Origin of the sequence: Legionella busanensis, assembly GCF_900461525.1 — a bacterium.
Classification (GTDB): domain Bacteria; phylum Pseudomonadota; class Gammaproteobacteria; order Legionellales; family Legionellaceae; genus Legionella_C; species Legionella_C busanensis.
Window position 1 is genome coordinate 2,771,857 of record NZ_UGOD01000001.1, and the last position, 230,686, is coordinate 3,002,542.

Here is a 230,686-nt window from a genome sequence, read left to right on the forward strand (position 1 = left end):
ATGACTCATTGAACACCTCAATGGGACTACTTTATACAAATTTATAAAGCATCCTTTTAATTTTAATATAAAGCGCCTTCAACTCTACTTTATTTCAAAAGTTTGAGGTGAATGATATAAAAAGTGTCATAAACCATAGATATAAATTAATTATTACTTTTTTAAAACTGCTGCAAAAAATTCTCTTGGGTAAGAAATTCTATCTCTGCATCCCCTTTTTTAACATTATTGTCACGACTAAACATAGTGTGTGGATATGTAGAATAGCTGCTAGCTTTAGTGGTACTTTGATTTACAGTAGGTTGCCTTTTACTTCTGTTAAAGACATTAATTGGTTCTTTAGCCGAAGTAGCTTGGGTATCTATTTTATGCTTGCTTTCATTAATTATAGTTGTATTAGGATTTAAATCTTTAGAAGCTTGACTCTCACTCTCTATAATCTGACTAGGTTTATTTAGCTTTTGCAACTCGCAATTCAATCTATATGTTACATTACTTAAGTTTTTTATCTGTTTACACCAATCTGCTTTAGAAATATTTAACTTTGTATTTCTTGCGGTCATATCAGCCATATAAATAGCAGCTACTGTTGCTATAATCAAAACAGTAATTCCAACCCAAGGCATAACACTAAGGCCCGCCATTAATCCTAAACCTACTAACATCCCTACTAGACCTGCAGACCCGCCAGCGATGGTACCGAATGTACCCATAAAACTTTGAAATGTAGCTTCATTTATTTTTTTATTTTCTTCAGAAGAATAAGATTTTATATTGCTCTCATTAATTAAAAATTGATTAATATGTTTTCGTAATAACTGAGCAAATAGCTGAGGCTCTAATTGATTATATGCACTAAAAATTGTTGAAAAACTTAGATATTGTAAGAAGCGCGAAAATAATTTATTTTTATCCTTATCTAATTGTTCTAAGTCAATTACCTTTTCTTCTAGTAAACTGGTAAAAGCATTATCTGTATTTAATATTTTAAATTGCTGCATTGTAATTAGAAGCGCATTTAGATTAGCTAATAAAAGGTTTTCATACCTTTCTTTTTTTTCTTCTAACTCTTGCTGTTGTTTTTTCATGTTCTGATAGCTTTTATATGCTATTGGAATACTAATAAGTAAAAATGCACTACTACAAATACTACCTAATATGAATGCAGTTGTTCCACCAATTGCTAAATTAAAGACCGCACTTAAAATACCGAATATAGGCCATGCCCCGTTACCAGAGCCAATTCCTTCTAAAGCAGATTTAATTGTTGTCGTCATTTGATTTTTTGCCCCTCTTTACTATCTAAATAAACAATTCCCCTTCTTTTTTATTCTTTACAAAGCTGATTTTGATGTTACTAATGATACTTAATGAAAAAATTAACAATATTATTAAAAATTATTTTTCATCAAGATTTATGCCAAAAGTAAAAACATTAATCGACGATAACAAAGAAAGTCTGTGATTAAAAATCGAATGATTTAATAGCATCAATAGGAATGCTCTATTACACTGTGCTTATAATAAATATAATGAATAAATTAATTTAATTTTTAACAATAAAGATTCATATACATACTATCTAAAACTTTAAATCAAGCTGTATATTTCTTAGTTTTAAAAATTGTAAGTAATAACCTATGTCCTTTGATGATAAATTTTATCTTAACCAAGCTATTGAATTTGCAAAAAACAAAAATCAAATATGGACTTTTTCTAGTCTAATGGTTGATGAAAATGGCATGATTCTCTGTCGAGCGGCAGATTGCGCACATATTCACCCTTGTTTCATGCTGAAGCCTTAGCTATTCATGTATTAATTATGGAAAAGGGACAAAGTCAACTTGGAAAATTAAGGCTTTACACAACAGCAGAACGTGATATTTTATCACAAAGTGTTATTTATTGGGCTAATATCGTTCATGATTTAAAAATTGAATATGTTTATTTAGGAAGTAAACTTAGTACCATTCAAACTATCTGGCCTTTTGGTATCGATATTTCTGCCCAGGAAATCATTAACCGCTCGACTCGTTCCACCCAACTTATTGGCCCAGTTTATGAAAATAAAACAGATCAATTATTTTCACAAGCAAAAGAATATCAAGATAAGCTTAAAAAAATCATCCTGCTCAAGGTATTTTGTCTAAAGAAATGAGTGATTTTTATGAGTTAAATTTATAAAAATTTAGGAATATTTTCTGTTAAATTTAATCAAAAATGACTATTTATTTAGCCATATTAAGAGCAGATAAAATAGAGATATTATACTAGCAAATGAAACCTTGATTACGCTATGCTACATCAAGGCTACCTGGGTTTATTATTTTGGTTTATAAACTGATTACTTAAGTTACACCATAAAAGAGTTATCTCGATCGTAATTCATAGCATATCCATTATCAACTGCGTAATTAATAACTTCCTTTCTCAAAGCCGGTAATTGATACATAAAATCGATATCGCTATTAACATAACTACCAAAAAACATGACTGTTTTGATTACTGCTTGCATAGCCATAGATTCTTTTTCAATACTTGGATGAAAGTTATCAATAAGTAGAAGCATGTCAGAAAACGTATTGGCTTCTCTAATTGCCTTAATAAACTCTTGGCTACGGCTAGAAGCTCCTGATAATGCATCTTTTTGCATAGTTTTAAAAGTTTCTGACTTATTACAAAACATTTTAATTGCAATTTTTTCAGAAACTGCGGCAAACCCTTCTGTAACAGCGTCAAAAAAACCGCCTTTTCGCTTAGATCGCATTCTTAACTCCTTGAATTGTCATTTATAAAACCTTGGTGAATTTATAATAGGCTTATGTGCATTACAATATTCACTTTGTCTTCTTTATAAAATTGTTAATAATTCATCATATTGATGAATGGCCTATTATCTAAGTATGATTAACGCTATCAAATCGTGTGTATGTTGAAATGACAAATCATTTAGCTATTATCCAGTGGGCAGAAGATTATTTAATTTCTAACGGTTATTTTTTGATAGCAAAACCTGAAATAATCCAAGAAACACCTTGGTCTAATGTTATTTGCCTGCTTACATCGCATGGTAAGGTATATTTAAAACAACCAGCGCCATTACTAGCTAATGAGGCTAACATTATTGAACTTTTAGCCTATGAATGTAGGGCAAGTGTACCTCACATTATTGCTAAGAATTCTAATTTACATTGCTTCCTCATGAACGATACTGGGCTAACCTTGCGTAACCATATAAACAAAGAAAATAAAACGGAATTATTATGTAAAGCCATTAAGCACTTCACTGCTTTTCAGCGCTCTACTGAAAACAAGATTGAACTACTTTTCAATCTTAAGCTTCCCGATTGGCGCTTAAAGCAACTACCTAACTTATATGAAAAAATAATCAATGATAAAGAATTTTTAAAAGCTGATAGTATGGAAGAGAAGGAGTTAGATAAATTAAATTATTTAGGTCCGCTTATAACAGAACAGGTACATGAATTATCACAATATGGTATCTATGAAACGTTAGTTCAGCCTGATTTCAATACAAATAATATTTTAATTAATCCTAACACCCAGCAATTTACAATAATTGATTTAGGCGAGTTGGCTATCTCACATCCATTTTTTTCGCTACATAATTTTTTACATCAAGCCACCTTGCATCATCATGTAAAGGAACACGATCATGTATGGAATAAAATGTTAGAAGCTTGTATTGCAAATTGGCTAGATTTGTGGCCAAAAGCCAAATTATTGCAGGGATATAAACTATCGAGAATATTATGGCCAATATACTTTGCTTGTGCTAATTACCATTTTATGCATTGTGTCGATATGTTGGCTTTAAATACTTGGTATGCGAAGAAACCTAATCGATTAGCTTGTGCTTTTAGAGAATATCTTGCTGCCATGCATAGCGCTAAATTCTTATAATCAATATCTTTCTCAATCTTTTATTCTTCATTATAAATAAAAGCTTTACCAGCTAGATAAATTGAGCTCAAATAATGCCTTATACTTTATACTCTAGAATACTCTTGTTTGGTACTTCTATAAATTTTATTAAATGGAGAAGACTCTTTAATGCTTAATGTCCCTGCTATCAATATTAAATCGCTTAGCAAAATCTATAGTAATGGCTTTAAAGCGCTAAATGATATCAATTTAGAAATCAATCGTGGTGAAATTTTTGCCCTCTTAGGCCCGAATGGCGCTGGTAAAACTACGTTGATTAATACGATATGTGGTATTGCGAGACCTAGCAGCGGCACAATTACCGTAGCAGGGTATGATCATATTAAGGAATATCGTAAAGCACGCGCGGCTATTGGCCTTGTGCCGCAGGAACTAGCAACTGATGCATTTGAGTCGGTATGGAGAACAGTGACATTTAGCCGAGGCTTATTTAACAAACCACGCAATCCCGCCTATATCGAAGATGTATTAAAGCGGCTTGCTCTTTGGAATAAGAAAAATGAGCAAATTCGGCATTTATCAGGCGGTATGAAGCGAAGAGTAATGATTGCTAAAGCATTATCACATGAGCCAGACATTCTATTTCTTGATGAACCTACAGCCGGAGTCGATGTGGAATTACGCAAATCGATGTGGAAACAGGTGCGAAAATTGCGTGAAACAGGCGTCACGATTATCCTTACAACGCATTATATAGAAGAAGCGCAGGAAATGTCTGATCGCATTGGCATTATTAATAAGGGCAATTTAATTCTTACCGAAGATAAAAAAACGCTTATGAAAAAAATGGGTAAGCGCCAGATGATTTTTGTACTACATCAACCCTTGTTACTTATTCCTGAAGAATTGAAAAAATATCCTCTTACACTGATTGAAAATGGTAGCAAACTTATTTTGACTTATAATGATGACATTGGAAATGATATTGCAGATTTTCTAGATGATATCCAAGCACAGGGTATTCGTCCTAAAGATATTTACAGTCGTCAAAGCAATTTGGAAGAAATTTTCATTAAACTAGTCGAGGCAAAATGAATATTCGTGGCATTCAAGCAATTTATAATTTCGAAATGCAAAGAACTTTGCGCACATTAGGGCAAAGTATTGCTGCGCCTGTTATTTCGACTGTACTTTATTTTATTGTTTTTGGCGCAGCGCTTGGTCCACATATGCGTGCTATCGACAATATACCCTATGGCGCGTTTATTGTGCCTGGCCTTATTATGCTAACTGTACTTGGAGAAAGCGTATCGAATGCCTCCTTTGGTATTTATTTTCCGCGCTTTACTGGCACAATTTATGAAATTCTAACTGCGCCCTTATCTTTTTTTGAAGTTGTGTTGGGCTATGTAGGAGCAGCGGCTACTAAATCGATAATCATTGGGGTGATTGTACTTGTAACTTCCTCATTTTTTGTACCATTGCGCATTTCCCATCCATTGTTGATGGTCTTTTTTTTAATAATGACGAGTGTAACTTTTAGTTTACTGGGTTTTATTATTGGAATTTGGGCGGATGGTTTTGAGAAATTACAAATTATTCCTCTTTTAATTCTAACACCTTTGTCTTTCCTAGGCGGCAGCTTTTATTCAATAAACATGCTCCCTCCTTTTTGGTATAAATTTTCATTGCTAAATCCTGTGGTTTATTTAGTAAGCGGATTTCGCTGGAGTTTTCATGAACGTGGTGATGTTAGCCTTGCTACAAGTGTAATAATGATTTCTGCATTCACAGTAATCTGCCTCTTTACCATTGGCTGGATTTTTAAAACAGGCTATGGTTTAAAAAAATAAATTTGAAATAGATAGAATACCTAATTTCTTAAATAAATTAATGCTATATTTAATAGCTAATTTTTTTATTGAATGTGAATTCAATCTAAAATATATTCGCTATATTTTATGTGGAATTTATTTACGTTTAATCTTGATCCCGTATAAATACTTTGCATTTTACGGGATAACGTTCGTTTAGCGACCTAAAAGAGACTTCATCTCTTTTAGGTCGAACTCACGTTATTTAAGGGTAAATTTTGCTTAAAAAAGATTTTTGGAAAATTGGACTATGGATTCTTATTTACGAAGGCATTGGCTTTTTGCTAGGACAGTTAACCAAAGTTAATATACAACCTTGGTATAATAAACTAATTAAATCAAATTTAACGCCACCCGCTATTACCTTCAGTATAGTTTGGTCTTTACTCTATGCAATTTTAGCTATCGTCGGCTGGACTATTTGGCAAAATAAAAAAACTAACCCTGGTTCTGAGCAAAGAATTATGTGGTACTTATATGTAGTACAAATGATAATGAATTGGTTATGGACGCCTATTTTTTTTCACTATCATTTATTGGGTTTTAGTTTAGTATGGATTACTGCATTAACTATTTTAAATTTAGTTCTCGGTTATAAACTAATAAATAAAAATAGCTTTATAGGCGTACTATTTACTCCCTACATTTTATGGTTATTTTTTGCCACATATTTAAATGCAGTAATCTATTGGTGGAATTAATTAACTTCTATGGATAAGTAAGCCATTCATAAATGTCAATCCACCTTTTGGCCAGTCGGTTTCCAGCTAATTTTTGTTGGCGTTAGATTATTAGTGATACGAGAAACTGTACTATCTACTCGTCGCTGCAGCATAATTTCAACCATGACTGTTTCATTGGAATGTAGAATTTTGTTAATGTCAGCCAGTGAAGAATGAAAATCAAGTATTTTATAATAGGCAAGGGCTTGGTCACTTAATTCAGGATGTGCCTTAATACGAAAGCCAAGATTACCTTGCATTTTCGGCGTATTAATTCCAGTTTCCATAATATCGTAGTCAAGATAATAAGTTAGTTTGCCTCGATTGTATTGGTTTCGCTGGCGGTCTACGAAGAAACCGCTAGGAAGTGCATACTCACTATATTTAGGTCCAGCCGTTAGATAAAGCTCATAATCATCAAGATGATTGCCTCTGTCATCAATAAGGCGAAATATAATCATTGAGTACCGATTGGTAATGTATTTGCGCTGATAGATAAGGGTATTTACAATTTCAGTATGCTCAATTTCTTGTGTTGCTTGCGTAAGTTTATCTAACTCTTTTGCTACTAAATGATAGGATGCTTGATTCCTTACTTGAAGGCAGCGCAAGAGCCATATTACAGTCGGATGAGTGGCGGCATTAGCCATAGTAATACTACGAATAATGCCCATTTTCTTCCCGGAATGTGAGCACCCAGGCAGAACGCCAAAAGCCATTGGCTTTGTCCGGGTCAAATTAGTAACAACAAGATTCTCACCATTACTGCCCTCTTGATGTAGCTTTAATAGACTGTAATTCATATTTGCAGCAGTTACACGTACAATACCATCAGAGCCAACTTCTCCAGTGTAAGAGTTAACAGCATCATAAAGTTGACGATCAATTTTTTGACCTGTAAGCACAAAGGCATAAATACCATTAGCCGTACAATCATAGTCAAGCCAACTTTCATTAAGTTGCCAACTCATATCGCTGCCAAGCTCAAGCCAATCAAGTACATGCTGGCCCGGTTCAATACCTTCAAAAAAACTTTTTATGCGGCCTAGTCGGGATTTACCAAGTTGAGCAAGTGCTGATCCGTGGTTAGCAGGCGCTAACATAATAAGATGACTTAAGGGACATTCGGCAAGATTATTTTTAAAATATAAATCCATCCACTTACGAATAACGGGGCCACCTGTAGAGTGAGTAATACAAGCAAAACACTCCCCTTCATGCAGCTTATCAATAATTTCATTACGCACTGCATGATCAAAGGCACGTGCTATATCATCAACGGTTACTGTATCATTAAAGCTAATATAATGACCAAGATAGATATTGCCCACTTGAATATCAAGATTTTTGCTCTGACTTTCAAGCCATTGCGGAAGCTCTCCGTAAGTATTGGTATGCGTCACACTCCAACCATGAACGAAGATAACAATCATAACTTTCCTTAACTGATTAACGTTCCAAAGGTAATCGAAATAAATCGATGATTTTGGATTATTTTACAAGAATATAGCTAAGTCAAATTAAAAAATTGAGGCTGCTAACCTTGATGCCTAATTAAATCTAGCTAATATTACCAACATCTATACATCCCTTTCCCAATAGAATTAGTTTCATAAATAATTATTAAATGTAATTAAAAATGAATTTAAAGTCGATTTGCAAATTATTAAATAATTTGTAACTATTTATGAACAAACAAGCGAATATTTAACCTTTAGGTGATCATGATGCAAGGTCGGTCTAGTAAGATAAAAAGATTCATTACAAGTGCATGTTTATTGTTGCCCTTTACAAGTTTTGCTAATAGCGCATGCGACCGTTTAAATAACGATACCAAAATATCAAGCTGGGCCTATCAAGTAATGCTACAAACTTATAACCTTAACTTTGTAAACCCTAATCAAGAAAAAGCGCAAGCTTATTTTACAAAATCAGCTTGGCTTAATTATAAAAAAGAGTTTAATTTAGATGCTATTATTAAGGAAATAGTGAATAAAAAGTTAGTTTCGAGTGTGGGTTTAAGCGACACACCTGTATTTTTACAAAAAGACTCCTATAGCTGGACCGTGAGCTTACCCTTAATTATTAACTATCGAAACGCAGCAGTTCATCAAATAAAAAATATCAATATAGAACTAACTATTGTTAAAGATATAAAATCAGATGATTGTTTAAAAGTTACCGCTATCCATAACGTACCTATATCTAAAAAGTAACTTAGCTAGCTTATGCTTAAGGATTAGCCATTCTAATTGGCAATACCTTCCTTGTTTAAACAGGCTAATGATAGCTGCTTTTATTTCTATAAAAAGATTATCACCAATTTTACGATCAATTGAATTTAAGTATTAGCGCTATACTTTCATTTGAAAGAACCGAAATATTTTTTCTAAATGATCCTATAATTTAAAGGTTATGGTCTAACCATAATTTATTAATTTTATTGGGGAAATTGAATTAATGAAAAAAAGGCCATCTTATAAGTATTTTTTAAGTAATTTTAATAGTCACCTTTTATACGAAAAAATTCGTGATGAACAAGTTCAATTTCTTTATAAACAACTATCCTACTTTATATTAATTGCTGAATGTCTAGCAGTTAGCGGCTTAGGTGTAACTTTATGGAATATAAGTAATCGTTCTTTAATTACAATTTGGCTTTTATACATGTATTTAACGTCAGAAATAGGTCGAGGTATTTTGCTTATATTTTATTATAAAAATAAAAAAAATTTTTCCTATCAGTTTTGGTTAAATTGGTTTTGTTTTGGCGTTTTTTGTTCTGGACTTGGTTGGGGCTTTGTTAGCCTCTTTCTTTTACCGAATAAAGAAGGTATTCACCAAATTATTACCATTATGATCCTTTTTGGGATATTTACAGAATCCAATAATTTATATTCACCTGTTTTTGGCGTTTATGCATTTTTTCTCTCTTTGGCTTTTTTACCATTAACTACTTGGCTTTTCTTACAAGGTAATCTTTATAATTTATTAGGCCTGTTAAGTCTACTCTATCTGTGGGTAGTACTTAGTGCTGCCTATAACCATCGAAATCTTCTTTTAACTTCATTAGACCAAAATGATAAAATTAAAGCAAAATCGAAAGAGCTTAAAAATTCACTTGCTATAACAAAAGCCATTTTAGAATCTACTGATGATGGAATCCTTGTTGTTAATTCTGATAATAGGATTGAATATTACAATCAAAGATTCCTAGAAATTTGGCAATTTACCCCAGAGTTTATTCAAACTCATACTCATGATGATACAGTAGCTAAAGCTGTAAAGCAGCTTGAAGATCCTGATTATTTCCGTAACAGACTTGAATATATTACTCAACATCCACACCTAGATAGTTTTGATGAGTTAAATTTTGTAAACGGCAAACGATTTGAACGTTATGGTAAACCTCATAAATTAGAAAATAAAATTATTGGACGCGTATGGACTTTTCATGAAATTACAGAACGTAAAGAAATGGAAGAAAAACTAATATTTCAAGCAACTCATGATGATTTAACAGGGTTACCCAATAGAGCTCAATTAACTAAAAGTCTTTACCAAGAGATAAAATATGCTAAACGATTTAATTTCTATTTAGCGGTTTTATTTATAGATCTCGATAATTTTAAAAGTATTAACGATAATTTAGGTCATGAAGCGGGCGATGTTTTATTACGTCAGGTAGCCAAAAAATTAGTACTTAGTTTGCGTGAAACCGATACTGTCTTTCGCTTTGGTGGCGATGAATTTGTTATTTTTTGTTTAGTCCAACGATCGGATGAAATACCTGGCCTTGTTCAATATATCCATCATTGCTTACTAAATCCAGTTAAAATTGGTTTAAATAATGTTTTTATTACTGTAAGTATGGGAATAAGTATTTACCCTAAACACGGTAAATTACCATCAAGTCTTTTAAAAAAAGCAGATCTTGCGATGTACTGGGCAAAAAAACAAGGGCGAAATTCTTACGCTATTTATAGAAAAGAATTTAGTAAAGATTCCAAAAGACGATTAGCCCTTCTAAGTCAATTACATTTAGCCATTGAAAAAAAACAATTTTATTTGGTTTATCAGCCTATTATTAATCTAAATACTAGGAAAATTTGTTCTCTTGAAGTGCTTCTTCGCTGGGATCATCCTAAGATGGGCCATATTTCGCCTTCAGAATTTATTCCTTTAGCAGAAGAAAACGGTTTAATAACCCAGATAGGTGAATGGGTATTAACAGAGGCATGTAAGCAAGCAAAAATTTGGCAAAAAAAAGGGCTTAAATTCATGCCGATTGCTGTAAATGTATCGGGTATTCAGATAAGTAATCCAACATTTCCTTACACATTAGAGTATATTTTAAAAGAAAATAACTTAGATCCGAAATATTTAATTATTGAATTAACAGAAAGTACACTCATGGCCAATCAGGAAAATATACTCACGACACTAGATCAATTAAGAAAAATGAATATACAGATATCCATAGATGACTTCGGTACTGGGTATTCGAGTTTTGCGTATCTTAAAGATTTTTCAATTGATAAGATAAAGATTGATAAAATATTTATTCGTGATTGTCCTAATAAAGCTAACTGCAATCCAATTATTAAAGCAATCGTTGCAATGGGAAAAAATTTAAATTTAATAATTGTTGCTGAAGGTGTTGAAACAATAGAGCAATTAAATTTTTTAACAACATTACATTGTAATGAAATACAAGGCTTTCTTTATAGTCAGCCACTAACTGCAGAAAAGATTCCTCAAATTATCAATATAGACTTAGATACCATACTAAAGAAAAAGGGATTAATAAATAAACAATAATGACTTAATCGCCTTGTTTAGTAAATTTCTGCTTAACCCAATGTTTTTATAAAGTCCTTAAATCTTAATTATTTACTTTTTTTATCATCATACATTTTTGTATCAGCAAGCGAGAGCATCGTTTCTAACGTTTGATGTTCCTTTGGATTATACTGAATACTACCAACACTAAATTCAATTGAGTAACCTTGTGTGCTTATACATTTCAATGAGTCTTTTAAGCGTTGATTAATATTAGCTACATCTGCTGAATTTAAGCTAGAACAAAATACACAAAACTCATCGCCGCCTAAACGTGCAATCACATCATAACAGCGAAAGTTCTTAAGAAGGCAATTAGAGAAAGTTTTTAATACCTTATCACCTTCTGCATGCCCAAATTGATCATTAATGTGCTTAAATTTATCTAAATCAAAAAATAATAAATTAAAAACTTGGTTTTCTCGTTGACATTTTTGAAATAAATAATTAGCTATTTTTAAAAAGCCACGCCGATTAGATAAGCCTGTTAATTCATCAGTAATAGCTAACTGTAATGATTCTAACTCCATTTCAACCATTTTAGCGAGGTCATAAACAACATGTTGATCAACGTCTTTTATAAGCCTTGGCTTGTCATCAATTAAACAGATAACGCCCACATTACATTTGTTTATTTTCAAAGGGCAGCCTACATAAAATCTGAAATTGGGTTTGCCAACGACAAACGGATTATCATAAAAACGTTTATCTTTCATGGTGTCTTCAACAACCATAATTTCATCTGAAAGAATAACATGCCCACAGAATGATGTCTTTCGTACCGCCTCCTGGATTTCAAACCCTTGCGTTGATTTCATCCATTGGCGTTCAGCTTCTAAAAAGGAAATGACAGCAATAGGAACATCAAAAAGCTTACAGGCAATACGAGTTACCCGATCAAAGCGCTCTTCTCGCTCTGTATCTAATATTTTTAATTTATAAAGTGTTGCTAAACGCTCAGCTTCATTTTCTGGGATTTCTGGCGGAATCATTGTCATTATCCTTTTGAAAAATACATTTTAAAAGGCCATAAAGTACTCCTGTATTATTAGTATAAATCAATTAATTTTCATGTGCTTTCAAACTAGGGGAATTAGAAATAAAACAAGAAAATTGGATAACCAAATCTATAAAGGCGGATTAGGGCTTAATAAGGTTGCTTAATTGTCTAATCAAGTTTTCTGCTATAACCCTAACAGCATACTAAGATTATTAAACGCTTGGTATGCTAATCAGGTTTACTAATGACCATTTATTAATGAACTTTAATTATAAGCTGCACCATGAAATATCTTAAGCTAGCTAAACTTTAAAGAGAATCTAAAAGGAACACTTTTATATAAGGCCAACTCCTTAAGGAAAACAATTAGTATCATAGTTAGTAATTAAACAGCTAAATATTCAAAATATTCTTCAAAATTTGATGTAAATTCAAATAAATAATATTAAATTTTGATAATTACTTTTATAAATATACACCAATAATTAACAGCTATAATTAACAAATATGTATTATTTACAGTACCGAACCTTATTAATTTTAATAAAATTTAAAGATTTAAAAGAGTTAATGAACCTTATTGTTATTTATATGGAGTAATCATGGATAAATTCAATAGAAAAACATCTAGGAAGCTTGGATTTAATGAAGCGATAACTAAATGTATAGGTGAGCTAGGTGAAGGCCATTTAAATATTATGGGTTTTGCATGCTTGCATGGGTTTTTTGATAAATCAATTTTTAGCGAAGCATTACAATTCGTTGTTAAAAAGCAGCCCCTACTACGCGCAAGGTTAGTTGAACGTGAGGGTGAAAACGATGAGTTTGAAATATTAGAAGAACTACCCGTTTTACCTGTAGAATATATTCCTTTAAACGAACCAATTAATATTAAGGATTTTATTGAAAAACAGCAACAAAGATTTATTCGATCAGAGCAGACGCCACTTTGGCGATGTGTGGTGCTTTATTCAGAAGAAAAAACTTTTATTTTTTCTATTATTCATTATCTTATAACTGATGGCAAATCTTCTTTCTTTGTACTTTATGATACCTTAGCATTTTACGAAAAATTATATAGAAAGGAAAATATTGATATTAAAGCGTATGATTTATTACCTAATTTTGAACAAATTATTAATGTTAGCCAATTAGCTGAAATGCCTGATTTTTTTGCTAGCAATTTAATTGTGCCCAACCATACTTTTGCTGCAAAAACTGAAAATCGCCTATCAAAACATATATTTGAAGAAATTTCAGAAGATATAGTAACAAAAATACAAGTACAATGTAACAAGAATAATATAACCATTAATGCACTAATGTATGCTGCTTTATTCTTATCTTTAGATTATTCAAATTATGAACAAGAAGAAATAATTTTTGGAACTCCCATAGATATAAGAAATGAATGTATCCCTAAAGTTCCCTATGATTATTTAGGATGTTATAGAGCATTTGTACAAACCAAAATCAATATAAAGCAAAATGATATCTGGAAAATTGCAAAACAGTATAATAGTGATTTATGGGAATCAATCGAACAATTAAAAATTAACTTTGAAAAAGAATATAATAAAAAAAGTATCTATGAAGAATGGAATATGTACAAAGAATTAATTGAAAAGCAGGCAAAATCGGCTTTATATCTTCAATTAACTTTTTCAGGAAACTTATCCATAAATAATCCAAACCAACCTCTTAAATTAGTTTCTATGCATGGTGCAACTATACAAAAATTAGGCGTTACTTTAATTAATGTGCATATGTCTATTTTAAACGGAAAAATTTATTTTACTATTTCTTTTAGCGAGCCTCTTATAATGGAAGAACAAATACTGCAAATCATTACTCGTTTTAAAGCATTACTCGTAAGGATTGCAGACGATAGTTCTAATTTATAATTGTAGTTAGTGTCCTTATTATTGTTTAATCAAAAAGGATTTTTAAAATAGAAAATACTTTTTTCTGGTATATTTTCTTATAAAATTTTTTGGAAATATACATTTATATTCGATAGTAAAAATTTAGTGCTCAAGGAAAATTATTTATATGATAACGCGCAGCAAGCCACATTCATTTAAAACGATTTTAAGTATTTCTATTCCAATAATTTTAGCGCAGATCATGATGGCCATGATCCCATTTTCAAGTATTTTATTAGTATCTTATTTGAGCCCAGAAATCTTTGCTGCCAGCATGTTAATTTTTTCAACTCAATTAACAGCAATTACAATTTTTAACTCAATTTTTTTTTGTATCAGCGCTCTTGTTGGTCGTGTTGCAGGAGAGGAAATTAATTCTTATAAAATTAGCATTATTTTTCAAGCAAGTATAATTTTAAATTTATTTTTTAGCCTTCTTGTCATCCTATTTTTTTTAAAGTTAAAATTTATACTGCTTTTTTTAGGACAGCCAAAACCATTGGTAACAATATGTGCAAACTATTTTTATATTTTTATATGGGTGGTTCCTATAAACGGTATTATAAATATTTTATTTCAGATTACTATTGGAGTTTTTAAGCAAAAATTTGTATTTTTATTAAGTATTATTAATTTAATATTAACTATTATTTTAGGTTATATATTTATCTTTGGAAAACTTGGCTTTCAGCCTATGGGTATAAATGGCCTTGCCTGGGCTTTTTTAATTCAAGGCATAATAACCTTAGTTATATTTTTAGTATATATATCACTAAATACAGATTTTAAAAATTATTATTTGTTCAAGGTTAATTCACTAAAAAACCTTATTTTAGCAGGCTATAATATTTTAAAATTAGGGCTCCCTGTAAGCTTACAAATAAGTAATGAATTACTGTCTTTTTTTATACTCACAACGATGGTCAGCTGGCTAGGGCAACAATCTTTAATCGCAAACCAGGTGGTTATGCAGTATTTATTTTTGATCATTATTCCTTTATTTGGTTTAAGTCAATCCAGTAGTATATTAGTTGGATATTTTTGGGGTAAAAAATGTTTAAATGAAATAAAAATATATGGTAATAAAACTATTATATTAGGTATTATTTATACGTTAGTTATCTTGACAATATTTGTGACAATACCTAAACCTTTTATTAATATTTTTATTCATAATTCTCATGAAAATACACCATTATATAAAATGATATCAACGGTATTAATAATAGTTATTGTGGGGCAATTATTCGATGGAGTTAGAAACATTGCAGCAGGTGGGCTAAGAGGATTAGAAGATACGGCCTACTCTATGTTTATCAGTGTCATTTGTATTTGGCCCATTGGGATAACGCTTGCTTACTTATTTGGTTTTATTTTTAATTGGGGACTCATAGGTATTAGTATCGCTAGTGGTATATCACTTTTAGTTGCTGCAATTTTAATATTTATTCGCTGGCAAAAGCTCTCTACAAAACTAAAAACTCATTAAAAAATTATTTAAATAAGAAATAGATTCCATCGCGATTTAATCATTTAAGATGATACAAATGTGTCAAAAGTTAATTCTATATTGTATTTATGTAAGCTAACCAAAGTAAGGCTTATTCAACAATCATTTTAACTCGTTTTAAAGTAAACTACTTCTAAAATTAGCTTTTTGATCGTTTGCTAGTTTAGCGTTGCAGCCAATTCATTTATATAAGCTGCTAGCTCTTTTATAGTGCGATCTTCAAACATGAGTGCTTTTATTGATAGTGTGTTTAAAGGCATGGCATTATTAATAGCATTCAATAGCTCTACCCCTGTAATTGAATCCATACCTAACTCTAATAGCCTGCTCTCAGCTAAATCATAATCTTTTTTAGTAAGATTTAATATTTTACTAACTTCTTTAATTAAAAATTCTACTATAATTTTATTTTTTTCTTCTACATGCATTTCTTTTTGTATTTTTGCTAAGAGATTCTCTTCTATCAATGGGTCTAGCGCAGGTTCGAGAACTAAGTCTTTTAAATTTAATTCCAATTCAAAAAGCTTATTCATCAATGCTAATTGCATAGTTGATAAAAATTTAACTGCTTTCTGCTCAAGTGCATATGGTAGTAAAATAAGTTGAGGGCTATTTGTAGTTAACATTTTTCCAATTATTTGTAAGCCATTACGTATCGGTATATTTTTAACCCCGACCTTTAACCAGGGTTGCTCGTGATTATGAGTCATACCTATATTTTCCCATGGTCCAAAGTTTATGCTTAACGCTGGTAAATTTAGGCTATGACGGTAATGCGATAGTCCATCTAAAAATGCATTTGCAGCCGCATAATTAGCTTGACCTCTACTACCTAATAAAGCGCTAATAGAAGAAAAAAGCACAAAATAATCTAATGCAAAATTTAATTTTTGGCTTAATCGATGTAAATTCCAACTTCCTGCAATTTTAGGATCAGTGACTTCTTTGAATCTTTGCCAGGTATGATTCGTGATTAAGCAATCTTGTAATACACCGGCGGTATGAAAAATACCCTTTATTGATGGCATCTCTTGTATTAATTCAGACATTTTCTGTGTTAAGTTCTCTAAATTAGCAACATCAGTCTGATAATAATTAACTACAGCATTGTCTTTTAATTCTTGTAGTTGGCGTCCTAGGTGGGCATTTAATGTTCTTCTCCCCATTATTGCAATGTATTTTCCGCCATTACTTATTATCCACTTACATAATTCAAAGCCTAAACCGCCTAAGCCGCCTGTGATTAAATAGGTATAATCAGGCTTAAAAAGAGCAGAAGAGATTTGAGTGGGAAGAGAATAAGGAGATATAAAGGGCACATAACGCTTATTATGATTGTAAGCTATCAATTGGCCATATGTATTAGCTTTAACTTCTTTATAAAGTATTTCTACAACTTCATCTATTTTAATTTCAGGACTTACTACATCAATATAATTATATTTTAGTTGAGGAAATTCTATATTAATAACCTTACTAAGGCCTATTAAAGGACTTGCAATAGGCAGGTTTGACTTGTGTGGGGGAAATAATGCAGCGTGTGTTACTACCCACAGAGATAATGCAGGAGCTGATTTTTTAGATATCGTATTTACTAAATTAAGTAAACCATCACACGTTATTTTAATAGAGTTATTTATATCTTCTGAAGAAGTAGATTCTGAATCATCATTTTTTAAGTCTAAACCCCATAAATAAAAAATACCTGATATAACAGAGTTATCAGCTACTAGCTTATCAAAATCCTCAAGTTTATTAGGATTAATAGTAAATAGTTTTCCGTTAGTATTTTGAAAAGAATTACCAGGTTTTATATATATAATTTTTTCAAATCTTTGTTGAAAAGCGATAGAAAATTGCTCGATTTTATAATCGGCAGGAATAAATACTAACCATACTCCTAACTGTTTATCAGTTAAATTGTTACTAGCTATTTCTTGCTCGTGCCATTGTAAGGAGTAAACAGCATTATACAATTTATTTTGGGATGAATTGAGCACTTTTGTAAGCGTTTCAGGCCAATATAATTTTCTTTGAAAAGGATAGGTGGGCAAATGTATTTTTTTTAGCGTATTCATAAGGTGCTTATTAAGCTTTTTCCAATCTAAAGCCACACCGGATAAATAGAGTTTTTGTAAACTATTTAAAATAGGCGACCAATCATCCCCATTTTTTTTCAATGAACCAAGCCAATTTCTGTTACCTGCCTCAGCATGACAAGCAATACCGAAACTGGTTAAAATAGGATGTGGCCCTGTTTCTATAAAAAAGTTAAAGTTATTATCTATTAAAGTCTTTATACCTTCAGAAAATTTTACAGGCTTAAGAATGTGTTCGCGCCAATAGTTAGCACTAGGTTTTACTTCTAAATTTAGCCCTGTTAAATTTGAGATAAACGCCATTTTAGGTGAATGATATATGATATTTTCAGCGCACTTCTGAAATTCATCTAAGATAGGTATCATGAGCCTTGAATGAAAAGCATGAGAAACATTTAATAAGGTTGTTTGAATGGCTTTTTCATGACAAAGTTCTTCAACTTTTTTTATGGCTTTTTGTTCTCCGGAAACAACTATTTGCTCTAAACTATTAAAGGCTGCAATATCTAATATGAGATCAGGGTTAGCTTGTCTTATTGCATGAATAATCTCTAGAGAATCCTCATATTGGCCATTTAAAGCAAGCATAAAGCCTTTAGGTAAGGACTGCATTAATTTACCACGTAATGCAACGAGTTTAAGTGCATCTTTCAAGCTCATCACTTCAGCAATTACTGCTGCAGCATATTCGCCAACACTATGACCAATTACAGCTGAGGGTGTAATACCTAAACTCTGCCAAAATTTTGCTAGAGCATAATCAATAGTAAATATAGCTGGCTGCGTATATTGCGTTTGATTTAATAATTCTTTATTTTTTTCTTCAAATAAAATTTCTAATAAGGATACGGGTAAATCCTTTTTAAGAATTTCATGACATTCATCAATGGCATGTTTAAAGGTAGGCTGAGAAAAATAAAGTTCCTTGCCCATATGAGTATATTGTGCACCCTGCCCGGTAAATAGAAAGGCAATTTTATTTTTATTATTTACAGGGATAAGATTGGTTAAGTAATCTCCGGATATTAATTTATTTTCTAAGTCTATTATGTCAGTAGCAGTGAGTGCCAAACGATATTGAAAGTGAGTACGATAATTAAAGAGATTTTGGCATAACTCAACTAAATTAATATCAGGATTATCTTTTAAATAATTTATGTAATTGACTATTTGCGCTTGTAAAGCTTCTTTAGTTTGTCCAGATAAGGTAAACAAATAAGGGGAGAAAGCTGATGTAGCTATTTGATCATCATTATCATTTTTTATACTTTTTGTGTTTTCTTCTATATATTCTTCCAAAATAGCATGGGCATTAGTTCCAGTAAATCCGAAGGAACAAACACCTGCATAACGTTTGTTATAATTTTCTATCTCCCAATCTGTTAAATGCTGAGGTATTTCTGCTGGTATTGCTTGTAAGTTTATTAATGGATTAACGGAATTTAAATGTAAATTCTTAGGTATTTTTTTATTTTTTAGCATCAGAGCAACTTTTATAAAGCTTGCCATACTAGCAGCAGACTCTAAATGACCTATATTACTTTTTACAGACCCAATATATAGAGGTTTTTTACGTTCAGTAGAGCCAAATATTTCAGTGAGTGCATTAAACTCTATAGGGTCACCTAATTTTGTTCCTGTACCGTGTGCTTCAATATAAGTAATATCATTTGGTGCTAACCTGGCTGAAGCTAATGTCTTTTCAATTACCTCTTTTTGTGCTTTAGGATTAGGCGCTGTCATACCATTGCTAAAACCATCATGATTAGTTTCAATTGACTTAACAACAGCAATAATATTATCGCCCGATTTTTTTGCATCACCAAGGCGCTTTAAGATGACAATACCACACCCCTCACTACGGACATACCCATCTGCTTTCTCATCAAATACCTTACATTTACCATCAGGCGCTAACATATTAGCGTTTGAAAGACCAATACTGATAAAAGGGTCTAGGATGCAATTAACACCGCCAGCAATAGCTAAATCACACTTTTTATTTTGTAAGTTTTGAAAGGCATTATAGATAGCCACTAAAGATGAAGAACATGCTGTATCAATTGACATTACAGGGCCATGTAAGTTATAAAAATAGGCAAGTCGACCTGAAGCGGCACTATGAGAGTTTCCGATATTAAAATAGGTATTCGTGTGAAAGGCGACAGAGCTATCATGAATTAAATAACCAAAATCATTAGTACCAAGCCCAACTAAGACCGCACAATTACTATTTGATATACTTAAAGGTTCAATATTTGCTCTTTCTAAGGCTTCCCAAGTGACTTCAAGTAAAATCCGATGTTGTGGATCCATTACTTCCGCTTCGCGTGGGCTGATATTAAATAGCATGGCATCAAATTCTTTTATATGTTTAATAAATCCACCACGGCTACTGGCTATTTTACTCGTTGTATTCGGACTACCCGAATAATCATCTACAGACCATCGCTCAGCAGGAACCTCAGTGATACCATCAGAGCCATTGCACAGTAAATTCCAATACTCTTCTGGTGAATTAACATCGCCAGGAAAGCGGCAGCCTATACCTACTATAGCTATTGGTTCTAAAGATAAATCCTCAATTGGCAAAGGCTTAAGAATTGAAGATTGTTTTTGTGGGTCTATTAAATAATTAGCAAGTAAATTTACTGTGGAGTATTGCCATAATAAGGCTGGGTTAAAGTCATAATTTAGGCTTGTTTGTAATGCGGTACAAAACTCCATAGCTATAACTGAATTCAATCCATAATAAGCAAAGTTTTTATTTGGATCAATTTGCTCAATACTAAGATTTAAGTAATTGGCTAACCAGGTTTTAATCCAATTTGATACGCTTTGATTTGAATCTTTTTGTGAAAAAACAGCAGGTGAGGAGGTATTATTGTTCGATATTTCATTATATGAAACTGATTTCCATTCACTAATAATGGGTAATAAACCTGCAGCCAACTGCTGACGGCAAGCATTACGTTGAACCTTACCACTCGAAGTTTTTGGTAAGCTACCTTTTTTAATTAAAACAATTCTATCAGGAAGAATGTCATGTTCAACTATACAAATATTTATAATTTCATCAAAAAGCCCTGAAAATTCTTTTGTATGTCTTGGCACTTCTTGAACAATAATCAATCTATCCTGTCCTGCCTCATTTTGGGCAAAAGCAATATTACTATTAATACTCAATGCAGAGTGACTATTAACTATACTTAATTCAATATCTTGAGGATAGTAATTACGACCGTAAATAATAATGATGTCTTTAATTCTTCCTGTTACATATAGATTGCTTTTATCATCTATAAAACCTAAATCGCCTGTCCTAAGGTAGGATTTATTTTCTAAATTAGGCTTGGGCGAACAAAAAAGCTGTTCATTTAGTTTTGAGGCCTGCCAATACCCTTGCGTAACACTTAGACCAGCACAGATAATTTCCCCAATCTGATAAGGCTTAAGGCTCACAAGTGTTTTGGGATTAATAATTTTAATATCAAAGCCTTGATTAAACTGACCAGAAGAAATTAAGCAAGTAGAATCAGACTCATTTTTAGTAAATTCAATTTTATTATTTCTTAATGCCTTTTTATCTACCAGGCATGAGACAAGGGGCTCATTCTCAATTTTTCCGGTGACCATTAATGTAGCCTCGGCTAAACCATAAGCTGGAAATAAGGCCTTTCTATTAAACCCACATACTGCAAACGCTTGTGCAAATCGCTCCAGGGTAGTGGCATTAATTGGCTCAGCACCGTTTAAAGCAATACGCCAATGTTGTAAATCAAGAGCTTTTTTTTGTTCTTCTTTAACTGTTCTAGTCCATAATTCATAAGCAAAATTAGGTGAAGGCGAGATAGTAATTTTTAAATCAGAAATAACTTTTAGCCATTGATAGGGTTTTTTTATAAAAAAAGTTGGCACCATTAATATGCTTGTCATATTGACTATAAAAGGATAAATAATACAGCCTATAAGTCCCATATCATGGTATGGAGGGAGCCATGATCCAAATAAATCTTTGTAAGTGCTTTTCAAGCTTTTCTGTATGGAATTAGAGTTTGCAATTAAATTTTGATGCGTAACAATGACGCCTTTAGGGTCGCCGGTAGAGGCTGAAGTATATTGTAAAAAAGCAATATCTTCAGGTGTAACTTTTTTAGGTATAAAACCAATAGAATCAACTGCTAACATATCCTCGATACTGTTAACATTGGGAGCTATTGATGAAACATCGTCAGCTAATCGCTTAAGTGTAATAACGTTGTTAGAGCCTGCATTATTAAGTATATATTTTAGTCTATCTATTTTTTTATTGTTTGTAGGCGGATAGGCAGGAACAGCGATTACTCCTGCCAACAAGCAACCAAAAATTGCATAAATATATTCTTCCCCGGGTGGAATTAATAACAAACTACTATGGCTACCATTTTTTTGACGACTTAAGAAGGCTGCAATTTTTAGGGAATTTTCATATAATTTTGAATAGGTTATATTAATAAATTCATGTTCATTTTTAATAATGGTAAAAATAGTTTTTAGGCTATCTGTTCTCTTTCTTTCTTGAAAAATTTCTAAGATACTTCTCATAGAATAAACACCTATATTCACTTTACTAATTACAGTTCTTAATCAGTATAGTCTATAGATGCTCAAAATTAGGGCAATTTTTTAACCTTTAATTAATATAGAGTAACGATCTTACTTGCTCAGATTCTAGCTCTGTAATATAAAATTTTTAAAATCGATAAAAAATATAAAACTTGATTTTAAAAAAAAATTTTTTAATAAGAGCTATTTAAATAAAAATTATAAATGAAATTAAGCACTTAGTTTAAAGATGTTTAAGTAGGCAAGTTTATATAAATCAATATAGCCTCTTTGTTCTTTAATGCTCAGCTATGATAGTGCTAGTTCTACTATAATTAAAAAATCTTAGGAATATTGTAAAAAACTATAATTTTAATTTTTGGTGACAAGCTCAACTTATTTTTTAAAATTAGCTTTAACTAAACTATCTGAAGATAAGTAGTCTAATAAACAAGTATATATTCTGTAATTTAAAAGGAATATCAAGAATGATCACAGTAGAAATTGTTTATTTACTTTTAATTGCTCTTATTTTTTTGATTTTTTCTTATATAAAAATTGCTCTGTTTTTAATTTTTATCTCCCTAACCTATCTACTACTTGCTGGCTGCGGAATCATTCCTTCTATTTTTTTAAAACATTTACAGGCCGCTTATACCACCCCTATTACTTCTATAAATAAAAAACGGGTTGCAGTTATTTTATTTGGTTGTAGTACAATTAGGTGGCCCAATTTACTTGTGAGGGCAACTTTTTTCAGTTACTCAAGAATATTTGAAGCAGCCAGACTATATTATTTATGTCAAGATAATCAGTGTGAATGTACTATTATTATTTCTGGAGCAGATGTTCATACGCCAGGGAAATCGGAGGCAGAGACATATTACCAAGAGCTTTTAAGCGTAGGTATTAATCCAAAAGATATTAAGCTTGAAACAATAAGTAGAAACACCTATCAAAATGCGCAATTCGTTTGTGAAATCATGACTAAATTAGAACCTTATGAGCAAATATTTTTGGTAACTTCTGCGATATTTTTAAAGCGTGTAATGTTGTATTTTTTAAATTTTGATTTGCGCCCTATTCCCATACCTTCTCCAGCTGACTATATGGAGGCGTGGATTTCATTAAAGCCATCAGGTTATAATTTATTCATTTCAGAGCATGTTATTCATGAATACATTGCCCTATTAAGGTTTTATTTTTATCAAAAATTAAAGCTAAATTAGAAGCAAAAGATAACTATATATCATCTTCGGCTGAATAAGGAGTGCAAAAAGCTTTTTTTGTAGGTCGTTCAATAAACTCAACTATTTCTTGTACATAAGGATTGTCAGGAAACTCATTTTTTATTTTTTTAACGCTTTCTTTCCATAAATCTTCCTTAGATTTATCAAAAAGAATTTTATAGGCCTGTCGAACAATATGGATATCCCTGTTAGAAATGTGTAAGCGCTTCATTCCAGTAAGATTTAGTCCACGCAACCTAGCTCTAAAACCTGATACTATTCCATAAGGAATAACATGTTTAGAAACTAACGTGTGCGCCGTAACAAAAGCACCTGAGCCAATTCTTGTATTTTGCACAACACTACTAGCGCCACCAAAAACAACATTGTTACCCACTTTAACATGCCCAGCTAGTAACACATGATTAGGTATAACTACATAATCACCTATTTCACAATTATGAGCTACATGAGAACCATCCATAAAGATGCCATAATTGCCAATCCGGGTTATTAATCCTCCGTTTTCTGTACCCCCATTCATGGTTACATAGTGCCCAATTTTATTGTGTGAACCAATAATTAATTGCGACGGCTCTCCATGATAGGATAAATCTTGAGGTGGATCACCTAAACAAGCAAAAGGATATACTATAGTATAATCGCCAATTGTGGTATACCCATTGATTGTCACATGATCATGTAAAGAAACATGATCACTAATATGAACATGAGGGCCTATTATACAATAAGGCCCAATATAAACATTTATTCCTAGTTTTGCTTTTGATGATACGATAGCTGTTGGGTGAATTTGTGTCTTATAATTTTTATTGTGCTCCATATCATAAATCTCAACTTTTTAATTTAGTTAAATTTAGTATAGCGTATTACCTTAGCTTGATATTTGAACCTGTCTAATTTGTAATTAGAGCATTAAATTTAATATTTTTTAGAAATTTCTTTGTTGAAATATAAACCAATCTTTCCATTATTAATTATCTCTTAAGCTACCTCTAAGCGCTTAAATATATTAATAACTAGTCAATTTTTATAATTTAGGCCTGCAATCTCAGGGATTTGTATAAACTCATTTTTTGGCTAACGTTATATTTTAATACCTCAATATGAAGAAAGTTGATTAAATTTTTATCAAATTTTAGAGGTGTACTATATTTAAAGATAGTATGAGGAAGGGACGGCTCATTTTTTATAATCTTTTTCTTAAGAGATGTCTATTATGTATATGATAAGAATAGGTATTATTGGTTATGGTTATTGGGGTAGAAAACTGGCAACCGAATTTTCAAATTTGCATAACGTAAATCTTACATGTATTTGTGACATAAATAGTAAAAACTTAAAGGAGGCTCATGAGCATTATAATAACGCTAAATTAACCATTAATTATCAAGATTTAATTGACGACACTCAAATAGATGCAGTGATTATCGCTACCCCTATCCATACTCATTATAAGCTAGCTTTAGCAGCTCTTAAGGCTGAAAAACATATATTAGTGGAAAAGCCTCTAGTAACAAACTTTAACGAGGCACTTGAAATTCAAGAAATAGCAGAAAAGAAAAATAAGATTGTAATGGTCGACTACACACCTATTTATTCAAGTGCTACTAAGATGTTACTTGGTCTTGTTGAGCAAGGTGAGTTAGGGAATATAGTATATTTAAATTCTAATCGCACTAATTTTGGAAGCAATGACTTAAAAAGTAGTGTAGTTTGGGATCTAGCAGTGCATGATTTAGCCTTAATTAGTTATCTATTGCCAGTTAGGCTGATTGCAGTTAGCGCAGTTAGTAGTGGTTATTTTGATAACAACATACCTACTATCGCTCATATAAATTTATTTTTTGAAGGAAATATTACTGCACATATTTATGTAAATAATATAACAACCGAAAAATTACGACATGTCACTATAGCAGGTAATAGAAAAGTTGCTGTATTCGATGATTGCTTAATGCATGATAAAGTTAAATTATATGAGGTTGGAATTGACGATATTAATGATAAAGCTAAATATATGACGATTAAAACTAATGTATCAAATACTGCACACTCATTATCAGTCGGACATAATGACGGCTTAACGATTATGGCTGCTCATTTTATTGAATGTATTGAACACAATAGGCTACCTCGAACAAATGCACAAAATTCTCTTAAACTCATTTATATACTAGAATTAGTTGAAAAATCGATAAGGTTACGTGGACAAGAGACTCTAGTTAATAAATACATTTAAACAGGGATACAAAATGATCACCATGTTTAATTCAGTTACTAATGAAAGCTTGCAAAATGAATTAGTAGAAGTAATTCAGGGGGTTTTAACAAGTGGACAATATGTATTAGGGAGCGCTACAAAAGATTTTGAAAAAGCATTTGCTGATTACTGTAATGTTAATTATTGTATTGGGGTTAATTCGGGTACTAGCGCCTTGCATTTAGCTTTAATTGCTGCAGGCATACAAAAAGATGATGAAGTCATTACAACACCATTTACCTTTATAGCTACTAGTAATGCAATTGATTATGTTGGTGCTAAACCTGTATTTGTTGACATTGATCCAATTTCATTCACTCTTAATCCATCCTTAATTAAACAAGCTATCACTGCAAAAACGAAAGCAATTATTCCTGTACATTTATTTGGGCAAATGGCAGACATGGATCCTATTATGGACATTGCTAAAGAATATAAACTTATTGTTATAGAAGATGCTGCTCAAGCTAATGGTGCTATGTATAAGGGTAAGCGTGCAGGTAGCATAGGCGATTTAGGTTGTTTTAGTTGTTATCCAACTAAAAACTTACCTACCGCTGGCGATGCAGGCATGATTACTACCAATAATAATCAGTATAATGAAAAAATTCGTCTATTAAGGAGTTGGGGAAAAAATTTATCTGGTGATTATGATTTTATGACTTTTAACTATCGAATTTCTGAAATTCAAGCTGCTATTCTCTTATGTAAATTAAAGTATTTAGAACAGTGGAATATGCAGAGAGCTATATATGCAGGACATTATATTGATACTTTGAGTAATAAAGGCTATAAACTACCACGTAAATTACCCTATACAAATAAACATACTTATTCTCTATTTACATTAGCCTCTAATAAACGTACGCAAATAATGGAATTTTTGGCAGAAAAAGGTATTCAAACATCTATTTATTATCCTAAACCCCTACATTTACAACCCATGTACAATAGACTAAAGTACAGTTTAGGTGATTTTCCTCAAGCAGAGCTTGCTGCTAGAAACGTCTTTTCCATTCCAATTTATCCAGAATTATCTAAACAAGAACACCAATTTATAATCAACTGCTTATTAGAATTTTATACAATGAATTGCAATAAAAATCTTTAATTTTAATGAGGAATAAATTTACTGACTTAAGAAGAAAGAACTACCAAAAATCTAACTTACTTAATAATAGTTTATTGCTTTAAAAATTCTTCATGTCAATTTAACCTATACTTCCTAGCATTATAACAACCTCATTAAGTAAGGCTATAATAATTATACTAAGTAGTAACATAAACAGATATGCTTTAACTAAAGCAAAACATTCTTGAATCAAAAAATGAATCTGCCTTAATAAGTTTCTAAAATTTATATTTAATTGTAGTGCTATAAATCTAGGATGGTATAGTGCCACTTTGAAAGTATTAATCCTAATATTTCAATCACTTTATAGGAAATTCAATTATTTCCTAAGCTAAATCGTTTAATTAAATTATACTGTCGCTGCCCCTCGACTAACCTACTTTCAAACAAATTAACAGATTGCACTAATTGCCTAGGAAAATAATCATTTCTAATAGGCAACAAATTAATGGTCGATTGGTAATTTTGCAAGCGGCCTAAAGTAATATGGCCACGAAAGGCACGTTTTTCAGTAGGATAATTAAGCGTATCAATGATTTTTGCAAGTCCATATGATATAGGGGCTAATTGCTCGTTTGGTCCAGCTTGTAAAGCGATTAGGCGGGGATGCTTAGGCTTGGGAAATAATTCTAGTTCACCGAATTTTAATCTAAATGAAGAAACATTTAATAAGTTTAATTCCACTTGCTCAATGAGCTTAGGTAAATCTCCTATTTGAATTGATTGCAAAAAACGTAAAGTAATATGCAAATTTTCAAGTTTCGTCCAGCGAATTTTTTGTTGAGGCAGCGTTTGCTTAAGCTTGTCGACCACGACAGCAATCGCATCTAAAATTTCAGTTGATAAGCTAATCGCAAAAAATACGCGTATTGTTGTTTGCGTCATTAATTCGTAGGCTACTGATAATTAATTATTTTATTGTAAACTTATATTAGACTTCTTTGGAAGCTCGCTACAGGGAGTTTTCTAAGAAGTCTATTTAAAACTTATCTTGCTTTATAAGCTACTAATATAGGCATTGTTAAATTATTATCTTGCAGTACGTTTATTTCTTCAGCAATTAGATTAAATAATTTTTCTACGTATTGATAGCGGCCTTTTTTCTGCATGTCGATTTTATTGCCGTATTTGGTCAGATAAATTTGACATTTTTCTTTTAACTCTATGAGGGTATCAACGCGTCTGGCATCCGCTGGTAGGGATTTATAATCATTAAACACTTTTAAGATTGCTTTTGCTTCTCTAGATCTGCGCCATCCTCTAAAACCTTCGTCCCAAAATAAAATATCAGCATGACGACTAATTAAAAGCGGTAGAACCTTTTCTTTACCATCTTCATTATTTTTTTCTAAGTTATCTAAATTAGTATATACAAAACCACGTTCATAACGCACAAAAGATGTTGGCATTAAGTTAGCTTCAAATTCAGTTAAATCTTGGTGATTTAAATTAATTAACTCTTGAGCCTTTTGTTGGATAAAGGTGACTTGCTCAATTTGAGCCTGGGTAAAATCAGTTAATTGATGAAATTGTCGATTGTCAAAATATTTAATGAGGTATTGATTACATAGCTGCGAAAGTTGATATAAATAGTAATTAGCCTTTGCTATTTCATCTCTATATTCATTAACTGCCACAAGGCATTGGCCTTTTGTTTTCTCATTTAACTTAGTCTCAAATTGCGAGAAATCATCTAGTACTCTTTTAATTTCAATTAAGTCAGCAGATTTTCTTAAAGGATGGGTCTGTTTAAATTGCTGTAATAATGTTTCATTTAACGCCTTGCGCGTTAAATTTGTAGTGGTAGGTCGATAACCCATATGACGAGCCAGATATTTCTTTGCCTTATCAATTCTTTCAAAGATTTCTACACTATTAGATTGGTCATCAGTATTAGAGCTTAGCATACTACGAATTAAGCTCCATGTTGTTGCGGTAGTATTTTTTAATTGGCCTGATTTAGTAAATTGAGAGCCAATTTCAGTTGCCTCTTTATAAGTATCTTTTACGAAAAAGATATCGGGCAATATATTACTAAGTACGTTATCCCAAACTTCAGTTAATAATTTAATTGTTGAAGCTGCCCAATGAAAGCTTCTGCCTATTAAAGACAAAATTTCACCTGCATAAAAATAAAGTGGGATTAACGCAATCTCAATGGCAAGCGCTACAACTTCTGATAATTTAGGAGGACGTTGATATTTAAAACCTTCTTCCACCATTTTTATAACTGCCAAGGCTGAAGCTAAATACGATATAAGACCAATAAAACCTAAAATTAAAGCGGGAAAAAAGAGGGGAGGAAAAAAGAAAGAGCCAACACCTAAAACAAATACTATCAAGCCAATAAATAAACCTAATGCTGAGGTTAATGCAGCAGCATCTTTTTGTATAGCGTCGGTGAAAGTCATCTTTTTAGCATTTTGATAGTAACTATCAACGACACGCTTTGCTAATACTTCAATTAAATCAATCTCTCTTCCTAGGTTCTTTTCAGAGAATAATTCGTGCGCTCGTTTGCAGGCAAGCGTAATATGTAAATGTGCCTGCAAACAGTCATGACGAGTTTGCATATTTATAAGTGAACTTTGGCTTAAGATTTGATTAATAGCATGTTTAAATTGAAAAAAGAAAGGTTCACTTTCTAATCCATCAAGATTATTTGTGTCTAGCGCTTCTATACGCTGCTTTACGCTTAAAATAAGCGCTTTACGTTTTAAAATAAGAAAATATTTATCATAATTTTGAGCAAATTTTTCAATTTCTTTAACTCGAGTTGGATCATTTACCGCCGCTTTTTTTTGCTTTCCTAGCCAGTTTTTAATTTCTTGATAAGCTGCTGGTTGATTAATGTTTTGGTGGGGTTTAATTTTTGTTTCTAATAAGCGCTCCCCAGACCAATATTTGGGATAATTTAGAATACTAAATTGTTCAATATTTAATTCTTGTAAAAATTGTGCCAAGTCATTTTTAAAATAATTTAATGACTTAGGCATTTGGCCGGCATAATAGGTAAGCCAATTTATATGCTCATTCTCAATAGAAGTTTCATCGAATTTAGGAAGGATAATAGGCATATAGCCTCTCCTTTAACAACAGCTAGTTTACACTCGATTTAAGCCAGCACGGATAAAATTTAAGTTTTGAGCAAGTTAAACTACGAAAACCTAAAAAGTGAATTAAAAATAATAAACTCGCCTTAAAGATGGCTATATACAATTTAATGAGGCTTAATTATATAACATTTTGAATAAAATAAAACCCAATTACATGTTTATTGACAATTTTTTAGTTTTTGTACTACAATATCCTCTTCATATTTAAGTCTGAGGTATTCCTCCAATGCGTAAATAATTTCCCAACTTGTTTCTTTCCTACAAGCACTTGGAGATTATTTATGTATCGTATTCCTTCTATTATTGCGCAATATTTATCATATGACTTTACAACGGCAGGTTCCCCTTTTAAGGATATTTCGCTGTCATTGTCTCAAAAACGCTATGGTATTGTAGGTGATAATGGCGTCGGTAAAACAACGTTATTAAAAATTCTCGCTAAAGTTCTAAAACCTGAGCGAGGCTCTCTTGAAATACAGGGCACAGTTGCCTATTGCCCGCAAATTAATACTTACGATAATAAAAGTAACGTTGCAAAGTTACTTGGTATTCATAACAAGCTTGAGGCTTTAGACCGTATTGACCAAGGTTATTACCTCGAAGAGGATTATGAATTAATTGGCAATGATTGGGATATAAAAACCCGAGCACAGCAAATTTTAATTGATTTAGATTTAGAAACAATTGGCTTTGAACGCACCCTTACATCCTTAAGCGGTGGCCAGAAAACAAAGTGCTGGCTAGCACGGGCTATGCTTAGTTATGCAGATTTTATTCTACTCGACGAACCAACCAACAATCTAGATTCTGAAACAAAAGACTACTTTTTTAATTGGTTACAAAAAACGAAACAAGGCATTATCATTGCAAGTCATGACAGACAATTACTTAACTATGTGGATGAAATTATTGAATTAACTTCAATCGGTATTCAACACTATGGCGGTAACCACACCTTTTATCAAGCACAAAAAAACACTGAGCAACAAGCGATTAAACAGCAATTTATGGCGGCAAAAAAACAACTTATAAGCACCGAACATACTATCCAGGTAACACAAGAAAAACATGAGAGACGACGAAAGAAAGGCCGAGCACTTAGAAAGACTGGCAAAATTGATAAAATGGCTGCCAATTCCAAACAAGGCCGCTGTGAAAAAACGCAGTCTAAAAATAAAATTCAAGCTGCACATAGCCTGCAAAAGGCACAGGATAAAGTACAGTTAATAAAGTCACACATTGAAATAAAAGAGAGAATTACTGCCAACTTAGATGCAAGCATATTACCAGCCAATAAAATAATTATAAATATAGAAGAACTAACATTTGGCTTTAACAAGCAAAAGCCCTTATTTATTAACTTTAACCTAACTTTATTAGGCAAAGATCGCCTATCAATTGCAGGAAAAAATGGTACTGGTAAATCAACATTAATTAAAATTATTCTAGGTCATTTAAAGCCGCAGATGGGTAAAATATATCGAGGCTTCTCTGTAGCGTGTTATTTAGATCAAAACCTTAACTATCTTACTGAAAATTTAACTTTAGTTGAGAATTTATGTCTAAAAAATCCTTCTTTTTCCCTACAAGAGGCCTATGCGCGATTAGCAGCATTTAACTTCCGTAATAAATTGGCAATGAAAAGGGCAATTGAGTTAAGTGGTGGTGAATACATGCGGGCTGGTCTTGCTATCTCACTCGCTGCAGAGAAACAACCGCAGCTTCTTATTCTAGACGAACCAACCAATCATCTTGATATTCGTAGTATAGAAGCGATAGAAGAAATGCTTTGTGCTTATAAAGGAACATTAATAGTTGTATCACATGATAAAAACTTTTTAAGCAATATTGGTATCACCAATTCCATTTATTTAAGTTAAACCTATGAAGCTTTGACTTTTCTTTACAAAATTGAAATTTAATTTTACCATGTAGAAATAAATTTACTCGATTAAAATACTTTCTAGCAAATTAGAACGCTACCTTACATATAAATGGCCGCAATGGAGAGAAAATGATACTAAAACTCATGTATGGCATTCAGCAATATCAAGGAAAAACCTTAAAAAAATTAGCAGAATTATTTGCTCAACTTAGTCAAGGTCAAAACCCAGATACACTTTTTATTACTTGTTCTGATTCGCGTATTGATCCTAATGCTATTACTCGGTCTAAACCAGGTGATCTATTCATTCAGCGTAATGTAGGAAATATTGTTCCACCTTATGGTGTTGCTGGTAGTGAAGGAGCTGCTATTGAGTATGCGGTCGAAGTACTTAAGGTTAAAGAAATTATTATTTGTGGCCATTCCCAATGTGGTGCCATGCAGGGTCTCCTCACACCAAACTTAGAAACTACCCTTCCAGCAGTTGCCACTTGGCTAACCCATGCTCGCCCTGTCCTTGATAAGATTGAAAAGCGATTTGATATTGGCAATACAAAGAGTGATCCTAATTTAAAATTAAAAGCTACTATCGAATATAATATTTTAACGCAAATTGAGCACTTAATGTCTTATCCTGCTATTATGAAAAGACTTAATCAACAAGAAATAACCATTCATGGCTGGTATTATGAAATTAAAAAAGGTGAAGTTTATATTTATGAACCTAACCAAAAACAATTTTTGCCATTAGAAGACGCTTTTAATGCAGCCTTCGAGGAAAAAATCGCCACACTCACAGAAAATATTGCTATGCAATATTTACAGTCACAAGCACAACCCCAAACAGCAACGGATTACTTAAAATTAATGCATCTTTTTAATCAACTTAAATTCAGTATTAAACCTATTTGGGCAGCAATTAAAGATAAGCTTGTTGAGGGGATTTGGCCAGAATTAAAATTTATGTTTTCTGATAAAAATGATACAGTATTTATAGAGCTTATTAATAATACTATTAATCATAAACTTAAAAATTTAGATTCTTTACGCAAAGAGATCATGACGTCAGCAGGTTATCACGACTATTGTCATCAACAATTACTCAGCTCCAATTTCTTTATAACAAATTCAGTAAAAAGTCCTATGCTAGCCTCCAATAATCCAGTACTTTCTGATAATGACTTAACTAGCCCTAACTCACTGCCCTAAATTTAAAGGTAACCATTTTGCCTTATTTAACGCACAGTTATATGGGCGAATAGGCGAAATGGTTACCTAAGCATCGGATAAATTATTATGAGTATTCTGAAGACATATTAAAATTTGGTGAATAAAGGTAACCGGTTAAAGTTTATTTTCTTTCCAACGCTTAACCAATCCAACATCAATATCAAATAAATCAAGTACCCGTCCTATACTGTGATTGATAATATCATCAATTGTTTGGGGCTGATTGTAGAAAGCCGGTGTGGGTGGTGCAATAATAGCGCCCATTTGGGTTACTTTTTGCATATTTTCTATATGCCCAAGATGAAAAGGCGACTCACGCACCATTAATACTAATTTGCGCCGCTCTTTCAAGATTACATCAGCTGCTCGCGTTAATAAGTTAGAAGTCACCCCACAGGCAATACTTGCCAAAGTATGCATAGAGCAAGGCGCAATAATCATTCCATTTGTTTTAAATGAACCACTGGCAATCGCTGCAGCAATATCATCATTGGAATAATATTTATCTGCTAGACCAATAAGCTCTTGTGCAGAAATAGTTACCTCATATCCGCGAGTTTGCTGCGCAGCTTTAGAAACGATTAAATGAGTTTCATAATCAGTTTTAGCTAAAATTTCTAAAAGACGGATACCGTAAATTATTCCGGAAGCACCTGAAATACCAACAATCATTCTCTTAGTCATAAAATACTCTTCACTTTACTTTGAAGTGGTTAACCCTTTAGAAATTTACTGCTATACATGTGTAAGCTATTGTATTGCATACTCTCAAACATTATAGATATTAACCTTTAAAATAATGGGCATTTGTTTCCATAATCTCAACTGAAAATTCTAAATTTAAATTTTTATTTCTTTGCTGGAAACATTCTTTCATTAATTCTATAAGCTCTTGCCCTACTTGTTCCTTTAAAGAATCAGAGCGGCCTGGTAAAATTTTTAACGTTAAATGTAGCATTGCATTATTTATCTGCCCTGAGCCTATATGAAAGCTATCATAACTAATACACCGGCTCTTACAGCTACTTAGCTTTGTTGGTAATGCTTTTTCTAATAAAGCATGAGCTTGTGCAAAAAAAGTTACCGCTTCTGGCCTAATATCAATATTGTTACTATATTCTAATACTAAGTGAGGCATTATTATTCCTCTAGTTGAAATAATATATAAATTTAAGCTAACTGTTGTCTCTTATATCATATTTCTTATCTATATATCTTTACTAGTGATACAAGCAATAGAAAGATTAGATAGTTTATTTTGACATAGAATTAAGTAAACAAGAAAAATTTAGATTAAAAAGATTATAATTTGGATTTATTTTTAGCTAACCATGTTTTAATTTCAACAAGAGTGCGTTTAACAATTAAAGTAAACTGCTCAAGTACGTCTGTTAATTCATTCATTGTTAAACCATTTAATTTTTGTTCAAAAACATGACAAGCGTATTGCATTTGAGCAGCACCGCAACATAAAGCGCCTCCTTTCATTTTATGAATAACTCTACCCATTAAGACAATATTCTCTTCATGCCAAGCCTGTTCTAATTCTTTTAAGTGGGTAGGTGTTTCATTAAACAGCATTTGCAATAACTCAGTTAGTGAACTAACTGAGCCAATAGTATTAATACCTTGTTCTACATCTATTAAAGGATATTTAGTTACTTCAAAAAATAAATTAGCTAGACTAGTCGGCTTAGCTATATTATCTGTAGTCGAAACCTTATCTTTTACAAAGATAGTTAATAATTCATTGAGTGCAGCTAATCTAAATGGCTTAGTAATGACTTTATTCATGCCTGCTTTTAATAGCATTGCCTCAGTATTTGCTGGTGAGTAAGCTGTTAATCCTATAATAGGTGTTGCTATTATATTTTCTTCTTGCTCAATACGCCTAAAAATTTTTGTTAATTCATTACCATAAATATCAGGTAAACCAATATCTAGCAAAATTAAATCAAATTTATATTCTCTAAAAAGTTCAATTGCCCTTGCACCATTTTGCGCAGATTGAAATTGGCAATTGGCTTGCTTCAAAATTGTTTCTGCTGTCTTTAACGCAATAGCATTATCTTCAACAATTAAAATACAAGGCTTGTCTCCATTCTTAAGCCATACAGAAGTATTGACTACAGTTGTAGTGTATTGAGCTTCATCATTTGTTGTTAAGTCATGTTTATTTGCTACAACATACACAGGAATAGTCACAGAAAAAGTAGTGCCTTGGCCAACATGACTTTCTACAGCAATGTGTCCTTTAAGAAGTTTGGTATATTTTTTTACAATATGTAAGCCTACGCCGTATCCAGAGTAAATACCTTGGGCAGATGGATTGGCTCTATAAAAGCGGGTAAAAATTTTCTGTTTATCTTCTGGCTTAATACCTATACCTGTATCCTTAATTAAAAATTCCAAGTTAGTTTTGTTACCACATTTTTTTTCCAAACGCACAATAATTTCAATGCATCCTTTATTGGTAAACTTCACGGCATTACCAAGTAGATTTAATAAAATTCGGTGTAACTTCACTTGATCAGTTTGAATAAACTTAGGAACTTCTTTATCAATATTTACTTTTAAATCTAAGTTTTTGATTTTTATAGCTGGCAGCTCTAAATCACATATATATTGAATCAATTCATAAATATTAAATTTTGAAAGCTTGGAGTCCGCTTCAATTGCACTGCCTGTAGCTACAATTTCAAGGACACTATTGAGTAATATTAACAATTGCTCAGAGCTAATATTAAGCATATGAGCATGCTCTCTTTCCTCGTGAGTATGTGCTTCTTGTTCAAGTAGAGAAGACATACCAATAATACCACTTAACGGTGTACGAATATCGTGGCTCATATTGCGGATAAACTCATCTTTAGCGCGATTAGCAGCTTCTGAATTTTTCTTCGCTTTCTTTAATTGTTCTTCTTGTTTTTTACGCTGAGTAATATCTGTATAAATACCTAAAATACCTACAATTACCTTTTTATCGTCATAAAAAGGTACTTTACTTACTAATACAGTCCTTTTTGCGCCATTCGGTTGGATAAATGTTTCTTCATAATCTAACTTAGCCTGACCCGACTCAATAACCATTTTATCATCACGACGATATTTGACAGCAGCTTCAGCAGGTAAAAGATCAAAATCTGTCTTACCTATTATATCTTGCGGTTCAGAAAAACCTAATTTTTTAGCAAAAATTCTATTACAACCTTGAAAGACTAAATTGCAATCTTTCCAAAAAATTGCATGGGGTAAATGATTAATAAGATTTAATAATATGTATTTATCCATTTATTTAATCAATTTTCCTTAAAAGAACAGATTTAACCCATCTGGATTAGGTTTTGAAGTCTCAGCTGGTTTTTTAGTTACCATATTAGGCTCTACTAAAACTGAATTAGTTCTACCTGTTCCTGCAGTCGCCTCAGCGTCAGTATTTGCTGGAGAAAAAAATCCATCTCTTCGAGGACTTGTAAGGATCGCCTGTTTGTTATCTTTAAATTTTAGAATTTCTTTAGTTAATTTTTCTGCTTTAGATTCTAACAAAGTCCCATATATATCTTTACCTACAGCATAATCTATAGATTCTATTACTTCACGAATTCGCTGCTTAAAATCGATATATAGTAAGTGATTTATTTCTGCCATATCATTTTCATCCCAAGCCCTTGGTAATAATAGTAACTTATCTTTAATTAATTTTGCTAACTGGTTATATTTTTCCTGTAAATACATATGTTCAACTATTATTTCAATTGCTTTTCTAGCGCCTGCTACTGCATTAGTCATTTTTGAAGCTAAAAATGTAACGACTCCTAGATCAGTCTCTGTTACACCAATTGACCTGCGCTGATGCATAATACCATTTAGGGAGTGGATATCTTTTTTAGTATATTCTTTTTGTAAACCTGTAATATTTACAATACCTACATGGATCTTAATTTTTTTTTCACTATCAATTTCTACTTCTGCAGCCTGATCTTCTAATTCTTTGCGGACAAGTTCTAAGAGAGGTAATTTAAATTCATCTGTAAAACACTCAGCGCAATCTTTGATAATTGCTATAGCTAACTGTTTAGCGTCCTCGTTTAATGAGGTTTTTCTTAGATTTTCAATTCTTTTTTCTAAATCAACTGGCATTTCTATTCCAGTCGGATAAGAGTCAATATTTGTATAGTACTCACTAGTAAGGATCGCTCGGCCATTTCCCCCTAAATTAGTGAAAGAAAAAAAAGGACCTGTAGAAAAGAGACTAGTATTTATATGACTTAATTTTTCGGGTAATTTAACTTCAATACTCACTTTTACCCGATTGACACCTTGACTATCTTTGTGAGGTGGCTTAGAAGCAGAAGATTCTAGACCTTTATTAAGGAAAGCTGCATTTTCCCAAGCACAATTTATAATTTGACTAGCTTCAAGCCTGATAGGCTCTCCACCCTTACCTCCATCCTGTTTTCTACTTTCTGCGCATATATAATAACCTAGGTGATCAGAAGTTGAACCCATGCTAGTTACGTAGGTATTAGGTATAAAAGTAATGTTTTTATTATTATTAATCTCACTTTGCAGGTGCTTTTGTAATTTTGGAATATCAACTTGAGGTTCAGTTGTTTGAAAAGCCTTTAATACCGAGGTAGTGCCTACAATTTTACCTTCTTCATCACGATAGGGAATAGAGGTAGAAATAAAACTGTATTTTTCTCGGTCAAGTTCTCTAATAAAGTCTTCCGGTTCACCAAATACTTTATTCGCTGGATCTTCTTTTATCTTTTCTTTATAAAATTCGATTAAAGCCTCAATAACATCTTCTGCGGCTTTTAGAGGAACTTGTGATTTATCAAGAAGATAATGGCGCCCTAAACATGGATTATCTTTAAAACCCGGGCGCGACGCCATAAAATCTGGAAATTCCTTAGCAAACTCAATAGCATTTTCTAGACATTTTAGTGCTGTTTCTTTATCAGCAAGATAATGCATTCCTGTATGTAACTTATTACATTCATTCTGGCTTGAGCATGTTGACGGTAAAACCTCTGAACCTGCTTCTACTAAAGCAATTCTAGGCTTTCTACCATTAATGGTAAGGTTATTAAGTTTCAATGCTGCATTAATTCCGGCCATCCCTGCGCCAATAACAACGAAATCATATTTGCCTTCATTATTACTGACTTCCAATTCGTCATTCTTATTAATGACGGTATCTATGTCACCTTTGTCCTTCATAATAAGCCTAAATATTGTTGTCAATGTATAAAATTATAGCATTTTAATAAATTTTAAAACAGAGATTTTTGGCTTTTTAGAGGTAAAAAAATTAATGGCTAGCATTTTAGGCTTCATAAAGCACTAAAATTTCTTTAGTATTAGTCAATTTTAATGAAAAAAAATGTTTGATATACAACAATTACAACAAAGACTAACATTGTTGAAGGATGTGTCTTAAACTTAGCAATTTTCTAATTTTATTAATATATAAATAAGTTTTTTAAAGCCTATTTCTAGGCTCTAAAAATTAAACTATACGACCATACTGTACTCAACCAATTCAGACTCTGTTTTCTGCATATCAGTCGTTGATTTAAATAGAAAAAAATTATCCTTATCAATTTCCACTTCCTCTGCCTTGCTAACTAAATATGACTGAGCCTTTATAATTAAACTATCTAAATTAGATATTTTAATTTTGATTTTTTCTTGTTTTTCTTTTTCCATTTCAAGATTATTTGGAAAGAAACTTAAAATATTCTTTTGCTTTTTTGGCCGATTTTCCGATAATTTAGTAGATAACTTATCTTTGACTTCCCTTAAATTCTGCTGAATTTTCTCAAGCAATACTGATTTATCTAATAAGAAATAAGAATAATCAAATAAAGGTAAACTATCTAAGAATTCATTATTCCTTATCTCAGCACACTGATGACACGCAAGTTTAAATTTTTCAATTATAAGGGTATTTTCTCCACGTGATTCTTCTTTTAATGCTTCTAAATTGACAAGTAAGGCTTGATGCATGCGTTTAGCATCCAATAAAAAATGATTTAAAAACTTTTTATTTACTTCATATGCTGTTTCTTTCTTTACTGAGCCTGTGGTTTCGTACTTAAAACAAGTTTGTCGGATAGAAGCTAATACACGATGATCATCTAGAGGTTTATTTTTATTTAATGCGCCAATTGACCAAAGTAATAAAAATGAATAAGCATCAACTCCTGATAAATACTCATATTTAATTTTAGCTTGATGTTCACGGGGATTTTCTAAGAAAAGTAATAGTTTATTTAAAATATCTTGTCGCCCTTCCAATTGGGATTGGTCGAAAACATAAATGTGACGCATACATGTTGAAAGTGCTATAGGGTTTACCTCACGTATAAAATCATATAAAGGCCTTTTCTCTCCTTTTTCTTTTTGAAAGTTATATATATGTAATACTAATTTATTAAGATACATAGAGACATACCCCCGAATCAATTAACTTGATTCAAACTACCAAAAAATAAATCACCGATAATGCTCTTCTATAGATACTATTTAATAGGAATAGAAAATTATTTACCTCTTAAAATTTAAGCTGAAAGATAAAAATAAAACAAAAGTGATTAAATTATCAAGGAAAATTTTTTATAAATAGCAATTAATTAATTTTTTAGTTTGCAGCCCATAAAACTGGGACAGATTGATAAGTTTTGTCTTTAAAAATATGGCATTTATAGCCTATTAAATTTTCAATTTTTAAATCAATAGCGCCTTTTTTTATCTGAAAACAAGTAGCTGGTGCACATTCAATAGTAATATTCTGATACTCAAAACTATAATGACCATGTACATGACCACATATAATTAGTTGCACTGGCGAGTTAATAAGCTTTTGCCAAAACTGACTTTGATTTTTCAAGCCATACTGATCCATTAAAGGGGTATTTATATATGCTGGATGGTGATGCATAATAAGTGCAATCTTTTTTGGTTCCTCTAATTTTTTTATTTCCTCTGTAATAATGAAAAGCTCTTCTTCATTTAAATAGCCAACGCCTTGACTAGGAATAGCAGTGTTTAAAAAAATAAAATGCCAGTATTTGCAATTAAGTACCCGTTTATACTGAAGAATGGAGGAGCTAGCAAAAACACTTTGCATTAAAAGTAAATTGTCATGATTGCCCGGAATCCAATAGACAGGGATTTTAAACTCTTTAAATGCCATTAAGATATGCTGATAAGATTCTCGTGTCTCATCTTGAGATAAGTCGCCTGTTAAAATGATAGCATCGGTATCATGAAGTTCATGCTGCTTAATATGAGTTATTACCTGCTTAAATCGATTATTACTGTCAATACCAAATATTCTCTTATCGTTTGAGGCAAATAAATGCAAGTCAGTAATTTGTAATAGCTTTAAGTTAGTTTTAGTTAGAAAACGGTTATTCATAAGGTAATTAAGATAAAAACTTTAAACAATCTTATTATAGAATTTTTTATTCTGTTTAACCCGTAGTTATAGTTATATTCATTTATTTATCACAACTAAACAATAAGAATTATTTTTTTATAAAGTGTTCTAAATAAAAAAATTATAAAAGTACCCAAAATGCACTAAGTACGTTAAAATTTTTACCCTTTTAATCAAAAAATAGATTTTATGCACTATTATTTTAACACTCCCGATCAAATTGCTGGTGATGAAGCTTACAATGAACTTAACTTTACCAAAGCGTTAACTCACTATAATCGAGCTCTGCAAACATTAAATCATTTGGCATCTCAACGAAAATTTAAAAGAAATAATGATTATCGTTATGCCCTTACTTATGTTATCTGTGAAATCGTTCAGACAAAATGTGATGCTATTAAGGAGATTATAGAAAATCAGGAAATTTTTAATTTTGACTCTTTAAGAAAATTATGGACAGAAATTCCGGGATTAATTAATGAATTAGAAAGCGTTTTTAATGAGATGGGTGATAAAGGTAAAGACGCTATTAAAGAAAGAATAGAAGTTAATTATAAATTATTAGCTGAAGTTTGTGACTTAATTAGTGAAGAGTTAAGTGATGGACTAGAGGATGAGTCATTACAGGAAAGTGACATATTGTCCGCGCTAAGCTGGCTTACTAGATCAATTGATTATTTCAAGCGAGCCAATTTACCTATTCAAATGGAGCTGCATCTTGGTTATTTAAATTTATTAGAAAAAGCATACAAATGCAACTCTGATAAAAATCATCTTCTCCAGATAACGCAATATATCATCAATAATAAATTACTTGACTTACCACTTACATCAACACAAGCACTAGAAATGTTAAGTTATCAACTTCTGGTGGCTATTAAAAGTAATGACTCTAGTAGTGCCAAATACTTGATTAAAAAATTTGGAGAATTAAGTTCAGCTCCTGATATAGATAGAGATAATTATATTCTTGACGACATTCAAAGCTTGATTGATAAATTCACGGATAAGCAAGAAGATGACTCTGTTAAGAAGCGTAAATTTAGTAAAGCTGATAAAATTTCTGCTACAGATAAAGATCATTATATTCTTGAAGACACTGAAAGCTTAAGCGAGAAATTAAATGCTCAAGAAAAAAATGACTCTGTTAAGAAACGTAGACTTAGGAAAGCTGATAAGACTTCATTAATTGCTGAAGATGGCGGAGAGGCTGAGGTAATAAAAAATTCTTCCAAACAAGCAAAAAATGTTATTTTGGAAGATACAGGTATCGAAGAAATGAATGTTGTTAATCAAACGACTGAAAATATACCTACGCCCATGAATGCGCAGCCTTCATATCCAAAAGACTTACCGAGTGTTTCTCAAACAATTGATAGAACTTTTTTTGGCAAAAATACTAAAACTGCGAAAAAAGTTTCATTTAAAGAAAATGATTATTCCTACGTCAGTCCATTTATAAAAACTTTTGAGAAATTAAGTGAACAATTTGCTAATCCTGAGTTTTTAGCTAATATTCTTTGTCTTAATGCAGATTTTTATAATAAAACAGCGCTGCCAATTAAAAATACCCGTCTATTGTCACGTGAACTTTATGAAAGCGCTTTACTTATAGTTCCTAATCATCCCGTAGCAAGCGTTAGGAAAAATATAAATCATGCAACAATACGGGATAATAACCACTATGGAAGTCAATCATCTTTTACTACGGATAAAAATCCAAAAGCTATTTTTATAGAGGCAATCGAAGCTTTGACTATGCAATTAGAAGCCTTCACAGCTGACAATATCGAAAAAATCAATGGTATTTTAAATAGCAATGTATCATTTGTTACCAATAATATTGTTAGTAAAAATATAGCAGGACGTCAATCTGCTGAAATTGCTAAACAGATTCAAGGTCGCTACCATTACCTCTCAACTCATGAGCGTAATAATGAACAGCAAGTTCCGAGCGAGCAGCAAGAGTCGCTTACTTTTAGATAATTTTTACAATGATGATTAGTGCTGCCAGTCATTAAAGGCAGCCTAATCTGTTTTGAAAATTATAATCATATAAGTATTATTCAACCCTGCTCTTTCTAGATTATGCAAAAAGTATATATGCATGATTTTCAGAAACTAATTAATAGTTACATCTAAAAGCACTAGGCGCTCTTGTAACGCTTTTCTCTATCTGATATTTATCTGACTATTTATTGATGATTAATTAACTGAGTGACCAGGTGACTTTCAAACAAAATTGGGAAAAAACAGATCCTACATTGTATCCATCAGTAGAATTGATAAATAAAATGATCAATAAAGCTTTCTCTACCAAAAAAATATATTCATGCAAATTAATTTCTGGAGGATGCGCTAATTTAAACTATAAAGTTTACTTTGTTTTAGAGAGCACACCTTATATTTTACGCTTGTATCTACGCGATTCAGAGGCGGTTTATCGAGAACAGCAGCTAAGTTTGCTACTTAAACCAAAACTACCTATTCCCGAGGTTTATTTTATTGGCCATTATCAAGGTTTTCAGTTCGCTCTTATAGAATGTCTTTCAGGTATTACTCTGCGCGATTTGCTATTAAGTAAGCAAAACTTTGATATGGCGTATCTCATGTATAAGCTTGGTACTTTAGCAGCTCAAATTCATGCATACTTATTTCCAAGCGCAGGCTTTTTTAACCGGCGATTGCAAATAATACAATCTCCTAAATCGAGCTATAGTGAATATGGCAAAGAATGTCTAGAAAACGAGTGGGTAATTGCAACTTTAGACTTAAAGATTAGAAGTAAAATAGCTTTTTACTTAAATTATCTAGACAAATTTTTCCCTTCCACTGATGAAAAATGTTTAGTTCATGGTGATTTTGATCCCGCTAATATTTTAGTAACTGAGGAAAATAAGCAATGGAAAATTTCCGCAATATTGGATTGGGAGTTTGCTTTTTCAGGATCACCGCTCTTTGATGTAGCTAATATGCTTCGTTATGCGCATTATATGCCCGCCTCTTTTAAAAACTCCTTTTTAAAAGGTTTATCATTAAGCTATACTTTACCAGCGCATTGGCAAACAACTGTTAATCTATTAAATTTACTATCATTGTTAGACTGTCTAACTAGAAGCTCTGCTAATCACCCTAATCAACAAGCCGATATTTATCAGCTAATAACTTATATTATTAATCAATTTGATAAAGAGTATGCTTTATGAATTTAGTTAAGGGAAATTTATACCCGTTACTTAAATTGGCTCTTCCTTTAGCTGCCACCGGTTTAGTTCAAGCTGGCGTCTTTTTTTTTGAAACCATATTTTTAGCGCATTTAGGCCCAACAATTTTAGCAGCAGGTGCATTAGTTAGTTGGTTAACTGGGACATTTGCCGTTATTATCTTTGGTGTCTTAAGCTCCATTAATGTGCTTATATCACATAAGTTCGGTGCAAAAGATTATCAAGGAATTGCCGAAGTTATTCGCGATGGAATTTGGCTAACATTTATTTTAGTTATCCCCAGTATGTTTTTGTTTTGGCATATGGCTACTATTTTTTTATGGCTTGGTCAAAAGAAAGATATAGCGTTACTAGCGAGTTCATATTTGCATGCATTAACCTTCGGTATTTTACCTAATTTTATTGTCACGGCTTTGCTTGAAATCATTACTGGATTAGGGCAAACCAAACTTGTTTTTAAATTAAGTTTAGTTTCCGTGTGTTTAACTTTATTCTTTAGCTTTGCACTTATTTTTGGCAAATTTGGTTTTCCTGCATTGGGTATTGCAGGTGCTGGTTGGGGTTTAACCACAAGTAGTTGGCTGACCATGTTAATCTTAGTCAGTTATTTAATAATTAATCAAAAAAATAAGCTTTATTTTAAAAATTTATTAACGTTTTCTAAACCAGTTTATTTGTTTGAACTTATTCGTGTCGGCGCACCCATGGGCTTTATGTATTGTATTGAAGTGGGCTTTTTCTTTGCGTTAACCCTAATTATGGGATTATTTAGTAGTCAAATGCTTGCTGCTAATCAAGTCTCTTTGCAATACTTAGGCGCTTTAATCAATATTATCTTTTCGTTAGCACAAGCCATTACTGTACGAATGGGCCATCTATTAGGTGCAGGCAAAAAGCAAGCGGCTGAACATGCTGCTTATACAGGGGTTGTCATTTCATTTATTTTCATGTTTTTTGTTGCCCTAATTTATTGGTTATTTCCTACTTTCCTCATTAGCATTGATTTTAATTTACAAGAAACACAAAATTTAACTATTATTCATTACGCTATAGAGTTTTTTAGTTTATGCGCTTTATTTCAAATCATAGAAGCTGTAAGAATTGCTTTATTTGGTGCTTTGCGTAGTTTAAAGGATACTCATTTTACCTTATTAATATCTATCATCAGTTTTTGGTTCATTGCACTACCTTTAGGTTATTCTTTAGCCACTTATTTTAGGATGGAAGGTATAGGATTATGGTGGGGAATGATTATTGGCTCGGTAGTCAGTGTAATCCTTCTATTTAAGCGATTTAAAGCTAAAATGGCTAATTATTATACTTACTCTGTTTAATTAACGTGAGTTCGACATAAAGAGACAAAGGCTCTTTTATGTTGCTAAACGAACGTTATCCCTTAAAATGCAAAGCATTTATATGGCATCTAGATTAAACATAAATAAATTCGACAAAAAATATAGCAAATCTATTTTATGTCGAATTCACGTTAATTAGTTATTAAGGTGGTGAGATGGTTAGTTGCTGCTCAGAATTCAAAGGTTTAGCTGGTGCACTGCTACAGCTTTTTATTTCGATGGTTGCATATCCTGTTAATAAACAGGTTATTTTAAAACCTTTAGGATTGTATAAATACAAGTTCAATTGATGCGGCACTTTTCCTTCAAGATTTACTATATAATTGTCAGGATTTGGTGTTTTTTCTATTTGCTTAGATACACAGTTTGCTAATGCTACACCATCTGTTTTATTGCCTGCATCATAACATTTCTTAATAATCATAACCGTTGTAGCCACGAAATCATCAGCCGCTGCAGTTGCAAAAGATAAACTAACCAAGATTAAGAATAATATTATTTTAGTAAGATTCATTATGATTAATTTATTTTGTTGTTTTACACATTATAGATGACATTAGAGTTCTTGCATAACTTGTGAATTTTACTTTAGTGCAAGGCGTAAACGTTTCGAGAGCAGAGTTTACAAAGAGTAGGAGCACCGCAGAAACATTTACAACGCGGCAATAAAGTAAAAGGCGCAGGTTATGCAAAACTCTATTATTAAAAGCTGCCGTAAGCGATAAACCATCAGCAACGCACGACTGTACTTAGACTTTACACCTTCTTATCTATCTAAAAAATTTACTTTATTGAAAGGCAAAATTTAAGTTGCCCCTATTGGCTTTGCTCGCCTAAACCGACTAATTAACACATAGAAAACTGGTGTAAATAAGAGACCGAAAAAAGTAACACCAATCATCCCACTAAATACAGCAACACCAATTGCCCGACGCATTTCAGCACCAGCACCTGTTGCAATAACAAGAGGAAAAACTCCTAAAATAAAAGCAAGAGAAGTCATTAGAATAGGTCTTAACCGCAGTTTTGCGGCTTTAATCGCCGCCTTCCAACGATTCTCACCTCTATCTTCTAATTGTCTTGCAAATTCAACAATTAAAATTGCATTTTTTGAGGCAAGGCCAACAAGTACTAAGAAACTAATCTGGGTCATAATATTATTTTCCATACCTAATAATTTAATACCCAACAAAGCTGAAAAAAGGCACATAGGTACAATTAGGATAACAGCCAAAGGTAAAGTCCAACTTTCAAACTGAGCCGCTAGAACTAAAAATACAAAAATAACACCCAAACTAAATGCAATAGTCGCTGTATTACCAACCATCTTTTGTTGATAGGCAATTTCTGTCCACTCGTAACTAATTCCTGGCGGTAAAATTTGTTTGGCAAGATCTTCCATGGTCGTTAAGGCCTCATCTGAACTATAGCCCGGTGCTACATCGCCTTGTACCTCAATAGCGGGATAAAGATTAAAGTGGGGTACCCTTGTAGGTCCAACCGTATTGCTTATTTTTGCAATAGAGCCCATAGGTACCATATCACCTGCACCGTTTCTTACCTTGATACGTAAAACATCATCTTCTGTACGACGATAGTCCGCTGCAGCTTGTGCTATTACACGAAAGGTTCGACCTAAATAATTAAACTCATTGACGAAAAAAGAACCGAGATAGACTTGCAAAGCCTCAATAATATTTATGTAAGGAATATTTAGTTGCAAAGCCTTTTCTCTATCGATATCAAGAAAAAGCTTAGGCGTTGCATTATCAAAAAGAGTAAAAACAGAAACGACCGGCTTTGCTGCATTTGCTGCTTTAATTAGATTAGTCGTTGCCTTAGATAGCGCTGTTAGACCTTTGCCTTCTCTATCTTGAACCATCATTTTAAATCCACCTGCATTGCCAATACCACGTACTGGTGGGGGCGGAATAACAACGATAAACGCTTCTTTAATGGTACTTAATTCTTTACGTAAATTATCAAGGATTGATTGATAACTTATACCGCGTTGTTTGCGCTCTTCAAATGATAAAAGGGGCGTAAAAATCGCGCCTGCATTTGAGGCACTAGTAAATGTGGCACCTGAAAACCCAGTAAAACTTACCGTATTAGCGATACCGGGTATAGTTAAGATTTTATTTACCGCTTTTTTTATGACTGCATCAGTACGTGGTAAAGACGCAGCAGGCGGCAGTTGCACTGCAACGATAAAGTAACCTTGATCTTGACGAGGAATAAAACCGCGCGGCACATAGCTAGATAAAAAGATAGTTAAAATAATCAAGAGCAGATAGATAATTAGCATAATAAATGTGCGCCTTGTTAAACGGGCAACTAAATAACCGTAAAGTTTTGAAGTGCGTTCAACTAAATGATTAAAGCCTACTAAGAAGCGGTGAATAGGTCGGCGCCACCATACGACTTGTTCAATGTTGTGATTTTTATGTTTAGAAAATAACAAAGTGGCTAAGGTAGGGCTTAAAGTTAAAGAAACAAACACAGAAATAGCCGTTGCAATAGCAATCGTTGTACCGAACTGCTGATAGAAACGTCCAGAGATACCTTGCAAAAAAATAGTAGGCATAAAAACGGCAATTAACACAAGTCCAATTGCAACAAGAGCCCCACCTACTTCACTCATCGTTTTTCGTGCAGCATCGCGCGCCTTTAATCCCCCACTCATGTTACGTTCCATATTTTCTATAACCACAATGGCATCATCAACAACAATCCCAATTGCGAGAACTAAGCCAAATAAGGTTAAATAATTTAGGGAAAATCCTAAAAGATTCATAACAGCAAAAGTACCGATTAAAGAAATTGGAATCGCTACAATAGGAATAATGGCTGCTCGCCAACTTTGCAAGAATAATAAAATAACTAAAACAACTAAAATTACGGCTTCATAAATTGTATGAAAAACAGCATTTATAGATTGTTGGACAAAGAGCGTAGGATTATAAGCAATTTTATAAGCAAGACCTGGCGGAAAATCTTTAGCAACATCTTGCATGGTTGCCATAATCTCTCGAGCAGTTGATAAAGCATTGGTTCCTGGCCTTTGAAAAACAGGTAAAGCCACTGCTGCATCTTTTCCTAGATAGCCTCTTGTTCGATAATCTTGTGCACCTAATTCAACGCGACTAATATCTTTTAAACGAATGATGCGTCCTTCACTTGATTTTACAATAATATTTTCAAAATCTTCCTTTTTAACCAATCGTCCTCGCGTTTGAATGTTGTATTCAAAACTGTATTGGGTGTCTTGTGGTTGAGAATTTAGGGTCCCACTTGCTATTTGAATATTTTGTGCACGGATTGCTGCCAAGATATCATTAGCTGATAAATTAAAAGAATTCATTAAATCAGGATTTAACCAAATACGCATAGCATATTCTGTGGCACCAACTATACGAACCTCTCCAACCCCAGCAATACGCCTTAATCTATCGCGAATATTAAGTACGGCATAATTACCTATATATGTTTGATCATAATGATCATTATGAGAATATAGATTAACCACTAGCATTAAGTCGGGTGAGTTTTTACTGGTTACGATACCAATACGACGAACTTCCTCTGGCAGTCTTGCTTCAGCAATTGCTACTCTATTTTGCACAAGAACTTGCGCATCATCTAAGTTAGTACCTAATTGAAAGGTAACCGTAATTCTTAATTGGCCATCATCAGTTGACTGTGAGTCCATATATAACATGCCCTCAACCCCATTAATTTCTTGCTCTAATGGGGTTGCTACGGTTTCAGCGACAGTTGTAGCATTAGCGCCAGGATAAGAAGCTTGCACTTGAATTGTAGGCGGAACAACTTGCGGATATTGTTCAATAGGTAAATCAAAATAAGCCAATAGCCCTATCAAAACAATAATAATTGAAATGACAGTTGAAAAGATTGGCCTATCAATAAAAAAATGAGCAATACGCATTTAAATCCTTTTAATTATTAGAGCACTAATTTTATTTAAGCGGTACTGCGTTTTTAGATCCCTTATTTATGAATCTTAAATCTTATCTAATCTTAAAGGTCATTTAAGTACACTATTTAATGATTATTTTTCTCTATTAATTTAATCACGACAGGCTTAACTTTTTGATTTGGCGTTTGAATTCTTTGGATACCATTGATAACGACTAATTCATTTCCTTTTAAACCGCGGCGGATAACATAAAAGTCATTCTCACGCAAAGGCCCAAGCTCCACATCAACTCGTTGTATTTCATTTTTTTGATTAACAGTATAAACAAAATGACGTGATTGATCAGTATTTACTGCCCTTTCAGGCAGAAGCAATGCTTCGTATTCATTACTTGCTGCTAATTTAGCACGACCAAATAATCCAGGATAAATAAGCTTGTCAGGATTAGGAACAATCGCTCTAGCTTGCATTGTCCCCGTGCTTTCATTGATGACGTTATCTTTAAAGTTCATCTTTCCTTGATGCAGGTAAGTTTTTTCGTCCGGAAGCCTGATTAAGATTTCTTGAGCATCTTTATTAATCTGTTTTAAGCGATTATATTTTAATAAATCGCCCTGACTGATATCGAAATAAAAATAGATTGGATCCATGGAAACTATTTTTGTTAAAACAGTTTCATTGGCGCGAACTAAATTACCTACACTTACCAAATAACGACTTATTTTACCGTTAATAGGTGATCTTATTTCCGTATATTCTAAATTTACTCGTGCATTTTTTAACTGCGCTTCAGAGATTTGTAAATCTTGTAGACGCTGATCAACGACTGATGCGGCAATAAATTTTTTTTTATATAACTCAACCACGCGCCCATATTGACTCTTTGCTAAAGTATATTGCGCTTGTGCCCGAGCTAGCGCATATTGAAATGGCCGTGGATCAATTATAAAAAGCAAATCATCTTTTTTAACAAATTGCCCATCTTTAAATTTTATAGCCGTTAAATAACCATTTACTCTAGAGCGGATATCTACTTCTTCAATCGCTTGAAAGCGGCCTGTATATTCATCCCAGTCCACCACTTTTGACTTTATAGGTAAAGCAACTTCGACTTCTACTATGGCTGATTCTTTCTTAGCAGACGCAGCTGGGTCTGAACCACATGAGATTAACAATGAAGTTATTAAAATAATAAAAAGAATCCTGATAGCTGTTAAACTGCTATTCATTTTTTTAATCTCTATTTAGGACCTGTTGACATTTTGTGTTGCGAGCTCAAAATCTGGATACTTTAGTGTAAATTTTAGTTTGAATGAGGCAAATAGTGAGCCATATTTAACGCATTCAAACTGAAATTTACACAAATTAGCCGGGTTTTGAATCGTAACGCTAATTATCCACAGGCTCTATATTAACGAACCTTTCTAGCTTATTATTACCTAATTAAATTTAGTCTATATCACTTCTCCTAAATTTGCTTAATTTTCTTTCCATCTTAATTAGAACACTTCCTGGCTGGCAAGAAGAATAAGTTTGGTAGGCATGCTTTTTTATAAGGCAAAAATTATATTGGTTCATTTTTTATTTCAAATGATTTTATTAATATAAAAATGGTTAAATATTTAACAAAAAATATTATAATACTGGCATACTATGTGAATGTTTTTTTACCATTAACTATGAAAATGAAGTAGTATTAAAACCTTGCCGGCGCTCTAATTTAAGAAGGGATAAAATCATGCTCAAACGCGATATTTCTACAACAAATGTTTTAATTGCAGCTGCAGGCGGTATGATTGGTTCAGGCTGGTTGTTTAGCCCTTATATTAGTGCTCAAATGGCTGGTAGTAATTCTTTAATTAGTTGGATTATTGCTACGCTCTGTATGTTTTTTATTGCTCTTCCCCTCTGTGAATTGGGCGCAATGTTTCCTGTTTCCGGCGGTATGTCTAATTACCCTACTTACACGCATGGCCAAGAAGTAGGTTTTCTTTTTGCTTGGACATCTTGGCTTTCCTATGTCGTTATGACCCCTATTGAAATACAGGCTATTTTACAATATGGCAGTCATTTTTTTCCAATTTTAACTGTGAATGATGCTGCAACACTTAAACTTTCAAATTATGGTTATGTTGCCGCCATGTTTATTATGTTATTTGTTGTCTTATTAAATTCCTATGGTATAAGAATGCTTGCAGAGTGTAATAAATATGCCAGTATTATTAAATTTATTTTACCAAGCATTGCTATTTTTTCATTCTTACATTATGCGCCAAACTTTAATAACATCTCTATTCATTTATCCAGCAAAGAAGATTGGGTTTCTATTTTTACGGCACTTTCGGCAGGTGGTGTCGCTTTTGCCTTCACAGGATTTCAAAATGGTTTAGTTTTAGCCGGCGAGGTAAAAAATCCTCAACGTAATATTCCTATCGCTATCCTAGGCGCGGTACTCATTGGTTTTTTATTATATTTTATGTTACAGCTTAGCTTTCTTGCAGCAATGCCGGCAAAATATTTAACGCATGGTTGGCAAAATTTAAATTATCCCGGCGATAGTGGACCTTTGGTAGGCTTAACTTTAATTTTAGGTCTTACTATCGTTGCAAGCTTATTGCTTTTTGATGCAGCATTTTCACCTTTTGGTACTACACTTGTTTATACCGCCGCAACCTCTCGTATCCTCTATGGCATGGCTCTTAATGATCATCTACCCAAAATTTTCTTAAAAGTAAATCGCCATAAAATTCCCTATGTAACATTGTATGCTAATTTTCTGGTAGGTATTTTGTCTTTTCTGCCTTTTCCAGGTTGGCAAAAGCTAGTCGCCTTTCTTTCTTCAGCGAGTATTCTATCTTATAGTATTGGTCCTATTTCTCTTTTAGCCATGCGTAAACTACAACCAGCAACTGAGCGCCCTTTTCGTTTAAGAGCTGCTCTAGTTTGTTCACATATTGCTTTTTATTTTTGTAACTTAATGCTTTATTGGTGTGGCTTTACTATATTATGGAAGCTTGATTTAGCTCTAATTATTGGGTTAGTGATTTGTCTTGCTTATCATCGTAAGAGTATTTTACATTGCGATCGACGACTTTATTGGTTCTTATTTTACATGAGTTCCATGCTGCTTATTTCCTACTTAGGCTCATTTGGCGGTATTGGCGTGTTAAGTTTTCCGCTTGATTTAATTTGCATTCTGCCGCTTAGTATAAGTGTACTTACTTTGTCGCAACTGTTATTAAATAAGGTTGAACATGAGCCTGTTGAACTAAATTTAGAAGAGGTTGCTTTATAAATCTTAGTCCTGATACTTATAAAATTTGCTCTAGTCCTGTTACATGATAGAGCAAATTTTTTCCTAATTTTACTAAATATGTACTTTAAAATCATTTTAAGTTTCTAATAATTGACCTAATCTAATATTGATGCCACAATATGCGCTTTTTTACAGCAGTAAGTGTGCAATTATGAGTTTAGTAGAACAAAAAGTTAATAAGACTCTTGAGGATTTAGAAAATTATTTAAGTAAAAATGCCCGTTTACGTCTCGGACGTGATAACGCAGACACAGTTAGAAAAAAAATCGAGCAAATTATATCTGATAGTTTCAAAGAATTAAACGAAGAAGATCAAAAAAGTGTTTATAAGAAATTATCTCTACGTTTGTATCCAGATAAAATTGCTGTAAATAAGAAGCTCTCGTCCCTTCTTACTGATAATGGTATTTCTATTAACGAGCCCTTTCAAATTTTAGATAAAGCTTATAAAAAGCCTAACATTATTGATATTGATGATCTTGCTAATGATCCTTTTTATGCCACTATAAAATTGGCTATTAATATGGTAGAGGAAGCTTATTATCATTTAAGACTTTACAAACGCTATTATGAACCTTTAAGAACCTTAGTTAATATAGCTTCTTGGATTATTAATATTAGCTTAGTCATTGCTGAATTTATAGCCCTAGATGTAATTTCAGCAATTTCTATTACTATTTCTTTTATAAATAAAATTCAAAATACAATAATAGATTTTATTACTGGTGGCGCGCTTCAGCAGGCTATACAAAATTTAGCCAAAGAGCCAAAATTTTATCAAGAAGCTGAAAATAAATTTTTCCAAGATAAGCAGAACTTACTCATTTATTTTTTAAAAGGAAAAATTATATTCACTAATGACCAAACAGAAAAAGAGTCATTATATTCTCAATTAGTAAAGATTAAAAATATGTCTTTAGAAGAGTTTAAACAAACTTATCGGGCAGCTCACATTAATGAATCAGCTAAGATAGAAAAAGAAATTAAAGCAAAAATTTCTCAAGAGCAATTAACAGGTTTCAACAGAATTAAATTTACTGCCCAATTCTTCCAACATACTATTTTTGGCCCGCTACCAGCAGGTTTAGGTAATAAATTACTTTCAGTAATCATTCAACGTCCCATTGCAGCTTTGCTAGCACCCGTTTTTCTTATTACTACAGCCGCTATTGAAACAGCTAAACAATTAAATGCTCTACTTATAGTAGCCAGCTTGTTTGCTATTGCTGGAATTAAGCTTGTTACTCTCATGGCAGTAAATTTACCTCTTTATTTACTTGATGCCGCACGCTATGTAGGTCATAAACTTGCTAATTTAAGATCACATAAATCTAAAGCTACTCCTGATGTTCCAACTGCTTCTAACGAAGAGAATTTTGATAGCAGCTATAACGTTATGTTTGATAGCAGTAAGCCAACTCAAACTAGTAGAGAGGACACACTAGATAGAGATCCATTTACTCGTTCTAAAAGAGGTTTTAGTATTTTCGCTAAGGATACAGAAACATCACAAGACAATCCAAATGTACGTCTTCCAGCGCCTGGTCAAAATTAATTATTAAATTTTAATTTAGTAGGAACTAGGATAGAAAATTTAGCGCTACTAAAATTTAGTAGCGCCTTCAAAAAATACTTAAAAGGTTAAATGTAATTTAAATGCGTTTCGCCCTTTTCTTTATCTAATATTGCTTTACCTCAACTTGTTGTTTAAATTTAGATCTTTTATCTCTGTCTGCATAAATAAGGGAGATACCGATATTATGCCTAAAGTAATACCTATATTATTTACGAATGCTAATCCTTTAACCTCGGCTCAGATAAAAATTTTATCAGAAGCCAGAGCAATTTTATCGCAGGAATTTGGCTTTGACGTCCAACGATCAATTATTTCACCTGTTAATGATGCTTACCTTAAACAGCGCGTTTATCCTAAAATAAAATTAGATGGCAAGAACTATCAGCGTTTACTTTTTACAGCAAAAGAACGTTTAAATATAGCACGCGGAACTATCCAAGATGCCTATCCTTTACATGAAGGAATAGATATTGCTGCCTTTGGTCTTTATTATAATACTACGCCAAATAGTTTACCTAAGAGAGGCTATATTGAATCATGGGAAATGTTACAGTATTTACAAAAACTAGAAATTGAACGATGCCAACGAGCCAATATAGAGCCCACTTTATATGTTTTAGTTGCAGGCACTGATGTAGCAAATCAGCGAGGAAACTGGAATGATCTAGCGCCAGGGATGCCTTTTTTATTAGTTAATCGCCAAACGCGTGACAATGAAACAGGGGCGCTAAAACAACAGATTAACCTTGAGTCACCTGGTAACTATTTAAAAAAATTAGGCTATCAAGGCAATATTTTTAATCACTTTACATCTAAAGTTTTTACATGCCCAGAAAGCTTGGATGCTAATTTATCTTCTACTAAACTTGCTGAGTGCAAGCCAGAAGCTCTAAATTTAATGGGTGATAAAGCATTCACCGAATTAGTAAAAATACTAGCTATACGCGTTAAAGCAAAACCATATGAACACACAGAACAAGAGCAGACGGAAACGGCTAAAGCATCTTTAGCTACTATTAAAAAATATGCTTTAGAAGGAAGTCTGGGAGAAAATAAGAAGGCCATTATTAAACAAAAGTTTCCTAGTGATTTAAAAGCAGCAGCGCTTTTAGAGGCAGTTAAATCATTTTGTGCATTGAAAACTCGAGAGCATATAGCTGGACTAAAAGAAATAAAAGCTATATTTAATAAAACTGCAACTAGTAAAAATTTAACCACTGATGAGCTGGTTGATCAATTACTATTTTTTATTAGATGGAAAAAATCTGACTCTAATTTAGCCCGTTTTTTCCATAATAAAGTTCGTCAGAGATCCCCTGAAACCGAGCAGTTTTATCAGTTGCTTGCATCGCTTGATGAGACCGATTCTAATTCTTGGGATAGAGTTACTAACTCTATTAATATGCTAAATGAGATGGATGTAAAAGACACACAGCTTAATTTATCAACTAAAGGTTAGATTTATACCTAAGGCGAGATGAGTAAGATTAGGTTGGGCCAAACGCAGTGCGGCCCAACAATGTTGATGATACTACACGTCTTATGACCAAAGCTGTTGGGCTGCGCTACGTTTGACCTAACCTACATTTGCCCTATTTTTTCCTACCTACGCAGGCATCTCACTTTCTTACAATTTAGCGATATTAGAGAAATATTTTATTGTTTCATTTAATCCGGCTTTAGAACCTATTTCATAAAAGGGTTCAAATACTTCATGGGCCGCTAATTCATCGCGAAGTGACAAATCATGAAATAGATCTGCTAAATCGAATGCTTGTCCTTTAGGTAGAGATTTTAAAAGCGACGCTGACAGGATACTTAATCCATAATCAATATAATTCATTGCCGGCGAAGGTCTACGTTTATTATACTCAATGATCTTATCCTTATTGAATAAAACATTACTTTTATCACCTTGATTCATATTTTTAAAAACCGTCATTAATGCTGGTTTACCGCTTTTAAAAAAATCTCGTTCTACCACTTTAAAATTAATAGGAAGATAAGAATCACCATAAAGGACAAAGAATTCCTCCCCTAAAAGAGGTAAGGCTTGCCTCAATGCACCTCCGGTGCCAAGCGGATAATGGCCGTCCCAAGAGTAGTGTACATTTAAATCATAAGCTGAGCCATTGCCTACTACCGTTTTAATTTGATCTCCTAAATGCCCCAAACAGAGTACTACTTGTGATATTCCTTGTTGACGTAAATAACGAAGTTGATAATTAATAAAATATTCACCTGCTACTCGTAATAGCGATTTAGGAATTTTTTCAGTCATTGGAAGCAAACGCGTTGCAAGTCCGCCGGCTAAAATGACAACTGGCAAGCTCATGTAAAGCTCCTTTTTTATTTAAAAACTTCTAAGATTAGTTTTTAATAATGTTTGCAGAAAAATAGATATGATGATATCAATTAAAATTCCTCACTTCATGAGAATTTTTGGATAGCTCAACTATATGATCGATGAAGGTAAGCCTATAACCAATACATCTCGTCTTTCTGTCATCGGCGCCGGGCCGTCAGGCTTAGCTGTTAGCCTTTTTTTAAAAAATACCCCTGACATTTTGGAGAGTAAAAATCATGTTGGTGGCCATGCTTCCTCATTTACTATTGATGAATTTACTTTTGATTATGGTCCTCATATTTTATTTTCCCGTGATAAGGATATTCTAGATTTTATTATTGCCTCTTTAGGAGATAATGTAGCTCAATGCCGACGTAACAATAAAATTTCATATAAAGATCGATTACTCAAATATCCTTTTGAAAATGACTTAAGCTCTCTTTCTCTAGAAGATAATTATGACTGTATCCGTCATTTTATTTTTAATCCTTATAAAGAAAAATATGCTAACCCTAGCAATATGAGAGAGTGGTTTTTAAAAACTTTTGGCGAAGGTATTTGCGCGCGCTATTTATTTCCTTATAACGAAAAAGTATGGAATATACCTGTAGAAAAACTTTCTATGTTTATGGCGGAGCGCATTCCAACACCTCCGCCTGAAGATATACTGAAATCTTCTTTAGGGTATATTACGGAAGGTTATTTACATCAGCTCTATTATTCTTATCCCAAAGTAGGTGGTTACCAAGCAATTTGTGAAACTTGGAAAAAAAATCTACCCATTACTTATCAATTTAATGTCAATAAAATTCAATTTATAAATGACAAAATTAGATTATATGATTGTCAGGGCAATATGAAAGAATATGAGCAAGTCATTAGTACAATGCCTATTCACGAATTGATTACAAAAATAAATATTGCGGTACCAAAAGCTATTCAATCTGCAGTAGAAAAATTAATTATTAACCCCATGTTTGTTATTTCTTTTGGTATTAAAGGTCTTGATCCTAATCAATACACAGCTGTTTATTTTCCAGAAGCTGAGTTTTGGGTGAATCGAGTCAGTTATCCTTGTACTTTTTCTTCTGCTAATGGACCACAAGGATATTGGAGTTTACAAGCAGAAATTACTTGTACTAAAGATTCAGAGCTTTGGAAAAAGTCAGATGAAGAAATTTTAATGCATACCAAGCTTGGTTTACAAAAGCGAAACTTATTACCCGAAGATGACGCTATCACTTTTGCAAAACTTACACGCATACCACATGCTTACGTAGTTTATGATGTAGGTTATGAAGAGCAGGCTAGCAAAGTTAGAACCTGGTTTGCATCTTACGGGATACATTTATTAGGTCGTTTTAGTTACTTTGAATATGTCAATGTTGATATGGCTGTCGATAGGGCTATTAAGCTTGCTGCCATGTTAAATGGTGATAAGAGAGATTATCTAGAAATAAAACCTTGTTATCTAAAAAGTGCTTTAAATAAACTAATTGGCTAAGACTTACTTTACTCGTCTTTCATATTATTCTATTTGCAAGCGAAATTGCTGGAGAAAATTGCAATGAATGTTACCCCTAATCCTATAGGGAAATATATTACTGTTGCCATGATTACTAAAAATGAAGAACAGGCTGTAGCTGGGGTTATTGAAGACATTAAAAGTATTGTCTCTGAAGCTGAAATTCTTATTGTTGATTCAAGTCAAGATGAAACACCGGTAATTGCTAAAGCACATGGCGCAAAAGTAATTCGCCAATTTCCTCCACGTGGTTATGGCCCTGCTATGGAACATGCGTTACGTGCAGCAAGTCGTCCCGTTATTATTACTTTAGATTGTGATAATACTTATCCTGCTCATAAAATCCCAGAACTTGCTTCACTTATTCTTAAAGAAAATTATGATTTAGTAGATGCATCGCGATTAGAAAAAAAACCACAAGCTATGCCTTGGCTTAATTATTTAGGTAATTTGATGTTTGCTTGGCTCGCAAGTTTATTATTTTTTAGGCGATTAAATGATTTGCATAGTGGTATGCGGGCTTACCGTAAAACTATGCTAGATAATTTAGAATTTGATGCCAAAGGTGCAGCTCTCCCTGTTGAACTTCTTTTAAAACCAATTATATCTGGCTATAAAGTTCATACTATATTTATCGACTATCATGAAAGGGTAGGACAAAGCAAAATGAATGCTTTAGATACTAGCTGGTGGACACTAAAGCGAATCCTCAAAGTCAGAATGCAATCAATAAAAAAGCATCGTTTAACTTTATAAATGGATAATCTGGTTTAGAGTGTGTTTAAGCTGTGAAAAAATAAATTTTTTGCAATTACATAGAAAAAAATTTACATTTAAATTAGTAATTTCAAATTGATGGAAAAAGTACTTTAGAAATTATATTAGACCTTCATTAGACTTCTTTGGAAATTCGCTACCGAGAGTGCAGTGCGAGAAGACACGAAGCGCAGAACCGGAATGTACACATGAGTACATGATGATTCGAATACCGTATCAACGAATCAATGCACCTTTGTAATGAGTTTCTGAAGAAGGCTATCGCATGAAGCCGAAAAATATCTTTAGTGAAGAAGAAGATGGTCTATACTGAACAATACTTAAATGAAGCAATAAAAATTATTAATCAAATAGAAATTAATACCATCGAGCAAATAGTTGATTTGCTTGCTACTCTTAAAAAATCCCAAGGGCGATTATTTTTTCTTGGCGTAGGAGGAAGTGCTGCCAATTGTTCGCACGCAGTTAATGATTTTCGCAAAATTGTTGGGATTGAAGCGTATACTCCTACAGATAATATTGCAGAGCTTACTGCAAGAATTAACGATAATGGCTGGGCAACGACCTTTGTTGACTGGTTAAAAGTTAGCAAACTTACTACTAAAGATATGGTGTTTGTATTCTCAGTAGGCGGCGGTGATTTAGCTAATAATATCAGCCCAAATATTGTAATCGCTTTACAATATGCTAAATCGATAGGAACTAAAATAGTTGGAATTGTTGGAAGAAATGGAGGTTATACAGCTCAAGTAGCTCATGCATGCATTATTATTCCCACTATAAATCAAGAAACAATAACACCCCAGGCTGAAGCATTTCAGGCGGTCTTGTGGCATTTAATAGTATCGCATCCAAAATTAACAGGTAAAACTAAAATGTAACCTGTTTACTTAAAAAAGGACTTTTTGCGAGAACGAACAATGAATGAAAAAATTGAGAAGTTAAAAGTAAAAATATTTTCTGACGGGACTGATAAAACTCATCTCTTAGAGTTATGTAAACAGCCTTATATAAAAGGTTGGACAACCAATCCATCACTTATGCATCAGGAAGGTGTGTTAGATTATCAAGCCTTTGCACAAGAACTTCTTACCCTTATACCTCCTCATCGGCCAATTTCCTTTGAAGTCATTGCCGATGATTTTAAAGAAATGGAACAACAAGCATTAAAGATTTCTTCCTGGGGAGATAATATTTATGTCAAAATACCCATTACAAATACGCGTCGTGAAACTTGTCACTCCTTGGTTAAAAAATTAACGGCGCAACAAATTAAAGTCAATGTCACCGCAGTGATGACTTTAGAGCAAGTACGCCATATTATTTCTGCACTTTCGCCTAATGTTCCTAGTTATATTTCTATTTTTGCCGGACGTATTGCAGATACAGGATTAGATCCACTTCCTATCATGGTAGAAGCACTAAAAATTATGAAAACTAATCCTTTAACAGAATTAGTTTGGGCAAGTACGCGTGAAGTATTTAATATCTTTCAAGCAGATAAAATTGGCTGTCATATTATTACCGTTTCTATAGATATATTAAAAAAATTGTCATTAGTTGGTTATAACTTAGATGATTATTCACTCGCTACAGTAAAGAAATTTTATGATGATGCCATAGCAGCTGGATTTAAGTTATAACATCAGCCACTAAATTTTAGCCCATGCGCAAGTGTTTAAGGTGAAAAATTAGATAAGTAATATATGATTGAAACCACGTGAACTTGTGTAAAGTTTATTTAATAGACTTCTTCGGAGTGAGTTTATGATTATTGCACGTAGCCCGTTGCGAATTACGCTTGGTGGTGGGGGCACAGATTTACCTTCCTATTATCGGGAACATGAGGGTTTTTTAATTGCAGCGTCAATCAATAAATATGTTTATGTCACCGTCATGAAGCCTTTCAGCAAAGGGATTTATCTTAAATATTCTGAATTAGAACATGTGCATTCTGTAGAGAAGATAAAACATAGAATTTTTCGAGAAGTTTTACGTTTACCTAATTTACATTCTAACCGAATTGAACTTACCTCACTCGCTGATATCCCTGCTGGTACTGGTTTAGGTTCCTCTGGTAGCTTTACAACAGCGTTACTTGCAGCTTTATATGCATATAACCACAAATTAGTATATCCACAAGAATTAGCTGAATTAGCCTGTCATATTGAAATAGAAAAATTAGGAGAACCAATAGGAAAGCAAGATCAGTATATTGCAGCTTTTGGTGGTTTAACTTACTTTACTTTCCATAAGGATGACAAGGTAACAGCAGCCTCATTAAATATCTCACAAGATATGTTTTTTGACTTAGAAGATAATCTTTTATTATTTTTTACCGGCTATTCAAGAAACGCAAGTACTATCTTAAGGCACCAATATGAAAAGACCCAGCAAGGTGATGATAAAATGTTGCTGAATCTACATTTTATTAAACAATTAGGCTACCGTATTAAAGAAGCCTTAGAGCAAGGAAATGGCATTCGTTTTGGCGAGCTTATGAATGAACATTGGGAGTACAAAAAACAACGCTCAAATGGCATGAGTGATAATCAGATTGATCAATGGTATGAACTTGGTATAAAAAACGGTGCTATTGGCGGAAAACTTGTTGGGGCAGGTGGCGGCGGTTTTTTAATGTTTTATGCTTCTGATCGCAATAAATTACGCCATGTTATGCAACGAGCTGGCTTAGAGGAAATAAGATTTAGCTTTGATTTTGAAGGAACGAAAGTAGTACTTTCATAAATTAAGATAGTTTTTGCATAACCTGTGGATTTTGCTTTAGTGTAAGGCGTAAACGTTTCGAGCAATGGCAGCAACTTAAGAATTTTGTCATTTCCGCGCAGGCGGAAATCCATCTTAAAACTCGCACTGTGCCTGCATAGAAATGGATTCCCGCCTATACGGGAATGACAGAGCTGTTCTTAAGTTAACGCCATTAAACGTTTCAAGGAGCAGAGTTTACATGGTGTAAGAGCAACGCGAAACGATTATAACGCGGTAAATACCAGATTATGCAAGGACTCTAAGGAACACGGATTAAATGATATACAATTTATATTGTCGTTTGGCCTTAACCATTTATATTCTTGTAGCGTATGCTTTTTATCCAGACTTTCATCTTGCAGTCGATGCTGTGCCCCATAGTTTATACCAGTATTTAACTCAAAGTTTTCTTGCGGGCCATCTAGATCTATTGGTACAACCTTCCCAAGAATTACTTAATTTACCTGATCCTTATGATCCCGTGCAAAATTATAAACTTAGGTTGCACGATGCATCTTTATATAACGATAAATATTACCTTTATTTTGGGCCACTTCCAATTATAGTATTTCACATACCATTTAAATTATTAACAGGTTTTTACCCCTCCGATGGGCTCGCTGCGTTTTTCTTTTTATCTTTAGGATTTATGGTTAACTTTTTTCTCATCATAAAAATAAAAGAACAATATTTTCCCCGTATTTCGGAATTACAACTAGGATTAATGGGAGCGTTGCTCGGATTTGCCAATGGGGCCCCTTTTTTAATGTCCAGACCCGTTGTTTATGAAATAGCAATCGCATCTACATTCTGTTTTATGAGTTTTGCTTTATTTTTTCTTTATAAAATAACCCAAAAATATAAAACAAAAGATATTATTTTATTTAGCTTATGTTTATCACTTTGTGTAGCAGGAAGACCTCATTTTGTTTTAATTTGTTTTTGCCTTCTTCCTGCCCTTTTTATTTATTTAATAAAACATACTTCTAAAAATCGCTTTACTCTTATCACTGCTTTATTTGCGCCAGCAGCTGGCGTTGGTTTTATGTTAGCATTATATAATTATGTGCGATTTGGTTCCATTTGGAACTTCGGTCATATTTGGCAACTTTCTTGTAATAATATAAAGGCTTTGCATAAGGAGTTAAGCAATTTAGGTAAAATTCCTCGCAACTTGCTTTATAGTTCCTATTTTTATTTTTTACAGCCCTTTTTAATAGTAAAAATATTTCCCTATATCAGATTGATTTGGCATAACTGTCGTTATCATATTGACAATGATTATTATTTAGAAGCCATCGTGGGAGTATTCATTACAACGCCATTCATTCTTTTAGTTTTAGCCTTACCTAAGTTGATTTTAATTTACTTTAGAAACCGAAAAAAGACGGCGCCCTTATTATGGTTTCTGCTTTTTACCTCTTTTGTCCCTTTTATTACTACCTTATTTTTACTAATACTTCCTTTTGCTATTCAACGTTATCAAGTAGATTTTATCCCTTATTGGGTTTTACTAGCTATCATCACTTTTTGGTTATATGAAGATTATGCTCGTCATTCAATACACTTTAAAATAATAAAAATTATTTTTATTGTTACAGCAGTTATGAGTATCTACATGGGATTCAGTTTAGGTCTAGGGTATTGGACCACGTTATAATATAGGTCTCATAAATATTTAAGCATTGCCAACGCCGAGTCTCGAATAGCTTCGGCGGAATTTAGTTGACAACGCCAGCCTAATGAATGAATTTTATTAATATCTAAACGCACTACTGGCACATCACCTTTCCAACCTCTATCACCACCGGTAAACTTAAAATGCACTGGTTTTTTTATACCCATACATTCTACGATGATACTCGCAATATCACGCACACTAATATAATCACCAGTAGCCACATTATATACTTCATATTTCTGCGTCATCTTATGATGAGCTAGCAAAACTGCTGAAACTATGTCTTGAATATGAATATAAGATTTACTTTGCGAACCATCTCCTAAAATTTCAAGCTGAGTTGGATCAGCTCGTAGTTTTCTTATAAAATCATATCCTACGCCATGCGTTTGGCGCGACCCTACAACATTAGCAAAGCGAAAAACACAGGCGCTTAAATCAAACATATGACAATAACTACAAATGTAAGCCTCACTTGCAAGTTTACTAGCACCATAGGTTGAAATAGGATACATACCGCCTTGATCTTCTGGGCTTATTATATCAACTTCTCCATAAACACCGCTACCAGAGGTATAAATAATGCGCTTAACTTTATTTAGGCGAGCTGCTTCTAAAACTTGATAAGTAAGGTAAAAGCCTTCTGTAAAATCAATACTTGGCTCAGAAATAGCTCGAGCAATATCGGGATTAGCAGCAAAATGCATCACAACATCATGTCCGGCTATTGCCCTATGAAGTTTATCTATCTCTTTAACATCACCTTTAATGACTCTCAGGCGTGCATCTTTATTGTGCTGCTGAAAGTGCCACTCTTTGCCAGAAGAAAAATTATCATAAATCGTTACTTTCTTAGTGGTATCTATACGCAATAAAGAATCAACAAAATGTGAGCCAATAAAGCCTGCACCACCCACTAGAAAATAAGTTTTAAATACCATTTAATTGATCCTAATTTAAGCTTAACTTTGATTATAAGTGACTTCCTTCCCTTTAAATAGAGTGAAGTTTAAATAGCATCAAACATCTAATTTATTTAACTGGCTTTTATTAACTGACTTTGCTCTTTGAATAAATTAAGCCAGAACCTTAATATAAATTGTCTGGCTTAAATCAAAGCTATTAACTTATATTTAGAAGGCAACGTTATTGAGTTAAAATCTTTCTATCCTCTTTTTTGTCCTCTAATAACCCCATCTCTTCTAATTGACTTGTAATATGACTTATAACATCATTAGGTTTACTAATTTCATTAAGTATATGAGCCTTACTTTGAGTCTCAGAAGAAATAGGCGTATTATGTTGTGGCTCACCTTCAGGAACATCACTGCCTTCAATTTTTTCACCTTCTGACTTACTGTCTAGATTATCACCCGGATCTGGATCAGGCCCTAGTTCTGGTTCCAACATCAAAATTACTGAGCCAACTCCTTTAGTCTCAGAAGTAATAGGCGCATTATGTTGTGGCTCACCTTCAGAAATATCGCTTCCCTCAATTTTTTTACCTTCTGACTTACTGTCTAGATTACCACCCGGATCTGGATCAGGCCCTAGTTCTGGTTCCAACATCAAAATTACTGAGCCAACTCCTTTAGTCTCAGAAGTAATAGGCGCATTATGTTGTGGCTCACCTTCAGAAATATCGCTTCCCTCAATTTTTTCACCTTCTTCTGCCTTACTGTCTAGATTATCACCCGGATCTGGATCAGGCTCTAGCGCTGCTTCCAACCATAAAATTACTGAGCCAACTCCTTTTTCTTTAATTGTGCGTTCCACTTCTTCTCTTTTTGCTAAAATTTCTTGCTCTAAGCTTTCAGCAATTTTAATAGACTCTATTGGTTGTTTTCCCTTTTCTCGAAAGTCTAAAGCAGATTTAAATTCAATTTTCGATTGTTTAACAAGATGGTTATAAACTGTAACACCCTCTTTAACAATCCCAAGTGTACCGGACTCTAATGTTCTCTCTAATAAAATGCCACCTTGAGCAAACAACTTTGGTAACGTATCATCAAGTAAACATTCTGCGATGTTATAATCATTTACACATAAATTTACATCAGCAAAAAAAACAACCTTGGAAATATTGTGAACGCCAAGTTTATTCACTATCGCCGCTAATTTTTTAGTAATTTCTTTCTTTAAATTACTAGCGGAATCAATGGGAATTGTTTCAGGGTCTTTCATCTCAGGAAATTTATAAAGCTCATCATTTTTACAGCGATTACCAATCGATCTATAAATAAAATACGCTGCATTTTTATCATGATAACAACTAATTAATAATACTTTTGCATTATTTAATCCATAATGAGTGTATATTGGACTTCTCATTTTTTTCTCATTTTAACAACTATAATATTTTTAATTTTAATATTTATATATTAACAAATTATTAAATATAAAAATTTTTTATATTTAAATTAAATTTATTATGAAAAAATGGGATTTAATTAATGAAAAAAGTTGTCTTAGATAAGCTATATAATGAAAATTTATGCTATATTTTTTCTTCTTTTAGCGCATCAAATTGCGCCTTTAAATTTTTATATTTAAGTCTCATTTCCTTAAGCCTTTCCTCGGGCTTTTCCTCTAACAATTTATTATTTAAATAATTAATATCATTGTTTATATATTCTAATTCTTTATCGATTTGCTTATCATTTTTTTTCTTTCTTTCTTGCAATAGGTATTTCTGCTTTTCTTTTAATGTATCTAAATAACTATAAACTGCAGCTAATTTTTCATAACGATTATCAATATCCTTTTTAAATAGATTTAATGAGCGCTCAACTTTATGGGTAGGTTTACTGATTTTATTAAAGAATATCATTCTCTTCATCTTATCAATCATTCCTAAAATAATTGCTTGCACTAACATTCCCACCTAGAGCATCATCACCTTTTTGTAATCCTTCTTCTAAACACCGACGTTTTTTAATTTCCTTTAAGGCATTTTCAGCATCCGCTTCTAACTTACGTGTAAGTTTACTAATTTTTATAATTTCCTGACCTACGTCCAATGTTTTAGAACTAATTTCATCGATTGGCCTAGTCTCTTTTTGGCTCCCAGCCTCATAATTTACTTCATCTTGTTTTTCAAAATACATCTCCCTAGGGCACTTTGGTATTTCATCGTCCTCCATATTAGCGCTTAGAGATTTTTTTTCTAATGGGAAAGGTATGTCTAAATTTGAAGTGTTAATGAGTTCACATAAACTAAATTTATTTATAGGCAAGCTCAGTTTGCTTACTGTAGTAAAAATCTCGATAGATATAGGTGTATCATCTATAACTACTTGATATTGATCGCCATCATATGAATAACTAAATTTACCATCTGAACCTGCTTGCTTAGTCTTAATAGTTACTTTAGATTGATATTTCTTTTCATGATGTTTTGTTGCCGCCTGTATTGCTACGTCAATTAACGTTGTTTCTAAAACGCACGTTACCGGTACTGCAAATATAGTAGCAAGCGTATTATCCATAAGGAACTCAGCTAGCTTAGACTTATCCGAAAAGCATAAATTTACATCAGCATAAAAATAAACTTCGTTAAAGGTTTGGTTGGAATTTTTTAGCGCTGCTTTTATCTCATCAAGTTTTTCTGAAATAGCATTCTTAATTACCTCATATTTGTTACTATCTGCAATAGGAGCTTGAGTGAATTTTTTTTCTGAATTTTTCATAGCCCCTTTGCCAAATCGCTGTGCGTACTCAGCGTAAAACAGTAAAGAGTCCATTCGGCCACTATGATAACAGCTTATTAATAAAATATTTGATCCCACTATGCCATAGTGAATATAGGCTTTCATTAGTGTCGGCTTATCTGTAGACATGATAATTACTTTTGATTTAAATTTCTTTAATAGTTTATATTAATATAATAAGCTTAAAAAAGTATTAAATTTGAACAAAATTTTCATTTTTATGACAAATTATGGGAAATTCAAGTAAATTAGAGCGAAAAATGCATTGTTTGAGAAATAAATAGCGGTATTGGTAAGATTAGGTCTAATTGACCTAATCTTAATTTTTATTAATTTTCTTCAATTACAGCCTCTAGCCATTGTTTATGACGCCTTTCATCATTTAACCCTTGAATAATGACTGCAGTCGCCTCAGGCCATTTGTTAGCATGCTCACTAACTCGCTCATAAGCTGTATTTGTGTCTACTTCATTAGTAACCATAGCTTTAAGAATAGCCTTATCGCCCAATATATTAGCTAAGACTACCTTACCTTTAGTTAGATACTGCTTCATATCGGGGCCTGTTGGAATCTCTTTTTTATGTACTTTTAGAATATCAGTTATATTTTTTATATGCCGTTTATGATCATCCATAAATTCACTTAGACGCTCTTTATAAATTTCACTTTCAAGGCGATCGATAGCTACTTTATAAGCTGCAACTGCGTCGAAATCGAGCTCACAAAGTGCATAAAGAGCATTATGGAACTTAGCCTGCATACCAACACTAGTTGTCATTTTTGTACTCCTTTTTTTAATTTATAAGCATCCTTTAATAGATCTTCAAGCCTTGAGGTAGCAGAGCATTGCATAATCACCCTGCTTACTCATCTCATTTGATTAGTTGCGACTTAATCTTTAATAGCGCCCTTCACAGCAAAATAGCCGATTAATCCAAAGAGCATGGTTTGCAAAGGATGTTTTTGTACATAATCTAACCAATCACAACCTGACTTTTCTAATTCATTTAAACCTCTTTGCATCGTATCTTTAGCTTGTTTCTCAAAATTAGACATAGAAAACCCCTTATTTACAGATTAAAACTATTTAAATTATAAATATTAAGCAAATATTTGACTTAATATTTATGACAAAATTGTCATTTTATTTGTGATTAATTTTTAAGATAACATATTAAAATTATATGTCAACATATTAGTGACAACGGAAGGCAATTGTTTTGTATCGCTATTGACTATTATCTATAATAATTTAACTAAGCCTGCGATCTAGGCAACATCCCTGAAGTTTTGTTAGACAAGACTTAATAAAATTGAAATTAAATTGTTCTAGCATGTTGGATAAACAAGCAATATAAAGAGATTAAATAGTCTTGACATACAGAAACCTTTCTTAATAATTGCTCATTCTAAATAAATAAAAAGGGAAGTTAATAATGAAATGCTCAATCCTAAGCGCTACTATACTAATCACTAGTTTATTTACTGCAGATTTACTAGCAGCACCTAAAGCTATGATAACCCATAATCTTACTGATACGACGACTAATGCCTATGTAGATGGTAGAGCAGCGCCCCAGCCTGCGTGGCCTAATGAAACAACTAAAGTGTCATGGACTATTGTTAAAGCAGGTTGTAGAGACCATCGAGAAGAAGGCATCTGCCCTGCTATGATTAAGATGGATATTGATAGTAGTTCACCTATTGTTGTTGGTACTTTATATATAGATTTGGAAACTGGGGTTATTACGCCTGCTAAAATTTCTGCTAATGGGTTTACGGTAGAAGTGAATGCACCTGGAGAAATTACAGTTTTAAAAGATTAACCTTAATAAAGCTTATTTATTTAAGTTTGGGTAATTAGTAATTTGTTTTGCACTTTTCAACCTCTTTAATGGGCAGAGCCTTCTAAAAGGTAAGGCCCATAAACTTATCTACAAGCTAGTCTAACTTAGATTAAGTATGCTGATTTGGCCCTTTAAACAAGCTATCATCATTTGACTTTCAGAAGGATAGGTGTGCTCAGCTGCTAAAAATGGATTTGATTATTTATTTTTTACATGATATGGAAAAGATGAACCTGGCTCTTTTGGTAAATCAAATATAATACCTCTTAACACGCTTAAAACTTCACTATCGCTTATAAGGCCTATTTTTATTATTTCGCCTGTTCCTCTTGCAAGATTAAATGTACTTTATTAGGCATGGCTACTCTCTTATCTAAACTATTATTTAACTATAGTATAAAGAGCCAATCTGAAAAAATAATAGTCACCATTATTTACATTAGTTATTAATTATTAAGGGATTTTAATATTATACAAATCTTTATAAAAATTAAATTTGATAGGATTTAATGAGCTTATTTTACTTTTACCCAAGCTAAATCTGACCAACGCGTTGTATAACACGGGCTCTTCATATCTTGTTTCATAGTCCAATTCTTTTTAAAACCCTCCGCTGCTAAACGAATCATTCTATCACCGTATTTTTGATTTATTGATTCCATGACTGACATCAATTTTTCTGTATTCGCCAGCGTCTCTTCCTGTTCAGGATGAAAAAGATTTAATTGGATTTGTTGCTTTGGCGTAAGTTCAGCTAATAAAAGACCTACTTTTTTATATGGAACATTGGGCTTATAAAGTTGCTTTAAACCATGTTTAGCAGTTGCTGTTAATTCTCTTAAATCATCTGTAGGTTTAATTAACCGAAAGCCTAATGTTTTAGAATAAGATTGGAAATTGTCGTTAAAACGACTAGTTAATAAAAAAATAGATACATACTGAGCGGTTAATTCTTGTTTGCGAAGCTTTGACCAAGCCGATGCACAATGATGGCTAATTGCCTTTTCTATTTCAATCAAATCAGTTTGTAGATTACCAAAGGAGCGCGAAGCAAGAATACTTTTATTCGGTGCTATAGCTTCCAAAGGCAAGCAACTAATACCATTCAGTTCCATCACTGTGCGCTGCAAAACGACATTAAATAAAGATTTCATTCTCTGCGGGCTTTGGCAGGCTAAATCACTCGCTGTTAAAATACCTAAACACTTTAATTTCTTTTGCCACTGTTTGCCAATACCCCAAATATTTTCTATAGATATTTGCCTTAACCAATAAGCGGTATCATCTGTAATATTAAAAACAGGAATTGTTAATTTTTTCGCAACCACATTAGCTAACTTAGCTAATGTTTTAGTTTTTCCAATACCGATTGAGGTAGGAATACCTACATATTTTAAAACTTTTTTCTGCAGCATATTACAGAAATAATCAATCTTATTTGGAGATAAGGTGGTTAAATCAAGGAACGCTTCATCAATTGAATAAATTTCAACTGCGTCCCATGCTTCTCTAATCACCTGCATAACACGAGCAGACAAATCACCGTATAACGTATAGTTGGAGGAAAAAAGAGTAACTTGGTTAGTTTTACATAAATCCCTTACTTTAAAGTAAGGCTCCCCCATTTTAATTCCTAATGCCTTAGCTTCATTTGAGCGAGCTATAATACAACCATCATTGTTAGATAAAATGACAATAGGTTTATTACGTAAATCAGGACGAAAAAGACGCTCGCAAGATGCATAGAAATTATTGCAATCAATTAAAGCAAACATAATTATAATGTTTGATGAATAACATGCGTGACCACGCCCCAAATCACCAGTACTGTTTCTTCAGTAATATCAATAGGAGAATAGCTTGGATTGGCGGGAATTAAACATACACGTCCATTACGACATGATAAACGTTTGACTGTTAATTCGCCATTTAAAGCGGCTATGACTACTTTGCCATGTGTTGCTTCAATACTTCTATCGACAATGAGTAAATCACCATTTTGTATGCCTGCATCCTTCATAGAATCACCTTGTGCTCGCACCATAAATGTTGCAGCTGGATGTTTAATCAAGTACTCATTTAAATCTAAAGAAGACTCTAGATAATCATCGGCCGGCGAAGGAAAACCTGCGGCAACTTTACTGCCGTATAAGGCAAATTTTTGAGGTGAAATTTTACTTTGCAAAGTATCTAACTTTGCTAGAATTGCAATTCCAACAGAAGGCTCAATATTATTTTTTATTCTTGTTAAGGCGGTCATAGCCAATCTTTTTAGTCAATATCTTTAAATCAGTTTAGAGTTTAGAATATTGTTTGTAAATAATTAAAAAAATAAACCCTTTTTATATTAATTCCTCTATCGACTAATCAATAAAAATTTTTCTTTGCTTTACCTATTCTTTGATGCTTTAATCAATTATTTAAAATCTGGCTGTGATTTAAATAGTTGACAAGGAAGCCAATATTTATGCGTAAACTAGTTATACTTTTTATTCTTACCTTAACTTCTACGTTATATGCTCAAAGTATATTAGTTAATGATACCAAGCAGCGACATCAAATTATTCAGACTTATTTAAGTAAACTCAATCAATTAGATGCAGATGGCGCTATTGCGCTCTTTATACAAGAAGGTACAGTGATATCAAGGCATCAAGGCGAAATTAAAGCAATCGATTTTTTTCCTGGTTTTGTAGAGAAATTTATAAAATTAGAGATGAAAGAACTTATGTTCTTTAAAACAAGCAACAAAGATTTCTATGCATTAGAAATTGGCTCAGCAGGTATTAAAAAGACTGGCGAACCAGTTTCAGCAACGTTTATGGTTATCTTTCAATTTGCTAAGAATGATAACCAGTTTGAAAAAATAACTATTTTTGCTAATGATACTTTAAGTTACCCACCCAGATAATAACTATTAACTGGCCTAAGCATAGATTTCTTTGGAAACTTTACTGACACGGCCAATTTACAAGCTAAGCGCTGCTCAAACTCATATACTTAGTGCACACTCCGATTCTATGCGCTGGTTCAGACTGCAACTTAACTTTTTACAGCAAGTTTTGAAAAAAATTTAATAAACTTAATAGAATTCAGCTTATTTTTTAAGTCTTTGCTAAACTAACACTATTTCCTTTATAAAAAAATTTATGATTACTATTCATAAAAGCCATGAACGTGGGCACAGCCAGCTTGGTTGGCTCAATAGTTACCATACTTTTTCATTCGGTAACTATTATGATCCAAAATTTATGGGATTTGGTCATTTACGCGTTATCAATGAAGATACGGTCAAACCTGGTTATGGATTTGGAAAACATCCCCATCATAATATGGAAATTATTTCTTATGTTATTTCAGGGACGCTAGAACATAAAGACAGTATGGGAAATGGCTCACTTATAAAAGCAGGTGAGATTCAGAAAATGTCAGCAGGAACTGGCGTAGAACATAGTGAATATAATCCATCAGCAACAGAAAACTTACATTTCCTTCAAATTTGGATCATTCCTGAACAACAACAGTTAACACCAAGCTATGAACAAAAAATGATTACGCAAGAAAGAAATAAATTAATTCTAATTGGTTCTCAAACAGGGACAGCCACTGCTATTAAAATTCAGCAAGACATTAATCTTTTTGCCGGTTATCTTACGACTAATTATTCGCTTAAACATACTTTTATTAATCATAGAGTAGGTTGGCTTCAGTTAATTAAAGGAAAAATTACTTTAAATAATCAGTTATTATCTTCAGGTGATGGTGCAGCAATAACCAACGAAGATACAATTACTATTGCTTGCTCAGAAGACGCAGAATTTCTATTATTTGATTTAACTTCATCATCATGAGGTAGAAGCTTAGTATTAGCATGGATTCCCGCCTACGCGGGAATGAGAGATTAAGATAAAAATGACAGTTTTTAAAGTGATAGGTTTTGTAAGCATAAGCAAATTGAAGAAGATAAGTCTGCAATACTGAAACTTTTTGTCATTTCCGCGTAGGCGAAAATCTATTTTGCAAGTTAGCACCAAAGGTAATACAAAGATAGAATTCTAATAGCCAATAAAATAACAGCACTTTTATAAAACCTAAATTAACAATTACAGACTTCTCATTGATTTTTCTTCTAATTGACTAATAGCATTTATTTCTCGATTTAAGGTATAACTTAAAACAGTTCGAATCAAAACAATAATAGCGACGATCCCAACAGTGTAATAATCAGGCGCAGTTGTTGTACTAATTAAATCTGCAGCGACAATAAATTCTAAACCTAAAGTAAGAACTCGACCTAAACTTAAGCGAATTTGATTAATATCAAAGGTTGGCTCTTTCTTCATCAGTGAAGAAAACGCATAATAAATATAACGGCCAAGCGCTATTAATACTCCAATTAAGATCACAAGTACACCACAAATAGAAATACTATGTTGGATAAACAGAAGCCCTATATGAAAGTCGTCCATATTGCTCTAATCCTCTAATTAAAACTTAGCTAGCTCGCCTATAAGCGCCACATGCTCAATAGGTTGATATTGAGGATAACGTCCTGTATTTTTCCAAGGTGATTCAGGTAATTTAATTAGCTCATCAAGAAGAAAGCAGGCCAATGAATTGGTATAAAATCGTGTATTTGGCTGGTCTAAAAAATCATTAATAATGGTAATTGCCTCATTAGGTGTTAAGCAATTTTCTAACTTTGCACGTAAGTTCTTTGCTGCATCACAACCTACCTGCCCATGGCCTAAGCGTACGAAAAAGCTTTCAGAACCACGAGATTTAGCAATATTGGTTTTATCTGCAGCCCAAGCAAGATAATTTTTGATCCCATATTTAGCCGTATTAATAATTATCATTTTTTCTAAATCTAACTTATGCCTTTGCACGAATTGCTGAATAGTTTGATTAGGAAAAATTCTACCTACTTGTTCATGAACTCTCTCTTTATGTGAAATATTATCTTTTTCTGGTAGTAAGTTTGCTAAGATATTGCAAGCAATCTCTAACGGCAATTTACCCTGAATAAGCATGGAACATACAGGCAATAAAGCTCTTAAAAAAGCTGCCTCACCATTATGAGCTAAATTCAAACGACCATTTTGTTCGTAAGGCGTGAGAGCATGTAATAATTCATCTCGCTGTTGTAACGATTTACTTCTAAAGAGATCATTAGCGGTTAAATCAATTGATTTTATGGTACTAGGAATAGCTTGAATTATGGCAGATAACTCAGCTGTAGTTTTTGCCTGTAAATTATTTGCACTTAAATTCAGTGAGACTAAGTGGACCGGTAGTACTTTAACTACTTGCAATATATCTGCAACAGGCTCATTACCAAGATTATTATGGCTTAAATTAAGATAACAAATAGTAGAAGGTAATGTTATCAATGCTTGCGATAAATCCTTACCTAGCCCTTCGCAATATCCTTTAAAAAATAAGCCTAATGTATTTATAGTACATGGAATAGTTGTAAATGCTTGTGCTAACTCATCACCGGAGTGTTTAATGGTTTGATTTAAATTTAAATCTAGTGTTTTAACCGTACTTGGAATGGCTGCAAAAATTTCAGCTAAATCAGCAGCTGAAGTAGCACCAAAATCATCTAAATCTAAATCAACTACCGTTTTATCAGGTGCTATATCCATAATTGCTCGAACTTTCTGTGGCCAAGACAGTAATCTAAAATTGGCACGCTTAGACATCTACTCTCTCCTTTTAATAAATGCTTAAAATTGTTAACTACATTTGCCGCGGGACCATTAGGTAATTGCTCCAATTTTTTACATCAGAACTATTTATTATGCAAAAAGTATTGTGCTTACGCCTATTAATCTTTAATATCTAGACGGAAAGTCCAGTAAATTTTGTGAAGATTAATCAAAATAATTATAAGAGTTTATTATGTTAAGATTTAATAATTTAAAAAACTATTTTCTAGGAATTACATTATTCACTATTTTTTTTAGCAAAGCTTTTGCTTACCCACATTCGGAAAAAATAGTTAATGCTTCTTCGTTAGCTATTAAGTATTCAGCAAATTCGATTATAAATCTACCTGATAAGCAAGGAACGCTATTAAAAGGCAATGTTAAAATTACTATTAATCCTTTAACTTATCTTTCAGCAGACAAAGTATTAATTAAATTTGCAGATAAAAAACAAAAAACTATTCGTGAATTTATTATATTTGGTGAGGGCTCTTTAAAAAAGAAACAACAGGTAAGCCATTTTAAGGATGGTATTTATAATCTTGCTAAAACTAAACTTACTGCCGAAAAAATTTGGCAGTAAGTTTCTTAACGTTAAGCAGTCTCATCATCTAATGAATCTAATTAAATTGTAAATTGGATTCATTAGTTGAAATTTCTTAAACAATAGCACTTTGTTTATAGTTGCTTATTATTTGTTTGATAATTTTTTAATTCGCTTGCATCATGACTACAAAAAATATTTAATTGGCTTTTATTGTTTAAATAGAGATTGCGTAGTTTATCCTGATTCTCTAACCTTAGCCCCCTATCTACTTCCATCATCCATTGGTAGAAGCGAACCCCTAATGGACAATGACGTGTAGGGTTCTTTATTTCCTGATGATAAAAATAAGCATCACCAGCGTGAAGTAGCCAACCTTTTTCTGTATTTATAGCAATACCAGCATGACCTAAGGTATGACCTGCTAAAGGTATATATAATAAATCCGATAAACCTAACAACGAACTAACACCACCAAATCCATACCATTGCTCACCACCTTCTGAATAAAATTGCCAATTTTTAACTTCATCCCATTGTTGATTTTGATAACGTTTCTTATCAATAAAGCGTTTTTTATTCTGGGTTGCTTCTTTTTCAGCTTGCATAACATGTATAGTTGCTTGGGGAAAATCTTCTATACCACCCGCATGATCAAAATCAAGATGGGTTAAAATGATATGTTGTACATCAGCCGGTGAGAAACCTAATTTTTTAATTTGATTAATAGCTGTATTCTCTTTATTAAATTGAATACGATTTAAATGAATAAAAAAAGGACTTATGCGTAAGCGAGGATGAGCAATATCTTTTTCGCCAAAACCCGTATCAATTAAAACAAGCCCTTGATCTGTTTCAATTAATAAGCAATGGCAAGTTAAATGTGCATATAAACCGGAACTATTACCGTCAAATAACTTGCCCCCTAGTGGGCACATGCAACCACAGTTAATGTGATGTATACGAGCACTGTCCATGTCCTCTTTCCTTATATTGACTTTAATATTAATAAAACAATTATAATGGATAAAATTATAAAAACTTTTTCTTCAATACATTTTCCTTTAAAGTGTTTGTTTTTATTTAATTTTTTTATAATAAATTTTTCTTCTCTATTGATTGAAGGGCTAATAGGCGGGGAGCGTATTGAAAGTTTATTTTTTATTCTTTTTGCTATATAAAGCGTTATGGCTACAAAGTGAAAGTACTTTGCTAACAGATTGCCCGCTTACTAACGTTAAAACCAGTTTTTTACAACTCTATCAAGACCATCAAAATTTCACTAGCCAGGATTGGCTTACACTATTGAAACAAGCACATGATTTAGGTATTAATCATATTATTATTCAATGGAGCTCTGACTCTAACTCAGTCTTTTATCCTGTAAATCCCTTAACTAATCAGCCTTCTGATACGATTTTATTTAAGATAATAAGCGCTGCTAAACAAGAACAATTAACGATCAGCATGGGTTTAAATTATAATCAACAATTTTGGCAAGTACTCAACGGTAAAGATGAAGAGCTTAAGCGCTTTTTAGATACAAATTACCAGAAACAGCAAGCCTTATTGCCTTTTTTAATTAATCTTATAAAAACAGCTGATCCGAACAATAATACTGTCATAGGTTGGTATATAACTGAGGAAATTGATGACTTAAGTTGGCAAAGCGAAAATCGACGCGAACTCTTAAAAAACTACCTAAATAGCTTAACTCAATTACTTAAACAACAAAAACCTAACTGGCCTATTAGTATTTCTACCTATGCCTCAGGTCAAGCAAATCAAGAGCAAATAGTCACGTTGTATCAATTTCTCTTTAATAAAACGAGTGTCAATCGCTTTTTAATGCAAAGCAGTATTGGAACAAAAAAATTAACTTTAGCAAAGCTTAAGGATTACTTGCAAATTATTACTAACGTTTTACAGGGAAGTAAGCGACAATTCGCCGTAATTATTGAATTATTTATTGAAGACAGTAAACAAAAAGTATTTTTAAGTGCGCCTCTTGATTTAGTTTTAGGGCAATTAGTACTAGCTAATCAATATAGCACCATTAATCCTGTGGTATTTTCACTATTTTCTTATGTGTTACCTAATAAAACCATAGATAACTCTACTCTTTATACTTTCTGGCAAACTGAACACGAACGCTGTAAATCATTGTTTAGCCTTATTATACCTCATTCCAAAGGTTACTAATTAATCATTAAGAAATAATTTTTGTCTAAGAGTTTAGCTAGGTTTATCTGATCTTAAATTAATAGAGCGCTACTGATTCAAATTAAATACCGTTAAAATATGCTTACCCATGTTTTTAGCAAGCTCTTCCTCACTTAAAAAAAATGTACCTTGTATTTCTCCTTTTAATAAATTTTTTTCTTCTTCGCTCTCCACACGAGCCACTAGGATAATACTAGGATTAATCTCTTTAGCAACATGTAATATCTGTCGCATGTTAAAGGTATCAGAGGAGGCACCAACTATCATCTCCGCATGTGCCACATGAGCTCGTATAAGCGTTGTTGGGTCCGTTGCATCACCAGGCACAGCTGTTATTTTCTTTTTCTGTAAGGACTCAACCAATTCTCGATTTTGATCAATGACAACATAAGGGATATTTTTTTCATGTAATGATGCAGCTATTTTCCTACCAACTTTACCATAACCAACTAGAATAATATGTTTGGATAAATGCTTATCAGGTTCTAAAGTAGGTAACATTAAGGGCGTTTTAGTGGACTCAAAGGCCTGCAGATAGGGAAATTTTGTTTTTACCCATACTGTAAGAGGCATGATTGCTTTAAATAAAAATGGATTTAACGTAATTGAAATTAAAGCGCCAGCAAGTATCAGACTTTGGCCTTCCGGTGGCAATAATTTTAACAAAACACCTTGACTTGCTAAGATAAATGAGAACTCACCAATTTGCGCTAAACTTGCGGCTATCGTTAATGCGGTATTTAAAGGATAGTGAAAACTTAAAACCAATAAAGCGGCAGCAATCGATTTACCGATAATAATAATCATCACCACAATTAAGATTTGTACAGGTTGATCAAGAAATACATGCGGGTTAACCAACATACCTACAGATACAAAAAACAAAACAGCAAATGCATCTCTAAAAGGAAGAGAGTCTTCCGCCGCCCGCTGACTAAATCTAGATTCTCTAATAATCATACCAGCAAAAAAAGCGCCTAAAGCAAACGATATATCAAATAGTTTAGCTGCGACAAACGCTATACTGACAGCTGCTGCAATAACACATAAAGTAAAAAGCTCTCTTGAACCAGTACGAGTAACTTGCCAAAGTAATTTAGGTAGTGCCCAACGACCTATGAAGAACATCCCAATAACAAATCCAGAAATTTTTAATAGCGCTAAACTTAAAACAAGGACTAAAGAGCTATTGGTATTGTTTTGAGGCCCAACACCTGCCACCTGCGCTATAAAGGGTAAAAAAACTAAGGCTAAGATCATGGCTAGATCTTCTACAATTAACCAACCTACAGCAATCTGCCCCTTTGTTGTTTCTAACATGTTTTGCGACTCAAGCGCCCTAATTAGAACGACAGTACTGGCAACAGAAAGCGCTAAACCAAATACTAATGCGCTACTTAATGTCCATCCCCACATACTAGCTAAGCTTGCACCAAGTATTGTGGCAACAGCAATTTGAATAATGGCACCTGGAAGAGCAATTTTTCTTGTTTCTAATAAATTATCTACAGAAAAATGCAAACCAACACCAAACATCAATAACATTACGCCAATTTCTGCAAATTCAGCAGCAATAGCTGAATTGGCAACAAAGCCAGGTGTAAATGGACCAATTATCATACCAGCTACTAAATAACCTACTAACGAAGGTAATTTTAATTTAACTGCTACAAATCCCATAATAACGGCAAAACCGAGTGCGGTCGCTAACGTTGTTACGAGAGGTAAACTTGGATGCATATATTATTTCCATATCTAAATGCAGCTATAATTTTTTGAAATTTTATTTTATAGACTTCTTCGGAAACTGCTAGTGAGGAGAAAAGGTCAATCGAAAAAAGGACTGAAAAAGCGCAGTGTACATGAAGTACATGAGCATTTTGAAGACCTTTTTTCGGATGAGATTGGCCCTCAATAGCAGTTTCCGAAGAAGTCTTATGGAAAAGTATAGTGGTAGAATGAGGGTTTCTATTAAAAATAAGTTAAAATTTAATCCTTTCTTGGAATTTGATACACTCTGTCAATTACTTTTTTTAACAAACTGGCTTACTTAAACTTAAAAATTAACCTATTTTACTACCAATACCAATTATGATTAAACGCTGCCCATGGTCGCCTGAAAATAAACCTGATTATCAACTCTATCATGATACAGAATGGGGAGTGCCAGTACATAATGATCACAAGCACTTTGAGATGTTAGTGCTTGAAGGAGCGCAAGCTGGCTTAAGTTGGTACACCATCCTTAAGCGACGCGAAGGTTACCGTCGGGCATTTAAAAATTTTGATCCCGTAGAAGTTGCTTGCATGCGTGATGATGCATTGGAAGAAATATTGGCGACTGGCGATATTATTCGCAATCGTTTAAAAGTCTTTTCTGTTCGCAAAAATGCAACTGTATTTATTACTATTCAAAAAGAATTTAAATCGTTTGATACCTATGTCTGGTCATACATGGGAAACAAACCTAAAATCAACCGCCCTCAAACACTTAACGATATTCCTGCACATACAATAGAATCCGATGCATTATCTAAAGATTTAAAAAAACGTGGTATGAGCTTTGTGGGCTCTACTATTATGTATGCTTACATGCAAGCTGTCGGTATAGTTAATGATCACGTGCAAGATTGCTTTTTATGTCCTAAGCGCTAACTATTAGTCTTATAAACTAGGTTTGTGATAAGTTACCTGTGGGCTAAGTCGTAACGGCGGATAAAAAGTAATCAGTAAAATTACAATTAGAATGACACTTAGCCAAGCCATTAGGTAAAAACAGTCATCTAGCGCTAAAGCAGTAGCTCGCCTTAATAAGGCACTGTTTAACTCCGCTAAAGCAGCTTTACCCTTTAAATTAAATTGGCTAGCTTTTGTTAGGTAATAAGAAACCTGTTGTGAGAAAAACGTTAATTTGCTCCCTAAACGTTCATAATAAAATACTTGTCGACGTTGCCATAAAGTAACAAATAAGGCAGTACCAAGACCGCTACTATATAGACGTATAATATGAAAACAGTTCACTGCCTCTTTGGTTTTTTCTGCTGAGAAAGTTTGCGCTGGAAGCTTAAATAAAGGTGGTAAGAAAAGCGCTAACCCAAGACCGGCAAGAATACGAGAAAAAGCGATACGATTAAAATTTACTTCACTATTAAATGTAGCGGTATAAAAAAAAGAAATAGCAAAGAAGAGTAAGGCAATTGCTAGGGGCAGTCGTGGATCGGCTCGTTTATAATCAAGAAAAAGAGGTATCCAAGCGCCAAAAGCCATAGTGAAAATAATTAAAGCAATCCAATTAGGTGTGTAATTGACATACAGCTTTAACCATAACCCTAGCAAAATCACCATACCATAGTACACGCCAAAAAGAACCCCAATGTTTAGCATGGCAAACGTAAAAAAGAAGTTTTTAAAAAGGCGTAAATTAATCACGCTATAAGCAGAATTAAGGCTATTAAAAATAAAAAGTAGTGTGCTTACGCCTCCAATAATAAATAAAACATTGATTAAATTAGAACGAAACCAATCTAGCTCTTGGCCAACCATTAAAGCTGTGCCGATACAAATAATACTGATACTATAAAGAAAAAAATTAAGTTTATTAAAATGAACTTCTTGTGGTTCTTTATCTAAATGTCGCAAACTTACAGCGACTAATATCATCAATATTAAACAAATAGGTATATTAGTAAAAAATAGAAATCGCCAATGATGAGTATAAGCAACCCAGGCTCCCCAACTTGCACCAAGGACCGGCGTAAATGAAAAACAAATAAAGAGATAAGGCAATAATTTTGCCTGTCTTTCAGAAGAAAAGACTTTTGGCATTAAAACAAGTGTAATCAATAAATATAATGGCCCCGACGCTACACCTTCTAAAAATCGGAATAAGATAAAATTAAAATAACTTGTTGCTGTAGCGCAGAGCCAAGAAAAAAGAAGCATCAAAACAAGACAGAGAAGATAAAATTTTACAGGACTTAATTTCATTGCATCTGGTTTACCTAAAGGTGTGCTTAAGGTATTACCAAGACAAAAAAAACTAACACTATAAAAGCTAATAAACGTACTGCCGCCTAAATCACCAACGATATAAATACCGGCCATGATAGGTAATGTTAAATTAAAAATAACTAAACTAAGCGTAAAGATAAATATAAATAAAGGCATCTAAGCTTCTCGTCGCAAAGGCTTTAAAGTAGGCGCTTGATAAGCGTACTGCTTTAAAGTAGGGTCTAAGTTAGCAATAATAATTTCATGAATTAATTTCTTATTACCGACTTCTTCCTTTGTAAAAATATCGGTTCCATAGCTTGGACCAATATAGGATGTAGGAATAAATGGCCCTGGTTTTGATAGGTCCACTCTTACTTCTAAAGATAGCCCTATACGTAAGGGATATTTCCTTAATTCTGAAGCCTCCAGAGCAATACGCACTGGTAATCTTTGCACTATTTTAATCCAATTTCCTGATAAATTTTCGGGCGGAAGTAGTGAAAATGCATTACCTGCACCACCTGATAAACCAACAATGCGCCCATGAAAAACAATCTCACGCCCATACAAATCAGAAGTAATTCTAACTGGTTGTCCTATACGCATGTGTTTTAATTGCGTTTCTTTAAAATTAGCATTCACCCAAATTTGATTAAGAGGGATGATCGCCATTAAAGCCTCAGTTGGATTAACAGCCATACCCACTTGAATTGTTCGCTGAGCAATAAGGCCGTCTACAGGCGCGTAAATATTAGAGCGATAGAGTTGTACCCAAGCATCTCGAACTTCTTGTTCAGCTTTTCGTACTACAGGATGAGCAACTATAGAACTATTCTGGATGAAAGCTAATGCTCTTTGGTAATTATTTTCCGTGCTCTTTAATGCCGCTAAACTCGCCTTTAAATCATCAGCTGCATTTTGGTAATCTTCTAACGATACGCCCTTATCTTGTATCACGCCCGCTCGGTGTTTAAAATTTTGCTGTGCTTTTAGTAATTGCGCTTTGCGAATATTAATTTCTGCTTGCGTTTGAAATACTTCATGAAAAGCTTGACAAACTTCCCGTACTGCATAAGCAAGATTTGCTTTGGCTTTCTCAAGTGCAATCAAGGCGTCAGTTTGATTAAGTTCTATAAGAAGCTGGCCCTTTTTAACTAAATAAGTCTCATCGCTATAAATACCTGTTACAAACCCACTTCTAAGCGGCTTAATATAGACTTGATTACCTTGCACATAAGCATCATTCGTATATTCTTCGCCATGCCAAAAAAGTAGCCACGCAACTAAGAGAACGATCATTAAAATTAGGATTATCAGTACAATAATCTTGTATTTCTTTGCCTTAATATTCTGTTCATTGCTCATGATTGTTTTACCAATGGCACAACTGCTTGACAATAACCTCCACCAAGTGCTTTGGTTAGCTTAATTGAGACTAAATATTGATTATAAAGAATCGTAAGATTCATTAGTTTTTTTTCAATCACATCTTCCTGCTGCCTATAAACTTCCATACCATTATCTAAACCATTTCTTTCGCGTTTTACTACTAATCTATAACGTTCTTCTGCCAAATTAAGGATACGCATTTGTTCAAGCTGTTGTTGATAAACTGATTTCGCAAAAGCTAAAATATCAAGTATTTCCTGAGTGCTACGTAATAGCAAATTATTATAAGCAAAAATAGCTGCATCAAATTGTGCTTTGTTCGCTCTAATGTTTGCTCTTATTGAACCGGCGGTAAAAATAGGTAAGTGGATTGCTGGTCTAAGCGCTGCTGTAAAGCTGGAGGCACGCAATAATTTTTCCCAACCTGCACTTTCTAAACCAATTAAACCAGCAAGATTTACATCAGGGTAATAATCAGCCATTGCTGCACCTGTTTGATAAGCTAGTGCTTTGGCCCGCCAAATCTGTGCCATTAAATCAGGACGCCTAGCAATTAAGTCGATAGAAATTGTTTGAGGTATGATTAGTTTTTTTGGCAAGTGAGCTAAATTTTTAGTAGTAGGCAAAGCTGCCTCGGGATTTCTACCTGCTAATATATTAATTAGATGGCGATTTACAGCAACTTCATTCTCAATATCAGCTAGTAATTGTTTTGCCTCAGATAAGTTTTCAACGATTGTATACGTTGGCAAATCACTCGCTAATGCATTACGAAGTAGCTTATTTTGCAACGTGACAATATTTTGTCTTACTGACACTAATTGACGGTAAAGTTGCCGTTTAATTAAATTAACCTTATAAGCAAAATAAGCCTGGGCCAGTGCAGTTGTAGTTAGCAATTGTACTTGCGCAACTTCAGCACGTTCAGCTTTTGCTCTACCAATAGCAGCCGCTAATAAATTATGATTTTTTCCCCAAAAATCAAATTCATAGCGAAAGGAAAGAGATAAATCAATCAAATCAGCATGGCGTGGAAAGTGACGATTAAGAGCTCGAAATAAGCCGTTTTTACTAACATATTGCAAATTTTCTTTAAAATCAAAAAAAACGAGCGGAAATAATTTAGACCGTGTTACCAACGCCTCTTGCCGAGCGGCCTGCATTTTGCTTTTCACTTCATGAATAGAAGGATTGTTACAAAGTGCTTCTAACATTAAGGTATTAAGTTCTGGTGAATTATAAATCAGCCACCAATATTTACTTGGCCAATCACCTGATTTTATTACCGGGCTCTTTTCTTGTGCCCTAATCTCGCCTTCTATATTTGGTATTGATTTTAACGATCGAGTTTGTTGATAGGGTGGTAAAGAGACCTGACAGGATAGCAGCATCCAAAATATAAAATAAACACTCATCCTTAAGGTACCACGCATGCATCTATCCTTGGTTGCCTAATACATTAATAAAAGTTAAATAAGTTAATTATGTTAGCTCTGAAAATAAGTTGAGTAAAATGATATTTAGAAGTTTCAGCCATTAAAGATTTCTTCAAAGTTTATGTAGGTGCTAGATGCTAATTCCAAGAATAAAGCTATAGATTCAGCAAGGAAAAATTAAATACGTAGAGTTAAGTAGATGAATAAACGTAAAAAAGAAGATATAAGTGCCAGGAAGTAAGAACTTAGAAAAGATATGGTAATAAGTATATGGTGTTTAATTAAAACGCTTATTTAATATTTATAGGCACACTAGAGGCCTATAAATATTAAAAGTTATTTTAATATTATTAATTTCTTCTAATAGAAGGTGGTACTGCAATAACTTCTAATTCAAAATAGACGGTGTTTGTGTTATCACCAACAACAGGAATCAGGGTAGTAGGATGAGCAGCAAATGCTGGACCAAATTCCAAGCGGCATGTCTCACGGGGAGCAACAGCAGGACAGACGCTTTCATTAATTATATCGATACTAGGAGGAAAAACTGCTCTAACATTTAGAGCTGTAATACGCGATAGATTAATAATCTCGACAAAACCGCTATTTTCCAGAAAAGTATTTAAAATAATATGACAAGCTGCTATAGAATTATGGCAAGTCATTGGGCTTAAACCGGATACTCGGCTAATTTGCAATGTAGCTTGATTAGTTAACTTATTATTTGCATTTGCTTGATTTGAAATAAACAATAGAAAAAGAAAAGTAACAAAGACTTTAAGTGTTAAAAATACTTTATCCATCATTTCATCCCTAAATAAAAACGCCCTGTCAAGGCGTCAACAATACTTAGAAAAAGTTATTCAGTCAATGCCATTGTAAGTTGATTATTGGATTAGATTGCTGTTATTAAATATTCATTTATATTAAGCTGTTTTTTATACATAGGGAATTGTTAATGACTGGTCGTTGGTTTCTTAGGATTTATCTTTTAATTTTAATTTTCTCTTTGATAGCTTGTCGTTCAGAAACACCTTTAGAAGATTATAAGGCTATTACTGAGTTACAAAACCAAAATCGCGAGCGTTCTGTTTTAACAGAGACAACTACAACTCAAGATAATGTTAATACCACTATCGCTGCAGAGGTTGTAGCGAGCAGTTTAAAAGTAAGTCCACTACCACCGGCGCCGCCACCACCACCGCCACCACCGCCACCGCCAGACACAGCAGTGATAGATATTAATAATTGCGGCACCATACCCTAAGTTTATTTTGGTAAAGCAGATGAGATCTTTAGTCAATTTAAAAGTAATTAAACTAGCTGTGGAAGGAATATGATGACTCGTACTATTTTTCTATTTATGCTGCTCTTATCTGCTTTTGTATATGCGGAAAATAAGCATCCAGTTAATCAAATTCAATATGAAACGATTGAACCTTTAAAACAACAGTATATAAGACCTAGAGCCATTATCAACACCGCCTATGATGATTTTAAATTTTCATCACGTAAAGGCGCTCTTTTTAATAATTATTCTGGCCACAATAGGTATATCGCAGTTGGCGGTGATGATCTTAATTTCGGCGATTACCTTGCCGGCTTTAATTTTTTTAATATTAGGACCAATAATACAACGTGGTCACATTTGAATGTGAGTTTAAGTCAGAGTTCACTTGCTATAGAGAATAATGGCCTTTATGTTCATGTTATGAAGCAAATTTTTTCACCTCTTTTTATTGATGTATTTGCTAGCTATGGCCAAAATAAATTTAAACTAGATAATACTGTTTATGGTAATACTATTGATCCCTTACCAGGTTATTCACAATATAGCGGTACTAATAGCTTAGCTGGGATTCGTACCTTTTTCGGCTATGCTTATCAACATTTTTATCTACAAGGTGATTTAACTTATTTTTATAGTAATTTCCATCAACGTACCTACAATATAATTTATCCTAATCAAAACACGATTGTACCAGCCCTAACATCTAGAATAGGTACTTTTTTAGAAAACGCTCGCTTATATTATCAAGTTAATGAGTATTTCTCACCCTTTATAAGCGGTGGATTAGTCCAATTAGCTAGTCGAAATTATAGTCGACGTTTAATTGATCAAAATCTTGCTTTGATCTCTTCTTTACCACAACTACTTATTGGCAGAACAGGTTATCGCATAGGGGCAGGCTTTAATTTCAATTATAAATTATTACGTATAACACCAACTTACTTTTATTCAGAACGCAGCCATAACTTTAAAGATAATTATGCAGGTATTACGTTTGAGTTTATAGGCGTTTAAGACTTTATAAGTATCCTAGGTTTGATCTTATTTGTATAAATAGTAACATAGTGCTCACTGATTGATTGAATTAGAGAGTATTATGCCTTTCAGCTATCTGAGTACCCAACAATTTAAAAAATTATGTCAACAAAAATCATTAGTAGAATTGAAAAACCTTAATCATCGCTACGGTGACCTTTTTGAAAAGATCGGTCAAAATGAAACGAATATTTATAACCAAATAACTTCTATTGATGATGAAATCACGACTATTCAATTAAAAATAGACGAGGCGAACGTCTTTCAAGAACAAGCTCGAGCATACCGACAAAATATATTAGATAATTTACCTAGTGGTCGAACAGAAAAACGGTCAGTCCTACAAATTGTTACTTATGAGTTTGATTATACCCAGCTTGCCATGCAGGAAAAATTACACAAACTTAAATATCAAAAATCAACTTTAACACAAAGGCTTAACAGACTTAGTGCTGAATTTAGAACATGCGTGCAAGAATTAAGAATTGTTAATGCTGTGATAGAAGAAAAAGAACACAATTTAACCACTTTAAAACAGCCTTCTCAAAATTAAATAAACGTAATTAACTTATAGATAAAATTATCTTAAGTACTTATTATTTTTTATTTTTTTAGAAATAAACTTTTATTAACCATGGGTGCTACTAAAAATTTAGCGCCTGGCTACCTTTCATTAGCTAATGTATATCAAAAATTAATTCCTTTTCAGGAACAGAAAGTGTACCCAATAATTAATTTACGCTTAGAAGATTTTCGCAGAGCAGTGAATAAAAAAATTATTATATTTAAATTACGTTGGGCTTGGCCTAGCTATTCAACAAGAAAGGTAAAAGTACAATCTATCTGCATTTAGCTTATATTTTGATTCAATATCTTTCAGCTTGGAACATTCTTACACCCTTATATTCTTATCAATTATAAAATGATATTTAGCAAAATCTTGCTCACTAATCACCCTTTACAAGGTAAGAAAGAAAAAAGCTTTTGAGTTTAATAAGTTTTTAGTGCTTTAAATTAAAGTATTTTAGCTAAGCTAATGAACAATTATTGATATATAAAATTACTTCTATACTAATTATTAAGGAATTTCATTAAATTTCAAATAAAGGTGAATCCGTATGCAAGCGAACTTCATTGAGGCTAGCCCGTCTGGACTTGTTTTTACAAAAGATTTTTTCGAATTTTGCCTTAGAAAGCAGCTTAATAACCCGGATTTGATTGTAGAAGCAGTTAATTATATTCCTTCTTCGAGCGAGAAAATGACGCTTGAATTAAAGCATCCTAAAAAAGGCGAACTGCCTATTGGCGTACAACATTACCACCTTTGTTTTATTAATGGTGAAACAAAAAAAAATGTTGAACTACTTGTAAAATCTAAAATTAGTGAACAACATTATTTGCAAGCTATCACTCAAGCATTTGAAAAATGTGGCATAACAACTGAAAGTCCTTTAATAAACTATTTATCCCAACTGGAGTTTAGGGATGTAAATAATAAGGAAGTCGCAGTTTATAAGATGCAAAAAGAACATGCACCTTTTAATACCTTTTTACCAACCTGCTATGGCTATTATTTAAATGAAGACGAAGGTGCTTGTATCCTTATTCTACAATACCTATCTGACGAATATTTATCTTTCGATCCCTTTGATGTAGAAAAATGGGATCGCTTAGCTATTGATTATTATATTAAAGCACTTGCCCAATTACATGCAGTTTGGTTTGGAAAAACTAAGGACTTAATTACTCAAGCGCCATCTTTTAAAAATATTTTAAATGCTCATAAAATGCAAGAATTCATGCCTTATTGGGCTGCGTTAGCAAAGGCAGTGGAGAAAGCAAAGCTACCCTTCTTAAATGAAACAGATTATATATTTCATCAACAGCTAATTAGCAATCTAAATACCTGGTGGCAATTTGATACCATGCAAAAAACGTTAGTGCAAAATGACTGTGTACCTAAAAATGTCGGCCTAAATTTAACTAAACAAGAAGTTTATATTTATGATTGGGAAATTGCTACTGCTCATGTTCCCCAGCGAGATTTAGTTGAATTTTTAGCTTATGTGCTACCCTCATCATTTGATGAGGCATTACTTACGCACTATATAGAGTGTCATCGACATCACTTAATAAAATATAGTCAGCAAGATATCGATAAGAGTACATGGCGTCTTGGATTCCTTTATACCGTTTATGATTATTTGATTCAACGTGTTTTACCTCAACTGGTCTTTGAACAATTAGAGGCAAGAAATATTGAAAAAATTTATAAAAATGCACGCCGAATGATAAATATTTTATTAGTAGGAGAATAAAATGACACATGTACGGGTAATTTTACCTGGCTATAATGTCAAAGCCTTAAATATGGATATGCTAAAGCCTTTTGTATGCACTGAACTAACTTTAAGTATTGCTTATGTTAATTTGCCTGTCGATGCCGTTCGTCACGAATTTGATATGGCCTTACTGGCGCCAGGATTAATCGAACAAGCAATTCAGGCTGAAAAAGAAAATGCTTCTGCAATTGTTATTGATCTTATGGCAGAAATAGCATTAGCTGCTATCCGTGAAGCTGTTTCTATTCCTGTTGTGAGTTTACCTGAGGTTACCATGCATGTAGCAGCAATGATGGGAAGAAAGTTTGCTATTATAAACACCACAGAAGAGTTAACTGCAATTCAGGAAAATTTAGCTAGGGTTCATGGATTTAGTGATCATTTGGCTTGCGTACAGGGAGTTCAGTTAAACCCGCATGATGATTATACAGCAGAAGAAATTATACAGAACTTAATTGAACAATGTTATGACGCCGTTATAGAAAAACATGCTGATACGCTTATTTTTGGTTCAGGTCGCCTTATTGCTTATCGTGATAAAATTAATGAGGGCCTACTTAAGAAAGGAGTCAATGTCTCTATTATTGAGCCTCTTCCTACGGGTATTTATTTTGCTAAATTTTTAGCCGATGCAAAAATAACCCATAGCAAAAAAATTTATTGTACACCTAGCGCGGATACTTTTAAAAAGTATGCAAAAATCCTTAAGGCATTTAATGATTCTTCTATTTAATTAATGTATGTCATAAGAATTAGAAAGCAAGCGCTAAAAATTATGAAGGTTAATAATAAAGTAATTAATAGCAACCTAACGTTATTAATAGGCTCCGGTCTAAGATAAAAACTATAAGCGCCTAATAAACCACAAGCGCCACCGAGTAAAAAGCCACCTATAACATCTGTTAACCAATGCACTTTAAGAAATAAGCGAGAAGTTAACACCAGTAAAATGAAGATAAATGATAATGTTAAGATAAACCAAATATGTTTGATTTTAGGAGCAAGTAGCGCTAAAAGAAAAGTGACATAAGCTGTACATAATGTTGAATGCCGACTAGGAAAAGCATAGGTTGCCTGGTCAGGCATCGCATTTGGCCTTGGATAAGCAATGGTAATTTTTAATATAGAAGCCAATATTGTTGCAATAAAAATCATGCCAAATAGATGAATAGCTAAATGTTTTTGTTGTTTTAAATACAAAATCATACTGGCAACAGCAATTGTAGAAATAATAATATATTTATTACCAAATAAGGATAGAAAATTACTCGCATAAAAAATGAAAGAGCTTTGTATTTTATCAACAAATAAGTAGACATTTTTATCAATTGATAAAAATGAGGCCCGGTAAAAAACAGTTAGGGCAAGAGCAAAAAATAGGCCTAAGCATAAAATACCACCGAATAAAAAGTAATTTTTTTTCATTCTAATAATGGCTCTAACTGTAATTTTAAAGGAAAAAGCGCTCAAATTGACAATATTAAAAGTATAACCAAATACATTCTTAAATGTTATGACAACTCAATAGCAAATTAACTTTAAATAGCACTCAAAATTCAGCACTTAGTTAACGGTATAAGGTGAGACAGCTCTTTGGCAGAGTTTACGCACCGCCATGGCAATAGGCTTGTATAATTGAGCTTGTTTAGCGTCACCTGTATATTCCTTGGCTAAGGCTACTGGATCAGTGAAACTTAACCATACTTGGCCTGTTTCATCTGTCGTTGCCATCACACGTAGAGGTAAATCAATAGCGATAGCAGGGATTGCTTGCATCATGGCAGTTCCTTTAGCAGGATTCCCAATAATTAATACTTCAGTCATCGGTAGTTTTTGGCCTACTTGTTGAGCTTCCCCACTATGATCGATATGAGCAAATACCTTACCGCCTTGTGCTTTAACTAAAGTAGCAACACGCTCCATTGTTTCTTTCACAGAATAAGGACTTTGGATAGTTTCTACCCACGGCGCGGTTAAGGGTGCTGCTAAGCGAGCATCAAAAGCACCAGCGATTTTACGCCCTAAAATATCTAAATCTGGCAAATCACCTTTATTGGCTAGCAAGGTAACACACAATAATTCATCGGGCGCTGTAAACCGGCTAAGGAAGGAAGAATAACCAGGCATGTTGCCTTTTATTTCCATTAATCCTTTTCGCCCTGGAAATAACCATCCTGTATTGCCTGGTATGGTTTTCCCATTTTTTAAGGTAATAGGATTAAATAGAAAAGCCCTATCTTTAGCGTCTTTAACTAAAATATCGCCTGCTAAGCCTATATCCCAGGTGCTAATATCAGCACTTGATGCAATAAGCCCACTATTGGCAAAAGAAGCGCTCCAACTTGTTGGCTTGATAGCAACTAAACTTCCACTGCTCTCTTGTAAATAGCCATTTGCTAATTCAGTTGGGTTAATTAATTCAGCCACATGTAAGAATTGACTATGTTTAGATGAACTATTTTCAGTACTGAATTCATTTTTGATAGCATGTTTATTGGCAATAAAATAAGTATGTTTAAGGCCTAAAGGTTCAATCTGCTTTTTAGTTACATAATCTTCATAGGACATGCCACTTGTATTTTCAATAATAAGGCCAAGTAAATAATAATTAGTGCTACTTTTATAAGCTTGTGTTCCTGAATTAAATAATAAGGGCTTATCTTTAATAATGTTTATAATTTCTGTAGGTGTATAATCTTTAGCAAAATCAAAGCTAGGCTCATCTGTGTAACTAGCTAACCCAGAACTGTGCATGATTAAATCTTGAATCGTAATAGCGTTCCATTGGGAGGACAATCCTAAGGAAGAGGGAAGGTATTTGGTAATCGAATCCTCAAGTTTAAGTTTTCTTTCTTCTTTAAGCTGCATGATGGCAATTGCAGTCACAACATTAGTTATCTCACCAACATTAAATACGCTATTTGATGAAACTAATTGCTGGCTTTGAATATCAGCAATACCATAACCAACCACCCTGGTAATATAAGGTGCTTGCACAATTGCTAATGATAGGCCAGGAATATTATTTTTTTCCATATACTTTATCACCAAATCATCAATGGATTGGCCATGATAAAGTACGTGATAATCACCACGACCCTGCCCTGCAAACGTTGAATTTGAAATAAGCGCCCCCACTATTCCGAATGTGAGAAAAAATTTTTTACTCTTCCTAAAAGATAGCATAGCTCATTTATTAAAATTTATTATTTATTTTATATTACTATTTTCACAAGGAATTGATAGTTTAAATAACACAGATTAAATTTAAAAAAGCTCTTTGTTATAAGTACTTAAACTATTTTTGATTACTTTAAGGAATACTTAAGAAGTTAATAAGCTTATTATACTTGAGCTATGTGAAATAACTTAAACACGTTATACTTCTCATTTTTGCTGCAGATAGAAAGATTTATGTACGCTCTCAACTGGTCTTATGCTTATAGTAAACCTCAATCCATAGCTCAATTTAAGCTTGAGCCAGAAGATTTTCAAGTTATTGAGTATTTTAATGAAGCATTTAGTGGTGAAGGCGAGCACACCTTATTAAAAATTGAAAAACGAGGTTTAACAACAGAAGAAGTTGTCAAATCTTTAAGCCGCTTAATTAATAAACCAATAAAGCAAATTAGCTATGCAGGTTTAAAAGATCGTCAAGCATTAACTATTCAATGGCTAAGTGTACATACACCGGGCGAAATTATTCCTGATATTGAAACATTACAAGCACCTGGGTGGAAAGTCATTGAAACCGCGCGCCATATTAAAAAATTAAAACCAGGATTTCTAACTGGCAATCACTTTAAAATTAGATTAAAAAATTTAACTGAACAAGCACAATTTACGCACCGCATTGAACAAATTAAAATAACGGGTGTGCCTAATTACTTTGGCGAACAACGTTTTGGCCGTGATGCTGGAAACCTATTCAAAGCAAAAGACATCTTGGTAGAAAATCGTAAAGTTAAAGACCGATTTTTAAGAGGCATGTATTGTTCGGCAGCACGTTCATGGCTTTATAATTTAATTCTTTCTAAGCGCGTTGCTCGTGGTAATTGGAATGTGCCGATTAAAGGCGATGTCATGCAATTAAGTGGCTCTAAAAGTATTTTTACCCTTGAGAATGTAGAAGAGACGATACTACAGCGAATAAAAGACAAAGATCTCTCCCCTGCTAGCCCTTTACCTGGTAAAAATAAAAATAAAGTTGCTGATGAGGCATCATCATTTATAAATGAAATCTATCAAGAGTGGCAGCCTTGGTTGACAGGATTAATCCAACAGGGATTAGAAGAGGCCTGGCGTGCTAATATTTTACATCCCCAAAATTTGCAATATCAAATTTTAGATAATATTGCTGAATTGTCTTTTACTTTACCAGCAGGTTCTTATGCTACAACCGTTTTGCGTGAATTAGTGCAATACTCTCTTTAATAAAGTAAAACCATTACCTGATAAAGAGCTTATTTTAGAAAGGTGCAATCTTATGGTTGCTATAATGGATATTAACTGTGCTAAAGTTATTTAATTAATAGTATTACTTAATCATAGGAAATAGGATGGCCCGTGAATTAATTAATGCAGTACCATTTTGGTGGCTGGTTATATTATGTATATCAGTGCTTACTATTATTTCTTATTTAGCTGTCATTATTTCAACTCAGTTAATTACAGTTCCTATTGATAAAGATCACCGTTCATTATCTAATGCACTGATTAGAATATTAAGCACAGGTTTTTCTGTTTTACTTGCTTTTATTATTATCAATACATGGAACTATCTATTAGAAACACAAGATGATATAGCGACAGAAGCGGATGCTTTAGCTGCAATGGTACGCAATATTAATGTGTTTCCTGCACCGGAAAAAAACAAACTTATGGCAGGAATTCGCGATTATACCATTTTAGTGAGAACCCAAGAATGGACTTTAATGAAGGAAGGCAAGGAAAGCCCTGATGCCTGGAATGCACTTAACAATTTATTTTTTACTTTACAATCTTTTGACCCTAAAACAAATCTAGAAAAGATATATTATTCTCAATGTCTAAAAAATCTTGATACAATTTTAAACGCAAGACGCGATAGGCTGTCTCGATTAACGAGTATTATACCTGAGAAACTAAGTTCATCCCTTATTATAGGCTCCATTTTTCTTGTAGTTATATTAGGTTTAATTCGCGGTGAATCGGGATTTCTAAACACGACACCAATATTATTTTTTTCTATTGTCTTTGGCTTTAATGTAGCCATAGCCTTAAGTTTTGATTACCCTTATTCAGGTGATATTTCAGTAAGTAATCGTCTATTTTATGAAGGCATGTTAAGCTCATTTAAAGACCCATCGCCTAATACAACAGCACGTAAATGATATCTTAAAATAAGATAGCGATACCAAACGTTAGCGTATTTTCACACGCTTCTAGGCTTAGCTGGCGTAGAATCGGATGAACCATATACCTGTTCAAATTCAAATTAAGGTTATTTACTTTTTCTCAATAACGAACAAGATACTTTATACTAAGGTAAACTTACAGTCTTGGATTAAAGCTGGATTTTGTGGTGTTAAATAAAAGCTTATCTTAATCTTAGCCCTTTTAGCATGTGCTATAAAAAATCCACTTAACTGACTCTCGGCAACAACATCACTATAATAAAGGATAGATCCTGCCTCTTCAAATAGAGCCTGAGTCTGCTTTTTTAAATCTTCTATTGGAAAATCTAGGAAAAAGTTATCAGCAAAAATATCACTTGCCTTTGCATCCTGCCAATTAGGTAAAAGAGTAATTAACGCTTTTTTCTTCGCGTCTAATACAGGTGAGATGCTTAGCTGCCGTTTTGTTAAATGTGCTTCATTAATTAAAGTATTTAATATCTGTAAATTAATTTCAGTGGTTGGCGCATAAGTAACATTGGTTAAGAGAATTAAGCCAAGCCCATAATCCGGCATAATAAACCAATTACTACCAAAGCCAGGTAATCCGCCAGCATGGCCAATATAAACTTTATCTTCGCTATCTTTTAAATAACGTAAACCATAGCCATAACCTCGCATTATTGTTGTTTGTTTTCCATCTAAAAATCGATAACTTGAATCTAGCTGGTGAATACACCAAGCTCTTTGCATTTCATATAAAGAGCTTGGCTTTAATATATTTTGCGTAAAGCTATTTGTTTGTTGATGAAAAGCAACATAACGACTGAATGATTCTAACGAACAGAGCATGCCACCCATCGCTGCAAAACAACCATCTTGCAGCAGAGGCTCTTCTTGCCAATGATTGACCTGCCAACGATAACCTCGTGCTAAATTATCGTTATTTATGCTACTCACTTCCCAAGCTACTTCTTGCATTGACAAAGGTTGCCATATCATTTCTTCAATAAATTTCTGATAACGTTGTCCTGTAACTCCCTCTATAATCATGCCAAGCAAAACATAACCTAGGTTACTATATTCAAAAGTAGTCCCTGGTAAGTGTGCCCAGGAAAAGCCTTGTCTTATTAGGTTTTCTAAGGCTTGCTTAGATAAATCTAAATGCCTGTCTGCCCAAGAATCATCTTTAGGAAACCCAGCATGATGAATCAATAGATCGCGAATAGTGACTAATGAGTTATCTATAAGGGGCGGATAATAATTTAAATTAGGTATGTAATTAATGACTGGATCATCTAAGCCTAATTTTCCTTGATCCCGTAATTTAAGAACAGCCGTGGCTGTAAAACTTTTAGTCATAGATGCAATTCGAAAAAGAGATTTTGTGGTTACTGGAATTTTCCGATGAATATCTAGATACCCACCGCTGCCATTATGTATAAGTTGTCCGTCTAGCATAAGGCCAAAAGTATAACCAGGAACATGATATTGTTGGGTATAAGTCTGGTAAAGCTTATCAATCATAGGAAATAAGCCTTGTAGGCGAGTAAGGCGTTCTCCCGTAGTTAAAAAATAAAATGGACAAAATCCCTTAAGATTTTTTTCTAATGAGTTAGTTATTTTTTCCATTATGAATTATAAAAGAGCATAGAAATGTGGAGTAGATTAACAATAAGAAGCAATACTATTCAAGTTTGTTACTTAAGATCTTAGTTAATAAATTTTAATGATTGGAAAGATAATGTCAGTCTGTATCTAACAAATTTTAAACTATTTTTCTGCGGCTTTTATAGAACAGCGACCTATCTAGTAATTAGATTGATTATTTCCTAAACTTAACTAATAAGTAGATTTTAAAATAAAACAACGGCAGTGGACTTTAACACTTACAGGAGAAGAAGTGAGAAGTTCTATTCCTATCAATAAACTATCATTAGCTAGTCCTATATTAGCTATTCTCGTAAGTCTATTAGGCTTAATAGTATTGTTTGGCTGGTATACCCACAATACCTTAATTATTCAAGTATCGCCTTATTTTGCGCCCATGCAATTTAATGGTGCTTTAAATTTCTTTTTATCAGGATTGGCACTCCTTTGTTTATACCTAGATGCAAAAAAAACTGCACTTTTTATTGCTAGCCTAATCATTCTATTATGCACACTCACTCTCTTAGAATATCTCTTAAAAATTAATTTAGATATTGATGAGTTTTTTATGACTCATTATATTACCGTACAAACTTCGCATCCTGGACGAATGGCACCTAATACAGCCTTTTGCTTTCTGCTTTTAGGCCTTATCATTTGGCTCCATCCCCCCTCTCTGGGAAATCAAGACAGAAAGCTAGCTTGCTTATTATTAGCATCGCTTATTATTTTGTTAGGTGCATTACCCTTATTTGGATATTTATTTGACTGGCAAACTGGCTGGTCAAATTTTACATTGATGTCGATACATTCAACGTTTGCGTTTGTAGCGTTGGGATTAAGTTATATTTTATGGCTTGGTCGTGAAGAAAAAAGCATTTTAAGTTCTATTGATATATTGCCGATATTACTGGTGTTTTTCACTAGCGCTATCATTTCTATTGCTTTATGGCATTTTCAAGTAAGACAGGAACAAAAACAAATATCATTAGCGATTCATGAAGCTAAAGCACAAATTTCTAATAAACTTAAAAACGACTTTGAACGTCTAACTCAAGCGTTGCATCGAGTTTCTTTGCGCTGGCAGCAAGCTAATGGTCTTAGTAGACTAGCTTGGCAATCCGATGGCCAAGCATATTTAACCGATTTTCCTGCCTTAAAAATCATGGCTTGGCTTAATCAAAATAATGAACTTAAGTGGCATATTCCTGAAGGTCAAAATCAAGTTTTATTAACTTCATCTATGCCTTTTTTACCAACTAAAGCACTTAATAAAAAGGAAAATAAAGTAGCAATATCTGGCTCACCTATTATACTTGATAATAAGCAAATTGCCTTACCTATCTTTATTCCCCTATATACAAAAAATGGGTTTGATGGTTATTTATTTAATGCCATTGACATGCAAGTATTTGTTGATAACGCTTTAGATATGCAAACTAAGAATCACATGCACATGATGATTTCAGATAAAAATCATCGCCTTTATCCTAACGATAATATTACCAATACAGGCGTTCAGGCTAAACAACTTGCTCAAAATATAAACCTAAAGTTACTTAATCATAATTGGACATTAAAATTATGGCCATCTCAAAATTTGCTTGGTTTATATTATACAGTCATTCCTATTATTACCCTTATTACTGGCTTATTATTGTCTGTGTTGCTAGCTATGCTAGCTTATATGTTGAAAAAATTACATGACGCTCAAAAACTGAGCTATTTAATTCTAGAAAGCTCTGGTGAGGGTATTTATGGTGTCGATATAAGTGGCAAAACTATATTCGTCAATTCAGCTGCAGCAAACATGATAGGTTGGGAAAAAAAAGAACTTATACAAAAACGTCAACATGATTTAATCCATTATAAAAAATTTGATGGCAGTCCTTATTTAATTTCTGACTGTCCTGTCTATCATACCTTGGCGACAGGAGAAACCAAGCAAAGAGACGATGAAGTTTTTTGGCGTAAAGATGGTAGTTATTTTTGGGCAGATTATACAAGTAAAGCCATCATAGAAAATGGGAAAATCATAGGCGGTGTTGTTACCTTTAAAGATATCACCACAAGAAAAGAAAATGAGCAGCAAATTAAACAACAAAAGAACAAATTAGAAGCAATAAATAAAGAGCTTGAAGGGTTTAGTTATTCCGTTTCTCATGACTTGCGTGCTCCCTTACGACATATCATTGGTTATATTAAGTTCTTACAAGATAAAGTTAATAAGCTAAATGATGCAGAGATAAATGAATATATTCAAATTATAAGTACCGAAGCCAAACGGATGGGACAATTAATCGATGATTTACTAGCTTTTTCGCATGCTGGACGTTTTGCCTTAAATAAACAGAATGTAAATTTTAATGAAACAATTGACTCTGTTATTACTGAATTAACAAGTCAAATGCCAAATAGAAAAATAGAGTGGCACATCTCTACTCTACCAGAAGTTTACGTTGATCCAAATCTAACGCGTATTGTCTGGCAAAATTTAATTTCTAATGCCTTAAAATTTACTAAAACCAGAGAAGTTGCAGTGATTACTATCGGTCATGAAGATGATTCTGATGAGTGCATTTTCTTTATAAAGGATAATGGAGTTGGGTTTGATATGACCTATTCTGATAAGCTTTTTGGTGTTTTCCAACGCTTACATACTGAAGTTGAATTTGAAGGAAATGGGATTGGTTTATCAAATGTCCAAAGAATCATATCTCGTCATGGCGGCCGTGTTTGGGCAACCAGCGAATTAGATAAAGGAGCGCAATTTTATTTTACGCTTCCTAAAAAAGTGCTAGGAGAATAATATGATACAACCCGGGCATATTTTATTAGTTGAAGATGATAAATTGGATGCAGATTTAGCTATTAAATCCCTTAAAAATGAAAAAATTTATAACACCATTGATTGGGTTAAAGATGGTCAAGAAGCCTTAGATTATTTACGGTTTAAAGGCACTTATAGTAATCGAGAAAAAATACAACCTATTCTTGTTTTACTTGATTTAAAGATGCCTAAAATAAATGGAATAGAAGTCTTACAATCCATTCGGACAGATGCTAATTTAAAAAAGCTTCCCGTGGTTATCTTAACTTCTTCCAAGGAAGAGCAAGACTTAGTCAATGCTTATAACTTAAATGTTAATGCCTACGTAGTAAAACCGGTTGATTTCGTTCAATTTACGGAAGCTATACGTCAAATTGGATCATTTTGGATAATTTATAATGAGCCACCGCCGGACAAATACGTATGACAGAATTAAATATTTTTTATTTAGAAGATACCCCAATTAGCTAAGCGTCATATGTTTAACATTTTACGGCAAGAAGCTATTAAACAAGCAAAATGCTATCCTTATCAAGTTTCTGTGATTTTTTATAATAATTCACTTATAAAGAGGTAAAATTTATAGCGCAAGTTTTTTCCTTTAAACTATGATAAAATAAGGCTCGAATAAATTATAAAAGAGTCAAACTGACTATCAATTAATTATTATCTTTTGTAAACCACGCTCTTAATCTAGTAAGGAAAAAAATGAACTTTCAAGCCTTAGGCTTAATGGATACTTTAGTACAAAACGTGCATAAATTAGGCTACAATACCCCCACACCTATTCAGTCCAGAGCCATTCCACCTATTTTAAATAAACAAGATGTTTTAGCCTCAGCGCAAACTGGTACTGGTAAAACGGCTAGTTTTGTATTGCCTATCTTACAACTTTTAAGCAAGAACCCACGTGCTAAAGATAGGCGAATCCAAGCTTTAATTCTTACTCCAACACGCGAATTGGCAGCACAAGTTTGCGATAGCATTAAAGAGTATAGTCAGAATTTAACGTTACGTTCTACTGTAGTATTCGGTGGTGTCAAAATTAATCCTCAAATGATGAAGCTCCGTTCAGGTGTTGATATTTTAGTAGCGACTCCTGGTCGTTTAATTGATTTACATCAACAAAATGCAGTTAAACTTGATAAGCTTGAAATGTTTGTCCTAGATGAGGCAGATCGTATGCTCGATATGGGTTTCATACACGATATAAAACGGATTATTCGTTTATTACCTCCTAAAAGACAAAATTTAATGTTTTCTGCAACATTTTCAAATGATATTCGGGCTTTGGCGAAAGGAATATTACATAATCCAGTTGAAATTGATGTTGCGCCCCGCAATACGTCAGCAATTAATATAAAGCAAATTATTCATCCAGTTGATAAAGCTCGTAAAGCCGCCCTCCTTTGTCATCTTATTCATCATAATAAATGGGACCAAGCTATTGTTTTTTCACGCACTAAACATGGCGCTAATAAGCTTGTGAAACAATTAGCAGAGGCTCAAATCCATGCAGTGGCGATTCATGGCAATAAATCTCAATCACAAAGGACTAAAGCTTTAACTGAGTTTAAAGAAGGCAAGGTACAGATTTTAGTTGCTACGGACTTGGCTGCGCGCGGTCTGGATATTGAAAAATTGCCCTGTGTTATTAACTTTGATTTACCCCAGGTTGCTGAGGATTATGTGCACCGCATTGGGAGAACAGGTCGAGCAGGTTCTACAGGCCAGGCAATTTCCCTTGTGAGTGCCGATGAAGTAGGATTATTAGTTGTCATCGAAAAATTGATAAAGAAGAAGCTTAATCGTATTGAAATTAATGATTTTGAACCAGTCCATAATTTACCGCAATCAATTGTAAAACCACAACCTATAACTCGATATAATAATTCACAGCCTAAGGCAAAACAGATAAAGAAAGCTAAAAAATGGATTAATAAAAAAAATATTAAAACAAAAAACAATACTTTTAACTAGAAAACAATAGGCTATAATTTTATTACTTATTTAGGTAACGTCCCTGAAGGTTTGTTAGATAAGATTTAATTTTGACTTGAGCACAGATTTTTAATTTCACTTCATTCTGCCCTCTCTCCCGCACTAGGTGTTTCGATAGTATGGTAATACTTTTCGCGGGAGAGGGTTGGGGAGAGGGAAATGGACAAATCCACTCTAAGACAACGAGCTCGCGATTTATGGAAAAATAGTACCAATGCTAAGAGACATTTTTGGTATCATCTTCGAGCAAATCGGCTGGGATTTAAATTGTAGATATCGCGCTCATGGAGCGTTGGATTTAAGCGGTTCTTTTTACTTGGAATAACAGCCTTTATTCCATAAATAGGCGCTCATCTTTACCACGACGACCTTTAGGCTTCGGAAGTAATTTTCTAAACGAGACCACAGCTTGTTATTAGTGACCATTTTTGACATCTTCCTCTCCCGCGAAAAGCATTATCATACTATCGAAACACCTAGCGTGGGAGAGGAGGAAGATTGAAATAAAATTGAAAAATCTGTGATCAAGTCAAAATTAAATCTTGTCTAACAAAACTTCAGGGATACTGCTTAGTTAAATTTAAAGTTTTTCAAAAAATCAGACACAGCAGAGGGTTGTAAAGGATGACTAATATAATAACCTTGAATTTGATTACTATGATGAGCGCGTAAAAATTCAAGTTGTTCTTTTGTTTCGACGCCTTCTGCTAAAATTTGTAGCCCCATTGATTTAGTCATATTAATAATGGCTTCGATTATATTCTTATCATAGATATTAGTGGTGATATCTTGGATAAAGCTTTTATCAATTTTAATTTTGTCAAAAGGAAAAAATTTAACATAATTAAGGTTAGAATAACCAACGCCAAAATCATCCATTGCAATTTTAATACCCATATCTCTTAAAATTTTCATAGTATTAAAAACATCAATAGAATTTTCTAAAATAACATGTTCTGTAATTTCTAGCTCCAGATAACGCGGCTCAAGACCGCTTGCTTGAAGAGCTCGTTTAACTATATGAATAAAATCACTTCTTAATATTTGACTGCCAGAAATATTCACTGCGACAGATAAATCTGAAAAGATAGTTTCTTGCCATTTTTTAGTTTGTGCACAGGCTGTGTTTAAAACCCAATTACCAATTGGAATAATTAATCCAGTTTTTTCTGCAGTAGCGAGGAAACTGTTAGGCGCAAGCATACCTAAGGTAGGGTGATTCCATCTTAATAAAGCCTCAACACCTATTATTTTATTTGACGCCACACTGAAAAGTGGTTGATAAAAAAGGACAAATTCCTCATTCTCTATCGCTTTTTGCAGTGCAGACTCCAACTCTACTCTTTTGATTAAATTATAATTAAGCTCAGAAGTATAAAATTTAAAATTATCCCTACCTGTGTCTTTGGCATGGTAGAGTGCTGTATCAGCATTTTTTAATAAATCGTCTGGAATTTCTCCATCTAAGGGATAGACACTAATGCCAATACTACCCGTTACTTTAACTTGGTTTCCCTGAACTGAAAAAGGAGTATTAAAGATTCCTTGTAGACTTTCAGCTATGACCGTAAAATTATCAAAATTAATTTGCCCAGTCAAAATAATTACAAATTCATCCCCGCCAAATCGGGTAATCGTGTCAGATTCCCTAAAACAATTTTTCATTCTTATTGCAACTAGATTAAGTAACTCATCGCCAGCTTTATGGCCAAGCGTATCATTAACTTGTTTAAAATTATCTAAATCAAGTATAAATATACCAACAAGTAGATTACTACGTTTAGCGTAGCTTATAGCTTGCTCAAGGCGATCCATTAAAATGATACGATTTGGTAAACCAGTTAAAGCATCATGTGTAGCTAAATGAAGAAGCTCGTCTTGCAACTGTTTATTTTCAGTAATGTCTCGAAAGCTTAAGACAACACCCGGTGTATCACCTTCTAAACCATGAGAAAAGTAGTGAGAATATAATTCAAACACTTGTCCTGTATATAATTTTAACTCCTTTACACTCTCTGTTTTTGGTTGCTTACATAAATTTAGAATCATGGTTAAACAATCGCTTGAATTTTCAACTTGTGAAGCCAGCTTTTTCAATACCTCTAATGAACTTGCTTCATTCATTACTTCTACAGGAATATTCCATAAATCTAAAAAATTCTGATTATAAATTAAGATATTTTCATTTTGATCTAACGCAAGAATACCCTCCTGGGTTGATTCAATTGTAGCTCTAGTAAGTGTTAAATTCTTATCTAAATTGCTATTTACATTTTGCAGCTCGGTAGTACGCTCCGCTACTGCTTGCTCTAAATTTTTAATTTGCAGCGCAACTTCGCTTTTTAATGCCCATTTTTTTAAAAGAGCCGACGTTAATTGCCTAACTTCAATAACATCAAAAGGTTTCTTTAAAATAAGGAGATTATCTTGACCATCTAATATCTTTGAAATTTCCTCTAAAGAGTAATCAGAATGAGCTGAACAAATAACCATTTGTATATTAGGGTCTACTTCCCATATTTTTTTAATGGTTAATACGCCATCCCATCCGGGAGGCATACGTATATCTACAAAAGCAAGCGCATAAGGTTCATCAATTTCCATAGCTTTTTTAACTAATTGCAACGCTTCTTGGCCTTGAAACGCTGAATGTAACGTTATTGCTTGAGTTTGAGTTTCCTGAGTTTCTGGTATATCAGTTGGATTAAATAAATTATTAAATGTTTCTTGAAATGCATCTGCCTTCTCATTTTTTACTTTGAGTATCTTATAGAAATCTTCATGGATTGACTGATTATCATCTACTAACAAAATTTTGTTGTTTTGAATCTTAAACATACTCTTCTCGCGTCCTTTCTAAAGAAAAATCCTTACCTATCTTATAAGGGAATGCTATTTTAAACGTAGCGCCTTTTCCTTTACCTTCAGAACTCGCTTTTAAAGTTCCTCTCATTTCAGCAGCAGCTATAGCACTAGCATGTAAACCAAATCCATGACCATTGTTCTTAGTAGTGAAACCGTGCTGAAAAATTCTAGTTAAATTTTGTGCAGTAATACCCAGGCCATTATCAATAATTTCAATATAAAATTGAGATTCATTTATCAATCCTAGACGTATAGTAATAGTTTTATCATTTTGGCTAGAAGCTAAAAGAGATTGCTTAGCATTATCAATTAAATTTATTAAGATCTGAGTTAATTTAGACTTATCAATATAGACTGGTTGCAGCTTCGCATAATCTTTGTCAATATTAATATTATGTCGCTTAAAATTGATGCTTACCATAACTAGTGCTACTTCAATAACATCTTCAATATTAACTAGCTCTTCGAAGTTGACAACGCCACTTAATTTTTGCTGCGCTACAATAATATTTTTTATATGCTGAACATTTTCATTTAATTGATTTAATTCATTTTTAGCCGCTTCAAATTCACTATGCCAATACTCAGCCATTTTATTTAAAAACATGGGTATTTTTGAGCCCTTAGGATCAGCAGTTATAAATTCACCTAAATTTTGCTCATGCTTACTAATTAAGCTATTTAAATCTATTAAATTTTGTATATTGATATTTTTCAAATGATCGGTAATTAGTGCTGCGGAGACATTAACACTGTTTAAAGCATTTCCTACATTATGAAGCACGTTAGAAGCTACTTCTGCCATGCCAGCTTTGCGTGCCATTTCGACTGAGTTAGCATGTAATTTGGCTTGCAAGCTAGAAATAATAAGGGCAATACCCATAATCACAATAGTGACAACCGCAATACTAGTAGCTAATATATTATGATTAACCGCATGGCTTGTATGAACATGATTAGCCTCCGGTGTAAAAATAGCAGCTTCCATACCGATATAATGCATCCCACAAATAGCCGCCCCCATGACGAGGGCACTACTAACCTTTAAACGCACTTTCGCCTTTATAGTGGATAATTGCGAACTTTTTATAGCTAAATATAAAGCAGCCTCAGAGGCAATAATCGCTACAACAATGGAAAGCAAGAAAAGGCTTGGTAGATATCGTATTTCCATGCCTAACATAGCAGCCATGCCCACATAATGCATTGAGGCAATCGATAAACCTAGTATTATTCCACCCAGTGCGAGCGCGTTTATTTTGACTTTTTTATTTTGCAATAGCAAAAAGGCAATGCCGGAAGCAATGATAGCAATTATCATTGATAAGCCAGTCAGAAATGGATCATAGGCCATAGGCATAGGCATGATAAACGCAAGCATGCCAATAAAGTGCATTGACCAAATACCCGCACCCATGGCGAAAGCTCCACCTAAAATCCATCGAAGCTTATTAGTAAAAGAGGCGCCAATATCCCGTACCCGATTAGCAATATCAAGCGCGACATAAGAAGCGCCAACTGCAACTAAATAGGAAAGGATAACCAAAGGTAAACTGTAAACACCTTGTATTTGGTTATCTGGTATCGATGAAAGTTGGAAAAAATCCATTAACATGCCTTTCCTTAATTAGATATTCTCTTAAAACTAAAAAGTGTTTTAAAGAGATAATTTCTAAGTTCCTTACTCTCGCTAGTAATAATACTTATTATTCATCTTTTAAATTATAGCTAATAAAATAAAGAATGAGGCTAAAGGTTATAAGGCTTCTTTTAAAGAAATGGACTTAAAAATTGCCGTAGCAATTTAATATACTATTCTTATAATTTCTAATTTTTCTTTTCCATCTGGCGTCTCAACTAACACTATATCCCCTATTTCAGCTTTTAACAGTGCTTTTCCAACCGGTGAATTCCAGCTTATCTTGCCCTGTTCTATATCCGCTTCATCAAAGCCAACTAATTTCACAGTTTTTTTTGTATCCTGTTGAATATAAGTCACAGTAGCACCAAAAAATACCTTCTCGAGATTCTTTTGTAAGGTTGGATCAACAACACAAGCTGTTTCAATACGTTTATTAAGGTAACGTATACGGCGATCAATTTCCCTTAAACGCCTCTTCCCATATATATAATCACCATTTTCAGAGCGATCACCATTTCCTGCTGCCCACCTGACTATTTCAACAATTTTTGGGCGTTCCTCATAAAGCAATGTATGCAGTTCTTTTTGTAATAATTCTAACCCATAGGGGGTGACATAATTTTTGGTATTACCTGTTGTAATTTCCGGTAACTCGTCAATATCATCCTCATCGGTTTCTTTAGTGAATGCTTTGCTCATAGGCACAACCTCGTTTAATTATAACAACGTGAAGAAACGATAAAAATTAGCTACTTTGCAGGCGTTAAAGCAAATAATATAGTGACTAAAATCGTTAATAATTTTATTAGCGGTAGTTTAAAAGCCAGTCGTTATTTAAGTATTATAGCGTTTTTCTTCCCTCTATTGCCCCCTCTATTAATTATTTAATAGCTACTTTTGGGCTTTTAGTTCTGGCTAGGACGTATAATTATTCTCATCTGCGGCAATAATTTACATAAATTATCAATCTATTAGTAATTAATTAGCGGTGATATCGACATTTATTACTTAAATTTTACAAAAAAATTATCAAAGCTCTAAATAGTTTAAATTTTAATTAACTATACTACTCTCAGAAATAGTTGTAAGGAGTTATCTTATGCCTAGAAGTACAAAGCGTAATGACCGTAACCTACCTCTTTTAGATAGAAGCCTTAATCAACTCCCACTTGGAAACCGGCCCGACTCTATGAGCAATTTTTTTAAACAAGAAAAAAAAGATGAGGCAATTCAGTTTATATATGGTTTTCATAATAAAAAAAATACTGCACAAAAGAAAGATGAAAAAGCTATTGAGCAACTGAAAAAGGATTTAGAAAAAAGCAAACAAAAGCTAGATAACAAAGAGCCCGACCCCGGTGAACAGAAAACAGAGTCTAATGATGATACAAATCCTACACCATAAAAATTGATTAGCTTTGTTTTGTAGTAGGTAATTCGCATTCTTGCTAAAGAATCAATGTAAATTAATTCAATATGGCTTTTTTATGACAAATCCTGTGCTTTAAACTGTTAAGTGAGGCTTAAAGCGTATTTTGAGTTACAAAATTTAATAAACAATAAAAGATTACTTCCAATCTGAAATTTTCTCGATTATATTCACTCACCATAGCACAAGGAGAACATTGTCAAAGGAGAAGGAATTAATGACCTCTTTAAAAAGAACTGCACTCAGTCTGTTTATTATTGGACTTTTCAATAATCAGTCCACTATAGCGGGTACTATGGGTCCAGTGAGCGTATGTGATCAAACGAATTTATTTATTGGAATAAATGCGCTTTACCTACAGCCACGTAATGATGACTTAGATTATGCAACAGTTTTTACTCGGCGCCCAACATATACTCATAATGTCGATTTAGATTATGATTGGGGATTTAATCTCTTTGGTGGTATAAAGTTTTATAACAATAATGATATAAAGTTTGCCTGGCAAAGGCTTCATACAATTGATCACGATAGCATTTTTCCTAATGAAGAGTTCGCTGTAGAACCACGCTGGTTACCTCAAGCTTCTTGGACATCAGTATTAGGTCAGGCTCGTTTTGATTATGATGAAGTATCTGGTGTTATTGCCCATACATCTTTTTTTAATAATGGTTGGTTGATTCGCTATGGAATAGGTGCAGAGTATGCAGAAATTGACTCAAGATTTTTAGTAGATGCTACAACAGACGTAGTAACGGTAAATCGAGGATTTACTAATACCAGTGTTTTTCATGGCGTAGGCCCCCGCATTGAAGGCGATGTTTTTTACAATCTCTATAATGAACTTAACGTGTTTGCAAGTGCCAATGCTGCCTTGCTAATTGGTTCTAGAGAATTTTATCTCACAGCACACCGTCGTAGTGATGCAAGCAGATATTTTGATGATAGATTAACCCAAGTACCAAAATTGGGTCTACGCGTAGGGGTAGATTATAAACGTCCTGTTGGCCTCTTAAGTGCCGGTAAAAGTGCTGTTATTGATTTTCAAGTTGGTTGGCAAGCCGAAACTTATTTTGACGCTATTGAACGTCCTTCTACTGGCGTAATTGGTGGCGAAGGTTCGATAAGCACTGTTTTACCTCGAACATCTAATTATAATAATCAGGGGTTATTCTTTGGTGTAGCGTTATCCACTGATTGTTTGTAAAAATTTCAGAGTTAATGTGAGCCCTAAATAAATGACGTTATTTCCTTTTCAAATGAGCAGTGCGATACCAGGCATTATCTGGCCGCCTGCTCCTCATCCTATGGGTGCTCAGTTATATTATCAACTTCACTATTTTAATTATTCAGAAAAACTGCTACCTACAGAAATTCTAAAAAATCAATTTAGCCAATTGTTAATTTTATTAAATTTTTCACGACAAATGGTTCCTTATTATCAGGATAAATTAGCGCCATTATCTACTTTCCAATCCTGGGAGTCGTTGCAGGAAGCCTGGCAAGAAATTCCTTTGTTAACACGCGAAGATCTGCAACAAGCAAAAGATGCGATTTTTGCAAATCAAGTTCCTGCAGGTCATGAACCTGCAGAGTTATTATCTACAAGTGGGTCAACAGGAAAGCCAGTTACCGTTAAAGGTAATATAGCCACTCAGTTTTACTGGAATGCTATCTCACTTAGAAATCATCTCTGGCATGGTGATGAATTTGATAATTCCTTTGCTAGTATTCGTTATACTGAAAATAAAGATGCGCTCCCACCTTTGGGAACTAAATTTTTATGTTGGAGCCCTGCTACTTATCCAGTTGTTAAAACGGGGCCATGTTATCATCTTACTCTATGCACACCAGAAGAAGAGGTTAAATGGCTTCAACAAATAAATCCACATTATTTAAATTGTAATCCTTCTACATTAAGAGAAATTACGCTTTATCTAGCTAAACAGGGGGTTAAATTGATTAATCTCCAAAAGGTACATACGCATAGCGAAATCGTTGAACCTGGTTTACGAGATTTAATTAAGGAAGTGCTCGGCGTACCTCTCATAGACAACTATTCTTCGAAAGAGTGCGGATATATTGCTTTAGAATGCCCGGTCAGTGGTTATTATCATATTCAATCTGAAAATGTTTTGGTCGAAATATTAGACGAAAATAATAAACCTTGTGTGGTGGATCAGCCGGGACGAGTTATAGTAACCGTACTTCATAATTTTTCTTCACCCTTAATCCGCTATGATATTGGCGATTACGCTATTCCTGGTGACACTTGCTTATGCGGCAGAACCCTTCCAGTATTAAAACGAATTTTAGGAAGAAAACGAAATATATTGTATATGCCAAATGGGCAACGATTTTGGCCAGCGTTTGCTAGTCAGGGTGTTCGGCTAATGGATCTTCTTTCTTGCTCACAATTTCAGGTTGTACAAACTTCATTAACGGAACTGCAAATTAATTTGGTGCGAGCGAGTTCTTTCACAGTTCAAGAGGAAAAGATTATTCGAAACAAACTAAAAATAATTTTTAATTATCCCTTCAATTTCTCTTTTAATTTTGTTGATGCAATTCCCCGCAGTACTGGTGGAAAATTTGAAGATTTTATATCACTTATAAATTAAAAAATTACCTTCTACTTATTTTATAAATATGGTTAAGCTAATTTCACCTAGCATTAGATAATGCTTCAGGCAAATGTAACTCTACAGGTATTGATTCTATATACTGTTGGACTACGTTAGAAAGCATTAATGCCGTTATAGTCAAACTCATTGCACGATGGCCATAAAAGTAGAGGCTCTTTCATTTAGCATTTAAAACGTACGGTCACATAGGGGCCTGCAACTGAAAAATTGCTTTGTACATATTTAACGCTAGAAGTGGATAAAGATCCTGAATCTAAAGCAATAACATTGGTATTTGTTTCATAAGCTGATAAAGGATTAAAATAGACAGTCCCCATATAACCTAACTCGAGGGTAAGTTCAGATTCATTTTGCATGAAATAGCTATAACTTAATCCAATTTTTGCATCAATTTCTGGAACAACTTGTGTAACGCTGGTACTAGATAATTGCTCTCTATTTACAGCAATTCCTATTAAAGCTAAGTCAGAAGAACTCCCTGTAAATTTATACTGTGCAGGTTGCATACTACCAATTAAAACACCACCGGCTACTTGCCCTATAAGATGAAATCCATGATTGATATAATAATTATTAGTTAATCCTAATCGGGGACCTACGCCACTATAGGTCGAGGTGTTATTTAAAGAAAAATTAATTTTTGAGCCCCCATAAAAATTAGAAATTAATTTTTCTTTAATCCAGGCGCTGCCTAAACCGGTAAAAAAGCGAGTTTGTAAACTACAACCAAAATTTATAAATTTACCGATATCTAAATTAACAGCATTATAATTAAAATTTAAAATGGCTTTTGCGCTATTTAAAGAAGCAACGCCGGTGATTTCACCCCCGGTTGGAGGCGTTCCTGTTTGCGAGAAAGGCGAGATCCATTGGGATACAGGCTTAACATTTTTTGCATTTTTATAATTAGCCTGTAATGAAAACCAATTTAATTGTAGATCTGTACCTGAGTTTGCAAAAATATAACGTGCACCTGCTTGAAATCCTACTTTATAATCGGGATTAAACGATTCTATTTGCCACTGCGGTGTAGGAATAGGAAGAACTGTAGTAACGACACCCCAACCTAAATTACTAGCTCCAGGTTCTAGAATAAGCGCACTGAGCGAACCTTCTAAACCTGGCTTTAAATTAGGAATAAACACATTAAGTCTATTATCTGTAGGGCCCATTTCTCCTGCAAAACTACCACTATAAAGACATGATAGAGTCGCCGCCACAACTATTTTAGGCAAGATTTTCATCATAATGCTTTTAATTTCAAATGGTTAAAAAAATAAAGATTAATAATAACTAAATAGTTACTAATTTAATAGTTATTTATAATATTTATCTAAAGATATAAATACTTCACCTAAGAAAATAACAATTAAGCTTAGCCCCCTTTAATTAAATTGCTTAGGTTCACAATCTTTAACTTGGTCAACTTAAAACTTGGCCATGTTTATTTCTAAGTGTTAAAGCACTAAAGAAGCAAATCGCTGCACTAAGGATCAAATACAAGCTAGGCGAAAGATTATTATGAGTGGAGTTAATTAAACTGGTTGCGATTAGCGGCGTAAGTCCGCCAAAAAATGCATAACCAATATTATACGTAATTGCCATGCCCGTATAACGAACTGAGGTAGGAAATAATTCGATAATAGTGCATACATACATGCTCGTACATGCACTTAACAAAGAAACAGAAAACATAACAATGATAACATAGGCAAGTTGTTCTAAAGATAATAAATAAAAGAAAAAATAACTAAATAGGACAAAACATAGAGAACCTAAAAGCAAGAACCGGCGCCTGCCAAATATATCAGAGAGCCAACCAAAGGTAATACAGAAAAAGGAGTTAAGAATTAAAGCGATAGTATTAAGAATATTTATAGTTTCTTTAGGATAATGCAAGATAGATGTTAAATAAGTAGGCAAATAAAGAAAAAGCAGACACACAGTTACGGCATCTAGCCATGTTAGAGCTGCGCCTTGAAAAACTTCCTTTTTATAATTCACAAATACTTCTCGAATAGGGAAAAAATTCTTTTTTGCGGTTGTATTATGTTGTTTAAAAATTGGTGTTTCTACTAAACCTCTACGCAACTTAAAGCTCGCTATTCCCAATAAACCACCAACGATAAAAGGTATTCGCCAACCCCACATTAAAACTTGCTCATGCGTACAAAAATAAAACAAAGCCACGTTAATCATTGAGCCTAAAATTAAGCCTATATTAATACCTAAAAAAATAAGTGCACAACAAATACCTCGACTCTTAGGATTTATATGTTCTCCTGCAAATGTAACGGCACCTGGTATTTCGCCGCCAACCGATAACCCTTGGAGTAAACGTAACAATATAAGTAAAAGTGACGCTTTAATCCCAATATCCTGATAAGTAGGAAGAAGGCCAATTAAAAAAGTGGGTAATGCCATCATAATTAATGTCACTACAAAGGTTTTTTTACGTCCATATTTATCGCCAAAATGACTAAAAATAATTCCGCCTAAGGGACGAATTAAATAGCCTACAGCGAAAACAGCATAAACGCCAATTAAGGAAGCGAGATGATTTGCAGCAGGGAAAAAGAGTTCACTTAATTCACTAGCGAGAAATATATAAATAATAAAATCATAAAATTCTAGCGCCCCACCAAGTGAAGATAAAAATATTAATTTCTTCTCTGCTGCTGAAAATTGTATGCCTGCCATTAGAAAAATCCTATTTCTTTAAAATCCAAAATCCTATACTAACTATGCCTTAGAATTTATGTAATTTACTTGCTCGACTATATCTTGAATTAATTTACAAGCTTGTTGCAAAAGTAAATAATCTTTTGCATAGGAGAATCGTAAATATCCTTTTTTCTCATCAATTCCAAACGCTGAACCAGGTACTATAGCCACTCCCACTGTATATAATATAAAAGATGCTATGTGAGAATCTGTTTTAAAAGTGGTTGTGTTTAACTTATTATGTAAATTAGTAACTTGGTGAGATTTATTATTGAACATAAAGTTGACTTTATCTGGAACCTTTCTATCTATAAAAGGATTAGCACAAGTCAAAACAAAAAAACCATTATCACTTGCAACGCTTTGAAAACCCCAGAATCTAAGCTGTTCATAGATGAAAACTCGATTTCTTTGATAGTCGTGCAAACATTTATTTAACCAAGCTTGATATTTGGCAGTAAGTATTAATTTTTCTTTAATACTGGCTATTAGTGCTTGTTGCATTAATACAGAGATCCCTCCTGTCATCATCATTTGCAGTGTACTCATTTTTTCTATCCATAAAGGATTAGCGCCTATCATTCCTATACGTAACCCCGGTGCTCCAATTAATCCTTTTGAAGCAGAATTAATAACTAAGCAGCGATTTTTAAGATGCGGAGCCACATCAAGAAGCGTAATATGTGGCGAGGTCGTTAACTCCCGATAAACATCATCAATAATGACTGAAAGATATAAATTTTGTTCAAGTATTTTGGCTAAACCGATAAGAAATGATTGTTGCAAATCTATACCCGTTGGATTATTCGGAAAATTTAAAATGAGAACCTTAGTATTAGGAAACTTAATTAGAAAAAATTCTAACTGTTCTATTGAAGGCTGAAAGCCTTGCGCTTCAGTCGGAATTTTAATTAACTGTGCCCCTAATAAATTTAATTGCATTTCATAAATACCAAAGTAAGGCTCAAAGACTAAAACTGAATCATCAGGATTAATTAAAATATTAAAAGCATGCCATAGGGCTTGCGTGGCGCCATAAGTCACCATGACTTCTTTTGTAGAGAAATTAACAAGAGGATAATAATGTTTATAAAGAGCGGTTACTGCTTCTAAACATGAACGCTCGCCCTGAGAAAGTGAATAAGGAAAAGCTAAATCCTTTTTTTGCAGCAATTTGGTCATTGCATCACTTACATTCGGATTAATAGCTAAATGTGGCTCTCCAATACTTAAATCAATAATACTAGGCAACCCTTTTTCAAGGCGCTCTTGATGTATATAAGGTAATTGCGCAAAAATTTCATCAATAGCATTTACCGGTAGGTTTGTTCTATGCGCCAATAAACTTATATCCATATCTTATTTTCGTTTAAAAATTTTAGTTTATTATATAAAATCTACTTAAAGGCTTGAATTAGGTTTAAGTTATCTTTGCCATAGTTAAAATTTATATAGTGCTTACTAAATTTAGTATAAAGCTTAGTAAGCGGCGCTATAGCTTATTATAGCAATAATGCTTAATTGCATCTGCTATAACTTGTATTGCCTTAATAACTCGGTTTTCGTTACGATAAACTAACGCGATTTCTTCTCTATAAACAGGACTTTGGTTAATGCAGATTAATCTTTCTGGATAAAGAGTGCGTGTCATAAGTTTAGGTAGTATACCGATACCGCAACCTTGCGCTGTCATATTGGCAATAACTTCCAAACTATTAATCGTTATGATGCGATCAATTAAAAATCCTTGCTTGCGCCCTCTTACTAATAAATCTTGGGTTTGCTGCAAGCTAGGATCGCATAAAACAATCGCTTCACCAGAATAAATATCTTGTATTTTTCGTTTATTAGGTATTGTCCAGAATGCCATCTCATCATGGCAAAGTTTTCTTATTACTAAATCAGGATGGGATTGGGGATTTATCAAAATCCCGATGTCAATTTTAAAATTAATAATTTGCTCGAGTGTGCGCCTAGAAACATCATGAACTAAATTAATTTCTAATTTCGGATAGGTTTCTAAAAGGCTAGGAAGAAATCCCGAAACAATATCAACTGCGGTGGTTGAGTGACATCCTAATGTATAAGAACCTTGCACTTCAAATTTAGAAGCAAGAGCAAAAGAGCGCGCGTCCTGCCAACAAGTCATTAATTTTTTTACATGAACTAATAATTGTTTTCCACTCTGGGATAGAGCAACACCATGTTGATGGCGAATAAGAAGTTCGGTACCAATTATTTTTTCTAATCGCTTTATAGCTAAACTTAATGCTGGTTGACTTATCCCTAATCGCTCCGAAGCCCTAGACAGACTTAAGGTATGTGCTACTTCTCGAAAGTATTCTAAATCTGTATAGGAAGGAATCATATAAATTCATTTAATAAACTTTGCTAACCTTATAACAGGATCAATTATGAAATTAAATAATAGATAATAATATAAGCTAGATTAGCTTTTGCTCACCTTTACTCAAGCAAACAGAAAGTTTTTTGATTTATACTAATATAAAATAGTTCTTAAAATTAAGGAGGATGGAATGAATAAAGGATATATTATAGTGATAACCCTTTTAAGTACTAATATGGCTTTTGCTGCAGCCGCTACAAGTACCACTACAACAGTTGATCCCGCTACTGGAACTACTATTCAATCAACTACTACCAACGTAGATGATTCCGCAACCACCGTAACTACGCCTGCTGATACTCCAGTAGTAGATACGACTGTTAGTCCAAACATGGAGATAGTTACTCCGGTAGATATAGATAATAATGTACAAATCGTTAATGATAGAGTGAGCATTACCGGTCTGACCACAGCACCTGCATTCACAACAGTAGAGCTTCGTGATGGCGTATATTATTTACCTCCAGCTGTAACGCCAGTAGATGGATTTTATTTCTTAATTGTTGGCGATACAGAGCGAGTTTGTACGGTCAAAAAAATTAAAAAAGTAAAAAAGGTTCGCAAAATATCACCTATGACTACTAAGGTCATGATAAAAAACAAGAAAGTTACTTTATATTGTTATGATAGAACTTATTTTAACTTCTAAGATTTAAATCCATAAGTTAAGCAAGTGTCGGGCAATAAGCCCGATCTACTTTTCTTTTAGTGTAGCTTTCTATGTATAGTTAATTAACTGCCAACCTATTAATACCTTGTTGATTAACCATTTGCCTTTCCTCACTAATTAACTCAATCCATTTTTTTGGGGTAATTTTATTGCTTACTAACAAATTTATAGCCGCACTAGCACTCGTGCTTTGCGTCATAGCGAAATAAAAATAGGCTGTTAGTTTATTGCGAGATAAAGCCCAGTGACTATTGGCTACACTTGCACGCAAAGTAGAAAAATCAACTTGCTCTTTTTTTACTAATTGCTGCATTTTTTGTATAGTTTTAGGGATACATTTATCAAAAAATAATGTTGTACCTTGCTGGTTCCATTCTGCACTTAAGATAATCTTTTTTAAAATAGCCATATCACAAATTTGTTGCTCTGCGGAAACCGGCTCTTCTATTCGTTGCTGAATAGGCATTTGCAACATAGAATGGGTCCACTGTTGGTAATAACTACGACCATAAATTAACATTGCACCCAAAATAAAATCTTTCGCACAAGGCGCTGCCTGCCAGAAAGCATTAAATAAAGCTGAATTTAATTGCTTAAACTTAGGATAAGGATACTCGTTATTATTTGCGCGAATTAAATGAGAGCGAGAGTAAATGATGGTGTCGGTGTCGTACTTAGCTTTAGATTTTGCTTTATATTCGTCTGGCCCAAGGTGAATTTTTTCATCCTTATTAGCTACGCTGCCCTCAACTATTTCCAAATGAAATTTGTGATTTAAATTATGTTTATAGCCAAGAAAATGACAATCAGTCTTTGCTTTGAAAGTATCTGCTATGTGCTGTCTTAATACCGTACCAATTTTAATATTAGGATCATAAAAATCAGGATGCTTAGCTAAATTCATTACCCAGAAAACATTGACCTTATTTTTATTGTCTACTGGGATATCGCGTAATAATATTCCCCAAGAATAACCAATAATTTGATCATTTCTATCTTTGGCAAGAAAGCAAATTGTATCTTTATAATTTAGCAATGCTGATAAGACTGTATCGCCTATTATAGGTAAATCAGCAAAGTTTATCCCATGCGCTAAACAATCTAAGTGCTTGATTTCTTCGATGGCCTTCTGAACGTCAGAAATATTATTACGCTCTAAAAGTTGTACCTCGTTAAAGCCGTATGGCTTACCCTGCATCACTTGCAAGGAAAAATTAAAAGTACAGATGCCATCTAAGCGTTTATCATGTTTAATTTTAAGAGGCGTTTGATTTCGGTTTTCTAATAAATCAGTCCATAGTTGACAAATTTCTCTAATAAGCTCATCGTCTGAGTTGTTATCGCGCAAATTTATTAACTGTAATGTTAAACGATGTAGATATTCTGTGTGAACATAAATTGCATGATTATTTAAGTCCACCACAGATTTTGCCGTCATTAATTTTTGTATTTCTGCTAAATGATAATCATAAGGTTGTATATATAATTTTACTGCCTCTTCAAATAAATTCCATTTACGCGCCAGCACTTCAATTTTGGTATAAGACATCATGAATTCCCTATAATAAATCTGGAAATAAATCATATAATGCTGCTATAGCGCTCACAATAGTTCTTAATTAATTTTTCGGAAGCAGCCGGAACCTATAATACCAATACTATTATTGAGACATTGTGATAATTTGATCATAGTAAGATAGATATTTATCAGAATTCAATGAAGAGTAGTTTAGGTTTTTAATTAATGGTGTTACAAATAATGATAGTTCTATCCATCAGTGTTCCACCTGACTTTGGATCGACCAATTTTGGAAATTCCGTAATAGTTTCGACTACCTCGCCTGCTCTCTCTCCGCAAGCCACAATAATGACAATATCAACATCTGAGTAACGCGCAATTAAATTTTGTAATACCGTTTTACCAGCGCCAAAAGGGCCCAGTATTACTTATAATCATCCTTGATTTGTTACATTTTAACTTAAGCTGTTACTATTATATGGCATTTTAATCGCTTGCAACTAAGTATTATCTAACTTTCAACTGTTTTTTGATATCACCCACTAAGGTAGTTTGGTTAGGATCGATAGATAGAGTAGGTTTTCCTTCTCTAAAATCTAAAGTATTTAAATCAAGCCAGATGAGATTTGGTGTTGTTGTTGGACTAAAATAATAAGTTTTTTTAGTTAAATCAGCAACGGAGACCCAGCGGGTAGGCCAAGCATCTTCAGTCTTATTACCAGAGGTATCAACTGCGCCAAAAGGTACCATCGCTGTTCTAATCACAGATAAAATACCAGCTACTGCTTCTTGTGTATGATTAGGTTTAGGAAGTGTTTTTAGATAAGTTGCAACTCTTACAAAGCGACTTAAGGGATCACTATCGCCAGGCAACGGTAGGTTTCCACCAAAGGATTTATAGCGTTTTAAATTATCTAATTGAATATTATAGGCGGGTTCATTGGTCATCGTTGTATATTGTGGTCCATGATAAATTACTTTCTTGCCGTTAATAAATTCAATGACTGCAGCATCTCCTGAAGCATCTTGGATATTAAGATGCAAAGGCCATTTTTGATTAAAAACTACTGTTTCGATAATTTGAAATTTATCGGTAGCTGCTACAACTTCATTTACTGTTTTATAATTATCAAGAATATATTGTGCCCATAGGGTATTTGATATGGCCGGAAGATTTTTATCTCTTGCCTCATAACTAGACCCTGTTAGATATAAAAGGTGAGCAGCTAAACCATGCTCATTTATTCCATCAGAAACAGCCGAGGAATTAAACTCACTGACAACTACACTGCCATATTTTGATTTCCACTGTAAGGAATTGTCACCTGCGTCGCCATGGCGAGTTGTTCCGCGCGGGTAAACAATAATGTGTGGCATATCGGGCGTAAATAAATCAACAGATCGAGCAACCACCTTAGCTTCTGGGTTGTTATTCCAAAATACGGTAGTACAGCTGTAAGCAGTAGCTACATTTAAAAATAAACAACTATACAGTAATATTCCTTTATTCATTTTAATTCCCTGATATTAAAATTTTATTTATTAAAAAGTAGTCTACTAAAAAGACTATCTGATAGTTATTGTAGACTTGATGAAGCAACGCGTAATTAAGTTTGCAATCTTTAAATATCATCGATAATTTTTAATATGGCAATCTATTTTTCGCATCTTAAGTATACTAAATGGAATGAGAATTGATATAAAAGAAGCTTTTTGCAGTATGCTAGCTAGGTCCTATGCTGGATTTGCGCTGGTGTATCGTTTGAAGGTTGCTGAGGACAATACTGAGATAAAAACTTTTCAGCGAAATCGTACAAACCAGGTCTTTTATCTTTCTTACTAAGTAGAGAAGGTTGTTGGAGTAAAAATGCTTGGGATTTTTTAATGAATTTCTGTTCAAGACTTTCGGGTAGGCCTAAGTAACGTAATTGTTTTAAATAAAATTGAATTTCAATAATATCTGCTAACTTTATACCTTTTTTTCTAAGATAACTACTAATTGATTTTATATCTTCTAATTCCGGTGCATATTTCTGTAGAAACTTTTCTAAGGTTAAATGTCGGTTGCGTTTAATATTATGATGAATTTTTATATTAGGGTGAGCTTTATGTTTCTGCAAAAAATCCTCATATTGAACGAGCTTTAAAAGTGCCGGTGGCGATTTTATAAAAAATGCTTGTTCTGATCTGCCAGAAGGCCTATGTTTATAACTTAATTTTAAAATTGTATTTATTAAGCTTGGAATAAAATATTTGCCGGTGTTCAGATTTTTTCCTAAAAATTCTCTTAAAAAAACTAATGCATCAGTGTGACAAGAATATAAATCCATCTGTCGCAAATCTTCTATTTGCAGTACTCTTATACCTAATTGACTTAATTTTTTTACGTTACTGTCATCTGGAACAAGTCCTAAGGAGTCACCATAAATGATTGCCTCGTTCCTGCCCTCACGAACATAAACAATTGGTATAGAATGCTCATCATTTGACAGTATAAATCCTTGCCTTAAATCACCATGTACATCTCTACGTAATTTTTTGATGAAGTCTAAAACTTCTTTAACATCATTTGTAGTTAAAATTTTTACGCCATATTTTTTCGTATAAAATTCTGTGACCAAATCAATACCATTGCCGGTCAGTTTAACTCCAACAGGTCCTGTATAATATTTGTATGAATATTCAATAGAATAATATTGTTTTGGGTCAAAACGTTTTAATGCTGTTGATTGCATCAGCGTCCATAATTTTCTTAAATAGTACCTTAAGTATAGCTATTTTAAGAATGCCTGATATGTACATTAATCTATACTTCCACAGCACCGTAACTTAGGTATAAGAGTAAGTCATAATTTATATAAGAAATTTTTTGAAAATATTTTCCTAAACTTAGTAAGATTTTTTACTAGCTGATTTAGTATGGATTATAAATTTATAATTACTCTTATTATCAATCAATTCCTCAATCAAATTTGATATCGTATAATAATTTATGCGCCTATTGCTGATTTAAATTAAAGATAATGAGAACAATACTATTATTAATTGGGTCTAATATTTTTATGACTTTTGCTTGGTATGGTCATCTAAAAAATTTAAACAACAAACCTTTGTATATTACTATTTTAATAAGTTGGGGAGTGGCTTTTTTTGAATATACATTACAAGTGCCTGCTAATCGTATTGGTTATACTGAGTTTAATCTTGGTCAATTAAAAATAATTCAAGAAATTATTACTATCTGCGTCTTTGCAATGTTTGCTTATTTTTATATGAATAAGCCCTTAGGCATTAATTTTCTTTACGCAGGTCTTTGCATGTGTGGCGCAGCTTATTTTATTTTCAGAAATTAACAACATATGAGACAACCCTAACTAGGTTTATACTTAAGTTGTTATAATATTTTCATTTTAAATATGCTGATTATTTAAAATGTAGGGCTCTGGAAATTATAATTGGCTCTTTGCAAAAAGTTCATTTGTAAAATCAAAAAAAATATTTTTTACTTGCATAGCTAAAAGAAACCAAACTATTCATTAACTACTAAATTAATAGTAAATTTTTGCAATTGAGCCTAATAAACTAAACAAAAAAGAGTATTAAGAAGAGTTATTATGAAAATAACATATCAAAATCAATCATTCGAACGGAAAAATAGTAATGTTTGTGTGGTAACGGAATATCCTAACCTAGATAAGAACCTTGATTTTGCGATAGTAAATATTTCAGGGCGCTACCCTGACCAGAAGTATGCAATGAATAAAGCATGTAAAGAAATCGTTTATATCCAAAATGGAACAGGAAAGGTTATAGTTAACAATAATGAATATTTATTAAATACGGGTGATATTGTTTTAATTGAGGCTGGTGAAAAATATTATTGGGAAGGTAATATGACACTTTATATCGCTTGCAATCCTGCTTTTAATATTGATCAGCATCATATTGTTGATTAATTTTACATTGAACTTATAAATACCGTGCTAAAGCAAAAAATCGGTTTTTCCATAAGGACGCTACTCTTAACAGACCAAAATAATCTATGATTTCGCAAAGATAGGATTTAAATAGTTAAACTGTAGTGAGGATATCGCTAAAAGGAAGGGTCAATTTGCTGCTCGACTCTTTTTTCAATATTTTTATTGTATCCAGCTGAAAAATAAATGACTGTACCATCCCAGATTTTATTAAAATCATCAAATTTTAAAAAGATATTTGATCCACCCCACGGATCATCGATTACAACTTGATCTTTTACTATCCCTTTGACTACCATCATATGCCCTCTAATTTTATTAGTTCTAACAATCAATGGGCCAAAATTATATAAATAATGAGCAAGGTGGCCAGGTGATACTTCGTTGATCAGCCTTTTCATATTAGCGTCTTTTTTAAGATTAATATCTTTTAAGAAATCACTATACGTTCCTAGTTCTATCGAGTTTTTTCCTGAAAATAATTTAATTTTCCGTTTATCATAGTTAAATTTTAGTTCTTTTCGTAAATTCGCCAAGATATCATAATTTAGTTCCTCACACTTTCGGATATGATAATCTATTAACATTTTTATAGATGTATCAGCGCAGTCAAAAACACGTGGCTGATGATAATAGAGCAAATCTTCATAAAGTATGTCACCTGAACAAAAAAGTTCATCTGTTTCTACACATTCTGTTAAAGCAAGTTTATCAAAAGCCGTGGCTAAATGATCCTTAGAACTTTTACCAAAAAATATTGATGCCCCTTTATTTAGGGCCCAATTAGCTCTTGTATATATTTCCTCCTTTACGTCTGGAGCGTCCATTGGTAAAATTAATTTATCCCCATACTTTATTTCCTCAAACTCTATATCCCGTATTAGGTTGTCAACATCGGTATACCTGATAATATTTAGAGGGGATTTTTTATTTTCAGTAGCACAAGCAATATGTGTAGATGATGCTATGGGAATTAATTGCGAAGCGGCTTTCTTAAGCTGTTTTAAAGAATTTACAAATTTAATACCTGTACAATAAGTTATGGCTTTTGAAACAACTAATTCTTCAAACTGAGTAATATCAATGACTTGGTTAATTCTTATAATTGCATAAAACATTATGCATACCTTAATCCTATGCCTCTTTACATTTATTAATTATAGTAGTTATGACTAGAGATGCTTATTAATGCTTGCATTTATCGCCTAAATTAAAGCTTAATACTTTTTTTAAACTTAAATTACAAAAAATATGAGATATTTAAGGGTAAGACATAAAAGAAAAGTCTTAAAATCGTAAAAGATAGTTAAATAGTATAGTCTTTATGAGGCAGTATTTAATTGATCAGGATGCCATTCTCCAAAAGGCTATCCATATTTTTTATCTATTATGTTTTCTACAGCTGACAATACTTACAGGCTATGCTAGTTACAAATTGCAAGCGCCCTCTTGATATCTAGTTCATAAAGAAGATAATGATGATTTAGAGTTTATGTCGCTGATAGGCATTTAGTAGGATGTATTTATGATTAGTATTTATAATCTCAAACCCGCATTTCAAAATCTGCTAAGACCTGCTTCCAATTGGCTAGCTAGGCAAAATATAACACCAAATCAAGTCACGGTTGCCGCGATATTATTATCATTTTTTTGCGGTTTATTGATAAGCTTCTATCCCCAAGCCCACGGGGTGTGGTTGTTAATTCCATTAGCATTGTTACTACGCATGATTTTGAATGCAATAGATGGTATGTTGGCCCGTGAACATCAAATGCAAAGCGCATTAGGAACCTTTCTCAATGAGTTAGGTGACGTATTATCTGATACATTTCTTTATTTACCTTTCGCCTTAGTTCCAAGTATTGCACCTTTACTTATCATCAGTATTGTGATACTAGCTATTATTTCTGAAATGACTGGTGTTATTGCTATTCAAATTGGTGCAAAGCGTCGTTATGATGGTCCTATGGGTAAAAGTGATCGCGCTTTTGTTTTTGGCATGTTAAGCCTGTTATTTGGTTTTGGCATTCAAGCTCCTTTGGTTATAAACATGATATTGGGCATCATGATCTGTATGCTCGTGCTGACTATTAGGAATCGTATTAATCAAGCTTTAATAGAGGTGCAATCATGACTGTTAGTATGAATAATCATATTATTGTTGCGATTATGGCCGCATGGGGATTACTCATCACAGCGTCAGCAACTATTGGCGTTTTAGCTAAAGCTTATCCCAAAAACAATCACCAAGAGTTAATACAGCGCACCAAAAGTTGGTGGATCATGTTAGGTGTTTTTACCCTTGCCATGACCATTCATCGTAATATCTCCTTTGCTTTTCTTGGAATGCTTAGTTTTCTGGCCTTAAAAGAATATTTTTCAATGATTCCAACGCGCGAAGTAGATAGAAAAGTGCTTCTATGGGCCTATTTAGCAATCCCTATCCAATATTATTTAGCTGCAGTTGGTTGGTATGGGATGTTCATCATTTTTATTCCCGTCTATATGTTTTTGTTTATTCCTTTTAGATTATTAATAAATCAGCAGCCGCAGGGTTTTCTCAAAGCAGCCGGAACAATTCAATGGGGATTAATGATTACGGTATTTGCTTTAAGCCATATGGCCTATTTGTTAGCCCTACCCAATATTCCTGAAACAGCGAGCACAGGCGCAGGACTGCTTTTTTATTTAGTATTTCTCACCCAATTTAATGATGTTGCCCAATATACTTGTGGAAAACTATTTGGAAAACATAAAATTATTCCAGCTATTAGCCCTAAAAAAACCTGGGAAGGATTTATTGGCGGCATGATCATAACTATTGGTTGTGCAATACTATTGTATCCATTGCTCACGCCATTTACCCTATACCTTGCGATCTATTCCGGATTAATTATAAGCGCAGCTGGTTTTGTTGGGGACATTACTATTTCAGCCATTAAACGTGATCTATCCATTAAAGACACAGGCAGTTTAATTCCCGGTCATGGTGGTATTCTTGATAGAATAGATAGCCTAACTTATGCAGCGCCTATATTCTTTCATTTAGTGTATCGATTATATTTTTAAGGAGTAAATAGGTGAACTTTATTATTAAGTGCTTACGCTATTTATTTTTTGCAATCTTTGTAAGATTTATTATATTTGTCCTTATAGGAGCAAAAGTTAGAAACCGAGAAAAATTACCCAAAGAGGGTCCGGCAGTTATTGTGGCAAATCATAATAGTCATTTAGATACGTTAATGCTAGTTAGTTTGTTTAAATTAAAATTACTGGATAAAATTCATCCCGTAGCTGCTGCTGATTATTTTATGAGAACCGGTTTTTTTACTTGGTTTTCTAAAAAAATCATTGGCATTATTCCAATTAATAGGCAAAGAAAAACTAAAAAAGAAAATCCTTTAATTCCGTGCTATCAAGCTTTAGATAACAATGAAATATTAATTTTATTTCCTGAAGGGACGCGCGGTGATCCAGAAAAAATGTCTGAATTTAAAAAAGGTATTTCATTTATAGCTGAACGTTATCCTCATGTTCCTATTACATCCGTTTTTATGTATGGACTCGGTAAAGCGCTTCCTAAAGGTAAACGTTTATTAGTGCCATTTGCATGTGATGTTTTAGTAGGCGATTCTATTTATTGGCAAGGTGATAGAACACAATTTATGAATCAACTTAATAAAGAATATGAGATATTATCTGCAGAGATAAGTAAACCAGATTTCAACACTTTTTAGCTAAAAATTAATAGACCTATTTCTCGTTAGATTTTTCTAAGGTTTATTTTTATACTTCCTAAATCAGATACTTTGTTCACTACAACAGACGATTGATACCTATATCAAACAAGGCAATTGCTGTAATCCAAATCAGCATGAGTATTAACGACATTCTAGCCGGATATTGAGCACTAAAAGATTTTGTGTAGTGCCGTATAACACTCGTTACTCCCAACACAAAACTAAAACGAATAAATCGAGATAACAAGCCTACTATAATGAATTTAGTAAGTGCTATACCGCCTATGGCGCCAATACCCACAAATAACTTATAGGGAATGCCACTCCATGCGCCAATAATAATAGTTAGGGGATCATTTATTGTTTTATTTACAAAATTAATATTGTGTGGTGTATGAAAAGGCATGGTTTTAACATAAGCAAGCCAATCTGTAGGAAGCTCCCTTGCCCAAAAGAAAGTCGTAAGTGTGCCTAAGAGTGAACCTAATATACCTATGCTTATAAACCGCCGCCAATACTGCGGGAAATAAATAAAAGCAATCCCGATACTAATATCGGGAGCCACCCACCAACATGTTGCTTCAAGAAATGTCCAACAAAGAATGCTAAGGTATAATAAAACAATCATACCTTAGCTTCACTTTGTTTATATTCATTGTCCTTACGCTCAACGTTGCCTACTCTTGCCAAGTTGTGGTGAGCCTTGGTGAAAGTATCTGTTGCCATTGCAGCACTAATTGAGAGTTCCCCTGCTAGACACAAAGCCGCCGCCACTTCTGCAAATGCGTTAGCATTACCTGCACCACTTAACCCCATCATATCAAGGCAAGCCTTTTGTGTAGGCAGTTGCGTACCGCCCCCAACAGTGCCAACCATAATATTGGGTAAAGTGACTGAGGCATATAAATCACCATTTTTAGTTTTTTCAAAACGAGTCAAACCTATTGATGATTCAGAAACACACGCTGCATCTTGTCCACAAGCAATATATAATGCAGCAAGAGCATTAGCGTAGTGGCCTTGTGCCCCAATCGTGCCTGACAATTTAGCGCCTGTAGAAGTAATCGTAAAGAAACGAACCATCTCATCTACCGTAATATGCAATTGCTTTTGCAAGAGTGATTCAGGAATCGTTACCTCAACCACAACTTTACGTCCGCGTACATTTTGAAATGCTTGCACTGACGCCTTCTTATCCCCTGACATATTCGATTCAATAAAGGCGTATTGTGGTTGCACAGGTGAGTTTTCACGAATGTAATCAAATGCAGCTTGAGTTGCAATGGTCACCATATTTTGGCCTGATGCATCGCCTGTTTCATAATCAAAACTCATAAAAACTTGATTACCCTCTATGGTGTATCTCAGATCAACAAGTTTTCCAAAGCGTGTGGTTAGTTCTGCCTTGGCTTTTATATTAGAGTAATTTTCATTCATCCAAATTAAAAACTGTCCAACTTGGGTTAGATTTTCAAAAGCAAAAACGGGACAACGGTTGACTAAGGCATTTATTAAGATAGCTCTGCAACCACCTGCGTCACTGATTATTTTTGTGCCTCTGTTATAGGACGCAACCAGAGCCGCTTCAGTTGTGGCAAGAGGTATAAGGTAATCACCATTTGCAAATAATCCATTTATGCGAATAGGTCCTGCAAGACCAATTGGGACCTTAACAAAGCCTAAAAAATTTTCAATATTTTTTGTGTAAGTAGCAAGATCGTATTCAACGTTATTACTCATGAGGAGAGATTTTGTTTCTGCAGGTAAATTAATATTTTCCCATCGTGCAGCATATGCTGCAGGATCATTGCCAACAGCTGGTCGGATTTGCTTAACTTGTTTTGAATCTAGACGCTCTTTTAGACTATTTTCTTCATGGTTTAATATAAATTTTTCAAGGAAAGCACGGGTGTGTTGATGATTAGTTGGCATAATTCATGTCTCATTTTTATAAACTTGTTTGTAGATACAGGAAACCTATGCCAGTGTCAATCCTTATACTTACTTCTACTTGTAGTACCCAGTACTCCTAAATATACATAAACTTTTTAATTTGCAAGATAAACATCTTCTCTTGCAAAAATAGGACAGGTGTAATTTACAAAAAAGCTTTTACAACAAATCCTGATTCATCATTCATCTTAATTCTCGCCTTTCCTAACCAAAAAAAGCATACTTCATGAATTATTTTTTCTGAATTCTTTTCTAAAATCCAAGCTTCAACTTCCTGATAAATCTTATTGTCTATATCCTTCTCATCTTGTTGTAGAAAAAAAGCAATTAACCATTTCATCTTTATACTACCTTGAGGCGGCAATTGGATAGAGGTAGCTTCAACTTGCTTTTCAAATGGAATAGCTAGGTTAATTAACGCTGACTCTATATTATCCGCAGTATAAAATTGTTCATTTTGATTTCCTATATAAAATTTAAAACGCGATTGAATCTCATAAATTCCATGTTGTCCTCTAAATACAATTAAACCTGATTCTCCACAATCAGCAATTTTCTTAACTATATAAAGTAGATCGTAAGACCAATAAAGACATTGCGAAGCGATTACCCAATCAAAATATTTTCCGTTAGGATTTTGATTAAAATAATTCTCAGCAGTACCAATAAAGGTAGTAGTTTGAACGGGGATATTAAAGTGATTTTTCTCATACTTTAGGGCAGCGTCACAACTTGGCTCTACACCAGTTAAAGTAACTTGTGGTGGTATTCTATCTTCATAGGCAGCAATTATTTTTTTTATTAATGCGCCATCGTGACAACCTATATCTAAAATATCTAGAGCCTGTTTAGTTGGGAAGAAACGAGTATACATTAGCTCAATAAGAAGGGATTTTTCACTTGCATTTGCAAAATAGGTTTTAAAAAATTCATTGCTATCATACATTGCCATTTTATCTTCCTATGACTTAGATTTAATATAAATAAAAATGATTGGGCGACCGTAACCAATTGCTATCAGGGTAATAAGTATCTAAGGTTTCAATAAATTGAAAAGACAGGGCTTTGCGAGAATAACTTGAATTATTCACTGGACTGCAATGAATAAAATTACCATGGAATAATAATGCATCCCCTGCTTTAACTTCTAGAGGGGTATAATAATAATTTTCTGCTTCAAAATCCGGTATATATACATCATTAAGTTGCTCAAATTGTCTGGTTTTAGCTCGGAGATTGACACGTGAAACCCACTTTAAAGGCCAGTTATTACTACCCATAATGCCATACATACAAGCATTTTCTATACAAGCATCTTCTAGTGCTAACCATAAAACAACAACTGAAGTAGGCTCAGTATAAGCAAACGTTGATTCCTGATGTGGTCTAACTTCACTGCCTGCACCATGAGGATACTTAGGAATATAAACGCTTAAATGACAAATTGGTCGTTTAAATCCTATTCCATGTAATATTGTCGCTAACATAGGGTGGCGATAAACTATCCGCTGCATCGTTGCATATTTTTCTATGAGATGCATACCATGCCCAATTCGATTAACTACTCTTTTGTTATTTAGGATTTCGTAAAATATATGTCCTGTACAGTTGGATGATTGAAAATAAGGTTCAGTAACATATTCTTTTAGCTCTAAATTTGGCTTTAATGGATCTTTTGAATAAAAACAAATAATTTCATTATTCCAATTTTGTGCAATATCTAATTCTGCATCATGTTGAATGATTTCAATTTCATTTAATAATTGGGTTAACACCATCTGATTAATATAATCTTTGAGAATAATAATGCCATTTTTCTTATAATTGTTGATTACTTGACCCATATTAGCTTGCAGATCATCAAAGCTATATTTCTTTAATCTACTTGAGGTAGTCTTTTTCACTTGCAGCCCTTGCTAAATAGTTACAAACGGACAGATAACTTTTATATCTAGATCAGGATGTTTTTTTCGCAGGACGGTGTAATTTAATGGGGTAATTATAATTTCTGTAGATGCGCTAGCTTCTGCACTAATAAGATGACCACCAAAGAGCTGAAAATTAGCATCGCCTAAAGCTGCATGAATGTGTATGAATAGACCCGTATCGACCAATGTTAAATTGCCAGTCAAAGATGCAATTTCATAAGTATCTTGAAATAATTTTTTAAAATGCTGTTGCGTGTCACGATGATAATAACTGATTATAACATTAGATAAAGCGCCAAGCCCGCTGATAATGGCAGATTTTAAATCAGCATAGGAGGCATAATTCATTATACTTTGAAATAAATCATCACCTTCTTTTAGACTTAAGATCAAAGGGAAATTTTCTTGTTTAGGCATAGTAATAGCTCCTATTGTATATACAATAAAAGCCATCACCAAAAGTTTAATTATAGGTTCAGTCAGGATGACTTAAAGAGTACCGAACCCTAAAACTTTCTTGACTGAAATTAAAGCAATTTCAATTACGTATGTCAAGATTTGTAACTAACCTATAAATCTTTGTTAAATATTATTTAAAAACCCGATTTTTTTCTTTTGTCCATTTTTATGACTTGCAAACGCTTTTAATTCAGCTTCATTTAATTCATCCTTATGTTTATACAAACCACCGCCTGTTGGAGGAACAGAAACTAGTCTAGGCATTTTATTTTCTTTATCATCTTGTTGAGAATGAGAAATAGATATTAAACCAATAATATAATTATCCTCTTCTGTGAGCGCCCATGCAGCAAGAGGAAAAACCACTAAACTATCTTGTTTGTCCTGATATTCAACATAATACCAATCAGTAGCTGGAATAATTTGCTTATACATAAAAATACTCAACGTTAAATAAATTATAAGGTTTGATTATAAGCCAATGATAAAATGGAAATGCAGGTAAATGATAGATAATTATCATTCAAATTTTACCGATTAGATTCAATTACAGTTTTATTAGCACCTATATAAGCACCTACTATTATGATATCAAATACCAATATATTCATTCCTTATTAACTTATTAAATTCTTCAAAAAAAACTTTCAGATCTAACCATTAGTAATTTGTTTTAAGTACCTTTAGACAGCACAGTTTCTACGCTAGTTAAATTGATTTCTCAAGTTTACTAAAGAAATGTCATTTCCATCTGCTATGGAAATGACATTTCTTTCAATTTAGCTAAACTTTAAAAACAGCTTATGAATTATAAATTCTTTACATTTAGAGTTATGCTCGTTTTAGTAAGAAAATGAGTTCGAAGTATCATGGTTGTACGAACTCGTATCATGGCTATACGAACTTGTATCATTATGAGAGTAACTTGCATTATTATGCGCACTCGTGTCATTAAAAAACGAGGAATGTCCGTAAGATGAACCTGTATCGTACACAGCATGGTGCGCTTGAGAATTCATATCATTTTGGTAAGCATGATCGTATGTAGATATAGGATGATGAGAAGAAGGCTCAGGAACTGTCGGATTGTGAGTATGGTATCCATGAGTAGGCGTATTTGTTTCGAAAACATTGAAGGGTAATAAGGTATTAGGATCATTATTTACATGATTATCTGGGTGACTATGATACCCATGATGATGACCTTCTGGATGACATAAGATATTATCACTTGAATGAGTTTGGTCAGGAGGACAATTATCCTGATTAGTTAACAACATCTGCATATAGGCTGCATCTGCCATTAGTCTGAGCATATTAGATGTATTGCCGGATGATGCAGGCGCGCGATACGGGGTCGGCTTGGGTAATGACGTTACGTTTATCACATTCGTTTTAGTTTGCGATTTGCTACTTTTAATTTCCTCTTCATACGCCTGTATCTTCATAGCGCATGTTGAATGACCGAATAGGCGATGATATTTTTTGTCTTTCAAAGGGGAAGACTTAGCAACTTGCAAAAGATACAAAGCTTTACTGTTGTCATGTTGTATAACATATAATTTCGCAAGACGAATTATATCATCTGTAAGATGTCGCATATGCGGCTTGGCCATATCGTTTTTAATGAGTTGCTGTTCTTGGAGGGACAATTTTGCTGCTAAGTCCGTTAGAGCTTTTTGAATTTCTTGCTTTAAAGCTGTAAAATCTTTTTGTGGTTTCATTATGAAGTTCCTTTTTAAAAAACAAGGCATTAAAAACTTATTTCCAACAAAATACAATTAATTTTTTGTGTTCTGATATAGCTTAAATACAGTAATAAAAATACTTATGAATAAAGCTTAATTACGCTGCGTCAGATCAAGGTGTTATTTGTTAAACATCCGTACTTTTTTACTTGCTCTAACTATGCCCCTTTGTCCATCTGGATTTCTGAACCGACTTATTTAATTGTTTTTTTATGAAATTTGCTAGCATCTTTTCTAAAAGATCCAAGTATTTAATAACTTCATTTATTAGATTTCCTGTATCCGTTTATGCTACCTTAATAGAAAAGAACATTCTTATTCCTATGAATAACTGGATTATAAAAAATACTTTATTAACCTTACTAACGACCTATTCAGTCTTAGGTTTTACTGAACCCCACCGAGCTAGCGTCTCTAAAGAAGAAGTCGATGGAACATTTGTTATGCCTCTTTCTGCCCCACATCAAGATGTCGCTAATACATTGACTGTTCAGGCTCTAGGAAGTGGAAAACTTAAAATTTCCTTTAATCTAATTTATCCTTATGAGGCCAATGGTGAACTACAGGCCAATACAGGTGAGCTATCTGGAGTAGCTAATATTAAAGGAGATACCGCCGTTTATTCGTCTTCAGAATATGGACCTTGTACAATTACTATTACTTTTATCAAACCAGGTAAATTAACAGTTAATCAAGAAGGAGCTGACTTCGATTGCGGTTTTGGCCATAATGTTTATGCCAATGGAACTTATTTTAAAAAACAAAAGTAAACCGAATGTGACTTGATCGAAATGAAGGATGGTTATGCTTTACAGTAATACCTTGAGCAACTTAAATTCAATGTCTTTTCTGCCCAATATTTTCTATAGAGTCTTGTAGAATTTCACTATAACTTTCTTTATTTGATTGATTCTGCGAAATAAAATCCTTTTACAGCCAACTAACAAATTTTATATAAGCTCTGGTAATTAAACACATCTAATTTATTTGCTAAGCAAACATAGCCTTAATATAGTGAAGCATAATCAAGACTACATCTGCTTTCTTAGCAACTACTCTTAAATTTCAGTATTTTAAGATTACCTTTTTATAACAAGCCCAATCAAAATACATCCAGCGCTGGCGTATGGCGGGCGTCATGAATATCACCTTGCCAAAATATATGGCTATAAGTAGCTTCAAAAGTTACGTATGGATTTACTAGTATATCTATGCCACCAGCGACAACTGGCCGATAGGAATGCTCGTGAAATCGTGCGCCATTGCTTAAGTGAAAATCAGTATTTACATAAGCGGCTCCCGCCTTAGCAAAAATACTTGCCTTCTCAAATGGTTGATAAGAAAGCTTACCTAGCAAATCTATCGAATAAGTATTTCCTTTCATTTTCACATGACTTTGATTACCGGATTGAAAAACCGTTGTAATATGTTAAATAAGATCACTATAAAGCCCTACTCCAGCCTCAATAGCTAGAAGTAGATTGAATTCATATCCAACCATTAAGCGCCCTGCAGGACCATCATTAGATTTATCATGAACTGGAGTAATAACAAAACTATCGAATTGATTAGAGCCTGCGCCACCATTTTTAAAACTTTGATTCCCATACCCAGCTTGACCACCCCAATAAAATGCAGAAGGGGAGGAAATAATACCATCACAAAAAGCATTCTGAATAAAACTGAAAACACTTAAAATAGCTAACCATTTGAGACTTTTAATTTTTAACATAACTTTATTATTTTAATTAGTTAGGCAAGGCGAGGATAATTAAAAAAATTGGAAGAAAGTCAATATTAACAAAGACAAAGATAAATTTTACACTATTTAAGTATACTTGAATCGCTATTTTTCAATTCCGCAAGCTCTAGAATTATTCCATCTGGGCCCTCAAAGTAAATGAGCTTTCTATCATTAAAATCTAATATATCGCTAAGTATTTTGATATTATTGCGTTGTAATTTTTTAATTAATTTTTCAATATTATCTACTGCAAAACACAAGTGATTATATCCGTACTTCTAACCGATGAATATTACTATCCATTTTTGGTTTTGGATTATAAAAATGTAGTAGTTGAATTTCAAAATGGGGTTTTGCTTCCTTATCACCATAATATAAAACTAAAGTTACATGATCAGCCTTTACATTAGGAATATTCATATATTTTGCAAACGGTTCATTTTCAATGATGGTTGTATGAGTTTGCACAAAACCTAATATTTTGAAGAGATTAATAGCACTTGATAAATCACTCACTACAACAGTAATATGATCGGCATTCTTAATCATTATATTATCCCTTTTATAATAAAGCGGACCCTAAGCACTTAATTAATGTGCAGCTAATATAATTTATAGCTTATTTATAATTAATATTAAAAATAAGAACGAAGCAAAAGTAGCCTTGATGAAGCATAGCGTAATCAAGGAATTAGCAACAAAATTGAATTTATTAAAATAATATTTATTTAATGGCTAAATACCTACTATCCTTAAATAACCTTGATGATCTGCGCGAGCTTAAACCTAGGTAGGTTAATTTTCTACTAAGTTTTTAGTGCTTAAATAGTTGTATTTCCTTTTTGCAAAATAAGGTATAACTATTTCTAATATTACAGCGATATATCCAGAAACAGACAAAGCATAAACATACATATTTTGGGAAAATAAAGATAAAATTAACGGTGGAGTAAAAGTAGCGATACCTACCCAAAAACGTTTTTTGGCTTTCATTACATCCACTAGAAAATCAAATACGCCTAATGAGACACAAACAAATGATCCAAATAAAGCCACAACCTGAAATGTTGACAATAATTCCGACATCACTGTTGAGTTTAAATAAAATTTTAAACTTTGATTAAAAGCTAGCAATTGATTATTGCTTGCATAAATACTTAATAAACCATGTTCGCCTTCACTAGGAATCAAAGTGTAGATAGTGTAAAGCCATGAGATATATACAATTAAAACAAGCGTTGTGCTTGTAATTAACATCCATTGAAATAAATTTCTATTACCGCGTCCATAATATGAAACGAGACTAGGAATAATAAATTGATAACCAAATGAGTTCACAATAACCATAAGTAATGCGAAGGCGCCTGTTGGACCTCCGACTATCTTTGTAGACACAGAACCTGTTGCATAGCTAGTACCAAAAATAATAGCAATTCCTAATAGACATAATTTAAAGCTAACTAACACAACATTGAGGCGTACAATAGTTTTGGCGCTAATAATAACGATGGTACCCAATATAATGACGCAACTGAGACTAATATTAAAATGCGATAATAAAGGATGAGGCCAAGTTAAATGACTCATAATTAACGAAGTACAACCAGAAATATAAGAAGATAAGGAAAAATAAAGTAGCCATAAAAAAAGAGTAACCGTAATAAGTTGCATCTTATTGCCCAAGTATTTTCCGACAATACTATAATAAGAATTATATTTTTCAGGACAGCTTAACGTTAAGTCCAAAATATATAATCCTGTTTTAGTCATAACTAACCAGGAAACAAGAATAAAAATCAAAGTAGGTAAAAATCCATAATTAGCAGAGACAATCGGAATAGCAAGAATTCCACCACCAATAATCGCACCAATGATAAGAAAAGTGCCACTTAAAAAGCGTAACATGAATTACCTCTTAGAAAGATAGAAACGATAAGCTTCTAACCGAAACGCTTTTGCAATCGAACAAGCAAAATAATAATTTTATCTTCGCTTAAGTCATTCACCTAAATAAGCTAAAGCTATTTAAACATAAGCATTTCACGCTAATCATATGGTCTAAATTTTAACACACAAAACTTATTAATCAACATAAATATACAGTTTTTAGCTTAATTAATGAATTAATATTTAATTAAATTGAATAAATATTAAAAATTACTTTTATTAGTACTTCTTATCACTGCACTTAAAAATAGTAATCTTGCTTATTATGAAAAATTGAGGAATATTAAAAATTGCGGTAATTTGCTCCATATATGATTAAATGAAAATTAGGGGTAAGAAACCCCCTAATTTTTTTTATAATCACTTAACTCACTTATTTTATAATTACTGAATATCTTATGCCTTTCGATAACCCGGAAGCGCATTGAGAATATAATACATAGCCATATGTACCATTTTTTCCAGGTAATGTGTTGTCGGTAAATGTTAAAGAAGTTCCTTTCCAGAGAAAAACATCTTTATAGTTATTAACTTGATAGTTCACTATCGGCTGAGAATTTTGCGGGGCATCCCAACTTAAAGTAATGGCCTTTTTATTAGAACTTACTTTAGATTTTATATTGGTAGGTGGTAAACAATCATTTGTAGGTGGCGTTTTTGAACAATACAACATGTGCTGAGAAAATTCATATATTTTACTTTGTGCATTAGCCCCACTACATTTACTATTGGCTTTTGTATCGCTGCAAGGCCTATCGCGACCTAAAGACCACATCGACAGCCAAGCAATACCGTGCTCTTGTGCAAACCTATTAAGTGTATCTGTATTAGCTAAAGTAAATAATTCACCGGGAATATCATTAACACCAATCATGGGTGTTAGAGCAATACTTTGCCATATTTCTGCTGCTGATTTTTGCGGATAAATCGTTTTTAAATAATTAAATGTATTTGTTGCTGCCTGCATAGCATAAACTGCCATATCGCCAGTGTAAGCAGCACCATAATCCATGACCATAATATTAACCACATAATTTAAATTGGCTTTTGTTGCTTCAGAAATCACCTGTTTTCCTAAAGAACCTAGTCCGCCAGGCATCACTGGTAAAGTGAAACTAATTTTTAGATTTGGATTATTAATAGTGATAGTCTTTAACGCCGTTATAACTTTTGAAACATTTACTGAGCTGGTTTCAATATCAAAATCCAAACCACTAGGCTGATAGATATTAATAATATTTTGATAGATAGAAATTAATTGGGAAACGGAGCATTTATTAGATAAATCCCGCGGGTCAGCTCCGCCAAAAGAAATATTATATTGAATACCTGATTTGCGCATATTAGCCATTAACTGCTGGCCCCAACCTGATGCAACTGAATTATTGCCACTCCAAATTGGATCACATACGCCATTATCTTTTATAAAAGCTAAGTTAAAACTCCTAATACCTGTTTGTTGTGATACTTTAACTAAATCCTGTGGTTCGTTCCCATTCATATTGCTTGACATTTGCTGATAAGGAGAAAATAAAACGCATTCATTAGGAGCATCAGCTACTGAAGCAAAAGTATAAAATAAAGCACTTAAGCCCAAAAGATATTTTTTCATTATTGATTCCTTTCTTTTTATTAATTCACAGCTTTCCGATAATAAATTAACTTAAACAAACGAATAGCACCATAAAATGTACAATATTGTTCTAGATTGTTATTTAATTTCTCTTTACAATAGTATTAGAAGCATTTTTTACTCACGGGAAATAATTTATAGCTAAAAATAATTGCTCTAAAATTAACTTTATTTCTTTTTAAAAATGTTTAATATACGCGCCAAATGTATATGGAATGTTTTTAATTATGATTAAGTTTATTGAAAAACTTTTAACAACGACCGCCGAATCTTTTGACGGAGCCTTAGAAGGAATTCCGCCACATCAAATAGCTTTAGGGATAGCAGCCTTATATTTTATTTATAATCAATATCATAACCCTTGGCTGATGCGCGCTTTCCGCACTCGTAACAATAAAACATCGACTCAAAAAATTATTGATGCTGTTTACGATGTACTCAAGCATTTACCGCCAGTACAAGCACTTAAAGATGAGGAGCTTAATAAAAATTTAGAATCTACTCGTAGAAAATTAACAGAACAACGTGCTGACATGAATTTGCAAGATCACATACCTTCAGACAGCGTTCCTGTAGAAGCTATCTTAAGTGAATTTAATATTGCTATAGATAAATGCGCTTTTAAATTTAAAACCCTAAACAGAGAAGATAGAGAAAAACAATTTATTGTAGAACGAGCGGATGGTAAGGACTCCGGCGCTTTATATGCTGTTCACTCACAAGAACTTACTGAGTTGTTAAAAGAAGTCTATGCAAAAACAGCATTAACTAATCCTATGCATGATAAGTGGCCACGTATTAATGCAATGCAAGCCGAGGTGATTAGTTGGTGTCAGAATTTATTTCATGGCTCAGATGAAGGCTATGGTTTAATCACACATGGCGGTACAACCAGTATAATTGAAGCAATGGCTGCCTATGTAATTAAAGCTAGAGCCAATGGTATTACTCATCCAGAAATTGTTGTTCCAGAAACAGCTCATGCAGCATTTAAAAAAGCAGCCAATTTAACCGGTGCTACTTTAGTAATTGTGCCCGTGGATAAAAAAACAGGCGCTGTAAATGCTAAAACCATGAGCTCTTATATTTCCACTAACACAGCGGTTATTGTGGGTTCAGCCCCCTCCTTTATGAATGGTATCAATGACCCTATTAAAGATTTAGGTAAATTAGCAGAGCGAAAAAAAATACCCTTTCATGTGGACGCTTGCTTAGGTGGTTTCTTAACTGCTTTCTTAGATACATCCGCTGAACCAATGGACTTTAGAGTACCTGGCGTCACCTCTATTTCTGCTGATCTACATAAATATGGATATTGCCCCAAAGGAACTTCGATTTGTTTGTTTAGCAAAAGTTCACCTGCCTTATCAGTCTATGCTGCTTTAAATTGGCCGGGTGGCCTATATGCAACGCCTGGTATTTTAGATGGTTCAGTAAGCGGTGCTCGGGTAGCAGAAATTTATACAGTTTTATCTTATTACAGTAAAAAACGCTTCAAAGAAATTGCTGAGCGTATTATTGAATTAAGACAAAGTATCCAAGATCAATTAATAGACGCTTATAGAAAGAATGAATTAAATAAAGATGATATTTCAATTTACGGTAATCCAAAATGGTCGGTACTAGGCTTTCGTTCCAAAAATTTAAATCCTCATTTAATTGCTGATGAATTAGAAAAAGCGGGATGGAAATTAAATCTGCTACAAAATCCAGCCGGTTTTCATTTTTGCTTAACACACGTTCATACCTTAATAGAAAATTTTGAAACCCAGTTTATTTCTGATCTAAAAAAGGCCATTGCTGCAGTTAAAAATTACCCTGCTGATAAAAAACCTGATGGCAATGTTAAGGTTTATGGCGCAGTAGGAATGATGCCGACAGAAGTACAGGAAGAAGTTTGTATTCAGTACCAAAAAGCACGGCTACAAATTAAGCCTAGTCAAAGTGGGCTATTTCGAGTTAAGACTTCTTCTATAACTAATATGCCTAGCGGGCCTCAAAATGAGGATGGTATGGGATCCCGCCAAACTGCAGAATTCTAAACTGTTAATCTGTCATTAAAAAAAATAGGTATTGCAGGATTTTATCTGTGTGTTAAATAGTTTTTGACTCTCCTCTTATTTATATACACTTTACGCACAGTAAGCCTGCCTTACTATAAAAGCTGCACTTATAAAATAAAATCTAACCTATTAATACGAAAAGCACTTATTTCTTTGTCTAAAACTTTAATTTTGAGGCCGAGCAGGCACCGCTATTAGTTGATTTATAAATTTTTAAATTTAGATCATTTGAGCAATAAAGTTGATGTAATCCTAGCGCCCCTGTTTAACTCAAGAACTGAAGTCAAATCACATTAATTATCTAAGGAGTTAGTAACTTATAATTTTTCAAGTGCAGAAAAACACTATGTCAAATAATCGACAATAAAATAAATCTCTACTAAATTATCTGTTAAGGCCTTTATATCAATTTTGCTAAGTAAAGTACTCAATAAATCTGATATAAAAGAGGGTTCTTTTCAACTCTCTATATAAAAATTCAAATTATTTAAGGAGAAATTATGACTCCAGAGATAAAAACGATGATACTCTTTCAAAACCTAAAACCAGGTATTCCTGATTCATCTTTAGTTAAAGACTTTAGAGAGAAGTGCATTAATAAGGAAGAAAAAGAAGATAAAGTTGAGCAGCAAAGAGGACAACTCCTTAATAATTTTCCACCCATACTTGTTTTCCGTAGTAAAAAACAAGAAAAAAATTTTTATGAAGAGGAGGCAGAAAGAATGTGCGACTTCTGCTGCGCCGGTGTTGCTGATGAAGGAAATAAATTATCACCTCAAGACAACTACAAACTTTCAATAGGCAGCGGTAGACTCTATGAAGGCAGTGCAGATTCTATAAGAATGCAAGTACAAGAAGATATTCGCAAAGAACCGTTTGGTAGTCCTAAGCAAGAACGAGGTCTTAAGGGCCTTAAAGAATTCAATAACCTTGTTAAGCAAGTGGAACAACAAAATTTAACAAGTTCTTCAAATCAAGAATGTAAAACCTCAATTCCGAATCCATTTGAAATTATACCTAGGCCCGAGAAAGATTAATATAATATTGAAAATAACTTCTATAAATTTAGCAATCGTAGGTTGGGCCACTCGGCCCAACATTTATTCCTAACCATCATTTGAATCTTAGTAGGTCAGCCGGGTCTATGCCCCGACAATAAAAACTATTCACCAAAGCGATTATCTGCTCGCAATGTATGAAACCATACCCAATCATTGGTAACAATTCCTCTTTGAATGTATTAGTGTATGCTAGAATACCCTTATCAAGCTATGTCCAGTGCGAAAAAACTACCATCGATAGAACTAAAAGCTTAATATAGAATATAGTGCTCTCATTGTTATATATCCTTTTATCTTGCCTCATCCCTATCTTTTTAAAGATAAGGATTTTGAGTAAGAAAAAATAATTAAATGTATTCTACAAGGTGTCAAATAATGGTTTTCAAGCGAGTAGGATTTGCATGCAAATACATGGATTTTAATCAAAATCAAAGCGCCAAAACTTTAAAAGAAATACAACAAAATTTTTCGGAAAAAACAACTACTATTAAATGGCTTGAGTCGAAAAGCAAGGATGAAGCGGAAAAAAAATTATGGGAAATTATCACCCATAATACACGCTCTGTTTACAATCTTATTAATTACGTGGGAAATTTAGTTCCCGAGCAACGGATGGTTCGAATTGGTAGTGATCAATTACCTGCCTTTACTCATCCAAAATTTAAGTATTTCTGGCAACAAGTAGATGTTTTGACTTTTCTAGAAGAAAAATTTCGTATTGCTGGTGATTTGGCTCGCCGATTAGATGTCCGCCTCAGTATGCACCCTGGACAATTTGTGGTCCTTGCTAGTACTACACCTGATATTGTTGAGCGCAGCATTGCTGAATTTGAATACCATGCCAATTTAATTAGATGGATGGGATACGGTAAAACATTCCAGGATTTTAAATGCAATGTCCATATTTCTGGTAAGCGAGGCCCTGAGGCCATTAAATTAATTTTAGGTCGGTTATCACCAGAAGCAAGAAACTCTATTACCATTGAAAATGATGAAATGTCATGGGGTCTTGACGCAAGCCTAGAGCTTGAAAAAGATTTAGCGCTAGTTTTAGATATTCATCACCACTGGATAAAAACAGGTGAGTATATTCAGATCAATGATGATCGGATACGTCGCGTTATAGATAGCTGGCGTGGTGTTCGTCCCGTCATCCATTATTCGGTGTCACCAGAGCATGTATTAACTTCTCATGCAATCGATGTTCTTCCTGATTTAAATGAGCTACTGTCTAAAGGATATAATAAAAGTCAGCTCAGGCAGCATAGTAACATGATGTGGAATGACGCATGCAATGCCTGGGCAGGATCATTTAGGAAGGATTTTGATATTATGGTAGAAGCCAAAAATAAAAATTTAGCGAGTATTCCATTTGAAATAGCAACGCGGCATTTGATACTCTAAATTTAATTTTACTAGCTTTTCTTTTATCATTTTTATAGCCCTTCTACCAAGTGGTATACAAGCGTAGGTTGGGCCACTTGGCCCAACATTTAATCTTTGCCTATCATTCAGCTAACTTGTCCCATTTGTTATTGTTAACTATTAAGCAGGCTCAAATCGTTCAAGCAATTTAGTTTTTAGCACTTCTACCAATGCAGGATTAGCTTTTTTAGGACTACCAACGTCAAAAGGCGGTGCAGGATCATACTCAAGTCCCAATTGCAATGTCTCAGCGAGCGGTTGGCCTGCAAGTTTGGCAGTAAGAACCAAGGCCATATCAAGGCCCGCAGAAACACCTGCAGCGGTGATAATTTTATCATCCTCTACCACGCGATGTTCGATAGGTATTGCGCCCCAAGTTTTTAAGCGATCCATCACAGCCCAATGAGTAGTGGCACGTTTGCCAGATAAAATCCCTGCAGCACCTAAAATAAGGCTACCTGTGCAAACAGAGGTAGTCCATGCAGTAGTTGCATGGATTTGTCGAATCCATTCAAGAATATCAGGATAGTCACGCAAGGCTGGGGCTTTTCCACCCCCAGGAATCACTAATACATCTGCATGGGATACCTCGGATAGCCCATATTCGGTTTTTAAAACCAGCTCTGAAGAAGTATGAATCTCACCAGGAATTGCACTTACTCGTTTCACTATAGCACCAGGTATACGAGATAAAATTTCATGAGGACCTATTGCATCGAGTGCTGTCATACCTTCATAAAATAAAAATACGATCTGTATCATTTTTGTATCTCACTGTTATATATTACAATTTCTCATCATCACCTTTACAAGATGAGTTTTAAATTCACCCATACCAATTTTTTCCAGCCAAAGCGCTCATAATACTCAGGGAAAGCTCTAGGAACTTGCCTATTCAAGAACCAATATACCTTTCCTAACAAGAAACTGAATTATTTGATTACACGCAGACTCCAAAGATTGCTTACTGGTATCAAGCACTAAATCAGGGTTTTTTGGGGGAAAATAAGGATCGTCTACTCCTGTGAAATGCTCAATCAGCCCAATTTTTGCTTTGTGATACAGTCCTTTTACGTCTCTTTGCTTACAAATAGTTAATGGGGTAGAAAGGTAAATTTCACAATAATGTCCTTCTTTTTCAAGTTGCTGTCTAGCTTCTAATCGATGTTCTTCATAAGGTGCGATAACAGGACAAATCACAATTGCACCAGCTTGCATAAGAAGCGAAGCAACATACACAATACGTAATAGCTTTTCTCCTCGCTCTTCTTTTGAATACCCTAACTCTCTTGCTAAAATTTCTTTCGTTTGGTCGCTATCTAAGATAATTGTCGGACGTTTATCTACCGTCGATATTTTATCTTTTAACGCTAAAGCGAGCGTGCTTTTTCCTGAACTTGGGAGGCCGGTAAAAAGAATTGCTATAGGTTTTCTGCCACTCATGATTTAAAAGTCAACATTTTTAATACCACAGGGATTGCCAACAAAACAAAAAGTGTATTGGTAAACATGTTTATATTTCCTGGATAATGCATAGAGTTAAAAAGTGTCATTAGAAAAACTATAAAACTGATAAAAAACCCCATTAACGACAAACCGATAGGAACGGAAATGGATTTTGTTAATTCAATAATTTTTACCGTAATAGAAGGCGTTATAATGCCATAACCAATCATTTGAATAGCTCCTAAACCTAAAAAAATAAATAGAGTAAGGTGATGGGTCATAGCTGTAATCATAAAAAGAAAACCTGCGCAAAATTGCAAAAATAATCCGCAAAAAATAATAATATCTCCTTTCACTTTTTTTTGAAGAAAAAAAACAATTATTCGGCCAAAAGAAATAAAAAGGGCAACAAAAACACTTATTAGCCCAACAATAATAATATGAAAGTTATAAGTTTGATTTAATAAAAAGGGGGTATTAACAAAAAATATAATAAAACCTGCCGACGAAAAGCTAATCGCTATAATATGAGAAAGATATGGTGGTTTTTTTAGGACCGTGTAATAGCATTGAATACTATTTAATTTAGAGAAAGAAGATAAAGCCTTCCGATGCTTTACATTAAATGAATAATAACAATATATCCCTATAGACAAAGCTAATAAAAATAAAAAAGTCGATTTCCAACCAAACATGGACAGTAAAATCCCTGCTATTAACATACCCGTGGCAGGAGCAAGAGCAGCAAAAATACCCCTTATCACAATATATTTTTTATATTCTGGCGTTTCGCTTAAAAGATAACCCATCATGGTGGGTAACACGCCAATTGCCAATCCTTGAAGAAAACGGCCTAAAATTAATAGGTTTATACTGGTTGAAACAATGCAGAAGAGCAACCCTATTATTAAACATAAAAATGTAGCACCAAAAACCCTATTAATATTTGCTGGTTGAATAAAAAAACCTGATAGTAATTGTGAAACTGCTGAAGCCAAAAAATATATAGTGACACTTAATTTTAGAGTTTGATAGGAGACAACAGCAGGGAGTGATGCAAAGATCACTGGCAGTGCTATATTGTAGATGTCAACCGAAAAGCGTCCTAAATAGCGAATCCCAATGGATAAAATTAGAACCTCTTTGTGGGAAGATTCTTTTGCTTCATGCTTAACGTGCATATAAGACAGGATCAAATACTCCCGCCTCCTGAAACCCTTCTTTTCTCTCTCGACAACTATGACAAACGCCGCAAGCGCGATTATTTTTTTCAGGTTGATAGCAAGAAAGCGTTAATGAATAATCAAAGTCAAGTGCAAGCCCTTTTTTTACTATTTCACCTTTAGACATAGAATTAAAAGGAGCATGAATTTTAAAGCGCATTCCGGAAATACCAGCTTTAGTGCCATAATTCGCTGCCTTTTCAAAAGCATTCAAAAATTTCGGTGTGCAATCTGGATTATTTGCCCAATCAACGGTGGTAGCGCCGATAAAAATATCATAAGCATCAATTAATTCGCCCCATCCAATTGCAATAGCCAAAAAAATAGGATTATGAGAAGGAGCCTGAACAACTGGAAGAGTTTTGGATAAATAAGTCCTGGTTTTTCCATAATTATGATTGTTTAAAACGGTTCCTCCAAAAGCAGCCATATTAAAAGTAAAAATTTTATGCTCCTGAACACCAATATGTTCCGCCACTCTTTTAGCAGCCGCCAGCTCTCCTTGATGGGGCTGACCATAATCAAAAGAAATTGCATAACAGTCATAGTTTTTTGATTTTACAAGGGCAAGGCAAGTAGAAGAATCCATACCACCTGATAAAAGAACAATAACTCTTTTATTCAAATCTTTCTCCTCATTACGGCTTATCTAAATTAAGTTTAGTCTATTTGGTATTTTTTTATAATTATCCTCTAAACTCAAAGAAAAATGATAATTCCCCCGATATGTCTCCTAAAAGCATCTGCGGTATAATAGGTAACTGATGTCTTCGGAATAAATTAGTTAAAATGGCGTACTCGGATGGACTCTAACCTCCAACACCTTGGTTCGAAGCCAATGTTAACAATAATAAATATTAATAAAATCAGCAACTTGCGATGTAACAATTCTGCCAATTACTGCCTAGAACTGCATGAAACAACTATAGATATACTACAGTTTGTTACAACTCTGCTACATCATAATTTTAAATGAAACTCCCTTTATGCTGCTTAATGAGTTAATGACTATACCAGTTAATATGGAATTGATATTACAATCACAGTTTTCCGTCTATAGCTAAACCATTTACTAAAATTAAAGATAAATATGCACAACATAATAAGAGCAGAAAGTATTCAGCATAAAATTTACAATATTCGAGGCGTTGCAGTTATGCTTGATAGCGACCTTGCTCAGCTCTACGATGTTGAAACTAAAGTATTTAACCAAGCTGTTAAAAGAAACGAAGAGCGCTTTCCAGAAGCCTTCAGATTTCAATTAACTTCGGAAGAGCTTAATAGTTTGAGGTCACAATTTGTGACCTCAAACACTAGAGGTGGAAGGCGTTATTTGCCCTATGCTTTCACTGAGCAAGGGGTTGCCATGCTTTCAGCAGTTTTAAAGAGTCCTACAGCTATACAAATCAGTATTCAAATTATTAATGCCTTTGTTGAGATGCGCAAATTATTGCTGTCTAACGATATTTTATTCCAAAAGATTAATAATTTAGAAAAAAGACAAATTAACTATGAAGTGAAAACAGATGGGCGCTTTGAAAAAATATTTAGCGCTCTAGAAGATAATCAGCCTGAACACAAGCAAGGAATTTTTTATGATGGTCAAATATTTGATGCTTATGTTTTTATATCGCAATTAATTAAGAAAGCTAAAAAAGAAATTATTTTAATTGATAATTATATTGATGAATCGGTATTAACGCATTTATCAAAAGCTAATTCAGATGTAAAAATTACTATTCTTACAAAGACTATAAATAATAGGTTAAAACTTGATGTTGAAAAATATAATCAACAATATAGAAGTATCACTTTAAAATCGCTTGACTCAGCACATGATCGATTTTTAATAATTGACAAAGCCATATATCATATAGGCGCTTCTATCAAGGATCTGGGCAAAAAGTGGTTTGCCTTTTCTAAGCTAGATAATCAAAGTTTAGATTTATTAGAAAAGTTGAAAGTACTTATCTGAGCATAACCAGTAAGTACATGTTGTGAGCTAATAAGTTAATTTATTTTAGAGCAGCCAATTTATATTTATTATGATAGGCTCTCCCTCTAAGTATGAACAATGATGGTGCTACTGCACTTTATTACAAATCTGCTACATTTAACTCTGCTAATTTCCTTATAGTAAATTATTCATGTATGCTTTTTACTAGAGGGACAAACTTGATGCTCAGGATCCCACCAGAGAATTTTAAATATATTTCCGTCTCTAATACCCCAGACTCGCGCCCTTCCTGTAAATCTCATTGAAAATAACTCATCTAGATCATCCAACTTTATTTCTTCTAATCTCTTCTGAGCATTCTTGACGAGCTGACTTTTAAAAACATTATGACATCCGTTTGTTTTAAGAATAGCCCAATTAAGTCCTTCTTTTCCTTCGAACCCTTCTGTAATTAAGCTAAGCAACGCGTCTCTACAAATCAACTTAAATCCCCAGGGCCCTTCGCAATCAATCAGGGAGAAGCTCCAAACAACTTGACCGGCATCATCAGAAGAAAATTGTTTTCCTACGCGCGGCTCTCTCCTAGGCTTAGGTTCTTTACTAAATTTTGGTTTTTTAGATTTCTTCTTTGCCATGTTCTCATAACGATTCGTAATACTCTGCCATAGATTGCAGAGTTATCTCTTTATTTCCACGCTCATTTGCTGCTAATCCTTTACGAGCAGCAATAAGGTTCTTCCGAATGAGTTAAATCACTTAGCCACTGAGAAGATTTAGAACCATAGAAAGAAAGTACAGAGTCAATACTATCTTTTTCAGATTTATTCAAAGAATTCGAAGTAGCAAGCGTAGGTTGGGCCACGCGGCCCAACATCTACTCCAAATCCATACTTTCTACCGCTTCGGGCCTCTCAACACTCCAGGTTTTCGGTAGCTCACCTCTTTTAATGAATTGATGCAAGCTAGAATATGGCCAGTCTATTGCATGGGTAATATAACCATGTTTAACCGGATTGTAATGAATGTAATTGACATGATGGATATAATCCTGTTCATCTCTAATCAAATGCTCCCAAAATCTTCTTTGCCAGATACCTCGTTCTTTTTTATTTTTACGGCTTCGACTTATAGCCTCTGTAGACATGATTTGTTTTGAAAATTCACCTTTAATTAAATTTAAGCGTAGCGAATAATTGGAATCGCCTGCAGGCAGGGTCATGATTAGATGGAGATGATTGGGGAGGATGACTGCGGCATTAATTTTATAGGGATGGTTTTGTTTTACTTTTTGAAAAGAGCCTCTTAACGTATCTATTTCTTCGATCAATAGATTGCTTTTTCTATCCTTTAAATTCACTGTAAAAAAATAAGTGGCACCGCATACGTATGCTCGTCTGTATCGCATTGTTGGACTCTTTTTATTCCGTTGGGACTTGGAGTTTATGAAATGCGTGTTGGATTGACAAGTGTTTGTTGGGCCGGATGGCCCAACCTACGAGTTTATGTTAGATATTACCAAGTACTCTATTTAAAAATTGAGTCAATGTTGTTTTAAATTTATACCAATAAAATATTTAAAGAGCTATTTATGACACGTTTATGCCACAATTTAGGTAAAAACCAAGTACTCTAGAGTAGTAATTCAATTATAACCTGTTGATTTTAAAGGATAAAAATGGCGCGCTCGGAGGGACTCGAACCCCCGACACCTTGGTTCGAAGCCAAGTACTCTATCCAGCTGAGCTACGAGCGCAGTGAGGCGGTGTATAATTGGTGTATCAAATAATGGTGGGCCGTATAGGATTCGAACCTATGACACAAAGGTTAAAAGCCTTCTGCTCTACCACCTGAGCTAACGGCCCAATTTGGGTAATTCTAATTTCTTTGAGCTTATATCGCTATCTGCTAAGTTTATACGTCGCGTAAGCTTGCAAAGGTATAAGGTATCTATTATACCTTTCTTTACCTTAAGCGTTTACACCTGGTCTAGCGCTTAGTAGACAACACTACATAACCAAAAATGGTGGGCCGTATAGGATTCGAACCTATGACACAAAGGTTAAAAGCCTTCTGCTCTACCACCTGAGCTAACGGCCCAAAGAAGGATGTGATGATACCGGATTAAGCTAAAAATTCAAGTAGTTTGCTGAATTATTTCCTACTTCTTATAGGAAATTTTTATTTCATTAAAATTAAATTAGGCACTTTAAGCAGGGTAATAATTATTGCTCGTCTTAATCTGGTGCAATTCTAAGAGTTTTTTACCTTGAAAAAGGTCTTGGCTCGTTGCCAGCACTAGCCACTTCTCTTTCCTTAAATTATCAACTATGTTTTTTAACTTATGGCTTGATACAATTAATAATAAAATATCCATACCTAACGCGCCGCAACCTTTTGCGGCTAGAAAATTGTTATTGGTTTTAAATTGCTTAAGTAACTCTAAGGTAGTTGGCGCAACTAAATTTAACTCAGTAAGCGCTCGTTGATAAGCATCAATGGCGTTAATCAATTTTTCGCTATCACCTTCTTTAAAAGCATTTCCAGCTTGTTTTACAATAGGCTTAAGATTCTCAAAGCCTGGTAAAAGCGCTGCCGACTCTAAGTGAGCATGAGTAGCTAACTTATTGCCTGTATGTAATAAAATAAAAGCAATGTCTTTAAATATCCAATCAAAACAGGAAATGGTTTTATTAGAATTATCAATATAAACGCAGCCATGTTGACTTTGTGCTATGACATCATAACCGCTTGGTTTAACGCCCTGACCATGCCAAGCATATTGATAATAAGCCTTGAGTAAATTCTCACCTTTGGGTAGCTCGTCCTTTAAATAACAATCAGCTAAATAAGCACCAATAAATTGTGCACTTGAGGCACCTAGGCCACCCCTGCCGTGATAAGGATCAACCCAATCTAATTGATTTAAGGATCGACCCTGCTCGCACCAAAATCGGCCAGCAGGTGAATTAGAATGTATTAAAGAAGAAACACTTTCTTTAATCGTTAATTCAAAGTTGGGTTCAGTGGTAAGAAGAATTGCAGGCGCATCTATAAGCGCTGCATATTCACCTACCAAAAATGTCTTTGCCGGAATTTGCCATTTCATGGCGCAATGTTTGCTTGACGTAAAGACAATAAAAGCTCATTTGCATTAGCTAGGCTAATTCGTTTATTAATTAACAGTAAATGCTGTAGCCGTTCTTTTAATACAGGTATCTCTTGGTCAGTCGCACCTGCCACTAATAGTAAATTATCAATATGTAGCTTCATATGCCCTTTGATAATCCCCTCGGTACATAACGCTCTTAAAGCACCTAAATTTTGCACCAATCCGACTGCTGCAATAATACGGGATAAATGATTAGCTGATTTAATACCCATCATTTTTAAACATAATTTAGCCGTTGGATGCAATGCTGTTACGCCTCCTACTGTTCCGACAATAATAGGTGCTGTTAACTGGCCAACCAGTTGGCCTTGATTATAACGCCAACGTGTTATGGCTTGATAACGTCCTTCCCGTGCGGCGTAAGCATGTACACCTGCTTCTACAGCGCGCCAATCATTTCCTGTTGCAATTAAAACTGGATCAATGCCATTCATAACACCTTTATTATGGGTCGCAGCGCGATAAGGATCTTGCTCAGCAAAATAAGAAGCTTCTTCTAAACGCTTACCTAATTTAGGCTCAACATCATTAATAATAACTTGTGCTGTTGTAAGCTTCTGATCATTTAAATTCGATAAAATACACATAGTGACTTGCTCACCAGTGAGTTTTTCAATCGGCTCTTTCAAGTATTCTAAAACTTGATTAATAATATTAGCACCCATGGCATCGCAGCTATTCATCATTAAATGAATAATTGCCATATTCCCACCATCATCACGCAATAAATGGCGAAGCTTCAAATCACTTACGCCACCACCACGTCGAACCATGGTATATGCAACATCTTCATTCGCTTTTTCAATTAGAAATAGTTTATTTTTATTAAAAATATCAGAAAAACGAGCAAAATCTCTAACGTTAGCAAGTTGAATTTGACCTAAGATATTCTCACCCTCAACCCAAGTAGTGATGTTACCTCGCTGTCTTATCCACTTTGCCGTTTTAGATAAGGCAGCAATAATTGAGGTTTCTTCAACTGCTAATGGAATGACATAATCTTCATCATCAATACAAAAATTGGTAGCAACCCCTAGTGGCAGTTGAAAATAACCAATCACATTTTCAATTAGTTTATCTGCCAGTATCGTATCTTGCACGCCACCACGATTTAAGTAATTTAAATCTTCAACAGTTAGCGCACCTAATTGCACTAAACGTTCAAATCGTTCTTCTCGCGTTAACCGAGAAAATCCTTGAAATAATTTTCCTGCGTCTTTGCTTATAGGCATGCTTTCCCCTTTAAATCTGTAAGCACGCGACTACCAGTACAAAACATGGCAACCCGCAGTTCATATTCTATTGTAGTCATCAGCTTATAAACTTCTTCTGAATCGATTAATGCCGCCTCTAATATTGGCTTTGCAAAACCAGCCGTTGTAGCACCAAGAGCAAATAATTTTGCTGCATCTAATCCATGACGCACACCACCAGAGCCCCAAATTTCAAATTGAGGCTTAATTGAGACTGCATTCAATATACTTTTAATTGTTGTAATACCCCAATTTTTAAAGGTTTCCGCTACTTTTTCTTGTATTTTACCTTGAGAGCGGCAACCTTCAATACGGCCCCAATGGGTGCCACCTAATCCACTTACGTCAACCGCAGCTACTCCAATATCATTTAAGCGTTGTAAAGTACTTGCTGCGAAACCACAACCTGTTTCTTTTATAATGACTGGTAATTGAAAACGCTTTATAAGGGTCTCCAATTTTTGCCAACACCCTTTAAAAAACGGCGTTCCCTCAGGTTGGATAACCTCTTGCAAAGGATTACAGTGAATAATTAATCCATCAGCATGCAATACATCTGTTAATTGTTCTAGTTGGCTTAAGGAAACTTCTAATAGTTGAGCTATCCCTAAATTACTAAAGAGACTTACATTAGGAAAATCATGACGAAGCGAGTGCCATTCCTGTGCGGCTTCATTATCAAAGAGTTCCCGTCGCTGCGAACCAACACCCATAGCCCAATCGCTTTTTGCGCAAGCGGCAAGCAAGGTATAATTAATTGCTTTGGCTTTCTCATGCCCTGCCGTCATAGAACTTACCATAAAAGGTTTATTAATAGACTTGCCAAATCGAGTACTCGTTATAGATAAGTCATTAAAGTTAAGATCAGGTAGCGCCTCGTGTTGCAAGATAACTTGATCAAAGATATTTAACTCTGAAGCTTGATTAGCGGGTAATAAAGCTAGTTTAATGTGATCTTGTTTACGTTTTTCAAACTGACTAAAATTATCTTGCATGGCTTGCCAACAGATCTAAAAATGACCTAGATTTTAACATAATTATTGTTCTTTTAAAAAAGTTAGGTTATTTGCTAAAAATTATTACTTTATTTTTTTGTAAGCCTTTCTCGTGCCTGAGTAAATGCTTCGCTAATGACTGGCTCTTGTGCTGTTTGCCCAACATATATACTTAAAGCTTCCCAGCGGGTCTTATCAATGGATATCCCAGCCAATTCCAAATTTAGAAAAGCGACAACTATACTGATATCAGCTAATGAAAGCGCACTACCTATTAAATATTGTTTATTATTAATTTGTTGTTCAAGATAGTTAAAAATTTCAGGAAGGTTCTCTTCTGAAGCTATTTTTATCGCAGCTTCATCAGGCGTTCGATTAAACTTTCTGGCAAGAACTTTATTAAAGAAAATGGTATTCACCGTAGGAATTAATACTGTATCCGCGTATTCTTCATACCATAGGCATTGAGCATAATCTTTAGGTTTAGAAGGATAAAGTGCAGGTGCAGGATATTTCTTTTCAAGATAAGCACAAATTACGGATGAATCTGCAAGCGTAAAATTATCTTCCTGGTAAATAGGAATCTTGCCCAGCGGATTTAATTTTAACAGCGCTTCTTTATGGGCCTCGAAGAAAGGCGCCATTTCTTTAATTTCAAAATCTAAATGTTTTAAACGAAGGGATATCCAAACTTTACGTACAAAAGGCGACACTATCGAGCCAAACACTATTCGTTGATTAGTCATTCTATGAAATCCGTATTAATTTAGCTGGAAAGATTATTAACCATATTACTATATGACAGTTCTGACTGGATAATTTATTTTTTTATAGTTTGATCTGGATCTAAATTCCTAAAAACGCACTGACCGCCCTCGCAAAACATCGATATTTGTAAGCTAAACTTACCATCTCGAAACCGGTGAGAAACATACCCTAAGAGGTTCTCTCTTTTTGTGTCTTCGTTTTTATAGAAAGAATACCCTATTCCTGCTTCCTCGCATCCTGGTTTTTTTGAAATAACCAGTTGTGTTTTGTCACCAGGCATAAGAATTTCTTGCCCGCTATCCACAACACAGCCAGACTCAGGCCATACTCGAGTTTTAACTAATACATATTTAATAGGGCCTTCATTGCTTTGATTAATAAATTGGGAACTATAAGAATCTTCCGCATAGACCACCGTAGGAAGTTGATAAGTAGCAATAATGGCGATTAGAAAAATCGAAAATTTATTCCAAGTATGAGTTAACATAAATAATCCTTTATAAACTTAATTGTCATTCAGTTTAGCTTAAAAAATCAGTTTTGTGAGACTTAAAAAATATAGCAACGGATTTAGCGGAGAATCTAATTAATGTGATAATTAATCTAAGACTTACTTTTATATTTATTTAGTACGATGTTAAATAAAAAAGTGCTTAAGAGATTAAGTTATCTATTTGTCATATTTTTGCATTCATGCAAGATATCATCTCCTCAGCCTTTAAATTTTGTTTCTAGCACCTCACCTATTTTGCACAAAGTTATTAAGCCTGTAACTTTTCCTTTAACCAACTCTGATAAAGCACTAATAAAAGTTATGAAATATTCAATCTTACCGGCACAATTGCAAAAAAGAAAAGCTGCTTGGAGCGATTCTGTGGGCATGGCAGCAAATCAATGGGGAATTGATAAGCGTATTTTTTTATTTTCGCCTAAAGGCTCAGATAAAGAAATCGAGGTCATTATTAATCCAGATTATATTCCAGTACCTACTACAAATAATAAGGCCATTAAAACAGAATATGAATGGGAAGGATGCTTTTCGCTTCCCTTTAAGGTTGGCTATGTGAAGCGTTATCTGGCTATAAAGGCAATCTATCAAAATGAACAAGGAAAAATTATAACAAAATATTTAAGTGGCTACCCAGCTCGCGTATGGCAGCACGAAACTGATCACTTAAATGGCAAACTCTATAATGATAACTCTCTTAATATCTACCTGGAAGAAAAAGTATTCTCTACGAAAGAGCTAGCTGAAGCATTTTATAATGCAATGGAAGAAGAAAAAGGAAGATACTAGATGGATAATGTATGCCTTCCTGCGTAGGCAGAAATCCATGGTGAAACTAGTCTCAGTGCTCATTAAAGGATGGACCCCACCTACGCGGGGATGACAGAAAATTTGCATGAATGATATTGTAAGGAGTAAGTTGGGCTAAGCATAACGCAGCCCAACATTTGCAATCATAAGACAGGTAATATATCCATAATTTGTTGGGCTACATTTCATTTAGCCCAACCTACGCTTTTTGGGGGATTTATTTATCTGGCGGTGAGAAAATACTAAAAACTTATTCTGATACAAATCCATTTTGGTTATAGTATTAAATTAAGAAATTAAAGTTGAATAATATGCCTGGAACAAGTTTATTTGCACTAATAGACGATATTGCTGCTGCACTTGATGATATTGCTCTTTTAACTAAAGTAGCAACGAAAAAAACAGCCGGTGTATTAGGCGATGATTTAGCACTTAATGCCCAACAAGTCATAGGTATACATGCAAATAGGGAATTACCTGTTGTCTGGGAAGTAGCGAAAGGCTCTGTTGTTAATAAAATAATATTAATTCCTTTAGCACTTTTAATAGGATTTTTTATGCCCCTCGCTGTTAAGATTTTATTAATGTTAGGTGGCTTATATTTATGTTTTGAGGGATTTGAAAAAATTATTAAGCGTTCACACCAAAAACAAGACAGCTCAATAGAAAAGATAGAGTTGCAAGCTATAGACATGCATCAATTTGAAAAAGACAAAATTCGAGGAGCCATACGGACAGATTTTATATTATCAGCTGAAATTATTGTCATCACATTAGGCACAATGGCTACCACATCATTAACTAATCAAATTATCGTCTTAATTCTAATTTCTCTAATTATGACAATTGGCGTTTACGGTTTAGTCGCTTTTATTGTGAAACTAGATGACTTAGGTTTTATTTTACGCGAGAAAAAATACCCTCTTAAACAAGTTGGAATGGCTTTAATTAACGCAGCACCTCTCTTAATGAAATTCTTAGCAATCACCGGAACAATTGCTATGTTTTTAGTAGGCGGCAGCATTATTGGCCATGGAAGTCCTATGATCCATCATTATACAGAACATTTATCACTTCCTTTGTCCATTGGCGCTAATTTCCTCATTGGCCTTATTTCAGGAGCCATGGCAGCTGCGTTATATTTTTCTTTTAATAAACTTAAAGCAAAGTTTAAAGCCTGAAAACTATCTAAATAACGTGAGTTCGACATAAAAGAGACAAAGGCTCTTTTATGTCGCTAAACGAACGTTATCCCGTAAAATGCGAAGCAGTTATACAGGCTCTAAATTAAACATAAATAAAGTGATGAGTTACTAAGTCCTACTAATATTTACCTTACAAATACCTTGAAAATCATCTGCTATATCAGAAGGCGGTACTAAAAATCTAATACTAATTTTTTCATCATTATTTTCCATATTAGTAGTATCAACATTAAATTGAAGAGGAAACCGAGGAGAGCTAGGCTGTTGATATTCAACACCTCTTGGCGCAGTAATACTATCTAGAATATTTGAATTAAATATAGGATTTTTTAAAGCACATTCATAATGTAAACCTTTTTGTAATTTCACTTCAAAATAAAAATATCTTGAGTAGGCCGAGGATGCTCCTTGAGAACAATTGCACTGGGTATTAGCTGGGCAATCAATCCGAGTTGGACAAAAAGCTGCAAAAGCTAAAGAAGTGAAATTTGAGAATAAAATAATTAGTACACATAATAAGTTTTTCATGGTTTTCTCATTCTATTAATCGACAGTAAAGTTAATTTTTATTTAGGACTACATTGTTCTGACTTATTTGCATATTCTTCAACTAAATATTGAGTAAGAGCAAGGGGTATTGCTCTCCTGGTCACTGTCTGCGCTATTTTGAAAAAAGAGCCTCGATATAAAACACTTACGCCTTCTTCCCTTACTGCGTCCTTAAAAATAGAGAAAGACGACACATTACTTTTTTGCACTTGTTTTCTTTTTTTAATAAAACTAACTGGGTTCGTGACCAGCGTATCGGCTGTTGCACCTACAAAAGAAGCGCATAACAATGTTTGCAAAGGCGATTTGTTTAAACCTTGATCAGATATAAACAGCCTAGTAGCTGATGTTACACCAAAAAAAGTTGATAAACTTAAAATATTTTTAAATCCTGCTAAAGGCCATCCATTATATAATGCCCACCGTTTAGTCTTTACTGAATCTAAAAACACGTTGGTATCACCCATTTGCTTATTTAATTTGAATGTATCAATAGGATGTAAAATAGGTAATTCTAATATACCTATCGACGCACCAGCAGCAGCTTGCAAAATAGGCTTACTATTATCACCAAAATGTTCTTTCACCGTTTCTCCAATTTGATTATTGAGAAATTCAAACATTAAAGGCTGGCCACAATACTTAAATACTCTTGATAATAATTTATAGGAACCTGCGCTAAAAAAACCAGGATATAAAGACTTAATTTTTTCCCAAAAAGAACTAGGTTTCTGCTGCAAAAAAACAACGTTTAAAAAATCTTCTTTAGATAAAATTTTCGTTTTTGAAATTTGATAGCGATTAAAAGCAGTTCCAAAAGGATAGGTAAATCCATGAGATATAGCAGTATAAGAGGTTACGAGTGCAAAGTTCATAACGTGTTTAGTAGAAAAATTTTGGGCAGAAGATGGTGTTTCTGATTTAGACATGGAGTTAAAATAATGATAATAAAAAAATACGAATTCTAGAGTAGAAAAGAAAAGAAGTCATTAAAACAATAAGATATAGAAAATTTGATATGAGTTTTGTTTACAAATTAAGGTTCGTTCCCCTATTCATTCTTGTAGATTAAAAACTTTATCTTATCTTACTTAATAAATAGTAAATATCATTTAGCCGAGTATTTAAACGAGTAAAGAAGTACATTAAGTTAAAGAAGCCCAATGCCTTATTATCTAAAGAAGAGAAATGTTTCGGGTCATCATTAATGGCTTTATTAAATAAATCCATTAAATTGGTTGGTGGTAACATCGAGCCATAATCTTCTCTTTTTAATCGCTTCTTTAACGTTGTTAAATTAGCCTGAGTTGTTTCAATAGGAAAAATAATACGCTCACGTTCTTCAGGCGTTAAATAAGGCGCAATCCAACGATATGCTTCTATCAAACCTATAACATATTGAATACAAAAAGAGGACTCCGTCATCAATACACTAAAATCCCGCCTAGTCATGCGATGAAATAGAAATTCATAACTAATAGTTAACGCGTTATTACGCAGTGTTTGAAAATCAGTATATAGACGCTGAGTAACTATAATAGGATCATTTTCGGCCTCGTCTTGAAACGCTAAATTAAGTGCCATTTGAATTTGCTCAATATGATTTACAAAAACATCGGTTACGCTAGTTTTGACAGGTAAAAATAATCGACTAACTAAAATAGCGATTCCAGCACCTAAAGCTGTATCTAAAATTCTATCGCGAAGTAAAATTAAATCCCACTCACCTAGCAGCGCAAATAAAAAAACAACAACGCCTGTTAAAGCAAAAATACCTATTAAGTGATAAATAGAAAATAAATAAACTGTGAAAAAAACGAAAACCAACATAACGAGTAGAATAAAAGTATGATTGGATGGAAGAATCCAATATAAGACGGTACCAACGCAGCCTCCTAAAATAGTCATGCTAACGCGCTCAAGAGAGCGCCTTAAGCTATCTCCCCAAGTTTGCATCGTTAAAGCCATTGCAGTTATTGTTACCCAATAGCCTCTCTCTAATTGAAAAATATAAGTTAATAACTCAGCGATTGTAATTGCGATAGCTGCCTGGCAAGCACGTTTAGTTGTATTTTTAAATTCCATCATCAAGCCGCACTAGTTGAATAATATGTTGATTAAATAAATTAAAACTTAACTTAAGATTTAATAAAGCCATGATAATAGTTGGCTCAGAAAGCTGCTGATGATTTAATTCTCCAGTTAAGTCATCAAATAAAATATGTTTTGTAGTGCCAGAAATGGAATAATCCCTATGCATTTTCAAAGAAACAAGTAATTCACTAAATTGCTTATTTATTGATCCTAAATCTGAGCGCACCGTGTTAGACAGATGATAACCATGTATTTTTAAGATTCGATAAGCTTCAATCATTAAAACATAAGCGTGAATCAGAGCATGCTGGTGCGTTAAAATATTATTAATTTTATTTTGCTGCTTATTTGCTGATACTGTTTGTTCAAGTACATGATTTGTATCTAGCAGCTGACTTAAATGGTTTTTAAGTTGACTAAATTTTTTTTCTTCCAAAGGACGAATAGAGCTTCTAGACAAAAGATACCGCTCGATATCTAACATGCCTAATGCAAGTAAATGAAATAAGCGGTTAGAATTATATACAAATAACCGAGTATAGTTTTCAGGAAACACTAATAATAATGTTAGCGCTGAAACTAAGAGACCTACAACAACACCATGTAAATGTAAAGCAATAGCATGATTGGTATTAACAGGAAGAATTGTTGCTAAAAAACAAAGTATCCACATCATCATGGGCGCAAGACTAGTTTGTAAATCAAACCTGCGGATATAATTTACGCCAAAGCCTAAAAAAATTAAGACTATACTTTTCAAATTAGAAAAGTCACGCACATATAATCCTAAAAGAAACAAGCCAAAATAAATAGTATTAAAGAGAGTTACCTGTATTAAACGTCCTGTATAAGATTTAGCAACAATTCCCTGCATTGAGAAACCACAAACTAAACCACCTATTACTTTGGTAAGAAAGGCCTCTTGATTAAGAAGAACTAAAGTAGTTAAAATTGCAAAGATTGTTTTTACTGCATGCTTGAGATAAAAATAGCCAGGATCAATATTCCATAATAAAATTGGTATCTGTTTAAACCGATAAAATTCCTGCATGGTAAAGCAACCTCTTGTAAAGCACCCTTAATTCCTTACAGACAATATATTAATATTTTTGCTGCAAAAAGGGATTTCGTATTATCCTAGGCTATTTTCCATAACAATGGTAATTATGAATAAGGCAAAACCAGCTGCTAGGCTTATCTTTGATAATGAAAACAAGTACTATCAATGTCAAGGGGCATGGTCAATAAATTACTTAGATGAACTAAAAAACACACTAACTTTAAGTCCTGAAGCTGAGACGGATACTATTGTTATTAGTGGTGCTAAACTTGATACCTTTGATAGCGCTGGTGCATTAGCATTACATGATTTTATTAATTCTTTAAAAGACCAAAATAAAAAGATCACTTTGGTTGACTTTTCTAAGCAGCAAGAGGCATTACTAAATTTAGTAGACGATAAAAAAGAAATACTAAATTATAAGTCGCCTCCTAATCACCATAAGAATTTTCTTTATCGCATTGGTTATGAGAGCGTACAGAAATTAAATCAAGCTAAAGGGTTTATTGCACTTTTGGGCGATTTAACAGCGAAAATTTTTACAGCGTTTGGACAATGGCGACGTTTTAGATTACCAAGCATTGCTTCTAATATGGATTCTTCTGGTATACAAGCCTTACCTATTGTTGCCTTATTGTCTTTTTTAATTGGTGTAGTTTTAGCTTACCAGATGGGTTTGCAGTTACAAACTTATGGTGCTAATGGCTTTATTGCGTATTTATCAGGCATGGCTATTTTTCGCGAATTCTCTCCATTAATTACAGCTATTATTGTTGCAGGTCGGACGAGTTCTGCCTTTACAGCACAGATTGGCAGTATGAAAATTAATGAAGAATTAGATGCTGTATTAACTATGGGATTATCCCCTACTGAACTTCTTGTGGTACCTAAAGTAATAGCTTTACTTATTATGTTCCCTTTATTAATTTTTTGGTCTGATTTTTTTAGTATATTAGGCTCTATGTTTATGTCTAAATGGATGCTTGATATTAGCTACTATGATTTTTTAGCGCGCCTTAAAGACTCAGTTGGCTTAAGGCAGTTATTATTAGGGCTCTACAAAGCACCTGCGTTTGCGCTTATTACCTCTTTAGTTGGATGTTTTCAGGGCTTTTTAGTGCAAGCGAATGCAGATAGTATTGGCACCCAAACAACAAAAAGTGTGGTACAAGCTTTGTTTTTAATTATTATTGCAGATGCCATATTTTCTGTTATTTATAGCTGGATGGATTTGTAATGGCTGAACCTATCATTGAAATTAAAGGCCTTAAAAATAATTTAGGTGGCCAATGGGTGCATTCAGATGTTAATTTAACTGTCAATCAAGGCGAGATTTTAGCAATTATTGGCGGTAGTGGTACGGGTAAGACAACGATTTTAAGAAGCTTACTTATGTTACTGAAGCCTACGGCTGGGTCTTTAAAAATATTTGGCCACGATCTAGCAACCTTATCACCCCAGGAAGCGTTTAGAATTCGGCAACGTTGGGGTATGTTATTTCAGCATAGTGCCCTCTTTTCAGCAATCACTGTTTTAGAGAATGTCATGTTTCCTATGAAAGAGTTTACTTCTCTAGATACGCAATTTATGCAGGAATTAGCAATGCTGAAAATTGCTCTAGTAGGCTTGCCTAAAGAAGCAGCAGGCAAATTTCCGGCTGAATTAAGTGGTGGTATGCAAAGGCGTGCTGCAGCAGCAAGAGCGATTGCAATGGATCCTGAGTTACTATTTCTTGATGAGCCAACCACCGGTTTAGATCCGCATAGCGCTCGTTTATTTGATGATTTAATTTTATTTTTACGCGACACCTTAAATTTAACCGTTGTCATGGTGAGTCATGATATGGAATCATTAAAGCGTATAACAGATAGAATTGCCTTTGTTGGCGATGGCCAAGTACTATCAGTTGCGCCTCTTAACGAATTGATGGAAAATCAGCATCCATTGATTGCTGATTATTTTGAGAAGCTTTAAGCTATCTAGATCGCAATGTATAGTGTCACCTAATAAAGCCTAGCGGGTGATATTTTAAAATATAAATTACATTAAACAGGTAATATCTTAGCATTGGAGTAACTTTTGGAAGCAAAAACCAACTATACTATGGTGGGCATAGCTGTAATCATCTTAGCGAGTGCACTCGCTATTGCAGCTATTTGGCTTTCAGTTGGCCTTGATAAGAAAAAATACAATATTTATGCTGTGTATATTCATGAAGCCGTGTCTGGTTTAAGCCCAGATTCACCGGTTAAATACAACGGCGTTCAGGTAGGAAATGTCGCTAAAATTGAGTTAAGTAAACTAAATCCTCAAGAAGTTAAACTACTTTTAAATATTGCCGAAGGGACGCCTGTCACGACTAGCACTACTGCGACCTTAATTACACAAGGAATTACAGGGAACACTTATGTTGGCTTATCAGCAGGATCGTCAGACTTAACACCTTTACAAAAATTACCCCATGAACCCTATCCTATTATCCCTACTAAACCATCTTTATTTAAACAATTAGACAGTGTAATGAAAGATGTTTCTGAAAATATTAATAGTGTCAGTGTTCGTTTACAAGAAATTTTAGATAAAGAAAATGCAGCAAATTTAAAAAAATCATTGGCTAATATTGAGTCTTTTACGAATACTTTAGCAAAACAGAATCAACAAATTACCAGCAGTTTAAAACATGCTAATGTCTTCTTAAAAAATATGGCTGATACAAGTAAACAATTCCCATCTGTGATTAAAGATTTAAAACAGGGTATGAATAAATTAACAACTGAAGTGGGCCAAGCAAGCCAAAGTATTACTACTACAATGGAATCTGGTAAAACGACCATTGATAAAATTTCACAACAAACCCTACCACCTATACTAACACTTGTGCGTCGTCTAAATGCTATTGCTAACAATCTTGAAAAAGTGAGTAACCAACTTCGCCAAAATCCATCCGTCATTATTCGAGGCACAACTGGTCCCAAACCGGGTCCTGGAGAATAAATGTGAAAAAAATTACGCTTCTAATTTTAAGTGTATGTTATCTATTAACATCATGTTCTGTTAAGCCTACTATTACGAGTGAATATAAACTAGATACTTTTAGCGAAAAGAAAGTCACTAATCATTCAAATATCTCTATCTTAGTTGCGCAGCCTGAAGCACTAGCCGGCTACGATAGCCAAGACATGCGCTATGTTAGTAAGCCGTTTGAATTAAGTACCTATGCCCATAATGCCTGGGTAGATACCCCAGCAGACATGCTCCTACCTCTAATTTTACAAAGCCTACAACGTTCTGGTTACTTCGCGGTTGTTACATCAGCGCCAATTACTGAAAATACTGATTACCGTCTTGATACACAGTTAATCGAGTTAGAGCAGAATTTTTTAACCAAACCTAGCCGTATTGACTTAACAGTTAAAGTAGTATTAACTCATGTACCCGATAATCGGGTTGTTGCCTCAGAAATAATTAGTGAACATGTAACCTGCCTATCAGATACCCCTTACGGAGGTGTTGTTGCAGCAAACCAGGCAACCAAGCTTTTTACAGCTCAATTGACTGATTTTGTTGTAACCCATACAAGAAATGACAAAAAATAGATAGACGTTAAACATAGCGAAGTTGTTAAAATAATTGTACAATGAACCGCCATTTTGGCATGCAAGTACGGTTTCGGAATAACAATCTTATTAGGCTATCTCATAGGATGAATATTCCAGGTTTCTATTTAACATTATTTAAAATAAATTTGCTAAGGAGAAAAAGGATGAAAGCTAAATCGTTTTCAAAGTTGGGGCTCGTGGCCGCAAGCATCGTCCTGCTGGCATCCTGCTCAAAAAACCCCAATGGCGCTGGGATGGCTTATGATGATGGTGATATGGCAGCACATGGTTTAGGTCAATTCACTCGCTTTCCAGGACAGGCACCCGGTGAATCCTATACAACCCAAGCACCTCATAACCAACTTTATCTTTTCTCTTATGATGATAGTAACTTTAATCCCAAATACATGGCTTCTTTAAATGCTCAATCGGCTTATTTAAAATCGCATCCTGGTGCTCGGGTATTATTAGCTGGACATACAGATGAGCGTGGTAGTCGAGAGTACAACGTAGCATTAGGTGAGCGCCGGGCGCATACAGTTGCAGAACTTATGCGTATGGCGGGCGTTAATCGACAGCAACTTCGTATAGTAAGCTATGGTAAAGAACGACCTGCAAATTTTGGACATGATGATGCATCCCATGCACAAAATCGACGTGTAGAATTTATTTATGAGGCAACAAGATGATAAGATCGCCTAAGGGCTTTTTAATTATCTGTTTTACTTGTCTTCTTCCGCTTTCTGCTTTAGCAGAGGCACCTGTTGTAGATGATAGTGAAAATTTTGCGATTTTTGATGATGGACAGGCTGCTATTGAGCAGCCTGTTGCCAAAGCTCAATTAGAAGATAATGACGCAGAGATTGCACTTGCCCAAGATAATGAACTTAACGCTGATAGCACTAATGTAGAGTTACTTGATAAATTAAAAAGTTTGCAACAAGAGCTCCAAGAATTACGGGGCCAGCTAGAAGTGCAAGCACATAATTTAAAAACTTTACAGGAACAGCAATTAACTTTTTATCAAGATATTAATACAAGATTGAAGTCAACTAACCCTGCTGCTACCTCAGCAGCTACTAAAATAATCAACAGTATGAAGCGTGCAACAGAGCCATCTATTGATGAAGTTGGTACTAAAAAAGCAGAAACGCCAGCAGTTAAACCTTATAGTGAAAAGCAAACTAAAGCAAAACTGGAATTTAAGGGATCATTAACTGCAGCTAATAAAAATCCTGCTGATGAACAAATAAGTTATCTTGCTGCTTATGATTTAGTGAAAAATAAGCAATTTGATGATGCGCTCTCTGCAATGCAAAATTTTGTAACCAGATATCCACAAGGTGGTTATACTGCTAACGCCCATTATTGGCTTGGCGAGCTTTATATGGTGAAAAAAAATTATGCGAGTGCTATTGAACATTTTGAAACAGTTTTAACTCGGTTTCCAACCTCAAGTAAGACTGCTGCTTGTTTATTAAAAATTGGCTACGCATTAGCTGCATCAGGACAAGAAATAGAAGCACGTCAGCGCTTACAAGAAGTAGTAAAAAATTATCCAGATACACCTACAGCAGAGCTGGCCGCAGCAAAATTAAAATCTATCAGCACATTATGATGTCCACAAATAATAAATTACGTATTACGGAAATATTTCACTCATTACAAGGAGAGTCAAACACCGTCGGATTACCGACAGTATTTGTTCGATTAACCGGCTGCCCATTACGATGTCAGTATTGTGATACTGCTTATGCATTTAATGGTGGCGAGCTGATGGAAATGGATACTATTTTGGCGAGAACGCTTAGTTTTGAGTGTCCTTATGTCTGTGTTACAGGTGGTGAGCCACTTGCTCAACCCAATTGCTTTCACCTCCTTAAATCTTTATGTGATGCTGGTTTATATGTTTCTTTAGAAACAAGCGGCGCACGTCCTATAGCCAATGTTGATCAACGAGTTAATATTGTAATGGATTTGAAAACGCCTGATTCAGGTGAGTGTGACAAAAATTTATTGGATAATTTAAATTTTTTAAAAAAAACTGACCAAATTAAATTTGTTTTATGCAGTCAAAAAGATTATGAATGGGCTTGTAACCTATTAAAAGAATTTCAACTTCCTGAAAAAGCCCAAATTCTTTTTTCACCAAGTTGGCAAGAGCTAGATGCTACTCTACTTGCTAATTGGATTATTAGAGACCGCTTACCTGTTCGTTTTCAGATTCAACTACATAAAGTTCTTTGGAACGATATGCCTGGGCATTAGTTTTTATGTCTCTTTATATTTTTATGTAAAGGCTCAGGAGAAACCTTGAAGGGTTGCGTTTTTTACAACTAAGCTTATAAAGTAACAATAATGAGGAAATATATGCAGTGGTTTGCTCAAGCGCCTGCGAATATCGCACTAATTAAATATATGGGTAAAAAAGATGATGCCCGTAATATACCTGCGAACCCATCTTTGTCCTACACATTAAATAACTTACTAACGAGCGTGACATTAGAAACGCAACCTGGAAAAAAAGATTTTTGGGAACCTTTATATATTCCTGGTGCTTTACCCTTTAATCTGTCAACGTCTGCCCAAATACGGTTTTTAAAACACTTAGACTTTCTGAAACAGCATTTTGGTTATAGCGGCTCTTTTACTGTACGCTCTTCTAACAATTTTCCGCATGGTAGTGGGCTAGCTAGCTCTGCTTCTAGTTTTGCTGCTTTAACAATTTGTACAGTTAGAGCCCTTTGTGATAGTTTAAACATACCCTTGCCTTCTATTTCTGAACAAGCACAATTAAGTCGCTTAGGCTCAGGCTCTTCTTGTAGATCATTTTTTTCACCTTGGGCAATTTGGGAAGAAGAGAATGTAAGTAGTATTGAACTTCCTTATACCAAACTTTATCACCAGGTGATTATTATTAGTCATGCAGAGAAAGATATTCCTTCAAGTCAGGCACATGAATTAATTAAAACGAGCCCTTTTTATGAAGAACGTCCAGAGCGGGCTAAAGAAAATTTAAATAACTTGATAGAAGCATTAAAAGCTCAAACATGGGAAAAATCTTTTGAAATTTGCTGGCAAGAATTTCAAGATATGCATCAATTATTTGTTACCTGTGATAAACCCTTTTCGTACATAACGGATAATACGCAATTAGTGTTAAATAACTTAAAAAATTTCTGGGAGCAGCATGGTGACGGCCCTATAGTAACCATGGATGCAGGTCCCAATATTCATTTATTATATAGGCCTGAGCAAACAGAAATGGCGTTGCAGTTTAAACGTGATTATTTAGTTGGGAATTATGATGTTTTGTAATTTTGTAACCACAACCCATGGCAAATGGATCCTTGCTGGTGAACATGCTGTTTTACGAGGTTATGGCGCTTTAGTATTTCCAATTAAAAGCAGACAATTGACCTTAAGTTACAATCCTTCGACCAGCGAATTAAGTGCTGATTTCTCCGGGGCTAGCGGCAATGATATGCACTTATTATTTTGGAGTGTTTTAGAACGCGGCCAGCATTTATTGGGTAATTCTTTAAATCGCCTTACAGGCCATTTTCATATCAGTTCAAATATTCCAATTGGCGTTGGCATGGGTGCCTCAGCCGCCCTTTGTGTAGCCATGGCAAGATGGTTTGCTGCTCAGAAACTTCTTACCACTGATTCTATTGCGAAATTTGCCCAAAGCTTAGAAGACTTATTTCACGGCCAAAGCAGTGGATTAGATATTATTGGTGTTGCAGCGACTTCAGGAATCTATTTTCAACAAGGTCAAGCTACGCCTATCAAACAAGCCTGGCAACCTCAGTGGTATTTATCTTCTTGTGGTCAAGTTGGTATTACATCCCATTGTATTAATCAAGTAGATAATCTTTGGGAAACTGATAAGCATTTTGCAAATAGCATTGATAAAAATATGCAAGAGGCGGTTAATAAAGCTAAAAGTGCATTAGAAAATTATAAGATCACTGATTCTCTGTTATTACTTAGCGAAGCGATAACTAAAAGTGCTGACTGCTTTAAAGCCTGGGACTTAATCAGTGAAAGTTTATCACAGCACATGCATTTTCTATTAAACCAAGGAGCCCTTGCTGTAAAACCAACAGGCTCTGGTGGTGGAGGTTACGTTATTAGCCTGTGGGATAAAAAACCACCAAACCTTCCTTTTGAATTAGTTGCCGCTTAGCTAACTTAGAATATTTTTAATTTTTAGTAGGATAAATAGTTAATTCTTAATGACAAAAGCGATCTGAAATTGAATAGCCGCCATCAATAGTAATAGTAGCGCCACTAATAAAATCAGAACCGCTTGATGCTAAAAATACCGTGAGCGGTCCTATATCCTCAGGTTGGCCCCATTTTCCAAGGGGGGTTTTTCTTCTTATATCCTCACCTCGGCTCGTTTGCGGAATATCGCCATTAATTGCGGTTTCAAACCAACCTGGCAAAATTGCATTAACTTGAATGTTCCAAACTCCAAGTTGGGCTGCCAAAGAACGAGTTAAACCTAAAATAGCTGTTTTAGTTGTTGCATAGCCTATAGAATTTGGATGTCCAAATAAGGAATACATTGATCCTACATTAATAATTTTACCGTGGTTTTGATGCTTCATCAGAGGTAATGCATTTTGTGAACAAAGAAATACAGACGTAAGATTGTTACTGATATGCCTGTCCCATTGCTCGCGGGTAAGATCAATAAGATGCTGATCTTCATAAATACCTGCGTTATTAATTAATATATCCAATCTACCAAAGCGCTTGGCTATATATTCAAACCCTTCCCTAATACTATCTTCAGAGTTTAAATCCATTAGTAAAGGTACCAAACCATATGCCTCGGCTTGATTTAATTTTTCTTTATTACGCCCACACACAATTACAGTAGCACCAGCTTGCTGTATTGCTAAAGCCATTGCTAGCCCAAGCCCACCATTGCCACCTGTAATTAAAGCGATACTGTTATTTAATGAGTTGTTTAAGTTCATAATAATTATGTACCTTTTTAATCGCCATCAAACAGTTTTCTAGATCATCTTGTTCTAATGTTGGTGATAGAGGAATATCTAGATAAGCACTTATATGCTTGTGGCTCTGTTGATATAAATTAATTATTTCAAGCTTAGTTTTATCCTCAAACAGATACTCCCAATCCCAAAATCGTCGCACATTAATTTTATTGGGATCACCAAGCGCTTTAGTATCAATTCCTTCAGCTGCTAAAGCTTCTGCAAACCAACAACAATCTTCTACTGAACCATCTAATTCTAGAAGTAAGTTATCTCCCATAGGTGATATAGTATGACTCCAGGTACTTCTAGGCCGCAGATAAGATAAATTGCCAATACCCTGGATCATATAAGAATAATTTTTTGCCAATAACGCGAGTCTATTATTTAATTTTTTTAATTGTGATAAACCAATGGCGCCCCGAACTTCATCGAGGCGAAAATTAAATACCGGTATAGATAAGAAATTAATATCACAATCTTCTTCAGGAAAATGTTTTTCAAATAATCGCTCATAAGCGCCTGATAAAATTACACATTTAAGATAGATATTTTTATCATTTGTTAAAATAAAGCCACCTTCCCCAGTATTTAAAGACTTATCTGACTGGGTACTGAAAGCGCCTGCTAAACCATAGGTCCCTAGAAATTTATCTTCTAATTTATAACCAAGACACGGTACTGCATCCTCAATAATAGGTATATTATGCTCTTTAGCAATATCCATAATTTTCGGTAAAGGCGCTGGGAATCCTCTCATATGAACAATAACTAACGCATCAAGCATTGAAATTTTCTTCTCTAAATCAGCGAGATCTAGGTTAAGATTTTTATCGACCTCAATAAGTAGTGGTTTTAAACCAGCCTGAATAATCGCGCTTGGTGTAGCAGTAAATGAATAAGCTGGACATCCAACAATAGAATTAGGTGATAATCCTAAAGCCATAAGGGGTAAGGATAGTGCTGCAGTACCTGAGCTTACAGCAAGCGCATATTTCGACTGAAAAAAATCTTTCAATTCATTCTCAAATCGTCCAACCATGGTTTCATGTAATTGGCGATTATCGTAACGGAATAATCTTCTACTTCTAATAACTTCTTCTACAGCACTAAGATCATGTTCATCAATAATCACATTGCCTTTATCATAGGTTGGCCAAGGTTTCTTATTCACAGGCTCACCACCATAAAGCGCCAATTCCTCTAGAAAAAAATTATTTGCTTTCATACAACTTAACTCCACTTCAAGCTACACTTCTTGTTTACCCCACTTAGCTTTGTCTCTTTTATCAAGCCATAATCGAAAACGAGCTAGTGATTTATTACCAAAAAACGATCTAACTGCTGAAAGCACAATAAATGCTTTAAAAAAATGAAACTTAGAACCTTTTCTAAGCCAAAAGTCACATACCTCTCCCTTAGTAGCGACAAATAAACGGTCATAAAAAATTAATTTAGGAAAAGCAAGACAGAAATAATTATTAATATTTTTTCCATGGGTTCCAAAAATAAGCGCTCCCTTTGGTAAACGGAGGATATCTAAGGATAAAATTAAAAAAAAATAAATTACCCAAGCGCTTTTGCGTTGTTTTTCTTCAATCCATAAGCAAGTAATTTCATGAGGCGGCTGGTCTTTAAAGCCGTTTTTTTGACTAATTTCTTCTAATTTAGCAGGAGATAAGGGAAGTAACGTTCGATAATTAGGACCAGAACAAATACAGTATCCAGCAACTATATTTTCTTCAGAATCCGAGAAAAAGATCCGTACCTTAGAATTTTTAAAATATTCTAAATCAACCTGATTATGGGCTAAGGTGGCATATTTATCTCTAAAAACGGTCAGCAATGAATTATTTTTAATGAGTTTAGTTTTAATCATGTAGCAATATTTCTTAGATAAAATATAATCTCAGTATAGACCACATTAGTAAAAATTTTAAACATATTTAATATTTTTAAATCAAATATTGAATTTTAGGTTATCATCGAGATTGAGATTGGGGATAATATTTAGTCGAGCTGAAGAATTTATATATTTTAACTAAATGGATTTTTACTTAGGGCTTATTCAGTAAATTGGTAATAAATTTCATCATTTTTTACCATGCCTAACTCATAGCGAGCTTGTTCTTCGAGAGCTTGCTCACCCTGCTTTAACTCTATGATATCGGCCTCTATAGCTCGATTTCTGGTCATTAGATTTTCATTTTCTTGCTTTTGTTGGTTTATTTTACCCTCTAGTTGGCGCCAATGCAGAATACTTCCATCACCTAGCCATAATTTATACTGTAAGCCTATAAGAGCTAAAATTAGAATAATTATGACTGGGCGCATAGTCTGATTACCTTAAAATAGGGTTAATTGATTGTTATAAATCAAGAAAATATTTCTCTAGCTGGATATTGAAGTGTAGGAACTAATTCCTGAATTCTTAAAAGCTGGTTATACTTAGCAACGCGATCAGTTCTACATAATGAGCCTGTTTTAATCTGACCACAACCGGTTGCTACTGCTAAATCAGCGATGAATGTATCTTCTGTCTCGCCTGAACGATGTGACATCACACAGCGGTAATTATTTTCTTGAGCTAATTGAATAGTTTGCCTTGTTTCAGTTAATGTTCCAATCTGGTTGGGCTTAATTAAAATAGCATTAGCAACCTGCTGGTTAATACCTTCCTCTAGAATCTTTGCATTGGTTACAAACAAGTCATCACCGACTAATTGTACACGATTGCCTATTTCCGCTGTTAACGCTTGCCAACCGTCCCAATCACTTTCATCTAATCCATCTTCAATACTTACTATTGGATAGGCAGAAATTAAATCATGATAATAAGCAATCAGTGCGGCACTATCTAATCTTTTATTCTCAGAAGAAAAATAATAGTAATTATCACGATATAACTCAGACGCCGCAACATCAAGAGCAAAAACAATATCCTCACCCAATTTAAAGCCAGCTTGATCTACCGCATGTGCTAACATATCTAATGCATGCCGATTTGACTTTAAGTTAGGCGCAAAACCACCCTCATCGCCTACAGCCGTATTTAAACCATATTGCTTTAAAACAGATTTCAAACAATGAAATATTTCAGCCCCCATCTGTAATGCAATAGAAAAATTATGAGCACTAACCGGAATTATCATAAATTCTTGAATATCTACATTATTATCGGCATGAGCGCCGCCATTTAACACATTCATCATTGGCACAGGCATACGCATATCTTCACCGCGATGCAATGCTTGATAAAGTGGCTGCTGACTTGCATTAGCATAAGCGCGAGCAGCAGCTAAAGATACAGCTAAAATGGCGTTAGCACCAAAATGAGATTTATTTTCTGTACCATCCAATTCTTGTAGTTTCTTATCTATTTCTTCTTGTTGATCAACAGAATAATCTTTTAAAGCACTATTAATTTCAATATTAATGTAATTAACAGCTTTAGTTACGCCTTTACCATTATAACGTTCCGGCAAGCCATCACGAAGCTCACATGCTTCTCGTGTTCCTGTTGATGCACCTGAAGGTACACTTGCTCTCCCTGTAAATCCATTTGCCAATGATACATCTGCTTCCACAGTAGGATTACCACGTGAATCCAAAATTTCACGTGCTTTAACGTTTACAATTAGCATATTCTGACCTTACATTATGAAACTTAATAGTTATTTATATATAACGCTTAGAGAGTGATTTAATTATTTATAACAAGCGATATTGTTTGGTGCCTAGGTAAGATTGTCAAGCGCTATCCCTAATTTATAAAGATGAGACTTTAAGCTTAAACCTCACCAGCATAACCTTATTGTTAAAATAGTAGAATTATAAACTTCGACTAGCTATAATCACCCAAACGCGACTTAGGTTAAAAACCAATATGGGAAGCATCTTTAATATGTTTGGGCCTTCACCGATTAGGCCTATTGAACAACATATGCGTAAAGTGCATCAATGTGCCAAACAGCTTCATCCTTTTTTTACTGCTGTTCTTAGTCAAGATTGGCAAATTGCAGATACAATCAAACAAAAGATTGTTGAGCTGGAAAAAGAGGCTGACGGTATTAAACGAGACCTAAGACTACATCTACCTACTGGCCTTTTTCTTCCTGTATCTCGCACTGATCTTTTAGAATTGTTAAGCGCCCAAGATCGCATCGCAAATAAGGCAGAAGATATTGCAGGTTTAATTATAAGTCGCCAGATGAAAATTCCTCATGAAATTTCAGAGGCATTCATGACATTCCTTAGTCGCTGCTTAGATGCTTCTAAACAAGCTTGCAAGGCAATCAATGAACTTGATGAGCTACTAGAAAGCGGTTTTCGTGGTAGTGAAGTCAATATTGTTGAAGAAATGATTATGATGCTCGATGAAATAGAACATGATAGTGATAAAAAACTTTGGGATATTAGACATTCAATTTTTGAGCTGGAAAATGATATGCCAGTTATTGAAGTCATTTTCCTTTATAAATTAGTCCAATGGATTGGTGATCTAGCAGATCATGCGCAAACAGTAGGAGCGCGTCTTCAAATTCTTATTGCCCGGTAGTTAAATCCATGGATTATTCTTTTATTTTACTTTTAGTTGCTCTTGCACTTTGTTTTCTAATGACCTGGGGTGTAGGTGCTAATGATTTAGCTAATGTTATGAGTACCACAATGGGCTCAAAAGCTATTACCGTTCGTCAAGCAATGTTTATAGCAATTCTCTTTGAATTTGCCGGTGCTTTTCTAGGTGGTAGTGGCGTTACTGAAACGATGCGTGATGGTATTATTAATAGTAGCCAACTCCTTGATCAGCCTTTAGTACTTATTGAAGGTATGCTTGGCGTTTTATTAGCTTGCACTATCTGGATGAACCTAGCTAGTTATTTAGGGGTACCTGTATCCATTACTAATGCCTTAGTTGGCTCTATGGTTGGCTTTGGTGCTACCGTTTTAGGTAGTCAAGCTATTCACTGGGATCAGGTTTATCGTATTGCTATTAGTTGGATAACCTCTCCCTTTATAGCAGGCATTACAGCTTATGCTTTATTTACCAGTATTCAACAAGTTATTTTTATTAAAAGCGATCCGCTAGAAAAGGCAAAAATGTATGTACCTATTTATCTTTTTTTAGTAGGTTCTATTTTATCCTTTATTACCGTATTCAAAGGTTTAAACCACTTTGATATTCACCTTAATTTTAAACAAGATTTAGCAGTTACTTTAGCAACTAGTATAACGCTTACCATTGTAGGCATGATTATCATTAAGCGTATTCCAGAAATAGGAAAAATTAGACGGCGTGATCGCTTTATTCAGGTTGAAAGATATTTTGCAGTATTGATGGCTTTAACTGCTTGTGCAATGGTTTTTGCGCATGGTTCTAATGATGTAGCCTTAGCTGTAGGCCCTTTAACAATCATTTATTCGTTGGTAACTACTCCTCATCAATCTATAGGCTTAGATAACTACCCTGCTTGGATTATTTTTTTAGGTTGTTTAGGTGTTGTTTCTGGACTCTTAATGTATGGCCGTAAAGTGATTGAAACAGTAGGAAGTTCTATTACGGCTTTAACCCCAAGTCGCGCTTTTGCTGCTACTTTAGCAGCAGCTACTACAGTTGTAGTTGCAACTAGTTTAGGAATTCCTGTCTCTGCTACTCAAACGTTAGTAGGTGCTGTTTTAGGTGTAGGATTAGCACGAGGTATTGGTGCACTTAACTTAATTGTGATTCGTAATATTTTTATGTCCTGGATATTAACCTTACCTATGGCATCTTTATTAACTATTCTTTCTTATAAGCTATTACATGCTTTAATTGGCTAATGCTTGATGTAACCGAGGCTCTATTGAGGCGCTCAACGAATATTATGATTATTGCTCGAAGTTCATTCTTATAGAAGTAGGTTGGGCTAAACGACGTGCAGTCCAACAAATTAGGAACGTATTTTACGTCTATGACTAGTGTTGTTGGGCTGCGCTTTGCTTAGCCCAACCTACCCGCTTTAACCTGATAATAGTAAGCTTAGATAAGATTGAGGGCAATCGTGTCAAATTTAAAGGACAAAAAATTAAAAATTTTCCCAAATTTCATTTTGAGATGGATCAGTTTCAGCATTATCGCGTAGTTTGGCAATACGCTCATGTTTTTTGACTTCTATCTTTTGAGAAGCTGATTTTTGATGCTCTTCATCAAATTCATAGAAGAACTTATCATAAGGACTAATATAGGCTTTATCGATATCATTTGAACTCATGGGTGATCCTAAATAAAAAGTATATCTATAATTTTATCGTTTTTTGCAGTAACTTACCATTTTACTGTTAAAATTCTTATGAGGTTTTCATGTCTATTAAAAAAGCAGAGCTCCATGTTCATTTAGAAGGAACTATTCCTCCTTATTTAGCTGAAAAGCTTGCAACGCGTAATAAAATGGCACTACCTAAAGCACGTATTGCTGAAGATGGTAAGCGTTATGTTTATAAGGACTTTTTAGATTTTCTAAGTGCCTACGATGACATTGCTGCTCTGATCAAATGCCCACAAGACTATTACGACATTACTTTTGACTATTTAAAATCAACAGCCGCATCAGGCGGAATTTATGTTGAAATGATGTACTCACCTGATCATGCTGAGCAAGCCAGTGGTATTCCTTCTCACGAACATTTACAAGCAATTCAGCAAGCTATTGATGATACTTATGAAAAATTTAATATCACAGGTCGCATTATTATTACAGCCGTTCGGCATTTTGGTGCTGAATCAGCCGAAAAAGTAGCAAGACAAGCTTTAAAAGAAACCGTCCCTTGTATTGTTGGCTTTGGTTTAGGTGGTGATGAATTTAATTTTCCGCCTAAATTATTTCAAAAAGCATATAACATCGCAGCAGATGGTGGTTTAGCTTGTACAGTACATGCAGGAGAATTTGCACCAGCAAGTGGTATGATTGAGGCCATGGATTATCTACCAATCCAACGTATTGGCCATGGTGTTATGTCTATCCATTCCCCAGAAACTATTGCCAGGCTTAAAGATAAAAATATTGCTTTAGAAATATGTCCCACTAGCAATATTGCTTTAGGCCTTTTTCCCAATTTAGAAAATCATCCACTCGTTCCTTTTATGGAACAAGGAATTAAAGTGAGCTTAAATTCAGATGATCCACCATTCTTTGGTACTGATTTAGCTACAGAATATGAGAAAGTACAACAATTACATGGGTTTTCACAAGAAAAAATGCTTAACTTCACTCGTATGGCAATTGAAGCTGCTTTTGTCCCTGCTGAAAAGAAAAAACAGTTACTTGAAGTTACAAATACTTTATAAAAGAAATAAGCCAGCTTATCCGCTAGGCTTGGTTATTTATATGGATAACAGATATATAAAGCCAATGTCATTCCCGCGCAGGCGGGAATCCATGTGGAACTTAGCTCAATGCTAATCAGTGAAGGGATCCCCGCTTGCGCGGGGATAATAAAGGATAATTTGGTTGTAACTAGCTCCGAAATTTACCTACTCAGCAATACTTCGACGACCTTCGCGCTATCCAAAAAATTATATATTGCGCGGTTAAATAGGCCACCAAAAATAGGAATTTTAGGCTTTTTAAGAAATAAATTTCTATTGTTAATAAAACAGTTAAGCTGGTTCTTCTAAGAATCGCTTAAGCTTTTTCATGGCATTTTTTTCAAGCTGCCTTACTCTTTCAGCTGATACCCCATATTTAGCAGCCAGATCATGCAAAGTAGATTTATCTTCAGCCAACCAACGCTGTTGTAAAATATCCTGACTGCGCTCATCAAGTTGTTCCAATGCAGCAAATAAACTATCTTTTCCTTGCTCTCCACTTCGCTCAAGCTCGATTAAATAAGCAGGATCACTAGCATTATCATGAAGGAAATGAGATGGCACTTTATAGGCTTCATCATCATCGTCAGAAGCAGGCGTGTCATAGGAAGTATCCATAGCATTGAGTCGCTGCTCCATGAGCATGACTTCATCCCGGCTTACACCTAAATCATTAGCGACGGCATCAACTTCTTCACTATTAAACCAACCTAGACGCGTTTTCATCTGCCTTAAATTAAAAAATAGTTTTCGCTGTGCTTTTGTGGTTGCTACTTTAACAATTCGCCAATTACGTAATACATACTCATGAATTTCAGCCTTAATCCAATGAACTGCAAAAGAAACTAACCGAACACCTAATTTTGGATCAAAGCGCTTAACTGCTTTCATAAGGCCTACATTGCCTTCTTGAATTAAATCGCTAAGTGGTAAACCATAACCTAGATAACCACGAGCTACTCGTACGACATAACGTAGATGAGCTAATACTAAACTACGAGCGCTTTCTAAATCGCCTTCATTTTGGAAATGCTCTGCATAGCGATATTCTTCTTCAGCAGAAAGCATTGGGATTTGATTAACTCGATGAATATAGGCATCTAAACTGCCTATAGGTAAAGTTAATGATGCTAACTGCAGCTGCTTATTCATAACTTCCTCCAGTTATCTACTTCATAACATGCCCACATTAATGATAGATAAATACAACGCCCTTAGCGTTGACTTTAAAAAATTAAGCTTACTCATGCTACATTAACTATTAATTAAAGTATAACATTTTAAGCTAAGCCTTATATTTTATAAGGCGGTACAATTATAAACTAAGGATAGGGCTCAATGGAAGATAGCTGTTTTTTCACTGCTATTCTTGCCCCTAGCCATCCTAGAATAACTGCTACAAATACAATAAAGTATGCTTGTTTTACAGATAATCCTAATAAAGGGTATTGCATATGGTAAGCAGATGATAACTCTTGCACTGCTACTGCTACACTTAACATGAAAATATTAACAAAGAATATAGCAAATACTGCACCTAACATACCATACCAAATACCCGTATAGAGAAACGGCCTAAGTATGAAGGTGTCTGTCGCCCCAATCAGTTTTAAAATTTGAACTTCTTCTTGACGTTTATGCAACGCCAATCGAAGCGTATTACCAATAATTAGCATCACGGCTAGAGCTAATAATATAATTATAGCATGCGCTATCCTACCAACAAATCCTAAAATTGCATGCAATCTCATTAACCATTGCATATCCAATTTAGCTTGATCTACTTGTGAGAAAGCCTTCAAACGTTCAAAAAGTTGATTAACTTTTAAAGGCTCATTAACTGTTTTATTAGGAACAATTTCAATCACAGCTGGAAGTGGGTTTTCAGGTAATGAATGTAAAATTTCTCGCATTCCTTCCTGCTGCTCTAACTCAGCAAAACCTTGTGCTTTGGTTTTTAAAGTAGCGTAACCAACACCTTCTACTGCGCGGACTTGTAGTAAGAAATTATTTTCATCTTCATTCGATAAATTAGACTTAAGATAAAGAGAGATATGACCACTTCCTTGCCATTGGGCCGTTAATTGCTTTAAGTTATCATTTATCACCCAAAATAAAGCTGGTAGTGTTAGGGTAATAGCAATAACAATGGCAGTTAACATCGTTGCTAATGGCGTACGGCATAAAGAATTAAAGCTTAAAGTAGCTGCCTGCATATGATAAGAAATCCATGACTGTAGCTTTTTTAACATATTCGCCCTTGTTTTAACATGATAATTCTATGTTTTAAGCCTGCAATTAAGGCTAAATCGTGTGTTGCCACTAAAATACTAACTCCAACTTCATTAAATTGAGCAAAAATTTTCATAATTTCACTAGATAAGCTAGGATCTAGGTTGCCAGTAGGTTCATCAGCGATTAATAAAGCAGGCTTATGGACAACTGCCCGCGCAATACCAACACGCTGTTGCTCACCTACCGATAGATGAATGGTTAATCTTTTTTCTTTATTTAATAATCCAACCATATCTAAAGCAGCGTGCACTCGCTTAGTGAGCATCGCAGGAGACATACCTTGAATCTGTAAAGGTAAAGCCACATTGTCAAATACAGAACGATCGTGAAGTAGATAAGCAGACTGAAAAGTAATACCTAAACTGCTGCGATAATTGGCTATATCACGCTTTTTAAGCTGATTTACATTAATACCATTTACAATTAACTGACCTGAGGAAGGTGATTCAAGTTTAGCAATTAATTTTAATAACGTACTTTTTCCAGCACCAGAGTGGCCAGTAATAAAGGCCATCTCTCCTCTTTCTAAAGAAAAATTAATTTGACTTAAAGCTTCAAAGCCGCCTGGATAACGCTTAGTAACCTGATCAAATTTAATCATCATTAAAAATTGCCTTAACAAATTGAGTTGCCTCAAAAGGACGTAAATCGTCTATTCCTTCTCCTATACCGATGTAACGAAAGGGAATAGCTAATTCATTTGCAATTGCAAACAAAATCCCACCTTTTGCAGTACCATCCAGTTTAGTCATAGTAATCCCTGTTAAACCAATTGCCTGATGAAACTCACGTGCCTGATTAAGCGCATTTTGCCCTATACTTGCATCTAGAATTAACATTGTTTCATGGGGAGCATTTGGATTAATTTTCTGCATTACTCTTTTAACTTTTTTCAATTCTTCCATTAAATTGTTTTGAGTATGCAAACGGCCTGCGGTATCCGCAATTAAAATATCGATACCCCGCGCCTTAGCAGCTTGAACCGCATCATAAATAACTGACGCACTATCAGCGCCAGAATGCTGAGCAATAACGGGTATTTGATTTCTCTCACCCCAAACCTGTAGCTGTTGTACAGCTGCTGCGCGAAACGTGTCTCCCGCCGCTAACATTACTTTTTTGCCCTGTTGCTGGTATTGTTTAGCCAATTTACCAATGGTAGTCGTTTTACCCGCACCATTGACACCCACCATTAAAATAACAAAAGGGGAGCCGTCTGAAGTCTTTAAAGATAAAGGCGCTGTATTGTTAGTAAGTATATTTTGTAATTGTTCTCTGAGTGATTTAAAAATAGCATCACCATCAACCAATTGCTTCCTCGCCATGCCAGCACTTAATTGGTCTAAGATGTCTTGAGTAGTATTAATACCTATATCAGCATGTAATAATAATGCCTCTAAATCTTCAAAGATAGTTTCATCTATTATCTTTTTACCAAGTAAGAGACGCCCAATACCTTCACCTAACTGCTGTCGGGTTTTAGTTAAGCCTTGCTTAAAACGAGCATAAAAGCCAAGCTTAACGGGATTTTCATCCTCTATTGGCGCCAGAGATTCCTCTACTACCTCAGCCTCTATTACTTCTTGCTCAGGTAAATTTGGCTCTATTATTGATTCAACAGGCTCATTAAAAGTCTCTGTTTTCTTAGTCGATGCATCTTGATTTCTTTTAAACCATTTAATCATAGGTATACAAATTAAAGGAAATATGGAATTCTATCACCTTTTTTACCGAAGAGTTAATCTATGCGTATAGTATTAGCGATCACTTTTTTATTATTTGCCTGGGCGGCAACTGCTGATGTTCAAAAATTTACCTTAGATAATGGATTAAAAATTATAGTAAAAGAAGATCATCGAGCACCGGTAGCAGTTTCCATGATATGGTATAACGTTGGTTCAGCAGATGAGCCAGGTGGTATTACAGGCGTATCACATGCCTTAGAACATATTATGTTTAAAGGTACTGCTAAATACCCTTTAGGTGTATTTTCTAAAACAATTGCGGCAGTTGGAGGCCAGGAAAATGCTTTTACTAATTATGATTATACAGCTTATTATGAAAAATTAGCTGCCTCACAATTACCTATTAGTTTTGAGCTAGAAGCAGATCGTATGCAGCATCTTTTATTAAATAAAGAAGAATTTTCCAAAGAGATGCTCGTTATTCAAGAGGAAAGAAGACAACGTACTGATGATAATCCTCAAGCTTTAGTTTTCGAGCGTTTCTTGGCGACGGCCCATTTATCTGATCCCTATCACCACCCAATTATTGGGTGGATGGATGACTTAAAAAACCTTAAAGTTGGCGATGCAAAAGCTTGGTATCAAAGTTTTTATGCGCCTAATAATGCCACCCTTGTCGTTGTAGGTGATGTTGATGCTAAAAAAGTCTACGATTTAGCCAAAGTATATTTTGGCCAAATACCTAAGAAGCCTACTTTCATACGTAAGGCACAAACAGAGCCTCCTGCATTTGGGCCAAAATCAGTTGAAATACATACACCGGCACAACTACCTATGCTAATGTTTGGTTATAATGTACCTAGTTTAAAAACTGCTGCTGCTCCATGGGAAGCCTATGCTCTTGAATTAATTACAGGTATTCTAGACGCTGGTGAAAGTTCTCGCTTTGCAAAAAGCTTAGTCCGTGGTAGTCACCTAGCAAGCAGTGCTAACGTTTATTATAATCTTTATGCTCGCTATCCCACGCAATTTATGCTTTTTGGCATGCCCTCACAAGCACATACGTTGCCTGAGCTTAAAGCAGGCCTCTTAAAAGAAATAAAAAAATTACAAACAAACCTAGTTAGTGCACCAGAGTTACAGCGAATTAAAACACAAATCATTGCTCAGAAAACGTTTGAAAAAGATTCCAGTTTTGGACAAGCAATGGAGCTTGGTTTGTTAGAAACCATTGGTTTAGGTTGGCAAGCGGCCGAAGCTTACACAGATAACATCAATGCCATTACACCTGAGCAAATACAAGAAGTTGCTAAACGATACTTTAATGACAACTCTTTAACAGAAGCTCAATTATTTCCTATATCGCAGTCTAAAGGATAAAAATGAAAGCAAAATTTATTCTAAGTTTTCTATTAATTTTTTTTCAAATTAATTTATTGAACGCTCAATCATTTAAGATTGAACGCTGGAAAACAGCAAATGGCGCCCAAGTTGTTTTTTATCAGGCGATGGAAGTACCCATACTCAATATAAATATTGCTTTTGCTGCAGGCTCCGCTTATGACGGCGCCAATTTTGGTCTAAGTGCCTTGACGACTGAACTATTAGACCAGGGCGCGGGTAATTATGATGCGACGCAACTTGCCGAAAAAATTGCTGATACAGGAGCTCAATATAATGCAGAAACAACGAGAGATATGGTTGTTTTACAGTTTAAAACGTTAACTAAAGAGGATGCGCTAACGCCAGCTATTGATGCTTTAACGACTATCATTAATAAGCCTCTTTTTAAGCAAGAAGCCTTTAATCGCGAAAAAAATCAACAATTAATTGCCATTGCTCAACGTCAGGAATCCCCTGATGAAGTAGCTAATATTGCTTTTTTTAATAAGCTTTACGGGAATCATCCGTATGCTCATCCAATTTTGGGTACAGAGCAAACTGTTAAAGCTATTAATTTAAATCAAGTACGTGATTTTTATAAACGTTATTTTACCAGTCAAAATGCCACTATTATTTTAGTTGGTGCGATTGATACTGCCCAAGCACACAAGTTAGCTGAACATTTAACCTCTGGGCTTAGACAAGGCTCTCCTGCTCCTGAAACTCCTAAAGCCGTACCTTTGTCTGCTGAAGAAAAAGTGACTATTAACTATCCTTCTTCGCAAACAATCTTAAGATTAGGACAAACTGGTATTAATCATGCTAATCCAAGCTATTTTCCTTTAATGGTTGGCAACTATATTTTAGGTGGTGGCGTTTTGGTTTCTCGCTTAGCCAATGAAGTACGAGAGAAACGTGGCTTAACATATGGTGTAGTTAGTCAATTTATACCTATGCCAGGTATAGGCCCTTTTTTAATTAACCTATCAACTGTAAACCAACAAGCCGATACAGCGTTAAAGATTACTAAAGAGACATTAATTAATTTTTTAACGAACGGGCCTACTGAAGAAGAATTAGCGGCAGCAAAACAATATATGACAGGAAGTTTTCCTCTATCATTAGCAAGTAATAGTAATATTGCCGGCATGCTATTGCGTATAGCATTTTATAAATTACCCGATGATTATTTAGATACTTATATAACGCATATTAACGCAGTAAGCACAGATGATATTAAAAAGGCTTTCGATGAAACGTTACAACCGAATAAGATGTTGCTGGTTTCTGTAGGAAAAATATGAAGCAAAGAATTAGGATCATTGGTGGAAAATATCGCAGTAAAAAGCTATATTTTCCTGCCCTTGATGGCTTAAGACCGACACCAGATCGGGTTAAAGAAACGCTATTTAATTGGTTAATGCATGATATACATAATGCACGTTGTATTGATGCTTTTGCAGGAAGTGGCGCTTTAGGTTTTGAAGCTTTCTCACGTGGCGCGGCTCATGTAACTTTGGTTGAAACACAAGCAGATGCTTTTAAAAATTTACACCAAATAGCATTGAGCTTTAAGGCACCTAATTTAAGTGTTATTCATGCCGATGCACGAACTTTTCTCCAAAATATACAAGAACCGGTAGATATTATTTTTTTAGATCCACCCTTTGCTAGTAATTACCTTGCAGAATGTTTACAAATCATTGCCCAAGGTCATTGCTTGTCACCCAAGGGTTTGGTTTATATTGAATCAGCTAAAGAAATTATACTTGATCCCTCACAATGGCTTGAGCGAAAATCCAGCAAGGCTGGACAAGTATATTATGCTCTTTATGAAAAATGTACATGACTTATTCATGTAAGCTTGACAAGAGGGCTCTGGTCCTGTTTCAATCATCTACTATCTATTGATTTTAAAACATAAGATGAATAAGACGCTTACTGTGCTCCTGCTAGCAAGCCTTCTACTTAGTGGCTGTCGAACTGGGGTTGCACTTATGAAACCGCCTATTAATGAACCAAGTGATGATGCAACAATTAAATTAGCTGAAGCTGCATCATCAATTAGTGATTCTATGCTTGAAATGGCGAAGGTGGAAAAAGTCATTTTGCCTACAACTAAAGATAACTCTTTAACAATTCCTAGCACCTATAATTTACAAGCAAAAGCCTCTGTCGACTGGTCAGGGCCTATTGAAGAATTAATTGCCCGTGTCGCTTTGGCTGCTCATTATCGTTTAAGGGTTATAGGTAAAGAACCTTCCGTACCTATTTTAGTGAGCGTAAATGTGAAGGATCAAAGCCTTGCTGAAATTTTAAGGAATATTGATTATCAAGCTGGAAAAAAAGCTTATTTACATGTTTATCCTAATAGTCAGGTAGTTGAATTGCGTTATGCTAAAATTTATTCGTAGTTTATTAATCATTGGTTTAGCACTTCTCGTAGGCTGTACTAGATCATCAGTTCATGTGGCCGATATGGGGTCGTTATCAGGTTTGCAAGCACTCGCCAATGTCAAAAGCAAGAGTAATAAAAATGCTCGCCGTGGTGGTGCAATGCGGGCTGCCGCTTTAAGTGAAATTGCTCTTAGCTTAGGAGCCCAAGCGGGCCTCGCTTGTCGAGCCAATACTATTAATAAACATTTAGCAAAACAGGCTAGAATATTAGACGCGGTTTTTGATTTTAACTCCTTAGTACTTGATCACAACATTTTACCACCTGTTCTACTTGAAGGACGTAATACATTAAATTTAGCTGATACCCAAACGATTCGTGTATCAGATAGAACTTATAAAATAGCTAAACAAGCTCGCTTTATTACAACGCCACCTAATTGGCGAGAATATTTATGGATGGATTATAAACAACCCGAACCTCCAAATTTATTTATGTTACCAAAGACAAAAGCGGAAAGGAAAGCTTGGAAAACATGCGTTGCTCGTGGTTGGAAAAATGGTATAGAGCAAGCTAATACTATTTTAGAAGAAAGTATTGCCCGAATAAAAGAAGACTATACAGGCATGATTTTGTATCGAAAATTGTTAGCACTAAATATGGTTTCAGCACCTTTTGTTGCTAGTACTGAGTTAGGTGTTACGGGTGACGCTTCTGAAATTCATATTGACGATAGAGTATTGCGTATCACAGCGCTTCCAGGCTTAAATGTAAATAGCAATGAATGGCGTGCGGCAGTCGCTAAAGATGAAAACGCGTTAGAACAATTTAAAAACATGGAAAAACTAGCTCAAAATGCACAAATTAATATTACAAGCAAAGCCTGGCAGCCAGTTATTGCGCCAATTAATGAAAAAAAATATTAATGAAAAAATTTTTCTAGCAACATATCTGCATAAAATTTTCTATACTGTATGAGTATATTGTTAAGTTTTACTTTAAGATTAATTAATTAACCTAAAAACTTTAACCTTTATATAGAATTAGTTTTTATTGAGCTTCTATAACAACCAAATAGTATTATCTTTGATTTTTTCTAAATTGCGTTGAGTTAAAAATTAATAAATTTAAAATAATGTCATACAGGTTTATTAATAGACTTTGCAATAAAATTAAATAAAACAAGATTTTAGTAAGATAAATAAATTAAATCGGCTTAGCGCTTTGGGACTATTATGAGTAATGTTAATTTAATGCCTGATGAACCTTCACGTTTTACTCCTATATTTATGGATAAAATGTTACAACATGCTGAAACATTAAGCGCATCAGACATCACTATTCAAACAGGCTCACCTATTTATGCCGAAGTATATGGTAGGTTATTAAGGATAACTAAGCGCAGTTTATCTAATACGGAATTAGGTGATTTAATAAACTCAATTTATGGCCCCAATGCTACAACACAACTTTTATCAGGCAAAGATATTGATACTCATTATGAATTCCGTCCTAATCGTGGCGTTCGGTATCGCTATCGGGTTAACGGAACTTCTTGCCTAGTTGAAGGCCATGATGCTATTCAAATTACACTAAGAACTATTCCAACAACACCGCCTAGATTAGAAACAATGGGCCTACCCGATAATATAGTAGAAGCGATTGCCCCCCAAGAAGGTATTGTTTTTATAACAGGCGCTACTGGATCAGGAAAATCAACGCTACTTGCTTCTATTATTCGAAATTTAATTGAAAGTGAAAATTCTAACCGCAAAGTCCTCACTTATGAAGCGCCCATAGAATTCGTTTATGATGAAATTGAGACAATTTCTGCTATTGTAAGTCAATCAGAAATTCCACGTCATTTACCTAGCTTTGCTGAAGGAGTGCGTAATGCATTGCGACGTAAACCAAGGCTAATCATGGTTGGCGAGTGCAGGGATGCAGAAACAATTAGCGCAGCTTTAGAAGCTGCCTTAACAGGGCACCCTGTTTATACAACCCTTCATACTTCAGGGGTAGCAGAAACGATGCGCCGGCTAGTAACTTCCTTTGCAGGTGAAGAACGTGTAGGTCGAACAATTGATATTTTAGAAACAATAAGACTTTGTATTTGGCAGAAATTAGTTCCGACGGTTGATGGCAAGCGAGTTGCACTGCGGGAATATTTAATTTTTGATGAAGAAGTACGCGATATTTTGTTAACTGGTGATCCCAATGATGTTACCTCTTCAACAAGAAAACTTGTTCGGAAACGAGGGCAATTAATGACTGAAGACGCTAGACAAAAATTTGAGGAAGGAATAATCTCTGAACGCGTTTATAAAATAATTATTGCCGGGACAAAAGAGTATCAACGTTAGGATAAGACGTTTAAACCAGGTATAAGTTAGTTATTTTTATAACTGGGTAGGTTGGGCGAAACGAAATGTAGCCTAACAAATTATTAATAGCCTATGTCTTATGACGTAAATTGTTAGACGTTACTATTAAATTTTTACCAGAATAAAAAAGTACATCCTATGTCTCAACTTTCTAGATAAAAATAATTTACCAAAACCCTACAAATAAGATTCTTCGGCAAAGATTTTAAGAATCTTTATCAGGTGTTGTAGGCGGACCACTCTGTAGGCCAGACGAAGCTGATGCACCTCCGCCTGATGAGCCCATCTTTTGTAACTTACTAACACCTTTCATAGCATAACCACTAAGTTGTTTATCTATTTGTTGTGCAGCGCCTGTGGTTGCCTTAGTTGCCTCACCAACTTTACCCTTAGTATCCTCAGTCCACTGTACTGTTTCTTGGCCAGCTGACTCCGCTTGTCCACCAATCCACCGTAAAACTTTATCAGGCAGTACCACAATTAAAGTAAAAGCTTTTTGCACTACAGTAAGGTACATTGTGGTATAAATTATTATTGAGAAAAAGTAGGCATAAACGCCAGCCCAACCAGAGTAGCCTAAATTGGAATCAGGTTTAATAATATTATTTGGGTCAATATCATTAGAAAAACTAAACGTTGTTTGATTATTTTGTAAATATGACAACACATTACTAAAACCTGCATTAATGACCCAAACGCTTACATACGAAAGAGCAATAGCGGCAATATAGCCAATAATCATCATTGATGGCCTTAAAAAGACATTCATCAAAATCATAATAGCTTGCTCACCTTTACCAAAGGGCCCTTCTCCTTCAGGATGCGTTACCCCTAAGGCTACAATAGGCGCCGCTACCATTGCCTCCACCACGGCCATTAACCACCCTATAGAACCAAACGTAAAAATCATATAGGGTAAAAATGGAATATAATAAGCTGTTATAAAACCGATAACTAACATGGTTCCTAACCACGCAACTAATAAGGGCATTACTAAGGCAATAAATGGCATAATAAAGATGCCAAATGGAGAAATAGCAAATATAAGTAGATAAATCCACAATTCATTGGCAAAGTTGATAAAACTAATACCCATATTAGATAATGCAATCACCGGATTCATGCTAGGTTGTTGTAACCAAGCAATACTATTTTGGAAAATAACCGTCATGCCTTTGAGAGGCAAATACAAGAATGCCATAATAACGGCATTAAAAAGATTAACCAGCAGCGAGAAAAAGAAATTAAATAGGTTTCTTATTAATCCATTGTAAAAAACATCGCCTAGCGCTGCTCCTACACAACCTACCACCTTTATGTGCCCACAAGGAAAATCGATGTGAGGTAAGCTAATATTGGTTGGATTAAATTTAGGTATAATATTCATTGTAAACTGAGGCGGGGTCATCCCTGGCTGACCTAAATTTAACATAGATGAATTATTGATATAACCATAAACTGTACTAGCATTATTACCAGTATACGGACTTATAGGCTGGGCTAAAGTTGGTAGAGCTATACCACTGTTATCACTTCCATATTGGCCATTAATTAAACTAACAATATTTACTAACGGCCCTCCATTAGCATTCAACCAGGTACATAAATTTGGATTAGTACTCTTCTGACAGTCATAATTATTAGTACCAGTAAAAGCCCAAGGAGCAATTTTTTGAAAACTACCTACATCAACATTCGTAGTGTCATTTAAACCAGCGCCTGTATCATAAGTCGTAGTAAGCGAACTATTAAGATTAGCTGAATTTAGCTGAGCTAAATTAATAAAATAACTACCAGCCTGCATCCAACCCTGGGCATTTGCCTGATTGATAAATTGCCCTAATTTTCCTTCAAGATTTGTTTGAATAGCTTGATTCATGATATTAAGGCTTGGCGCCATAACACCCATATAATCACCAATAGCATTTTGGAATTCAGCTCCATTAAAAAGAGGAGTGGTTGAATTACCCGGTATAGGGCCCCAGCTTGTACAGTTGCTAGTTACACTAGAGTCTGAACATAAAGAATTTGAAGAAGCTGAAAGCGGTATACCAAATTGTTGCATAGCCCAAGGCGGTGTATAGGTTGGCGGAGTGCCAGTACTAGTTGTCGGTGGTTTATTGATTAACGGATCATTATTAACCATAACTTGAGCGATGAGTGCTAAATCATTATATAGTTGTTGCAGTGCGACAGCACGGGACATCGTTATAGTTTGTATCTCACTAGCATTAAGCTGTTGTGCCATTGTCTGGCCATTCTTGGGATTTACTGTATAAAGAGAAGTTGTATCAAAAGCATTCCACATGATAGTGCCACAAACACCATTTAAACTACTGTAAATTGAGCCCATGGGGAAATTGGGCATCGGCAAGTTCCATGCTCCCTTGTTAGGAAGGCTGTTTTGCATTGCTACGGGATTTACAGTACTGAGAAAGTCAGGAACAGGTGTATTACAAAATTGATTCATCGGTGAATCATTGGAGTTTTGCAGTAAAAAACATGGACCTGAATCATTTTGTTTTTCATTAAGATACGCTGTCCGCAAATTTTCTAAAGTAACTTGTAGGCCATACATGCATACTTGCCCAGTTAAAATCTTCGACGCACCTAAAGGTACGTCCATCAGGGCGGGATTTGGAATAATAGTAGGAGGAGGAATAGGAGTACTTTGTGGTTGAGCAATTACACCACCTCGAGCAATATAACTTAAAGCTGCTGTCCAAACTTTATCTGCTGCACCAATGCCTTGAACCACCACCCACATGACAAAAATCTGCATTAAGCAGTAACCTGATGCTTTTGGTATTAGTAAAGCTAAACCTAAGGTTGTCCGGACCGGCACCCAAACAGAGGACCATTTTTGACCTAGCATTTTACCTTCGTTAGCTGTATTCACAGTTGACACAAGCAAGGTGTACATTGTAACAACGCCCCCTAATGCCAGAACAGCTGAATTAAATACGGAAAATATACTGCCAAGAATTTGACTACCAGTACCATGGAGTACACCATCTACCACGCCAAATAGATCACCTAAGAACACGACAGAAAAATCACCAGGTGTCGGAGTAAATGTTATACCAGTTGGGTTATTAAAGGATGAAGCCAACGCCAAAGTCGGAAATAGTATAAATAAAAAACTTAAAATAAGCCTTTTCATGACTTCTCACCTAAAAAACCTTTTCTATACCATTCCTTAAATGTACAGCCTAATTTTCTTTCCTTAATTTGGTAATACCAGAAGTGATAACGAAATGCCAAAGCAAGAGTAACTAACATAAGCACCAAGCTAATTAGTGCGGCAATAATGCTGCCTGAAAATATATGGTAAATTGCATAGCATAAAAAACCAAATGCTATTACACACATAAGCATGCTTAAGCGATACAAACCTCGTTTACGGGCTTCTAAATTAGCCTCAGTTAGATTCATCGCAGCCATAGCAGCTTCAAAATTAGCTGAAGCTTCATTTGAAGAAGTTTTGTTTTTCTGCGGAACAAATAAAAACCTTAAGACACTAGTTAAGTATAGCGTAAATGCATTAAGACGATCAAAATCAGTCCAAGCTCGAATATTAAAAATCGATTTAAATAAACTACCTACCCTTGATCCTGATTTTTTTTGCATAAATTTTACAATTTAAAGTAATAGACATTTACTATTCTTACTATAATACTATATTAGTTAAATTACGTGCACTTTATCTATCTATAACACCGTAAAAAAAGAGTAAAAAATGCCTGATCTTAGTCATGAAGCCTCCGCTCAATACTGGTTTGAGTATGTTGATCCGATGATTTATCGTGTTATTACCTTTATGGAAAGCGTTGAGGATTGGACGCTCGACCAAGATCCCAACCTAGAAGAAGCGCTTAAGCGTTTAGGCCAAGAACTCGACGATATCGAAAAAGTCGATATGGGTAATTTAAATCAAGAAGAGACCTTTATAAGGCTAGTAGGTAATATTAAATCCGGCCGTGGTCTAAGATTACTACAAGCCATTGACACAGTCCATCCAGGCAGTGCTTCGCGAGTTCTTATTCATGCTGAAGAGACTACTACAGGTAGCCATGATCCAGCGGGCTTTTTTTTAAAGCGCAATATTACTTTTGAGCGACTGCGTTTACTTGCTCGCGTATTTTCTGAATATCGGTTAAGGTTAGTAGCTAAAGCTCTTGAAGGGGAAGAATAATAATGAAATTAAAATATTTAGTATCAAGCATGTTACTGGCTCTTTCCTCAACTGTAATAGCCTCACAAAGCACGCCTGCTAATATTACTCCAGCACCAAATAACAATACAGATGATGAAGTTAGTAAAATTGCTACTTATTTACAAAATTTAGGCCAGTATTTTGGCTATGACCTTACTCAATATTGTACATCCGGCGGCCCTTGCTCAAATAACAGCAGTACAGGAAATTCGAATAATACTGCTAATACTAGTGGAACAGGCACAACTTCCGCTTCACAAACATTTAGTAATACACTGGTTGATCAAAATACTGCTTACTCTGCTCAGCTTAATCTTTACAATACAGTTTTAGGCGCAACCGTAGGCGGTGGTACGGGGAATAACGAAGCACCTAGCGCCGCTCAAAATGCTAATCCAATTGTGCCCACAACATTAACTAGTAATAGCAACTTATCCGGTTTTTCAATTATTAATACACTTTCAGGACAAACTTTTTCGAATCCACCCTATTCTAATCCGTCAAGTCAAGCTTCTTCTGTCTCTCCGCTTATTGATCAGCAAACTTACCAGCCTGATCCTGTAAGCCAAGCGATTTTAAATATACTTGCAACACCTAATTATACCTTTTGCGTAGAAAGTGGTAGTAATCTTATTTCGCAAAAGTGTCCTTACTTGTATCGCGAAAATATTATCAAAAATGTTGTAGGGCCCTTACCAGGCACCCAAAAAGTTTTTACAGCAGAAGCAAACGCCCCTTTAATCCCTCAATTAAACATTAATACTTTAATTTCACCATTACTTTATTCCACCACCAGTAATAGTAATACTAACCAAACCACTTCTAACTCGGGGTTTGATGATTTAACTACTCCAGTTTTAACGGCAAAAACCCAAGTACAACAAGCAGAAAATTTTATTCGCTATGCAACCGGCGCAGTTTTGCCTGTTTCTCTACCAGATTGGAATACTTATAATAACTTACTTAGTCAAGCCTTGAATTTTAGTAAATCAACACCAATAGCTCAACAGCAAGAAGCTTATGCTCGATTAAGTACTTATTTAGCAAGGTTGCGTAGTTATGCTGCTCAAACGTCTGTAGGAATAAGTAACCTCTATTACATAATGTCTAAACGTCTTCCTCAAAGTCCATCTGGCCAACAAGGTGCTCAAACAAGTCAGGCTTTAAATGAATATATTATGGCTAGTTGGCGTCTTTACAATCCTCAAGCACAAGGGACTAGTAATAACCCTGGCCAACAACAATGGTTGACACAAATTAACCAGGCTTCTAGCGCATCAGTTCAAAAAGAAATAGCGGTTTTATTGGCCGAGATTAACTATCAGCTTTATTTGATGCGTCAACAACAAGAACGTATATTACTTACTAATTCTATGTTTTTACTTCAGTTTTCTTCGCAAACTCAACCCGATGGATCTACCTTAACAGGGGATACCTCTACTACAAATGCAAATAATCTATCGAATACAAGCCAATAAAAATAATTAGTTAAAGTTTGATAAGTTTTTCAAACTTTAACTAAACTGCAATGCCTTGTTCTTTCGTTTGATATTTTTAGCAGTTTTTAATTTTTCTAGTACAGCATCTACCGTTACTAATTTCATTGTTTCTTCACCATGTGCATGGGTACCCCATTTATTCTCCTGTGGCGCTTTTTTAAGGATCTGTTCTACTGCTATAGAATAATAATCAACGGCCAAATCTTGGTAAATATATGGGCCAGACACTTGAGCACTTGTTACAGCATGTAAAGCTACTACAGGCGTACCTACAGCTGTAGCCATATGAGATGGCCCCGTATCGGGGCACAATAAAACAGTTGCCTGACTTATTAGCGCTAAAAGCTGTTTAGGCTTTGTCTTACCAACTAAGTCAAGGCAAGTCACCCGTTTTTGAATTGCATCGGCTAAAAACCGATCGTAATCACCTGGCCCGCCTGTTAAAATCACTTGCATCTGCCATTGAGATTGTGCATAACGAATTACTTCAACATACCGGTCAATAAGCCAACTTCGCTCTGGCTTACTCGCCGCTGGGTTAACAAGTAAAACGTCTTGTTCGGAAGTAAGATAAGAAAGTGCCCACTTATAATCCGCTGCTTGAATGGGAAGGTTCCAATTTAATACTTTTTCTTCAATACCTAAAACGTCAGCAAATTTTAAGAAAGCCTCTAATGTATGGTCATTTCCAGGTTTAATTGTTTCATTAATAAACCATCTATGACCATCCTTAGCACGTAAGGGATCATAGCCTATCTTTCGTTTTGCTTTAATAAAAGCATAAAGTAAATTAGCTCGAAAACTTGATTGCGCAGCCAGTAAAATATCAAAATGACGGCCATTTAATTTTTTTTTAAACTGCCAATAGTCTTTTATAGAATTAGGTTTTGGAATCACAATAAATTCAACATTTTGCATGCCTTCAACTAAGTCATAGGCAGGTCTTGAAATAACCCAAGTAATTTTTGCGTGCGGTAAATGGGCTTGCAAAGTACGAATTAAAGGCACTGTCATTAGTACGTCACCTAATGCGGACAGACGCACAATACAAATAGAATTAATCATTTTTTTAGAGTAAAATGGGCACTGCAATAAGGGCAAACTACCTCACCTGTTTTTTCTATGGGAAGATATACTTTTGGATGAGCGTTCCATATTTCCATTTCGCCTGTTGGGCAGCTTAATGGTAAATCTTTTGGATAAACGATATATTCTCGCTTTGTACTTGGTGGCTGTTTATGAGACTGAGACATATGATTCTCCTTGGCCTATAAAGTAATATACAATAGCGTTCTTACATAACTAGCATCTTTTTTTACTTTATTGCTGCATTCCAAATATTTCTACGGTGCTCATTTACTCTCTAAACGCTACCCTCGAAACCTTTGTGTCTTGCTTTAAAGTAAAATCAACAAATTATGCAATAACTCTAATTATTTAAATTGATTAACTAAGTAAAACTTCCTTTAAATTCGCTAAAAGAAGGATTCACTTTAACTTTGGCAATTATCTAATATTTTGGTGATTAACGCTATTATTTTACTGAAGCTTTCCAATTTATCGCAGGCAAAAATGTTACCTTCAGGCCAGCGGCGTAACCAGGTTAACTGCCTTTTAGCGAGCTGTCTTGTTGCTGCAATTGCTTTTTCTCGAAATAGACTAAAACTATCTTTACCCAAAAGGTAATCATAAGCCTGTCGATAACCAACGCACCGTATAGCCGGGCAATTTGGCGGTAAATGCCATTTCTCTAATAATAGCTCTACTTCGTTAACAAATCCTAAATTTAACATTTGATCAAACCGCTTAGCAATCCGCTGATGAAGCCAAGCGCGTTCCTCTGGAAATAAGACAATATTGGTATAAGAATAAGGCACTTGTTGCCGTTTAATTAGCAAAGAAGATAAGGGTTTTCCAGTTACATAAAAAACCTCAAGAGCACGCTGAATTCGCTGTGTGTCACGTTGATGAATCTTTGCAGCAGAATAAGGATCAATACGGGCTAAATCGGCATGTAATTTTTCCCAACCGTAACAGTTTGCTTGTTCAAGTAAATAATTGCGTGTTTTTTCATCGGCTTCAGGCAAAGCAGATAGGCCCTGTTGCAAGGCATTAAAATACATCATTGTACCGCCAACTAACAAGGGAATCTTATCTGCCTTAAAAATCTTATGACATAAACTTTGTGCTTCTTTACAAAATTCAGCAGCTGAAAAAGATTGTGGTGGATCTAAGATATTAATTAAATGATGAGGTGCTAATGCTAGTTCCGTTGATGATGGCTTTGCTGTACCAATATCCATCTCACGGTAAATCATAGCTGAGTCAACACTGATAATTTCAAAAGGAAATTGCTTAACTAATTCTATAGCCAACGCTGTTTTTCCTGAAGCAGTAGGCCCTAGTATACAAAAAATATTATTCAACATTTAATAAGCTCTGACAAACTTCCTTAGAAAGACACTTAATCACTTGCGATTTTTCTAAAACAGACTGATTTTCTTCCAAATAAGAAATATAACTTCTGCACTGCTCTTCTGTAATAGGTGTATCATCTTGAGTACAATTTTTAACTAATAAATCTATGAGTGAATCTAAATTAAAATAAGGAGAAGCAAAAAAAGTAACAAGAAAAGACTTAAGATTTAAGTTGGGTATCAATTGAGGTAGAGAATAAATAATTAATTTATTTTCTTCTTTAAGTTGAATATCGATGCCTACTTTAAGTAAAAGCTCCCTAGCTAACTGTAAGTCTGTAAAAGATAACGTTGGAATATCACTATAAACAGGTACGAGCAAAGCTCTAGATGCTAAAGGCAGCGTACTACTACGAAGTATATCCTGTAACCACTGCTGTTGTAATTTGAGTAAATCGACTAGATAAGGTTTTTGATTTAGATAAATTAGTAGATACCTTTTATAGAGTTGCAACCATTTAAAATTAGTTTGTGTCTGGTCTTGCTGCATTAGCCAATTAAAATTTTCATTATTTTCTTGTATACGTAGTGGCTCTTTAGTTAACTGACGCTTTGGCCATTCTTTGGAAAACGAAGGGTTTAAATGCACTGGTAAATTAAGAGTATGTCTTAACTGGGTATTAATAAAATCATGAATTAAACGGGGTTGCTGGAAGCGTACTTCATGCTTAGTTGGGTGAACATTAACATCAATCTCTTGCGGGTCAATCACTAAATATAAAATACAAGCCGGATGGCGTCCAGGATAAAGAATAGGTTCATAGACTTGTTTGATAGCGTGATTAACTAATTTATCTTTTACCATCCGACCATTAATATAAACCCATATTTTATCATTTTGACTACGCTGGTAGTGAATGTCACTTATCCAACCATAAAGTTTTACACCATTATGTTCAGCATTAAAGTACATTGCACTTTCAATAAATTGTTTACCTAACAATCGACTAATACGCGCTTGTTGTAAAACTTCTTGGGTTGCGGCAGGTAAAGATAGAATTGATTTGCCATTATGATTTAGTTTAATCGTGACATGAGGCGCACTTAAGGCAAAACGTCTTACTAAATTATCAATAGCTTGAAATTCAGTTTGTTCCGTTTTAAGAAATTTCTTACGCACAGGCGCATTATAAAATAAATCACAGACATCAACCGTGGTGCCTTTAGCACGTGGAAATGGCCTTACTTTGGCTGCTTGGTTTTGATATTCCAATAACATTCCATGCTCTTGCATGGCAGGCTTAGAACTAATAGTTAGTTTAGAAATTGATGCGATACTAGCAAGCGCCTCGCCACGGAAACCTAAGCTTTCTATAGCAGCTAAATCTTCAAGCTTCGATATTTTACTCGTGGCATGTGGCGTAATAGCTAGAGGTAAGTCTTCAGCGACAATACCTATCCCATTATCACTTATTTTAATTTGATTCAAACCACCAAAACCTATATCGATATGAATAACATCCGCTTGTGCATCTAGCGCATTTTCTAATAACTCTTTAACTACTGATGCTGGTCTTTCAATGACTTCGCCAGCAGCAATTTGATTGGCAACTTCAGTAGATAATTGATGGATTCGCATAACTGATATAACTACTCTATAAATTAATGGACTCTAAGCGTTATTAGACTCAGGCTTATCAAGGCCTAATGCTACTGTTGAGCTATGATGATTAGCAATACTTTTTGGTAATTTATTGTCAACAGATCCTAAAGTAAAGCGCATTTTACTATTTACTAAGGCTTCTATATGAGTTCCGTGCGGAGGATACTCCCAGAAATAACCTCTAAGGCCCTGAAAAATCGATTGTGTTAACCGTGTTTGATAGTATGTACTTGTTAGATTACGTTCTTCTCGTGGATTAGTAATAAAACCTGTTTCTATTAATATAGAAGGAATATCAGGCGATTTTAATACCATAAAACGAGCTTGTTCAACTTTGTTATTATGTAACTTAGTTAACGTGTTTAAGTTTCTTAATACTTTTTCTCCCATATGTAGACTAGCACCAATTGTTGCAGTTTGTGATAAATCAATAAGAACTGTACGTACCAGGCCACTTTGATCATCTAAACCGGCTAAATTAACGCCGCCTAATTCAGAATAGTTTTCTTTCTCTGCTAGCCATCGAGCCGCCTCACTGGTTGCACCTCGTTGTGATAGAGCAAAAACTGAAGCACCATTAGAGTCGCGATTAATAAAGGCATCAGCGTGAATTGAAATAAAGACATCACCATTGTATTTTCTTGCAATAGCTAGACGCTCACGTAAACCAACATAATAATCACCTGTGCGCGTCAATACAGCACGCATACCAGGTTGTTTGTCTATAATCTGCTTTAATTTAGTGGCAATGGAGAGTGTTACGTTTTTCTCTGCTGTACGTCTAGGGCCTATAGCGCCTGGATCTTTGCCGCCATGGCCAGGATCGAGGACTACAATGACATCCCTTAACGGTTTTCTAACCTGTTTAATAGGTAATGGGGATAGAGGCGGCACATTTTTTATAGATTTTGTTAAAAGGTCTAAATGATTAGTTGAAATATTTAAAGAAAAACCATTGCGATTTCTGCTTAAGGTATTCCATGGTTTAGTCTCAAGCATTACTTTATTTGCTACTTCAAAAACTAAGCGTAGAGTATGTTTATTTTGATAACCACTACGAACTCGAGTAACTAAATTTTTATTTAAATTAAGCTTATGTAAATCAAAAGCAAGCTCTGTGTTTTCTAAATCAACAACGACGCGATCTGGATTAGTTAAAGTAAAAATTTTATGGTTAATGGCTTTATCCAAGTTAAATAATAAGGACGCCTTACCCAAGTCCTGTTTTATTTCAATACCCTTTAACTTAGCAGCATTTAGCACTAGGTTAAAAAGCATGCATAAAGAAAACACTATTATTTGTATTCTCATTGTTTACCTATAAGGCAAGACAAAACTTGTTTCCCAATAGAGCTACCTGCTTCAATAGTCATTTTTCGCCCACTATCCTCAACAATTTCTAAACTGAGACGAAGATCAGCATTTAATAACGTATGTGGTGCTCTTTCTGGCCATTCTATACAGCAAACCGTATTTTCACCGAAATATTCATTAAAGCCTATGTAATCAAGTTCGGACTCTTCTACTATACGATACAGATCAAAATGGTGAATTTGCAAGTCATGACATATATAACTTTCTACTAATGAAAAAGTCGGGCTTTTAATTACTGAAGTAATCCCTAATTCACGTAGCATGGCACGGATAAAGGTTGTTTTACCACTACCCATATCCCCTTGAAAAGTACAAATTAGGGGTGTAGCTAAACAATGTGCCAAGCTCCTAGCCTGCTGCTCACAACTTTCTTGATTAGGTAAATAAATAATCTGTTTATGCATAAATACACTGCTATACGGTTAATGTATTGACTAAAGTTCGCAAATAAGGCATTAAATCACTTGCGATTAATCCTCTCTCCCCCTTATCTTGAGCAGCTTTATCAGCCGCACTCGCATGTAGCCATACACCTAATTTAGTGGCATCAGTAAGAGCTAGCTTTTGTGCGCATAAACCAGCAATAACACCACTTAATACATCGCCCATACCCGCAGTAGCCATGCCTGGGTTCCCAGCTCGACATAGATAAGTTTCTGGTTCATCCGTACGGATTAAAGAACCAACGCCCTTTAAAACCACATTGCCACCAAATTTAGTCTGCAAATGGTTAACTGCTTCGTAACGATCAGATTGCACGTCCTTTGTTGAACACTGCAGCAAGCTTGCTGCTTCACCTGGATGAGGTGTTAAAACCCAATTATCATCATATTGAGGTGACTCAGCAAGTAAACGAAGTGCTGAAGCGTCAATAATCATGGGTAATTGTGACGTGATAACTTGATTAAATAACGATCGAGCCCAGTCATCTGTTCCTAACCCAGGTCCAATCACACAAACAGTCGCCTTAGTGAGTAAAGCAAGAATATCGTTTGCTTCCTCTACACCATAAATCATTACCTCAGGTACATTAGCGACTGCTTGTTTAGCATAATTTGATTGAGTTGCAATAGTTACTAAACCTGCGCCAACTCTTAAAGCAGCCTGAGCTGCTAAACAAATAGACCCTGGCATGCCATACCCGCCACCGATAACCAATATATGACCAAAATCAGCCTTATGACAATTTTTGGGTCTTTTAGGTAGTAAAGAAACAAACTCAGATTTTTCTAATATGTAACCACTTGGAGTAAGCTGACTTAAACAGTGATCTAACTTTAAATTATTTAGGATGACTTTCCCACAATAATCCGGACCATCTAAAGTCATCATACCTAACTTATAACCAATAAAGGTTATTGTTGCTGTGGCTCGAACACAGTCACCCATAACAGCCCCTGTATCAGCGTTCAGACCTGATGGAACATCAATAGCAAGCACAGGCAACCCACTTTCATTAATTTGATTAATTGCACTTAGTATGGGTTCTTTAACTAAGCCTTTTAAACCAATTCCTAGTAGTGCATCAACAATTAAATCAGCATCATCTTCTATCATCTCATCCATATAATGACAGGTAACACCAACGTCTATTGCCTCTAGCGCAGCTTGCTGAGCCACAGGAGGAAGCTGATCAATAGGTTTGTATTGATTAATTATTACTGAATAACCTTCTTGATGAGCAAGTCGAGCTATTACATAACCATCACCAGCATTATTACCGCTACCACAGTAAACAATAATTTTTTGAACAGTAGGAAATAATCGTTTTAATGATTTAAAGGCCGCAACGCCTGCTAAAGACATGAGCTGTGACTCGCTCATTTGATAATCTACTGTTGCAGCTCGCTCACAATCTCTGATTAAGTTAGTATGAAAAAGCGCAATATCAGATGTCATGCTGACTCCACAATCTTGAGCATCATATAGCTTGAAATTTCGATAGAATTAAATTCTTACTAATTTAATAATACCGCATTGAGGTTTACATTAGAGTTCTTGCATAATTTACGTCTTTGACTTTATTGCCGCATTGTAAACATTTCTGCGGTGCTTCTACACCATGTAAATTCCGCTCCTTGAAACGTTTGCGCCTTACACTAAAGTAAAATTTAAAAGCTATGCAAGAACTCTATTATTCTAACTTAATACATAAGATAGAATAATGTAAAATACATTTAGATGATTATGAAGCAAAACATGCTCTACTAAGATTCATCCTTTTTAATTAATTTTAAGGCAGGCTTATTTCGGCCTTTTGATTCTGTGGTAGTTACAGGAGGAGCTGCTGGCTCATTATATTCTTCACCAAATTCCATACCTCGGCCATTCTCTTTAGCATAAATTGCTAAGATAGCCCCTGGGACAACGAAAATTTGATGTGTTACACCAGAAAAACGTGCAGTAAAAACAACACGATCATTTTCTAAATGTAATCCTCGGCAGGCCTGCGGCGAAATATTGAGTACAATTTTGCCCCCATTAACATACTCTTGTGGCACTTGTACGTTAGGATATTCCGCATTAACCAAAATATGAGGAGTAAGATTATTATCTACAATCCAATCATATATAGCTCGAATTAGGTAAGGTCTGTTTGAGGTCATTGTCATTTTATGCTGCCCGTAATTGTCGCTCAGTTTCTGTTAAACTAGCTTGAAACGAATCACGCTTAAATAATCGCTGCATATAAGCATGTACTCCTTTTACTTGCTCAGGAATTATAATACCCAATTGTGGTAACCGCCACAATAAAGGAGCCAATGCACAGTCTAGTAAAGAGAATTCCTCACTAAGAAAATAAGGTTTATCTGCAAAAACAGGCTCAAGGCTAACTAAACTTTCTAGTAAATGTTGACGTGCCTCTTCAGCTTCGTCATCTTGTTTAATTCGCTGTAATAAGTTATACCAGTCTTGTTCAATGCGGTGCATCATTTTGCGTGCTTCTGCACGAGCAACCGGATACACTGGTAATAAAGGTGGGTGAGGAAAACGCTCATCTAAATATTCCATAATGATTCTAGCTTCATAAAGAACAAGCTCTCTATCAATTAAAGTAGGCACTGTGCCATACGGATTAATACTGAGTAAATGCGTATTGACCTCACCTTGCTTTGCAGGAAGAATTTCTACATTAACCCCTTTTTCTGCTAGAACTATGCGAACTTGATGACTGTAAACATCATCATTATCTGAGTAAAGTGACATAATAGTGCGCTTTGCTACAATAGCCATTACGGACTCCTCGTCGATCGTTAATTTTGCTTAAGGCTTGTCAAAAGGCGACATTTTAACACAAATTTCATTAGGATGTTTATTAAAGATAAATTTTTCACTTTTTTTGCACTTAATATTTCAACTGTTTCTACTACTTATTTACTAAATCTTCCTGCACGACAGTAAAGATTATCATTTTTAATGAGGTAGACGCTGCCAGTAGCTTCTTTTAAGGAGATAGACTACGATTAAAAAAATGCTTAAAAAAGCAATAATAAAAACACCTACTGTATAACGTGTTAGTTGTACAGGTTCACCTACATAGGCTAAAAAATTCACCAAATCTTCAATTGCATTATCAAATTCTTGGCTAGTCATTTCACCATCAGTAATTTTCAGTAGATGCGTAATAGGACCTGCTTTTTGATTATTCTCTCTTACGGCAATAACCTGGCCTACCAAAGGTGCTAATACATTAGGCATTGCCACACCCGGAATTAATACATTATTACTACCAAAAGGCCGTGTTGAATCAGCATAGAAGCTTTTTAAAAAAGTATATAGCCAGGATGGTCCTCGTACGCGCACAATTAGAGATAAGTCAGGGGGAACTGTACCAAACCACTGCTTAGCATCTGCAGCCGGTAATGCTATTTCAATTGGATCATGTAGCTTGGCATGCGTAAAAACTAAGTTATTAAACAATAAATCTTTGTCTACTTCGCCATCGAAGGTTGTTAAACCCAAATCATTTGCCATTTGATTATAACGCATATACTTTAAAGAATGACAACCTGAACAATAATTCATGAAAAGCTTTGCGCCTCTTTGCAAACCTTCTTGATCATGTAAATTTATTTTTACAGGCAACATTGGGACATCTTCGTTTTCAAGGGCATAAGAAATTGTTGTTATAGTCAAACTAATGAATAAAATCATTAATTGTTTAAGAGATTTTTTGCAAAATTTGGTTAGATACTGTGGCAAACTAACTAAGCGCCCAATATATTTATAGGTTATGAGATTTTGAGCACTGTTGAAACTTAACAAAGGGTTGTTGCAGTAGAGTTTCATAAGCAGTCTCATCTTCATCGGCTAATCCTTAGCGGTACTGTCTTACATCTTTCAATGCGAGTATAAAAAGGCATTAAGAAAAAATAAGCAAAGTAAATAAAAGTAAATATGCGGGCTAAATACTGTCTATTCGTTGTTACAGGCACGGTGCCTAAGTATCCTAAGCCTATGAAACTAATAACAAATAGAGCAAGTGCAATGCGTGAGTAATATCCTTTATATCGCATTGATCGAACCTTGCTTCTATCTAGCCACGGTAAGAAGGCAAGAATTAAGATTGATGCAATCATAGCAATGACACCAAATAATTTATCAGGAATAGCGCGTAATATGGTGTAAAAAGGAGTCATATACCAAACTGGCGCAATATGAGTCGGTGTAACCATAGGATCAGCAGCTGTAAAATTAGCATGCTCTAAAAAATAACCATGCATTTCTGGTGCAAAGCAAACTATCGCAAAAAATAAAATTAAAAAAATTATTAACCCAACTGAATCTTTCATAGTGTAATAAGGATGAAATGGAATGCTATCTATAGGCTTACCATGTTCATCCAGTGTTTTTTTAATCTCAATACCTTCTGGATTATTCGAGCCTACTTTATGTAAAGCAACAATATGAAGAAAAACAAGTAATAACAATAAGATTGGTATACCAATTACATGCAAAGCAAAAAAACGCTGTAAGGTTGCATTAGCTACTGTGTAATCACCTCTAAGCCAGACAACTAGACTATCACCTACAAAAGGAATAGCGCCAAATAAGGAAGTTATAACTTGCGCACCCCAATATGACATTTGGCCCCAAGGCAAAAGATAGCCAAAAAAAGCTTCAGCTAATAGCAATAAGAATAAAGCCATACCTAAAAGCCAAATTAATTCGCGTGGCTTTTGATACGAACCATAGAGGACGCCTCTAAACATATGAATATAAACAACAATAAAAAAAGCAGATGCACCGGTAGAGTGCATATAGCGTAAGAGCCAACCATAATTAACGTCACGCATGATATATTCAACAGACGCGAAAGCTTGGTCGGCCGAAGGCGTATAAAACATCGTTAACCATAAACCAGTTATAATCTGATTTATTAGTACAATAGTTGCCAATGAGCCAAAAAAATAGAAAAAATTCAGATTCTTTGGTGCTGGGTATTCACTAATATGACTTTTCCAGGTACTAAGTAGTGGAAAGCGCTCATCAACCCAATTTATCAAACCGCGCATAAATCACCTATCCTTGTTGCTCATCTTCGCCAATTATAATGACATGATCATTAACAAAACGATATGGAGGTACTTCCAAATTAATTGGCGCAGGAACGCCTTTAAAAACTCTTCCCGCTAGATCAAAGGTGGAGCCATGACAAGGGCAGTAAAAGCCACCACGCCAATTTGGACCTAGTTCATTAACCTGCGGTGTATATTTAGGAGAGCACCCTAGATGAGTACAAATACCAACTAATACTAAGTATTCTGGTTTAATAGAGCGATATTTATTCTTAGCATAAGAAGGTTGTTGCTCAACTAAAGACTCTGGATCGCGTAGCTGATTTTCAGCACCTGCTAATTGCTCAAGCATAGCTTTGGTGCGGCGTATTATCCACACAGGCCGACCTCGCCACTCAATAGTAGCTTGCTGTCCAGGCTCAAGTTTACTTAAATCCACCTCAACCGGTGCACCTGCCGCTTGTGCTTTAGCACTTGGTAGCCATGATGATATAAAAGGAGTTAATGCACAAGCTGCTCCAATACCTCCTAACACGCCTGTTGCTGTCAAGAGAAATTTGCGTCGCTTTTCGTCAATCTCTTCCTGAGAAAGGAGCACATCAGGGGTATGCTCATTATCATCTGTCACTATTTATCATCCTTTATAGGTATTAAACTAACGAATCACTAACACTAACATGTATTTATTAGTAACGTTAATTTAATTCTTAATGTATATAAATAAAATGGATCATTTAAATATTATAAATGCAAGTTATATCAAAGAATTAACAAGGGTGGAAGAGTTAAAAGCAATCGAAAAGGAAAAGTTAAACGAAGTATTTCTTCGAGTTATTTAAATACATTGAGGGGTAAATAGAATTTAAACTAAATGAGATCCACACTCATTTAAAATTAATTAAATGAATGGGACTTCATTAGAGTACTATCCTTTTAAATCTATACAGTAAGTAAGTATAAATTTAATATTAACGTTTTGAGTACTGAGTTGCGCGACGAGCTTTGTGTAAACCAACTTTCTTACGCTCAACACGACGTGAATCACGAGTTAGCAAGCCACGAGCACGTAATTTTCTGCGATAAGAATCATCATTTAGCTCAGCATCTTCAACTAAGTCATGCTCATCATACTCAACAAGTGCTCGAGCTATCCCTAAACGTACTGCGCCAGCTTGGCCAGAAATTCCACCGCCAACAACTGTTGCATAAATATCAAACTTTTCTACCATATCTACAGTTTCTAAGGGCTGGCGAACAATCATACAAGATGTTTCACGGCCAAAATAATCCTCTAACTGACGATTATTAACTATAATATTACCTTTTCCAGGACGTAAGAAAACTCTCGCTGTTGAGCTTTTTCGGCGACCAGTACCATAGTATTGCTGCATTTCAGCCATAATACTTATTCCTCAATCTCAAGTTCTTTAGGTTGCTGCGCGGTATGCGGGTGTTCACTACCAGCATAAACTTTTAGTTTACGGTACATTTGTCTACCTAATACATTTTTAGGTAACATACCTTTTACTGCTAATTCTATAATCCGCTCTGGATGACTGCCTTGTAATTTATCAAAAGAAATCTCTTTAATACCACCAGGATAACCAGAATGGCGATAATAGATTTTATCTTTAAATTTCTTTCCAGTAACGGTAATTTTATCAGCATTAATAACTACAACATAATCCCCTGTATCAACATGAGGAGTATATTCTGCTTTATGCTTACCGCGTAGACGGCGCGCAATTTCGGTTGCAACACGGCCTAATACTTTATCAGTTGCATCAATTATATACCAGTCACGCTTCACTTCGTGAGCTTTGGCGCTAAATGTTTTCATCAAATAACTCCATACCGCTTCGTAAGAATTGGTAATCTTCTAATTATGAAGGGGCGATTTTAACTAAAACTACCGTAACCTACAAGTAAAATACATCAAAACTTGTATAGATTCTAAGATCTAAGGTGATTATTCTTTATTCACCTAAGCTAATTTAATGTAAATTTCACATAAAGTATATTAAATATATTTGATATATAATTTATTTATGTTTAATCTGGAGCCCATACAAATGCTTCGCATTTCACGGGATAACGTTTGTTTAGCGATATAAAAGAGCCAAAGACTCTTTTATATCGAACTCACGTTAATTAAGCAGATCCGGTGAGCTATCAATAAGTAGCTGAGGAACAATGTTATTGTTCATTAAATGGCTTGCGATAATTGTATCAATATCGTTAGTAGAAGCATATCGATACCATACTCCCTCGGGGTAAACCACAATACATGGGCCTAAACTACAACGACCTAAACAACCTGATTTACTGACACGAATTTTTCCTGGCCCAAATAACTCTAGTTCCAGCAACTTAGTACGAAGATATTCAAAAAACTCCTCACCGCCTGTATTAGCGCAGCATACCTTACCAGCTGCTTTTTGATTTGTACAAATAAACACATGTTTAATATAGTGACTCAAATTATTATTTACCTCTTTCTTCTATTCTTGTTTTAAGTTTAAGGCCAGGTTTAAATGTCACTACTCGACGAGCAACTACAGGAATTTCCTGGCCCGTTTTAGGGTTACGTCCTGGACGCTGTGGCTTATCTCGGAGATTAAAATTACCAAAACCTGATAATTTTACATGTTGTCCATTCTCAAGAGCATATCTGATGGTTTCAAAAAACTGTTCAACCATTTCTTTTGCGTCTTGTTTACCCAGGTTTAACTCAGAAAACAAAGTCTCAGCAATCATCGCTTTACTTAGAGCATTCACGGTTAGTCCCTCAATGTAATTGTAAATTTATCAGTTAGTTCCTTGATTATAGCACTAATTATTTCATTGATCTCTTCATCAATCAATGTTCGATTATTATCTTGTAATGTTATAGCAATGGCCAAACTCTTTTTATCTGCCGGAATGGCTTTACCTGTATAGACATCAAAAATATCAAATGACTTTAATAATTTCGGATTAACTACCTCCATAACAGCTAATTTAATCTCTTCAGCTGTGACTTGTTTGTTAACTAAAAAAGACAAATCACGCCGAATTTGTGGGTATTTGGAGATTTTGTGATAATGCGCAATTGTACTTTTAGTCAATGGTTGAGTTTTTAATTCAAAAAGAATCACTTCATCTGCAAGATCAAGCGCATCGGCTAAGCGTGGATGTAGGACACCGCACCAGCCAATTGTTTGACTTTGCCAAATAATTTCAGCTGTTTTCCCCGGATGTAAAGCTGAATGTTCACTTGCTTTAAAGCGCACATCCTTTAAGTTTAATAAACGAAACAATGTTTCTAAATCACCTTTTGCATCATAAAAATCAAGTTTCCGTTTTTCTTCTAACCAACTTAAGGGTGCATATTCACCTGTTAATAAGCCGGCTATACAATTCTCTTCTTGGATCTTTCCATCTATAGCATTAAAGACAACACCATTTTCGTAAAATTTAATGGTTGTTTGCTGGCGATGAATATTATGAATCATAGAAGCAATTAAACCAGGCCACATACTAACCCGCATTTGTGATAATTCAGAGGAAATTGGATTTAAGAGGCTTAACGCTTCTGTATTAGGACAAATGATACGTTGCAAATCTGGATCAACAAAGCTATAACTTATTGTTTCGTAATACTTCCTTGCAGTAAAAAAATGATTAAATTTTATTGATAAAACTTCTAATGGGTTAATCTCTCCAGTTACTATAGGAGCTATCAATTTTTGGCCAGGAATACGGTCATAACCAAAAAGTCTTACTACTTCTTCTACTAAATCAACATCTAAATGTATATCAAAACGATAGGAAGGTGCAGTCACTTGCCATATTTTTTCTTTTTCAGTAATAGACATACCGAGATGTAGCAATATTTGCTTAATTTCTGCTTCGGAAATATCTAAACCTGTCAACTTTTTAACTTTCAAAGGGTTAAATTGTATAGGTTGATTAACCGGTAAAAATTGTTGCCCTTGCTCTAATATAATAGGCCCGGCATCTCCACCAGCAACCTCTAAAATTAAAGCAGTAGCTCTTTCTATTGCTTTAACTTGCAAATTGGGATCAACACCCCTTTCAAATCGCTGTGCAGAATCGGTAAAGATACCAAACCGTCTTGCTACTTTTGCAATGACAGGAGGACTAAAAAATGCACTTTCTAGGAAAATATCGACTGTTGCTTCATTAACAGCGCTTTGCGCCCCTCCCATAACACCGGCAACTGCGAGTGGTTCTTTGTTGTCTGCGATAAGTAATACGCCTTCTGGTAAACTTAGCTGCTGGCCATCAAGTAATTCGATGGTTTCATTTTTATTACTGTAGCGAACAACAATATCGCCTTTTAAGTAATTAAAATCAAAAGCATGCATTGGCTGACCTAGTTCTAACATCACATAATTTGTGATATCAACGATAGGATGAATAATTCGTTGTCCAGCTCGCCTTAAACGTTCTTGTATCCAAAGTGGCGTTACAGCTTGAGAATTTATACCCCGTATAACTCGACCACAATATTGGGGACATGCCTCCAAAGCAGTCAAATTAACTGTTTTTACCTCATCAATTTTTGGTTTAATATCAGCAATAGCTATAGGTACTAAGCTTGATTGAGTTAGAGCAGCTACTTCTCGAGCTACACCGATAACACTTAAGCAATCGGCACGATTAGGCGTTAGATCAATATCTAAAACACTATCATTAAGCGCTAAATAGGCTCGTAAATCTTTTCCTAAAGGGGCTTCATTGGCAAGCTCAATAATACCCTCTGAAGTATCTAGCAAACCTAGTTCTGCAGCCGAGCAAAGCATACCTTGTGACAGTTCACCCCGAATTTTTGTTTCTTTAATTACTAAATCATTAGGCAGGGTAGCGCCTATTTGAGCAAGAGCAACTTTTAAGCCTGAACGCACATTCGCCGCGCCACACACAACTTTTAAACGCTGCTCTTTGCCTATGTCCACTTCACAAAGGGTTAATTTATCGGCTTGAGGGTGAGGTTTTGTCGCAGTAACTTGCGCTACAATAACGTTATTAAATGTGCCAGCAACAGGATTAATGGCATCAACCTCTAATCCTGCCATTGTTAATACAGAAGCTAATTGCTCAGTATTTAACGCAGGATTGACCCATTCTCGTAACCAATTTTCACTTACTTTCATTGATTCATCCGCCTACTATCAACTTACCTAATTAATTAACGTGAGTTCGACATGAAAGAGACGCAGGCTCTATTATGTCGCTAGGCATTGTTGCGTAGATAAATTTACAAAAAGAATAGGTAGCCTGGGCGTAGACCCAAAGGGCCGGAACCCAGGTTTCACTTCGTTTCACCCAGGCTACTATGATCTGCAGCTACTCTTTCTTTTCCACGCAACAATACCATGTCGCTAAACGAACGTTATCCCGTAAAATGCGTAGCATTTATACGGGATCCAGACTAAACATAAATAAATTCGACATTAAATTAACGCCTTTTTTTAGCACAAAACAAGGTTATTCTGACAATAACTATTAACGTTATTAAATTTATTTAATACTGAACTTACATTAGTTATCGTTATTTAAAATTGCTTTAAGAAAGCTAACTCGTTTTCAAACATCATTCTTAAATCATCGATACCAAAATATAGCATCGCTAACCTATCAATCCCCATTCCAAAGGCCCAACCTTGATATTGATCGACAGGAATATTGACAGCCTTTAAAACATTAGGATGTACCATACCACAGCCTAATACCTCAAGCCAGCCAGTGAACTTACATGAACGACAACCTTTACCAAGACATTGAGTACATGCAATATCCACTTCTGCTGAAGGCTCTGTAAAGGGAAAATAAGAAGGTCTGAAACGTAACGCTAACTCCTTACCAAAAAAATAAGCAAAAAAGTCCTGCAGTAAACCGCGCAAATGCGTTAGTGTTGCATGCTCATCTATTAATAATCCTTCAACTTGATGAAACATGGGTGTGTGTGTTAGATCAGAATCACAACGGTATACACGACCAGGTGCAATCAAACGGAGAGGAGGTTGGCGCTGTTCCATTGTGCGAATTTGTACAGGTGAGGTGTGCGTTCGTAATAAATGGCCACTGTCAAAGTAAAAAGTATCATGCATCGCACGCGCTGGATGGTGGCTCGGAATATTCAAGGCTTCAAAATTATAATAATCGGTTTCAATCTCAGGACCACTAACGATATCAAATCCTAACCGGCTAAAATAATCATTAATCTGCTGCCTTACTTGAGTAATAGGATGAGTTGCACCATATTTATTTTGTCGTCCTGTCAAAGTAACATCGATTTGCTCAGCAGATAGCTTTTCTTTTAATTGTAATTCTTTTAAATGCTGTAGTTTATTCTCAATGTGTGTATTAACCGTCTGCTTAGCTTGGTTAACTAACTGGCCTACCTTTGGCCTTTCTTCAACACTTAATTTAACAAGGGATTTTAAGATCTCAGTTAACTTACCTTTTTTACCCAGGTAATCAACTCTTATAGCTTCAAGTGTATTTATATCTTGAGCTTGTTCGATAGCTTCAATAGCTTGAAGTTGTAAGTCGGTGATATGTTGCATGATATTACCTACATGTAAAAAAGGAGGCAAAAGCCTCCTCGTCATCACGATACTGATACAATAAATTTAAAAGATTAATTATATTTTGAATTTAAATAAATTAATCTAATTTATTGCAATGCTGCTTTCGCTTTCTCAGCAACTGCTGCAAAAGCAACTTTATCATACACAGCCATATCAGCGAGTACTTTTCTATCAAGTTCTATCGCAGCTTTTTTCAATCCATCAATTAAACGGCTATAAGATAAACCGCATTCACGTGCTTGTGCATTAATTCGAGTAATCCATAATGCTCTGAACTGACGTTTTTTCTGACGGCGGTCCCGATAAGCGTACTGGCCAGCCTTAATAACTGCTTGTTTTGCTACCCGATAAGTGCGACTACGGGCACCATAATAACCTTTAGCTTGGTCTAAAACCTTTTTATGACGTGCTTTAGCTGTCACGCCTCGTTTAACTCTTGGCATATCTAATCCCCCTTAACTACCGTGCAACATACGTTCAGCTAAACGCGCATCACATGCTTTTAATGTACCTGCTTCTACGCGCAATTGTCGTTTTTGTTTGCTCGATTTTTTAGTAAGGATATGATTCCTATAAGCACGACGACGCTTAATAGCACCACTTGCTGTCCTACGAAAACGCTTTTGAGCGCCTCGATGTGACTTTAATTTAGGCATAATTTATACTCCGCATTTATTTCTAAAATAAATAATATGGCAAAGTTTAGTTAACTAGCTAAAAGATCTATAGTTTAAGATGATTCACTGATTTACTTATCGATTTGATAAAAAGCTAACGCTTTAAATATTTAAAAAATATTATACTCGAGTCGTTAAATAGACTAATTGAACCATTTTCTCAACTAACGCTAATATAAATCCCCTATCCTGCTAATTCTTAAACTCAACCTACTTCTTTTTAGGCGATAAAACCATCAATAACTGTCGACCCTCACGCTTTGCATGTTGCTCAATAACAGCATATTCAGCCGTATCCTGTTGCAAACGTTCCATAAGTTTCATGCCAATTTCTTGATGAGCCATTTCTCGACCACGAAAGCGTAACGTCACTTTCACTTTATCACCGTTCTGTAGGAAACGTATCAGGTTGCGTAGCTTGACCTGATAATCCCCTGTTTCCGTCGTTGGACGGAACTTTAACTCTTTGACCTGAATTTGCTTCTGCTTTTTCTTTGCTTCAGCTTGCTTTTTGCTCAACTCAAAGAGAAACTTACCATAATCCATTATTTTACATACTGGAGGTCGCGCCGAAGGTGAAATTTCTACTAAATCTAAGCCACCTTCTTCGGCCGCGCGCAATGCTTCGCGCGTTGATACAATTCCCATCTGGTTCCCTTCATCATCAATTAAGCGAACTTCTGGTACATTGATTTGCTCATTAACGCGTGCGCGATCACTTTCACGCTGCTTATTCGATACACTAATAGTTAAATCCTCCAGTTAGTTAAATAGTAACGTTATACAAAATTTAATTATAACGTTAAAATATATTTTTAGATAACTTTGTTACACTACAACATTATTAGTAGCTAATGCTGGCGTGCGCTGGCCTTTAGTATTGATTTCCTTTTGTAAAACATCAATCAATCTTTCTAAAGTCATTGTCCCTAGATCTTGACCTTCTCTGGATCGCACAGCAACTAAGTTATTTTCAACCTCTTTATCACCAATAATTAATAAATAGGGAATTTTTTGTAAAGTATGTTCGCGAATTTTAAAACCTATTTTCTCATTTCTCAAGTCAAAATTAACTCGAATACCTTGTTTTTGTAAAATTTTTGTTACTTTTTGAGCAAAATCATGCTGTTTTTCGCTAATTGTAAGGACTATAGCTTGTACAGGCGCAAGCCACAAGGGAAAACGTCCAGCATAATGTTCAATTAAAATACCCATAAAACGTTCAAATGAACCTAAGATTGCACGATGCAGCATCACAGGTATTTGTTTACTGCCATCCTCGGCAATATAAGAAGCACCCAACCGTTCAGGCATAGAAAAATCAACTTGAATGGTTCCACACTGCCAAATACGGCCTAAGCAATCTGATAAAGAACATTCAATTTTAGGACCATAAAATGCACCTTCGCCTGGCGCATCTACCCATTTAATATTCCTATCTTGCATGGCTTGTTTTAAAGCCTGCTCCGCTTTATCCCAAACCGCGTCTTCTCCAACTCGCTTTTCAGGCCGTAGTGCTAGTCGGTATTTAATCTCTGCAAATCCAAAATCAGCATAGACTGACTCTACGAGTTCAAGCATCATGGCTACTTCAGATTGAATTTGATCTTCTGTACAGAAAATATGCGCATCATCTTGCACCATGTTACGTACTCGCATTAACCCATGTAACGCGCCAGAAGGTTCACAACGATGGCAATTACCAAATTCTGAAAAGCGCAATGGTAAATCACGGTAACTTTTAAGCCCTTGGTTGTAAACTTGGACATGGCACGGGCAATTCATGGGTTTGACTGCATAATGTCTATTTTCAGTTTCAGTGACAAACATTTCATCACGGAAATTTTGCCAGTGCCCTGATTTCTCCCATAATGTCCTGTCTACTAATTGTGGCGTTTTAATTTCTTGATAACCAAAATCACGTAGGCGATGGCGCATATATTGCTCAAGTATTTGATAAATAGTCCATCCTTTGGGATGCCAAAATACCATACCAGGGGCAATGTCTTGAAAATGAAACAATTCTAATGCTTTACCAAGCTTTCGATGATCGCGTTTCTCAGCTTCTTCAAGCCGATGCAGATAGGTTTCTAATGCTTTCTTATTAGGCCAAGCTGTACCATAAATGCGTTGTAACATTTCATTGCGAGCATCACCGCGCCAATAAGCGCCAGCTACTTTCGTTAATTTAAATGCTTTTAAAAAACCAGTAGAGGGAATATGAGGGCCACGACATAAATCTTCAAAATCGCCCTGCTTATATAAAGATAAAACCTCATCTGCTGGGATATCAGCAATAATTTTTGCTTTATATTCTTCGCCTAAACTACGAAAATAATCAATGGCCTCATCACGAGGTAATTCGCGCCTTGATACAGGTAAATCTTGTTTTGCTAGCTCATACATTTTAGCTTCAATGCGCTGTAAATCTTCAGGGGTAAAGGGGCGCTCAAAAGCAAAGTCGTAATAAAAGCCATCCTCAATGACAGGTCCAATAGTAACTTGTACGCTAGGAAATAATTGTTTTACCGCTTGTGCTAACAAGTGTGCTGCAGAATGCCTTATTACTTCTAAGCTATCATCTTGTTTATCAGTGATAATATTAAGTTCACAATCACGGTCTATTTGAAAACTGGTATCAACTAATTTTCCATTAACACGCCCTGCTAATGCTGCTTTAGATAAGCTTATGCTTATATCAGAAGCGACATCTTTTACAGTAATGGGATAGTCATAATGCTTTACCTGGCCATCAGGTAATTTAATATTTGGCATCTTGTACTCCCTCTAACCAACTGCCCGTTAAATTAAGATTATACGTTATCTATTTAGTTAAAAAATAGTCATTTCCCAGCAGCATAGCCAGGATAGTAGAGCAATTAAAGTAATTTATCCCAAAATTGCTAAAAGATACCCTGCAAAAAGGGCTGAGATGGTAGGCACGAGTGGGATCGAACCACCGACCACCACCATGTCAAGGTGGTGCTCTACCACTGAGCTACGTGCCTATAATTCGCCCTCAAGGACGAGGGGCTCATTATATATGGGCTTATTTTACAAAGCAAATAATTTCATCCAATTACTTAGTTTCTTCAAATTGTAATTTAAATCAATTAACTCATAATTAAAATTAAACTATTTAAAACTTAATTAATTCTTTTAAAGATGTTTTTTTTAAACTCTCTTAATATTTCTTTAATAAATATTAATTAATTTAGAGAGCTTTTATTTTATACTGTTAATAAAGAATGCTATGAAATTTTCTAAAGTAAAAAGTAAAGTTGATAAATATTGGGATGATAATGTTGTTAAAGCCTATGAGCACACTATTCAATCGAAAAAAAAATCCTGGGGTAGCCTTTTTTAATAATAAAGATAGCTTCAATACAGCTATTAAAAATTATTGCACTGCCGTTTTAGTCATACTTAAGGGTTTAAATAAACACCTGCCTGCTTACGAAGATTACTCGCTGGTGCAAAGTTACTTTAGCGATTCATTTACTCAAGCGCAAGAAGACTTAAAAGAATTTAAAACGTTTTGTTTAGATGCACAAGCGAGCGATACTGTTAATACTACATTTTAAAGATGAATATTATCCAACAAGAATTCTTCTACAAAATAGAAAATCGCTCTTTATACAATCTTAATAACTCTGATATCAGCTATAAGCCATTTAATGAATGCGCAGATGATACTTCTGAAACCTTCTTCGCAAATAAGTTTTTAATAATAGGTCGTTAATTCAAAAATTTTTTAGTAAAGCTATGGCCCTTTAAAGGGCCCTTATTTACTATTAATATTCCTTTTATTACTAAAACATTTGTTTAACGCTATTTTGCGTAATTATTTTTTTGCTGGATAAACTGTTTACAAAACAGTCTCAGCTATAGAGCAAGGTATGGTAGAAAGTTAAAGAAGTCGTATTTATGTTTAGAAAAAAATTAACAAATTGGAAAAATAGCTCAATTTATTGAATTAACAAAGCACCATAGCTTAGCGGGTAAAAAAATAGCGTTTATAGTAGACTCATGGAAAAAAGCTAAAATTTTTAAAATTGTTAAATCTCGATATTTAAAAACATGATTAAAATAATATAATTGTATTAAATAACAACTATTATATTGGACTATGTTTGTCTTTAGTTAATCCGGTAGCATTTAATGTTTACCACTCTTATTTAACTCATAGTAATAGTAGCTAACTTATGTATGTTTATATCCTGCGTTCTTTTACTGAAGTTAACTTAATATTGATTTACTCAAATAATATTGCTTGTCTACAGTGTTTTAAATTAGCTAATTTAAAACACATCTGAATGGTTATAAATAATGATATAAATTAGAAATGACCGGGTCAAAAATATTGATCTGGCATCAATAAACCTCCTAGCTATAGCAAACAACCTGATAATTTTATTCACTTATATTTGCCAGACCTTATAGTTTCATTAACTTGCCTATCACCTAAGGATAAGCAGGGAAATAACTGATTATATAATTACACGTCTTTCCTTATTAGCTCTTAAAATAATGTGATGTCTTTTGTTTTTTATTTCCTTCATCTTCGCTCTCATTTTTAATTACTTGAGCAAACATAGCCACACTAGCCACGCCTATTCTTGGTTGACTAGATGGCCTATCTGAAGATCCTTTTCTATTTTTACAGAAATCTAGATATATTTGGTCCTTAATAATTTCCGATTTGTATTTATGCTGATTTTGACTTAATAAATAGTGACCAACACTATCAATGAAATGGTAATGTTGACTTGGAGCAAGGCATTTAATAGCCCATAATTTTTTGTATAATTCTGTATCAGTAACCTCTTGCCCATCTAAAAATAGCGTATGCCTTGCTTTCTGAGAGTATTTATAAATCGTTTCTTCTTTTCCATTAATCATAGCAACAAGGTGCTTCTTTATGCCTTCGCCTACTGATTTGACAGAGCTTAAAATATTTGGATCAGTAATCTCACAGCCTGCGTAAAACAACCTTTCCTTTTTATATAGAAAAGCATTGGTAGATGTTTTAGTTGCTGGCATTATAGGAGGCGCTGGGTTAAATAATGGATCCTGAGTTGATGAACTTTGGGCAGAAGCTGGTACATTTTTAGTCTGCTGTTGATTCGTTTTAAGTGCATTTAGAGCATCTTTAGGATCTGGCACACTAGCTGATTGAAATTTTGCTAACACCTCACCAAAATCTATTGGATTTAAGTTAGGAGGTACAGAATTTTCTTGCTCTATTCTTTCCCTACCAGAAGGAGAGGATGTTTCTTGTAGACTATTGGCTTGCTCAGACACCGGGGCGGTGGGTTTAAATGCAAATTTATTGTAAGGCATAACTTTAAACTCCAAACTAAATGATTACTAATAATACAATTAATACTTATTTTAGTCAATCAAAAAGTGTATTTAAATTTATTAAGTTCCATTACTGCGCGTTACGTAAGGCTGAAAGCCTAGGCGCGAAGACTGCAATAGGCTGCGGTTTTTTTAATCAGCCTGAAGAGACTAAAAAATTTTTCTGCAGCTATAGAGTCATTGTGGGAGGCTTACGCTTGGTAGTCTATGACAACGTGCCAGAAGCAGGACGCGCACGGATAAATACCTCGCGCATTGGCGAGTCCATTTAGGGGGCAAAGAAATCTCGGAATCTTTCACGAGGTAGCGGGACTCTAATTAGAAGCCATTAATGGGAGCTTCAATAATGTGACAGACTCTAAAAGATCAAAATAGACGGCATTAAATTGATTAATAATTTTAGTCATTACTTTCTCTAAAGCAGATTGATAATATCGTGCATTAGAAACTTGATATTATTTTTTGAAAGAATTTGTGTCGAATAGGTAAAAGAAATTCAAGTTTGGTGTAACGAGCTTAAAATAACTAATCTTTAGATAGTAAAAGAACCTTAATTACTTGTACGTTTAAAGAGCAGTCTTTTGACTGCTCTTTAATTCCTATTTTACTTACCAATGCTATATAATACTTGATTAGGTAAACGAGTTTTATCTACAGGATAATCACCGGCCGGGGTTTTATCAGTGTGGTTACAGATAACCGCTTCATTAGCAAGATCAAATTTCACTTTAACTTCTTTACTTGGTAAGCTAACGGTATGGAATACAAACTCTCCTGACATAATCCCTTTTTCCGCACTTTTATTTACAGTAAATACTTGCGCAGATTTCCCCTCGATTTGTTGAATACCACCTGGCTGAATGTCTGCACCATTCAAGCGAACTTGCGTTACTAATAATTTATCAGGTAAATTATTTTTTACTTTAATTTCAAAGCCATCACAAGGAAGTGCAAAAGCGTTTGTCGTTAAACCAGCAACTAAAAGAGCAGGAAGACATAGAGATTTCATTTTATTCATATTACACCTCATTCTTGTTATTAAACAATTATCCCTTATAAAGACCACACCTACTAACTAAATATTCGGAGGCCTAGTGGGCTGAATTAGCAAGCATTTTTATCTTAAGTCAGGATTTAAAATTTATTACGTTTACTGACTACGTTAAGCTTACCACTTTATGTCAAATTAATATTGACAACTTTAGCAATAATGCATGCCTCAGTTACTAAGTTAACATAGTAAAATAATATGTCAATACCTTTTAGACAATATTAATTTATAAAGTGAGTCAATTAATACAAAGCATGACTAATAAATAAAATGCTATTATGTGACAAAATTAAATTTATTTTTTTGACATTAATTTTTAAAGAAAAAATTAATAGCTTTACTGAAACAATTTTCCGTGTATGAATCTGTTGGTTATTTTATAAGCTATTGAATTTAAAATTTTTATATTTTTAATAGACAGAGTTTTTATAATTTAACAAGGGAAGCCTGTCAAAAAACGGTATGAATAAAGCTTAATTAGTTTGACAATAGAGACACAGTGCTTTAAATTTGAGGCGTTTTTTAAGGATAAATGAAACGCCTTTAGCTTGCTGTTTCTTTAAGTCAAAGAGGAGTTTTTTTATCCCTCCTATATTAGGAAAATACAGCATTTGTATTACATAAACCAGCTGAAAATAAGGAATTAAAATGAAAATAAAAAAAATTAGCGCTGCTTTATTGTGCTCAGCTACTGTTCTTTTTGCCGGTAGTTCTTTTGCTCAAAATCAAGACCTAGCTCTAAATACCTTAAAAGGGTATGATTTACCACCACATCAAGCGGTGAAATTCAACGGTAGCTGGTTTAGCAGTCAAAACTTCAAATGCACAGTTAGAGCAGAAAAAAATGATCAAAATCCATTATTAATTGAAGCATTAAAAAATCGTGCTGTTATTAATGGCGTTATCCTACCTGAAGGCAGTTTAATGACTGTGTTAGCGAAAGTTGGCGATAAAATTGAGTTTGAATTAGATGCTCGTGCAAAATTAACTATCACTAATGATGCTGATACGTTAATGAATATTCGTTGCAATTAATGTTAACTATTTTAGATCAAAGTAGAGGTAATATAATGTTAAAAAAAGTAAAAGCTATTTTGCTTTGTACAAGTGCTCTATTGGCTACAAGTTCTTTTGCAACTAATTTTGAGTTAGCAAAAGGGATATCAAAAGAATATGATTTACCACCAAACCAGGTGCAAACGCTTTCTAACTATCTCCCTTGGACTGTTACTGCAACTTGTAAAGTTAGAACTGAAAAAAATGCTAAAAGCGCAATTTATATTGAAGCTTTTCAAAGAAAATTTATTGTTAACGGGCACATTCTTACTGAAGGTGATACATTAAAAATCGTTGTTTCCCCTAACGAAAGAATTGAAATCGAAGCAGACGCTCATGCTCAAGCTTATTTAACTAACCAAAGTGAACAATTAGTTAATCTACATTGCAGTACTAAGTAATTTTTCAAGTTGGGTCAATCGACCCAACCTACCTCAAATAAATATCTCAGTTCAGTTCAATTTTTACAAGCATAATTAGGATAAGCTTTAATCACTGCTTGATAAATATCAATGATAAGTGATTTTATAGCGTCCCCCATGGGTGAATTTTTTTCACCTTCACCCGCTTTATTATTTAGAGCAACTGCAACAGTTATATTGTTGCATGGGCTAAAGAGATACATAACACGGTATCCTAAAGTGCTGCCCTTATAACTCCAGTAACGATTTTCAGTTTTACTATCATAAACATAAACGACGCCTAAACCAAAGCCATCAGGATCATCTTTACTTACTGTTGGAATAGGTTGTCCAGTTTTTGTTGATATAACTGACATTAATTCGGTTAAAGCGTTTTTACGATGACCATTATCAAAAAGTTCACCATGATATAAAATTTGCACCCAGCGAATGACATCGGTTGTATCGGCAATGATTGCGCCTGCAGCACTAGCCCAAGTTAAGTTATTACCAGTTGCATCAATCATTTTCTTTTTATCTTTGTCATAGAAATAACCATGTACCATGCGAGGCATGAGTTTTTTATAAATTTCTTCTCCATCATTACCGGCAGGATAAAAAGTATTGGCTAATTGAAAAGGAGTTAAAATCCTTGTTTTTAATACTTCAGCAAAAGATTTATTAGTGATTTTTTCAATAATTAAACTGGCAAGAATATAATTTGAATTTGAGTAATTAAAATGATGCTTTGGATTCTTAATAGGCTTATCAGGCGAAGCCCACTGTAGTAATTCTGATGCTGACCATTGCTTCTTAAAATTAGCTTTTTCCGCTACCTTATAAAATTCTACATTAGCTGAATAATTAGGTATATCACTTGTCATATTTAATAGTTGTTTAATCGTAATATCTTTCCAATTGGAATACTGTGGGAGCCACTTACCTAAGTTGTCATTAATTGATAATTTTCCTTCAGCTTCTAATTGCAAAATAATTGCTGCTACAAACGATTTCGTAATACTACCTATTTCGAAAAGATTATCTTTCGTTATAGGAGCAGTGTAAGGAGGCCAGCCAATAGTTCCTGTAAAATAGTTCACTATTTTACCTTTTAAACTACCCTTTTGTGATGGAATTAATACGGAAGCAGCGATACCGGTAATTTGTTCTTTTTTTCCAGCGTTATTTAAGTAGTGATTAATAACCTGTTGTATTGGCGGCTCTGGTAATTTAGAAGACGGATTATCTGCCCTTACCTCTGAAGTTATTAAATAAAACATCATTAAGCTAAGAGCATAAGCCTTCCTTTTCATAATTTTTTCCCTAATAATTATTTTATTGTTTATACTGCCAATATCCTAAACTGGATTTATCAGAATAACTAAAAATTTTTTAAAATTTAAATTACATAGAAATTATTTACTGCGCTTTTGTGGCAGTATCTTAATATTATTTATCAAGTTAAGAAGGGATTCTACTATGGACTTTGAGCCAAGGCATATTAATGCAACATCTGATGATTTAAAAGGTAATAATGGTTTAGGACGTTATATCTTTTTAACTGGCTCAGATGAACGAGCTAAACACTTTAGCGAGCGTTTTAGCCAAACGACAGTACGCCCGCACCCTAGGCAACATAATTTATATCTAGGTACCTTACCAAGTCAGCATGGTCCAATTGATGTTGGCGCTATCTCAAGCGGCATGGGAGGACCCAGCGCCGATATCATTATTAGTGAATTAATTAATTTAGGCACTTGTCGATTTTTACGAGTTGGAACGGCAGGTTCTCTTCAGCCTGAACAAATTAAAACGGGCCACTTAGTGGTTGCCACAGGCGCTGTCAGAGATGATAAGGCTTCCTGGGATTATATTTACCCTGAATACCCTGCTTTATCTTCTCTAGAATATTTAATTGCCACTGGACGAGCTAGTAAGCTCATGGGAACAGCGCCTATTCATTTTGGTGTTGTTCACTCAAAAAGTTCATTGTATGCGCGTGAGTTTCATTTATCTATAAGAAGTGATAATGAAAATTATATGAGTAGTTTACATCAAGCAGGTGTATTAGCTTCAGAAATGGAATGCGCCCAATTATTTATATTAACAACCCTTAAAAATGCTAAATTAAGTTCTGCGCAATCACCTAATATCCTTAGCGGTTGTATCTTAGCTATTATAGGCGACAAAACAGCCTTTTCGGATCAAGAGGAATTAGTCACCAAAACTATTAACGCGTCTATTGAACTTAGTATAAAAACTATTGAAGAATTATTCCTCATCGACCAGAAATTAAAACCCTTATTTTAGTATAATTATCTATTTTATTATTTTGTTTTATGGCGGGGATGCTGCATAAATAATTTGCGTATATAAATTAATTTATATTTAAAGCCATAATGAACAAAAGTAAAATAATACATATTTTATTCATAAATTATCGGAAGAACTGGCCACTTATGTATATTATTTTTTAAACCCTATAAACCAAATAGTACTTGTCTTGATGACCTAAAATTTCTATATTAGGCGTTATGTTATAATGTGTAAGGCTTTGCTTTTTAAAGCATTAAACTGCGTAAAAAAATGAAGTGTAATCATACGAAGTTAAAATAATTATCTAAAAAAACCTTTATTTCACTACCTGGCCTCAAGACTACGCTGACTTTTATACGGTTGAAATTAATATTTTTGCTATAATTCTGATTACCCAAATGGAATAAGGAAATCGTTATGAGTACATGTGACGTATGCGGTAATAGTTATCAGCATGCTTTTGAAATTCATAAGCAAGGAAAAGTCTATACTTTTGATTGTTTTGAATGTGCCATTCATAAACTTGCCCCCCACTGTAAGCATTGTGATTGTCAAATTATTGGTCATGGGATTGCAGTGGATAATGATTATTTTTGTTGTGCACATTGTGCTCGAGAGTCAGGCTTTAAGGGCGCCAAAGATAATGTGCAAGCTTAGCAAGCGCTTTTTGCCGGTGCTGTAAAAGTAAAAACTTATCTTATTTAAATTAATGAATTTAATTTATAATCTCATTGCTTTACAAATTTTAGTAGTAATTTTTAAACGTTATATAGGAAATACAATGAGATTAAAAATTATAAGTACAATTCTTTCTCTAACTTTATCCCAATTGATTTTTGCCTCACCAACTGAGAAACCAAATACCTGCCCGTCAGTATCTGCATTACAAGCTGTTAATGTTTCTGATATTATAAAAGCAGACCGCCACTGGTATGGATTCGTTAAATCTAATAATTACGGTACTAATGACCAGTGGTCTTTTGTTATTGGCGAGTTTAGTGCAACTAATAAAAATGACGCAAAACAACAAATATTGCGTGCTGTAAACTCTTTAAATTTTGAATCAGGCCCATCACCTTTTGAAATTCAAGGTCAAGAAAGTTGGATTTGCGCTTACAAAGACGACTCTGGACACCATGCTGTTACCGTCACACCAATCCTGCCTTTTTTCCGCGCATGGATGACTCACCATTAAATTTTAATGCCGATTTACTATCCGAGCCTATGTAATTAAGCTCGGATAATTTTTTTAATTTAAAAAACAAATTCTATGTTCCAAATCGCTTAATAGTTGCGAAAGCTGCTTTCGTTGATTGAAATTCATCAAATAAATATAATTTAAGATTACTACTTGCAGGTTAGCTCAATATTTTTAATATCCTGTAAAGATAAATAATTTTGTATTTCTAAACTTATTTCATCTGGTATATTAAATCGCGTAAAGAAATTAGTAGTTACGCTTTCTTTATATTGGGTAATGTCTATATTTATATTTAATGCTTTAAGCACGAATGTCTTTGTACGATGTGCTTGAAAGGGTGTTAAACCTGATTTGTAATGCTCATTAATATACTTTGTGAATTCAATAATAAATTGTTCTTTGACTAATTCATCACAATTTTCCGGCAATAAAACTGGCATAAAATTACTATATTGATATATTGCTATACGTTTCGCTCTTGGGTCACGAGTAGTCTTAATAGGTTTAGTATGGAGGCCATTATTCCAATGAGATGATTTTTTATATAACCCTAAATTAATATCCATAACTTCTTCACAAGTATATTGAAAATTTCGCCAATACTTCATTTGATAATGGCTGTAACGTCCACTCGGGTTACTATGCTGAGATACCGTAAAATTAATTTTTATTAGCATTTATATTTTTTTAAATAATTGAATTTTATAATTTATTTTATGCTATATCTTATTTCAAGAGTGAATTCAATATTGTTGTTATAAAAATCAAAGCTGTATCAGTTAACTTAGTGAGGGAAGTGTTCATTACCTTAGAGCCACCCAAAATTTTAGTAAAAATTGTGCAGTTATTAAATTTTAACTAGGTTCATTATGAGAATTAGAACGGTATCGTTTAGGGGTAGGCTCAGAAGTATTTTCAGGCATTTTCTCTTGTTTAGAGGCAAAAAAGCTTAAAGTTTCTAAGTTTTTCCCACTTTCATCCACCTGTAAAATACCAATTTCCTCCTCAGAAGCTTTCCGCTTATTAGCGTTGTTTTCATTAGTTTCTACAGATAATGAGGAGATAAGATGAGTCGGTTGGTTACTTGAGGCGGTTGGTACAGAAATAGTAGATGGATTGACAGGCGAAAAAACTAACGATTGGCTCTGCAATTGTTCTTGCTGTAGATCAATAACCATTTGCATGTATTTTATTCTCTCTTCCAATAATAGATTAATACGTGATTGTTGATCATTAATAGTTTTCTGCATAACCTTTTGCTGCGCCTCTAATTGTTGGTTACGCTGTTGTAATTTAAGTAAGGTATCCTCCAATGCTGTGGAATTGAGAGTGTTCATATTCGCTGAAAACGCTACCTTAGAATTGGCATTATAGACTTGAGACGGTAGTACTCCCTGAGTTGGCTGAAAAGTTGTAGGCACGCTGTTTGGCACAGTTCGTAAAGGAGCACAAGTATTAATGAAGTTAATTAAAGCTTGGTATTCTGCGGATTTTGTATGATTACCAGCTACCATATAGGCCCTAGCAATGTAGTTAACATTTGCTTTATGTACAGTACGATAGTGCTCTACTTGTTTATCATTACCAGCTAGCGCATAGCCCCCGGCAATGTAGCTAATATCTGCTTTATGTACAGTACGATAGTGCTCTACTTGTTTATCATTACCAGCTATAGCATAGCCCTCAGCAATGTAGTTAACATTTGCTTTATGTACAGTATGATAATGTTCTACTTGTTTATCATTACCAGCTATAGCATAGCCTTGAGCAATGTAGCTAACATTTGCTTTATGTACAGTACGATAGTGTTCTACTTGTTTATCATTACCAGCTAGCGCATAGCCCTCAGCAATGTAGTTAATATTTGCTTTATGTACAGTACGATAGTGTTCTACTTGTTTATCATTACCAGCTATAGCATAGCCCTTAGCAATAAAATTAATATTTGCATTTAATTCTCTTAATATATTTACAGCCTTATCATCACCCGAATAAGCTAAAAACATCGCAGGAGTAAAGAGTGCTCGTTTACTATCTTTTACTAAAGCACATTCTTTTACAACCCTATAGTCTAAAATTTGCTTAGTAAGTAAATTTTTATTATTAGCACTTGCTGCCTGACAAATTTCATCAAATGTCATTATTTATCCGAAAAATAACATAATTGAGCCGATTGTAATAAGCAAGATCACTCAAGTCAATTAATAAACTTATAGAGAATACTGCTGAAATATACTAATAATATTTTTTGATTAGAGAGCCTTAAAATTTTTAAAAAAATTCAGCCAGCTTTCTGGACTAGATTTGAATATTTCTTTACAAAATTTAATGCAAAGTTGGCTTTATGAGTTAGTAATTACGGTAAAAATTGAACTTTCAATATATTGGGTTGAATTGTAACCTATAGATAGATCAATAGTTGCATTAGTGTATTGAAAAAAAACGTTTTCTAAGGCTATATTAAATAATATCTTGCTACCTTTTCTATACAAATTTGCCAAGGCCATTTAAATAAAGCTTAACAACTTGTGATTTAACTTTTATTAATCCCTATAAAGATTCAATTTATAGCCTAATAATCAAGGAACTTAACCGGAAAGAAATTTATCTGTGCGTATTGAACCTTATTAGAACTCATTTGTGATGGTCGACTTAGATTAGATCGTGAAAAACTAAAGAAGCTTACTAATCTGATAAGGGAGTTTCAGCCTATGAAAATAGTCTGTGCCACCATTAAAGGTGTTGAAAACATGCAAATATTTAAAAAAAGACGATTGAATCTATGGTCGATAACCCAATGAGATCTTTGGCATTAACTAGCTTTAAATTTACAGCTGAGATCTATTCAGAAAATTTTATTTTCTAATGGAACCAACCTAGCCAGCTTTTCTAATCTTTAACTAATGAAATGCGGCAAACTGCGAAACACATTAGTTAAAATTATTGCAGTTTTTAATAAAATAAATAATAATGCTTTAATTTTGCATGGAGTGATCTAAAAATGACAGATACTATTCCACAAAAAATGGTTAAATGGTTATTTTATGATACTGACTCACTTTCACTTGGCTTTGGAGGTTGGGTAAAGCTACTGTGGGCAACTCTTGTTACAGCAGACGATTCATTTACGCTTCAATTTTTTAATGCGTTAAAAGAAAAAATTACAGTAACCTGCCAGGACGTAACCTTAACCCCTGAACAGAAAGAAACTATTTGCTACAATGCCTTGTCTTATTTAGCTTTTTCTCATCCACAAGAAGGAAGTCAGATTGATATGAATGGAGTAACTTACACTATTCATAAAATCAAATTAACTTCAGGGTGGTTTAGCTCGCCTTACTATGCATATGGATTAATAAGTGACAAATCATCAATACTTATTTTTCAAGGTACAACTGTACCTAGCGACCGTGGTTTTCTTGCCGGAATTTTGGGTGACACTATGCCCGGAGGAGCGGTGGGCACATTTCTTTATCAACGTGGTAAACATAAAATTCAATCATGGATTGATAGCGAGTATCAGCGAACTGGTCGGCCAGTGATATGTACAGGACAAAGTTTAGGTGGTGCTATGAGTATCCATTCTCATGTTCATCAGCCTGAGAAAGTAGATTTTTATGTACTTAACCCCCCTACTTTAACCTCACGCGAAGAAAAAATTTATGAACGAAATAAGAGTCAAAATACTAATAAGCTAGCGAGAACGTTAAAAGTGATTACGCATCGTAGCGATCCTGTTTTTTATCTGGGTAGTAACTATTTACCGCCTGGCACAAAAATTTTTAAACATGGTTTGGAAAATGAGAATATTTTCATAGCTCATGCGAAAGCACCTAATTTTAAAAATCCTATATCAAAAACATCAGATACCTTTGTTGACTATGAGCGTCAAAAATTAAATACTTGGATGTGGAAAATACAAAAAGCTTGTCTGTTTGTGGGCGCATTATTATGTCAAATGCTTTGGTTAATCCCAAGATTAGTGATACATACAGTCCATCATATTAGGCAATTTTGTCAAACAAAAAAACCTATAGTAAAGAATTTACCTGAGAGCACAACTAATCAGCAATCTAAAACCCAGATTCTCTCTAAAGAAGCTTTTACAACGAATGAGCCCATTGAAAGCTCTCAATTAATTCTAAATATCATAGGGCATAAGCCGGCTGCATTTAATAAGCATAACTTAACAGGACTTTTGAACAACTTAAAATACCCCACTACTCGTATGAATCATATAGGAGCAACTGGACAATATAATAATTTTGGCAAACAAACTAACTTTGCTAGATGCTTAAATAATAACTTTTATTCTCAAGGCCTACAGAGATCATTTTTAAACCTAGAGAGCACAAAATCTGACATAAACTTAGTCATTAATGAGGGAATTAAAGTAGCGTGACAGGTGTAGGGCAGTTAGTTTGTCTCTTTTTATTTTAAGAGTTGCTGTAACGATAGTTTTTTCTTCATCTAGATCTATTTTTAAATTGGTCTGATTAATTTGATAATCTGAGGTTTATAATCAGCGAGCTTAACAGTAGGCATATTAACAATCCTTATTATGAAAAAAATAGCAAAGTAAACTATTTTATTTATTATTACCTAATGGTCGTTATTGTAAAAATGTAAATTTAGTTAATGTAGTCTTAATGGAGCAGCGCACAATTAATGTTTGTTTAGAGATTCTTATTATTGTCTGATTAGAGACATTAAGGCATACAGAAAAAATTAGCCATTCAGAGGAAGTAAAAATATGAATGGCCTGAAGTATTTGAAAACATTAAACGTTGATTACGTGCTGCTTCATCAAGGCTACGTTGACTTTTATATCAATTTACGTAATTACACTTCTTTGATTTCATTAATAGTGATTTTATCAACAGGAACATCTGCATGACCTTGGTGGTTTCCAGTTTTTACTTTAGCAATTTCATCAACGATATCCATGCCTTCAACCACTTCGCCAAATACACAGTAGCCATATCCCTGCGCATTTTCGCTTTGAAAATTAAGGAATTTGTTATCCACTAGGTTAATAAAAAATTGTACTGTTGCTGAATGAGGATCTGATGTTCTTGCCATGGCAATTGTGCCTCTATTATTTGGCTTGGCATTTTTAGCTTCGTTTTGTATTGGTTGTTCAGTAGGTTTTGTTGTCATATCCGCTGTTAAACCGCCACCTTGAATCATAAAACCGGGAATAACGCGATGAAATATCGTGTCCTTATAAAAGCCTGAGCGAACATAATTAAGAAAATTTTGTACGGTATTAGGTGTTGTTTCATGATGAAGCTCCAGATGAATATCACCTTTGGAAGTAGAAATAATGAACATTAAAGACTCCTAAACGTTAGACGCAATTAAATCGCGCATCTTAGCACAAACATCATGCATAACGTGAATATTATGAATGCTAGCTAAGGCTGTAAAGAGATTTGATCGCTGCTTAAATAGATGATGTAATGCCGCTCTAGAATAATTTTTACAAGTATAACAGGTGCAAGTAGGCATCACAGGTGACAAATCATCAGCAAAGGAAGCTTTTTTAATTTGCAAACGATGATTAGTGTAGTCACTAGCAAAACGTAGCCAGTTATTTTCTTTAATGACTTCCCCGCAGTACAAAGCACCATGTCGTGCATTCCTTGTTGGCGCAACACAATCAAACATATCAATGCCTTCAGCTACCACATCTAATAAATCCTGCGGAGACATGCCAACGCCCATGGTATAGCGTGGCTTATTTTCAGGAAGAAATTCTCTAACCCAACGGATAACTTCTACTGTTTTTACCATATCAAAGCCTATGGTTTCACCACCAATAGCAATACCATCTGTATTCATAGAAGCCACATATTGAGCGCTTTCTCGACGCAAGTCTTGATGTATACTGCCTTGTACTATACCAAATAAAGCTTGCGGAAAACCGTAAATAGAATTTGGATGCTCCTGATGATAATTAAGTGATTGCTTTAGCCACCGATGCGTTCGTGTCATAATACGCTGCACCTCATCACGCGAACAGTCATCTGGCGTACACTGATCAAATGCCATAATGATATCTGCACCAATAATCTTTTGAGTTGCCAAAGACATTTCTGGCGTCATATGAATGATGCGCTCTACTCTGGGTAATTTAAAATGAGCACCTTCTTCATCAATGGTACAAATTTCTTTATTTTTAGATAAACTAAAAACTTGAAACCCACCACTATCTGTTAACATAGGTCCATGCCATCCCATGAACGGATGCATACCACCGGCTTGTTTAATAATGTCCATGCCGGGCGCACAAAGCATGTGATAGGTATTGCCCCCTAATATAATTTGACTACCAGCCGCAGTTAACTCTGGTATTGTCATGTTATTTACGCCAGCGCGTGTTCCTACAGGCATGAAAGTAGGTGTAATAAAGTCACCATGCGCCGTTTTAATTTTCGTAATCCGAGCCTTGGTGTGTTGATGGTTATGAAGTACTTGGCAGGTAAACCTTGTCATTAATTTAGACCACTAAAACTAAGTATTATAGCGAATATTGGCTGTTTTAGTTTATATATTTTCGTTTAGAATTTATATAAAGAAATACAGTAGCGCTAAGCATACCAATAAAATATAAGACAACCCAAGCTGGCATAGATAAGCCTAGCAATGTCCAATTGACTTCTGCACAATCAGCAGCGCCCCATAATAAAGCATGAAAAATATCACGCCAAGGGAAGTAACGCATTAATACATCAAGACCTGGTAAACAAGCAGGTATTTGATCATGTGGCAGTGATTGTAGCCAAAGTTGGCGACCTGCAAAATATAAGCCGGCGAGCGCAATAATAATTTGTAACACAGTTATTATACGTTGCGTGCGTAATGAATTAACAAAAAGGGCTATCAAACATAGCAATACCTCTAAGATAACACATAATCTTTGCATTAGACATAGAGGACATGGCTCTAGGCCTCTTACGTATTGAAAATAAAGTGAGGCAGCTAACACGCCTAAACTCACTAAAAAAAGAAGCATTTGCCAATAACGATAATGATAAATAGTCATGATTTAGATAACATATATTCTATAGCATTTTTAATATCCTCTTCGCTACATTCAGCACATGTTCCTTTTGGCGGCATAGCGTTAAGGCCCTTGATGGCTGAAGCAGTTAAGCCTTCTATTTTTTTTGCCATACGCGGTTTCCAATCTGCTTCGTTACGAAATTTCGGCGCCCCTGCCAACCCATTTTGGTGACAAGTGGCACAATATTTTTCATAAGTAGCTTGACCCGGCTCTTCTTTAGCTGCGACCTGAGTTGTAGGTTGCTCTGCTTGTTTTTGATTTGCAGCTGGTGTTGTTTCTTCTATTTTAACTTCACCAACAGGTTTAATTCGCTCGATGATTTGCTGTCGATCAAAATCATTAACATTATCAGCAAAGCACCATTTCATAAACCCAATCAAAATTAATAGGGATATGCGCATATGAATCCTTGATAGTCAATTATAAAATAATAACCACAACTACTTATGATTTCCAGTTAAACATGTTTTACCATTTAGAACTCTATTGGGATTAGATATGTATAGACTACTTATTATAAAAATACTTTTTAAGGTATAATTATTAAATGCTAAGTTTTATTCTAGAAGTTAGACTATGAATGCTGAAAACTTAATTGTGTTAATTGCTGCACCAGAAGTCCTAGCCATCCCGGTGAAAGAAAATCATGAAGCATTAATTGACATAAAAGAATCAACTGACATTTTAATTGGGCCCTCCCCCGAAATTCCTAATAACACTGATTATACTAAAATGAGACGGGAAGTTTTCCAACGTTTATTATTAGCGCAACCTTTATTACCACAAGGCTTACGGTTTTGTTTATACGAAGGCTATCGTAGTTTATCATTACAAAAAACGTTATTTGAAACACGTTATAAAAAATTAGCGAAACAACATACTAATTGGTCTCATCAGCAACTTTTTAACGAAACAATAAAGCTGGTTTCTCCAGTAACTAATCTTGATGGTAGTAGGAATATTCCGCCTCATGCCACAGGTGCCGCCATTGATGTTTACTTAGTAAACGCGCAAGGTGAAGCAATTGATATGGGAATCCATCCTAAAGACTGGGCTGAAGATACAGAGGCTTTATATTCTGCCACAGTATGCCCTTTCATTTCTAAAAATGCACAAGCAAACCGTGATTTAATGTCTCATGCTCTTAAGAAAGCAGGGTTTATTAATTATCCTACTGAATATTGGCATTGGTCATATGGTGACCGATATTGGGCGTATATTTCTAAACACCCATATGCTATATATAACTGCATTTAATCGCTTTTAAATAAAACATTTAACTTCTATTCTATTTGAAAGATTGACAAAAGCCTTGCTACAAAAGTAGTAATTCTTCCGCATCAATTTCCTCTAGATGCTGGTAATAAGATAATAGTTGTTCTTTTTTGATATTTAATAATAAAGGCTCTTTACTATATGAATACCAATATCGATTATCAGAAATAAGCTGATTAGCTGGCAGTAAATTTGTTAACCAATCTTGATTCTTTTTATCTTTAGGTAGGGATCTATAAGGAATCATTTCACCTTTAGTTAATAACTTAATTAATTCCTCACTCACCCCGTGATTACGAGCAACTTCTAAATAAAAAATACGATCTGCCTCACTTTTTAAAATCAAAAAGCTAATCTGAGCATCATGATCAAGGAGTAAAAAACTACCTGTATCATCAGCCAAATAAAATTCAACAATATCTTTTTCCTGACATAATTTTTTAAAGAAACTTATAAAACCACTATCTTGTAAACAAGTTGGCGCATTTAACCTTAACTCTTGATAAATAGACTTTGACATATCTTGAAAATATTGCCACTGCAAATGTTTAATTCTATAAGTTATTAGATCAGCAATATTTGGGTCGCTCTTATAAATATAACCATCAATGAGCCCAGCTTTAAATGCATTGATAGCTGCATGCTCATCGGCCTTACCAACCAGCAATATCTTTTTGATTGGTGTATGTTTAATTGCCTGACAAAATTGTATACCATTCATATCAGACATTTCATAATCAACGACAACGACTGAAATTTCATTAAAACGCTTAGGATTATAGATTTCTGAATGGATTAAGGTGTTTAGCTTTTGACTCAGGGTGCATTCACTTAATTCTGTAAAACGGCTAATACATCGTCTTTTAATTGTTGCTAAATCATTATGTTTTTTATGAATATAATCTAAAGCGTCAAAAGGAGAATCAAAAACCCGATAAGCTAGCCATTCGTCAAGTTGCAAAACAAAATTAAGTAGAAAATCACGGCTATCATCAATAAATAAGGCAGTACTCGGAAAATAACAGGTTGGTATTAAAGAATTTGGCATAGCTCCTCCTGAGCAAAGCGTTCTAACATCAAATAAAGCAATTTCCTAAGCTTTATTAGTCTACCTAGCCAATTGACTACTCAATCATTTTCTCATCTGGCCAGTTTTATTAGGGTGATTAACTTTTAACTTAAATAGCCAAAGTTAATAATCAAATTCTACAACTTGTTTATAAAAATACCACATTTTACATATTTTTCAAATATACACAGAAGTATTTTTATAAATTAATTAAAACTTTTAATAATTATTTCTTTATTGTTAAACCATAGGTGATTAAAATGTTACTTTTTTGTAACCTTTGGTTGTTTATAATTATGCCTAGAAATTTATTGCACATTGCAACACGAGAAAGCCCACTTGCGCTTTGGCAAGCTAATTTTGTTGCTAGTTTAATTAAAGCTAAACAGCCAGATATCACCATTGAATTATTACCTTTGGTGACTTCCGGTGATAAATTTAGTAAAGGTAAACTACAAAGTGTAGGTGGCAAAGGTTTATTTGTTAAAGAGCTGGAGGAAGCTTTATTAGATAAGCGTGCTGATTTAGCTGTTCACTCTATGAAAGACGTCCCAGCTGAGTTACCCGCTGGTTTAGGATTAATGGCTATTTGTAAGCGTGAAAATCCATTTGATGTTTTTATTAGCCGTACTGGTTGCCCTTTAGCAGAACTTCCAGCTGAAAGTATTATTGGTACAGCGAGCTTAAGAAGGCAATCACAATTATTAGCTTATCGCCCGGATTTAACAGTGAAAGTTTTACGAGGTAATGTAAACACGCGTTTAAATAAATTATATAGTGGCGAGTATGACGGCATTATCCTTGCAGCAGCTGGTTTAATTCGCATGGATATGGAACATATTATTACGGAAAAACTACCCGACTCTTGGATGCTACCGGCATGTGGACAAGGCGCTTTAGGTATTGAGGCTCGTAGTGATGATGAAGAGCTCGTAAATATTATTCAAGAATTAAATGATTCTTTAACTGCAACTTGTGTTTATGCAGAACGAGAGGTTAATCGTTTATTAGGCGGTAATTGCCATGTCCCCCTGGCTGTTTTTTGTCAAGAGAGTAGCAAAGATAATTTATTATTGAGAGCTAAAGTTTTAAGCTTAGATGGTCAAACTAACATTTATGAAGAACAAGAAGGAGAAAAGGCTCAATTCCTCTCTTTAGCCAATCAAGTAGTCGATAAATTATTAGAAAAAGGGGCTCGTGAACTACTTGCTATGTCATGATTAATAAATTAAATCACAGTTCATTGCAGGGTTTACGTGTTTTAAACACAAGACCTATTGAACAAGGTAAAGCTTTAAGCATAGCAATTCATCAGGCTGGTGGAATAGCACTAAACTGCCCTGCATTAAGGATTGTTCCTACTAAAATAGAATGGTTACAAGCCCTACCTAATTTAGATACAGTTAAACATGCTATTTTTACTAGCGTTAATGCTGTTAATTACGCTTTTAAAATATTTGCCGAACAAAAAATTGTTTGGCCTAATCACATTGAAGTAACAGCAGTAGGAAAAAGTACAGCAAATCAATTAATACAACATGCCATTACTGTTAAAAATATTCCTATCACTGCTGATAGCGAGCATTTATTGGCCTTACCTTCATTACAACATGTTAATAAAGATATTATTCTCTTATTTAAAGGTGAAGGTGGTCGCATATTAATTCCTCAAACTCTAAAAGCACGTGGCGCAAAATTAATTGAACTGATAGTCTATCGACGTGAAGTACCTTTAATAGATCCAACGCTTTTAAAAACATGGTGGCATAATAAAACGGTGGATATTATACTGTTTACAAGTCAAGAAGCGATGCAAAATATCTTTTCTATGTTTGAGGAACCAGCTCATTCTTGGCTTAAGAATTTACCTTGCTTAGTGATTAGTAAGCGCTTAGCGGCCGCCGCATCTTCATTAGGTATGCAAAATATTATAATTAGTAGCCCTGACACTATATTAGAGAAACTCAGTCAATTTAACAAAGGATTTACTCATGAATAATAATGAGGAACTAAATCAATCGTCTTTAAAAGCAGAAAAACCCATAAGTAAGTCTACTAAGGTTAATGAAACTGTAACCTCTAAAAACAATGGTGTTCGTAATATTAATGGGTGGCACATTGGCTTACTTGTTTTAACATTAATTTCTTTATTATTAGCCGCACTTTCTTTTTATCAAAATTCGCAATTAAAAGCCTTCCAGATTCAACAACAAATCGATATGGCTGATCAAATTAGAATACTGAAAAGCCAATTACAAAAAAATTCCCTACTTATTAATACCCGTACTAAAAAATTCCAAAACTTACAAAATAATTTAACTAATCATATAAATAAATTGGATAATAGCTTGCAGAATGCGCTAAAACAGCGCTTTTTTCAAAATCAAGATTGGTTGCTTTTAAAAGCACGCTATTATTTAGAATTAGTACAATTAAATGCCCATTGGGGAGAAGATCAACAAACAACAGCCGCATTATTACAACAAGCTGATCAGGTTTTACAAGATATACCTGAACAACAGTT

212 protein-coding genes and 4 tRNA genes (1 of these 216 cut by a window edge) are annotated in these 230,686 nt (G+C 34.3%); 90 read left to right on the top strand and 126 right to left on the bottom strand.

Annotated elements, in window-relative coordinates; translation table 11 throughout:
• Positions 1-161 precede the first annotated feature (161 nt).
• Positions 162-1,277: a DUF2207 domain-containing protein gene (locus tag DYH30_RS12280; RefSeq protein WP_115331933.1), complete on the bottom strand. Its 1,116-nt coding sequence runs from the start codon at positions 1,275-1,277 to the stop codon at positions 162-164.
• Between the two features lie 363 nt (positions 1,278-1,640).
• On the opposite strand from DYH30_RS12280, the gene DYH30_RS18015 reads away from it, so the two are divergent.
• Both DYH30_RS18015 and DYH30_RS12285 read left to right on the top strand, forming a co-directional pair.
• Positions 1,641-1,805 (top strand): hypothetical protein, encoded by a 165-nt coding sequence (locus tag DYH30_RS18015; RefSeq protein WP_160116211.1) that lies wholly within the window; start codon positions 1,641-1,643, stop codon positions 1,803-1,805.
• Positions 1,766-2,158 carry a hypothetical protein gene (locus tag DYH30_RS12285; protein ID WP_115331934.1) on the top strand — a complete coding sequence of 131 codons (393 nt, stop codon included), beginning with the start codon at positions 1,766-1,768 and terminating at the stop codon, positions 2,156-2,158. Before DYH30_RS18015 ends, DYH30_RS12285 begins: the two co-directional genes overlap by 40 nt.
• 195 nt (positions 2,159-2,353) lie before the next feature.
• Here the strand turns inward: DYH30_RS12285 and DYH30_RS12290 are convergent, their stop codons facing one another.
• Positions 2,354-2,767: a hypothetical protein gene (locus DYH30_RS12290; RefSeq protein ID WP_115331935.1), complete on the bottom strand. Its 414-nt coding sequence runs from the start codon at positions 2,765-2,767 to the stop codon at positions 2,354-2,356.
• Positions 2,768-2,937: 170 nt separating this feature from the next.
• Between DYH30_RS12290 and DYH30_RS12295 the strand changes: the two genes are divergently transcribed.
• The 4 genes from DYH30_RS12295 (at position 2,938) to DYH30_RS12310 (ending at position 6,481) form a co-directional block, all read left to right on the top strand.
• A complete protein-coding gene (locus tag DYH30_RS12295; protein WP_115331936.1) occupies positions 2,938-3,924 on the top strand; it encodes an aminoglycoside phosphotransferase family protein in 987 nt (328 codons plus the stop codon).
• Between the two features lie 150 nt (positions 3,925-4,074).
• Positions 4,075-5,001 carry an ABC transporter ATP-binding protein gene (locus DYH30_RS12300; RefSeq protein ID WP_115331937.1) on the top strand — a complete coding sequence of 309 codons (927 nt, stop codon included), beginning with the start codon at positions 4,075-4,077 and terminating at the stop codon, positions 4,999-5,001.
• Positions 4,998-5,759: an ABC transporter permease gene (locus DYH30_RS12305; RefSeq protein ID WP_115331938.1), complete on the top strand. Its 762-nt coding sequence runs from the start codon at positions 4,998-5,000 to the stop codon at positions 5,757-5,759. The genes DYH30_RS12300 and DYH30_RS12305 overlap by 4 nt, the downstream gene beginning before the upstream one ends.
• Positions 5,760-5,998: 239 nt before the next feature.
• Entirely contained in the window at positions 5,999-6,481 is a 483-nt protein-coding gene (locus DYH30_RS12310; protein WP_115331939.1) for a TspO/MBR family protein, read from the top strand.
• Positions 6,482-6,516: 35 nt separating this feature from the next.
• Here the strand turns inward: DYH30_RS12310 and plaB are convergent, their stop codons facing one another.
• Complete coding sequence (plaB, locus tag DYH30_RS12315) at positions 6,517-7,935, bottom strand: phospholipase PlaB (RefSeq protein ID WP_115331940.1); 1,419 nt, start codon at positions 7,933-7,935, stop codon at positions 6,517-6,519.
• A 294-nt stretch (positions 7,936-8,229) separates the two neighbouring features.
• On the opposite strand from plaB, the gene DYH30_RS12320 reads away from it, so the two are divergent.
• Together DYH30_RS12320 and DYH30_RS12325 are read left to right on the top strand one after the other, a co-directional pair.
• Entirely contained in the window at positions 8,230-8,718 is a 489-nt protein-coding gene (locus DYH30_RS12320; RefSeq protein ID WP_160116212.1) for a DotI/IcmL family type IV secretion protein, read from the top strand.
• Between the two features lie 244 nt (positions 8,719-8,962).
• Positions 8,963-11,323 (top strand): putative bifunctional diguanylate cyclase/phosphodiesterase, encoded by a 2,361-nt coding sequence (locus DYH30_RS12325; protein WP_115331942.1) that lies wholly within the window; start codon positions 8,963-8,965, stop codon positions 11,321-11,323.
• A 68-nt stretch (positions 11,324-11,391) separates the two neighbouring features.
• Here DYH30_RS12325 and DYH30_RS12330 read toward each other — a convergent pair whose 3' ends face one another.
• Complete coding sequence (locus DYH30_RS12330; protein WP_115331943.1) at positions 11,392-12,336, bottom strand: sensor domain-containing diguanylate cyclase; 945 nt, start codon at positions 12,334-12,336, stop codon at positions 11,392-11,394.
• Between the two features lie 610 nt (positions 12,337-12,946).
• Here DYH30_RS12330 and DYH30_RS12335 point away from each other — a divergent pair.
• Both DYH30_RS12335 and DYH30_RS12340 read left to right on the top strand, forming a co-directional pair.
• Positions 12,947-14,248: a condensation domain-containing protein gene (locus DYH30_RS12335; RefSeq protein WP_115331944.1), complete on the top strand. Its 1,302-nt coding sequence runs from the start codon at positions 12,947-12,949 to the stop codon at positions 14,246-14,248.
• A gap of 148 nt (positions 14,249-14,396) precedes the next feature.
• Positions 14,397-15,758: an MATE family efflux transporter gene (locus DYH30_RS12340; protein ID WP_115331945.1), complete on the top strand. Its 1,362-nt coding sequence runs from the start codon at positions 14,397-14,399 to the stop codon at positions 15,756-15,758.
• Positions 15,759-15,937: 179 nt separating this feature from the next.
• On the opposite strand, the gene DYH30_RS12345 is transcribed toward DYH30_RS12340, so the two are convergent.
• The gene (locus tag DYH30_RS12345) at positions 15,938-22,462 is read right to left on the bottom strand and encodes a type I polyketide synthase (RefSeq protein ID WP_115331946.1); all 6,525 of its coding nucleotides are present in this window, start codon (positions 22,460-22,462) and stop codon (positions 15,938-15,940) included.
• 488 nt (positions 22,463-22,950) lie between these two features.
• Between DYH30_RS12345 and DYH30_RS12350 the strand changes: the two genes are divergently transcribed.
• Positions 22,951-23,691, top strand: a complete 741-nt coding sequence (locus DYH30_RS12350) for a YdcF family protein (RefSeq protein ID WP_115331947.1) — start codon at positions 22,951-22,953, stop codon at positions 23,689-23,691.
• A gap of 13 nt (positions 23,692-23,704) precedes the next feature.
• Here the strand turns inward: DYH30_RS12350 and lpxA are convergent, their stop codons facing one another.
• Positions 23,705-24,535 carry an acyl-ACP--UDP-N-acetylglucosamine O-acyltransferase gene (gene lpxA, locus DYH30_RS12355; protein WP_115331948.1) on the bottom strand — a complete coding sequence of 277 codons (831 nt, stop codon included), beginning with the start codon at positions 24,533-24,535 and terminating at the stop codon, positions 23,705-23,707.
• 396 nt (positions 24,536-24,931) lie between these two features.
• Here lpxA and DYH30_RS12360 point away from each other — a divergent pair, with 396 nt between their 5' ends.
• Together DYH30_RS12360 and DYH30_RS12365 are read left to right on the top strand one after the other, a co-directional pair.
• Positions 24,932-25,954 carry a Gfo/Idh/MocA family protein gene (locus DYH30_RS12360; RefSeq protein ID WP_160116213.1) on the top strand — a complete coding sequence of 341 codons (1,023 nt, stop codon included), beginning with the start codon at positions 24,932-24,934 and terminating at the stop codon, positions 25,952-25,954.
• A 13-nt stretch (positions 25,955-25,967) separates the two neighbouring features.
• Positions 25,968-27,086, top strand: a complete 1,119-nt coding sequence (locus DYH30_RS12365) for a DegT/DnrJ/EryC1/StrS family aminotransferase (protein ID WP_115331950.1) — start codon at positions 25,968-25,970, stop codon at positions 27,084-27,086.
• A 336-nt stretch (positions 27,087-27,422) separates the two neighbouring features.
• Here DYH30_RS12365 and thpR read toward each other — a convergent pair whose 3' ends face one another.
• Both thpR and DYH30_RS12375 read right to left on the bottom strand, forming a co-directional pair.
• The gene (gene thpR / locus DYH30_RS12370; RefSeq protein WP_115331951.1) at positions 27,423-27,992 is read right to left on the bottom strand and encodes an RNA 2',3'-cyclic phosphodiesterase; all 570 of its coding nucleotides are present in this window, start codon (positions 27,990-27,992) and stop codon (positions 27,423-27,425) included.
• A 101-nt stretch (positions 27,993-28,093) separates the two neighbouring features.
• Positions 28,094-30,184, bottom strand: a complete 2,091-nt coding sequence (locus DYH30_RS12375) for a hypothetical protein (RefSeq protein WP_115331952.1) — start codon at positions 30,182-30,184, stop codon at positions 28,094-28,096.
• Positions 30,185-30,504: 320 nt separating this feature from the next.
• On the opposite strand from DYH30_RS12375, the gene DYH30_RS12380 reads away from it, so the two are divergent.
• A complete protein-coding gene (locus tag DYH30_RS12380) occupies positions 30,505-32,103 on the top strand; it encodes an ABC-F family ATP-binding cassette domain-containing protein (protein WP_115331953.1) in 1,599 nt (532 codons plus the stop codon).
• Positions 32,104-32,237: 134 nt separating this feature from the next.
• Positions 32,238-33,317 (top strand): carbonic anhydrase, encoded by a 1,080-nt coding sequence (locus DYH30_RS12385; RefSeq protein WP_207385788.1) that lies wholly within the window; start codon positions 32,238-32,240, stop codon positions 33,315-33,317.
• A 135-nt stretch (positions 33,318-33,452) separates the two neighbouring features.
• Here DYH30_RS12385 and DYH30_RS12390 read toward each other — a convergent pair whose 3' ends face one another.
• The 6 genes from DYH30_RS12390 to DYH30_RS12415 all read right to left on the bottom strand — a co-directional run bounded on the left by DYH30_RS12390 (position 33,453) and on the right by DYH30_RS12415 (position 40,767).
• Complete coding sequence (locus DYH30_RS12390; protein ID WP_115331954.1) at positions 33,453-34,022, bottom strand: UbiX family flavin prenyltransferase; 570 nt, start codon at positions 34,020-34,022, stop codon at positions 33,453-33,455.
• Between the two features lie 100 nt (positions 34,023-34,122).
• On the bottom strand, positions 34,123-34,476 hold the full coding sequence (locus DYH30_RS12395) for a 5-carboxymethyl-2-hydroxymuconate Delta-isomerase (protein WP_115331955.1): 354 nt from the start codon (positions 34,474-34,476) through the stop codon (positions 34,123-34,125).
• 164 nt (positions 34,477-34,640) lie between these two features.
• A complete protein-coding gene (locus tag DYH30_RS12400; RefSeq protein ID WP_115331956.1) occupies positions 34,641-36,629 on the bottom strand; it encodes an ATP-binding protein in 1,989 nt (662 codons plus the stop codon).
• 18 nt (positions 36,630-36,647) lie between these two features.
• The gene (locus DYH30_RS12405) at positions 36,648-38,564 is read right to left on the bottom strand and encodes an FAD-dependent oxidoreductase (protein ID WP_115331957.1); all 1,917 of its coding nucleotides are present in this window, start codon (positions 38,562-38,564) and stop codon (positions 36,648-36,650) included.
• 294 nt (positions 38,565-38,858) lie between these two features.
• Positions 38,859-39,791 carry a hypothetical protein gene (locus DYH30_RS12410; RefSeq protein WP_115331958.1) on the bottom strand — a complete coding sequence of 311 codons (933 nt, stop codon included), beginning with the start codon at positions 39,789-39,791 and terminating at the stop codon, positions 38,859-38,861.
• Positions 39,792-39,987: 196 nt separating this feature from the next.
• Positions 39,988-40,767: a metallophosphoesterase gene (locus tag DYH30_RS12415; RefSeq protein ID WP_115331959.1), complete on the bottom strand. Its 780-nt coding sequence runs from the start codon at positions 40,765-40,767 to the stop codon at positions 39,988-39,990.
• A gap of 210 nt (positions 40,768-40,977) precedes the next feature.
• Between DYH30_RS12415 and DYH30_RS12420 the strand changes: the two genes are divergently transcribed.
• The 3 genes from DYH30_RS12420 (at position 40,978) to DYH30_RS12430 (ending at position 45,346) form a co-directional block, all read left to right on the top strand.
• Complete coding sequence (locus tag DYH30_RS12420) at positions 40,978-42,774, top strand: hypothetical protein (protein WP_115331960.1); 1,797 nt, start codon at positions 40,978-40,980, stop codon at positions 42,772-42,774.
• 239 nt (positions 42,775-43,013) lie between these two features.
• On the top strand, positions 43,014-43,994 hold the full coding sequence (locus DYH30_RS12425; RefSeq protein ID WP_131740693.1) for a phosphotransferase family protein: 981 nt from the start codon (positions 43,014-43,016) through the stop codon (positions 43,992-43,994).
• On the top strand, positions 43,991-45,346 hold the full coding sequence (locus DYH30_RS12430; RefSeq protein WP_115331962.1) for an MATE family efflux transporter: 1,356 nt from the start codon (positions 43,991-43,993) through the stop codon (positions 45,344-45,346). Before DYH30_RS12425 ends, DYH30_RS12430 begins: the two co-directional genes overlap by 4 nt.
• A gap of 163 nt (positions 45,347-45,509) precedes the next feature.
• Here DYH30_RS12430 and DYH30_RS12435 read toward each other — a convergent pair whose 3' ends face one another.
• From DYH30_RS12435 to DYH30_RS12445, 3 genes are all read right to left on the bottom strand, one after another.
• Entirely contained in the window at positions 45,510-45,881 is a 372-nt protein-coding gene (locus DYH30_RS12435; protein WP_115331963.1) for a hypothetical protein, read from the bottom strand.
• Positions 45,882-46,172: 291 nt separating this feature from the next.
• The gene (locus DYH30_RS12440; protein ID WP_115331964.1) at positions 46,173-49,316 is read right to left on the bottom strand and encodes an efflux RND transporter permease subunit; all 3,144 of its coding nucleotides are present in this window, start codon (positions 49,314-49,316) and stop codon (positions 46,173-46,175) included.
• A gap of 116 nt (positions 49,317-49,432) precedes the next feature.
• Complete coding sequence (locus tag DYH30_RS12445) at positions 49,433-50,536, bottom strand: efflux RND transporter periplasmic adaptor subunit (RefSeq protein ID WP_115331965.1); 1,104 nt, start codon at positions 50,534-50,536, stop codon at positions 49,433-49,435.
• 509 nt (positions 50,537-51,045) lie between these two features.
• On the opposite strand from DYH30_RS12445, the gene DYH30_RS12450 reads away from it, so the two are divergent.
• The 3 genes from DYH30_RS12450 to DYH30_RS12460 all read left to right on the top strand — a co-directional run bounded on the left by DYH30_RS12450 (position 51,046) and on the right by DYH30_RS12460 (position 55,658).
• Positions 51,046-52,602 (top strand): APC family permease, encoded by a 1,557-nt coding sequence (locus DYH30_RS12450; protein WP_115331966.1) that lies wholly within the window; start codon positions 51,046-51,048, stop codon positions 52,600-52,602.
• A gap of 172 nt (positions 52,603-52,774) precedes the next feature.
• Positions 52,775-54,178, top strand: coding sequence for a hypothetical protein (locus DYH30_RS12455; RefSeq protein WP_115331967.1), 1,404 nt, complete (start codon positions 52,775-52,777; stop codon positions 54,176-54,178).
• A 205-nt stretch (positions 54,179-54,383) separates the two neighbouring features.
• A complete protein-coding gene (locus DYH30_RS12460; protein ID WP_115331968.1) occupies positions 54,384-55,658 on the top strand; it encodes a hypothetical protein in 1,275 nt (424 codons plus the stop codon).
• A 168-nt stretch (positions 55,659-55,826) separates the two neighbouring features.
• Here DYH30_RS12460 and DYH30_RS12465 read toward each other — a convergent pair whose 3' ends face one another.
• Positions 55,827-56,534: a nucleotidyltransferase family protein gene (locus DYH30_RS12465; protein ID WP_115331969.1), complete on the bottom strand. Its 708-nt coding sequence runs from the start codon at positions 56,532-56,534 to the stop codon at positions 55,827-55,829.
• A 124-nt stretch (positions 56,535-56,658) separates the two neighbouring features.
• Between DYH30_RS12465 and DYH30_RS12470 the strand changes: the two genes are divergently transcribed.
• The 6 genes from DYH30_RS12470 to DYH30_RS12495 all read left to right on the top strand — a co-directional run bounded on the left by DYH30_RS12470 (position 56,659) and on the right by DYH30_RS12495 (position 63,277).
• Positions 56,659-58,050, top strand: a complete 1,392-nt coding sequence (locus DYH30_RS12470; RefSeq protein WP_115331970.1) for a protoporphyrinogen/coproporphyrinogen oxidase — start codon at positions 56,659-56,661, stop codon at positions 58,048-58,050.
• Positions 58,051-58,113: 63 nt separating this feature from the next.
• The gene (locus DYH30_RS12475; RefSeq protein ID WP_115331971.1) at positions 58,114-58,827 is read left to right on the top strand and encodes a glycosyltransferase family 2 protein; all 714 of its coding nucleotides are present in this window, start codon (positions 58,114-58,116) and stop codon (positions 58,825-58,827) included.
• 320 nt (positions 58,828-59,147) lie between these two features.
• Positions 59,148-59,729: an SIS domain-containing protein gene (locus DYH30_RS12480; protein ID WP_115331972.1), complete on the top strand. Its 582-nt coding sequence runs from the start codon at positions 59,148-59,150 to the stop codon at positions 59,727-59,729.
• Positions 59,730-59,768: 39 nt separating this feature from the next.
• Positions 59,769-60,491, top strand: coding sequence for a transaldolase (locus DYH30_RS12485; RefSeq protein ID WP_115331973.1), 723 nt, complete (start codon positions 59,769-59,771; stop codon positions 60,489-60,491).
• 124 nt (positions 60,492-60,615) lie between these two features.
• Positions 60,616-61,596, top strand: coding sequence for a GHMP family kinase ATP-binding protein (locus tag DYH30_RS12490; RefSeq protein WP_115331974.1), 981 nt, complete (start codon positions 60,616-60,618; stop codon positions 61,594-61,596).
• Positions 61,597-61,894: 298 nt separating this feature from the next.
• Positions 61,895-63,277: a hypothetical protein gene (locus tag DYH30_RS12495; protein WP_115331975.1), complete on the top strand. Its 1,383-nt coding sequence runs from the start codon at positions 61,895-61,897 to the stop codon at positions 63,275-63,277.
• 8 nt (positions 63,278-63,285) lie between these two features.
• On the opposite strand, the gene DYH30_RS12500 is transcribed toward DYH30_RS12495, so the two are convergent.
• The 6 genes from DYH30_RS12500 to DYH30_RS18020 all read right to left on the bottom strand — a co-directional run bounded on the left by DYH30_RS12500 (position 63,286) and on the right by DYH30_RS18020 (position 68,065).
• Complete coding sequence (locus tag DYH30_RS12500; protein WP_115331976.1) at positions 63,286-64,239, bottom strand: NAD-dependent epimerase/dehydratase family protein; 954 nt, start codon at positions 64,237-64,239, stop codon at positions 63,286-63,288.
• A 205-nt stretch (positions 64,240-64,444) separates the two neighbouring features.
• On the bottom strand, positions 64,445-65,629 hold the full coding sequence (locus DYH30_RS12505; protein ID WP_115331977.1) for an ICP22 family protein: 1,185 nt from the start codon (positions 65,627-65,629) through the stop codon (positions 64,445-64,447).
• Positions 65,630-65,795: 166 nt separating this feature from the next.
• The gene (locus DYH30_RS12510) at positions 65,796-66,176 is read right to left on the bottom strand and encodes a hypothetical protein (protein WP_115331978.1); all 381 of its coding nucleotides are present in this window, start codon (positions 66,174-66,176) and stop codon (positions 65,796-65,798) included.
• Complete coding sequence (locus DYH30_RS12515) at positions 66,142-67,137, bottom strand: hypothetical protein (protein ID WP_131740695.1); 996 nt, start codon at positions 67,135-67,137, stop codon at positions 66,142-66,144. Before DYH30_RS12515 ends, DYH30_RS12510 begins: the two co-directional genes overlap by 35 nt.
• A gap of 200 nt (positions 67,138-67,337) precedes the next feature.
• Positions 67,338-67,787, bottom strand: coding sequence for a DUF2383 domain-containing protein (locus tag DYH30_RS12520; RefSeq protein WP_115331980.1), 450 nt, complete (start codon positions 67,785-67,787; stop codon positions 67,338-67,340).
• A 113-nt stretch (positions 67,788-67,900) separates the two neighbouring features.
• A complete protein-coding gene (locus DYH30_RS18020; protein ID WP_160116214.1) occupies positions 67,901-68,065 on the bottom strand; it encodes a hypothetical protein in 165 nt (54 codons plus the stop codon).
• Positions 68,066-68,445: 380 nt separating this feature from the next.
• On the opposite strand from DYH30_RS18020, the gene DYH30_RS12525 reads away from it, so the two are divergent.
• Positions 68,446-68,835 carry a hypothetical protein gene (locus tag DYH30_RS12525; protein ID WP_115331981.1) on the top strand — a complete coding sequence of 130 codons (390 nt, stop codon included), beginning with the start codon at positions 68,446-68,448 and terminating at the stop codon, positions 68,833-68,835.
• Between the two features lie 536 nt (positions 68,836-69,371).
• Here the strand turns inward: DYH30_RS12525 and DYH30_RS12530 are convergent.
• A complete protein-coding gene (locus DYH30_RS12530; protein ID WP_115331982.1) occupies positions 69,372-70,631 on the bottom strand; it encodes a Y-family DNA polymerase in 1,260 nt (419 codons plus the stop codon).
• 2 nt (positions 70,632-70,633) lie between these two features.
• Entirely contained in the window at positions 70,634-71,116 is a 483-nt protein-coding gene (locus tag DYH30_RS12535; protein WP_115331983.1) for a LexA family protein, read from the bottom strand.
• A 207-nt stretch (positions 71,117-71,323) separates the two neighbouring features.
• Here DYH30_RS12535 and DYH30_RS12540 point away from each other — a divergent pair, with 207 nt between their 5' ends.
• The gene (locus tag DYH30_RS12540; protein ID WP_115331984.1) at positions 71,324-71,767 is read left to right on the top strand and encodes a hypothetical protein; all 444 of its coding nucleotides are present in this window, start codon (positions 71,324-71,326) and stop codon (positions 71,765-71,767) included.
• A 238-nt stretch (positions 71,768-72,005) separates the two neighbouring features.
• Positions 72,006-72,707 carry a pirin family protein gene (locus tag DYH30_RS12545; protein ID WP_115331985.1) on the top strand — a complete coding sequence of 234 codons (702 nt, stop codon included), beginning with the start codon at positions 72,006-72,008 and terminating at the stop codon, positions 72,705-72,707.
• 252 nt (positions 72,708-72,959) lie between these two features.
• Here DYH30_RS12545 and DYH30_RS12550 read toward each other — a convergent pair whose 3' ends face one another.
• A complete protein-coding gene (locus tag DYH30_RS12550; protein ID WP_115331986.1) occupies positions 72,960-73,325 on the bottom strand; it encodes a DUF1622 domain-containing protein in 366 nt (121 codons plus the stop codon).
• 18 nt (positions 73,326-73,343) lie between these two features.
• Entirely contained in the window at positions 73,344-74,564 is a 1,221-nt protein-coding gene (locus DYH30_RS12555; protein ID WP_115331987.1) for a leucine-rich repeat domain-containing protein, read from the bottom strand.
• Positions 74,565-74,763: 199 nt separating this feature from the next.
• On the opposite strand from DYH30_RS12555, the gene DYH30_RS12560 reads away from it, so the two are divergent.
• On the top strand, positions 74,764-75,153 hold the full coding sequence (locus tag DYH30_RS12560) for a hypothetical protein (RefSeq protein WP_115331988.1): 390 nt from the start codon (positions 74,764-74,766) through the stop codon (positions 75,151-75,153).
• A 95-nt stretch (positions 75,154-75,248) separates the two neighbouring features.
• Here DYH30_RS12560 and DYH30_RS12565 read toward each other — a convergent pair whose 3' ends face one another.
• Positions 75,249-76,091, bottom strand: a complete 843-nt coding sequence (locus DYH30_RS12565) for an MBL fold metallo-hydrolase (protein WP_176579740.1) — start codon at positions 76,089-76,091, stop codon at positions 75,249-75,251.
• A 169-nt stretch (positions 76,092-76,260) separates the two neighbouring features.
• Here DYH30_RS12565 and DYH30_RS12570 point away from each other — a divergent pair, with 169 nt between their 5' ends.
• A complete protein-coding gene (locus tag DYH30_RS12570; protein ID WP_115331989.1) occupies positions 76,261-77,316 on the top strand; it encodes a DUF4434 domain-containing protein in 1,056 nt (351 codons plus the stop codon).
• A 69-nt stretch (positions 77,317-77,385) separates the two neighbouring features.
• Here the strand turns inward: DYH30_RS12570 and DYH30_RS12575 are convergent, their stop codons facing one another.
• A complete protein-coding gene (locus DYH30_RS12575; protein ID WP_115331990.1) occupies positions 77,386-79,077 on the bottom strand; it encodes a cation:proton antiporter in 1,692 nt (563 codons plus the stop codon).
• A 351-nt stretch (positions 79,078-79,428) separates the two neighbouring features.
• Between DYH30_RS12575 and DYH30_RS12580 the strand changes: the two genes are divergently transcribed.
• Positions 79,429-79,992 (top strand): DNA-3-methyladenine glycosylase I, encoded by a 564-nt coding sequence (locus DYH30_RS12580; RefSeq protein WP_115331991.1) that lies wholly within the window; start codon positions 79,429-79,431, stop codon positions 79,990-79,992.
• 9 nt (positions 79,993-80,001) lie between these two features.
• Here the strand turns inward: DYH30_RS12580 and DYH30_RS12585 are convergent, their stop codons facing one another.
• The 4 genes from DYH30_RS12585 to DYH30_RS12600 form a co-directional block, all read right to left on the bottom strand.
• Positions 80,002-81,504, bottom strand: coding sequence for an MFS transporter (locus DYH30_RS12585; RefSeq protein ID WP_115331992.1), 1,503 nt, complete (start codon positions 81,502-81,504; stop codon positions 80,002-80,004).
• Positions 81,505-82,695, bottom strand: coding sequence for an HlyD/EmrA/EmrK family protein (locus DYH30_RS12590; RefSeq protein ID WP_115331993.1), 1,191 nt, complete (start codon positions 82,693-82,695; stop codon positions 81,505-81,507).
• Positions 82,692-84,152 carry an efflux transporter outer membrane subunit gene (locus DYH30_RS12595; RefSeq protein ID WP_115331994.1) on the bottom strand — a complete coding sequence of 487 codons (1,461 nt, stop codon included), beginning with the start codon at positions 84,150-84,152 and terminating at the stop codon, positions 82,692-82,694. The genes DYH30_RS12590 and DYH30_RS12595 overlap by 4 nt, the downstream gene beginning before the upstream one ends.
• 353 nt (positions 84,153-84,505) lie before the next feature.
• Positions 84,506-84,958: a hypothetical protein gene (locus DYH30_RS12600; protein ID WP_115331995.1), complete on the bottom strand. Its 453-nt coding sequence runs from the start codon at positions 84,956-84,958 to the stop codon at positions 84,506-84,508.
• Between the two features lie 155 nt (positions 84,959-85,113).
• Here DYH30_RS12600 and DYH30_RS12605 point away from each other — a divergent pair, with 155 nt between their 5' ends.
• From DYH30_RS12605 to DYH30_RS12630, 5 genes are all read left to right on the top strand, one after another.
• Positions 85,114-85,422, top strand: coding sequence for a hypothetical protein (locus tag DYH30_RS12605; protein ID WP_115331996.1), 309 nt, complete (start codon positions 85,114-85,116; stop codon positions 85,420-85,422).
• 69 nt (positions 85,423-85,491) lie between these two features.
• Positions 85,492-86,460, top strand: coding sequence for a hypothetical protein (locus DYH30_RS12610; RefSeq protein ID WP_131740699.1), 969 nt, complete (start codon positions 85,492-85,494; stop codon positions 86,458-86,460).
• A gap of 82 nt (positions 86,461-86,542) precedes the next feature.
• Entirely contained in the window at positions 86,543-87,034 is a 492-nt protein-coding gene (locus DYH30_RS12615; protein WP_115331998.1) for a hypothetical protein, read from the top strand.
• 565 nt (positions 87,035-87,599) lie between these two features.
• Entirely contained in the window at positions 87,600-88,799 is a 1,200-nt protein-coding gene (locus DYH30_RS12625; RefSeq protein ID WP_115332000.1) for a 3-hydroxy-3-methylglutaryl-CoA reductase, read from the top strand.
• A 1-nt stretch (position 88,800) separates the two neighbouring features.
• Positions 88,801-89,556: an aspartate/glutamate racemase family protein gene (locus tag DYH30_RS12630; protein WP_115332001.1), complete on the top strand. Its 756-nt coding sequence runs from the start codon at positions 88,801-88,803 to the stop codon at positions 89,554-89,556.
• Here the strand turns inward: DYH30_RS12630 and DYH30_RS12635 are convergent.
• Both DYH30_RS12635 and DYH30_RS12640 read right to left on the bottom strand, forming a co-directional pair.
• Positions 89,553-90,248 carry a phosphatase PAP2 family protein gene (locus tag DYH30_RS12635; RefSeq protein WP_115332002.1) on the bottom strand — a complete coding sequence of 232 codons (696 nt, stop codon included), beginning with the start codon at positions 90,246-90,248 and terminating at the stop codon, positions 89,553-89,555. The two genes, DYH30_RS12630 and DYH30_RS12635, sit on opposite strands and share 4 nt — an antisense overlap.
• A 138-nt stretch (positions 90,249-90,386) precedes the next feature.
• Entirely contained in the window at positions 90,387-91,961 is a 1,575-nt protein-coding gene (locus tag DYH30_RS12640; RefSeq protein ID WP_242604740.1) for a serine hydrolase, read from the bottom strand.
• A gap of 276 nt (positions 91,962-92,237) precedes the next feature.
• On the opposite strand from DYH30_RS12640, the gene truD reads away from it, so the two are divergent.
• On the top strand, positions 92,238-93,257 hold the full coding sequence (truD, locus tag DYH30_RS12645; RefSeq protein WP_115332004.1) for a tRNA pseudouridine(13) synthase TruD: 1,020 nt from the start codon (positions 92,238-92,240) through the stop codon (positions 93,255-93,257).
• A gap of 125 nt (positions 93,258-93,382) precedes the next feature.
• Positions 93,383-94,195, top strand: coding sequence for a bestrophin-like domain (locus DYH30_RS12650; protein ID WP_115332005.1), 813 nt, complete (start codon positions 93,383-93,385; stop codon positions 94,193-94,195).
• A 144-nt stretch (positions 94,196-94,339) separates the two neighbouring features.
• On the opposite strand, the gene DYH30_RS12655 is transcribed toward DYH30_RS12650, so the two are convergent.
• Positions 94,340-95,830, bottom strand: a complete 1,491-nt coding sequence (locus DYH30_RS12655; RefSeq protein ID WP_115332006.1) for a serine hydrolase domain-containing protein — start codon at positions 95,828-95,830, stop codon at positions 94,340-94,342.
• Positions 95,831-96,101: 271 nt separating this feature from the next.
• Here DYH30_RS12655 and DYH30_RS12660 point away from each other — a divergent pair, with 271 nt between their 5' ends.
• The 3 genes from DYH30_RS12660 (at position 96,102) to DYH30_RS12670 (ending at position 100,658) form a co-directional block, all read left to right on the top strand.
• Entirely contained in the window at positions 96,102-98,657 is a 2,556-nt protein-coding gene (locus DYH30_RS12660) for an ATP-binding protein (protein ID WP_115332007.1), read from the top strand.
• A gap of 1 nt (position 98,658) precedes the next feature.
• Entirely contained in the window at positions 98,659-99,105 is a 447-nt protein-coding gene (locus tag DYH30_RS12665; protein ID WP_115332008.1) for a response regulator, read from the top strand.
• A gap of 281 nt (positions 99,106-99,386) precedes the next feature.
• On the top strand, positions 99,387-100,658 hold the full coding sequence (locus DYH30_RS12670) for a DEAD/DEAH box helicase (protein ID WP_115332009.1): 1,272 nt from the start codon (positions 99,387-99,389) through the stop codon (positions 100,656-100,658).
• Between the two features lie 591 nt (positions 100,659-101,249).
• Here the strand turns inward: DYH30_RS12670 and DYH30_RS12680 are convergent.
• The 3 genes from DYH30_RS12680 to greB all read right to left on the bottom strand — a co-directional run bounded on the left by DYH30_RS12680 (position 101,250) and on the right by greB (position 105,885).
• Positions 101,250-103,517: an EAL domain-containing protein gene (locus tag DYH30_RS12680; protein WP_115332010.1), complete on the bottom strand. Its 2,268-nt coding sequence runs from the start codon at positions 103,515-103,517 to the stop codon at positions 101,250-101,252.
• Positions 103,510-105,159, bottom strand: coding sequence for an MHYT domain-containing protein (locus DYH30_RS12685; protein WP_115332011.1), 1,650 nt, complete (start codon positions 105,157-105,159; stop codon positions 103,510-103,512). The genes DYH30_RS12680 and DYH30_RS12685 overlap by 8 nt, the downstream gene beginning before the upstream one ends.
• 189 nt (positions 105,160-105,348) lie before the next feature.
• Positions 105,349-105,885 carry a transcription elongation factor GreB gene (gene greB, locus DYH30_RS12690; RefSeq protein WP_115332012.1) on the bottom strand — a complete coding sequence of 179 codons (537 nt, stop codon included), beginning with the start codon at positions 105,883-105,885 and terminating at the stop codon, positions 105,349-105,351.
• A gap of 400 nt (positions 105,886-106,285) precedes the next feature.
• On the opposite strand from greB, the gene DYH30_RS12695 reads away from it, so the two are divergent.
• The 3 genes from DYH30_RS12695 (at position 106,286) to DYH30_RS12705 (ending at position 109,236) form a co-directional block, all read left to right on the top strand.
• Entirely contained in the window at positions 106,286-106,591 is a 306-nt protein-coding gene (locus DYH30_RS12695; RefSeq protein ID WP_115332013.1) for a hypothetical protein, read from the top strand.
• A 241-nt stretch (positions 106,592-106,832) separates the two neighbouring features.
• On the top strand, positions 106,833-107,822 hold the full coding sequence (locus DYH30_RS12700) for an Lpg1974 family pore-forming outer membrane protein (protein WP_115332014.1): 990 nt from the start codon (positions 106,833-106,835) through the stop codon (positions 107,820-107,822).
• A 31-nt stretch (positions 107,823-107,853) separates the two neighbouring features.
• Positions 107,854-109,236 carry a phenylacetate--CoA ligase family protein gene (locus DYH30_RS12705; RefSeq protein ID WP_115332015.1) on the top strand — a complete coding sequence of 461 codons (1,383 nt, stop codon included), beginning with the start codon at positions 107,854-107,856 and terminating at the stop codon, positions 109,234-109,236.
• A 185-nt stretch (positions 109,237-109,421) separates the two neighbouring features.
• Here the strand turns inward: DYH30_RS12705 and DYH30_RS12710 are convergent, their stop codons facing one another.
• From DYH30_RS12710 to DYH30_RS12725, 4 genes are all read right to left on the bottom strand, one after another.
• A complete protein-coding gene (locus tag DYH30_RS12710; RefSeq protein ID WP_242604741.1) occupies positions 109,422-110,507 on the bottom strand; it encodes an Lpg1974 family pore-forming outer membrane protein in 1,086 nt (361 codons plus the stop codon).
• Positions 110,508-110,682: 175 nt separating this feature from the next.
• Positions 110,683-111,960, bottom strand: a complete 1,278-nt coding sequence (locus DYH30_RS12715) for an MFS transporter (protein ID WP_115332017.1) — start codon at positions 111,958-111,960, stop codon at positions 110,683-110,685.
• Between the two features lie 42 nt (positions 111,961-112,002).
• Entirely contained in the window at positions 112,003-113,340 is a 1,338-nt protein-coding gene (locus DYH30_RS12720) for a pyridoxal phosphate-dependent aminotransferase (protein WP_115332018.1), read from the bottom strand.
• 136 nt (positions 113,341-113,476) lie between these two features.
• Complete coding sequence (locus DYH30_RS12725) at positions 113,477-114,352, bottom strand: LysR family transcriptional regulator (RefSeq protein ID WP_115332019.1); 876 nt, start codon at positions 114,350-114,352, stop codon at positions 113,477-113,479.
• Between the two features lie 190 nt (positions 114,353-114,542).
• Here DYH30_RS12725 and DYH30_RS12730 point away from each other — a divergent pair, with 190 nt between their 5' ends.
• A complete protein-coding gene (locus tag DYH30_RS12730) occupies positions 114,543-115,040 on the top strand; it encodes a hypothetical protein (protein ID WP_242604742.1) in 498 nt (165 codons plus the stop codon).
• Positions 115,041-115,119: 79 nt separating this feature from the next.
• Here DYH30_RS12730 and DYH30_RS12735 read toward each other — a convergent pair whose 3' ends face one another.
• From DYH30_RS12735 to DYH30_RS12750, 4 genes are all read right to left on the bottom strand, one after another.
• On the bottom strand, positions 115,120-116,610 hold the full coding sequence (locus DYH30_RS12735; protein ID WP_115332021.1) for a hypothetical protein: 1,491 nt from the start codon (positions 116,608-116,610) through the stop codon (positions 115,120-115,122).
• 188 nt (positions 116,611-116,798) lie between these two features.
• Positions 116,799-117,005: a hypothetical protein gene (locus tag DYH30_RS12740; protein WP_341273188.1), complete on the bottom strand. Its 207-nt coding sequence runs from the start codon at positions 117,003-117,005 to the stop codon at positions 116,799-116,801.
• Positions 117,006-117,087: 82 nt separating this feature from the next.
• Positions 117,088-118,092, bottom strand: coding sequence for a linear amide C-N hydrolase (locus DYH30_RS12745; protein ID WP_115332022.1), 1,005 nt, complete (start codon positions 118,090-118,092; stop codon positions 117,088-117,090).
• 215 nt (positions 118,093-118,307) lie between these two features.
• A complete protein-coding gene (locus DYH30_RS12750) occupies positions 118,308-119,315 on the bottom strand; it encodes a hypothetical protein (RefSeq protein ID WP_115332023.1) in 1,008 nt (335 codons plus the stop codon).
• 288 nt (positions 119,316-119,603) lie between these two features.
• On the opposite strand from DYH30_RS12750, the gene DYH30_RS12755 reads away from it, so the two are divergent.
• Positions 119,604-119,933, top strand: coding sequence for a DMT family protein (locus DYH30_RS12755; RefSeq protein WP_115332024.1), 330 nt, complete (start codon positions 119,604-119,606; stop codon positions 119,931-119,933).
• Between the two features lie 261 nt (positions 119,934-120,194).
• The gene (locus tag DYH30_RS12760) at positions 120,195-120,536 is read left to right on the top strand and encodes an AraC family ligand binding domain-containing protein (protein ID WP_115332025.1); all 342 of its coding nucleotides are present in this window, start codon (positions 120,195-120,197) and stop codon (positions 120,534-120,536) included.
• Positions 120,537-120,673: 137 nt separating this feature from the next.
• Here the strand turns inward: DYH30_RS12760 and DYH30_RS12765 are convergent, their stop codons facing one another.
• Positions 120,674-121,675, bottom strand: a complete 1,002-nt coding sequence (locus tag DYH30_RS12765) for a cysteine peptidase family C39 domain-containing protein (protein WP_115332026.1) — start codon at positions 121,673-121,675, stop codon at positions 120,674-120,676.
• Between the two features lie 407 nt (positions 121,676-122,082).
• Between DYH30_RS12765 and DYH30_RS12770 the strand changes: the two genes are divergently transcribed.
• The 3 genes from DYH30_RS12770 to DYH30_RS12780 are packed head-to-tail and all read left to right on the top strand — an operon-like array spanning position 122,083 to position 124,294.
• The gene (locus DYH30_RS12770; RefSeq protein WP_115332027.1) at positions 122,083-122,691 is read left to right on the top strand and encodes a CDP-alcohol phosphatidyltransferase family protein; all 609 of its coding nucleotides are present in this window, start codon (positions 122,083-122,085) and stop codon (positions 122,689-122,691) included.
• Positions 122,688-123,626 (top strand): phosphatidate cytidylyltransferase, encoded by a 939-nt coding sequence (locus DYH30_RS12775; protein ID WP_207385789.1) that lies wholly within the window; start codon positions 122,688-122,690, stop codon positions 123,624-123,626. Before DYH30_RS12770 ends, DYH30_RS12775 begins: the two co-directional genes overlap by 4 nt.
• 11 nt (positions 123,627-123,637) lie before the next feature.
• Positions 123,638-124,294, top strand: a complete 657-nt coding sequence (locus tag DYH30_RS12780) for a lysophospholipid acyltransferase family protein (RefSeq protein WP_207385790.1) — start codon at positions 123,638-123,640, stop codon at positions 124,292-124,294.
• A 79-nt stretch (positions 124,295-124,373) separates the two neighbouring features.
• Here the strand turns inward: DYH30_RS12780 and DYH30_RS12785 are convergent, their stop codons facing one another.
• From DYH30_RS12785 to DYH30_RS12815, 7 genes are all read right to left on the bottom strand, one after another.
• Positions 124,374-124,925, bottom strand: coding sequence for a hypothetical protein (locus DYH30_RS12785; RefSeq protein WP_115332028.1), 552 nt, complete (start codon positions 124,923-124,925; stop codon positions 124,374-124,376).
• The gene (locus DYH30_RS12790) at positions 124,922-126,229 is read right to left on the bottom strand and encodes a hydroxymethylglutaryl-CoA reductase (RefSeq protein WP_115332029.1); all 1,308 of its coding nucleotides are present in this window, start codon (positions 126,227-126,229) and stop codon (positions 124,922-124,924) included. Before DYH30_RS12790 ends, DYH30_RS12785 begins: the two co-directional genes overlap by 4 nt.
• 166 nt (positions 126,230-126,395) lie before the next feature.
• Entirely contained in the window at positions 126,396-127,202 is an 807-nt protein-coding gene (locus DYH30_RS12795) for a class I SAM-dependent methyltransferase (RefSeq protein ID WP_115332030.1), read from the bottom strand.
• A 22-nt stretch (positions 127,203-127,224) separates the two neighbouring features.
• Entirely contained in the window at positions 127,225-128,154 is a 930-nt protein-coding gene (locus tag DYH30_RS12800) for a phytanoyl-CoA dioxygenase family protein (RefSeq protein ID WP_242604743.1), read from the bottom strand.
• A 12-nt stretch (positions 128,155-128,166) separates the two neighbouring features.
• Positions 128,167-128,595 (bottom strand): PPC domain-containing DNA-binding protein, encoded by a 429-nt coding sequence (locus tag DYH30_RS12805; RefSeq protein ID WP_115332031.1) that lies wholly within the window; start codon positions 128,593-128,595, stop codon positions 128,167-128,169.
• A gap of 165 nt (positions 128,596-128,760) precedes the next feature.
• A complete protein-coding gene (locus tag DYH30_RS12810) occupies positions 128,761-129,072 on the bottom strand; it encodes a methionyl-tRNA formyltransferase (protein WP_176579741.1) in 312 nt (103 codons plus the stop codon).
• Positions 129,073-129,479: 407 nt separating this feature from the next.
• Positions 129,480-130,361, bottom strand: a complete 882-nt coding sequence (locus DYH30_RS12815) for a hypothetical protein (RefSeq protein ID WP_115332032.1) — start codon at positions 130,359-130,361, stop codon at positions 129,480-129,482.
• A 347-nt stretch (positions 130,362-130,708) separates the two neighbouring features.
• On the opposite strand from DYH30_RS12815, the gene DYH30_RS12820 reads away from it, so the two are divergent.
• Positions 130,709-131,155, top strand: a complete 447-nt coding sequence (locus DYH30_RS12820; RefSeq protein ID WP_242604744.1) for a hypothetical protein — start codon at positions 130,709-130,711, stop codon at positions 131,153-131,155.
• A 332-nt stretch (positions 131,156-131,487) separates the two neighbouring features.
• Here the strand turns inward: DYH30_RS12820 and DYH30_RS12825 are convergent, their stop codons facing one another.
• The 6 genes from DYH30_RS12825 to DYH30_RS12845 all read right to left on the bottom strand — a co-directional run bounded on the left by DYH30_RS12825 (position 131,488) and on the right by DYH30_RS12845 (position 135,688).
• The gene (locus DYH30_RS12825) at positions 131,488-131,769 is read right to left on the bottom strand and encodes a porin family protein (RefSeq protein ID WP_115332033.1); all 282 of its coding nucleotides are present in this window, start codon (positions 131,767-131,769) and stop codon (positions 131,488-131,490) included.
• A 45-nt stretch (positions 131,770-131,814) separates the two neighbouring features.
• Positions 131,815-132,117 (bottom strand): hypothetical protein, encoded by a 303-nt coding sequence (locus DYH30_RS12830; RefSeq protein WP_115332034.1) that lies wholly within the window; start codon positions 132,115-132,117, stop codon positions 131,815-131,817.
• A 92-nt stretch (positions 132,118-132,209) separates the two neighbouring features.
• Complete coding sequence (locus tag DYH30_RS18715) at positions 132,210-132,389, bottom strand: VOC family protein (protein ID WP_207385791.1); 180 nt, start codon at positions 132,387-132,389, stop codon at positions 132,210-132,212.
• Between the two features lie 4 nt (positions 132,390-132,393).
• Positions 132,394-132,678, bottom strand: coding sequence for a VOC family protein (locus DYH30_RS18185; RefSeq protein WP_207385792.1), 285 nt, complete (start codon positions 132,676-132,678; stop codon positions 132,394-132,396).
• Between the two features lie 246 nt (positions 132,679-132,924).
• The gene (locus DYH30_RS12840) at positions 132,925-134,034 is read right to left on the bottom strand and encodes an aromatic amino acid transport family protein (RefSeq protein WP_115332035.1); all 1,110 of its coding nucleotides are present in this window, start codon (positions 134,032-134,034) and stop codon (positions 132,925-132,927) included.
• 415 nt (positions 134,035-134,449) lie between these two features.
• Complete coding sequence (locus DYH30_RS12845) at positions 134,450-135,688, bottom strand: glycosyl hydrolase family 18 protein (protein ID WP_115332036.1); 1,239 nt, start codon at positions 135,686-135,688, stop codon at positions 134,450-134,452.
• Between the two features lie 248 nt (positions 135,689-135,936).
• Between DYH30_RS12845 and DYH30_RS12850 the strand changes: the two genes are divergently transcribed.
• The 3 genes from DYH30_RS12850 to DYH30_RS12860 all read left to right on the top strand — a co-directional run bounded on the left by DYH30_RS12850 (position 135,937) and on the right by DYH30_RS12860 (position 140,237).
• Positions 135,937-137,751 carry a pyridoxal phosphate-dependent decarboxylase family protein gene (locus tag DYH30_RS12850; protein WP_115332037.1) on the top strand — a complete coding sequence of 605 codons (1,815 nt, stop codon included), beginning with the start codon at positions 135,937-135,939 and terminating at the stop codon, positions 137,749-137,751.
• Positions 137,752-138,272: 521 nt separating this feature from the next.
• Entirely contained in the window at positions 138,273-138,809 is a 537-nt protein-coding gene (locus DYH30_RS12855) for a hypothetical protein (protein WP_115332038.1), read from the top strand.
• A 399-nt stretch (positions 138,810-139,208) separates the two neighbouring features.
• A complete protein-coding gene (locus DYH30_RS12860) occupies positions 139,209-140,237 on the top strand; it encodes an apurinic/apyrimidinic endonuclease family protein (RefSeq protein WP_160116215.1) in 1,029 nt (342 codons plus the stop codon).
• Positions 140,238-140,378: 141 nt separating this feature from the next.
• Here DYH30_RS12860 and DYH30_RS12865 read toward each other — a convergent pair whose 3' ends face one another.
• From DYH30_RS12865 to queC, 4 genes are all read right to left on the bottom strand, one after another.
• Positions 140,379-141,020 (bottom strand): DJ-1/PfpI family protein, encoded by a 642-nt coding sequence (locus tag DYH30_RS12865; protein WP_207385793.1) that lies wholly within the window; start codon positions 141,018-141,020, stop codon positions 140,379-140,381.
• Between the two features lie 129 nt (positions 141,021-141,149).
• Positions 141,150-141,701, bottom strand: coding sequence for an adenylyl-sulfate kinase (cysC, locus tag DYH30_RS12870; protein WP_115332040.1), 552 nt, complete (start codon positions 141,699-141,701; stop codon positions 141,150-141,152).
• Positions 141,698-142,885 (bottom strand): MFS transporter, encoded by a 1,188-nt coding sequence (locus DYH30_RS12875; protein WP_115332041.1) that lies wholly within the window; start codon positions 142,883-142,885, stop codon positions 141,698-141,700. Before DYH30_RS12875 ends, cysC begins: the two co-directional genes overlap by 4 nt.
• A complete protein-coding gene (queC, locus tag DYH30_RS12880; protein ID WP_115332042.1) occupies positions 142,875-143,552 on the bottom strand; it encodes a 7-cyano-7-deazaguanine synthase QueC in 678 nt (225 codons plus the stop codon). Before queC ends, DYH30_RS12875 begins: the two co-directional genes overlap by 11 nt.
• A gap of 465 nt (positions 143,553-144,017) precedes the next feature.
• Here queC and DYH30_RS12885 point away from each other — a divergent pair, with 465 nt between their 5' ends.
• A complete protein-coding gene (locus DYH30_RS12885) occupies positions 144,018-144,902 on the top strand; it encodes an ORF6N domain-containing protein (RefSeq protein WP_174233268.1) in 885 nt (294 codons plus the stop codon).
• A 170-nt stretch (positions 144,903-145,072) separates the two neighbouring features.
• On the opposite strand, the gene DYH30_RS12890 is transcribed toward DYH30_RS12885, so the two are convergent.
• The 11 genes from DYH30_RS12890 to DYH30_RS12940 form a co-directional block, all read right to left on the bottom strand.
• Positions 145,073-145,519 (bottom strand): hypothetical protein, encoded by a 447-nt coding sequence (locus tag DYH30_RS12890; RefSeq protein ID WP_115332044.1) that lies wholly within the window; start codon positions 145,517-145,519, stop codon positions 145,073-145,075.
• An 80-nt stretch (positions 145,520-145,599) separates the two neighbouring features.
• Positions 145,600-145,758: a Panacea domain-containing protein gene (locus tag DYH30_RS12895; RefSeq protein ID WP_115332045.1), complete on the bottom strand. Its 159-nt coding sequence runs from the start codon at positions 145,756-145,758 to the stop codon at positions 145,600-145,602.
• The gene (locus DYH30_RS12900) at positions 145,759-146,289 is read right to left on the bottom strand and encodes an REP-associated tyrosine transposase (RefSeq protein ID WP_115332046.1); all 531 of its coding nucleotides are present in this window, start codon (positions 146,287-146,289) and stop codon (positions 145,759-145,761) included.
• A gap of 271 nt (positions 146,290-146,560) precedes the next feature.
• Positions 146,561-146,637: transfer RNA gene (locus tag DYH30_RS12905), tRNA-Arg, on the bottom strand.
• 33 nt (positions 146,638-146,670) lie between these two features.
• A tRNA-Lys gene (locus DYH30_RS12910) sits at positions 146,671-146,746 on the bottom strand.
• Between the two features lie 159 nt (positions 146,747-146,905).
• Positions 146,906-146,981 (bottom strand) — tRNA-Lys (locus DYH30_RS12915).
• A gap of 109 nt (positions 146,982-147,090) precedes the next feature.
• The gene (locus tag DYH30_RS12920) at positions 147,091-147,990 is read right to left on the bottom strand and encodes a mevalonate kinase family protein (RefSeq protein WP_115332047.1); all 900 of its coding nucleotides are present in this window, start codon (positions 147,988-147,990) and stop codon (positions 147,091-147,093) included.
• Positions 147,987-149,285, bottom strand: a complete 1,299-nt coding sequence (locus tag DYH30_RS12925; protein WP_115332048.1) for a hydroxymethylglutaryl-CoA reductase, degradative — start codon at positions 149,283-149,285, stop codon at positions 147,987-147,989. The genes DYH30_RS12920 and DYH30_RS12925 overlap by 4 nt, the downstream gene beginning before the upstream one ends.
• Positions 149,276-150,301 (bottom strand): type 2 isopentenyl-diphosphate Delta-isomerase, encoded by a 1,026-nt coding sequence (fni, locus tag DYH30_RS12930; protein ID WP_115332049.1) that lies wholly within the window; start codon positions 150,299-150,301, stop codon positions 149,276-149,278. Before fni ends, DYH30_RS12925 begins: the two co-directional genes overlap by 10 nt.
• Positions 150,302-150,390: 89 nt before the next feature.
• The gene (locus DYH30_RS12935; RefSeq protein ID WP_115332050.1) at positions 150,391-151,047 is read right to left on the bottom strand and encodes a glutathione S-transferase family protein; all 657 of its coding nucleotides are present in this window, start codon (positions 151,045-151,047) and stop codon (positions 150,391-150,393) included.
• A gap of 74 nt (positions 151,048-151,121) precedes the next feature.
• Positions 151,122-151,556, bottom strand: coding sequence for a hypothetical protein (locus tag DYH30_RS12940; protein ID WP_115332051.1), 435 nt, complete (start codon positions 151,554-151,556; stop codon positions 151,122-151,124).
• 147 nt (positions 151,557-151,703) lie between these two features.
• On the opposite strand from DYH30_RS12940, the gene DYH30_RS12945 reads away from it, so the two are divergent.
• Complete coding sequence (locus DYH30_RS12945; protein WP_115332052.1) at positions 151,704-152,366, top strand: peptide deformylase; 663 nt, start codon at positions 151,704-151,706, stop codon at positions 152,364-152,366.
• A gap of 332 nt (positions 152,367-152,698) precedes the next feature.
• Positions 152,699-153,568 (top strand): DUF808 domain-containing protein, encoded by an 870-nt coding sequence (locus DYH30_RS12950; protein WP_115332053.1) that lies wholly within the window; start codon positions 152,699-152,701, stop codon positions 153,566-153,568.
• A 132-nt stretch (positions 153,569-153,700) separates the two neighbouring features.
• On the opposite strand, the gene DYH30_RS12955 is transcribed toward DYH30_RS12950, so the two are convergent.
• The 4 genes from DYH30_RS12955 to DYH30_RS12970 form a co-directional block, all read right to left on the bottom strand.
• Complete coding sequence (locus DYH30_RS12955) at positions 153,701-154,120, bottom strand: hypothetical protein (RefSeq protein ID WP_115332054.1); 420 nt, start codon at positions 154,118-154,120, stop codon at positions 153,701-153,703.
• A 38-nt stretch (positions 154,121-154,158) separates the two neighbouring features.
• Positions 154,159-155,070, bottom strand: coding sequence for an MC/SLC25 family protein (locus DYH30_RS12960; RefSeq protein WP_115332055.1), 912 nt, complete (start codon positions 155,068-155,070; stop codon positions 154,159-154,161).
• 148 nt (positions 155,071-155,218) lie between these two features.
• Positions 155,219-156,229 carry an FUSC family protein gene (locus tag DYH30_RS12965; RefSeq protein ID WP_115332056.1) on the bottom strand — a complete coding sequence of 337 codons (1,011 nt, stop codon included), beginning with the start codon at positions 156,227-156,229 and terminating at the stop codon, positions 155,219-155,221.
• On the bottom strand, positions 156,216-157,286 hold the full coding sequence (locus DYH30_RS12970) for a hypothetical protein (RefSeq protein WP_115332057.1): 1,071 nt from the start codon (positions 157,284-157,286) through the stop codon (positions 156,216-156,218). Before DYH30_RS12970 ends, DYH30_RS12965 begins: the two co-directional genes overlap by 14 nt.
• Positions 157,287-157,401: 115 nt before the next feature.
• Between DYH30_RS12970 and DYH30_RS12975 the strand changes: the two genes are divergently transcribed.
• The 9 genes from DYH30_RS12975 to DYH30_RS13015 all read left to right on the top strand — a co-directional run bounded on the left by DYH30_RS12975 (position 157,402) and on the right by DYH30_RS13015 (position 165,086).
• Entirely contained in the window at positions 157,402-158,532 is a 1,131-nt protein-coding gene (locus DYH30_RS12975) for an MlaE family ABC transporter permease (protein WP_115332058.1), read from the top strand.
• Positions 158,532-159,269, top strand: coding sequence for an ABC transporter ATP-binding protein (locus DYH30_RS12980; protein ID WP_115332059.1), 738 nt, complete (start codon positions 158,532-158,534; stop codon positions 159,267-159,269). Before DYH30_RS12975 ends, DYH30_RS12980 begins: the two co-directional genes overlap by 1 nt.
• A 105-nt stretch (positions 159,270-159,374) precedes the next feature.
• Positions 159,375-160,289, top strand: a complete 915-nt coding sequence (locus tag DYH30_RS12985; RefSeq protein ID WP_115332060.1) for an MlaD family protein — start codon at positions 159,375-159,377, stop codon at positions 160,287-160,289.
• 2 nt (positions 160,290-160,291) lie between these two features.
• Positions 160,292-160,891, top strand: a complete 600-nt coding sequence (locus DYH30_RS12990) for an ABC-type transport auxiliary lipoprotein family protein (RefSeq protein WP_115332061.1) — start codon at positions 160,292-160,294, stop codon at positions 160,889-160,891.
• Positions 160,892-161,058: 167 nt separating this feature from the next.
• Positions 161,059-161,583 carry a peptidoglycan-associated lipoprotein Pal gene (pal, locus tag DYH30_RS12995; protein WP_115332062.1) on the top strand — a complete coding sequence of 175 codons (525 nt, stop codon included), beginning with the start codon at positions 161,059-161,061 and terminating at the stop codon, positions 161,581-161,583.
• The gene (gene ybgF, locus DYH30_RS13000) at positions 161,580-162,512 is read left to right on the top strand and encodes a tol-pal system protein YbgF (RefSeq protein WP_115332063.1); all 933 of its coding nucleotides are present in this window, start codon (positions 161,580-161,582) and stop codon (positions 162,510-162,512) included. Before pal ends, ybgF begins: the two co-directional genes overlap by 4 nt.
• The gene (gene queE, locus DYH30_RS13005; protein ID WP_115332064.1) at positions 162,509-163,162 is read left to right on the top strand and encodes a 7-carboxy-7-deazaguanine synthase QueE; all 654 of its coding nucleotides are present in this window, start codon (positions 162,509-162,511) and stop codon (positions 163,160-163,162) included. The genes ybgF and queE overlap by 4 nt, the downstream gene beginning before the upstream one ends.
• Positions 163,163-163,264: 102 nt before the next feature.
• Positions 163,265-164,212 carry a diphosphomevalonate decarboxylase gene (locus DYH30_RS13010; protein WP_115332065.1) on the top strand — a complete coding sequence of 316 codons (948 nt, stop codon included), beginning with the start codon at positions 163,265-163,267 and terminating at the stop codon, positions 164,210-164,212.
• Positions 164,202-165,086 (top strand): mevalonate kinase family protein, encoded by an 885-nt coding sequence (locus tag DYH30_RS13015; protein WP_115332066.1) that lies wholly within the window; start codon positions 164,202-164,204, stop codon positions 165,084-165,086. Before DYH30_RS13010 ends, DYH30_RS13015 begins: the two co-directional genes overlap by 11 nt.
• 46 nt (positions 165,087-165,132) lie before the next feature.
• Here the strand turns inward: DYH30_RS13015 and DYH30_RS13020 are convergent, their stop codons facing one another.
• From DYH30_RS13020 to eno, 5 genes are all read right to left on the bottom strand, one after another.
• Positions 165,133-165,888, bottom strand: a complete 756-nt coding sequence (locus tag DYH30_RS13020; protein WP_115332067.1) for an SDR family NAD(P)-dependent oxidoreductase — start codon at positions 165,886-165,888, stop codon at positions 165,133-165,135.
• Positions 165,863-167,137 carry a DegT/DnrJ/EryC1/StrS family aminotransferase gene (locus DYH30_RS13025; protein WP_115332068.1) on the bottom strand — a complete coding sequence of 425 codons (1,275 nt, stop codon included), beginning with the start codon at positions 167,135-167,137 and terminating at the stop codon, positions 165,863-165,865. Before DYH30_RS13025 ends, DYH30_RS13020 begins: the two co-directional genes overlap by 26 nt.
• Positions 167,138-167,158: 21 nt before the next feature.
• Positions 167,159-167,788, bottom strand: a complete 630-nt coding sequence (locus DYH30_RS13030; protein ID WP_115332069.1) for a hypothetical protein — start codon at positions 167,786-167,788, stop codon at positions 167,159-167,161.
• A gap of 185 nt (positions 167,789-167,973) precedes the next feature.
• Entirely contained in the window at positions 167,974-168,243 is a 270-nt protein-coding gene (ftsB, locus tag DYH30_RS13035) for a cell division protein FtsB (protein ID WP_115332070.1), read from the bottom strand.
• A gap of 41 nt (positions 168,244-168,284) precedes the next feature.
• The gene (gene eno / locus DYH30_RS13040; RefSeq protein ID WP_115332071.1) at positions 168,285-169,553 is read right to left on the bottom strand and encodes a phosphopyruvate hydratase; all 1,269 of its coding nucleotides are present in this window, start codon (positions 169,551-169,553) and stop codon (positions 168,285-168,287) included.
• Positions 169,554-169,795: 242 nt separating this feature from the next.
• Between eno and DYH30_RS13045 the strand changes: the two genes are divergently transcribed.
• Together DYH30_RS13045 and DYH30_RS13050 are read left to right on the top strand one after the other, a co-directional pair.
• Entirely contained in the window at positions 169,796-170,467 is a 672-nt protein-coding gene (locus DYH30_RS13045; protein ID WP_115332072.1) for a TIGR00153 family protein, read from the top strand.
• A gap of 8 nt (positions 170,468-170,475) precedes the next feature.
• Entirely contained in the window at positions 170,476-171,729 is a 1,254-nt protein-coding gene (locus tag DYH30_RS13050) for an inorganic phosphate transporter (RefSeq protein ID WP_115332073.1), read from the top strand.
• Between the two features lie 245 nt (positions 171,730-171,974).
• On the opposite strand, the gene DYH30_RS13055 is transcribed toward DYH30_RS13050, so the two are convergent.
• Complete coding sequence (locus DYH30_RS13055) at positions 171,975-172,160, bottom strand: CBU_0585 family protein (RefSeq protein WP_115332074.1); 186 nt, start codon at positions 172,158-172,160, stop codon at positions 171,975-171,977.
• An 89-nt stretch (positions 172,161-172,249) separates the two neighbouring features.
• Between DYH30_RS13055 and DYH30_RS13060 the strand changes: the two genes are divergently transcribed.
• Positions 172,250-173,233, top strand: a complete 984-nt coding sequence (locus DYH30_RS13060; RefSeq protein ID WP_115332075.1) for an adenosine deaminase — start codon at positions 172,250-172,252, stop codon at positions 173,231-173,233.
• Between the two features lie 312 nt (positions 173,234-173,545).
• On the opposite strand, the gene rpoH is transcribed toward DYH30_RS13060, so the two are convergent.
• The 4 genes from rpoH to ftsY form a co-directional block, all read right to left on the bottom strand.
• A complete protein-coding gene (gene rpoH, locus DYH30_RS13065; RefSeq protein ID WP_115332076.1) occupies positions 173,546-174,406 on the bottom strand; it encodes an RNA polymerase sigma factor RpoH in 861 nt (286 codons plus the stop codon).
• 170 nt (positions 174,407-174,576) lie between these two features.
• Positions 174,577-175,506, bottom strand: coding sequence for a permease-like cell division protein FtsX (gene ftsX / locus DYH30_RS13070; RefSeq protein WP_115332077.1), 930 nt, complete (start codon positions 175,504-175,506; stop codon positions 174,577-174,579).
• Positions 175,500-176,150 (bottom strand): cell division ATP-binding protein FtsE, encoded by a 651-nt coding sequence (gene ftsE / locus DYH30_RS13075; protein WP_115332582.1) that lies wholly within the window; start codon positions 176,148-176,150, stop codon positions 175,500-175,502. The genes ftsX and ftsE overlap by 7 nt, the downstream gene beginning before the upstream one ends.
• The gene (gene ftsY / locus DYH30_RS13080; RefSeq protein WP_115332078.1) at positions 176,143-177,234 is read right to left on the bottom strand and encodes a signal recognition particle-docking protein FtsY; all 1,092 of its coding nucleotides are present in this window, start codon (positions 177,232-177,234) and stop codon (positions 176,143-176,145) included. The genes ftsE and ftsY overlap by 8 nt, the downstream gene beginning before the upstream one ends.
• A gap of 60 nt (positions 177,235-177,294) precedes the next feature.
• Here ftsY and DYH30_RS13085 point away from each other — a divergent pair, with 60 nt between their 5' ends.
• The 6 genes from DYH30_RS13085 to dotB all read left to right on the top strand — a co-directional run bounded on the left by DYH30_RS13085 (position 177,295) and on the right by dotB (position 183,375).
• The gene (locus DYH30_RS13085) at positions 177,295-178,614 is read left to right on the top strand and encodes a M16 family metallopeptidase (protein WP_115332079.1); all 1,320 of its coding nucleotides are present in this window, start codon (positions 177,295-177,297) and stop codon (positions 178,612-178,614) included.
• Between the two features lie 2 nt (positions 178,615-178,616).
• A complete protein-coding gene (locus tag DYH30_RS13090; RefSeq protein ID WP_115332080.1) occupies positions 178,617-179,921 on the top strand; it encodes a M16 family metallopeptidase in 1,305 nt (434 codons plus the stop codon).
• On the top strand, positions 179,918-180,466 hold the full coding sequence (rsmD, locus tag DYH30_RS13095) for a 16S rRNA (guanine(966)-N(2))-methyltransferase RsmD (protein ID WP_115332081.1): 549 nt from the start codon (positions 179,918-179,920) through the stop codon (positions 180,464-180,466). The genes DYH30_RS13090 and rsmD overlap by 4 nt, the downstream gene beginning before the upstream one ends.
• Before the next feature lie 76 nt (positions 180,467-180,542).
• Positions 180,543-181,031 (top strand): type IVB secretion system lipoprotein DotD, encoded by a 489-nt coding sequence (gene dotD / locus DYH30_RS13100; protein ID WP_115332082.1) that lies wholly within the window; start codon positions 180,543-180,545, stop codon positions 181,029-181,031.
• Positions 181,012-181,938: a type IV secretion system DotC family protein gene (locus DYH30_RS13105; RefSeq protein WP_115332083.1), complete on the top strand. Its 927-nt coding sequence runs from the start codon at positions 181,012-181,014 to the stop codon at positions 181,936-181,938. The genes dotD and DYH30_RS13105 overlap by 20 nt, the downstream gene beginning before the upstream one ends.
• 327 nt (positions 181,939-182,265) lie before the next feature.
• A complete protein-coding gene (gene dotB, locus DYH30_RS13110) occupies positions 182,266-183,375 on the top strand; it encodes a Dot/Icm type IV secretion system ATPase DotB (protein ID WP_165482162.1) in 1,110 nt (369 codons plus the stop codon).
• 226 nt (positions 183,376-183,601) lie between these two features.
• On the opposite strand, the gene dotA is transcribed toward dotB, so the two are convergent.
• The gene (dotA, locus tag DYH30_RS13115) at positions 183,602-186,559 is read right to left on the bottom strand and encodes a type IVB secretion system protein DotA (RefSeq protein WP_115332085.1); all 2,958 of its coding nucleotides are present in this window, start codon (positions 186,557-186,559) and stop codon (positions 183,602-183,604) included.
• Positions 186,556-187,026, bottom strand: a complete 471-nt coding sequence (icmV, locus tag DYH30_RS13120) for a type IVB secretion system protein IcmV (protein ID WP_115332086.1) — start codon at positions 187,024-187,026, stop codon at positions 186,556-186,558. The genes dotA and icmV overlap by 4 nt, the downstream gene beginning before the upstream one ends.
• Before the next feature lie 109 nt (positions 187,027-187,135).
• Here icmV and icmW point away from each other — a divergent pair, with 109 nt between their 5' ends.
• Positions 187,136-187,591: a type IVB secretion system protein IcmW gene (gene icmW, locus DYH30_RS13125; protein ID WP_115332087.1), complete on the top strand. Its 456-nt coding sequence runs from the start codon at positions 187,136-187,138 to the stop codon at positions 187,589-187,591.
• A 2-nt stretch (positions 187,592-187,593) separates the two neighbouring features.
• The gene (gene icmX / locus DYH30_RS13130) at positions 187,594-189,090 is read left to right on the top strand and encodes a type IVB secretion system protein IcmX (RefSeq protein ID WP_115332088.1); all 1,497 of its coding nucleotides are present in this window, start codon (positions 187,594-187,596) and stop codon (positions 189,088-189,090) included.
• A 36-nt stretch (positions 189,091-189,126) separates the two neighbouring features.
• Here the strand turns inward: icmX and DYH30_RS13135 are convergent, their stop codons facing one another.
• The 23 genes from DYH30_RS13135 to DYH30_RS13245 all read right to left on the bottom strand — a co-directional run bounded on the left by DYH30_RS13135 (position 189,127) and on the right by DYH30_RS13245 (position 210,368).
• Positions 189,127-190,125 carry a glycosyltransferase family 9 protein gene (locus DYH30_RS13135; protein WP_174233269.1) on the bottom strand — a complete coding sequence of 333 codons (999 nt, stop codon included), beginning with the start codon at positions 190,123-190,125 and terminating at the stop codon, positions 189,127-189,129.
• Between the two features lie 47 nt (positions 190,126-190,172).
• Positions 190,173-190,364, bottom strand: coding sequence for a zinc-finger domain-containing protein (locus tag DYH30_RS13140; RefSeq protein ID WP_115332090.1), 192 nt, complete (start codon positions 190,362-190,364; stop codon positions 190,173-190,175).
• A gap of 240 nt (positions 190,365-190,604) precedes the next feature.
• Positions 190,605-191,540, bottom strand: a complete 936-nt coding sequence (gene miaA / locus DYH30_RS13145; protein ID WP_115332091.1) for a tRNA (adenosine(37)-N6)-dimethylallyltransferase MiaA — start codon at positions 191,538-191,540, stop codon at positions 190,605-190,607.
• On the bottom strand, positions 191,530-193,167 hold the full coding sequence (gene mutL / locus DYH30_RS13150) for a DNA mismatch repair endonuclease MutL (protein WP_115332092.1): 1,638 nt from the start codon (positions 193,165-193,167) through the stop codon (positions 191,530-191,532). Before mutL ends, miaA begins: the two co-directional genes overlap by 11 nt.
• A 33-nt stretch (positions 193,168-193,200) precedes the next feature.
• Entirely contained in the window at positions 193,201-194,502 is a 1,302-nt protein-coding gene (locus tag DYH30_RS13155) for an N-acetylmuramoyl-L-alanine amidase (protein WP_115332093.1), read from the bottom strand.
• A complete protein-coding gene (gene tsaE / locus DYH30_RS13160; protein WP_115332094.1) occupies positions 194,499-194,969 on the bottom strand; it encodes a tRNA (adenosine(37)-N6)-threonylcarbamoyltransferase complex ATPase subunit type 1 TsaE in 471 nt (156 codons plus the stop codon). The genes DYH30_RS13155 and tsaE overlap by 4 nt, the downstream gene beginning before the upstream one ends.
• 10 nt (positions 194,970-194,979) lie before the next feature.
• Positions 194,980-196,464 (bottom strand): NAD(P)H-hydrate dehydratase, encoded by a 1,485-nt coding sequence (locus tag DYH30_RS13165; RefSeq protein ID WP_115332095.1) that lies wholly within the window; start codon positions 196,462-196,464, stop codon positions 194,980-194,982.
• Positions 196,465-196,772: 308 nt separating this feature from the next.
• Entirely contained in the window at positions 196,773-197,177 is a 405-nt protein-coding gene (locus tag DYH30_RS13170; protein ID WP_115332096.1) for a ClpXP protease specificity-enhancing factor, read from the bottom strand.
• 1 nt (position 197,178) lies between these two features.
• Positions 197,179-197,799, bottom strand: a complete 621-nt coding sequence (gene sspA / locus DYH30_RS13175) for a stringent starvation protein SspA (protein WP_115332097.1) — start codon at positions 197,797-197,799, stop codon at positions 197,179-197,181.
• A gap of 180 nt (positions 197,800-197,979) precedes the next feature.
• Complete coding sequence (locus DYH30_RS13180) at positions 197,980-198,720, bottom strand: cytochrome c1 (protein ID WP_115332583.1); 741 nt, start codon at positions 198,718-198,720, stop codon at positions 197,980-197,982.
• 149 nt (positions 198,721-198,869) lie between these two features.
• Positions 198,870-200,081, bottom strand: a complete 1,212-nt coding sequence (locus DYH30_RS13185) for a cytochrome b (RefSeq protein WP_115332098.1) — start codon at positions 200,079-200,081, stop codon at positions 198,870-198,872.
• 7 nt (positions 200,082-200,088) lie between these two features.
• Positions 200,089-200,712: a ubiquinol-cytochrome c reductase iron-sulfur subunit gene (petA, locus tag DYH30_RS13190; protein ID WP_115332099.1), complete on the bottom strand. Its 624-nt coding sequence runs from the start codon at positions 200,710-200,712 to the stop codon at positions 200,089-200,091.
• A 340-nt stretch (positions 200,713-201,052) separates the two neighbouring features.
• Positions 201,053-201,484 (bottom strand): 30S ribosomal protein S9, encoded by a 432-nt coding sequence (rpsI, locus tag DYH30_RS13195; protein WP_115332100.1) that lies wholly within the window; start codon positions 201,482-201,484, stop codon positions 201,053-201,055.
• A gap of 5 nt (positions 201,485-201,489) precedes the next feature.
• Entirely contained in the window at positions 201,490-201,924 is a 435-nt protein-coding gene (rplM, locus tag DYH30_RS13200) for a 50S ribosomal protein L13 (protein WP_115332101.1), read from the bottom strand.
• A 307-nt stretch (positions 201,925-202,231) separates the two neighbouring features.
• Complete coding sequence (locus tag DYH30_RS13205) at positions 202,232-202,564, bottom strand: (2Fe-2S) ferredoxin domain-containing protein (protein ID WP_115332102.1); 333 nt, start codon at positions 202,562-202,564, stop codon at positions 202,232-202,234.
• A gap of 4 nt (positions 202,565-202,568) precedes the next feature.
• Complete coding sequence (locus DYH30_RS13210; RefSeq protein ID WP_115332103.1) at positions 202,569-202,862, bottom strand: integration host factor subunit alpha; 294 nt, start codon at positions 202,860-202,862, stop codon at positions 202,569-202,571.
• A gap of 2 nt (positions 202,863-202,864) precedes the next feature.
• Positions 202,865-205,243 carry a phenylalanine--tRNA ligase subunit beta gene (gene pheT / locus DYH30_RS13215; protein ID WP_115332104.1) on the bottom strand — a complete coding sequence of 793 codons (2,379 nt, stop codon included), beginning with the start codon at positions 205,241-205,243 and terminating at the stop codon, positions 202,865-202,867.
• Positions 205,244-205,645: 402 nt separating this feature from the next.
• Positions 205,646-206,659 carry a phenylalanine--tRNA ligase subunit alpha gene (pheS, locus tag DYH30_RS13220; RefSeq protein ID WP_115332584.1) on the bottom strand — a complete coding sequence of 338 codons (1,014 nt, stop codon included), beginning with the start codon at positions 206,657-206,659 and terminating at the stop codon, positions 205,646-205,648.
• Positions 206,660-206,769: 110 nt separating this feature from the next.
• On the bottom strand, positions 206,770-207,126 hold the full coding sequence (gene rplT / locus DYH30_RS13225; protein WP_115332105.1) for a 50S ribosomal protein L20: 357 nt from the start codon (positions 207,124-207,126) through the stop codon (positions 206,770-206,772).
• 12 nt (positions 207,127-207,138) lie between these two features.
• Positions 207,139-207,339, bottom strand: coding sequence for a 50S ribosomal protein L35 (rpmI, locus tag DYH30_RS13230; RefSeq protein ID WP_115332106.1), 201 nt, complete (start codon positions 207,337-207,339; stop codon positions 207,139-207,141).
• A gap of 231 nt (positions 207,340-207,570) precedes the next feature.
• Positions 207,571-208,107: a translation initiation factor IF-3 gene (infC, locus tag DYH30_RS13235; RefSeq protein ID WP_115332107.1), complete on the bottom strand. Its 537-nt coding sequence runs from the start codon at positions 208,105-208,107 to the stop codon at positions 207,571-207,573.
• 81 nt (positions 208,108-208,188) lie between these two features.
• Positions 208,189-210,135 (bottom strand): threonine--tRNA ligase, encoded by a 1,947-nt coding sequence (thrS, locus tag DYH30_RS13240; RefSeq protein WP_115332108.1) that lies wholly within the window; start codon positions 210,133-210,135, stop codon positions 208,189-208,191.
• Between the two features lie 158 nt (positions 210,136-210,293).
• Positions 210,294-210,368 (bottom strand) — tRNA-Val (locus DYH30_RS13245).
• 294 nt (positions 210,369-210,662) lie between these two features.
• Between DYH30_RS13245 and DYH30_RS13250 the strand changes: the two genes are divergently transcribed.
• Positions 210,663-210,944 carry a hypothetical protein gene (locus DYH30_RS13250; protein ID WP_115332109.1) on the top strand — a complete coding sequence of 94 codons (282 nt, stop codon included), beginning with the start codon at positions 210,663-210,665 and terminating at the stop codon, positions 210,942-210,944.
• A gap of 931 nt (positions 210,945-211,875) precedes the next feature.
• Here the strand turns inward: DYH30_RS13250 and DYH30_RS13255 are convergent.
• Together DYH30_RS13255 and DYH30_RS13265 are read right to left on the bottom strand one after the other, a co-directional pair.
• The gene (locus DYH30_RS13255; protein ID WP_115332110.1) at positions 211,876-212,703 is read right to left on the bottom strand and encodes a hypothetical protein; all 828 of its coding nucleotides are present in this window, start codon (positions 212,701-212,703) and stop codon (positions 211,876-211,878) included.
• A 625-nt stretch (positions 212,704-213,328) separates the two neighbouring features.
• A complete protein-coding gene (locus tag DYH30_RS13265; RefSeq protein ID WP_115332112.1) occupies positions 213,329-213,742 on the bottom strand; it encodes a hypothetical protein in 414 nt (137 codons plus the stop codon).
• Between the two features lie 681 nt (positions 213,743-214,423).
• Here DYH30_RS13265 and DYH30_RS13270 point away from each other — a divergent pair.
• Positions 214,424-214,810 carry a hypothetical protein gene (locus DYH30_RS13270; protein WP_115332113.1) on the top strand — a complete coding sequence of 129 codons (387 nt, stop codon included), beginning with the start codon at positions 214,424-214,426 and terminating at the stop codon, positions 214,808-214,810.
• Positions 214,811-214,845: 35 nt separating this feature from the next.
• Complete coding sequence (locus DYH30_RS13275; protein ID WP_131740701.1) at positions 214,846-215,232, top strand: hypothetical protein; 387 nt, start codon at positions 214,846-214,848, stop codon at positions 215,230-215,232.
• Positions 215,233-215,288: 56 nt separating this feature from the next.
• Here DYH30_RS13275 and DYH30_RS13280 read toward each other — a convergent pair whose 3' ends face one another.
• On the bottom strand, positions 215,289-216,545 hold the full coding sequence (locus DYH30_RS13280; protein ID WP_115332115.1) for a serine hydrolase domain-containing protein: 1,257 nt from the start codon (positions 216,543-216,545) through the stop codon (positions 215,289-215,291).
• A gap of 166 nt (positions 216,546-216,711) precedes the next feature.
• On the opposite strand from DYH30_RS13280, the gene DYH30_RS13285 reads away from it, so the two are divergent.
• The 3 genes from DYH30_RS13285 to DYH30_RS13295 all read left to right on the top strand — a co-directional run bounded on the left by DYH30_RS13285 (position 216,712) and on the right by DYH30_RS13295 (position 218,743).
• Positions 216,712-217,542: a phosphorylase family protein gene (locus tag DYH30_RS13285; RefSeq protein ID WP_115332116.1), complete on the top strand. Its 831-nt coding sequence runs from the start codon at positions 216,712-216,714 to the stop codon at positions 217,540-217,542.
• 423 nt (positions 217,543-217,965) lie between these two features.
• On the top strand, positions 217,966-218,205 hold the full coding sequence (locus tag DYH30_RS13290) for a hypothetical protein (protein ID WP_115332117.1): 240 nt from the start codon (positions 217,966-217,968) through the stop codon (positions 218,203-218,205).
• A gap of 124 nt (positions 218,206-218,329) precedes the next feature.
• Entirely contained in the window at positions 218,330-218,743 is a 414-nt protein-coding gene (locus DYH30_RS13295) for a DUF4949 domain-containing protein (protein WP_115332585.1), read from the top strand.
• Positions 218,744-218,895: 152 nt separating this feature from the next.
• Here the strand turns inward: DYH30_RS13295 and DYH30_RS13300 are convergent, their stop codons facing one another.
• Both DYH30_RS13300 and DYH30_RS13305 read right to left on the bottom strand, forming a co-directional pair.
• Positions 218,896-219,426 (bottom strand): hypothetical protein, encoded by a 531-nt coding sequence (locus DYH30_RS13300; protein ID WP_131740703.1) that lies wholly within the window; start codon positions 219,424-219,426, stop codon positions 218,896-218,898.
• A gap of 177 nt (positions 219,427-219,603) precedes the next feature.
• The gene (locus DYH30_RS13305) at positions 219,604-220,890 is read right to left on the bottom strand and encodes a hypothetical protein (RefSeq protein ID WP_115332119.1); all 1,287 of its coding nucleotides are present in this window, start codon (positions 220,888-220,890) and stop codon (positions 219,604-219,606) included.
• A gap of 860 nt (positions 220,891-221,750) precedes the next feature.
• Here DYH30_RS13305 and DYH30_RS13310 point away from each other — a divergent pair.
• Positions 221,751-223,151 carry a hypothetical protein gene (locus DYH30_RS13310; protein ID WP_115332120.1) on the top strand — a complete coding sequence of 467 codons (1,401 nt, stop codon included), beginning with the start codon at positions 221,751-221,753 and terminating at the stop codon, positions 223,149-223,151.
• A gap of 440 nt (positions 223,152-223,591) precedes the next feature.
• On the opposite strand, the gene DYH30_RS13315 is transcribed toward DYH30_RS13310, so the two are convergent.
• Genes DYH30_RS13315 through DYH30_RS13330 form a run of 4 tightly spaced genes read right to left on the bottom strand, consistent with a single transcriptional unit; the run spans position 223,592 to position 226,219 of the window.
• The gene (locus tag DYH30_RS13315; protein ID WP_115332121.1) at positions 223,592-224,083 is read right to left on the bottom strand and encodes a peptidylprolyl isomerase; all 492 of its coding nucleotides are present in this window, start codon (positions 224,081-224,083) and stop codon (positions 223,592-223,594) included.
• Positions 224,084-224,092: 9 nt separating this feature from the next.
• Positions 224,093-225,247: a tRNA guanosine(34) transglycosylase Tgt gene (gene tgt, locus DYH30_RS13320; protein WP_115332122.1), complete on the bottom strand. Its 1,155-nt coding sequence runs from the start codon at positions 225,245-225,247 to the stop codon at positions 224,093-224,095.
• Positions 225,248-225,293: 46 nt separating this feature from the next.
• The gene (locus tag DYH30_RS13325) at positions 225,294-225,797 is read right to left on the bottom strand and encodes a disulfide bond formation protein B (RefSeq protein WP_115332123.1); all 504 of its coding nucleotides are present in this window, start codon (positions 225,795-225,797) and stop codon (positions 225,294-225,296) included.
• The gene (locus DYH30_RS13330; protein ID WP_115332124.1) at positions 225,794-226,219 is read right to left on the bottom strand and encodes a c-type cytochrome; all 426 of its coding nucleotides are present in this window, start codon (positions 226,217-226,219) and stop codon (positions 225,794-225,796) included. The genes DYH30_RS13325 and DYH30_RS13330 overlap by 4 nt, the downstream gene beginning before the upstream one ends.
• A 175-nt stretch (positions 226,220-226,394) precedes the next feature.
• Between DYH30_RS13330 and DYH30_RS13335 the strand changes: the two genes are divergently transcribed.
• On the top strand, positions 226,395-227,075 hold the full coding sequence (locus DYH30_RS13335) for a M15 family metallopeptidase (RefSeq protein ID WP_115332125.1): 681 nt from the start codon (positions 226,395-226,397) through the stop codon (positions 227,073-227,075).
• 58 nt (positions 227,076-227,133) lie between these two features.
• On the opposite strand, the gene DYH30_RS13340 is transcribed toward DYH30_RS13335, so the two are convergent.
• Positions 227,134-228,141: a response regulator gene (locus DYH30_RS13340; protein WP_115332126.1), complete on the bottom strand. Its 1,008-nt coding sequence runs from the start codon at positions 228,139-228,141 to the stop codon at positions 227,134-227,136.
• 317 nt (positions 228,142-228,458) lie between these two features.
• Between DYH30_RS13340 and hemC the strand changes: the two genes are divergently transcribed.
• The 3 genes in view from hemC to DYH30_RS13355 are tightly spaced (each overlapping or abutting the next) and all read left to right on the top strand, a layout consistent with a single transcriptional unit that may run on beyond the window.
• Positions 228,459-229,382 carry a hydroxymethylbilane synthase gene (hemC, locus tag DYH30_RS13345; RefSeq protein WP_115332586.1) on the top strand — a complete coding sequence of 308 codons (924 nt, stop codon included), beginning with the start codon at positions 228,459-228,461 and terminating at the stop codon, positions 229,380-229,382.
• Positions 229,379-230,161 carry a uroporphyrinogen-III synthase gene (locus DYH30_RS13350; protein ID WP_115332127.1) on the top strand — a complete coding sequence of 261 codons (783 nt, stop codon included), beginning with the start codon at positions 229,379-229,381 and terminating at the stop codon, positions 230,159-230,161. The genes hemC and DYH30_RS13350 overlap by 4 nt, the downstream gene beginning before the upstream one ends.
• Positions 230,154-230,686 carry the 5' portion of a uroporphyrinogen-III C-methyltransferase gene (locus DYH30_RS13355; RefSeq protein ID WP_115332128.1) on the top strand. It continues 601 nt past the right edge of the window, so only the first 533 of its 1,134 coding nucleotides appear in the window; its start codon is at positions 230,154-230,156; the stop codon falls past the right edge of the window. Before DYH30_RS13350 ends, DYH30_RS13355 begins: the two co-directional genes overlap by 8 nt.

What these genes read in the sequence shown, in the direction of transcription:
- DYH30_RS12280 (WP_115331933.1), bottom strand. Translation starts at nt 1,277, where the DNA reads ATGACGACAACAATTAAATCTGCTTTAGAAGGAATTGGCTCTGGTAAC.
- DYH30_RS18015 (WP_160116211.1), top strand. Translation starts at nt 1,641, where the DNA reads ATGTCCTTTGATGATAAATTTTATCTTAACCAAGCTATTGAATTTGCA.
- DYH30_RS12290 (WP_115331935.1), bottom strand. Translation starts at nt 2,767, where the DNA reads ATGCGATCTAAGCGAAAAGGCGGTTTTTTTGACGCTGTTACAGAAGGG.
- DYH30_RS12295 (WP_115331936.1), top strand. Translation starts at nt 2,938, where the DNA reads ATGACAAATCATTTAGCTATTATCCAGTGGGCAGAAGATTATTTAATT.
- DYH30_RS12300 (WP_115331937.1), top strand. Translation starts at nt 4,075, where the DNA reads ATGCTTAATGTCCCTGCTATCAATATTAAATCGCTTAGCAAAATCTAT.
- DYH30_RS12305 (WP_115331938.1), top strand. Translation starts at nt 4,998, where the DNA reads ATGAATATTCGTGGCATTCAAGCAATTTATAATTTCGAAATGCAAAGA.
- plaB (WP_115331940.1), bottom strand. Translation starts at nt 7,935, where the DNA reads ATGATTGTTATCTTCGTTCATGGTTGGAGTGTGACGCATACCAATACT.
- DYH30_RS12320 (WP_160116212.1), top strand. Translation starts at nt 8,230, where the DNA reads ATGCAAGGTCGGTCTAGTAAGATAAAAAGATTCATTACAAGTGCATGT.
- DYH30_RS12325 (WP_115331942.1), top strand. Translation starts at nt 8,963, where the DNA reads ATGAAAAAAAGGCCATCTTATAAGTATTTTTTAAGTAATTTTAATAGT.
- DYH30_RS12330 (WP_115331943.1), bottom strand. Translation starts at nt 12,336, where the DNA reads ATGATTCCGCCAGAAATCCCAGAAAATGAAGCTGAGCGTTTAGCAACA.
- DYH30_RS12335 (WP_115331944.1), top strand. Translation starts at nt 12,947, where the DNA reads ATGGATAAATTCAATAGAAAAACATCTAGGAAGCTTGGATTTAATGAA.
- DYH30_RS12340 (WP_115331945.1), top strand. Translation starts at nt 14,397, where the DNA reads ATGATAACGCGCAGCAAGCCACATTCATTTAAAACGATTTTAAGTATT.
- DYH30_RS12345 (WP_115331946.1), bottom strand. Translation starts at nt 22,462, where the DNA reads ATGAGAAGTATCTTAGAAATTTTTCAAGAAAGAAAGAGAACAGATAGC.
- DYH30_RS12350 (WP_115331947.1), top strand. Translation starts at nt 22,951, where the DNA reads ATGATCACAGTAGAAATTGTTTATTTACTTTTAATTGCTCTTATTTTT.
- lpxA (WP_115331948.1), bottom strand. Translation starts at nt 24,535, where the DNA reads ATGGAGCACAATAAAAATTATAAGACACAAATTCACCCAACAGCTATC.
- DYH30_RS12360 (WP_160116213.1), top strand. Translation starts at nt 24,932, where the DNA reads ATGTATATGATAAGAATAGGTATTATTGGTTATGGTTATTGGGGTAGA.
- DYH30_RS12365 (WP_115331950.1), top strand. Translation starts at nt 25,968, where the DNA reads ATGATCACCATGTTTAATTCAGTTACTAATGAAAGCTTGCAAAATGAA.
- thpR (WP_115331951.1), bottom strand. Translation starts at nt 27,992, where the DNA reads ATGACGCAAACAACAATACGCGTATTTTTTGCGATTAGCTTATCAACT.
- DYH30_RS12375 (WP_115331952.1), bottom strand. Translation starts at nt 30,184, where the DNA reads ATGCCTATTATCCTTCCTAAATTCGATGAAACTTCTATTGAGAATGAG.
- DYH30_RS12380 (WP_115331953.1), top strand. Translation starts at nt 30,505, where the DNA reads ATGTATCGTATTCCTTCTATTATTGCGCAATATTTATCATATGACTTT.
- DYH30_RS12385 (WP_207385788.1), top strand. Translation starts at nt 32,238, where the DNA reads ATGATACTAAAACTCATGTATGGCATTCAGCAATATCAAGGAAAAACC.
- DYH30_RS12390 (WP_115331954.1), bottom strand. Translation starts at nt 34,022, where the DNA reads ATGACTAAGAGAATGATTGTTGGTATTTCAGGTGCTTCCGGAATAATT.
- DYH30_RS12395 (WP_115331955.1), bottom strand. Translation starts at nt 34,476, where the DNA reads ATGCCTCACTTAGTATTAGAATATAGTAACAATATTGATATTAGGCCA.
- DYH30_RS12400 (WP_115331956.1), bottom strand. Translation starts at nt 36,629, where the DNA reads ATGGATAAATACATATTATTAAATCTTATTAATCATTTACCCCATGCA.
- DYH30_RS12405 (WP_115331957.1), bottom strand. Translation starts at nt 38,564, where the DNA reads ATGAAGGACAAAGGTGACATAGATACCGTCATTAATAAGAATGACGAA.
- DYH30_RS12410 (WP_115331958.1), bottom strand. Translation starts at nt 39,791, where the DNA reads ATGTATCTTAATAAATTAGTATTACATATATATAACTTTCAAAAAGAA.
- DYH30_RS12415 (WP_115331959.1), bottom strand. Translation starts at nt 40,767, where the DNA reads ATGAATAACCGTTTTCTAACTAAAACTAACTTAAAGCTATTACAAATT.
- DYH30_RS12420 (WP_115331960.1), top strand. Translation starts at nt 40,978, where the DNA reads ATGCACTATTATTTTAACACTCCCGATCAAATTGCTGGTGATGAAGCT.
- DYH30_RS12430 (WP_115331962.1), top strand. Translation starts at nt 43,991, where the DNA reads ATGAATTTAGTTAAGGGAAATTTATACCCGTTACTTAAATTGGCTCTT.
- DYH30_RS12435 (WP_115331963.1), bottom strand. Translation starts at nt 45,881, where the DNA reads ATGAATCTTACTAAAATAATATTATTCTTAATCTTGGTTAGTTTATCT.
- DYH30_RS12440 (WP_115331964.1), bottom strand. Translation starts at nt 49,316, where the DNA reads ATGCGTATTGCTCATTTTTTTATTGATAGGCCAATCTTTTCAACTGTC.
- DYH30_RS12445 (WP_115331965.1), bottom strand. Translation starts at nt 50,536, where the DNA reads ATGAATAGCAGTTTAACAGCTATCAGGATTCTTTTTATTATTTTAATA.
- DYH30_RS12450 (WP_115331966.1), top strand. Translation starts at nt 51,046, where the DNA reads ATGCTCAAACGCGATATTTCTACAACAAATGTTTTAATTGCAGCTGCA.
- DYH30_RS12455 (WP_115331967.1), top strand. Translation starts at nt 52,775, where the DNA reads ATGAGTTTAGTAGAACAAAAAGTTAATAAGACTCTTGAGGATTTAGAA.
- DYH30_RS12460 (WP_115331968.1), top strand. Translation starts at nt 54,384, where the DNA reads ATGCCTAAAGTAATACCTATATTATTTACGAATGCTAATCCTTTAACC.
- DYH30_RS12465 (WP_115331969.1), bottom strand. Translation starts at nt 56,534, where the DNA reads ATGAGCTTGCCAGTTGTCATTTTAGCCGGCGGACTTGCAACGCGTTTG.
- DYH30_RS12470 (WP_115331970.1), top strand. Translation starts at nt 56,659, where the DNA reads ATGATCGATGAAGGTAAGCCTATAACCAATACATCTCGTCTTTCTGTC.
- DYH30_RS12475 (WP_115331971.1), top strand. Translation starts at nt 58,114, where the DNA reads ATGAATGTTACCCCTAATCCTATAGGGAAATATATTACTGTTGCCATG.
- DYH30_RS12480 (WP_115331972.1), top strand. Translation starts at nt 59,148, where the DNA reads ATGGTCTATACTGAACAATACTTAAATGAAGCAATAAAAATTATTAAT.
- DYH30_RS12485 (WP_115331973.1), top strand. Translation starts at nt 59,769, where the DNA reads ATGAATGAAAAAATTGAGAAGTTAAAAGTAAAAATATTTTCTGACGGG.
- DYH30_RS12490 (WP_115331974.1), top strand. Translation starts at nt 60,616, where the DNA reads ATGATTATTGCACGTAGCCCGTTGCGAATTACGCTTGGTGGTGGGGGC.
- DYH30_RS12495 (WP_115331975.1), top strand. Translation starts at nt 61,895, where the DNA reads ATGATATACAATTTATATTGTCGTTTGGCCTTAACCATTTATATTCTT.
- DYH30_RS12500 (WP_115331976.1), bottom strand. Translation starts at nt 64,239, where the DNA reads ATGGTATTTAAAACTTATTTTCTAGTGGGTGGTGCAGGCTTTATTGGC.
- DYH30_RS12505 (WP_115331977.1), bottom strand. Translation starts at nt 65,629, where the DNA reads ATGAGAAGTCCAATATACACTCATTATGGATTAAATAATGCAAAAGTA.
- DYH30_RS12510 (WP_115331978.1), bottom strand. Translation starts at nt 66,176, where the DNA reads ATGTTAGTGCAAGCAATTATTTTAGGAATGATTGATAAGATGAAGAGA.
- DYH30_RS12515 (WP_131740695.1), bottom strand. Translation starts at nt 67,137, where the DNA reads ATGTCTACAGATAAGCCGACACTAATGAAAGCCTATATTCACTATGGC.
- DYH30_RS12520 (WP_115331980.1), bottom strand. Translation starts at nt 67,787, where the DNA reads ATGACAACTAGTGTTGGTATGCAGGCTAAGTTCCATAATGCTCTTTAT.
- DYH30_RS18020 (WP_160116214.1), bottom strand. Translation starts at nt 68,065, where the DNA reads ATGTCTAATTTTGAGAAACAAGCTAAAGATACGATGCAAAGAGGTTTA.
- DYH30_RS12525 (WP_115331981.1), top strand. Translation starts at nt 68,446, where the DNA reads ATGAAATGCTCAATCCTAAGCGCTACTATACTAATCACTAGTTTATTT.
- DYH30_RS12530 (WP_115331982.1), bottom strand. Translation starts at nt 70,631, where the DNA reads ATGTTTGCTTTAATTGATTGCAATAATTTCTATGCATCTTGCGAGCGT.
- DYH30_RS12535 (WP_115331983.1), bottom strand. Translation starts at nt 71,116, where the DNA reads ATGACCGCCTTAACAAGAATAAAAAATAATATTGAGCCTTCTGTTGGA.
- DYH30_RS12540 (WP_115331984.1), top strand. Translation starts at nt 71,324, where the DNA reads ATGCGTAAACTAGTTATACTTTTTATTCTTACCTTAACTTCTACGTTA.
- DYH30_RS12545 (WP_115331985.1), top strand. Translation starts at nt 72,006, where the DNA reads ATGATTACTATTCATAAAAGCCATGAACGTGGGCACAGCCAGCTTGGT.
- DYH30_RS12550 (WP_115331986.1), bottom strand. Translation starts at nt 73,325, where the DNA reads ATGGACGACTTTCATATAGGGCTTCTGTTTATCCAACATAGTATTTCT.
- DYH30_RS12555 (WP_115331987.1), bottom strand. Translation starts at nt 74,564, where the DNA reads ATGTCTAAGCGTGCCAATTTTAGATTACTGTCTTGGCCACAGAAAGTT.
- DYH30_RS12560 (WP_115331988.1), top strand. Translation starts at nt 74,764, where the DNA reads ATGTTAAGATTTAATAATTTAAAAAACTATTTTCTAGGAATTACATTA.
- DYH30_RS12565 (WP_176579740.1), bottom strand. Translation starts at nt 76,091, where the DNA reads ATGGACAGTGCTCGTATACATCACATTAACTGTGGTTGCATGTGCCCA.
- DYH30_RS12575 (WP_115331990.1), bottom strand. Translation starts at nt 79,077, where the DNA reads ATGCATCCAAGTTTACCTCTCGTAACAACGTTAGCGACCGCACTCGGT.
- DYH30_RS12580 (WP_115331991.1), top strand. Translation starts at nt 79,429, where the DNA reads ATGATTAAACGCTGCCCATGGTCGCCTGAAAATAAACCTGATTATCAA.
- DYH30_RS12585 (WP_115331992.1), bottom strand. Translation starts at nt 81,504, where the DNA reads ATGCCTTTATTTATATTTATCTTTACGCTTAGTTTAGTTATTTTTAAT.
- DYH30_RS12590 (WP_115331993.1), bottom strand. Translation starts at nt 82,695, where the DNA reads ATGAGCAATGAACAGAATATTAAGGCAAAGAAATACAAGATTATTGTA.
- DYH30_RS12595 (WP_115331994.1), bottom strand. Translation starts at nt 84,152, where the DNA reads ATGCGTGGTACCTTAAGGATGAGTGTTTATTTTATATTTTGGATGCTG.
- DYH30_RS12600 (WP_115331995.1), bottom strand. Translation starts at nt 84,958, where the DNA reads ATGGATAAAGTATTTTTAACACTTAAAGTCTTTGTTACTTTTCTTTTT.
- DYH30_RS12605 (WP_115331996.1), top strand. Translation starts at nt 85,114, where the DNA reads ATGACTGGTCGTTGGTTTCTTAGGATTTATCTTTTAATTTTAATTTTC.
- DYH30_RS12610 (WP_131740699.1), top strand. Translation starts at nt 85,492, where the DNA reads ATGATGACTCGTACTATTTTTCTATTTATGCTGCTCTTATCTGCTTTT.
- DYH30_RS12615 (WP_115331998.1), top strand. Translation starts at nt 86,543, where the DNA reads ATGCCTTTCAGCTATCTGAGTACCCAACAATTTAAAAAATTATGTCAA.
- DYH30_RS12625 (WP_115332000.1), top strand. Translation starts at nt 87,600, where the DNA reads ATGCAAGCGAACTTCATTGAGGCTAGCCCGTCTGGACTTGTTTTTACA.
- DYH30_RS12630 (WP_115332001.1), top strand. Translation starts at nt 88,801, where the DNA reads ATGACACATGTACGGGTAATTTTACCTGGCTATAATGTCAAAGCCTTA.
- DYH30_RS12635 (WP_115332002.1), bottom strand. Translation starts at nt 90,248, where the DNA reads ATGAAAAAAAATTACTTTTTATTCGGTGGTATTTTATGCTTAGGCCTA.
- truD (WP_115332004.1), top strand. Translation starts at nt 92,238, where the DNA reads ATGTACGCTCTCAACTGGTCTTATGCTTATAGTAAACCTCAATCCATA.
- DYH30_RS12650 (WP_115332005.1), top strand. Translation starts at nt 93,383, where the DNA reads ATGGCCCGTGAATTAATTAATGCAGTACCATTTTGGTGGCTGGTTATA.
- DYH30_RS12655 (WP_115332006.1), bottom strand. Translation starts at nt 95,830, where the DNA reads ATGGAAAAAATAACTAACTCATTAGAAAAAAATCTTAAGGGATTTTGT.
- DYH30_RS12665 (WP_115332008.1), top strand. Translation starts at nt 98,659, where the DNA reads ATGATACAACCCGGGCATATTTTATTAGTTGAAGATGATAAATTGGAT.
- DYH30_RS12670 (WP_115332009.1), top strand. Translation starts at nt 99,387, where the DNA reads ATGAACTTTCAAGCCTTAGGCTTAATGGATACTTTAGTACAAAACGTG.
- DYH30_RS12680 (WP_115332010.1), bottom strand. Translation starts at nt 103,517, where the DNA reads ATGTTTAAGATTCAAAACAACAAAATTTTGTTAGTAGATGATAATCAG.
- DYH30_RS12685 (WP_115332011.1), bottom strand. Translation starts at nt 105,159, where the DNA reads ATGTTAATGGATTTTTTCCAACTTTCATCGATACCAGATAACCAAATA.
- greB (WP_115332012.1), bottom strand. Translation starts at nt 105,885, where the DNA reads ATGAGCAAAGCATTCACTAAAGAAACCGATGAGGATGATATTGACGAG.
- DYH30_RS12695 (WP_115332013.1), top strand. Translation starts at nt 106,286, where the DNA reads ATGCCTAGAAGTACAAAGCGTAATGACCGTAACCTACCTCTTTTAGAT.
- DYH30_RS12700 (WP_115332014.1), top strand. Translation starts at nt 106,833, where the DNA reads ATGACCTCTTTAAAAAGAACTGCACTCAGTCTGTTTATTATTGGACTT.
- DYH30_RS12705 (WP_115332015.1), top strand. Translation starts at nt 107,854, where the DNA reads ATGACGTTATTTCCTTTTCAAATGAGCAGTGCGATACCAGGCATTATC.
- DYH30_RS12710 (WP_242604741.1), bottom strand. Translation starts at nt 110,507, where the DNA reads ATGATGAAAATCTTGCCTAAAATAGTTGTGGCGGCGACTCTATCATGT.
- DYH30_RS12715 (WP_115332017.1), bottom strand. Translation starts at nt 111,960, where the DNA reads ATGGCAGGCATACAATTTTCAGCAGCAGAGAAGAAATTAATATTTTTA.
- DYH30_RS12720 (WP_115332018.1), bottom strand. Translation starts at nt 113,340, where the DNA reads ATGGATATAAGTTTATTGGCGCATAGAACAAACCTACCGGTAAATGCT.
- DYH30_RS12725 (WP_115332019.1), bottom strand. Translation starts at nt 114,352, where the DNA reads ATGATTCCTTCCTATACAGATTTAGAATACTTTCGAGAAGTAGCACAT.
- DYH30_RS12735 (WP_115332021.1), bottom strand. Translation starts at nt 116,610, where the DNA reads ATGTCTTATACCAAAATTGAAGTGCTGGCGCGTAAATGGAATTTATTT.
- DYH30_RS12745 (WP_115332022.1), bottom strand. Translation starts at nt 118,092, where the DNA reads ATGAATAAAGGAATATTACTGTATAGTTGTTTATTTTTAAATGTAGCT.
- DYH30_RS12750 (WP_115332023.1), bottom strand. Translation starts at nt 119,315, where the DNA reads ATGCAATCAACAGCATTAAAACGTTTTGACCCAAAACAATATTATTCT.
- DYH30_RS12755 (WP_115332024.1), top strand. Translation starts at nt 119,604, where the DNA reads ATGAGAACAATACTATTATTAATTGGGTCTAATATTTTTATGACTTTT.
- DYH30_RS12760 (WP_115332025.1), top strand. Translation starts at nt 120,195, where the DNA reads ATGAAAATAACATATCAAAATCAATCATTCGAACGGAAAAATAGTAAT.
- DYH30_RS12765 (WP_115332026.1), bottom strand. Translation starts at nt 121,675, where the DNA reads ATGTTTTATGCAATTATAAGAATTAACCAAGTCATTGATATTACTCAG.
- DYH30_RS12770 (WP_115332027.1), top strand. Translation starts at nt 122,083, where the DNA reads ATGATTAGTATTTATAATCTCAAACCCGCATTTCAAAATCTGCTAAGA.
- DYH30_RS12775 (WP_207385789.1), top strand. Translation starts at nt 122,688, where the DNA reads ATGACTGTTAGTATGAATAATCATATTATTGTTGCGATTATGGCCGCA.
- DYH30_RS12785 (WP_115332028.1), bottom strand. Translation starts at nt 124,925, where the DNA reads ATGATTGTTTTATTATACCTTAGCATTCTTTGTTGGACATTTCTTGAA.
- DYH30_RS12790 (WP_115332029.1), bottom strand. Translation starts at nt 126,229, where the DNA reads ATGCCAACTAATCATCAACACACCCGTGCTTTCCTTGAAAAATTTATA.
- DYH30_RS12795 (WP_115332030.1), bottom strand. Translation starts at nt 127,202, where the DNA reads ATGGCAATGTATGATAGCAATGAATTTTTTAAAACCTATTTTGCAAAT.
- DYH30_RS12805 (WP_115332031.1), bottom strand. Translation starts at nt 128,595, where the DNA reads ATGCCTAAACAAGAAAATTTCCCTTTGATCTTAAGTCTAAAAGAAGGT.
- DYH30_RS12810 (WP_176579741.1), bottom strand. Translation starts at nt 129,072, where the DNA reads ATGTATAAGCAAATTATTCCAGCTACTGATTGGTATTATGTTGAATAT.
- DYH30_RS12815 (WP_115332032.1), bottom strand. Translation starts at nt 130,361, where the DNA reads ATGAAACCACAAAAAGATTTTACAGCTTTAAAGCAAGAAATTCAAAAA.
- DYH30_RS12820 (WP_242604744.1), top strand. Translation starts at nt 130,709, where the DNA reads ATGAATAACTGGATTATAAAAAATACTTTATTAACCTTACTAACGACC.
- DYH30_RS12825 (WP_115332033.1), bottom strand. Translation starts at nt 131,769, where the DNA reads ATGAAAGGAAATACTTATTCGATAGATTTGCTAGGTAAGCTTTCTTAT.
- DYH30_RS12830 (WP_115332034.1), bottom strand. Translation starts at nt 132,117, where the DNA reads ATGTTAAAAATTAAAAGTCTCAAATGGTTAGCTATTTTAAGTGTTTTC.
- DYH30_RS18185 (WP_207385792.1), bottom strand. Translation starts at nt 132,678, where the DNA reads ATGATTAAGAATGCCGATCATATTACTGTTGTAGTGAGTGATTTATCA.
- DYH30_RS12840 (WP_115332035.1), bottom strand. Translation starts at nt 134,034, where the DNA reads ATGTTACGCTTTTTAAGTGGCACTTTTCTTATCATTGGTGCGATTATT.
- DYH30_RS12845 (WP_115332036.1), bottom strand. Translation starts at nt 135,688, where the DNA reads ATGAAAAAATATCTTTTGGGCTTAAGTGCTTTATTTTATACTTTTGCT.
- DYH30_RS12850 (WP_115332037.1), top strand. Translation starts at nt 135,937, where the DNA reads ATGATTAAGTTTATTGAAAAACTTTTAACAACGACCGCCGAATCTTTT.
- DYH30_RS12855 (WP_115332038.1), top strand. Translation starts at nt 138,273, where the DNA reads ATGACTCCAGAGATAAAAACGATGATACTCTTTCAAAACCTAAAACCA.
- DYH30_RS12860 (WP_160116215.1), top strand. Translation starts at nt 139,209, where the DNA reads ATGGTTTTCAAGCGAGTAGGATTTGCATGCAAATACATGGATTTTAAT.
- DYH30_RS12865 (WP_207385793.1), bottom strand. Translation starts at nt 141,020, where the DNA reads ATGATACAGATCGTATTTTTATTTTATGAAGGTATGACAGCACTCGAT.
- cysC (WP_115332040.1), bottom strand. Translation starts at nt 141,701, where the DNA reads ATGAGTGGCAGAAAACCTATAGCAATTCTTTTTACCGGCCTCCCAAGT.
- DYH30_RS12875 (WP_115332041.1), bottom strand. Translation starts at nt 142,885, where the DNA reads ATGCACGTTAAGCATGAAGCAAAAGAATCTTCCCACAAAGAGGTTCTA.
- DYH30_RS12885 (WP_174233268.1), top strand. Translation starts at nt 144,018, where the DNA reads ATGCACAACATAATAAGAGCAGAAAGTATTCAGCATAAAATTTACAAT.
- DYH30_RS12890 (WP_115332044.1), bottom strand. Translation starts at nt 145,519, where the DNA reads ATGGCAAAGAAGAAATCTAAAAAACCAAAATTTAGTAAAGAACCTAAG.
- DYH30_RS12895 (WP_115332045.1), bottom strand. Translation starts at nt 145,758, where the DNA reads ATGTTGGGCCGCGTGGCCCAACCTACGCTTGCTACTTCGAATTCTTTG.
- DYH30_RS12900 (WP_115332046.1), bottom strand. Translation starts at nt 146,289, where the DNA reads ATGCGATACAGACGAGCATACGTATGCGGTGCCACTTATTTTTTTACA.
- DYH30_RS12920 (WP_115332047.1), bottom strand. Translation starts at nt 147,990, where the DNA reads ATGAAATGGCAAATTCCGGCAAAGACATTTTTGGTAGGTGAATATGCA.
- DYH30_RS12925 (WP_115332048.1), bottom strand. Translation starts at nt 149,285, where the DNA reads ATGCCTATAAGCAAAGACGCAGGAAAATTATTTCAAGGATTTTCTCGG.
- fni (WP_115332049.1), bottom strand. Translation starts at nt 150,301, where the DNA reads ATGCAAGATAATTTTAGTCAGTTTGAAAAACGTAAACAAGATCACATT.
- DYH30_RS12935 (WP_115332050.1), bottom strand. Translation starts at nt 151,047, where the DNA reads ATGACTAATCAACGAATAGTGTTTGGCTCGATAGTGTCGCCTTTTGTA.
- DYH30_RS12940 (WP_115332051.1), bottom strand. Translation starts at nt 151,556, where the DNA reads ATGTTAACTCATACTTGGAATAAATTTTCGATTTTTCTAATCGCCATT.
- DYH30_RS12945 (WP_115332052.1), top strand. Translation starts at nt 151,704, where the DNA reads ATGTTAAATAAAAAAGTGCTTAAGAGATTAAGTTATCTATTTGTCATA.
- DYH30_RS12950 (WP_115332053.1), top strand. Translation starts at nt 152,699, where the DNA reads ATGCCTGGAACAAGTTTATTTGCACTAATAGACGATATTGCTGCTGCA.
- DYH30_RS12955 (WP_115332054.1), bottom strand. Translation starts at nt 154,120, where the DNA reads ATGAAAAACTTATTATGTGTACTAATTATTTTATTCTCAAATTTCACT.
- DYH30_RS12960 (WP_115332055.1), bottom strand. Translation starts at nt 155,070, where the DNA reads ATGTCTAAATCAGAAACACCATCTTCTGCCCAAAATTTTTCTACTAAA.
- DYH30_RS12965 (WP_115332056.1), bottom strand. Translation starts at nt 156,229, where the DNA reads ATGATGGAATTTAAAAATACAACTAAACGTGCTTGCCAGGCAGCTATC.
- DYH30_RS12970 (WP_115332057.1), bottom strand. Translation starts at nt 157,286, where the DNA reads ATGCAGGAATTTTATCGGTTTAAACAGATACCAATTTTATTATGGAAT.
- DYH30_RS12975 (WP_115332058.1), top strand. Translation starts at nt 157,402, where the DNA reads ATGAATAAGGCAAAACCAGCTGCTAGGCTTATCTTTGATAATGAAAAC.
- DYH30_RS12980 (WP_115332059.1), top strand. Translation starts at nt 158,532, where the DNA reads ATGGCTGAACCTATCATTGAAATTAAAGGCCTTAAAAATAATTTAGGT.
- pal (WP_115332062.1), top strand. Translation starts at nt 161,059, where the DNA reads ATGAAAGCTAAATCGTTTTCAAAGTTGGGGCTCGTGGCCGCAAGCATC.
- ybgF (WP_115332063.1), top strand. Translation starts at nt 161,580, where the DNA reads ATGATAAGATCGCCTAAGGGCTTTTTAATTATCTGTTTTACTTGTCTT.
- queE (WP_115332064.1), top strand. Translation starts at nt 162,509, where the DNA reads ATGATGTCCACAAATAATAAATTACGTATTACGGAAATATTTCACTCA.
- DYH30_RS13010 (WP_115332065.1), top strand. Translation starts at nt 163,265, where the DNA reads ATGCAGTGGTTTGCTCAAGCGCCTGCGAATATCGCACTAATTAAATAT.
- DYH30_RS13015 (WP_115332066.1), top strand. Translation starts at nt 164,202, where the DNA reads ATGTTTTGTAATTTTGTAACCACAACCCATGGCAAATGGATCCTTGCT.
- DYH30_RS13020 (WP_115332067.1), bottom strand. Translation starts at nt 165,888, where the DNA reads ATGAACTTAAACAACTCATTAAATAACAGTATCGCTTTAATTACAGGT.
- DYH30_RS13025 (WP_115332068.1), bottom strand. Translation starts at nt 167,137, where the DNA reads ATGAAAGCAAATAATTTTTTTCTAGAGGAATTGGCGCTTTATGGTGGT.
- DYH30_RS13030 (WP_115332069.1), bottom strand. Translation starts at nt 167,788, where the DNA reads ATGATTAAAACTAAACTCATTAAAAATAATTCATTGCTGACCGTTTTT.
- ftsB (WP_115332070.1), bottom strand. Translation starts at nt 168,243, where the DNA reads ATGCGCCCAGTCATAATTATTCTAATTTTAGCTCTTATAGGCTTACAG.
- eno (WP_115332071.1), bottom strand. Translation starts at nt 169,553, where the DNA reads ATGCTAATTGTAAACGTTAAAGCACGTGAAATTTTGGATTCACGTGGT.
- DYH30_RS13045 (WP_115332072.1), top strand. Translation starts at nt 169,796, where the DNA reads ATGGGAAGCATCTTTAATATGTTTGGGCCTTCACCGATTAGGCCTATT.
- DYH30_RS13050 (WP_115332073.1), top strand. Translation starts at nt 170,476, where the DNA reads ATGGATTATTCTTTTATTTTACTTTTAGTTGCTCTTGCACTTTGTTTT.
- DYH30_RS13055 (WP_115332074.1), bottom strand. Translation starts at nt 172,160, where the DNA reads ATGAGTTCAAATGATATCGATAAAGCCTATATTAGTCCTTATGATAAG.
- DYH30_RS13060 (WP_115332075.1), top strand. Translation starts at nt 172,250, where the DNA reads ATGTCTATTAAAAAAGCAGAGCTCCATGTTCATTTAGAAGGAACTATT.
- rpoH (WP_115332076.1), bottom strand. Translation starts at nt 174,406, where the DNA reads ATGAATAAGCAGCTGCAGTTAGCATCATTAACTTTACCTATAGGCAGT.
- ftsX (WP_115332077.1), bottom strand. Translation starts at nt 175,506, where the DNA reads ATGTTAAAAAAGCTACAGTCATGGATTTCTTATCATATGCAGGCAGCT.
- ftsE (WP_115332582.1), bottom strand. Translation starts at nt 176,150, where the DNA reads ATGATTAAATTTGATCAGGTTACTAAGCGTTATCCAGGCGGCTTTGAA.
- ftsY (WP_115332078.1), bottom strand. Translation starts at nt 177,234, where the DNA reads ATGATTAAATGGTTTAAAAGAAATCAAGATGCATCGACTAAGAAAACA.
- DYH30_RS13085 (WP_115332079.1), top strand. Translation starts at nt 177,295, where the DNA reads ATGCGTATAGTATTAGCGATCACTTTTTTATTATTTGCCTGGGCGGCA.
- DYH30_RS13090 (WP_115332080.1), top strand. Translation starts at nt 178,617, where the DNA reads ATGAAAGCAAAATTTATTCTAAGTTTTCTATTAATTTTTTTTCAAATT.
- rsmD (WP_115332081.1), top strand. Translation starts at nt 179,918, where the DNA reads ATGAAGCAAAGAATTAGGATCATTGGTGGAAAATATCGCAGTAAAAAG.
- dotD (WP_115332082.1), top strand. Translation starts at nt 180,543, where the DNA reads ATGAATAAGACGCTTACTGTGCTCCTGCTAGCAAGCCTTCTACTTAGT.
- DYH30_RS13105 (WP_115332083.1), top strand. Translation starts at nt 181,012, where the DNA reads ATGCTAAAATTTATTCGTAGTTTATTAATCATTGGTTTAGCACTTCTC.
- dotB (WP_165482162.1), top strand. Translation starts at nt 182,266, where the DNA reads ATGCCTGATGAACCTTCACGTTTTACTCCTATATTTATGGATAAAATG.
- dotA (WP_115332085.1), bottom strand. Translation starts at nt 186,559, where the DNA reads ATGAAAAGGCTTATTTTAAGTTTTTTATTTATACTATTTCCGACTTTG.
- icmV (WP_115332086.1), bottom strand. Translation starts at nt 187,026, where the DNA reads ATGCAAAAAAAATCAGGATCAAGGGTAGGTAGTTTATTTAAATCGATT.
- icmW (WP_115332087.1), top strand. Translation starts at nt 187,136, where the DNA reads ATGCCTGATCTTAGTCATGAAGCCTCCGCTCAATACTGGTTTGAGTAT.
- icmX (WP_115332088.1), top strand. Translation starts at nt 187,594, where the DNA reads ATGAAATTAAAATATTTAGTATCAAGCATGTTACTGGCTCTTTCCTCA.
- DYH30_RS13135 (WP_174233269.1), bottom strand. Translation starts at nt 190,125, where the DNA reads ATGACAGTGCCTTTAATTCGTACTTTGCAAGCCCATTTACCGCACGCA.
- DYH30_RS13140 (WP_115332090.1), bottom strand. Translation starts at nt 190,364, where the DNA reads ATGTCTCAGTCTCATAAACAGCCACCAAGTACAAAGCGAGAATATATC.
- miaA (WP_115332091.1), bottom strand. Translation starts at nt 191,540, where the DNA reads ATGTTGAATAATATTTTTTGTATACTAGGGCCTACTGCTTCAGGAAAA.
- mutL (WP_115332092.1), bottom strand. Translation starts at nt 193,167, where the DNA reads ATGCGAATCCATCAATTATCTACTGAAGTTGCCAATCAAATTGCTGCT.
- DYH30_RS13155 (WP_115332093.1), bottom strand. Translation starts at nt 194,502, where the DNA reads ATGAGAATACAAATAATAGTGTTTTCTTTATGCATGCTTTTTAACCTA.
- tsaE (WP_115332094.1), bottom strand. Translation starts at nt 194,969, where the DNA reads ATGCATAAACAGATTATTTATTTACCTAATCAAGAAAGTTGTGAGCAG.
- DYH30_RS13165 (WP_115332095.1), bottom strand. Translation starts at nt 196,464, where the DNA reads ATGACATCTGATATTGCGCTTTTTCATACTAACTTAATCAGAGATTGT.
- DYH30_RS13170 (WP_115332096.1), bottom strand. Translation starts at nt 197,177, where the DNA reads ATGACAATGACCTCAAACAGACCTTACCTAATTCGAGCTATATATGAT.
- sspA (WP_115332097.1), bottom strand. Translation starts at nt 197,799, where the DNA reads ATGGCTATTGTAGCAAAGCGCACTATTATGTCACTTTACTCAGATAAT.
- DYH30_RS13180 (WP_115332583.1), bottom strand. Translation starts at nt 198,720, where the DNA reads ATGATTTTATTCATTAGTTTGACTATAACAACAATTTCTTATGCCCTT.
- DYH30_RS13185 (WP_115332098.1), bottom strand. Translation starts at nt 200,081, where the DNA reads ATGCGCGGTTTGATAAATTGGGTTGATGAGCGCTTTCCACTACTTAGT.
- rpsI (WP_115332100.1), bottom strand. Translation starts at nt 201,484, where the DNA reads ATGGCTGAAATGCAGCAATACTATGGTACTGGTCGCCGAAAAAGCTCA.
- rplM (WP_115332101.1), bottom strand. Translation starts at nt 201,924, where the DNA reads ATGAAAACATTTAGCGCCAAAGCTCACGAAGTGAAGCGTGACTGGTAT.
- pheT (WP_115332104.1), bottom strand. Translation starts at nt 205,243, where the DNA reads ATGAAAGTAAGTGAAAATTGGTTACGAGAATGGGTCAATCCTGCGTTA.
- pheS (WP_115332584.1), bottom strand. Translation starts at nt 206,659, where the DNA reads ATGCAACATATCACCGACTTACAACTTCAAGCTATTGAAGCTATCGAA.
- rplT (WP_115332105.1), bottom strand. Translation starts at nt 207,126, where the DNA reads ATGCCAAGAGTTAAACGAGGCGTGACAGCTAAAGCACGTCATAAAAAG.
- rpmI (WP_115332106.1), bottom strand. Translation starts at nt 207,339, where the DNA reads ATGCCTAAATTAAAGTCACATCGAGGCGCTCAAAAGCGTTTTCGTAGG.
- thrS (WP_115332108.1), bottom strand. Translation starts at nt 210,135, where the DNA reads ATGCCAAATATTAAATTACCTGATGGCCAGGTAAAGCATTATGACTAT.
- DYH30_RS13250 (WP_115332109.1), top strand. Translation starts at nt 210,663, where the DNA reads ATGTTGTTAAAGCCTATGAGCACACTATTCAATCGAAAAAAAAATCCT.
- DYH30_RS13255 (WP_115332110.1), bottom strand. Translation starts at nt 212,703, where the DNA reads ATGCCTTACAATAAATTTGCATTTAAACCCACCGCCCCGGTGTCTGAG.
- DYH30_RS13265 (WP_115332112.1), bottom strand. Translation starts at nt 213,742, where the DNA reads ATGAATAAAATGAAATCTCTATGTCTTCCTGCTCTTTTAGTTGCTGGT.
- DYH30_RS13270 (WP_115332113.1), top strand. Translation starts at nt 214,424, where the DNA reads ATGAAAATAAAAAAAATTAGCGCTGCTTTATTGTGCTCAGCTACTGTT.
- DYH30_RS13275 (WP_131740701.1), top strand. Translation starts at nt 214,846, where the DNA reads ATGTTAAAAAAAGTAAAAGCTATTTTGCTTTGTACAAGTGCTCTATTG.
- DYH30_RS13280 (WP_115332115.1), bottom strand. Translation starts at nt 216,545, where the DNA reads ATGAAAAGGAAGGCTTATGCTCTTAGCTTAATGATGTTTTATTTAATA.
- DYH30_RS13285 (WP_115332116.1), top strand. Translation starts at nt 216,712, where the DNA reads ATGGACTTTGAGCCAAGGCATATTAATGCAACATCTGATGATTTAAAA.
- DYH30_RS13290 (WP_115332117.1), top strand. Translation starts at nt 217,966, where the DNA reads ATGAGTACATGTGACGTATGCGGTAATAGTTATCAGCATGCTTTTGAA.
- DYH30_RS13295 (WP_115332585.1), top strand. Translation starts at nt 218,330, where the DNA reads ATGAGATTAAAAATTATAAGTACAATTCTTTCTCTAACTTTATCCCAA.
- DYH30_RS13300 (WP_131740703.1), bottom strand. Translation starts at nt 219,426, where the DNA reads ATGCTAATAAAAATTAATTTTACGGTATCTCAGCATAGTAACCCGAGT.
- DYH30_RS13305 (WP_115332119.1), bottom strand. Translation starts at nt 220,890, where the DNA reads ATGACATTTGATGAAATTTGTCAGGCAGCAAGTGCTAATAATAAAAAT.
- DYH30_RS13310 (WP_115332120.1), top strand. Translation starts at nt 221,751, where the DNA reads ATGACAGATACTATTCCACAAAAAATGGTTAAATGGTTATTTTATGAT.
- DYH30_RS13315 (WP_115332121.1), bottom strand. Translation starts at nt 224,083, where the DNA reads ATGTTCATTATTTCTACTTCCAAAGGTGATATTCATCTGGAGCTTCAT.
- tgt (WP_115332122.1), bottom strand. Translation starts at nt 225,247, where the DNA reads ATGACAAGGTTTACCTGCCAAGTACTTCATAACCATCAACACACCAAG.
- DYH30_RS13325 (WP_115332123.1), bottom strand. Translation starts at nt 225,797, where the DNA reads ATGACTATTTATCATTATCGTTATTGGCAAATGCTTCTTTTTTTAGTG.
- DYH30_RS13330 (WP_115332124.1), bottom strand. Translation starts at nt 226,219, where the DNA reads ATGCGCATATCCCTATTAATTTTGATTGGGTTTATGAAATGGTGCTTT.
- DYH30_RS13335 (WP_115332125.1), top strand. Translation starts at nt 226,395, where the DNA reads ATGAATGCTGAAAACTTAATTGTGTTAATTGCTGCACCAGAAGTCCTA.
- DYH30_RS13340 (WP_115332126.1), bottom strand. Translation starts at nt 228,141, where the DNA reads ATGCCAAATTCTTTAATACCAACCTGTTATTTTCCGAGTACTGCCTTA.
- hemC (WP_115332586.1), top strand. Translation starts at nt 228,459, where the DNA reads ATGCCTAGAAATTTATTGCACATTGCAACACGAGAAAGCCCACTTGCG.
- DYH30_RS13350 (WP_115332127.1), top strand. Translation starts at nt 229,379, where the DNA reads ATGATTAATAAATTAAATCACAGTTCATTGCAGGGTTTACGTGTTTTA.